This window comes from Flavobacterium rakeshii (genome assembly GCF_009741375.1).
Taxonomy (GTDB): domain Bacteria; phylum Bacteroidota; class Bacteroidia; order Flavobacteriales; family Flavobacteriaceae; genus Flavobacterium; species Flavobacterium rakeshii.
Genome location: NZ_WOWP01000054.1, coordinates 1 through 184,944 on the forward strand (window position 1 = coordinate 1; position 184,944 = coordinate 184,944).

Below are 184,944 nucleotides of genomic sequence, written 5' to 3' on the forward strand. Positions count from 1 at the left end.
CATGTTGTAATCCTTTTGACTACGCTTTATGCGTGTAATTGCTTTGTCTTTCATAATAAGTCGAATTTGTGTCAACTTATTTCAGGACGAGACACATTTATACAAAAAGCCCCTTCCAAAAAGAAGGGGCTTTTCCACATAATAGAATATACCTAAGCAGTTAATTTTTTAAAATTACTATCCAATCCCAGTCAGCCGGATCTCCTATACCTACGCTTGGCGTATATAAAAACAGGTTGACTTTTGCCTGCGGATTTATCATCCTGTATTGTTTTACAAGGCTAAGATTCTCTATAGCGTTCCAAATACCCTCATAATCTATTACTTCTGGATACATATGCTCTGGATAATCTCCATAAGGAACCAATGCAAACTCTGATGAAGCAGGCATTTCGACTGCATTTTGTGCTGAAGAAAATTCCTCCGGGGCATTCATCGATTCAGGATAGCTTATTATCCCTAACCCCATCCATATAATATCACCAGCAAAAATAGGCATGTTTACCTCATCATAATTTAGGGTAATATCGCCAAAATCTCCCGGTGGATGATAGACCGTTGAAATAGTAAAGTTTTCATTATCCGGAAAAACTAGTTCTTTCCCTCCTTCAAAGGTATTGGTAAGCAAGTCCACTTTTAAAAGTAATACTTTATTTTCCGCATCGACCATAGTGTTAGAATCACCTGAACAGGCAACTGTTAATATACCTGCAACTAATAGTAAAAATAATTTTTTCATAGCTTATAATTAATTGGTTTTTAATTAGATGCTACAAATAAATAATGGTTGCGTTAATTTTTTAGGAAATGCTCTAAAACCGATTGTGCAGCTATGTATCCTCCCGTCCAGGCATTCTGGAAGTTAAAACCTCCGGTAATGGCATCTATGTTAAGTATCTCCCCTGCAAAATAAAGATCCTTTTGCATTTTGCTCTCCATGGTTTTAAAGTTTACTTCCTTTAATTCAATACCGCCCGCAGTAACAAATTCCTCCTTAAACGTACTTTTGCCGTTTACTTTAAACTCACCGTTTACCAACTGAGCAACCAATGCCAGTAACTGTACCTTAGAAACATCTGCCCAGCGTGCTTCTGCAGAAATCCCTGCTGCATTGACAAGGCTATGCCATAAACGGTTAGGAAAATCAAACGGACAGTATTTTACAACGGTTTTTTTAGGCTGATTTTGTTTTAAGTCCCATAGGGTTTCTTCACATTCTTCAAAACCAGTTTCGTTAAGCCAGTTTACCTGTAGTGTAAACTGATAGTTTTTATCAAAAAGCTCACGGGCACCCCAGGCCGAAACCCTTAATATACCGGGACCACTCATACCCCAGTGGGTTATAAGCAACGGACCCGATGCATTTAGTTTAGTTCCCTTTACCTTAACGGAAGCCACCGCCGATATCCCCATCAAATCTTTAATTCGCGGATCTTTTATATTGAAAGTGAACAATGATGGTACAGGGGGTACTATAGTATGCCCCAGCTCGTGCATCATGTCCCACATTTTAGGATTGCTCCCTGTAGTCATTACCAGTTTTGCAGATAAATAAGTCTCTTTTTGGGTTTCAATTTTCCAGTAATCTTCTGCCTTGTATATGTTTTGAATGCTTTCTCCGGTTAGTACCTGTATTCCTAAATTTGCGGTTGCATTTAAAAAACAGTCTATAATGGTTTGTGAGCTGTCGGTTACAGGGAACATCCTTCCGTCTTCCTCAATTTTAAGTTCCACACCATGCCTTTCAAACCATTCAATGGTATCACCCGAACAAAAACGGTTAAAAGGTCCTTTTAGCTCCCTTTCCCCACGGGGATAGAACTTCGCTAAATCATTAGGAATAAAACAGGCATGGGTTACATTACACCTGCCCCCACCCGAAATACGGACTTTAGATAATACCTCCTTACCCCTTTCCAGTATGGCTATTTTAAGTTTAGGGTTACCTTCGGCTATATTAATTGCCGTAAAAAATCCGGCAGCACCCCCGCCGGCAATCACTACATCAAAACTTTTACTCATAAACGTTCGGGATAGTCAGACATAATTCCGTCAACCTCATATAATTTCATTCGTTCAATATCTTCAGGCTCATTTACAGTCCAGGTATAAACTTTATAACCTGCCTGCTGAGCTTTTTTCACATTGCTTTCGGTAAGCAGTGAAAAGTGCGGGTGTATGGCTTTTGCCGAAAACTCCTGCGCCCATCTCCACGCCTGGGTAACACTGGCCTGTGTTAGTATCCCTAAATGGATATTAGGGTTTATATCGTGCATTACCATTAGCTCTTCCCTCTGGAAGCTGGACACTATAAAGTCGTTATACGTAAAGCCCTTTTCGGCAATGTACTTTTCCATAAGCTCTGAAACCGGAACCGCCGTATGGCGTCCCTTTAGTTCAATATTCAGGAAGCATTTCTTACCTGCCAAATCAAGTACCTCTTCCAGTGTAGAGATTGTATGCTCTCCTTCTACTGCTAGTGCCTTTAGTTCGGCAAGTGTCATTTTATGCACTTCTCCCGAGCCGTTTGTTGTCCTGTCTACAGTAAAGTCGTGTATTACCACCAGTTCTCCGGTACTGCAAACATGAACATCAAGCTCCAATCCGTTTACCCCCATATCGAGCGCATACTGAAAAGAAGCCAGCGTATTTTCGGGCAAGTGAGCTTTTGCTCCCCTATGCCCTATTTTAAGGATTTGTGACATACCTGAATATTTTTGTAAAGATACTCCTAAATATACAAAAAAGCACAGGCAGAAAACTACCTGTGCTACTCTAACAACTATTTATGAGAAAAAATTACTTTGTGAGTATCCAATATTGCCAAGGGTCAAACTTTTGCTCCTGGCCGGGAGCAAGCTGTACCTTTTCGCCTGTAATGTAGTTGGTATAAGTACCTTCTACAGGTAGGGTAAAGGTTTGAGCATCCTTAGTAAGGTTAGCTACAAAAATTATTTTTTCACCATCTTTTTCTCTTGCAAAAGCAAGAATATTTTTATCTGCAGAAGTCGCTATCCTGTTATAATCAGCAGGGTGCTTTCCTCCGTTTAATGCTTCGTTAGTATTTTTAAGTACGCCCAGTTTTTCATAAATCCCGAACATCTTCCCTTTCTTGTGAGAAATCTCATCTTTCTCAAAGAACTTTAAACGGCGTTCAAAATCATATTCCTGACCCGTATAGATAAGTGGCATACCCGGCATTATATAGGTTAATGCTGCAAAAGCCTCGGCAGCATCGCCCATTCTTTCATACTCACTACCGTTCCATGCATTCTCATCATGGTTTGAAGTAAAGTTCATCCAGATATCCTCCGTCTTGTAATCCTTAGCCTGCTGTGCCATAAGGGCATCCCAGTCCGCTACTGTTTTTTCTCCTTTTGCAATATCATTCATTAGGTGGTGGGCATTCCAGCCATACCCCATGTCAAATATTCCGTTAAAAAGATAAGATTTATTAGACTCCATAAGCATAAACACAGGCTTTACTTCTTTAAGCTTAGGAACGGCAAATTGCCAAAAATCTGTAGGGACATTATCGGCGACATCACAACGGAAACCGTCAATATTATGTTCCTTAACCCAATACAGCATTTCGTTTTTCATAGGCTCATACAACACTTTGCTTGTATAATCCAAATGCGCCACATCGGTCCAGCCCCAGCTTTCACCTGTTTCAGGGTTAAGCGGATCGGTCACCTCTCCTTTGGCATTTTTATGATAATATTCAGGATGTTCGGTAATCCATTTATGATCCCAACCTGTATGGTTAGCCACCCAGTCCAGTATTACATACATACCGTTTTCGTGTGCTGTATTTACCAGATTCTGAAAATCTTCTATTGTACCCAAATCAGGATTTATAGCTGTATAATCAGAAATGGCATAATAACTCCCTAAGTATTTTTTACGCTCTTCCGGATCCTGTATGTCCTCTACCGAAAGGTCTCCGGTAGCTTTCCTGTTTTTCATGGAAATAGGGTAAACCGGCATAAGCCATACTATTTTAACTCCCAGTTTTTTAAGTTCAGGAATATCTTTGGCAAAAGCATTAAAAGTTCCTTCCGGCGAATAGTTACGGATGTTAGCCTCATAGATAACGCTGTTCTCCATCATGGCATCACTAACCGGAGCAAGGGTTGCAAATTCAGTTTTGGTCTTATCCTGATTTTTCAGAGTTTTACAACTTATAAAAGTCGCAAGAAAAATCCCTAAAAGAATTGTTTTCCTCATATCTCTTATTTTAGTTCCAGTACCATAACCGATTTTGGTTCCATGCTAATTTCGTTAGCAAGGTTTACTTTCTTTCCGGTAATCACATCGGTACCTGTTGTGTAGTTTTTAATGTTTTCGGCAAAACGTACAGTACTAAAAGTTCTTGTTTCACTACTGTTGTTCATCACTACCATTACACTCTCTTTTGTGTTATGCCTAAAGTACACATACACATTATTGTCCGGCAGGTAATGAGTGGTTTTACCGTTATGGATAACCTCCTTATTTTTTCTCCAGTTCAGCATTTTTGAAGTAAACTCAAAAAACTGCTGCTGTTGTGCAGTACGACCTGATTTGGTAAAGGCATTGTTACTATCACCGTTCCATCCGCCCGGAAAATCCCTGCGAATATCGGCATCCCCTTTACTTTTATCTCCCGCCATACCTATTTCACTACCATAATATATTTGCGGAATACCACGCACGGTAGCAATAAGGGTTAACGCCATTTTGTATTTGTTTAGGTCGCCTTTATATATCTCGTTAAAACGGCCTGTATCATGGTTTTCCATAAATACAAGAATGCTGTTTACATTTGGATATAAAAAGTCGTTAGTGAAGTTATCATACACCCTTTGCATACCGGCATCCCAGCCTGAATGGTCTTCGTTAAACACTCCGCCAATGGCATCGTGCAGGGTAAAGTCCATTACACTTGGCAGGTAAGAATTATAGCTTTGTATAGCCGCTACTTTACTGTCTTTTTGCCAGTAGGCCATTTGCGCCTGATCGTGCATCCAAACCTCACCTACAATATTGAAGTCAGGATATTCATCTGTTATAGCTTTTGTCCATTTGGCAATACCTTCTTTATCGTTGTACGAATAAGTATCTACACGGAAACCGTCAAGATCGGCATACTCAATCCACCAAATGGCATTTTGTGTAAGATAGTTTAACACCAATGGGTTAGACTGATCTAAATCGGGCATTGAAGGTACAAACCAACCGTCCATACACTGCCTGGCATCGGTTTTTGATGCATTTGGGTCGAACTGAGTTGTCATCCTGTAATTGGACTGCGAATACCCCGGAAACTGGTGAATCCAGTTGTATGAAGGCAAATCCTTATACATCCAGTGTTCTGCTCCCCAGTGATTGGTTACATAGTCCATTACCAGTTTCATATCGCGCTTTTTAAGCTCTGCCGAAAGGCGTACATAATCTTCATTAGTACCATACCTTGGATCTATCCTGTATACATCACTTTGTGCATAACCATGGTATGAATAACCTTTATCGTTATCCTCACAAAGTGGCGTACTCCATACGGCTGTTACCCCAAGTTCTTCCAGATAATCAAGGTTTTTGATAATCCCCTCGATATCTCCACCATGCCTTCCGTTTGGCTGACTCCTGTCGGCTTTCTCGTTTAGCTCTTTACTGGTGTCGTTACTAGGGTTACCGTTTGCAAAACGATCGGGCATTAAAAGGTAAATCACGTCCGATGCATCAAAACTATTTTTCTGCGAAGCCTCTTCCTTCCTTTCCTTAAGCATGTATTTCTCACTGAAAGCCGTTTTGTTTTTACTGTTCTTAAAGTCAAAAACAAGCTCTCCGGCAGGAAGTCCTTTAGTATCTATGGTCACAAAAACATAGTTTGGATTTTCGGTTTTGATTACGTTGTTAATAAGCACTCCGTCGCATACCGGCTGGTATTGTGCTATGTTTTTTCCGTAAAACATAATTTGCAGTTCGGGGTTATGCATGCCGCTCCACCAAAAAGGCGGTTCTACCCTGTTTGCCTGTGCAAAAGTGAAAGCACAGCTAAAAAGTAATAGATAAAATATTTTTTTCATTTGTTTGTTTTTATTCCCCTCTTTAGAGGGGTGGCTGAAAGCCGGGGTGGTTCTTACAGCTCCATTAATAAACAAAACCTACAAGGTCGAAGAGACCTTGCAGGTTAAATCATTATATTGTTACTGCCTTGTTTGGCTCTACTTTAACTTCTTTACCATGTACAAATACGGTAAGTTCCTTATCACCTTCAAGGTCAAAACGTGTTTCTCCCGAATGCACCGATATCTTCACGATTTGGTTCCTGAAATTGATTTTGAACGAATACCCTTCCCACTGTTCAGGGATTCTAGGCTCAAAATGAAGGTTTCCGTTTTTAACACGCATTCCTCCAAAACCTTCTACAATACTCATCCAGGTACCTGCCATACTGGTAATATGAAGCCCTTCCTTTACCTCTTTGTTATAATCGTCAAGATCAAGGCGTGATGTTCTAAGATAGAATGTATAGGCCTGCTCCATCCTGTCCAGTCCGGCTGCCTGTATAGAGTGTACACATGGCGAAAGCGATGACTCATGTACCGTGAACGGTTCATAGAATTCGAAGTGCTTCTCAAGATCTTCTCTTGTAAAATGGTCTTCAAAGAAATAAAAGCCCTGTAATACATCTGCCTGTTTGATGTATGGCGAACGAAGAATTCTGTCCCATGACCATTTTTGATTAATAGGCCTTTGTGAACGGTCAAGGTCGCTTACCCTTACCATTTCCTTATCAAGGAAACCGTCCTGCTGCAGGAATACACCATGCTCTTCCGAATACGGGAAGTACATATTATCGGCTACTTTCTGCCATTGCTGAATTTCTTCGGCAGTAAGATTGGTTAACCCCATTATACGGCTATGATCTACAGTAAACTCATCTTTCACCTTAGTGATATTCTCTATAGCATAGTTAATACACCATTGTGCGATATAGTTAGTATACCAGTTGTTGTTTACGTTGTTCTCATACTCGTTAGGCCCTGTTACACCAAGTATAACATACTTATTTTTAGCTATAGAGAACGTAGCCCTTTGATGCCAAAAACGTGCAATACCAATTAAAACCTCAAGTCCTTTTTCCGGAATGTAGCTGTAATCTCCGGTAAAGCGGTAGTAGTTGTATATGGCAAAAGCAATGGCTCCGTTACGGTGAATTTCCTCAAAGGTAATTTCCCACTCGTTGTGGCATTCCTCCCCATTCATGGTAACCATAGGGTATAGTGCAGCACCGTTAGTAAAACCAAGTTTTTGTGCATTCTCTATAGCTTTCCCTAACTGGTTGTGACGATAGGTTAACAGGTTACGTGCCACCTGCTGGTCTTTAGTTGCCATGTAGAACGGAATACAGTAAGCCTCGGTGTCCCAATAGGTACTACCTCCGTATTTCTCACCTGTAAATCCTTTAGGCCCTATATTAAGCCTTGGGTCTTTACCCAAATAGGTTTGGTTTAACTGGAAAATATTAAAGCGGATACCCTGTTGTGCTTTTACATCTCCATCAATAGTAATATCGGCCATTTCCCAAATACCTGCCCAAGCCTGTTTCTGTTCTTCAAGTAAGGCATCATATCCTTTGCTAACGGCATTAGCAATTACATTTTTGGCAGCATCAATTAATGCTCCTTCTTCATGGTTAAGGGATACGGTATAACCACCAAATTTCACAATGGCAGCCGTTTCACCCTGCTTGGCATCTACACTATAACTAAACTGAACCTTATCGTTAGTCGCTACAGTATCCTCTGCCACAGCAACTACTTCTGCACCGTTAAGCAGCAAACCGTTGTGCATATAGGTAGCAGCCGTAAAATGTGTTTTGAAAGTACGTGCCGTTACAAAGGCATCGTTACCGGAATGCTGTACATCCAGCGGTTCCCAAAACTTCTCTTCCCAGTTGGCATCTTCATTTTTCACCCCTGCATCCACATAAGGTTTGTATGTGATTTGTGTCGACTGGTTAAGCGGAGTTACCTCATATTTTATAACACCAAGCTCATCTGAAACCAGGGATAAAAACCTCCTAACGTTTACTGCTACTTCTGTACCGTTTTGCAGTACTGCTGTAAACGAACGGTTGTACCACCCTTCTTTCATGTTAAGCTCGCGCTTGTAATTTTTTATTTCTTTACAGGTATTAAGGTCTAATGCTTCACCGTTTACCTGTACCTCTATACCAATCCAGTTTGGTGCATTTAAAACTTTTGCAAAGTATTCCGGGTAGCCGTTTTTCCACCATCCCACTTTAGTCTTGTCGGGATAGTAAACACCTGCTATGTAGCTCCCCTGAAAGGTTGGGCCCGAATAGTGCTCCTCAAAATTGGCACGCTGACCCATAGCTCCGTTACCGATACTAAACAGACTCTCGGATGATTTTACCCTGTCTGCCTCAAACCCTTCTTCTATTATCGACCAATTATCCGGTACTATATAATCCTGATTCATTTTATTCGTTTACTAAGGTTTTTAAAAAGTTGTTGTCGATTTCAGTAAAATCGTTGAAGTTAAATCGGGCTTCGTTCAGGATGTCTTTATGTCCTATGCCCACACTTACCATATTTGCAATATTTGCAGCCTGTACACCCGCCACCGAATCTTCAAAAACGATGGAATCCTGTGCCGTTTTGCCCAGCAGTTGTGCTGCCCTTACAAAAACCTCTGGATCGGGCTTTGCATTGGTAACATCGTTACCGTCTACAATAGCGTCAAAATAATGCAGTATGTTTACCTTTTCCAGTATTGGCCTTGCATTTTTACTTGCAGAGCCCAATGCTATAAGCTGACCGTTTTCCTTTAAAAAATCAAGTACCGGCACTACCCCTTCCAAAATTTCATCTTCTTTCATATTGGTAATGTACCCCAGGTAGTCCTCGTTTTTTTCTACAAGCCACTTATCCTTATCTTCCTGTGAGGCCTCAATGTTCCCTAAACCTAAAATGATTTCAAGGGAGCGCACGCGGCTCACACCCTTTAATAATTCGTTATGTTCGTGCGTAAAGTCAATACCCAGCTGTGCAGCTATTTTTTGCCAGGCTAAATAGTGGTATTTTGCAGTATCTACAATAACCCCGTCAAGGTCGAATATAAATGCTTTCTGCTTCATTTAGTCTTTTCTGTTATAATATTTCTGAATTCGATTTTAGGTCGTCTACGTCTTTTACCCTAAACACAAGCATTGCCGCTATAATAAGACTCACACCGCTTGTTACAATGGCAAAAATGGCATCGTTGTTATAAAGGTATTTAACCATAGGGCCGCCTATAAGGGCATTTATGATTTGAGGAATTACGATAAAGAAGTTGAATATCCCCATATAAACTCCCATTTTTAAAGGAGGTATGGATCCTGCCAGTATTGCATAAGGCATAGCCAGTATACTGGCCCATGCAATACCTACACCTATCATTGGGAGTATGGCCCAATACTCATCTGAAACAAAGTAGATGGAGATAAGGGAAATCCCTCCAATAATTAGAGAAATGGTATGAGTTAGTTTTCTTCCTATATTTCTGGCTATTACAGGTAATGCAAAAGCAAAAATACCAGCCACCAGATTGTATACTCCAAAAAGCACCCCTACCCAGTCTCCGGCATCATTGTATGCCTGGCTTGAGGTATCATCAATTGCCAGTCCGTAAATATGATGGGCAATTGCAGGAGTGGTAAACACCCACATGCCAAAAAGCCCGAACCATGAGAAAAACTGTACCCAGCTTAACTGTCGCATGGTAACCGGCATATGCCTAAAGTCTGTAAAGATGTCTGTAAGCTTTGGTTTGTTAACCGGTGCAGGGATTTCATTTGCAGGGTCTTCAAAGGCTTTCAGTTCTTGGGGAGTATATTCTTTGGTTGTAGCAACAGTTATAATTATCGTTAATACAAGTATGGCTGCCCCTATAATAAAAGAAAGGGTTAGGTTTAAAGGCACCCCATTATTAACCGACTCATTTGAAACTCCAAACCAGTTTGTTAACGCATAAGGCAACCACGAACCTATAACAGCACCAAAACCTATAAGTACTGTTTGCATACTAAAACCTAATGTTCTTTGGTCTGTATGCAGGTTATCGGCAATAAGGGCCCTAAAAGGCTCCATAGCAATATTAAAGGAGGCATCCATAATCATGAGCATACCTGCCCCAACCCATAATGTGGGGAAAACTGCTGTAAAAATATCTGCCTGTGGCATTAATATTAAACCTACCGAAGCAAGTACTGCTCCTACAAGGAAGAATGGTCTTCTCCTGCCCAGCTTTGTCCATGTATTATCGCTGTAGTGACCTACTATAGGCTGTACGATTAACCCCATAAGCGGAGCTACAATCCAAAACCAGGAAAGCTCGTGCACCTCGGCACCAAATGTTTGGAGAATACGGCTGGCAAAGCCATTTTGCAGGGCAAAACCCATTTGTATTCCCAGGAAACCGAAACTCATGTTCCATATTTCCCAGAAACCTAATTTACGCTTTTCCATTATCGTAATTTAAAATTCATAATACGATAAGCGCGTAGCTTATCAAAACTTACTTTTTGTTGCGAAGTGAAGTATAAGCTTTGATAATCAGTGACAAATATATAGCATTTTTAATGTACAAATGCCGTTTTAAATATTAATTTTTTTATTGAATAGTGTAAAATTAAAAAAATAAATGATTGAAATACAACCAGATAAACAAAACTACAACGTTGGCGTAGATTCTCTTTCCACCAGGTGTGTTTCTATAACTTCGGTGCGGTAATGCTCGTCTTCTTCCTCCATTTCAAGTCGGTCAATAAGCATTTTTGCAGCGCTTCTGCCCATCTTTATACCGTTTTGGCTAACAGTTGTAATAGCCGGGCTGGAGAACTGCGAAATAATACCATCGGTAAACCCTATTACCGAAAGATCATCAGGTACATTAACCCCCATTTTAGCTGCCATTTTTATACAGGTTACGGCAAACAGCTCGTTAACCGCAAATATGGCATCGGGCTTTTGTTCTTCCAGAAGTCGTTCTATTTTAACCGAGCAGTTGTCTATATCTTCTATCTTAACAATCATGTCCTCTTCGGCCATCATATTATTATCCCTAAGGGCTTTAAGATAACCTTCGGTTCTTAGCTTGCCTACACTCACATAGTCTACCGTGGTAACAAGGGCTACTTTTTTAAATCCTTTATTAATAAGGTAGTCTACCGCTTCATAAGCCGCCATTTGGTCGTCTATAATTACCTTATCACAAAAAACATCGTTAGTAATTCTGTCAAACATTACTACAGGCATTCCCTGGTTAATAACCTCTACTATGTGGTGAAAATCCTTTTTAAGCTGGGTTTCCTTTGAGAGCGACATAATAAAACCGTCTATACTCCCCGTAGCAAGCATTTCCATGTTGATTACCTCCTTATCAAACGACTCATCCGAAAGACACACAATTACATTATATCCGTTTTCGTTTGCCACCTGCTCTATACCGCTAATAACAGTAGCAAAAAAGTGATGTACAATTTCCGGTATTATAATGCCAATGGTCTTCGTTTTCTTGTTTTTAAGACTTAGGGCAATATTATTAGGCTTGTAATTATATAGTTTCGCAAATGCCTGAACCTTTTGCTTTGTATCTTCACTAATTTCAGGACTGTTTCTCAGCGATTTAGACACTGTAGAGATAGATACATCCAGTTCCCTTGCAATTTGCTTTAGAGTGACTTTTCTTTTCATTTCGTCGATAAAAAATAACTTTTCGTAACTAAAGGTAGTTTTAATTTTTATTAGTCGCAATATTTCCACCTAAATATTGTAAATTAAAGAAAGTTTTCAACACGCAAACGTTTTCGGTAGGGTGTAATTACGAAAACGTTTTTTTATGAGGAGATTTTACATAATTTTAACATACGAAGTGAATTATAAGCAAAAACAAAACACAAAATTAACCCAAACAAATTGTATGAGAACAACGTATAAAAAGTTATTGCTTTTATTACTACTGTTACCATTTAGCGTGCTGGCTCAGAGCACCTTATCGGGAACTGTAAGTGATAGTGCAACCGGGGAACCTCTCCCTGGAGTTAATGTAATTGTTGAGGGTACAACTAACGGTGTCGCAACAAACATAGACGGTAAATATTCGCTGTCTGATGTTAAGAGCGGAGACATTATTGTATTCAGCTTTATCGGTTATGCCGATCAGGTTATACAATACAACGGAGAAGCGACCTTAAATGTTGTATTACAGGAAGATTCCACTCAACTTGAAGAGGTAGTAGTTATAGGTTATGGTACTACTACTAAAAAAGATGCTACAGGTGCTTTAACCACTGTAACTTCAAAAGACTTTACAAAAGGAGCCGTTATGAGTTCTGACCAGCTTATTGTTGGTAAAGCTCCGGGTGTAAGAATTACAAATGCAGGTGGTGCGCCGGATTCGGCACCAAACATCAGGATTAGGGGCGGAAGTTCGCTTTCGGCAAACAACAACCCTCTTATCATTATAGATGGTATACCTATTGATAACGTTAACCCTGCAGGTGTAAATAACCCTTTATCATTGGTTAACCCTAACGATGTAGAATCGTTTACCATACTTAAAGATGCTTCGGCAACTGCTATTTATGGTTCAAGGGCTTCTAACGGTGTAATTATCATTACTACTAAAAAAGGTACTTCGGGAGCACCTAAATTCAATTATTCATCGTATGTAGCTATAGGTAAAGCTAATGACCTTGTTAATATGATGGACAGTGCTTCTTTCGTTAGATTTATTCAGGAATACCATCCTGATTTCACTAACTACCTTGGTGTGGACGACCCTACTACCGATGCGGTAGATGATCCAAATACTGCTGCTATTGAAGGACGCAGAATATATGACACTAACTGGCAGAAAGAGATTTTAAGAACCTCTATCTCTACAGATCATAACTTTAGCGCAACCGCTAATCTTTTCGGGAAAGTACCTTTTAGAGGATCTGTAGGTTATACCAAAAATGAAGGGGTAGTTAAAACAAATGATTACGAGCGTTATACTACATCTTTAAAATTCAGTCCTACTTTTTTTGATGATCACTTAAAAGTAGATGTTAATGCTAAAGGTTTCTGGATTGACAAAAACACTGTAGATGAAGGTGGCGCTATAGGTGGTGCCCTTAACATGGATCCTACAAAACCAATTTATGCCGACAGTGACGTAAACAACTTTGGCGGATACTACCAAAACACTACTGATCGTGAAGATTCTAACCCTTATGATTTTGACGGACAATACAATCCCGTAAATCTTTTACAGGAAAGAAGAAGACCGGAGGTGGTTAACAAGTTTATTGGTAACGCACAGTTTGATTACAAAATGCACTTTTTACCTGAGTTAAGAGCAATTGTGAACTTAGGTGCAGAGGCATCGAGAGCAAAAATACTGGAACAGTACAGCGACTATGCATTTGCTACATATCAATATGACAACGATAACAGTGCTTTCATATTTAACCCTGGTGTTAACTACAGGGAGACACAACATATAACGAACAAAACTTTAGACTCTTATCTTGCCTATACTAAAAACTTCTCTGGTTTTTTAACCCGAGTTGATGCTCAGGCCGGATACTCTTACCAAAGTTTTGTGAACGATGGCTACAAAACACTTTACCAATACAATACCCAAACAGGTATTAGAGAGGTAAAAGAAAATGAGGCTAACCCTCAAAACAGGTATTACAACAAAATGGTTTTACAATCATTTTTTGGCCGTGCTAATGTTGACTTATTAGACAAATACCTTTTCACATTCACATTAAGAGCAGACGGATCATCTCTTTTCCGTGAAGACAAGCGTTGGGGCTACTTCCCTGCTGTAGGTGCAGCATGGAGAATTACCGATGAGTCTTTCCTTAAAAATAACAAAACCATTAAAAATCTTAAACTTCGTTTAGGTTATGGTATTACAGGTCAGCAGGATATTACAGGCATTGGAGGTTTTTACCCTAGTTCGGCTATTTTTAGTCCTGGTGATACAAACAGCCAGTACCTACCGGGCACAATAACTTACAGCGCAAACCCTTTTAATGATCAGTTAACATGGGAAAAAACTACTACTTATAATATTGGTTTAGATTTTGATCTGTTTAACAACAGCCTTATTTCGGGTAGTTTAGAATTATATCAAAGAAATACCGACGATCTTCTTGTACAATCTTCTGTACCTCCGGGACAGTATCTTACTAACGAGATTACACAAAACGTAGGCTCTATGGAGAACAAAGGTGCAGAATTTGCTTTAACAGTAAGACCAATTGTAACTCAGGACTTCACATGGGAAGTATCGGGTAACTTTGCCTACAATATTGGTAAGGTAACAGACCTTAAGGATTTAGAAAGGATAGATGCTACAGAATCTGGTTTACCGGTACAAACAGGTGCAAGAATGGCACGTCACGCAGTAGGTGAACAACCATACTCTGCATGGGTGTTTGAGCAGCTTTATGATGCATCAGGAAACCCTATTGTTGGTGCCTTTAAAGACCGTAACGGTGATGGTGTAATCACTAATGATGACAGATATTATAAAGCATTAAGACCTAACTGGACTTATGGTTTCAGCACTAACTTTACCTACAAAAACCTAGACTTTTCAGCTAGTTTCCACGGACAGGCAGACGGACAGGTTTACAACTCTGCTAAACTTGTAGGGGGATGGGTAGACAGAGCACTGCCTAACAACACTAATAGTCTTAACAATGTAATTAACTTTTATGAAGGTGCCGCAGATCCAAACTTCAGAACCATTAGAGGTAATATTCCGTTATCAGACTACTACCTTGAAAATGCAAGTTTCCTGAGATGTGATAACATCACAGTAGGTTACCGTATTAACAACTTAATAAAAGACGGACAGGGATCATTAAGACTTTATGCAGCTGTTAACAACGCATTCCTTATTACTAACTACTCAGGTCAGGATCCGGAGAACTTTAATGCAATTGATAACAATTTCTATCCGAGACCAAGAATTTACAGCGTAGGCTTAAATTTTGACTTCTAATCAAAAAAATTATTATGAACATGAGAAAACTAAATAAAAAGATAATTCTTGGAATGAGTGCCATGGTACTGCTATTCTCTTCATGTACAGATGATTTGAATACAGAGCCTAAGGTAGAATTATCTATAGAGAACCTGCTGGCAAAAGACCCTGACGCTATAGAAGGACTACTGTCTAAAATGTATGGTACCTTTGCCCTTTCGGGACCTAACGGACCGGGAAGTTCTGATATTTTAGGACCAGACCCTGGTGAGACAGCTTTCCTTAGAGGCATTATAAACCTTCAGGACTTTACTGCCGACGATATGAAAAACCGTTGGGGTGATGATGGTCTTGATCAGTTAACCACTACTTCTAATTGGGACCCTAACAACAAATTCTTTAAATACCTTTACGACAGGGTATATTACATAGTACCACAAACTACAAACATCATCAAAATACTTGATGGTGTGGATGTAGAAAACGAAACACAAATTGTAGGAGAGCTACGTTTTATACGATCGTTAGCTTATTACTACATGATAGACTGTTTTGGTAAAGGTGTTATTGTAAATGAAACCAACTATGGGGAAACTACTCCGCTAAACGAATCTACAAGAACTGAATTATTTGAATTTGTAGAACAGGAATTATTATCTATTGAGGATATAATCCCCGAAACTAACAGCTATGGCAGAGCAAATAAAGCTACTGTACAAATGCTTTTAGCTAAACTTTACCTTAATGCCGAAGTTTATACCGGCACACAACGTTATGACGATGCACTTACTTACACTGTAAAAGTTATTGATGCAGGTTACACTCTTGCTCCTAACTTTGTAAGCCTGTTCTCTGCTGATAACGACAATAATACAGAGATAATTTTCCCTTTAATTGCCGATGCTGTATCTAGCCAGAGTTATGGTAACACTACTTATATAGTAAACGGTTCTCTTAGTACAGAGACTATGAACATACTTGATTTTGGAGCTACCGATGCCTGGACAGGACACAGGGCTACAAAAGCATGGTATGGTCTTTACGAAGATCTTGAAACATCACCAGATGACAGAGCAAAACTGTTCTGGACAGAAGGTCATAACTATGAAATGGAAGATTATAAGGCTTGGGCAGACGGTTATCCGTCAATTAAGTTCAGGAATACAAACTTTAACGGTTCATCAACAGCCACAAGCTTTTCAAGTACTGATTTCCCGTTATTTAGACTTGCCGATGCTTACCTGATGTATGCCGAGTGTACATTAAGAGGTGCTGCAGGAGGTTCTGCCAGCCAGGCTTTAACTTACGTTAACCAAGTAAGAGAGCGTTCGCACGCTACTGCAATATCTGCAGGAGAACTAGACCTTGATTTCATTCTTGACGAAAGAGCAAGAGAGCTTAACCTTGAAGGACACAGAAGAACAGACCTTATCCGTTTTGGCAAATTCACAGGAGGTTCTTACCTGTGGCCTTGGAAGGGGAACACACTAAACGGTACATCTATACCGTCTACATATAAGCTGTTCCCTATTCCGCAAAGTGCCCTACAGGCAAACGTTAACCTAACACAAAACCCAGGCTACTAATTTAAAAATGACCACGATGAAAAAAATATTTAACTTTTCTGTCCTTGCTTTATTATTCATGTCGGTACTGTCATGTTCAAGCGATGATGATATTACGATTGTTGAATCAGACTCTGCTCCGGTACTTATCTCTCCAGAAGACGGCAGCAGTATAGTACTGTCTCCTGACTTAAGTGATAACCCTGCTCTTACCCTTGTATGGGATCACAGTGTTTACACTGTTGACACAGAAATAGATTATACTATCGAAATGGCTGTCGCAGAAACTGATTTTGCTAGTCCTACTATAGCAGGTACAACCACAACTCATGTTTACAGTTTAAATGTAGAAGAGCTAAACACTGTAGCCAGCAATTTAGAACTAACCCCTTTTGAATCATCTGCTGTAGAGGTTAGAATAGTATCTTCACTAGGAGACAACGGTGATTTGGCCATGATTTCAAATGTAATAACAATTAACATCACTCCTTATACTACAGAAAGCCCTAAACTATGGATTCCAGGCGGTTATCAACCTACAAGTGGTTATGGACCGGATGCTTTCACTCATTCTACGGCTCCAACATTGAGCGCTGTTGCATATGGTGATGTGGATTTTGAAGGATACATGTACATTGCAAATGATATTACCAACCCGGACAATGGATTTAAATTCAGTTCACAAGCTAACTGGGACGGAACAAACTACGGACAGGGTACTGCTGATGGTGAACTATCATCAGATGGTGGTGCAGCTAACCTTGTTGCAGACGCAGGATACTACCTTGTTAAAGTAAACACTGATGCTCTTACTTACAGTTTAACTCCTGCTGAGTGGGGTGTTGTAGGCTATGCAACAACAGGAAATGATGACGGATGGAACAACAGTACACCTATGACATACAATATAGATAATAAAGTATGGGAAACGACTATTACATTATCTGACGGTGAGTTTAAATTTAGAGCTAACAATGCCTGGGATATTAATCTAGGTGCAGGTGGAAGTGAAAATAATCTTTCTTATGGAGGGGATAACATTACTGCTACTGCCGGAACCTATAAGATAACTCTGGATTTAAGCAATCCAAGAAACTACACTTATACTATTGAACTTCAATAAAACATAAAAGGGCTGTTTTCACAGCCCTTTTTATCTTTTTATAATATGAAAAAATTTACTCAGCTACTATTTTTATTAACTGCTTCAATAGGCTTTGCACAACAGCAAAATGTTACCTATTCGGTTTCGCCTTCAGAATTCAATGAAGATGACTCTATAACCATCACCATTGAAGGCTCAAGTGTAAACGAGGCCACATGGAACATTACTGATAACGCATTGTACCTATGGGCATGGTCGTACGACCTGAACGACGAAAACTCTATGGACTGCCCTACAAATGGTTCATGGGATAACTCGAGTGAAGCAAACAAATTCACTTACAACTCGGGCGATGACACCTACACCCTAAGCTTTGTACCTACTACTTTTTATAACAGGACAGGTATAGGCTCCATCGGGTTTCTTATAAAAGCAAAAGACGGTAACGGAGATAAAAAGTCTCAGGATATTACTGTGCAGGTAGGTGCTTTTCAGGTAAACCTTACCTCTCCTGCTAATAACAGCAGTACCATATTAACATCGGGCAGTGATTTTGATATTGCTGCTACTAATACCGGTGGTGAAGCAGACTACGAACTGTTTGCTAACGGCGTTAGCATCAACTCGGCAACAGGAGTAAGCACTTATGCTTATACCGATGCTAATATTACCGAGATTAAAAACTACGAACTGGTAGTAACTCATAATGCTAATAGTATTAGCAAAACATTTACGGTTATTGTTAACCCGGGCACTGTTGAAGAGGCAATGCCTCAGGATTATGAAGACGGAATTACCTACAACACTGCCGATGCTACAAAAGCAGTACTTGTTTTAGACGCACCTCTTAAAGACTTTGTCTATGTAGCAGGTAGCTTTAACAACTGGCAGCCTACATCGGCTTATGCCATGAAAAAAGATACAGATTCGGGTAAATTCTGGTTAGAGCTTAACGGGCTTACCGAAGGCGAAGTATACACCTACCAGTACTGGGTAGTAGCCGAAGCTCCGGTTGCAGGTTCTCCTGAACTGGTTAAAACTGCCGACCCATATTCTACACTGGTGCTTTCACCATATGATGATCCTTACATTCCGGCTGCCTCTTACCCTAACCTTCCGGCTTACCCTGCAGGACAGGAAAGAGAAGTAACCGTACTTCAAACAGGTCAGGAAGAATACAACTGGCAGGTTACCGATTTTGTAAAACCTAAAAAAGAAGACCTTATTATATATGAGGTACTTGTTAGGGATTTTGATTCAGACAGAAACTATCAGGACCTGATAGACAAGATAGATTACTTTAAAAACCTGCATATTAATGCCATTGAGCTAATGCCGGTTATGGAGTTTGAAGGCAACGAAAGCTGGGGGTATAACACCTCTTTCCATATGGCTACCGATAAGTTTTACGGTCCATCCGATAAGCTTAAGGAGTTTATAGACCTTTGCCATCAAAACGGTATTGCCGTTATATTAGACGTTGCCCTAAACCATGCGTTTGGTCGTAACCCTATGGTTAGAATGTGGATGGATGACCCTGATGGTGATGGCTGGGGCGGACCAAGCACTGAAAACCCATACTTCAACGTTGAGGCTAAACACTCTTATAATGTAGGTAACGATTTTAACCACCAGCAATCAAGAACTCAAAACTATGTTAGAAGGGTTGTAAAACACTGGATAGAAGAATTCCATATTGATGGTTTCCGTTGGGATCTTACAAAAGGATTCACACAAAACTGTAGTGCTAACGATGAAGCCTGTACCAATGCTTACCAGCAGGACAGGGTGGATATCCTTAAAGAATATGCTGATTACTCGTGGAGTCTTGACCCTACACACTATACTATTTTTGAGCACTTAGGTACTGATGCCGAAGAGCAACAATGGGCTAACTACAAAGTTGACGAAGGCAAAGGTGTAATGATGTGGGGTATAATGAATTCTACATACAACCAGCTTACTATGGGGTATGCAGATAATTCTAACATCAACCGCGTAGGTAGTAACAGCCGTGGCTTTACAGGTAAAAGACTTGTAGGTTATGCCGAAAGCCATGACGAAGAAAGAATAATGTTTAAGAATCTGGAATACGGTAACAGCAACAACCCGGCTCATAATGTAAAAGACCTCAATATAGCGCTTAAACGTATGAGAACTATGGGTGCTGTACTTATTCCGGTACCGGGACCTAAAATGTTGTGGCATTTTGGAGACCTGGGTTGGGAGTACTCTATATATACGTGTAACAATGGTAGTGTAAACATGCCGGGCGGAGACGACGGTGACTGTAAACTTGATACCAAACCACAACCGCAATGGGATGAAGACTGGTTAAACGATGTAGAGCGCCAAAAGGTATACTACACCTGGGGCAAACTTAATTACCTAAAAATACAGGAAGACGTGTTTGAAGGCGATTACACCATTACTCCGTCATCAGGAACATCGCTTACTCCTAAAATACACATATGGAATGATGCGCTTGACGATACTGAGCTTAAAGATGTGGTTATCATATCTAACTTTAACGTAACCGATCAGGCAATAGACCCTGCATTCCCTTATACAGGTACATGGTACAACCTACTGGATAATTCTGAAATAGAAGTTACCAATGTAAATGCTACCATAAACATCCCTGCCGGTGATTTCAGGATATACGGTAATAAACAGGTAGAACTTGGTACAGAGGATTTCACTACTCAAAAAGTAGTACTATACCCTAACCCTGCTACTACACAATTTACTATTAATACAGATGTAAGCCGTGTAGAGATATACAGTATGACAGGGCAACTTGTAAAAACATTTGCCGCCACTCAGGCATTTAACCTATATGATATAAGTATGCTGTCTAAAGGACTGTATATTGTTAATGTAACAGATACAAACAACAATCATAAAACATTAAAATTGGTTAAAGATTAATTTGAGTGAGTTTTAGTTAAGTTTCTCAAAGCCTCCTGCTCTCACAGGAGGCTTTTTGTTATAGTAATCATAAAGAAATGTGAAAAACAAAATGTGTGCGGTAATTTTGCGTTCCTATTTGAAATGAAAATGACAATGAGAATTAACAAAATCGTTCTTTTACTGCTAACAGCAGTATTATTTATTCAGTGTGATACCGTAAACAGTGTATTTGGAGGCAGCTCTAAATCATCATCAAGATCAAAAACTTCCACATCAAGGACCAAAACAAGTACATCAGGCTCCCGCGCCCATTATAACATACAGCACAGGGACGACTTCCTTTCGGTGTCCGACAGGGAGAAGGAAAGCATCCTTAAGGAATCTAAAGCTACCGAAGACCAGTACTCACTGTTAGTATTCACCAAAAACTTTAAAGGTGAGAAAATTGTGGTTACCTCTCAGGAAAAAAAACTTTTTAGCGGTTATCTTATCTCAAACATAAAAACAGGCTATGCCGATAAACTAACGATAGATAATACTAAAGATGTATGGGTATATGACAACCTTACCAAAAAAGAGATTGTGATAGACAGCAAAGAAGCTAAAAAACACAAATTCATCTATCTTCAAAAGGACAACTCGAATAAGGAGAGTCCGTTTATTCTGATTTACAGTAATACCCTAAGGCCTCTGGATTAGTTATTTTTCTATTTTTACAGAAATTTAAAACCATGCCGCTTTCAGACTCTAACCTAAATGCATTAATGCTGCAAATACACGATAATATTGACAGCTACAGCAATACATTAAACGAAGAACTGTCTTACCCTCCCGGAAGTGAACTTACAGAGGAAGAAAAAGAAGAGCTAAAAAAACTAAACCAAAATGCGGTTTTAAAAAGTGCATTGCAAAAAATAACCGCTAACAATGCAGCAGAAGTCGTATTCAGTATATTTAGTCTTCTGGACGGTGTAACCGACCCCGAAGGAGAATGGACAGGGCTTAAACTGGAAGATATAAACGAAAACGAGGAAGAAGATGCTAGCAAGATGCTTCATGATACGTTTTATAATACATATTGGGACTGGAAAGAAAACAACAAATAAAACAGGGTGTAAAATGCATTTTGACTAAAAACATTGTATCCTGTTTTATTTGTTCATTATTTAAATAATTGATTTACTTTTACTCCTCTCATCTTCAAAAAATTATTCCAAAAAGAATAATTTTTACATCTATTTGAATTTCTCATAAATAGTTGTACTTTTGCATCCCCTTTATTGGGGATGGAATGTTTAATTAAAATAATTTATTGTGAACACATTAAGCTACAAAACAGTTTCAGCTAACAAGGCTACTGCTCAGAAAGAGTGGATCATAGTTGATGCTGAAGGTCATAATTTGGGCCGTTTTGCTTCAAAAGTTGCAATGCTTTTAAGAGGTAAATACAAAACAAATTATACACCGCACGTGGACTGTGGAGATAACGTAATTGTTATCAACGCAGAGAAAATCAATCTAACAGGTAACAAACTGGAGGACAAAACTTATATCCGCCACACTGGTTACCCTGGAGGTCAGAGAAGTTTGACTGCTAAAAATCTACAGGCTAAAAACCCTGCCATTTTAGTAGAAAAAGCTGTAAAAGGAATGCTACCTAAAAACAAATTAGGCGCTGAGCTATTCCGTAATTTAAATGTATATGTAGGTTCAGAGCACAAGCATGATGCTCAACAACCTAAAACCGTTAACTTAAACGATCTAAAGTAAATGGCTACTATTCACAAAATCGGTAGAAGAAAAACCGCTGTTGCGCGTGTATACGTTACCGAAGGTACAGGTAAAATTACCGTTAACAAAAAAGAATTCGAAACTTACTTCCCTACTGCAACTTTACAGTACAAAGTAATGCAACCTCTTGCAATGACAGAGAACGCTGCTAACTTTGACGTAAAAGTAAACGTATACGGAGGTGGTATAACAGGACAGGCAGAAGCTGTAAGAATGGCTATCGCAAGAGCAATGTGCGAAGTTGACGCTGAAAACAGAACAATCCTTAAACCGGAAGGTTTACTAACAAGGGATCCAAGAATGGTTGAGCGTAAGAAATTCGGTCAGAAGAAAGCACGTAAGAGATTCCAGTTCTCTAAACGTTAATCTGCTGTTATTACAACAATCAGTTTATTCTTTTTTAAAAAAATTAAAACAAGTTGCTGTTGTCTCTTCTAACAGAGAGTTAGTTTAGCATCTAAATGGATAAGGCCGGAAACGCCACTTAACCATTGCTACTCAACAGAACGTAAACTATTACAAAAATGGCAAATAAAGTAGAAGTTAAAGACTTACTAGAGGCAGGTGTTCACTTTGGACACATGACCAGAAAGTGGAATCCAAACATGGCTCCTTACATCTACATGGAGCGTAACGGTATCCACATTATAAACTTATATAAAACTGCTGCTAAGATTGAAGAAGCTAATGAGGCTCTTAAAAAAATCGCGGCATCAGGAAGAAAAGTATTATTTGTTGCTACTAAAAAGCAAGCAAAAGACATCGTTGCTGAAAAAGCAGCTGCAGCAAACATGCCTTACATCACAGAAAGATGGCCAGGTGGTATGCTAACTAACTTCGTTACTATCAGAAAAGCTGTTAAGAAAATGGCTTCTATTGATAAAATGAAGAAAGATGGTACATTTAATACGCTATCTAAAAAAGAGCGTTTACAGGTAGATCGTCTTCGTGCAAAACTTGAGAAAAACTTAGGTTCAATTGCCGACATGACCAGATTACCAGCTGCACTGTTTGTAGTTGATATTAAAGCTGAACACATCGCAGTAAAAGAAGCACACAAATTAAACATTCCGGTTTTTGCAATGGTAGATACTAACTCTGACCCAAGAGAGGTAGATTACGTAATACCAGCTAATGATGATGCTTCAAAATCAATTGACAAAATTTTATCTTTAGTTTCAGGCGCTATCGTTGAAGGACTTTCTGACAGAAAATCTGAAAAAGAAGAGCAGGATGCTACTGCTGCTAAAGCAGAAGCTCCACAAGCGGCTACTGAAGAATAAATAATAACATTACAATAAAGTCGTTGTGCTGGTAGATGTTTACTTTTGTAGTCATTATATCAACATAACGACTTTAATTTTAACCTATTAAAATAATTTCAAAATGGCAAATATTACTGCTGCTGACGTAAATAAATTAAGGCAAACTACAGGTGCCGGTATGATGGACTGTAAAAAAGCCCTTGTTGAGGCTGAAGGAGATTTTGACAAAGCGATCGAAATCCTTCGTAAAAAAGGCCAAAAAGTTGCTGCTAACAGAGCTGACAGAGAATCTACTGAAGGTGCTGTTATCGCAGTTGTTAATGCTGACAAAACTGCTGGTGTGGTTATCTCTCTTAACTGTGAGACTGACTTCGTTGCTAAAAACGAATCTTTCGTGAAATTAGCTACAGATCTTGCTGAGCTTGCATTAAACTTCAACACTAAAGAAGAATTCCTTGCTGCTGCTTTCGGAAACATCACTGTTGAAGAAAAACTTACTGAGCAAACAGGTGTTATCGGTGAGAAAATCGAGATCGGTTCTTTCGAAAGACTTGAAGGTGCATTTGTAGGTTCATACATCCACGCTGGTAACAGAATCGCTACTCTTGTAAGCCTTTCTGCTAACGTAGAAGGTGGTGAAGAAGCTGCAAGAAACGTTGCTATGCAGGCTGCTGCTATGGCTCCACTTGCTCTTAATGAGGAAGGTATTGATGCTGCAGTAGTTGAGAAAGAAATCGAGATCGCTAAAGATCAGTTACGTCAGGAAGGTAAGCCGGAAGCTATGTTAGACAACATCGCTAAAGGTAAACTTGGCCGTTTCTTTAAAGACAACACTCTTGTTAACCAGGATTACATTAAAGACAGCAAACTAAGCGTAAGCGGTTATGTTAAGTCTGTTGATGCTTCTCTAGTTGTTACAGGTTTCAAAAGAGTTGCTCTTGCTTAATTAAAAACAAGCAAACACATATAAAAAAATCCCGATGGCAACATCGGGATTTTTTTATTATAATATCTCTCTAACCTTTATCACTGTTTCGTAACAGGAAAAAAGTACGTTGCATATATGCTAATTCACCTAATTTATCTTTTTTATCCTCGTCAGTTTTCCACAAAATACTATTAATTGCTTTGCGGTTTCTGTCAAAAAAATCTAAGGCAAACGTCTCTACCTCATCATCAGTTAACGAACAGGCATCAAGCAATCTAAAAAATCGGTCATAATTAAGAAAGTTTTGCTTTAATCCCATTTGTTCATCAAGAAAATAAAGCTTCATTTCATCACTACCTTCATTAATTACCCTATCTCCTATTATACTAAACCAAAAATTTTTGAGGTTATCATGATAATCAGGTGCAGTAACTTCTACATCCTTTTTATAGCGATCCCACAATTCCTCAACTGTAAAACTATTTTGAGCATATGTTTTGTAAACTAGTTTATTCCTGGGTATGTCACCCTGCCCTGACGGCGGATCATCATCATGAATAACATGTACATTTTTAGGATTTACAGCCTGTACAGGCTCTTGCTCTTTATCTTCACTACAGGAAATAAAAACAAGACACACAACAGAGAACAGTAAGGATATTTTTTTCATAAGGCAGGTGGTTATTTAGTTAAATTAAAATATAAAACATTAAATATAAACAACTTACACCTTAAAACCAAATTACACCAAAGGCAAGCTAAACACCTCAAGTAGTTCCTTAGCCACAACCTCACCCTTCACAATACTTAATCCCGAACGCAAGTCGCCATTCTGTTCACAGGCCTTTTCCCAGCCCATATTAGCCAGTTTAAGCACATAAGGTAATGTTACATTAGTAAGTGCCAGCGTAGAAGTGTAAGGTACAGCACCAGGCATATTGGCCACACAATAATGCACAATATCATCAATTATAAAAGTAGGATCATCATGCGTGGTAGGCATAGTAGTCTCAAAACACCCGCCCTGATCTACAGCAACATCAACCAATACAGTACCCGGACGCATATCCTTGAGCATATCCCTTGTTATAAGGCTGGGCGCTTTAGCCCCCGGTATCAATACCGCCCCTATAATAAGGTCGTGATTTTTAATATGCTTCTTTATATTGTACACACTCGAAAATTCGGTCACAACATGGCTAGGCATTACATCGTTCACATAACGCAGGCGTTTCATGTTAATATCCAGTATGGTAACATGAGCCCCTAGTCCGGCCGCCATTTTAGCCGCCTGCACTCCCACTACACCGGCACCAAGCACAAGCACTTTCCCCGGAGGTACCCCCGGCACACCACCTAAAAGCACACCACGTCCTTTAATAGGTTTTTCAAGATACTTAGCTCCCTGTTGTATTGCCATACGCCCGGCCACTTCACTCATAGGCGTTAATAAAGGTAAAGTTCCTTCGGCGTCGGTTACAGTTTCATAAGCAATACACACCGCCTTACTGTTAATCATAGCCTCTGTAAGTTCCCTACTGGATGCAAAATGAAAATAGGTAAACACAATCTGGTTTTTCTTTACCAGGTTATATTCATACGCTATAGGCTCCTTTACTTTCACAATCATATCGGTCATAGCATATACCGCTTCGATGGTAGGCAACATATAAGCTCCTGTTTCTTTATAGTCGTCATCAGAGAAGCCACTACCCTCTCCTGCACCTTCCTGCACAAACACCTGATGTCCGCAGTTTACCAATTCAAAAACACCTGCCGGAGTAACAGCTACCCGACTCTCATAATTTTTAATTTCTTTAGGAACCCCTATTTTCATGTGGATAAAATTTAAATTTTATCAAATATAACAAATACACCCCCTAAATATTACAACAAAAAACACAAAATAACATAATTTTAAAACATACACCCCTAAAAAACAAAACCTCAACAATCAAAAAACACCAAAACTCCCAGATTAACCATAAAAGCAGTATTTTTGAAAATCCCCTTACAAACTAAACTATGTTACAAACCCGAAAAGACACTATTTTCATAATCCTTGCCGGAATTTTTATTACCAATGCCGTAGTCGCCGAACTTATTGGCGGAAAATTAATCAATGTAGGTCCGTATGTAATGAGTATCGGTATTTTGCCGTGGCCTGTAGTATTTTTAACCACCGACCTTATTAACGAATACTTCGGGCGACAGGGTGTTAGGCGATTATCTTTCATTACCGCCGGCCTGATAGCCTATTGTTTTATAGTACTATATCTGGCTTTGCAAATTCCTGCAGCAAAAGGTTTCAATACCGTAAACGATGAGCAGTTTACCGCCGTTTTTGGACAGAGTATGTGGATAATAGTGGGCAGTATTACCGCCTTTTTAGTATCTCAGCTTATTGATATTGCTATTTTCCATTTCTTTAAGCAGCGAACAGGCAACAAAATGATTTGGCTGCGAACTACGGGATCTACAGTAATATCACAACTTTTTGACAGCTTTATAGTATTAGGAATTGCCTTTTGGCTTACGGGAAAAATAGACACCGCCACTTACATTGCTTCGGCCTTTACAGGATATTTCGTAAAACTGATAATAGCAATAGTACTTACGCCGTTAATATATGTAGGCCACGCCTGGATTAGCAAATACATAGAGCCCGAAAAAGAGTAATTATCAGGCTCTAAGAAAACAGGTAGCTACGCATAGTATTTTAAAAACTATGCCCTATATTTGATATAACACTACTTATACCTTAATTCTTTACAGCCTTGAAAAAACTTGCTTTACTATTACTACTAGCCTTTTCCTGTAGCCTTTTTGCTCAGGAAAAAAAATACCAGAGCCTTTTATGGGAGGTATCGGGTAATGGTCTTACCAAAAAATCATACCTGTATGGCTCCATGCACGTAAGCGACAAGGTGTCCTATCACCTTTCAGACGCTTTTTTCAAACATCTGCTGGATGCCGATATGGTAGCAAACGAAAGTGAACCCTCTACATGGATAGACCTATATGGTGTTTTATCAAGAGACGGGTACGACTATTACGGACAAGGCAAGTTTTATTCTGAATTTTATCTTTCTCCCCTAGAGAAGGATAAAATGTATCCGTTATTCTACATGAATAATTTCACCATGAACAACCTTTTGTTCAGAACAAACGAACACCAAAAGGAATACCAGGAAGAAACCTACCTGGATATGTTTATATATCGTACAGGCAGGAAATACAATAAAAAAACTGTAGGACTGGAAGATACTAAAACTTCCATAATTAATGTTATGAACGCCGACATGACCAACACCAAGCCAAAGGAGGAAAACATAATAGCCCTGCAAAAAATACTGAAAAATAATGGCTATGATGAAGCCATGATTAATTTTTACAGAGACAAGGACCTGGACATGATTGACTCCTTAACTGTATTATCGGCTCCCGAAGGCTATCTAAAAGCCCTTCTGTACGACCGTAATGTGGTTATGGTAAAATCAATAGACAGTCTTGCTCAAAAAGGAAGTCTGTTTGCTGCTGTTGGTGCTGCCCACCTACCGGGTAAAAAAGGTATTATCGAAATGCTTCGTAAAAAAGGCTATACTGTTAACCCCGTTTTTGATACTTATACCGAAGAAGGTAAAGCAAAAAAACAGGAAATAGAGTCTTACTTCGTTCAGCCTACATACAAACAATATACATCGCCAGACGGCACCATTAGCCTACCGCTTTACAAAGCCGTTATAGAAAACGAAGACAATATAGAATCGCCCGATCTGGCCAACGGCGGATACATTAATGTAAAGAGACTCCCTTTACTTGATTTCCTTAAAAAAGACAACAAACCGTTTAACCACAAATCACTGGACAGCCTGTTCTATGAAAACATTCCGGGTAAAATTATAGATAAAAAATTCTATACTCAGGACGGTTATGATGTTTACGATATAAAGAATATTACTAAAACAGGAAACACGCAACGATACAGATACTACATAACACCACTTGAAATTATAGTGGTTAGCATGGCAGGTGAGGAAAATTACACACGTAAGTTTGAAAATGATGTGTTTAACAAAATAACGCTAAAACCTATCACCTCACAATGGAAAGACATTACCCCTAACCGTGGTAGTTTTAGCCTTAAAGCCCCGTCATACACCATTGTTTATGGCGACAGGATAAATTCCAAAACGGTTTCAAACATTGAGATGTACTCATACAACCCTCAGGATAAAGCACATTACTTCCTGTTGGAAAGAGCTCTTTCAGACAATAACAATCTGGAAAACTCAACTTTCGAACTGAAACGTATTCAATACGAGTTTTACAATCAGTTGGATATCGACTCCACACAAACAAAAATGACAGAAACCCCATTAAGCTTTACATCGGTTTCTGCCATAGGCGATAAAACCATAAGGTTAAAATCTTTCCTTAAAGGAAGTAAGTACTACCTAATGGGAGCTATAGGTGCCAATGATGCCGATAGTAATATGTTTTTTGACTCCTTTGAGTACAAACCGGAAGTATCAAACACTCAATACAGGGTATTTAAAGATACAACTGCCGGATTTGAGGTTGACGTCCCTAAACTACAAAACGAGTATTTAGACTTTGTTTCAAAACAGGACTACAGATATGGCAACGAAAAGAAAAATTACTTTATAGCAAAAGATGAACATTACAACTTTAAGCTACCGTCAGGACAATCAGTATACGTATGGTATCATCAGGACCATAAATACAAAAAAACACAAAGCATAGATTCCCTAACGGTTAAAATAAGGGAAATGATTACCGGAAGTGATGACGAAGAAGAGGAGTATGATCCTGAAATCTCACTACTCTCTGATTTTTATACGGGTGGCAGCCCTGTCTATTCAAGAAACAGAAATTTCAAAACTGCATGGGATGGTATTATAGCCAAAGACCCGATGGTAAAACATAAAACAGAGATAAAAAACGAAAAAACATCGCTTGACAAAAATACAGGCATATTTAAAATGCAGGCACTTGCTGTAGACAATAAATCAGAGCAGGCTGTAAAATACAATCTGATTTATCGAAACGGAAAAGGCTACCTGATCAGAACACTGGTAGACAAAGATTATAACAATAACGACCAGCAGGTAGAAAAAATATTTAATTCATTCCGATTATTACCGGATGACAACGAGAATATAAATAGTAAAAACAGACTTGCCCTATTTATAGAGGATGCCAAGAGCGAACACGACAGTATTCGTTATTCGGCATTACATTCGGTTTACAACCTTACAATCGAAAAAGAAGACCTGCCTACTCTGGAAAGCTTTATAGATACTTTTGAATTTAAAAAAGATGAAACAGAGGCATTAACCGGTCTATATGAAAAAATAGGTGAACTGAAAGACAAAAGAGCAATTGCATTTCTGGAAAAACAATACAAAAAAGAAAATGCCAACACCATAACCCAGTTTGCCGTTCTAAAAGCACTTAACCGTCAAAAATCAGAAGACGCTTATAGAAAAATACTGGAACTTATGGAGTACGACCTCCCTATTTCAGACAATAATTATGAGTTAAAAAGACTTTTCTCGGATTTTAGCAATAATACCGAAAAAAGCAAAGTACTCTTCCCTGATGTATTTCAGTTTTACAGTATAAACGAATATCATGAACCTATATTAAGCTTCACTTCAGAGCTTTTAAACAGCGGTGCCGTTAAGGCTAAAAAACTAAAAAGCTTTAAAAAAATGATACTTACCAATGCCAAGTTGGAACTAAAAAGGGTAAAAAGCAGAAAAGACAAACATGAGATAAAAGAATTATATCAGAGCGTACCTGAAACCAAAGAACTGATAGACTATATAACACTGCTATATCCGTTTAGAAACGATAATAATGTGAAAAACTTTTTTGACAATGTAAAGAAAACAGATGTTAAACAGGCTAATTTGGCTATCTCTAAGCTTAATATCGATAATGGTATTGTTGACAGGAACGAAATTACCCCTCTGCTAAAAGATCAGGAAACCCTGTTTATTACCTACAACAGGCTCCATAAAAAAGCCCCGGAACTAACCGAAGGCATATCGCATACTGATGTGGCAGCATCGGCTATATTTACCATTAAAGGACTGGACACAAAAGAAGACTCACTATCCTTTATTGAAAAGAGAATATTACCTATATATAGCCATAAGGCTGAGTTTTACTTTTTTAAACTTAAAAACATAAGCGAAGACAAGGACCCGTACGATTATGACCCTGATAAACTGATAGGAATTGCATTTTTACAGGACGAGAAAGGAATTAACCCTACCGCGTTTAAAATGATTGCTCCTAAAACAATTATTGACGAAGATGAAATGGAAAACTATTACAAAGAAATGATCGATTCCATACTCAACGGAGATAAAATAAGGGCTAGTTTCACCAAAGCATCAGATTACAATAGTATGTACGGAGAATACGGCTTCGGATACTAACATCAATCAATAATCAATCATAATAATGACAGAAAAGAACAGGTGCGCCTGGTGTAAGGGCGACGAACTTTACGAGAGATATCACGACGAAGAGTGGGGACAGCCCGTTTATGACGACCACAAACTATTTGAATTCCTACTACTGGAAACATTCCAGGCAGGACTTAGCTGGATTACCATTTTAAGGAAAAGAGAAAACTTCAGGAAAGCCTTTGACGATTTCGACTACAAAAAAATAGCTTCTTACAGCGATAAAAAAGTAGAAGAACTGCTACAGGATGCAGGAATTATAAGAAACAGACTTAAAGTGCTTGCTGCCGTTTCAAACGCGCAGGCATTTATGAAAATACAGGATGAGTTTGGCAGTTTTTCCAAATACTACTGGGACTTTACCGACGGAAAAATTATAGATAACAAATTCACAACGCTTTCACAGGTTCCTGCTACCAATCCGCTATCGGATAAGATTAGTAAGGACATGAAAAAACGCGGATTCAAGTTTGTGGGATCTACTGTTATTTATGCCAACATGCAGGCTACCGGTATGGTTAACGACCATATAGCCGAGTGCTGGACAAAAAAGAATTAAAACGACAAATATGAGAAGTTAGAAAAACCTCTCATATTAAAATAAAAAGACCCGCAATAGCGGGTCTTTTCTTTTATGTCATAAGTAAGCAACTTAATACTCACTTCTAATATCTCAATACTAAAATTAGTATCTGTAGTACTCCGGCTTAAACGGACCTTCAACCTCAACACCAATATAACCAGCCTGATCTTGTGAAAGTGTTTCAAGCTCAACACCAAGTTTAGCAAGGTGAAGCGATGCTACTTTCTCATCAAGGTGTTTAGGCAGCATGTATACTTTGTTTTCGTAGTTATCGCTGTTTTTCCAAAGCTCAATTTGAGCAAGCGTTTGGTTAGTGAATGAGTTACTCATTACAAAACTTGGGTGACCTGTAGCACAACCAAGGTTTACTAAACGACCTTCTGCAAGGATAATAATATCTTTACCGGCAATAGTATATTTATCTACCTGAGGTTTGATTTCAACTTTGCTTGCACCGTGGTTTTTGTTTAACCAAGCCATATCGATTTCATTATCAAAGTGACCGATATTACAAACAATAGCCTTGTCTTTTAATTGCTCAAAGTGACGGCCTACAACAATATCTTTATTACCTGTAGTAGTGATAACGATATCAGCATTACCAATAACAGTATCAAGTTTTTTCACTTCATAGCCGTCCATTGCAGCCTGTAGTGCACAAATTGGGTCGATTTCAGTAACCGTAACAATTGATCCGGCACCTCTAAACGAAGCAGCAGTACCTTTACCTACGTCACCATAACCACAAACAACTACTCTTTTACCAGCAAGCATAACATCTGTTGCACGGCGCACTGCATCTACAGCACTTTCCTTACAACCGTATTTGTTATCAAATTTAGATTTGGTAACAGAATCGTTCACGTTAATAGCCGGCATTACAAGCGTACCGTTTTTCATTCTTTCATATAAACGGTGTACACCTGTAGTAGTCTCTTCAGAAAGACCTTTGATATCTTTAGTAAGTTCAGGGTAACGGTCAAATACCATATTAGTAAGGTCACCACCATCATCAAGAATCATGTTAAGCGGTTTGCGGTCTTCACCAAAAAACAGCGTTTGCTCAATACACCAGTCAAACTCCTCTTCATTTAAACCTTTCCATGCATACACAGGGATACCGGCAGCAGCGATAGCAGCAGCAGCGTGATCCTGAGTAGAGAAAATGTTACATGAACTCCAGGTAACCTCTGCACCAAGAGCAACAAGAGTTTCAATTAAAACCGCTGTTTGGATTGTCATGTGAAGACACCCTGCAATACGAGCTCCTTTTAAAGGTTGTTCATTTTTATACTCCTCGCGTAACGCCATTAAACCCGGCATTTCAGCCTCTGCAAGTTCAATCTCTTTCCTACCCCATTCTGCAAGGGAAATATCTTTTACTTTGTAAGCCACATATGGCACAGTGTTCGTACTCATGAATATTGTATATTTGTATTTAGCTAAAATTTTTGCAAATTTAGTGAATTCCTTTGTAAACAAACAGTTTTAGGACTATTTTAAAATTTGTTAAACCTTTTTAATTGTTTGATTTGCAACAAAATGAAAGTATAATTTTTTAAAACCTTACATGCCTCTACACAAATCGTATACAATAGCACCAAACACTAAGCTGCTGGTATGGAAAATAACCGAAAGCCTGGAAGAACTCTCTAACGGCACCGAGCTTAAGGATGTTTGCCAAAGCAGGATTGACTCCATGAAGTCAGAACAGCACCGCAAAGGCTTTCTTAGTGTACGTAAGCTTTTAAATGAGGCTGGTTATACTGATTTTGACCTGTTTTATACCGAAGACGGAAAACCCCACCTTAAAGACGGCAAGAATATTTCCATTACCCATTCCTTTAGTTTTTCAGCGATTATAATAAGCGATAAAAGCATTGGTATCGATATGGAAATACGCAGGGAAAAAGCCATAAAAATTGCCGATAAATTTATTGACAAAGAATTTGACTTCCTGAATACTGAGAATGTGCCCGATTATGTAAGAAGACTTATTGTTATTTGGGGCGTTAAGGAAGCCCTTTATAAAATGTTTTCCCGCAAGGGACTTAGCTTTAAACAAAATATTGATGTAGCGCCTTTTGAGATGAACGATACTAAAGGCACAGCCACCGTTAGCTACATGGAAATAGAAGGAAGCTATCCTTTTTATTTTGAGGAAATAGAAGATTTCACCTTAGTTTACAGCATTGATAATAATTAACCATGAATGAGGTTTTCGATTTTTTATTTGCTTCCTATAAAGAGTACAGCACATTCCAGATAGGCCTTGAAGTAGTAGGATTAATCTTTGGGACTCTTAGCGTTATCTTTTCGGCAAGAAACAGTATTTGGGTTTACCCCACCGGTATTATAAGCACCATAGCCTATGTCTACCTTTTATATCAATGGGAACTTTTCGGAGATCTTATTATCAATGCCTACTACTTTATAATGAGTATTTATGGCTGGATATTATGGAGCAAAAAAGATAAAGAACATCATGACCTGCTTAAAATATCCTCAATGAATGCTAAAGATAACTTAACATGCGTAGGCATTTTCACAATTTCGGCTATATTTGTGGCGTCTGTGTACATTTATTTTGATAAATTTACAGCATGGTGGTCTTACATAGACAACCTCACTACCGCCCTTTGTTTTATCGGTATGTGGCTATTAGCCAAAAGAAAAATAGAGAACTGGATTTTCCTCATTATTGCTGATATTATTTCTATTCCGCTTTATTTCATAAAAGGATATACACTATCCAGTATCCTCTACCTAATTTTAACCATAATTGCTATTTTCGGTTATTTATCATGGAAGAAAACATTACAAAACAACATACAACCAGCATAACTATTGCCATATACAGTAATAGCACAGTAAAGCATGAATGGAAAAACAGGCTTACCGAAGTATTTGAAAACAGCACTACTGCTTTCACATTTCATATTTCCGACTTTTCAAACCCAACTGATGGAGATATTGCTGTAATTGTAAACAGCGAACCAAATAAAGAAACAAGCCGTTTTATAAACAATTTTGAAAAACAGAATAAAGCCCTTATAGTTGTTGATAGTTTTGAAGAAATTGAAAACCTGTTAACCGAACTGCAAAACACACTGAAGTTAGGCTTTACCTATAATGACTTTAGTCAGATATATAGCCTGGGGATTACTACAGCTAAAATAAAATCACAACTAAACACCTTTAAAAAAGGAATAAGCAAAGTTGTTTTAGACAGACCCGCTAGCGTTAAAGATGGTATAAAAGCTCTCTCTAAAAAAGAAACCGAAGACTATGCCGCCTTTTTTAATCAAAAGAAGAACAACCTAACCCTTAAAAAATTCGTTCCGGCATCGGGGGCAGCAACCAGGATGTTTAAATTCCTTAATGAATTCCTGCTTAATTTTGATCCTGTAAACGATACAGTTAACGCCTATATCAATAAAAGAAGGGATGAAGCTCTAAAAGTTTTCCTTATTGGTGCCGATAAGTTCCCTTTTTTTAAAGAGGTACTGGAAGAATCTAAAAAGCATCCTGAATATAGCGAATGGACTAAAGATGAGCGCTATTACAACTTTATAAAAATACTCCTTACCAACGAAAAATTTGATTTTGCCAATAAACCGAAAGGCATACTTCCTTTCCACCAGTATGACGGATTTACCGCTACACCAATATACGAACATTTAAAGGAAAGTGTTTCTTATGCACACTCAAACGGTAAAGCACATGTACACTTTACCATATCACAGGAACACCTTGACGGATTTATAGACTGCATTAAAGAGGTTAAGGATGATATTGAAAAAGAATCAGGTATTGATATCGATATAGATTTCTCCTATCAGCACAAACAAACCGACACTCTGGCGGTAGACATGAACAACAAACCGTTTAGAGATAGTGACGGCAAACTGTTTTTCAGGCCGGGCGGTCATGGTGCACTTATAGAAAACCTAAACCAGCTGCAAAGCGATGTGGTTTTCATTAAAAACATTGATAATGTAAGTCATAATAATATAAAAACTATTTCTCTGTATAAAAAGGCACTGGCTGGTATACTGCTAGAGCTACAGGAAAAAGTATTTGGTTACCTTAAAAAAATTGAAAAAGGAAATGTTCCCGCTAATGAAATTGACGAAATATTCGATTTTGCTAAAAACGGACTTTTCCTTAACATCCCACCCGATGTAAACAAGTACACCTGCGAGCATAAAATAGAGTTCCTAACCGAATTATTAAACAGACCGATAAGAATATGCGGTATGGTTAAAAACGAAGGCGAGCCGGGTGGTGGTCCGTTTTGGGTTAAATCTAAAGATGGAAAACTGTCATTACAAATTGTAGAGAGCTCACAAATAGACTTAGAAAACAAAAGCCAGAACGAGATTTTCTCTTACTCTACCCATTTTAACCCGGTAGATTTGGTTTGCGGGCTTAAAAACTACAAAGGTGAATATTTTGACCTGAGAGAATATACTGATCCCGACACCGGATTTATAGTAACTAAAAACAGAATGGGACACGATGTAAAATCATACGAACTACCGGGATTATGGAATGGTGCTATGGCAGGCTGGATAACTGTGTTTACCGAAGTACCTCTGGACACTTTTAATCCTGTAAAAAACGTAAACGATTTACTTAAGGCTTCCCATCAGCCTAATCATTAATAAGCTTATTCCGGATTTCCTCCGGAAACATAAATATGAATAAACAACAATTATTAAACGAACCAGAATATAAAGCTGTAAGAAGCAGCGGTGCCGGAGGGCAAAATGTAAACAAGGTATCCTCTAAGGTAATCCTTAGTTTTGACCTTAATAATTCGCAGGCTTTTACCGAAGAGGAAAAAGAACTGCTTAACGAAAAACTAAGCTCGAGGCTTAATACTAAAGGCACACTTATATTACAGTGCGACGAAGACCGTAGCCAGATACGCAACAAGCAACTGGTAACAAAACGTTTTATTGAACTTATTGAAACAGCACTACAACAGGACAAACCCCGTATTGCTACTAAAATACCTAAGGCAGTGATTAAAAAACGACTGGAAAACAAACGCCGACAGGCAGAAAAAAAGCAGTCGCGCAAAAAGTTTGATTATTAAACCGCAAACACTCTCTTTTTAAAAATCTAAATACCAAACCATTACACCTCATTTCAATATTTTAAGATTGTAATGAGGCTAACCGTATTTTTTTACTACTTTTGCGCCGTCTCAAAGGGGTGCTCTACAAGGGCTGAGATTATACCCAAAGAACCTGGGCAGGTAATGCTGCCAAGGGAAAGGCAAAAAGCACTATAACAGCAATTTGCCACCATAAAATCAATTTAACACTAACAGAATAATTACCCCTTTTATTCGTAAACCTTTTTTTACGAATGAAAACTTTATTCATTACAAATCAATTCAAATCGGTCAGGAAACCGTTGGTACTGGCATTGGGGCTTTTTGCCTTTACTGCAAATGCACAGGACAATAACTCTGTTCAGGACACTACCAAAACAGATGCCGACAAATACAAACTGGAAGAAGTACTGGTATCGGCCGTAAGGGTAGACAAAAAAGCTCCCGTTACCTTTACCAACATTAGCAAAGAGGAACTTGCTGCACGTAACCTGGGGCAGGATATCCCTGTACTTTTAAATTACCAGCCTTCGGTAGTTACCACTACCGATGCCGGAGCCGGTATAGGTTACACCTCTATGCGCGTAAGAGGATCTGATGCCAGCAGAATTAATGTAACTGTTAATGGTATACCTTATAATGATGCTGAATCTCATGGCACTTTTTGGGTAAACATGGGTGATTTTGCCTCTTCTACCGAGAACATTCAGCTACAGCGTGGTGTAGGAACTTCCACAAACGGTGCAGGTGCCTTTGGTGCCAGCCTTAACCTTTTAACCGATGCACATTCTAAAGAGTCAAGCGGTGAAATATCAAATTCATTTGGTAGCTTCAACTCAAGGAAACACACCGTTAAATTCAGCACCGGACTGATGAACGATCGTTTTGAAATTGCAGGACGGTTATCTAACATCAAATCTGACGGTTATATAGACCGCGCCTCTTCCGATTTAAAATCTTATTTCTTACAGGGTACTTATGTAGGCAAAACAACCCTAATTAAAGCCCTTGTTTTTGGAGGAAAAGAAAAAACATACCAGGCATGGAACGGCATAGACTCACAAACCCTGGCAGAGAACAGAAGATACAACACATCAGGCTACCATTTAGACGAAAATGGGAATGTCCGTTTTTACGATAACGAGACCGATAACTATCAACAGGATCATTATCAACTTCACTGGAATGAAAAGCTTTCTGACAACTGGAGCACAAATGCTGCATTACACTATACAAAAGGGAAAGGCTATTATGAAAATTTCCTTTTCCAGGCATCTCCCGACGGTTTTGGAGGAATATTACCTACCGATTTTACTGAAGATGAAAACGGAAACCTTACTATACCTGTTACCGACCTAGTAAAACAGGAGTGGCTTGATAACGATTTTTACGGAACTACTTTTTCTGCAAATTATAAAAGAGATCGATGGAATATAATTGCAGGAGGAGCATGGAACAAATATGAAGGAGACCATTACGGAAATGTAATTTGGGCAAGAAACATGGGACCTGTAGAGCCGGGAGACAAGTATTATGATTTATATGCTAAGAAGACCGACTTTAATTTATTTGCAAAAGCAAACTGGGATATTACACAAAAGGTAAGCCTTTTTGGCGATATACAATACAGGAGGGTAAATTATCAGGCAGACGGAATACAACCACAATTGGTAGACGATACCTTTAATTTCTTTAATCCAAAAGCCGGAATAACCTACACTTTAAACAATTCAAACAACATATACCTTTCGTACGCCAGAGCAAACAGGGAACCCCGAAGATCAGACTACGAAGCAAGTAGTGTTAATCCTGAAACACTAAATGATTTTGAATTAGGCTGGAGACATGCTTCTAATAAAGTAAAATTAAACTTTAATATCTATTACATGCGCTACAAAGACCAGTTAGTATTAACCGGTGCATTAAATGATGTAGGCTCACCTATTTATGCTAATAGCGGTGATAGCTATAGATTAGGACTTGAGGCAGATGCTACAGTTTTTATAACTAAAAATATAATTGTAAGACCTAATATTACATTAAGCGACAATAAAAATGTTGATTTTTATACTGAAACAGAGAGCGGATTTCAAAGTTTAGGTGACACCAAAATTGCTTACTCTCCGGATATTATTGCAGGAAATCAGTTAACAGTTATTCCTGTAAAAAATTTCCAGATCACTTTGCTTTCAAAATTTGTGGGAGAACAGTTTATGAATAACATTGAACAGCCTGAATCTAAGCTTGAAAGTTATTTTGTAAACGACCTTAACCTTAACTATAACTTTAAAACTGGTTCTTTTATAAAAGAAGTAGTTTTAAGCGGAGTAATAAATAACATTTTTGATGAAGAATATGTATCTAACGGATACATGTATGGCAGCACGCCATACTTTTACCCACAGGCAGGTATTAACTTCCTGCTTGGCGCAACACTGAAATTTTAATTTTTGAGTATAGTTAACCAATAAAAAATCCTGACGTTTATAGCGTCAGGATTTTTTTATGTTTTGCACTGTCTTCCGCAAACTCTTTTATTGTTTGATTTCGCTTTTCCAGTAACCGCTTCATGTATTGTTTTAAAAACAATCCGTCTGCCATTTTACCCAGCAAACCTAACGGACTTGTATAATCAAACACATCAATCATAAGGGTTACCCCGTTCTTCTCTTCAAAATAATGTTGATGTACAAAACCTTTAAAAGCTCCGTTTACCATTTCATCAGTAAACTTATTAGGGCTGTCAAAAAAAGTAATCTTAGAGGTAAGCACCTGGTAAAAACCAAAATGCCTTGCTCTCCATGTTACACTCTCCCCTTCTCCTATAAGCCCTGATGTTTTTCCGGCAATAGCTACTTCGTTTGTTTGTATGGTAGATAGTTTATGTAAATCTATACTACGCGATAAATCAAACACAACCTGTATTGGTGCAGCAATGGATGTCGCAATGGTTATAACAGGCATTAATTATACACCCTTATAACACTTGGACCTACAATTTCTACCCTGTAAGGCTTTAATGAATATTCCACCTCACTGGACGGAAGTCCTGTAAAAAGATTATACTCTACATCATCACAAGGACAAACAGCATTAATCCCGTTAACACTAAGTGTAGAACAAGAGCTCAACTCCTGGTTTGGGCAACTGGCATCAAAAGCCGTATACCCCCCTCCAGTATTCATTACTATAATTCCCCTAATACCTATTCCTGCCTGACCTATATAAACAGGATTAGCAGTAAATTGTAACTGCGAATATAACGGCAGGCTCATATCTATATTTATAGAAAAAGCGTAATTAGGCAGGTACCTGTTGTTATAGTTATAATCGTCATTACTGCAAGACGATAAAAAAGTAACTGCAAACAGCAGTAACAGATATTTTCTCATTTTGATAAATTTTTACTGTATAATTATGAAACAAATTTAATTTATTTAACTTTGACAAACGCATAAGCGCGAATTTAAAAATTGACGTAACAAAAAAAATAGTATCTTTGCGATATGAAAAATCCCGTCCTGATGGGATTTTTTCTATTTATATAAACGATGAAGTTATGAGTACAGTATCTTACTACACAGCAGAAGGATTAAAAAAATTAAGAGATGAGTTAGATCATCTTAAAGCTATAGAAAGACCAAAGGCTTCTCAGGCTATTGCCGAAGCACGTGATAAAGGAGACCTTTCGGAAAATGCAGAATATGATGCTGCGAAGGAAGCACAGGGACTTCTTGAAATGAAAATAGCTAAAATGGAAGACCTTCTTGCTAATGCACGCCTTATAGACGAGTCTCAACTTGACCTGTCTAAAGCACTGGTACTTTCTACAGTAAAAATTAAGAACCAAGCTAATGGCATGGAAATGAAATATACCCTGGTAGCAGAAAGTGAAGCCGACCTGAAAACAGGAAAAATATCGGTTACCTCACCTATTGGTAAGGGACTTTTAGGAAAATCAGTGGGAGAAGTTGCTGAGATTAAAGTTCCAAACGGGACACTTCAGTTTGAAGTACTTGAAATTACACGAGAATAACCACATAAACTTATCGCTATGAGTTCCATATTCACTAAAATCGTAAACGGAGAAATCCCGGCATATAAAGTAGCCGAAGACGACAAATTTCTTGCTTTTCTGGATGTAAATCCAAATGCTAAAGGACATACTCTTTGTATACCTAAGCAGGAAATAAACAAAATTTTTGATATGGAAGAAGATCACTACCTTGAACTAATGAAGTTTTCAAGAAAAGTGGCAAAAGCGCTAGAAAAAACAGTACCGTGTAAACGTGTAGGTGTTGCGGTTGTGGGGCTTGAAGTACCTCATGTACACGTTCACCTTATCCCGTTAAACGAAATGGACGAAATGCGTTTTATCAATAAGGTAAAACTTGAAAAAGAAGAATTTGAAGAACTGGCAAATGCTATAAATGCCAACCTTTAAAAAATAGAAAAGGCACTTTTAAAAGTGCCTTTTTTTATGCTTTGCGGTAACTGGCCTGCATGGTGGTACCCACCCCAATTTCCGACTCTTTTACCTTAATCTTTCCTTTATGATATTCTTCAACTATACGCTTGGTTAAGGACAGTCCTAGCCCCCAACCTCTTTTTTTAGTAGTAAAGCCAGGCTCAAAAACCTTTTTAAACCTATTCTTTGCTATTCCCTTCCCCGTATCAGTCACCTGAATTTTTATCAATTCTCCGGTATCTTCCAGCACCACCTTTAGCGAACCTTTACCTTTCATGGCATCTACTGCATTTTTAACCAAATTCTCTACAGTCCAGCTATGTAGTTCCCGGTTAAGCATAACATAAATAGGATAGGTAGGCGCCTTAAATAAAAACTCTACCTGACTTGAAGTACGCGACCTTAGGTATTCAAACGAATGTTCGGTCTCGGCTACAATATCCAGTTTTTCAAGCACAGGTTCAGATCCAATTTTGGAAAAACGGTCGGCAATGGTTTGCAATCTGCTTACATCCTTTTCCACTTCGGTCACAGTAGTTTCATCCACATTATCAATCTTCATAATCTCAATCCACCCTAACAGCGATGAAAGCGGCGTACCAATTTGGTGAGCAGTTTCTTTTGCCATACCTGCCCATAACTTATTTTGGGTTGCCATTTTTGATGCTCTGTAAAAATTAAACACAACAGCACCAAACAGCACTATAATAAGTATTAAGGCAATAGGAAAATATTTAAGCTGATTGAGCAGAAAGGAGTTACCATAGTAAACAAACTGATGTTCTGTAGACGAGAGATCCATCCTTATAAAGTTGTTCTCCTTTTTAATATCCTCAATATACTTTTGAAGCTTTACAGAATCCTTTACAATTTCCTCACTTACATTACTAACATCCTTCAGGTTGCCTTCAGAGTCTGTCCAAACTGTTGGAATAGTGGTATTTTTACTCATTATCCGCCTTAAAAGCTCAACATCAGTAGTACTTTCTGCCTTGTTTAGTTCCTCAAGAGAATCTGCCCAAATCTCCATTTTATTCCTTTCTTCATATTTAAAAACCTGAAAAAGGTAATACGTATTCCATAGTATTAATACAACTATGAGAAAAGATGCCAGAATAATAAATCCGCGGGTAAAATTCCTGTTATTAGAAAACTGCATACAATGGTATTTGTGGCCTAAAGATACTAAATATGGTAAAAGTGCGGGCATTTATAACGATACAAACCAGCGTTTATTATTTTGTTATTAACTCTGCTTTGGTAAAATGGTTTAAGTAGTCAGGAAAATTTATCTTTGCATAAAACACAATTTTTGCAATGCTTAGTATAGATCCAAAAGAAATACCTGCAGCAAAGCTACAGGGCTACCTTCAGGGAGCCGTAGGCCCAAGGCCAATAGCTTTTGCCAGCACGATTGATAAAGACGGAACCCCTAACCTTTCTCCGTTCAGTTTTTTTAATGTATTTAGCTCTAATCCTCCAATACTGGTATTTTCGCCGGCACGCAGAGTAAGGAACAATACGGTAAAACACACGCTTATTAATGCCGAACTTAACCGTGAGGTGGTCATCAACATAGTGAATTATGCTATTGTACAGCAGGCTTCGCTATCAAGCACCGAATATGGTGACGGAGTTAACGAGTTTATCAAATCGGGCCTTACCATGCAGCCGTCAGATATCGTTAAGCCATTCCGTGTAAAGGAATCGCCTGTACAGTTTGAATGTAAGGTAAACGACATTATAGCATTAGGTAACGATGGTGGTGCCGGTAACCTTATTATATGTGAAGTGGTAAAACTACACGTAGACGAAAGTGTACTGGATGAAAACGGAGCTATTGACCAAAACAAAATCGATTTGGTTTCCCGTATGGGCGGTAACTGGTACAGCCGTGCCAATGCAGGGCTTTTTGAGGTTGAAAAACCACTTACAACACTTGGAATTGGCGTAGATGCCATACCTGCTTTTGTAAAGGAAAGCACTGTTTTTAACGGAAATGACCTTGGTAAACTGGGGAATGTTGAAACTTTGCCTACAGAAGAAGAAATTGATACCTTTGTAGAAGAGTCTTTTGAAGCAAAAGCTGTTTTAAGCGCCGACGATGACACTAAAAAATTCCTAAAAGCTAAAGAGCACCTGGACAACAATGAGGTAGCTACAGCCTGGAAATTACTTTTAGCAACAAGAAAATAATACGATTGACTGCCTTGTAGCAGTAAAACAATAAAATAACAATTTGAACATGGAAGTTACAGGAAGAATTAAAATGATTGATGAAACTAAATCTTTTGGAAGCAACGGATTTAGAAAAAGAGAATTGGTAGTTACAACAGATGAGCAGTACCCACAGCACATCCTTGTTGAGTTCACTCAGGACAAGTGTGATTTACTTAACAGCTATACCGTAGGAGAACCTGTTAGAGTTTCCATTAACCTTAGAGGCAGGGAGTGGGTTAACCCACAGGGTGAAACCAAGTACTTTAACTCTATACAGGCATGGAGAATTGAAAAACTGCAACCTGCTGCACCAGCACAACAAATGCCTCCGCAACCGGGTCCAAACTCATATGACTCTTTTGAGCCTGCAACAAATTACAAAGAAGAAGACCACGACGATCTTCCGTTCTAATAAACTAAAAAGCCCTGTTTAAAACAGGGCTTTTTTAATAATCACTTGTAAGTGTTTTTACTTCTAACTGCAAGCCAATAGAAAAACCTTGCTTCTTTTTGTATATATTATTCTCTTCTGCTTTTAAGTAACGACAGTACCCGTCTTTAGCTATATAATTTACAGGTGCATAATAGTAGTAATCCCTACAGGAAGTATCTGTAAGCTTTTTTACAGATATAAAAAACTTATTAGTTTTATAATTGTATTTTGATAAATCTAACTCAACTTTTTTTAACCTATCATTCGTACACTCCTCAAGCGCTATTAACATAGGCTCACTATTCACCTTTTCACCAACACTATAATCATCATTAACCTCATACAGCGTAACTTCAAACTCTGTTTTATTAACTCTAAATGTACTGTAATCTCGTCCACCTAATTCCATAACATGGGCTATTGGTGTAAAAAAAAGTTTGACCCCTTGCAAAGTACCTTCCGGCAAACTATCTGTTAAATAAAAAACAGGATCTTCAGTGAAGTACAGATTACTATTTACATAAACCTGTTTAAAGTTACCGCATTTTACTTTTTTTACTTTAGGTTTTTTTACATCTTTTTCAACAACAACATCCTGTAAGTGGATAACATCTTTCTCAAGGTTTTGAGAAAACAAAATTGCAGGCATTAAAGCCACAAAGCAAATTAAAAAGCGACTAAACATGTAATAAAATTTGTACCTAACTAACGACATACTATAATTCGTATTGTAGTTTATTAAAAAAATAAAGCCCCGAATTACTTCGGGGCATTTTTTGTTGAAAAAGACAACTCTCTTTTTGCAACAACCCAATAATAGTCTTTTAAGCTCTCCTACCCTAAGAATTTCTTAAGCAGATATGGAAAAAGGTGTGAAGTAAGAACGCCTAATAATAATTACCGGATATAATTCTCATAGCAATTTTTTTTTAAACACTAAACAGCAGTCTGACCTAACTAAGTGTGTAATTTTAATTTGTTTCTAAGCCCCCGTCCCTAAGGATATTACAAGGTGTGGGGATAGGAGACCTAAAAACTTTAATTATTTATCAAGAACAAAGCGTATTTAATACTTAGCCCCGTTTTAATCCCCCGCCGCAAGGTGTATCGGTGTAGCGACGGAGGTTCTTAAAAACGTGGTGATTATTGTTCTACCTAAACTAATAAACTAAACTATAATGACATTATGGAAACTACAGCTGCATTAAACACTGCCTGAGCAGGGCTTTCAAAGCCACCTGTAAGACTTGATGCACAAATAGATCTTGTTTCATGCCATTCTTTGTCTTTATCATCTTTTACTAAGGACAGCTCTCTGTTTTTCACCATTAGAGAAACCGATTTCAGTACAAGTTCTTCTTCAGTAGAATTGGCTCCACAAATAGTTATCTCATTACCTAGAGAGGAAATAACATCATTTATCTGAGCTTCTTCATTAATCTCGTTATTAAAAAATGCTTTAATAACATTAGTTGCTGGAGAAGTAAATAAGTTTTGCTGCAAAAGCATTTCTGGTTGATTTAAAGCTTCCTCTATTAGTCCTTTATCTGCTACAGCATAATCACCACCCTGTAGATTAACAAATTCCGAATTAGATTTGGCTATAAATTGCATTCTATCAATAACGACGTCAAGCTCTTTGTCGTCATCATCATACTTACTTACATACTCATTTATGATTTCGCCAAGCACTTCTGCTTCTAAACTTTTAAATGCTACTGCTTTTAAATTAAAAGCACTTGTTTGTTTTTCACTAAATTTAAGATCGTTGTCAGTGCTACATCCTGTTATGACTAAGGATGCTACCACCATAAACAAAGAAAATCTTTTCATTTCACACGTTTTTAAGATTTGTTTCTTTGTTTACTCCCGGGCAGTAAACTTTTTACTTTATCGATACAGGGCAAAACTATAGCAGCCTAAAAAAGCTCACAAAAGGTTGTTGTGCAGATTTATAAATCTGCACTGTAAAACCACTTAAACAACTGAAATACAGAATGAAAAAAATAACAACTTTCATTTTCAAAAAGCTTATTTTTGCACAACAGACTTAGTTAACACAATCCCACCCACAATAAAAAAAGTCTTTTTAATGCAAAGAGGCGTATGAAAGAATGAAAGCACACTACCTGATACTCATTTTTATAGCTCAGTTTAACTGTATAGCCCAGAAAAAATTTATTATCCCAGACTCACTTAGCCATAAGAATTACAATGAGCTTTCTGACGATATAGATAAATATGAAGATGACAGTATTAAACTTTGGGTATACTATCACACCTATATAGAAAAGGCTAAAAAAGAAAACAACAAAGAGGAACTAATTAATGGTTATCGCAATATATTGTTTGATTTACCGCTAACGACAAGATTACAATACACCGATAGCATATTGAATATCGCTACCTCCCTTAAGGACAACAAACTTATTGGCAGAGCATACATACATAAAGCAGTAGCCTATTTTAGATACAAAAACTATATAAAATCACTTGACAACTATCTAATAGCAGATAAGTACATCAATTATAAAAATGATATTTATACCCAATACAAAATAAAATACGGCATTGCCAATATTAAATTCTATTTAGGTTATTATCAGGAAGCATTAGACCTTTTTACCGAATGCAAAGACTTCTATAAAAATCAAGAGGGATATAATTACAAACAGGGTTACTTACACTCCCTCTGTTCAACGGGACTTTGTAATTTCAGACTAGGTAATTTCGACAAGTGCTCACAGATAAACGAACTAGGAATAAAGGAAAGTAACAGTAGTGATTTCTCTTTAATTAACAGCTACTTCTTTCAATCAGAAGGAATTAATCAATTTGCCATAAAAAACTATAACAAATCCATTAATTACCTTAAAAAACCGCTATCTAATATAATTGACAACGAAGACTTTGTTAATATAGCTGTCACTTATATGTATTTAGGTAAAAATTACCTTAAATTAAATCACGACACACAAGGTATTATCTACCTACAAAAAGTTGATTCTATTTTACAAAAAAAAAACTATGCGAATTTAGACTTAAGGGAGACCTACGAATTGCTTATTAATTATTATAAAAAGAAAGGTGACCTTGAAAACCAATTATTATACACCAACCGATTACTGGATGCTGATAAAATACTTGAGAAAAACTATAAAGACCTTATATCTACTATACACAAGGAATATGACACAGCCGAATTAGTTGCTTCTAAAAACAATCTCGAAAAAACACTTAAAAGAAACACCATTGTTAGCTATATAATTTACTCTTTAGCAGGAATAATAATACTCGTAATAAGCTATCTTTTAATTGCTAACTATAAAAAACAAAAAAGATACAAACAAAAGTATGAGGAACTTATAGCTAAAGCCAAAGAGAGAGAAAAACAATCTGAACAAGCAATACAAGCCACCAAAGTAAACACTGATGAACTTGACATAAACAAGGACATTGTTTTAAAAATACTTAAAGGCCTGGAAACCTTCGAAAAGAAAGAAGAATATCTGGGTATAGGCTTAACACAATCATTACTGGCCGATGAGCTTGACACCAATACTACCTACCTATCTAAAGTAATAAACCATTATAAAGGTAAAAACTTTAACTCCTACCTAAATGAGTTAAGGGTAAATCATGCTGTTTCATTACTAAAAAACAGCTCTACCCATCGCAGGTATACCATAAAAGCACTTGCCGAAGAACTTGGTTTTAGTAATCCGCGAAGTTTTTCAGATGCTTTCTTTTCTCAAACAGGCATTAAACCTTCCTACTTTATTAAGCAGATTGAGAAAGAACCTGATTTATTAATGAGTGCTTAATTTTTTATCAAAATAGGGAAATGCTTACCTTTGAGCATTCAAACAAAGTGCATTAACACATGTATTATCTTTCCCGAGACCTTTACTTCCCACCTGCCCAGCAAGCCTCACCTGAAGGTATTGTAGCCATAGGTGGCGACCTATCTCCCGAAAGATTACTGCTTGCCTACCACAATGGTATATTCCCGTGGTTTGAAGATGATGAGCCCATACTATGGTGGTCCCCACCGGAAAGAATGGTGCTTTTCCCTAACGAACTCAAGGTATCTAAAAGCATGCGCAACATTATAAACAGGGGGATTTTTAAAGTTACCTTCAATACTGCTTTTAGAGATGTGATAACTAACTGCCGCAACATAAAACGTGATGGACAGCCCGGCACATGGATTACTCCCGAAATGGTAGAGGCTTACTGTGAACTCAACAGGCTGGGTAAAGCAAAATCGGTAGAGGTATGGCAGGATGATAAACTTGTTGGCGGGCTATATGGTATAGACCTCGGTCATATTTTTTGTGGAGAAAGTATGTTCTCTAAAGCATCTAATGCCAGCAAGATAGCTTTTATCGCTTTGGTCAAACAACTGGAAATGGCAGGGTATTTGCTTTTAGACTGCCAGGTATACAACGATCACCTTGCAAGTCTGGGTGCGCGCGAAATATACCGTGAAGATTTTTTAGACACCCTAAAACGTTAAAATAAAACCACTTATACTTAAATAGAGTATATTTGCGCCCGTGAAAGAAAATTTCAAAAAAATATCATTATCATTAATTGCTCTTATATATCTGTTAGCAACAGGTATATCGGGCAATCATACGCCCGACTTTAATACTAACATAGTAAAGTCGAAGGAGCAGGTATTTTTCACTAAAACCGACTTTAAGTCTTCTTTCCACGCATCTACAAACGAAACTAAGCTTTTAGAGACCGATGTAAAAAAGGCCGATATCCCTTTTTACAGCATAACAAACAGTCTAAAAGCCATAACGTGGTTTATTCAGGATAATTATTCTCAATATCTGTTCAATAACAGAGATTCATTACTCCGCTTTACCACAACAGATATTATTTACCCTTTCCATTTTTTCTGGTAAACACCTAAGTCATTTTACCGCAGCCATTTCATGGCTAAAAATTTCTTTGCCGGCAGCACAAACTGCATGGCTAACTCATTATAAACATATAACAATTAAAAAATGGACTTAGGTACAGCAATAATAGGCGGTGTATTACTTTTAGCATGTATTACACCTATAGTAATAGCACACAATAGCAGTAATAAAAAATATAAAAAAACACTGGCAGCATTAAGCGATTATGCAGCCGAGAAATCATGTAAAATAAACCAACAGGATATTTGGATACATGCCGCTATTGGTATTGATACCCAAAACCGTATGCTGTTCTTTTTAAAAGGCGACAGTAATGCACACACTATAGAACATGTTGATTTAAATAAAATAAAGGAAAGCAGGGTTATCACTCCTGATAGCAGAGAAAAGTCAGACCGTATTAACAGGCTGGTACTGGAACTCCAACCGGCAAACAACAGTGAACAACCGGCAGTACTGGAGTTTTATAATGCTAATGTTTCCATGCAGCTTGCAGATGAGCTGATACTGGCTAAAAAATGGAAACAGATAATTAATGATGTGGTAGGGGCCTAAAAACAAAAAGCCCACTCAATGAGTGGGCTTTTGTATTGTTGCAAATTCTTAAGCTTCAAATGGAACTATAGAAACAAAAGATTTGTTGTTAGCTTTTTTCTGGAACTTAACAACACCGTCAACTTTAGCATGTAAAGTATGATCTTTACCCATGTAAACGTTTTCACCCGGGTTGTGTTTAGAACCTCTTTGTCTAACGATAATGTTACCGGCAATAGCAGCCTGTCCACCATAAATCTTAACGCCTAGACGTTTCGACTCTGATTCCCTACCGTTCTTGGAACTACCGACACCTTTCTTGTGAGCCATGATGTTTTAGTTTTTAATTGTTAATTATTCTTCTGTAGCTTCCGCTTTTTTAGTCGCCTTTTTCTTAGTACCACCAGCTGTAATTCCTGAAATTACAATTTGTGTTAATGATTGACGGTGACCATTTTTAACTTTGTAACCTTTTCTTCTTTTCTTTTTGAAAACGATTACTTTGTCTCCTTTTAAGTGTTGTAACACTTTGGCTTCAACTGAAGCACCTTCTATAGCCGGGGCGCCAAGGGTAACTGTTCCGTTGTCATCAAGTAAAAGAACTTTTGCAAATGAAATTGCATCTCCTTCTTTACCTTCAAGACGGTGAACATAAACCTTTTGGTCTTTGCTAACTTTAAATTGCTGCCCTGCTATCTCTACGATTGCGTACATAACAATATGGTTTAATTAATTTTTTGAGTTTGCAAATATACAACTTAATATTTATCACACAACAGGTTAGCACAAAAAAACAAAGTTAAAAATCACATTTGTAACCCCCTAAGTATCAATATTAAAAAAAAATAAAAATTTATTGTAACAAATTGCCGAAATTGCGTACCAATTAGCAAAATCAAAAATATTATTAATTTTTATGAAAAAATCTTTAATGGCTTTGGGTTCACTTCTTATGCTTAGCGGAGTAGCTTCGGCCCAAAAAGTAGCATTTGAGGAATACGATCTGGATAACGGTCTTCACGTTATCCTACATCAGGACAAATCGGCTCCTGTTATCGTTACATCAGTTATGTATCACGTAGGTTCTAAGGATGAAAACCCTGAGAGAACAGGATTTGCTCACTTTTTCGAACACCTTTTATTTGAAGGTACAGAAAACATCGCCCGTGGCGAATGGTTTAAAATAGTTACTGCAAACGGTGGTAACAACAATGCCAATACTTCTGACGACAGAACGTACTACTACGAGGTTTTCCCTTCTAACAACCTTGAGCTTGCCATTTGGATGGAATCTGAAAGGTTAATGCACCCGGTAATCAACCAAATTGGTGTTGATACTCAAAACGAGGTAGTAAAAGAGGAAAAAAGACTACGTGTAGACAACCAACCTTACGGTAACCTTATTGCACAGGTTAAAAAGAACCTGTTTAAAGTTCACCCGTACCAGTGGGCTACCATTGGTTCTATGGACCACCTTGATGCCGCAACTCTTGAGGAGTTCCAGGCTTTCAACAAAAAATTCTATATTCCTAACAATGCCGTTTTAGTTGTGGCTGGTGATCTTGACATCAACCAAACTAAAAAATGGATAGACCAGTACTTTAGCGCTATACCTAAAGGAACACCTATTTCACGTAAGCATTTTGAAGAAGCTCCTATTAACGAAACTATTCACGCTACATACGAAGACCCTAACATTCAGCTTCCAATGGTTGTTGCTGCTTACAGAACTCCTTCTATGAAAACAAGAGATGCAAGAGTACTTGATATGATCTCTACGCTATTAAGTGGTGGTAAGAGTTCAAGAATGTACAAGAGAATTGTAGACGAAGAGAAAATGGCACTTCAAATGGGCGCTTTCAGTTACAATCAGGAAGACTACGGTTCTTATATCATTTACGGTATCCCAATGCAGGGGCACACTGCTGAAGAGCTTGTTGCCGAAGCAGACAAAGAAATCGTAAAGCTTCAAACTGAGCTTATCTCTGAGAACGAAATGCAAAAACTTAAAAACCAGTACGAAAGTCAGTATGTTAACAGCAACTCAAGTATAGAGGGTGTTGCAGAAAATCTTGCAACTTACTACCTTCTTTACGGTGATGTTAACCTTATCAATACTGAAAACAGTATTTACCAAGGCATTACAAGAGAAGAAATCAGAGAAGTGGCTAAGAAATATCTTAACCCTAACCAAAGATTAATTCTTGATTACGTTCCAGCTACAGATAAAGCACAAAACTAAGTATACAGAAATATCATGAAAAAAGTTATATATATATTAGCCGGCTTGTTTTTATCAGTGACTTCAATGCAGGCTCAAGACAGACCAATGCCACAACCAGGTCCTGCCCCAACAGTAAACGTGGGTAAACCTGAAACTTTTAAACTTAAAAACGGTTTAAAAGTACTAGTTGTGGAAAACCACAAACTACCTAGAGTATCTTACACCCTTACAATGGACAACGCTCCTTATGCGGAAGGAAGCAAAAAAGGTGTTTCAGATCTTTTAAGCGCTGTAATAGGTAGTGGTACTAAAAAAATATCTAAAGAGAAATTCAATGAAGAAATTGACTTTTTAGGTGCTAACATCAACTTCTGGGCAAGTGGTGCTTCAGGAGGCGGACTTTCAAAATATTCCAACAGAATACTTGAGTTAATGGCAGACGGTGCCCTTAACCCAATATTTACTCAGGAAGAGTTTGACAAGCAAAGAGACAAAATGATTGAAGGTCTTAAATCAGACGAGAAAAGCGTTCCTGCTGTATCGTCAAGAGTTACAGATCTTTTAATTTACGGTAAAAACCACCCTAACGGTGAGTATGTAACCGAAGAAACTCTTAACAACGTTACTCTTAACGACGTTGTTAACAACTACAACACTTACTTTGTACCTGGTAATGCTTACCTTGTAGTAGTAGGTGACGTTAAAGTAAAAGACGTTAAAAAACAGGTAGAGAAATTATTCGGCTCATGGAAACCGGCTGTTGCTCCAAATGTAAGCTACACGGATCCTAAAGATGTTCAGTACACTCAAATCGACTTTGTTGATATGCCAAACGCTGTACAGTCTGAAATCTCTGTAGTAAACGTCTCTACACTTAAAATGACTGACAAAGATTACTTTGCTGCAATCCTTGCTAACCAAATTCTTGGTGGTGGTGGTGAAGGCCGTTTATTCCTTAACCTTCGTGAGGCTCACGGATGGACTTACGGTTCTTACTCTTCTCTTGGTGCTAACAAACGTGTTACTTCTTTCCGTGCTACTGCATCTGTAAGAAACAACGTTACTGACAGTGCTGTTGTTGAGATACTAAACGAGCTTAAGAAAATAAGAACTGACCTTGTAAGCGAGGAAGATCTTAAAAATGCTAAAGCTAAATACATAGGCAACTTTGTAATGCAGATTGAAAAACCATCTACAGTTGCAGGTTACGCTCTAAGAACAGAAACTCAAAACCTTCCTGAGGATTTCTACGAGAACTACATTAAAAACATTAATGCAGTAACTCCGGAAGACATCAGAAATGCTGCTCAGAAATACTTTAAGGTAAACAACTCAAGAATCGTTATTGTTGGTAAAGCTGCCGATGTATTACCGGGACTTGAAAGCCGTAAAATTCCAATTAACTATTATGACAAGTTTGGTGCTACCGCATCAAAACCAGAACTTAACAAACCGGTTCCTGCAGGTGTAACTGCTAAAACTGTTTTAGAGAACTACATCAATGCTATTGGTGGTGAAAAAGCGGTTTCCGGTGTTAAATCTATCTCTGTAACCGCTTCTGGTTCTGTACAGGGAATGAATCTTGAGGTTTTCAAAAAAGTAACTTCAAGCAATAAAATGGCTCAAGGTCTTAGCGTAATGGGTCAAACTCAAAAAATGGTATTTGATGGAACTAAAGCTTTTGTTGTGGCTCAAGGCCAAACACAGGATTTACCGGAAGATCAGGTAGCTGAGTTCAAAAAAGAAGCTTATCCTTTCCCTGAATTAAAAATGAAAGACGATGCTTCTATAACTCTTAAAGGTATTGAAAGCTACAATGGTAGTGATGTATATGCTATTGTTAACGGAGATGCTACTATTTATTTTGACGTTAAAACCGGACTTAAAGTTGCTAAAATAGAAACAGCACAAGGACCGCAGGGAGAAGTAAGTGTTACAACTCCTTACAGCGATTACAAAGAAGTTAAAGGTGTTAAAATACCTTATAAAAGCTCAATAAACATTGGTATGGAAGTAGAACTTACTGTATCTGATGTAAAAATCAATGAAGGTGTTAGCGATGCTGATTTCCAATAATCATTAAAGATTTTTGATATACAAAAAAGGCTGCCTATTGGCAGCCTTTTTTATTATGTAATTACAAACTTTATTTCCTCGCTGAGAAATATACTCCTACTAAAATTATTAGCGCACCAAAGCCCTGCGCAAGGCTTAGCGACTCGTTATCCAGCAGCCCCCATATACATGCCACAACCGGAATTAAATAGGTTACCGATGATGCAAATACAGGCGATGACATTTGTATAAGCCTAAAGAAAACGATATTAGCAATACCTGTACCTACTACCCCAAGTATAGCAATATACATCATGGCTTTTTGCGCCTCGGGATTTACCACAACATCTGAAAAGCCCGAACAGAATAATATAATTATAGCCGGAATAAGCATTACCGAAAAGTTACCCACACTAATACTAAGCGGACTCAAATCTGAAAGGTATTTCTTAATCAGGTTTACGTTTAGAGCATAGCATATAGTAGCCACTACAACAAACAAAGCATAAAAGTAATTTTGATTTGGATTATCCATTGCGCCGTTATACACAAGCAGTATACTCCCTATCAACCCTATAACAACCCCAAAATACTGCCTTCTTTGAAACTGTAACCCAAACAGCAGCGCCCCCATAACAAGCGTATTAAGCGGCACTAAGGAGTTTAGTATAGCACTTACCGAACTGTTTATCTCGGTTTGCGCCACAGCAAACAGAAAAACAGGCATAAATGTACCTACAAGTGCCGTAAGAGCAATATACTTCCACTGACCCCGCGGAATTGTTTTAAGACTCTTAAAACCTATTATTAAAAGGAACAGTCCGCAAAAAATAATACGTAAAGCCCCCATTTGAGAAGCAGTTAACCCTTCAAGGCCACGCTTCATGAGTATAAACGAACTACCCCATACACATGCTAATATTATTAGCAAATACCATTTTAAATTTTTAGACTGCATATTTTTTAACTTATTTGAGTCCAAAAATCCGTTATTTAAAACTACCCGACAATAGTTTTTTCATATTTTTGTAAACTCTTTTACACGAGTTTATTAACTACAACAGTATATATTATGAACAGTATTAAAAAAATTGCATTTTTTGCTCTAACGGCCGCCCTTTTTGCAAGCTGTAAAGACAATGCTAAAAACAACATGGAAGCTCCGGAAGGAACTACTAATGATACTACGGCAACAGCTCATGAAACAGCTGCTAACCTTGAAACTACTACCTTTAAAATTGATGGTATGACTTGCCCACAGGGATGTGCTGCTACAATTGAAAGCAAACTTGCAGGTATGGAAGGTGTACAGGATGCTAAGGTTGATTTTGAAAGCAAAACAGCTACGGTATCGTTTGACGCTTCAAAACAAACTCCTGAAACATTAGTTACTAAAGTTGAAGGTATTGCTAATGGCGCTTACAAAGTGTCTGACGTAAAATCTTCGGGAGATAAAGCATACTACAGCTTAGATCAGGAAAAGGAAAAAGCAAAAACAACAACTAAGAAAGCAGACGGTAAATCATGCACTTCCGGAGAGAAAAAAGAAGGTAAAGGCTGTTGTGGCGGAGCTAAAAAATGCTCATCTGAAACTAAGAAAGAAAGCAAAATGTAATTTCTTGTAAACAATATAAAACAAAAGAGCGGCTTATATATAATAGCCGCTCTTTTTATTTCCATTGTATGCTCTCCATTAAGGTTCGCATATCGTTCTTTATATAGTTTGCCGCAGGCATTAACGAGTCGTAATTAGGCTTTACATAAAAGTATAGCGATCCGCTCACAAAATGGCTCACACTATCTGTTACATAAAACTGGGCATTTGTAGCTGCATCTCCCCCTACCTGATAAAACATTCCGTAAAGTTTTTTCTCCGGAATCATAAAAGGCTGTTCCTGTATACCGTCGGCCTTTATAACGTGCTCATAAGTATGTTTTTGAGCATCCTTTAAAAGTCTTTCTAAATCATTATTAACAGGCTTATAAGAAAGATAAACCGTTGCCTTCATATCCGGATAATTAATATCCAGATTACAGTTACCCTTATTCACTATGGTAGCTTTAGAGTTAGCTGCAAAACTAAAAGCACAGTCTTTATTATACATCATGTAATCGGCTTCCTGGTAGTCAAGCCTTAAATAAGCTTCGGGCTTAGGCACTACATCTCCTCCACATGATGTAAAAACCGCCATTGCCGGAAAAAGCACGCCTAAAGCAAAAAATCTTTTAATGGTATTCATTATATAAGTGTAACCTTAATTTGTTTAATCCTTCTCTTATCAACAGATTCGATGGTAAATATATTGCCATTAAAACTAATTTTTTGCCCTTTTTTAGGAAAATTTCCCGATATCTCTAAAATAAATCCGCCCAGGGTTTCGGCTTCACCTTTTGCATCGTCAAACTCCTCTTCATTGGCATCGGTAATCCTGTAAAAATCTTTCAGGCTTATCTTTCCGTCAAAAAGGTAGTTGTTATCGTCTATTTTAGAGTATATAATATCTTCATCGTCAAATTCATCACTAATATCCCCTACTATTTCCTCAAGAATATCTTCCAGACTAATAAGCCCCGATGTTCCTCCGTACTCATCTACCACAATAGCAAGGTGATTTTTCATTACCTGAAACTCCTTTAACAAATCGTCGAGCATTTTATTTTCGGGCACGAAAAATGCCGGCCTTATTATTTCCTGCCAATTGAACTCATCTTTATCAATATGCGGAATTAAATCCTTCACGAAAAGCACCCCTTCAATTTGGTCTATATTATCACTATATACCGGAATCCTGGAAAAACCCTTATCTATAATTTTAGGAAATATCTCCTGAAAGGTTTCTTCTATCTCCAGTGCAAATATGTCTATACGCGGACACATTACCTGTTTCACATCGGTATTACCAAAAGATACAATTCCCTGTAATATCTTTTGTTCCTCCTGTGTAGCATCGCCATAATCGGTAAGCTCTAATGCCTGCGAAAGCTGATCTACAGAGAAGTTGGTCTTTTTATTTCCAAACCTCTTGTTAAGTGCCAGTGTTACCTCACGCATAGGCACACTTATAGGAGACAATAGTATATTCAGTAAATATAAAGGATAGGCAATGCGCTGCGAGAAACGAATACTGTTTCTGGAAGCATACAGCTTAGGCATTACCTCACCAAACAACAGCATACAAAAAGTTACCAAAAGTATTTCCAGTCCAAACCTAAGAAAAGGCGAAATTACATTAGCAAACAAATTAGACGACAACCTGAAAAACAGGATAATTACCGCCAAATTAAAAATATTGTTTGTAATAACTATGGTAGCCAGTAGTTTTTTAGGCTTATCAAGCAAAGCAGAGAGAAGCTTCCCTTTTTTAGGATTCTCTTCATTGATCTTATCAAGATCGTTTGGCGTTAGCGAAAAAATGGCTACTTCTGTTCCCGACATGTAAGCGGAACATATTAGCAGGATAAGTATCCCTGCTGCACCTATTAAAAGGTTATAATCTTGAAAGTAACTCGAGGGGTCAGGATCCAAAATAATGCAAATTAGTTAAACAATCAGAACGGAAGGTCGTCATCAGGAGCCGGTACATTTTGCGGTGCTGCATTTGCGTTCCTTGCAGGTTCGCTACCCTGTGTGTTACCATAGTTAGGTTTAGCGGGAGCATTACCACCACCGTTGCCTTCAATATCCTTTTTAGTAGTTAAAAAGGTAAACTCGGTAACCTGAATTTCCGTTGTATACTTAGTACTACCGTCTTCTGCCTGCCATTGGCGTGACTTAATACGGCCTTCAATATAAATTTTATCTCCTTTGGTAAGGTATTTTTCGCAAATCTCCGCCGCTTTATTCCTCACCACAAGGTTATGCCATTCGGTAGAAGTGATTTTCTCGTTAGTCTGTTTATTTATATACACCTCGTTTGTAGCAAGAGGAAATCTGCCTATGCAGTTACCTCCCTCAAAATAATGCAGTTTTACATCATCTCCCAAGTGCCCTATAAGCATAACTTTATTTAACGTTCCGTTCATGGCTTTTACTGTGTTTACTCAAAAATACTAAAAATTAGTTACTATACCCAATGCTTATCTATAAAATTATGGATAACCACAGGGACAGGCAGCTCTCTCAGTTCATCATTAGAAAGTGCGTTTTTTACTACATTATTGGTTTTCACCTCCCAAAACCTGATATGCAGGTGCTGGTGTGAAAGTTTATGAATCACATTTACAGGCGTAAGTAATTTTATATCGGTTACCGGAAAATCAAATCCGGGAAAAGTATTTATTAATTGTACTGTTTGCTTTTCGGGCACTTCGGTTACCGTTTCCAGTAGCGGAAATTCATATAGGTTATGCCATATCCCTTTTGCGGTACGTTTTTGCATAAGCGAATTACTATTAGCATCTTTAACTATAAGATAATTAAAGTAACGATTGGTAACTTTTGTCTTTTTAAGCTTAACAGGTAACTCGCCTACCCTGCCCGTAGCATAAGCCACACAGTTCGCATTAAAAATACAGTTAGTACAATCAGGACTTTTAGGCACACATTGCAGGGCACCAAACTCCATAATTGCCTGATTGAAGTCGGCAGCACTATCCTTTGGCAACTGAGAACCGGCAAGCTCCCTGAACTCGGCTTTCGCCTGAGTGGAAGAAATATCGGTATCCACACCAAAATAACGCGACAACACCCTGTACACGTTACCATCTACCACTGGCACCGGCTCACCATAAGATATGGAAGCAATAGCTGCTGCGGTATAGTCACCCACACCCTTTAATTTTAAAAGCTCTTTATAAGTAGCAGGAAATTTTCCGTCAAGATTATAAGCTACGTGTTTTGCGGTAGCATGCAGGTTACGTGCACGGGAATAATAACCAAGCCCCTGCCATAGTTTAAGTACTTTTTCTTCGGGGGCATTTGCCAGGTCAAACACAGTTGGGAAAGCCTCGGTAAAGCTTAAAAAGTAGGGTAATCCCTGAGCCACCCGCGTTTGCTGAAGCATAATTTCTGACAGCCATATAAAATAAGGATTGTCAGTTTTTCGCCACGGCAAATCGCGCTTATTTTGTAAATACCACTGAATTAGAGATTTATAAAAAACCATTATTACTTATTAGCCAACAAAAGTAAAAGTTTATGTTATTAAATTTTAATACATTAACATTGAATAATTGTTTTTTTAATTCATATATTTGCAAACTCAAAAATTTGGACAAGTAAAATATCTAAATACTTATAAATAAGAATAAAAATGACGAAAGCAGACATCGTAGCGAAAATCTCGGAAAAACTGGGTCTTGAAAAAGGTGATGTACAAGCAACAGTTGAGTCTTTTATGGAAGAAGTAAAAAACTCCCTGGAAACCGGAGATAATGTTTATCTAAGAGGTTTCGGTAGCTTTATTATTAAAACCCGTGCCGAGAAAACTGGTAGAAACATTTCTAAAAATACTACCATCAAAATTCCTGCACATAACATTCCGGCATTTAAACCAGCAAAAATATTCATTGACGGAGTAAAAATGAATACTGAAGTCAAAGTAAACTAATTATTAATCACAAAACCTTAACACTATGCCAAGTGGTAAAAAAAGAAAAAGACATAAGGTAGCGACTCACAAACGTAAAAAGAGAGCGAGAGCTAACCGTCACAAAAAGAAAAAGTAGTTTAATACTACTTTTTCTTTTTTAAGAATTAAGTTCATTGATATTGGCTTTACATAAAACTTTAAGGCACAACACAATAGACTCTAAACCCTGTTTAAAATCTGTTTTTAGCCTAAATTTTTAAAAAGCCGCCGGGTAATTTATACCTGTAAAAAAATTATTGTTTAATCCATCTGTATAGAGTTGGTAGTTTCGGGTTCCGTGTTCGGCGTTTTATATTCCTAATACAAAACGACAACCAGTAACGGGAAACCTCTTAACCATGTGCGGATAAAAATGTACAGTGTGAACAAGGAATTAATTATCAGATCCAGTTCAGAAGCCGTAGATTTTGCCTTATTAAAAGATGGAAAACTAATTGAATTACACAAGGAACAGGAAGATAAAAACAAGTTTTCTGTTGGCGATATATTTATAGCCAAAATAAGAAAACCGGTTGCCGGCCTTAATGCCGCCTTTGTAAATGTAGGCTTTGAAAAAGATGCCTTTTTACATTATCATGACCTGGGGCCTAATTTGCCCTCCCTGTTAAAATTCATAAAACTTGTAAGCGCAGGTAAAATAAAAGATTTCACCCTTAAAAACTTCCCTTTTGAAAAAGAGATCGACAAAGACGGAGCCATTACAGATGTATTGAGCGCCAATCAGTCGGTTTTGGTTCAGGTAGTTAAAGAACCCATATCTACAAAAGGCCCAAGGATAAGCTCAGAGCTTTCACTGGCCGGAAGATATGTAGTACTGGTTCCTTTCTCAGACAGGGTTTCAATTTCACAGAAAATTGACTCCAAAGAAGAAAAAGACCGATTAAAAAGACTGGTTCTGTCTATCAAACCAAAAGGTTTTGGTGTTATTGTGAGAACAGTAGCCGAAGGCAAAAAAGTAGCCGAACTGGATAAAGATTTACAAAACTTGCATGACAAATGGATTGCAATGTGTAAACGTATCCCTACAGCCCACCACCCTTCTAAAGTTTTGGGCGAAGTAAACAAGGTTTCCTCTATGCTAAGGGACATATTCAACGATACCTTTACCGGTATCCATGTTGATGATGAGGACCTATTTTATCAAACAAAGGACTATCTGCAGGAGATAGCTCCTCAAAAAGCGAATATCGTTAAGCTATACCAAAACAGGGATTTGCCACTGTTTGAAAAATACAGTATTGAAAGGCAAATTAAAACTTCATTTGGAAAAACCGTTTCAATGAGCAAAGGTGCCTACCTGATTATTGAGCATACCGAAGCACTGCACGTTATAGACGTAAACAGTGGTAACCGCTCTAACAAGGCACAAAGCCAGGAAGACACAGCTCTTGAAGTAAACCTGATTGCTGCCGCAGAGATTGCAAGGCAGCTACGATTAAGGGATATGGGCGGGATTATAGTTGTCGATTTTATAGACATGTCTAATCCTGATAACCGAAAAACCCTTTACGATTTCCTTAAACAGGAAATGAGCGACGATAAAGCCAAACACAAGATCCTGCCTCCTAGTAAATTTGGGCTTATCCAAATTACAAGGCAACGTGTACGGCCTGAGGTTAATATTAAAACCAGAGAAGAAGACCCTAACAAGGTTGCCGGAGAAATTGAAGCTCCTATATTGGTTGTAGACCGTATCACGGCCGAATTAGAAAGAATTGTAAAAAGCCATAAAAAAATAGTGCTTAATGCACACCCTTTTGTGGCAGCATACCTTACCAAAGGTTTTCCATCTATACGTTCAAAATGGTTTTTTGAACATAAAAAATGGGTGAAAATCATACCACGTGACGCTTACACGTATTTAGAATACCACTTTTTTGATAGCAAAGGAAACGCTATCAGCGAATAAAGTTTTAAAAACCGTTTCAATTTTTTTTGGAACGGTTTTTTTGTTTTTATACAATCTACATTACCCCATTATAGTCTCAATACCCTCCCCCGTTTGTAATTAATTTTTATGAAGTTTGAATTATAAATCAATCATAAAAATTAACAAATGAAAACAGTAAAAATTCCTGTCAACTTTTTAGTAGCTTATTCGGCTATTGTAAGTGTAATACTTCTATTTCTTTTAGTTTCCTTTAAAACCCCTAACTCTTTTAATGAAGATGAAATATCTTTAAAACGTATTAACATAACTGATGAACAAGGTAACATCCGCCTTGTAATATCAAATGAAGAAAGAATACCGCCACCAATATTAAACGGTAAAGAATACAAAAGAGCTATTAGTCCTACCGGACTTATATTTTATGATAAAGAAGGTAACGAATGTGGAGGGCTTGCTTTATCCAGCAAGGATGAAACAGATATTAGTGCACTTGTATTTGATTACAGTAACATGGATGCCCTGGGAATGCGTGTTATAGACACAAAAGACGGGGACTACAATGCCGGATTTATAATAAACGACCCTTCTCCTAAAGGTACACTTGGCAGAGGAAACAGCCGTATATTATTAGAAAATTCAAATGGCGATGCTCAACTCTTACTTCATGATGCAGAAGGTAACCCCCGTTTAAAAATATCTGTAGATGAAGCCGGAAATGCTTCGTTTAATCTTTTGGATAAAAATGGTAATATCACTAAAGATATTTTAAAATAATAATGAAAAAGCGCTACAGGAAACTATAGCGCTTTTTTATATATCTTTAGCTTACAACAATTAAACCATGAAACCACAGTGAGCTTGACTCCTCAAAATATACTATAACAGAAGTTATTACAAACGATATTAAAGAGCAGGCTTACCTTATTGAAAACGAACAGGAGGAAGAAGAAACATTTTCCCGTGAGATGCTTTTCAAAAACCCAAAGGAGCTGTCAAACTCAGAATTAAAGTCCGGCATAGATTATTTAACAGAAAAGGAAGCTGTAATTAAATACAACAAGGCAAGAAGAAGTTACAAAGAAACAAGAATAGCATTTGAAGAGGTACTCACCGAAAGAATGAGGTAATAACCTCCGTCAAAATGTATCATACTCCCCCACTTTTGTATAAGCCTTAAGGTATACCCCCGGCATAACTTTGTATCATTAATTTTAAATGATGCAACCATGTCAAAAACAATTTTTATAACCGGCGCTTCAAGAGGATTTGGACGTCTGTGGGCCGAGGCCTTTTTAAACCGTGGCGATAAAGTAATAGCTACTGCCAGAAACACTCAATCCCTTAACGACCTTAAAGAGAAATATGGCGATGCTATACTAACCCTTCAGCTGGATGTAAACAGCCGCGAACAGAGTTTTGAAGCCGTTAATAAAGCTAAAGAACATTTCGGGCAAATTGATGTAGCAATAAACAATGCCGGCTACGGACTGTTTGGTACCATTGAGGAAACCAGCGAGGAAGACGCACGCCAGCAAATTGAAACTAATGTATTCGGGCTGCTTTGGGTTACCCAGGCGGTACTGCCTATTATGAGAGCTCAGGGTCACGGACATATCATACAGGTATCAAGTGTTTTGGGTATTACCACACTGCCTAATTTAGGTATATACAACGCTTCTAAATTTGCTGTAGAAGGCCTTAGCGAAACACTGGCTACCGAGGTAAAAAACTTTGGTATCAACATCACTCTTGTAGAACCAAACGGTTTTGCTACCGAATGGGCTGGAGCTTCGGCAAAACAATCTGAAAACATTCCGGCTTACGATAAGGTAAGAGCAGCCTTTAACGAAGGTATGAGCGACACTGATATTTTTGGTATACCGGAAGCCACTACCCCTGCAATACTTAAACTGGTAGACGCACAAACTCCGCCACTTCGTCTGTTTTTAGGTAAAGTTGCCCTGCCGTGGGCAAAACAAACCTATGAACAACGCATTAACGAATGGGAACAATGGAATGATGTGGCAACTGCTGCACACGGAAAATAATAACGCTATTTTTCACTAACTTTACATTAGCGCCCGCCAGGGTGCTAATGTTTATACTTTAAAGCTATGCAACATTTTAAAAGCTTAAGCGAATTTAACCGTTACAACGGTTTTCCGCCACCCGAAAACCCTTTACTGAGCATGTTTGAGTGTGGCAATATAGATCCATGCTCTATTATCCAGGAAGAGTTTAGCAGTGATTTCTATGCTATTATGTTCAAGAAAATGAAATCGGGGGTGGTGCTTTACGGTCGTACAAAATACGATCACGATAACGGTTCACTATCGTTTGTAAAGCCGAGACAAATTATTCAGCTTGATAATATTGAACTGGAGGAAAAAGGTTTTATTATATACATACACGAAGATTACCTTAACGGACACAGTCTGCATAACGAAATAAAAAAATACGGCTATTTTGACTATGAGGCCAATGAGGCGCTACATATTTCGGCAAGGGAAGAGGAGATCATCTGGGATTTATTTTACAGAATTAAGTCGGAGTACAACAACAACACCGATGAGTACAGCCGTGATATTATACTTACGCATATCGATTCCATACTTAAATACTCACAGCGTTTTTACAAAAGGCAGTTTATTAACCGTAAACAGCTTTCGGGTAAAACCATCTCTAAGTTCAATGAACTGTTGGGTTCCTATTTTGAAAATGGACAATTAAAAGAAAGCGGACTGCCAACAGTAAAAACAATGGCCGACTCCCTAAATCTTTCTCCGCGTTACCTCAGCGATATGCTAAGACAGGAAACAGGAAAAACAGCCATAGAGCTTATCCATATTTACCTTATTACCGAAGCCAAACATTTATTACAGGCATCGGAAAATACAGTTGCAGAGATTGCCTATCTGTTAGGTTTTGAAAATCCGCCTTACTTTACAAGGCTGTTTAAAAAAGAAGCCGGAATAACACCTAACGAGTACCGCAAGCAACTGTTAAACTAATCACCCCCTGTTTATGTCCTGTGTTCCTCCTTTGTTTTGGTCAGATTTTCAGAACTTTGATTATACCTAAAACCAAAACAGTATGAGAAAGTTAACCATGTACAACTTTATTACCCTTAACGGATTTTATAAAGGCATAAATGAGGACATCAGCTGGCACAGGCACGGCGGTGAGGAAGAAGGTTTTTCGCAAGACAGCCTGCAACATAACAACACCCTTGTTTTCGGTCGTGTTACCTACCAAATGATGGCTTCCTACTGGCCTACACCTATGGCTATGGAAAGTATGCCCGAAGTAGCAAAAGGAATGAATAGTGCCGAAAAGATAGTGTTTTCAAACACACTAACCCAAGCCGATTGGCATAACACAAAAATTCTTACCGGTGATATTACCGAAACTATGCGAAAGCTAAAACAACAGCCCGGTAATGACATGACCATACTCGGCAGTGGCAGTATAGTATCGCAAATGGCGAATGCCAATTTAATAGATAACTACGAAATTATGATTGACCCGGTAGCAATAGGCAATGGTACGCCATTGTTTAATGGCATACAAAATAACCTAAACCTTAAACTCATCAACTCAAGGGTATTTAAAAGCGGGGTAATATTGCTTAGCTATGAGCCGCAGTAATTATTCGACAGTCTCAACACCTATACCAAGAGCAATTATATTAGGCAAATAAGGCAGATTTGTTGTATTGGAAATAGTTATTGTATAATCCCCTTTAGCAAGGGTAAAGTTTTCTTTTACGGTTTGTTTCAAATCACAAACATCGCCAACACATTCTGTATAACTCTTACCGTCCTCATCTATTAACAATAAATCGGTCTTAATAGTCTCTTCACTACCGCCTTCTTTTTTAAAAGTAACCTCAACAGGAACGCTATCATATCCTGGCTCATATACATGGGAGAACAGGATTACAAGATTAGCCTTATCCACATCTTCATTAATATGGAAAGAAAAACTTTTAGCATCATTTTTTTCCCATCGGTTATTGTCAAAATCTTTTAAGGTTTCACTAAATATTCCAAATTGGGTACACGAAGTTAGGATAAGTAGCGGCAGTAGTAAAAACAGTTTTTTCATAGTAAGTTATGGTTTGTATAGTGTTCCAATATACATAATTTTCCATAAACCCAATCCTTATTCTATTACCGACTTAAGTTCTTTTCTGTACTGCGAAGCACTCTTTCCCGTAAACTCTTTAAACGCTTTATTAAAGTGACTAAAATTATTAAATCCGCTTTCATAGCATACCTCGGTTATCCCTATAGGTTTTTCTGCGAGTAATTTAGAAGCGTGTACAACACGGTATTCGTTCACAAAACGCGTAAATGTTTTATTAGTTATCTTTTTAAAGTATCGGCAAAAAGACGGTACGGTCATGCTCACCTTATCGGCAACTTCCTCCAGCGGAATCTGTTCTTTAAAATGATCTTTCACATAGTTGAAAACAGTATTTAAGCGATTATTGTCCTGTACCTGCATCTCCATAGTAAGCCCCTGGGCATTTAGCACCTTAAAATCAGAAGCCGCTTCCAGATCATTCAATATATCCAGCAGAGCAAGCAATCGTTTAAAATAGGGCATATCATTAAGCTCCTCTATTTTCTCCCCCAGTCTTGCTTTGGTTTCCTCACCAAAAGCCAGTCCGGTTTTAGCCCTTTCAAAAAGATGCTGAATGTTTTTCATTTCGGGTATGCCTAAAAAATCCTGTCCTAAAAAATCAGGCTTCATTTGTATTACCGTTTCATTTCTGTTTCCGGTAGTACTGTCGGTAAACCCACAGTGTGGCAGGTTACTGCCTATAAGTATTAGGTCGCCATCTGTATAATAGGATAAATGCGTACCTATTTGCCTTTTGCCCGAACCGCCGTTTACAAACACCAGTTCTATTTCAGGATGGTAATGCCAAACATGTGCTTTTACATTTGCACTCTGCACATACTGCGAATAGTAAAACGAACTGCCAAAAGCAGGTTCGATTACCTCAAAAGTAGCCTTTAGTGATTTCATGTTTTCGATTTTTTAGACTTCACAAAATTACCTAAAAATTGCACATATTTACCAAAATTAACACTAAAACGTTTTAGTAAAGTTAATATAGTATATAAATTAGAAAATTGTGTAGTAATTACCACTACTTAAACATAGTAATTTAGCAACATAGAAACAGGAGTTGAACCTTAAAACTTTTAATTATGAAAAATTTTGCGAAAATTGGTTTAGCCTTAGCGATGTTATTAACAACGTTTGGTGTTAGTGCGGGTGAATATGATTTTTCACTGAAAGTGACAAACGAAACAGGAAAAACAGTTAGTTTTTCTGTTGTGGATGCAGAAACAGTTACGTTCTCTATATATAACAGTAAAGAAGAATTAATCTTTAACGAAAAAGTATCAGGATCTAACGCGATTAACAGAACGTATGACCTTACTGCTTTCCCTGAAGGTATTTACTACCTTGAGGCAGAAACTGCAGCAAAAGTAGCACGTTATGAAATAAGCGTTGTAAAAGAAACTGCTTCTATCTCTGAAAAAGCTGTGGAAGAGACTTACAAACCTGTTATCTCTAAAAGCGGAGATACTTTTATTGTAACCGTTCCGGGTAAAGTAAACACCCCTGTAAACATCACTCTTTATGATGAGAACAGTGGCGAGCTTTACAACCAGAACCTTAAAGATGGTAAAGTGGCTAAAAAGTTCAATACTTCAAAAATCTTCTCTAAAGAGTTCACTTTTGTAGTAAGCTATAACAACAAAATGTTCACAGAGACCATTTCAAAATAAACCCATAATTAATTCTGAATATGCGGCAGCTTCCTTTTTGATAAGGGAGCTGTTTTGCTTTTATTTACTTATTACTTCTATTTTACGTTTCAGTTCATGTCCCTGTTCATCGGTAACGGTTAGGTAATAACTCCCTGTTTGGGTTATTACAGGCATTTCATGAAACGTTTGGGTTTCTCCCAGGTATTGGTCGTCAAGATACCAAAAAAGCCTTGCATTTGCCCTTGTATGGGCCGCCTTAAGCACAATAGGCTGTAATTCTCCGTTAAAATCTTTAGTTAGGTATACCTTGCTGTCATCTTTAGGATAAATAAAATCCATAACATTAGCTGTAGTACCGGTACAGTCGTCCCTAAACGGAGGCAGGGAAACATAATTAAGGTGGTTACTCCTGTAATACCATTCCATTACCGGAGGCAGCACAAACCATGATTTAGTTACTATATTATCTACACTTTCACAATTGCTGTTAACCTGATACTGCCCATCGGTATCCAAATGCACCAGCCTGTGATACGGACAGGTTTCGGTTTGCCTGTGGCTCACAGGAATCCATTGTTTCGAAACAGGGCAGTCCGGTCCTGCCAAATGCCCGCTCAACGCACAAATATCGGCTTCTTCCAAATCGTTATAAGGTGTTTCAAACCAGTTTTTAGGTCTTGGCATAAGGTTAAACACATCAAAAAGTACCGGGGCAGCACTTCCTACTCCGGTAAGGCTTGGTCTTCCCTCACCCGATGCATTACCTACCCATACACCAACCACATACCTTGAATTTGTACCAATAGCCCAGGCATCACGACCTCCAAAACTGGTTCCGGTTTTCCAGGCTATCTCAAGGGATGAATCATAAAACTTCCAGGCTTCATCACCTTCAGGGCGGTTTACTTCTTTCATAGCGTTATAGGTGAGCCATATTGAGCCGGCACCTAATAACGGCTTACTGAAGCCCTCATCACCAAAATCCCTTTTTACACTACTATCCCAGTTAAGATCTACAAACTCATTCTCCCTGTATTTGGCATCATGGGCTGTGTAGTAATTAAGTGTGGAGCTCAGCCCTGCGTAAGCTCGGCACAAATCCCACAAGTTAGATTCGGCACCTCCCAGTATAAGTGATAGTCCATAGTGATTAGGGTGCTGCTTTATATCCGATAATTTCAGTCGTTGCAACTGCTCGTAAAAACGGTAAATCCCGTAGTCCTTCAGCATGAGTACCGCAGGCACATTTAGTGACCTTGCTAATGCCTTTTGTGCGGGTACGGCTCCGTCATAGGTATTATTAAAGTTTTTAGGACTGTACCCCGATATGTATGTAGGCACATCGGCCACCAAAGTATTAGGCAATAGTTCGCCATCGTTTAACATGGAAGCAAACAGCAATGGTTTTAATACACTCCCCGTACTTCTTGGCGCAGGAATAATATCAACATCCTTTTGATGCGCCTTATTAGTGGGAGAGTTACCTACATAGGCTATAATATCCCTTGTTTTTACATCTACTACCAGTATGGCAAGATTATAAATCTCGGTTTGTTTGTATTCCCCATAATAACGGGCAGCGATTTGGTTTACCCTGTTTTGTATCCTGTTACTTACTGTGGTTTTTATACGTTGCCCTTCATGAGTTTTGGCTATATTCTGTAACAGGTGCTGTGCTGTCTGCGGAAGTTCATACGGTTTTTGCGGAAGTTCTTCCAGTATGGAAAGTTCGTAGGTATCCCTGTCAATTACTTCTTCTTCGTACAGTTTTTTTAATAGCCTGTTACGTTTGTTTAGTAACCTTTGCTGGTTTTTACCGGGATAGATAAGGCTTGGAGCATTAGGCAATACTGCAAGTGTAGCTGTTTCTGCCCATGATAACTGATGTGGCTGAACACCGAAATAACGCCATGATGCCATTTCCAGCCCTACCACGTTACCTCCATAAGGTGCGTGTGCCGCATACAGGTTTAGTATCTCATCCTTACTACACCTAAACTCAAGGCGGGTTGCCAGTATAAGCTCAATAAATTTTTCAAAATAACTGCGCTTTTTACCATCTCTTGAAAGGCGTACTACCTGCTGGGTAAGGGTACTACCGCCCCTAACCACTTTGCCTGCCCTGTAATTTTGCCCTATAGCCTTAACAATAGCTACAGGGTTAAAACCGGGATGGCTGTAAAAATACTGATCCTCAAAGTAAACAATACACTTTTTGAATTTATAAGGCACACTGTCCTGAGCAGGAAAGCGCCATTGCCCGTCGGCAGCGATACGTGCCGAAAGCAAATCGCCCTCTGCACTTTCAATCACTGTTGAATACGGCTCCTGAAAAAGTACTTTTGGTAAAGAAAAATAATAGATAAGCAGCAGGATAAAACCTATCCCCAGTTTTATCCTGCGCTTTTTAATCCAGTTTATTATTGTTGTTTTTCTACTTTCACCCATTGTCCCTTCGTTCTCGCTATATACGAGTCATCATACATTGCCTCACACTGTACACCCGGCAGGTAATAACTTCCCGGATAAGACGCATTAAGCAATATCCTGAATGTTTTGGTTTGATGTGGAGCTATTGTGAAATAGAAATTAGTTCTGTCGTCTCTTATATCGGTATAATCCACCTTATTTTCGGTAGCTTCTCCAAAGTCGGTAAACCTTGTGTTCACTATTTCCCACCCCGAAGGTACTATTTGGGTAAGTGCCACATTATCTACTCTGTCTCCTGTAGTATTGGTTACATATACCTCAGCAATAAACTCGGTTCCCTGTGCAAGAGAAACAGGATTTATACTATTGCCGGCCCTGTCCTTAAAGTTTATTCTTGTAGTAAATCCTTTTTGTTCGGTTTGTTCCTGCCCTACAGGTAATATACCACTGTAAACCACTTTTACATACAACGTTGCCGCTTTGTTATTTTTAACCGTTACCGAATTATTAGCCGATACCGTAAGCGTCCTGTCGGCAAACGTTTTACCTGTTGTAATGTTTTGCGTTTTCCCGGCACTGGTATAGGCTACATCAATACCCTTACCGCCATTCTCTTTAGCGAATTTAGACATCGCATACAAACAGTAAGCCGTAGTTTGCGTACTCATCCATTCTTTAGAAGACAAGGCTTCTGCAAGTTTGTTAGCCACATCAAATGCTTTTTGTTTCTGTCCTAAAACAACCAGTGTTTCCAGCGCCATAGCCCTGTTACGTTCTGCCGATCCATAGTAATAGTAATACCCTCTTCCGCTACTGTAATCACTGTCAATATTACTTTGGTTTAGTAACGACTGCCCTGTGTTTTTCTGTCCGGCAAGAGCATAAGCTGCTGCCAGCCTTAATTTCGCCTGATTGCTTATTCCTCTTGTTTCCCTTAATCTGTTCATAGACGACAGGTCTGCCGATCCCGCAAGCGCCAGTGTGTATAACCTGTAAGCCTGTGCAAAATCGTTATGGTAGCCTTCGCTATAACGCCACTGCCTTGCCATTTTCTTTTGGTACGACAACCATTGTTTTTTGGCATTTAACGGTAACGCATATCCTTTTTTCTCTGCTTCTATAAGGAAGTGCCCCACATAACTTGAGCCCCAGTCGTCCGGATTTTCATTACCCGGCCAGTACACAAAGCCTCCGCTTGCCACCTGGAACTGTGCCAGCCTTTCTATACCGGCAGCTACGTTACGTTGTATTTTCTGTTTTCTTGCCTCATCTATATCGGCAATATCATTTAGATATAATTGCGGGAACACGCTTGATGTAGTTTGCTCCAAACATCCGTGCGGATACTGTATCAGGTAATCCAGCCTTCTGTTAAAGTCGATTGACGGGAATGATGACACCTCCAGTTTGGCTTTGTTACTTCCCGGTATTCCGAAAGATTCCCAATCTATCGTTGCTGTGCTGTTAGGATCAAGCACTACTGTTTTAAAGTCGGTCGTTACCGGGTTAGGATTCATTATATCCAGTTCCACCTCATAACTTGCCTTTTCACTACCCGAGAAAGCCTGTATCTCAACCTTACCGATGCCCGTTAGATTAGCCACGTCAAGGTCGAAGTAAGCTACTTTCTCATCCGGACTATCGAACGATACGGTTTGTTTTGCCGAACCGTTAACTATAAACCCATTATTGGTTTTTATCTGTACGGTTACATTCTTAACGTGTTTTTCCATGGCAAATACCGTTACCGGAAGGGTTACCTTCTCGCCCGGTGTTACCTTTCTTGGTAATGATGCCAATAGCATTAACGGACTCCTTACCGGAGTTGCTTTCTCTGCACTTCCGTAAGCACTTTGATCTTTGTTTGAAGCCACTACCATGGTACGTACAGAACCCACATATTTAGGTAATGTGATTTCGTGTGATTTTGTTTCTCCCTTACCTATGGTAAACGGACCTAAATACACCACCACAGGTTTAAATCGGTTGGCTTTTTTAGCCTTACCGCCACCAAGGTCTTCATCACCACCTATACTGAATATCTGGTTTACCTTACCTCCATAAGCTCCAATAACATCATCATACACATCCCATGTTTTAACCCCAAGTGCCTCTTTAGCATAGAAACTGTTCCAGGCGTTTGGTGTTTTAAAACGGGTAAGATCTAAAAGTCCTTCATCAACAATAGCCAGTGTATAGGTCATTCCCTTACCTGTTTTCTCGTTTACCTTAACGGTAAATTTCTGTTCCGGTCTTAGTACGTCCGGCATGCTTATTTGCGGTTCCAGTATGGTATTTTTATCTACCACCTCAATAGGGATAATACCATACAGCCTTATTGGCGAATCGTTTTTACTTGTTGCATGTGGCTGAATCATGGTAACGTTCACATACACATTAGGTGCCATTTTTGCCGTTACCGGAATCTCCATTTGGGTTTCGCCTTTTTCGGTTTTCACCCAATAGGTTTCAAGTACTTTTGATCCGTTCTCTAACGAAACCAAAGCTCTTCCTCCTTCACTTGAAGGGAAGGAAACTTTTACTTTCTCACCTACGCTGTATTTTTCTTTATCGGTAGTGAATACCAGCATTTTTGCCTCATCACCGCCGTTGTTCTTAGTACGACCAGACCAGTATGGGTAATCTATAAGTATAGTTCCCCCTGCCGAGTGTCCGCCATCTTCATCAGTAACTCTTATCAGAAACCTGCCCCATTCGTTTTTATCGGTAGAAAAGTTAAAGCTTGCCTTACCGTTAGCATCGGTAGTGATTTCGGTCTCATAGTACGGAGTATTTGATATCGCCGAACTGTATGACGATACATTACCATGAGAGGCATCCCACCACCAGCTCCATTTCACTTTAAATACTTTAGCCGTAAGTTGTCGCTTAGCTTTAGGTTTACCGTTATCACTTACAGTTGCTACCTCAATTTTATTGCTCTTACCGTTTTCCAGTATACCGTATTTATTTCCTTCCGGAAGCCTAACCCCTACATAGGTATCATAAGGCGAATAAGTAGATGTTATAACATCGGTACTAAAGTCACCGCCTTTCTCATAGGCTTTGGTCATAATTACCGTTTTAAGCATACCCGGTGCACGCACCTGCAGTTTAGGCTGTAGTGTTACTGTTGCCGTACCGTAAGCATCGGTCTTACCTGCAAATATGTTCATCTCCTCGGTACTGAATCGTTGTGCCGGATCGTCAAACTGATAATTTACATAACCTTTAAATGTAGTTTTCTGGTTCAGGAACTTCGCCTGCATTTCCAGTTTCAGGTCTTTTGCCACAGCTCCGTGTAACCAGGCCACATCTACCTTAGCCACATTTTTTTGTGAGGCATAAATGGTTTTACCGTCAAAACCGTTTTTGATTTTAAGCCTGTTTGGCTTAATGGTTTCAATTTTTATGCTTTTATAGAATTTAGCTCCACCTACAGATACCACAGCCTGCCAGTTTCCTGTTGGCGCCGACTGCTGTGTAGGCACTATAAACTTATAATGATTTTTAGCACTATGTGACTGTACCGTTTCATAAACCATTTTACCGTTAGGATCACTCAGTCTAAGTTTTATAGGGTGTGACGGTGGCAGTTTAGCTGCCTTATCGTTTAATATAAACCCAATAAACAACGTATCTCCCGGACGCCATACACCACGCTCACCATATACATAGCCTTTAAGTCCTTTTTGCAGGCGGGTACCGTCTACATCAAAATTACTTACCGATTGTGAGTTACCCTCACCCATTTTCACATAGGTAGTATTATCCCCTTTTTTAACTATGGCAAAATAAGCATGCTTATCGCTGGTTAAGGTAATGGCACCGTCGCCGTTTGTTTCGCCCTCTGCCAGTTTTTGCTGCTGATAGTTATAAATGGCCACTTTTGCTCCGGCTACAGCCTCGGTAGTAATTATACTGCTTACAGCAAAATAGTAGCTGTTGTCTTCACCACGCTTAGCAATAACACCAAGGTCACTTGCCAGTACATTAGTAGCTATATCCCTGTTATAGAAATAAGAGTTGGTACATGGATTATCCCTGTCCCTCCAGTCGTAATCATAATCATAGTAGTCATAATAATCATAATCACCTCTCATACCCGGATAGTACTCCTCCAGTTCCTGCTCTTCTTCAGCTTCTGCATCATCACTTTCTTCAGTCGATTCACCCGAATCACATCTGTATAGCGAATAGGCTTTTTTAATACCCATTTCTACCCTGTATATTGCTCCCCTTTCTGGAGTTATAATGGTTGAAAGATCCAGCGCATAGGAATTCCATTTGCTGTAATCGGCCATCTTATCAGTATTCAGTGTAATTGTTTTTTTGGCAACCGGTAAAGCTACGTTTCTTATATAGCTTCCGTCAATTTCATTTTCCTGTAAAAACTGAAGTATATTGTTTTCATATATCCTGTATACCTTAACATCTACCGCACTAAGGTTTACTGCCTGGAAATTAAGTTTAAGGTTATTAGAACCCGGCAGTATAGTACCGCTCTTTAAAAATTTCACTTCGGGCTTTAACTGTTCAAACAGTACTTTAGTAGAATAGGTTTCTCTGGTTTTATAACCATCGGTACTTTCTATACCCTGAAAAACCTCTACCAATAAGCTACCTGTTAACGCATCTGAAAAGAATACTTTTAGCAGGTTACCGTATACTGAAAACTTAAGCTTACTTACTCCCTGTACTGATACCAGTCCGTCAAAATTCTGTTCTTTTTTAAGCGGATCTGAAAAGTTAATATACATCACCTGACTATCGGCAAGAGAAACATCAATACCGATAACCTTAAAGTTATTTTTTCCCGGAATGGTGAATTCTTCCGACCCTTCCCTGTCAATATCAAAGGGCTTACCGTTCCATATAATTTTTATGCTGGAGTCTTCCTCCTGTCGCTGTATACTGTCTATAATAAAAGGAAATTCTGTTTGTGAAGCCAGTTTCTCGTCAAAACGGATTGCCAGTTGCCTGCCATCCTGTTCGGCCCTTACCAGTTTTTTTGCCGTAGCGGCATCAATGTAATCACTGGTTCTAAGCTCGGCATTAAGAAACTGAACGTCCTTGCTGTACGACTGTAAATCTTTTGTGGTTACCATAAAGTCCTGCTCCAGCGTTTTCACGATGAAGTTAAAATCCTTTAGTTCTTTAGGCAGGTCTATAAATTCAGACAGATGCAGGGTAACCCTGTACTCTGTACCTGATTTAAGAGGCTGATCCGGCTTAAAAGCAATCATGTTACCCGGAAGGTAAATTACCTTACCTGCTACCGAAGGCGAAATACTGTAATAATCACTGTCCAGTTCCTGGTTTAACTGCCATTCCTTTTTATCAAATGCTAATCCCACGCCAATATCGGCATGTGTAGATATTACTCCCGAGGTGAAACTCGTGATGTATTCCCTGTATTGGGAGAAATCAGACTCAAAATCTTCAGAAGATTTTTTAGAACACGAATGCAAAATGGCGACAGCTGCAAAAAGCAGTATCAGCTTAAAGGTTTTCATAGGCCGGTATGATTTGTTTTACAGATAGTTACAACACAAAGTTATAACTAAAACAGGATTGGTTTTATTGTAGTAAATTTATGATTAATTCATTAAAAATCAGCTAACCTAAATCAGTGATTTTTCAATAAAAATGAAATTAACGCCTTTTTTTGAAAAACTCTTTCATCAAAACCGAACATTCTTCAGCCATAACTCCGGTTACCACTTGCGTTTTGGGATGTAGTTTTGCCCCCATTACCTTATACCCCCTGTGGGTATCATCGGCACCATACACCACTTTTGATATCTGGCTCCAGTACAACGCCCCAGCACACATCTGGCAGGGTTCGAGCGTTACATACAATGTACATCCTGTAAGATATTTACCGCCTAAAAAATTTGCCGCCGACGTTATGGCCTGCATTTCGGCATGTGCCGTTACATCTGTAAGCAACTCGGTTAGGTTGTGGGTTCTGGCAATAACCCTGTTGTCCACCACTATAACAGCACCTACCGGTATTTCGCCCTTATCAAAAGCTTCATGCGCCTCGTTAAGTGCTTTTTTCATAAAATACTCGTCGGTAAAAATATCTTCTGTCATCAGGGCTGCCTAATTGTTTTGTATTGCCATTCAAAAATAGGAAACTATATTGTAAATTTGTCCTTTCAAAACCTATAATGTCAGGCAATTTACTCTCACATATCCAAACCCCCTTAGATTTAAGAAAACTGACCCCCGAACAGCTCCCTGAGCTGGCACAGGAGTTACGCGATTTTATTATTGATGTGGTTTCGGTTAAGGAAGGTCACCTTGGCGCAAGCCTTGGCGTGGTAGAACTTACCATTGCACTGCATTATATTTTTAATACTCCCGAAGATTTACTGGTATGGGACGTGGGACATCAGGCATACGGACACAAAATACTTACCGGACGCAGGGATAATTTTGATACCAACAGGCAGTTTGGCGGTATTAGCGGATTCCCGAAAAGAAGCGAAAGCAAATATGATACCTTTGGAGTAGGTCACTCCTCCACCTCCATATCGGCGGCACTGGGTATGGCTATTGCTTCACAACTTAAAGGCGATACCGATAAAAATCATATTGCCGTGATTGGGGATGCCTCCATCGCATCGGGCATGGCATTTGAAGGGCTTAACCATGCCGGGGTAACCGATGCCAACCTACTGGTCATACTAAACGACAATGCCATAGGGATAGACCCTAGCGTAGGAGCATTAAAACACTATCTTACACAGGTTAAGGAAGGAAAGAACCCACGCCAGAACAATATGATAAAATCCCTGAATTTTGACTATTCAGGACCTATAGACGGGCACGACCTGCCAGCCCTTACTAAAGAGCTGCAACGCCTTAAAAACAAAAAAGGACCTCGTTTCCTTCACATTATAACCACAAAAGGTAAAGGCCTCAAAAAAGCCGAAGAGGACCAGGTGAAATACCATGCTCCCGGAAAATTTGATAAAGTTACCGGAGAGATCCTAAAAGTTACCGATGAAAACCTGCCGCCTAAATATCAGGATGTATTTGGGCTTACCCTTACCGAACTGGCAGAGAAAAACGAAAAGATAATAGGTATTACACCCGCTATGCCATCGGGTAGTTCCATGAAGTTTATGATGGAAGCCTTCCCAAACAGGGCTATTGATGTAGGTATTGCCGAACAACATGCCGTAACCCTTGCCGCCGGTATGGCTACACAGGGAATGACAGTGTACTGCAATATTTATTCTACCTTCCTGCAAAGGGCATACGATCAGGTAATACACGATGTGGCACTGCAAAACCTACCGGTAATTTTTTGTCTGGACAGGGCAGGATTAGTTGGGGAAGACGGGGCAACTCACCACGGGGTTTTCGACATTGCCTACCTTAACTGCATTCCCAACCTTGATATTTTTGCTCCGCTTAACGAAAAAGAATTACGCAACATACTTTACACAACACAACTGGGTATAGAACGACCTATAGCCATCCGTTACCCGCGTGGGCGTGGTGAAAGCACCAACTGGCAATTGCCTTTTGAAAGCATTCCTTTCGGCAAAGCGAGACTACTGCAACAGGGCAGTGAAGTAGCCATAGTATCTACAGGAGCTATAGGTAATAACATAACCAAAGCACTAAGCGAAGTAGACAATTCAAGGCTATTTTCCCATTATCACTTTGGTTATATTAAACCCATAGATGAGGAAACATTACACGCAATATTTTCTACACATAAAACGGTTATTACCATAGAAGACGGCACAATAATTGGAGGATTTGGAAGCATTGCGTCCGATTTTGCTGCAAAGCATAATTATTGTAATAAAATTATTACATTAGGCATTCCGGATGAATTTATTGAACATGGAAGCATAAACCGTTTACAACATTACTGCGGCATTGACGTTAAAAGCTTAATAGATATTTTTTCAGCTTATTAAAATTTTCGATTTTTGCACCGCACCTTTTAATACCCCAAATAGAAAAAATGAGGATTAAAACAGTTATTACAGTATTATTTATTTTAATTACAAGCTCAAAAATTTATTCGCAGGTTATAATAACCACTACACTGCCCGATTCCATAACTTATTGGGAAAAGAACAATAAGCTGGGACTGGACATTAATCAGGTAGCATTTATCAACTGGAGTGTAGGTGGTAACAATGCTATTTCGGGGGTAGTTAAAGGTGAATTTTCCCGAAATTACACTAAGAAGAACGTAAACTGGGCAAACGAGCTTATACTTCGCTATGGCCTGAACAGCCAGGAAGGACAGGAGGTTCGTAAAACTGACGATAAAATTCAGCTAAACTCTACTTTTGGCTACAGGAAAGACACCATTTCCAACTGGTATTATAGTGCCAAGTTTACTTTCACCACACAGTTTGCTAACGGTTATGCTTATCCTAACACTACTGATGAGATTTCGGGACCATTTTCTCCTGCATATATCTTTCTCGGGGTGGGTTCTGAATATAAAAGGAAAGACCTTGGTTTAACCGTTTATCTTTCTCCGCTTACTAACAAGACTACTTTAGTACTTAACCAAACCCTTGCCAACAAAGGAGCTTTTGGTGTGGACAAAGCTATATATGACGAGTTAGGAAACCTTATAAGATCTGGTAAAAACTCACGCACTGAGGTAGGTATATTATTAACCGGACAGTTTAAAAGACAGGTGTTTAAAAACATCATGATGGACCAGCGACTTACACTTTATACCGATTATATTAATAAGTTTGGTAATGTGGATGTGGACTGGCAGCTCCAACTGGATATGACCGTAAATGAGTATGTAAAGGCCAATATAGGCACACACCTTATTTATGACGATGATATTAAAGCCACCGAAGAGATTGATGGCGTTGTAGTGGCAAAAGGTCCGAAAATACAGCTAAAGCAACTACTGGGTGTAGGCCTTAGCTATACTTTCTAAATACCTTTAGGCTTTTGTATTTCCGGTAATGGTATTGTATAACAACAATGCCTTACCATCTGTTAGTGTAGATACAAAGTGGCATATATGCAACAGCCTGTCATACAGGTTCATTTTATCTGTAATAAACCTTTCAGGAAGCATTTTTAAAACCAACTTATCGTAGTTACTTTCCGTGCCGTCAAACTTATTGTTATAGGCTGTACAGAAGGTATCCAGCAGCGTATTGATAATACGATACCCTATTATTTCTTTTTCTACCACCTCACGGCTCTGGTAAATATTTTTAATACTAAGATCAATGATATCCTTCATTTGTGCTGTGTACTTACCCTGATCGGTTAAAGCATAAGGATATTCACCTTTCAGTATTTTCTCCTCGTTTTCTACAAACACATTAACAGCATCATTAATCAGGCTGCTAATCGCCAAGGCACGCAGGTAACTTATCCTGTCTTCTTTAGTCACGAGTGTATTGTATTTAGCCACATCAATACTACCTTTTACCAGTTTGATAAGATACTCCAGTGCAAACTCTTCAGGTATAAGCCCAAGGTTAATACCATCTTCAAAGTCGATAATGGTGTAACATATATCATCGGCAGCCTCTACAAGATAAGCCAGCGGATGGCGCTCAAAACCTATATCATTCCCTGTTTTATTCGGAATCAGTCCAAGCTCTTTTGCCACATCCTGAAAAAAGTCTTTATCGGTTTGAAAGAAACCGTATTTTTTATCAGCTATATTAGCTGTAGGTTTTTTAGGTAGTGACTCCTTAGGATACTTCATAAACGCACCCAGTGTCGCATAGGAAATACGCAGTCCGCCCTCAATACCCGGCCTTGAAGCCGAAAGCAGGTTAAAACCGTTTGCATTACCTTCAAAATCTATCAGGTCCTGCCATTCCTTATCGGTAAGATCACTTTTATACTGCTGCCCCTTACCGGTTTTAAAATACTCTCCTATTGCTTTTTCACCCGAGTGTCCAAACGGAGGGTTACCTATATCGTGAGCCAGTGCAGCAGCAGCCACAATTGCCCCAAAATCATTCATTTGGTAACCGTGTGTATCCTGGAGGTACGGATGCTTTTCGATAATTTTTTTACCTACAAGCCTTCCCAAAGAACGCCCTACAACCGAAACCTCAAGACTATGGGTAAGCCTGGTGTGCACAAAATCGGTTTTGGAAAGTGGTATAACCTGTGTTTTATCCTGTAGGCTTCTAAAAGTCGATGAGAATATTATACGGTCATAATCTACTTCAAAGCCCAAACGCGTATCATCCTGCTCCCTGCGGAGACGCTTACTGGTATCACCCTGCCTTTTAAGCGACAGTAACTGTTCCCACTGCATCATTGTAGCCATAACTAATGAGGGATTGCCCCTTATTTTTTATTATTAAACAAAAAGAAATCCTTCGACTTTTTAGGATACTTGTCGTAGCTCTTATCGCTTGGATTCTCAATAACCGACCTGATACTTACTTTATCGCCCAGTTTAAATTCGGCAGTTACACGCTTATAATCTAACAGGTACTCTCCACAAAAAAAGTTTCCTTCTTCGTCTTTCTCAATGATTCCGGTATAAATATCCTTTTTGTCTTTTGACATATCTTTTATTATTTATTTTAAAATGATTACTGATTAGAGCCTATCTCCTCAAAAGAGTTTCTAAGTTCCAATGCTGCTTTATAAACTTTAACATCAACAACATAAGTATTCACCAAACTATCATGCCAACCTCTTGGTTTGTCTGAAAGAAAAGAAAAAGGGTCAAAAGGTATCATCCTGCATAAAGACCTTAAAAGAATTACCTTAAATGAAGGCTTAGACCCATCTTCCATAACAACCATAGTTCCTGTAATATATTTACCTAATGTCCTTTGGAAAATACTCTCAAAAACTACATAATAAACAAAAAGAAACAGATAACCATACGCCAACTCTTCTAATTTACTCATTTCAATTACCCTTAAGTATAAAGAGTCGTACCCAAAATTATACAGTAGCCCAGCAAAGACCCCCAAACCTAAAAATACAACATACCGTAAGAGGATGTCTATTATATAATTCCCAAATCTCTTGCCTTTACCGGCAATCATTTCATGAGTAACATCAATAGTATCTATTTTATACATAATTGGTTGGTATTGGTTTTAAAAATCACATTTGTTGTTTAACCAAATAAGGAGCATTACTGCTCCTTACCTGATTTATTATTTATGTTTTGCAGTCAATTACGATCCGCACATTTCACAATCGTCCGGCTCAGCATTACGGGAACGCTCAATCATTGCCTGAAATTCTGTAACCGACATTGCTTCTGATTCTCCCGAAGCATTAGCTGTAGCCGCAACAGGTTCTGCTTTTTTCTCGTTATTAAGTGTAAACTTAATAGCATCAACAGCACTCTTAGTTCTTAAGTAGTACATACCTGTTTTAAGTCCGCTCTTCCATGCATAGAAGTGCATTGACGTTAGCTTTGAAAACGTTGCATTTTCCATAAACAGGTTAAGCGACTGCGATTGGTCAATAAAGTAACCTCTTTGGCGAGACATATCAATGATGTCTTTCATACTCATTTCCCAAACCGTTTTGTAAAGGTCTTTTATATCCTGAGGAATAATGTCAATATGCTGAATAGAACCGTTAGCTCTCATAAGCTCCTGCTTAAGTTCTTCGTTCCATATACCCAGTTTTACAAGGTCTTCAAGAAGGTGTTTGTTTACTACGATAAACTCACCCGAAAGTACCCTTCTGGTATAGATGTTAGAAGTATAAGGTTCAAACGCTTCGTTGTTTCCTAATATCTGAGAAGTTGAAGCTGTAGGCATTGGTGCCATTAACAGTGAGTTTCTCACACCGTGCTCCATAACTTCTTTTCTTAAAGAAGCCCAGTCCCAACGACCGCTTAGTTCTTCATCTTTTAAGCCCCAAAGGTTGTACTGGAACTCACCCTGAGAAATTGGAGAACCTTCAAAAGTTGAGTATGGTCCTTCTTCTTTTGCCATTTCCATAGAAGCAGTTACTGCCGCAAAGTAAATAGTTTCAAAAATCTCCTGGTTTGCTTTTTTAGCCTCATCACTTGTAAACGGCATACGCATCATGATGAAAGCATCTGCAAGACCCTGTACACCCAGCCCTACCGGACGGTGGCGCATATTAGAGTTTTCTGCCTCAGGTACCGGGTAGTAATTCCTGTCAATTACCTTGTTAAGGTTACGTGTTACACGTTTGGTTACGTCATACAGGTAATCGTGGTTAAACTTACCGTCTTCCACAAACATTGGTAATGAGATAGAAGCAAGGTTACAAACCGCAACCTCATCGGCAGCAGTATACTCCATAATCTCTGTACAAAGGTTTGAAGAACGGATAGTACCCAGGTTTTTCTGGTTTGACTTTCTGTTAGCCGCATCTTTGTAAAGCATGTATGGTGTACCTGTCTCAATTTGAGATTCAAGTATTTTTTCCCAAAGCTCACGTGCTTTGATTGTTTTTCTTCCTTTACCGGCAGCTTCGTATGATTCGTACATTTTCTCAAACTCTTCACCATACACATCATAAAGTCCCGGGCATTCGTTAGGACACATTAATGTCCATTTAGCATCTTCCTCAACACGTTTCATGAAAAGGTCAGATGTCCACATGGCATAGAATAAATCCCTAGCACGCATTTCTTCCTTACCGTGATTCTTTTTAAGATCAAGGAAGTCAAAAATATCAGCATGCCATGTTTCAATATATACAGCAAAGCTACCTTTACGCTTACCGCCACCCTGGTCTACATAACGGGCAGTGTCGTTAAACACACGAAGCATAGGCACAATACCGTTTGAAGTACCGTTTGTACCACGAATGTATGAACCTGTAGCTCTTACATTGTGAATAGAAAGACCAATACCTCCTGCAGACTGCGATATCTTAGCAGTTTGCTTTAATGTATCATAAATACCGTCAATACTATCATCACGCATGGTTAACAGGAAGCATGAAGACATTTGCGGTTTTGGTGTACCAGAGTTAAATAATGTAGGAGTTGCATGCGTAAAGAACTTTTTAGACATAAGTTCATACGTCTCAATAGCTGCCTCGATATCATCTATATGGATACCAATAGACACCCTCATAAGCATGTGTTGCGGTCTCTCTACAATCTTACCGTTTATTTTAAGCAGGTAAGAACGCTCTAGGGTTTTAAACCCGAAATAATCGTAGTTAAAATCCCTGTTGTAAATAATGGTTGAATCTAAAACCTCAGCATTTGCCATGATTACCTCATAAACCTCGTCTGACAGAAGTGGGGAAGCCTGACCGGTTCTTGGGTTAACATAGTTATACATATCGTGCATCGTTTCCGAGAACGATTTTTTGGTATTTTTATGCAGGTTAGACACCGCAATACGCGCTGCCAGCTGAGCATAATCAGGATGCGTGGTGGTCATCGAAGCAGCAGTTTCAGCCGCCAGGTTATCCAGTTCAGATGTGTTTACACCATCATATAAACCTTCGATAACACGCATAGCTACCTTTACCGGATCGACTAATTCATTAAGCTCGTAGCATAATATCCTTATTCTGTCCGTGATCTTGTCAAACATTACCGGCTCTCTGCGGCCATCTCTTTTTACTACATTCATAAGGCAACAATTTAGGGGTTAATACATTGGGCGTACACGACGCCCGTTTCAGTTAGTTGGGGTATATTTTTATTAAAAGTCAGCGTCAAAACTAATTTTCTGAGAATCGGTATCCTTATTAATTACACCGGCTTTCTGATATTCAGAAACCCTTTTCTCAAAGAAGTTTGTTTTACCCTGAAGTGAAATCATATCCATAAAATCAAACGGGTTACCAGAGTTGAATTGTTTTTCACAACCAAGCTCTACTAAAAGCCTGTCGGTAACAAACTCAAGGTACTGCGTCATTAAGGTAGCGTTCATACCGATAAGACTTACAGGAAGTGATTCGGTAATAAACTCTCTCTCTATGGTTAATGCATCCATAATGATTTCTTTAATTCTTTCTTTAGAAACCTTGTTTACAAGGTGGTTGTTGTGCAGGTGAACCGCAAAGTCACAGTGCACACCTTCGTCTCTCGAGATAAGCTCATTAGAGAAGGTTAGTCCCGGCATTAAACCGCGTTTTTTAAGCCAAAATATAGAACAGAATGCACCCGAGAAGAAAATACCCTCTACAGCTGCAAACGCGATAAGTCTTTCTGCAAACGAATCAGACTCTATCCATTTAAGTGCCCACTCTGCTTTTTTCTTAATCGCAGGGAATACTTCAATGGCATGGAAAAGCTGATTTTTCTCTGCATCATCCTTTACATAAGTATCAATAAGAAGAGAATAGGTTTCACTATGGATGTTTTCCATCATGATTTGGAAACCGTAAAAAAACTTCGCTTCAGCATACTGAACCTCGTTTACAAAGTTTTCAGCAAGATTTTCGTTAACAATACCATCAGAAGCCGCAAAGAATGCTAATATGTGCTTTATAAAGTATTTTTCATCATCATTAAGCTTAGTATTCCAATCGGTAAGATCCTGATGTAAATCGATCTCTTCTGCCGTCCAGAAACTAGCCTCCATTTTCTTGTACCAATCCCAAATATCGTGGTGTTTTATCGGGAAAATTACAAATCGATTCTTGTTTTCTTGTAAAATTGGTTCTACTGCAGACATATCTTTTTGACTTTTATGGTATTATAAAAATGATTTTTTTGGTAAAGCGGTAATACAAAGATTGGCATTTGTATCAATAAATGAAAGGCAAACTTATTCACAATCGGGCAGAGTTTTTAACAACCCCAATTTTAACAGGCAATAAAAATCACATTCGCAACGTATTGATTGCGAACATATTGCATAAAAATAAATTTACGAATTATTTTGCGGTTTTCCCGCAATTGACGCGGTTTTTAAAGCATTTTAACGCCTTCTTGGAGAAGGGTCGTCCTTTAAATCCTCTGCCACCTTTTCAAGTTCGGCATACCAATCGGCACCAAACCTTCTTACCAGTGCTTCCTTTACAAATTTGTAAACCGGAACTTCAAGTTCCTTACCTAAAGCACAGGCAGGGTTACATATATCCCAGCGGTCGTAGTTAACCGCCGCAAACTCTGTAAAATCTTTTACACGAACAGGGTATAAATGACATGAAACCGGTTTTTTCCAGCTTACAATCCCTTCGTTATATGCCTGCTCAATACCGCAAAGTGCAGTATCGCCGTCAAAAATAACGTAGGCACAATCTTTATTATCTATAAGTGGGGTTTCCAGGTCACCATCGGTACCGGTTACCCATACTCCCTTAGCCTCTATAGCTTCAATACCTTCTTTTCTTAAAAAAGGCTTAACCTTCGGATAAATTTCCTCCAGTATCTTTGTTTCCTCTTCACTTAATGGAGCACCTGCATCTCCGTCTACACAACAAGCTCCCTTGCATGCCGTTAAGTTGCACACAAATTCTTTCTCTAAAATGTCCTCAGACACTATTGTTTTACCCAGTTGAAACATGCCGCAAAGATAATCAAAGTTTAGCTGTGTTACTCACCCAAAACGGCACTTAGAAAATTTTAACTATATATCGGTTTATTATTAATACTTTTGTTAATTCTTAAAAACAAACGAAAATGGGATTTGACTGGAAAGAAATCTTCACCATAAGCATGGTGCTTTTTGCGGTTATAGACATTATAGGCAGTGTACCTATTATAGTAGACCTTCGTAATAAAGTAGGACACATACAGTCGGAAAAAGCAGCCCTGGTTGCTGCCATAATCATGATTGCCTTTCTATTTGTGGGAGAAGAAATACTTAAACTTATAGGTATAGATGCCAGCTCGTTTGCCGTAGCCGGTTCGTTTGTACTGTTTTTCCTGGCGCTGGAAATGATATTGGGCATACGCCTGTATAAGGAAGATAATCCCAACACAGCATCCATAGTACCCATTGCTTTCCCGCTTATTGCAGGAGCAGGTACCATGACCACCATATTATCCTTGCGTGCCGAATATGAAAAAATAAACATCATAATAGCCATAGTTATCAATATACTGGTAGTATATATAGTACTAAAAGCCTCTGCAAAAATAGAAAGGCTTTTGGGAGAAAACGGCCTTGGTGTTATCCGTAAGATTTTTGGAGTGATACTTTTAGCGATAGCTGTTAAATTATTTGCTGCTAATGTTAAAGGATTATTCGCTTAGTTATATATTTATTACATTCACAACCTAAGTTTTAATTAAATCAGGTTGTAACTATTTAAGATTTAATAGAATGAAAATTTTAATTTACACACTACTGGCAATTGCAGTTGCCATAATTATATTTAACATCACCTTACTTGATTTCAGTAATCTTTTAGAAGGCAACAGTCTTATAGCCCTTATAGGGATTGTAGCATCACTTTGTGCCGTTTGCATCCTTCTTATATTTAAGATGGCTAAAAGTATTGAAGAAAAAACAAGATAAGGGAAAAAGCATGTTTGACGTTTTAATTATTGGCGGAGGGGTATCCGGAGTATCCTGCGCACTTATATTGGGCTCTGCCCTAAACAAGCCTTATGCACAGGGCAAAAAAATAGGAATATTTACCCACCAGAAAGCATCGGCATTACAGGATGCATTATTCAACAATGCTTACGGAATACCACAGGGAAAACTGGGTAAGGAGATTATGGAAGAAAGCCTTGAGCACCTGCATAGCGCCTACCCTGATGTGGAGCAGATTGAAAAAGAAAAGGTTATTAAAGTAGAGGGTGAAGCCGGAAACTTTACAGTTACTACAAACAAAAATACCTACAACACAAAAATTATAGTGGTTGCCATAGGATCGGCTAATACTTTTGCCATCGAAGGTCTTACGGAATATGTTATACCACATAAAAAAGCGATGCCTGAGAAAAACAGGATACAGCTTAAAAATGATGACCACTTGGTAGCCGAAGGTATTTATGCAGCAGGAACACTTGCCGGATGGAGAAGTCAGCTTTCTATCGCTGCCGGAAGTGGCGCATCTGTAGGTACAGACATCCTTACATTATGGAATAACGGAATCCCGTCGCAACATCACGACAGCACACGGGTAAAATAATAACAGGTAATTTCAACAGATTAAAAGCCGTAGGGCCGGGAATTATTTTTTCTCATCAGCCAGTACGGCTTTTATCATATTATCTTCTCCCAGTACCATTTTATAATAAGCACTATCACCTATTAACTGCTTTACAAACTCGGCAGCGATATAAAACTTAACCCTTTGCTTGTGCTTAGCCAAATCAAATATAAGTCCGTTAGCAGAAATATATTTTGCAAAGTGAGCATAATACTTATCAGTATTCAAAACCTTATCGGCAACTTCTTTCTCATTAAGAAAGCTAAACTCTTTTCTTTGCTTGTCCAGCTCTTCAAAAACAAAATAGCTTACAAACCCCGACTGCATTATCATACTTACTCCTTCATCTCCGTGTTTACCTTCCATAGGCACAAACAAATCAGGAATTATACCTCCGCCACCATAAACAGTACGTCCTTTAAGAGTTTTATACTTTAGAGTATCGGCAATTTTAATACTGTCGGCAGCATAAAGCTCTCCGCTTTCATAGCGTTTAGAAAAATCATTAAAATATTCATCGCCACCATGCGCATAACTACGTTGTATAGATCTGCCCGATGGCGTATAGTAACGGGCAACTGTTAATCGCACTGCCGAACCGTCTCCTAAAGGCATTTCGCGCTGCACTAGCCCTTTACCAAACGAACGGCGACCTACAATAGTCCCCCTGTCATTATCCTGAATAGCTCCGGCTAATATTTCACTTGCCGATGCACTGTTTTCATTTATCAGTAAATACAGTTTACCATTTTCAAAGTCACCCTTATCGGTAGAATAGGTAATATCTTCCCTATCTTTTTTATTCTTTGTTTTTACTATTACCAAATCATCCTGTAAAAGATCATCGGCAATATCAACCGCCATTTCAAGATAGCCGCCACCATTATCTCTTAAGTCAATCATAAGCGATTCTGCTCCCTGACTTTTTAAATCAAGTAATGCCTTATGAAATTCCTGATAAGTAGTTTCGGCAAAACGGTTAATTTTTATGTAGCCTGTTTTATTATCTAGCAACACTGCAGCATCTACGCTTTTTATAGGTATTATATCCCTAACCACATTTACTTTAAACTGCTTACCTTCGGTTTTACGATAAACGGTAAGTTCTATAGATGATCCTTCCTCCCCTTTAAGCTTAGAGAAAAGGCTGTCGTTAGGTAATTTTCTGCCATAAAGCTGATCGTTACCTGCAAAAAGTATACGGTCTCCGGCTTTTATACCTGCCTTATCAGACGGTCCCTGAGGCACCGGCTTAATAATAGCAACAGAATCTTTATACATATAAAAGTTAACCCCTATACCCACAAAGTCACCCTTCATGCTTTGGGCTACCTGCTGCATATCTTCTTTAGCAATATACACCGAATGCGGATCCAGTTTTTCCAGTATGTTGTTTACGGTAAGATCTACAATAGAGTCGGTATTTACATTATCCACATAGTCGCTCTCAATAAAATCCATAAGCCTGTTAAGCTTGTTTTTATGGGAGCTTTTGGAAATAAATGTTCGGTTTCCGGAGAACACATTAAAAAAGTTACCCATAATCACTCCTGCCGCCAGGGCTATTGCGATTATGATAGGCAGGTAAATTTTATTTACCTGATTGTTTTTCGGCCTGATATCTCCGTTTTCCATATTATTCTGTATCTAAATCCTCTACATGTACCACTTCTACCCCTGCCCTCATTAAAAAGTCGATACCCGAATTATCTTTATAACTGCTTTGGTACACCACTCTTTTAATACCCGACTGATGTATTAGCTTACTACAGTCCTTACAGGGAGACATGGTTATGTAAAGTGTAGCCCCCTCACACGATTGTGTTGAACGTGCTACTTTTAATATTGCATTTGCTTCGGCATGCAGTACATACCATTTTGTTAGGCCTTCGTCATCTTCACAACAATTCTCAAAGCCCGATGGGGTACCGTTATATCCGTCAGATATTATCATTCTGTCTTTTACAATAATTGCACCAACTTTTTTCCTGACGCAATAAGACAGCTGTCCCCATTCTCTGGCTATTCTTAAATAAGCCTTATCGTATTTATTGAGTTTTTTATCCTTCATTATCCAAGCCTACATTCAAATTTAAGCTTTTTCACTTAATTTATTATGCTAATTATTTACCAGATACGGTTATGAATTATCATAGGTACCACTACCCCCGCCACAAACGAACAGGTAACCAGTATCCAGTCCCTAAGAGTAAAGCGTAAAAAGGTTTGTACCGCCCACGACAACACCAGTACAACAAGTACTATTATTACCTGAGCTACCTCTATACCCAGTGCAAATTCCATTAACGGAACCAGTTTGTCACCACTATTATTTGCTACAAGCATTTTAAAGTAACTTGAAAAACCAAGACCGTGTATTATACCGAAAAACAGGGTGGTAAAGACCAGGAAGTTCACACTGTCCTTTTTACCCGATTTATTGGCCCGGAAAATATTATACACTGCCGTTATAAAAATGGTGACCGGAATAAGAAATTCCACCAAACTTGATTTTACCGATATAATATCATAAACAGCAAGTATAAGCGACATACTGTGCCCTATGGTAAACAGCGTTACCAGCAACAATACGTTTTTCCAGTCCTTAAAAACATAAGGCACGGTTAGGGCCACAATAAAAAGTACGTGGTCATAAGCGTTGATATCCAGCACATGGTAAAGCCCCTGCTGAAAGTATAATTGAAATTCCGACATAATATAGATTCAGTATTTGCAAGCTGTAAACTTACATCAATTTTTACAAAATACCTTACTGGAAAAACGCGATTAAGACATAATATTGTCAAAAACTTTTAAAAAATCACTCCCGACATAAAATATAGAATTATATTTGCCGAAAATTTATAACATATAGAAATTATGTCTATTTCAGATTTATTTGATAGCGGCTTTAAGAACAGAAACAAAGGACACTTTTCGGCTATTGTAAGAGTAGCAATGGAAAACGGTCACGTGAGTTCTGAAGAAAAAGCGTTTCTTGACAAACTTGCCAAACAACTTGAAATTTCAGAAGAGGAATATCTTGAGATAATGGCAAACCCGTTAAAATATCCTATTAACCCTCCATACCTACACGTACACAGGCTGGAGCGTTTATACGACCTGTCAAGAATGGTATATGCTGATCACATACTGGGACCAAAACAAAAAGAAATACTTACCCGTTTTGCCCTTGCCCTAGGCTTTACACCAGGAAACGTAAAATACATTGTAGACAAAGCACTTTCGCTTTTAGTATTAAACGTAGACCTTGACACTTTCCTTTACGAAATGCAACACATGAATAAATAAAAAAAAGCCCCGATATCGGGGCTTTTTTTTATTACTGATATTTCTTCATAAACTCATTTGCCTTATCAACCATGTTCTCGCTTCCGCAGAAGAACGGAACACGTTGGTGCAGTTCGGTTGGCTGGATTTCCATAATCCTGTTAAAACCGTCTGAAGCTTTACCTCCCGCCTGCTCTGCAATAAACGCCATAGGGTTACACTCATAAAGTAACCTTAACTTACCTTTTGGCGACTTAGAGCTGGTAGGGTAAATATAAATACCACCCTTAATCATATTACGGTGAATGTCTGACACCAGGCTACCTATATACCTTGAAGTATAAGGCCTGTCACCTTCCTCAGTCTGGCAGTACTTAATATAATCCTTAACCCCCTGCGGGAAGTGTACATAGTTCCCTTCGTTAATAGAGTAGATATGTCCGTCTTTAGGGAACTGCATATTAGGGTGCGACAGGTAAAAAGTACCAATAGCAGGGTTAAGCGTAAAACCGTTTACTCCGTGACCGGTAGTATATACCAGCATGGTAGAAGTACCGTATATAACATACCCGGCAGCAACCTGGTTTACCCCCGGCTGAAGAAAATCTTCCTTGGTTACCGGTGTACCTACAGGTGTTACCCTCCTGAAAACAGAGAAGATTGTACCTACAGATACGTTCACATCAATGTTAGACGAACCGTCTAACGGATCCATAAGCACTACATATTTGTTATTATGCAGCCCATCTTTACCCTTAATTGTGATAAAGTCATCATTCTCTTCAGATGCGATACCACAAACAATTTCGCGGTTTATTAGTGTTTGCATAAACGTTTCGTTTGCATACACATCCAGTTTTTGCTGGTCTTCTCCCTGTACATTCTGTTCACCAAAAGCGCCTACTATATCTACAAGCCCAGCCTTATTTACCTTATAATTAACCACTTTAGCAGCTAATCGAATAGAGTTAATAAGCCTTGACAGCTCGCCCGAAGAGTACATAAACTCTTCCTGCTTTTCAATAATAAACTCTCCCAGTGTCTTGTTGCGTTCTTCCATTACTATAACGTTGTAGTTGTGTTGAGGGCACAAATATCGATATTTTTGTGAAATGATAATAATTTATTCTGAGATAGCTAAATAGAATGTATTTTTGCCCCAAATTTTGCTTATGGTTATTCGAAAAGGAAAGAAAGAAGACATGCCGGCCGCGCTGGAACTTATTAAAGAACTTGCTGTTTTTGAAAATGAACCCGATGCGGTTGTGGTAACTGTTGATGAACTGGAACAGGACGGATTTGGCCCTAATCCTTTATTTAAAACCTTTGTTGCCGAAAAAGACAACGAGATTATAGGGATGGCCCTGTTTTATTACCGCTATTCTACCTGGAAAGGAAAAACCATACACCTGGAAGATCTTATAGTTAAGGAAGCCTACAGAGGCACAGGCGCCGGAAGCGCTCTTTATAAAGAGGTTATAAAGTTTGGCAAACAGGAAGGCGTGCGCCGCATTGAATGGGCTGTACTAAACTGGAACCAGCATGCGATTGATTTCTACGAACGATCGGGGGCTACGGTTTTTCAGGACTGGTTAACAGTGCAAATGGACGAAGAAGGAATTACAAAGTTTACACTTAATTTATGAGAGTATTTAAATTTGGAGGAGCATCGGTAAAGGATGCCGACGGTATTAAAAACGTGTATGATGTTTTGCAGAAAGTAGGGCACGAGGATGTGCTTGTTGTTATTTCTGCTATGGGTAAAACAACTAATGCCATGGAGGTTGTTACCAAGAACTATTTTGATAAATCTCCTGAGCTTAAATCATCCATACAGGACGTTAAAAAATACCATAACCAGATACTACTTGACCTGTTTGACGAAGAAAACCATGCGGTTTTTGCTGCCATCAACAGCCTTTTTGGTGATCTTGAGTATTTCCTTGAGCATAACAAATCGCCTAACTATAACTTTGTTTACGATCAGATAGTGAGTATGGGAGAGCTTATCTCCACTACACTGGTAAGCCACTACTTTAACTACCGCGGACTTAAAAACCAGTGGGTAGACGTAAGGGAGTTTATCAAAACAGACAATACTTACCGTGATGCTGTTGTAGACTGGGAACAGACACAGCAAAACATTAAAAAAGGTATTAAAAAGAAAACCCTTAATATTACACAGGGTTTCTTGGGATCTGACGAGAACAGTTTTACTACTACCCTTGGAAGAGAAGGGTCTGACTATAGTGCTGCCATTTTTGCTTACTGCCTTAATGCCGAAAGCGTAACCATATGGAAAGATGTACCGGGTGTACTTAATGCCGACCCAAGGTATTTTGACAATACGGTGCTGCTTAACCAAATCTCTTACCGTGAAGCTATTGAGCTTGCGTTTTACGGAGCATCGGTTATTCACCCTAAAACATTACAGCCGCTTCAAAGAAAAGAAATCCCGTTATACGTAAAATCGTTTATTAACCCGTTATTACCGGGAACAAGCGTTAGTAAGGGATCTGATCTTGAGCCGCAAACTTCATGCTTTATCGTAAAAAAAGGACAGCTGCTTATATCACTTTCATCACTTGATTTCTCTTTCATTATGGAAGAAAACATCAGTGAGATATTCAGCCTGCTGCACAAATACAAAATGAAAGTACACCTTATCCAGAACTCTGCTATCAGCTTCTCGGTATGTGTAGATGATAAGTTCAACAACTTTAACGAACTTAAAACGATACTTTCCAAAAAATTCAAGGTGACTTATAATGAGGATGTTTCCCTTTATACCATCCGTCACTTTGACGACAAGTCGGCCGATGCCGTTACCGAAAACAAAGAAGTTTTGGTGCGCCAGTTAAGCCGTGAAACTTTACAATTAGTAACTGTAGATTTATAAAAACAAAAGCCCCTTTAAAGGGGCTTTTTTATTGTTCATTTATTCCTGTCGGTTCTGTTTCTTTATCCTTTATACCTTCTTTCAGTGTAACCCTTGTAAAAGGTAAACTGTCGGGATAATTCTTTTGGATAAACTCAATCAGTTTTTCCCTTACATACACTCTTAAATCCCATGATATGGAAGAATCACTGGAGCTCATAAGTGCGCGCAGTTCCATCACTTTTTCACGGGCATCGGTTACCTGCAATACATTTACCTGCCCGTCCCAAAGGTTAGATCCTTCCAGCAATCTTGTAAGCTCTTCCCTAACCTTATCCACTTCCACCTTAAAGTCGGTATAAATGAAAACTGTGCCCAGTATCTCTGCCGAATTGCGGGTCCAGTTTTGGAACGGTTTCTCAATAAAATAAGTGGTAGGAACTACCAGCCTGCGCTTATCCCAAATTTTCACCACCACATAAGTAAGCGTTATCTCTTCAATCTTACCCCATTCGCCTTCCACGATAACCACATCGTCCAGACGTATTGGTTGTGTAAGTGCTATTTGTATACCTGCCAGTAGTGTACCCAGTGCCTTTTGTGCCGAAAAACCTATAATAATCCCCGCTATACCAGCCGAGGTTAAAAAACTAACCCCAACCGAACGTATGCTTTCAAAACTCATAAGCGCCACCCCAATGGCACATACCACAATAAGAAACACAACTACTCTTTCCAGTATGGTAAACTGTGTATATACCCTACGGGCAGCAAGATTATCGGAAGCCGAAATATCATACCGGCGCACCAGTGCCGTTTTGAGCACCTTTATAAAAATGATAAGAAACCAGGTAATACTCAGTATAAAAAGCAACGTACCTATATGCCCTATTATTTTTGAAGCGTTTCCATTAAACACACTGCTTGCCACACCAATGCGTAGCGCCAGTGCCGAAATAAATATGATTAGCGGAATTTTAATTCGGTTAGCAAAATTCACAGGCAATATATTACGAGGATCCTTGCCCACTCTTTTAAGAATGTAAAAAATAATGCTGAAGGCAACTACCAGTCCGGCTATACTAATAACAATATACTTAAGGAGTGTTGTATCGATATTCATGGTCGGGTATTTTAAAAAGTGACCTATAAAGTTAAAAAAACACACAAACCCATAGTAGGCATTAAAGATTATATTAACATAATTACCTGAAAAGCAAAAGCCACCGCTAAAAAACGGTGGCTGCGCACAATCAAAAAAAATATAACCAATATTACGTTGCCGGATTCATTATACTTAGTGCTTCTGCCGGATTAGCAAGGCTCAGCCTATACAAATCTTCAGTTTGCCCTGTACGTATTTCAAACCTGTTGGTTGCCAGTGCATCCAGCACATCTTCTGCCACTATTGATGGCGCTATACCGTTCTCAGCTCCGCCAATATCTTTAGAAAGTTCGGTATTAACCAAAGGAGGCATAAGTTCAAACACCTTAATCGAAGTATCCTTCAATGCCAGTCTTAATGAAATAGTGTATGAGTGTAATGCTGCTTTTGAAGCTGCGTAAGTAGGCAGGTAACCCGAAGGCACATAAGCCACTACCGATGATACGTTAACAATAGCCGACTCCTTTTGCTCCTTAAGCAACGGAAGCAGTTTATCTGTAAGGCGAAGTATGGAGAAATAATTGGTTGTCATTTCATCTACCGCTATATCATAGGTCTTTCCTTCAGCCAAATGATTCACAAGTGCCCTCCCGGCATTATTGATAAGAATATTTAATTCGGGAAATTCTGACTGTATTCTTGCCGTTAACACCTCTACATCCTTAGCACTGGTAACATCTGCCTGAATAGCTGTTACATTACCCAGTTGCACTTTGGCACTCTCCAGCCGGGCAGCATCCCTACCGGTTATTATTACATTGTTGCCCTGCTGTACAAATACTTTTGCCATTTCAAGACCTATACCGGCACTCCCTCCGGTTATAAGGATTGTATTTCCTGTTATTTTCATATTTAAAGTTTTTTGAGGATTAATAAGGTTTTTTAAAAATGGTACTTGCCGTATGTCCGCCAAAGCCAAAAGTGTTGTTAAGCACATAATCTACTTTGGTGTTTACCGCTTTCCCGGTAATTATATTGAGCCCCTGTGGAATATCAGGATCTATGTTTTTGGTATTTATAGTAGGCGGAATAATATTGTTATGCACCGCCAGTACACTGATTATACTTTCTATAGCTCCGGCAGCACCAAGCAAATGCCCTGTCATGGACTTAGTAGCGCTAATGGCAGGTTTATGTTCACCAAAAAGGGTATTTACCGCGACAAGCTCACTTATATCCCCAAGTGGGGTTGACGTGGCGTGTGTATTTACATAATCAATAACATCAGGGGTAAGGCCTGCATCTTTTAGGGCTTTTTGCATCCCTAACAGCGCACCTATACCATCGGCAGGAGTAGCTGTTAAATGATAGGCATCGGCAGCCATGCCACCTCCTGCTAGTTCGGCATATATTTTCGCACCACGGTTAACCGCATGCTCCCACTCTTCCAGTATAATAGCTCCGGCACCTTCACCAGCCACAAAACCATCCCTATCTGCATCAAAAGGTCTTGAGGCTGCTTCAGGATCATCATTGCGTTTTGAAAGTGCCTGAGAAGCACTAAAACCTCCTATTGATGCCGGAGTAAGCGCTGCTTCGCTCCCTCCCGCTATCATAACACTCGCCCTGCCCAGCCTAATGGCATCATAGGCCGCAATAATAGCCGTGTTAGAAGAAGCACATGCCGATACCGTTGCATAATTGGGACCATGCAGTCCGTTTCTTATAGATATTACGCCCGCAGCAATATCCACGATCATTTTAGGAATGAAGTAAGGGTTAAAGCGAGGTGTACCGTCTCCCGAATGGAATTCGCTTAACTGTTCTTCAAAAGTGCTTATCCCTCCGTTTCCGGACGCCCATATTACCCCAATATCAAACTTCTGTTCACGGGACATATTTTCAAAATCCAAATTAGCATCCTTTATAGCCTCATCGGTAGCGGCTATGGCATATTGCGTAAAGAGATCGTACTTTCTTACTTCTTTCCTTTCAAAATACTCTAACGGATCAAAACCTTTAACCTCACAGGCAAACTGCGTTTTGAATTTTGAGGCATCAAACTTTGTGATTGAACCCGCACCGCTTTTTCCGGCAACGATATTATCCCAAAACTCCTTCACCGAATTCCCCAGTGGAGTTATAGCCCCTAGCCCTGTTATTGCTACTCTTCTCATGATTTTGGTATTTCTGTTTTTATCAGGTTAGTATACCCCTTAGCCAGTAGCCTGGATTTGTTTGCTGTCCAAACCTCACACTGTGCGTTTACAATCTGTTTTCCTTTTTTAATAATGTGGCTTATAGCTATAATCTCATCCCCTTCCTTTGCCGGAGCAAAATAATCTATCGCAAGGTTAACAGTTACATGGAAAAAAGGCTCCCCAAGACTTATAAGCGTAGCACCAATAGCATCGTCTATAATAGCGGCTGTAACCCCACCGTGCATAGTACCAAACGGATTAGTCATTTCCTTTCTTACCGTATACTGAAACGTAAGGCTACCCGGCTCTACCGAGACCATAACAGGATTAAGCCAGTTCATGAATGCCGATGGTGAATTCTCTATTTTCTTTCCTAAATACTGTTTTAAAAACTCTGCTGCTTTATCCATACTTACTGTAGATTTTCTATTACTAATGCCGAAGCGCCTCCGCCTCCGTTACAAATAGCTGCTACTCCATATTTACCGCCTTCCTGTTTTAAGACGGAAAGTAATGTAACCACTATTCTTGCTCCCGAAGCACCTATAGGGTGCCCCATAGCAACACCGCCCCCGTAAACATTTATTTTTTCCATATCCAAATCCAAAATTTTGGCATTGGCTAGTATAACAGCCGCATAAGCCTCATTGATTTCATAATAGTCAATATCGTCTTTAGTAAGCCCTGCCTGCTGTAATGCTTTTGGTATAGCTACAGAAGGTGAAGTGGTAAACCATTCGGGAGCCTGTGCAGCATCGGCATAGCCTTTAATCTTTGCAAGCGGTTTAAGATTGTATTCTTTCACCACCTCTTCAGTCACTAATAACAGTGCCGCAGCACCATCGTTAAGGTTGCTGGCATTGGCAGCCGTTATAGTACCTCCATCCTCAAAAACAGGTTTTAGCCTGGCTACCTTTTCCGGAATAAGCTTGAAAATATCCTCATCGCTGTTAATTACGTTACCATTAACCTCAATCGGAATTATCTCATCACTAAACTTACCCGCATTAAAGGCATCCGCTGCCCTTTTGTATGACTTTAAAGCATAATCATCCTGTTGCTCCCTGGTAAGCTTGTATTCCCTTGCACATATCTCGGCAGCATTACCCATGTGAAAGCCGTTATACACATCGGTAAGACCGTCTTTAAGCAAACCGTCGGTAACCTGAGTATGCCCAAGTTTCGTGCTTTTACGTACGTCTATATAATGCGGCACATTGCTCATGCTCTCCATACCCCCTGCTACAACCACTTCATTCACACCAAGCTGTACCTGCTGAGCTGCGGTAATCACAGCCTTTAATCCCGATGCGCACACTTTGTTTACGGTAGTAGCATCGGCCTCTGCGGGAATTCCTGCAAAAACAGCCGCCTGCCTTGCCGGAGACTGACCCAAATTTGCAGAAAGTACATTACCCATGTAAACAGCCTCTACCTTATCAGCAGGCAATTTAACTTCGTTCATTATAGCCTCTATGGCTGTTTTTCCTAATTGTGTTGCTGCCCAACCCGAAAGGCTTCCTAAAAAACCTCCTATAGGTGTTCTTTTTGCGGCAACTATAAATACATCTTTCATATTTTATGTTGATTTTATACCGATTGGTATATTTTATGGTAAAAAAATTTATATCGCTAATTCATCAATAATTTTTTCGGAATGGCGCATCGCTGCATTAAGGGTGTTTATTTTTCCGGTAACCTTTACCAGCATTACTCCGCCTTCAATAAGTGCCAGTAATGTCCATGCAAAAGAATCGGTATCCACATCAGGATTTATTTTCCCTTGTTCTTTACCGGTATTTATAATTCTTACAATACTGCTGTGCCATTTCCTTATGGCTTCAACAACATTTTCGCGCAGTTCCACATGGGTATCATCTACCTCAGTAGCCGAGTTAAGTACCGGGCATCCCCAGCGCAAAACAGGATTCTCGGTAAAGTTTGAAAAAATGGTAATGTATACTTTAAGTTTCTTAATAGGATCAGGCTCAATAGTAATACGTTCCTTAACCCAATCAGACATTAATCCGAAATTATAATTAAAAGCAGCCACAGCAACTTCATCTTTGTTTTTGAAGTTACCATATATACTACCTTTAGTAAGACCTGTAGCTTCGGTTAAATCGGCCAGCGACGTACCGGCATAACCCTTCCTGTTAAAAATAGGTGCCGTTTTTTCTATAATAAACTGTCGTGTTCTATCTGCCTTACTCATTTTAACCTCAAATTGAAAAAACAAAATTATACCAATCGGTATAATCTACCAAATTTTTAACGCTTTTTTTTAGAACACCCACTGCAAAAGCTATTCAATAATTTTGTAAATTGCAGAGACCGCAACACATTTGAAGCGGATAATTTTAATGAAATAACCTTAAATTTCAGAATTATGCAAATTAACATAAACACCAACAACCACGTTGAAGGAAGCCAAAGAATGAAAGACTACTTTAAAGGTGTAGTAGCCGATTCATTAAAACGTTTTGAAGATAAAGTAACCCGAGTAGAAGTTCACGTAGGTGACGAGAACAGCCATAAAGAAGGCGATACAGATAAAAAATGTACCATTGAGGCACGTATTGCAGGCATGCAGCCTGTTGCCGTTACAAATCACTCTAACACGGTTGAAAAAGCTGTAGACGGAGCCATTGACAAAATCAAGAAAGTACTGGATACTACTTTCGACAAAATGAGAGCGCACTAATAAACTAAATATTTTACCATGAAAAAAGCCGCCCGGGAAACCGGAGCGGCTTTTTAAGTTAAGTATGTAAAGTATAGTAGTTTTAAAATTAAAATGCTGTACTAAGCGATAGTGAAAAACCGGTACTTTCGGGCACAAAACGACACACACCACCTACACATACAAGTCCGCCACGTTGCCTACCATAGTTAACCGCAAGCCTTGAAGCACCTATACGATAAGCACCACCAAAGTTGTAGTAATGATTTCTTTTTGACTCATCATCATTACCATAGTTAATTATATCCCAAACGTAAAACGAATACTTATCGTTAAGGTTAAGCTCTACAGTACCACCTGCCCAGTTTTTAAAATCGGCATCGGCCCACATATGCTCACCCTCTACTCGAATAGATTTTGACGGCGAGAAGTTATAAGTCGCCTCAGCAGCAACTATATTGGTTTTAACCTTTTCACCTCCTTGTAACCATTGTTTATTATAAAACTGGTTTACATAGTAAAAACCGGTATGCCAATTTTCAGAAAGTTTTTTCTTTACTTCAAGATTATAGTCAGAATAGTATTTCTCACCTACGCCAAAAAATTTAGTATCATATTCTGAAGGTGCCAGTCTGTATGAACCCGGCAGATTATACCAGCTGGAAACATTAATACCTATATTAGTACCATATTTACCACCAAGAGCAGTTTCGGGTGCTATATCATAAAAAATATCTATTTGCCCTCCGGTTTCGCCAGCTTTCATAATATCAGCTCCCTGAAAATCAACTTTTGCCTGAGCCTGATATACATATATATTTGCCAAGTTAGAGTGGTGTTGCTTTGTAAGTGCAGGTACAAAGTTTAATACCTTATCATTAAAGTTTAAGCTTGTTGACTCAGCATTTACAATACTTGGTTCTCTTTCAGAAAGAAAACTCATATTCTCAATTCTTCTGAAAGTAGCATCAATACCTAAACCATTTGCAGAGTAACCTAAATTAAGTAGTACTGCACTACCCGGCTTAATAAAATCGTTGTTTATTTTATTCTGCAGGTCAACTACAGCGTCTTTTTGCTTGTAGTTATATTCTCCCGAAGCATAAAAAGAACCGTGAATAAAGTTTACCCTTCCTGCAAAAGCATTGGTGAGTTCATCAAAATTAGGATTGGTAATATAAGTTTTCTCATAACGACCAACATAAGTAAGCCCCACGGAAAGATCTGATTCTTCAAACGAAAGCAGCTTATCTAAATTGAAATCAGAGTCAAAACCATAAATTTTTCCTTTAGCTACATCAAAACCTGTTCTTTGCTGACCATAAAGAGCCGTTAACCTAACATTATCACTAGGTCTATAAACAACCCTACCCCCTCTAAGAGCAGTATTGATACCTAAAGAGCGGTCTTCCCAAGCTCTTAAAAGTAATCCACTACCAAACTGTTCGTAAAAATAACCGGCAGTAGCATCAAATTTCTCTGACTTATAGCTTAAATAGTAGATACCTACATTAGTACCTTTAAACCCCGGATTATAGTTTAACAGTGCATTAGGTTCGTATGCCTCTGCCTGTACACCTGCTGTCCAGTTTTTATACTGATAATTTAAATAAAGGTAGTTATTAGACCTAAATGGATCTTCAGGATGGTCAATGTTTCTTTCCTTATCATTAAGATACCATTGAGAATTAGATTCAAAACTACCGTAAACCTTACCATAATCTTTTTTCTCCTGTTCTGTATCTTCCTGTGCAAACACAGATGTTGTACATAACGATAATGGTAATAAAAGTAATAGTGCCTTTTTCATTAGCTTACAGCTCCTTCAGTTTATTATAAAGTTCTTCTTCTGCTCCTTGGCTGTAACCATTATGTACATATACCACTTTTTTGTTTTTCACAACTACAGTATATGGTACATTTGCTATACCTAAAGCCCTCTTTAAGTCCTGATTAGTATCAAGAAGTACCTGATAAGGCCACTTTTTACCATTAAGTAACGGTTTTACTCTTTTTTGAGTACGGCTATCATCTACAGATACTGCTATGACTTCCATATTAAGCTCTTTAGACCATGCAGAATATTTTTCATTTATAGCATCTAGTTCCTTAATACAAGGTGCACACCAGGTAGCCCAAAACGAAAAGACATAGATTTTATCTTTCTCCGCAAAATCACTCTTTACGTTATAACTTTTATTATCAGACGATTTAATTGTCACATTTGGCATTTCCTTTTGGGCATACATACAGGTACCCGCGAGAAACAAAAATAACATCAGAATCTTTTTCATTTGTGTTCAGTTTTATAATTACAGTTTTCCAGTTAGGTCGCAATATTAAAAATTTTTTAACAGTAATCATCACTTTTTTTCTTAAAATAATTTTCTAAAAACCTATCGAATTAGTAGAGAAATAGCTTGATCTCTAAACTTTTAGTATAAATTTTACTACTTTTTCATAAAAAACTCCTTCAAAAGCAATATTTCTTATGTTTTTTTTTTGACATAAGTTTTTTTTACATACTTTCGGAAAAATTTTTCTATTATTTTTTTGTTAAAACTTATTTATTTAAAGAAAACTCTAACTTAAAACTACCATTTTTCTATGAAAAAACTATTACTTCTAGGATTAATGCTAGTAGGGACTTACAATGTAAAAGCACAACAATTCCCTACTTTCTCGGCAGAGGACATTAATGGAAATCAACACTCTGTACAGGATTATCTTGCAGAAGGCAAAACTGTTCTGTTAGACATTTCAGCTACATGGTGTGCACCATGCTGGAACTTCCATAACGCTCATACATTAGAGAAGATATATGAAACCTACGGACCTGGAGGTTCTGATGAAGTTGTTGTAATATTCGTTGAAGGAGACCCTTGGACTCCTGAAAACAACATTTACGGAGAAGGAACTTCAATAAACTACAGCCCACCTCGCCCACCAATTGGAGACTGGACTATAGGTGTACCTTACCCTATTATCAACGATGATAACCTTATAAATGCAGTAGGACTAACAGGTTTCCCTTCTTTATACAGAATTTGCCCAGACGGTACTTATGCTCAAATACCAAACAGTCAAATGGGCGATATACAGAACATTATAAACAGCATGAATGTTTGTGGCACACTTGAAGGAGCTTCTAATCACGCTAAATTAGACAGCGAGGATATACGAGTTTGTGTTGCTAACGGTGATGCTGCAGCTAGTGCTTCTTTTACAAACTATGGTACAAATGCAATCACAACAGCTACATTTAACATTAAAAATAGTGCTAATGAAGTTGTAGCAACTAAAGAATATACCGGTAGTGTTGCAATGTATGGTTCTGCAACGGTAACATTTGATGATGCAGCATATGCTACAGGCGAATACACTGTAGAAATAGCAAGCATTAATGGTGAAGTTCCATTTGCTGAAGCCAGCAAAAACATTAACGTTATTGAAGCTGCTGAAACCTCAATCAATGCGGTAGTAAAAGTTTACACAGACTATTATCCAGGTGAAATTTCTTGGGCTATTAAAGATAGCAACGGTACCACTGTTGCAAATGGTGGCCCTTACCAACCAGGTAATGCTGAATTTGGTGGTGGTGGTGCAGATGCTAATACTACAAAAACCCATTATGTAGTATTGCCGGAAGCTATTGACTGCTACTCTGTAGTTATGTATGATGAATTTGGTGACGGATGGATATATGGTTCTACACCACACGGTATAGAAATTTTTAGTCATGACGGTACTGTTTCTATATTCCAAAAATTAGTTGGATCTCTTGATTTTGGAGATGAACTAACTACCAACTCTGCATTCAAAACAAATGGTATTTTAGGAAATGAAACTTTTGAAACAGCTAAGTTCTCAATATATCCTAATCCAACAAACGGTATCCTTAACTTTGCTACACAAGAAGAAGTTAATGTATCAATTGTTGATCTTACAGGTAAAGTAGTATTTACAGCATCAAAAATTAACGATGGTGACTCAATAAACCTAAGCTCTCTTCAGGCAGGTATGTATATTGCTAAAATAAAAGGCACAAGCACTGAAAGAATAGAGAAAATTGTTATAAAATAATTTCTTAACAGAAATACACCTTATAAAAGCTATCGGGAATTATTTGATTCCCGATAGCCTTTTTACTTAAAAAAATAGCTTAAATGTTAAAATTACACAGATGAAAAAATTATTACTATTAGCAGGATTACTTTGTTTAGGATCACTTAATGCACAAATAACTGTAACTCATGATGGTGTTCCTTTTGAAAATGAAGAAGTATTTACTTACAACACTCCCGGAAGCGAACTAAAGATTTTAGTAACTAATACTTCTCAAACTGAAACTACCTATGTAAAAATAAGAGTAGACGAAGTATTAAACACCACTTTAGGTAACAATACAGGAAATAATGTACAATTTTGTATTTTAGGAATATGTTATACAGGAGTAACAGCAGGTGTTTCATATCCTCCAAATGACATTGTAGTTTTAGCTCCGAATACCTCGACTGAAGAAGCAGATCACTTTTACAGCTCTGACCCGGGGAATGGTGAAGGCCCTACACAGTATTCATTTACTGTACTTGAAACAGACGCTAACGGAGATCCTCTAAATGAATTAGTATCTTTCACTTACATATATTCACCAACTGCTGGTGTTAATGATTTTGAAACTCTGAAAAACATGGGGATAACTGTAAACAATACAGTAACAAATAACTCCCTAAATATTGATGCAACAGTTAATGCCACATTACAAGTGTATGATATTAACGGAAAAGTTGTTAAAACAGCTTCTATTGAAAACGGATTCCAGACAATTGATCTTTCATCTCTAAATTCAGCTGTTTATATCGCTAAGTTTATGACTGAAGACAAAAAGTCTACTCAAATAAAAATTGTAAAAAATTAATTTAAACCGGTATTTCCAATAGGTAGGTTTTGTAATATTTAAACAGCAAATGAAACGCATACTATTTTCTTTTTTTTCAGTTCTTGCTTTAATATTAAGTTCATGTTCATCTGATTATTTAATATTAGATTCTGTTGAAGAACATATATTAACTGCCGATTTTTCGTCAAGAGAAATTGGATACCCAATTACTTTTACAGTTAGGAACAGTGATGGTGAGGACGTGACTTCTTTATCTACCATCTATATAGACGGAAATGCTATTGAGGGTAATACTTTCACCTCAGAAACTGTAGAAACTTTTGAGGTTACAGCTAAATATTCAGGTCTTTTATCAAAATCTATTTCGATATATTTTCATGACGGTACTGAAATTAACTTCAAAAAACGACTTCTTATTGAAGATTATACGGGAACATGGTGCGGTTACTGCCCTAGGGTTGCTCATGCTATTGAACTTGTAAAAGATCAAACAGAAAATGTTGTCGCTGTTGCTATTCACAGAGCAAGCCTTAGCCCTGCAAGTGCTAATTACGACCCATATACCTACGACAGTACTGAACTTGAAAATTTACTTGGTGCTGCCGGATATCCTAAAGGATATCTTAACAGGTTTACTAAATGGCAAGCACTGGAAAATAACAATATTGCCCAAGCTGTAAACCTTACTCAGGGAGAAAACCCTAAGCTTGGACTGGCATTAAGCTCTACTGTTGATAACGGAAATATAAATATTGATGTCAATGTTAAGTTTGGTAAGGACTTTAACGAACTTAAACTAGTAGTTTATGTTCTTGAAAACGGACTTATACACGAGCAACATAACTACACTACTTTTTATGGTGGCGATGATGTACTTGAGGACTTTGAGCACAACCATGTTTTAAGAGAGTGTATCACTCCTCTTTTAGGAGAAGCGATTACCGGAAACCTGACTATTGCAAACACTTTTACAAAGTCATTTAACGTACCAGTACCTGCAAATGTAGAAAATGCAGCAAACCTTGAGTTTGTGGCATTTGTAACAGATGCCGAAGGTAATGCTCTTAATGTTAGGAGTAATCACCCAGGTGAAGCTCAGGAATTTGAAGAATTATAAAAAATAATTTTATATTTTTAAGCCTCCCCTACGGGAGGCTTTTTTATTTCTGCCCATTATGAATAGACGTCATTTTATATCATCTACAGGTAAAGCTGCACTGGCTACAGGAGCACTATCGGGACTTTCTAACGCCATTTTAGAAAGCCTGTTGACAAATAACAGTAATAAACCTTTCTTTAAATTATCACTAGCACAATGGTCGCTACACAAAGCCATACTGGAAACCAAAACGCTTTCCAATCTCGACTTTGCAAAAAAAGCTAAACAACTGGGATTTGATGGTATTGAGTATGTATCCCAACTATATAAACTGGATGGATCTAACCAAAGTGCTTCCCTTAAAAAGCTGGTAAAGGAACTAAAATTGAGAAGCAGTGATGAGGGAATTAAAAACGTACTTATAATGGTAGATGATGAGGGCGAACTTGCCGCTGCCAATAAAAAAGATCGTGATGAAGCCATTGCTAAGCATTCCAAATGGGTGGATGCTGCCGCCGAACTGGAATGCCACTCGATAAGGGTTAATCTTTTTGGTACAGGCACAGAGCAGGATTTTAACCTATGGCTGGAAGCATCGGTAGACGGATTGAGTCGACTGTCTCAATATGCCGCAAAAAGCAACATTAACGTGATTGTAGAAAATCATGGAGGATTATCATCCAATAGTGAAAAACTAACACAGGTAATAACAGCCATAAACCATCGCAACTGCGGAATACTGCCTGATTTTGGTAACTTTTGCGTAAAAAGACAGGGAGGTGAACGCTGGGGTACACCGTGTATTGAAGAGTATGACCGATACAAGGGCATGCTGGAAATGATGCCTTTTGCACAGGGCGTTAGTGCAAAATCATACGACTTTGACAAAAATGGTAACGAAACCACTATTGATTACTATAAAATGCTTCAAATAGTAAAAGAAGCAAAATACAATGGTTTTATAGGCGTAGAATATGAAGGTAACCGATTGAGTGAAGAAGAAGGTATTCTTGCTACTAAAGCATTGCTTTTAAAAGCTGCAAATCAATTAAAATAAACTACATATTCCTGCGGTAATGCTTCAATATTTTTGATTTTAACATCTTTAAAATAAGCCTCGGCTGCTTCGCTTTGTAATTGTATTTTTCCTTTTGTAAGTGGGTAGTTTTTACCTTCTTCCACATAGCGGGAATTTTGAAGTACCATCACTACCTTCCCGTTTACAATGTGAAGGCTTTTATCGCCAAAGCATATTAGTTCGAGTTGGGTCCACTCCCCTTCTTCGCTTTCGTTATCTACACTCCTTAAGCAAAATCCGCCATACTTCGATCCGGTTCCTATAGGCAAAAAAGGTTGTTCATGTCCGGCAACGGCGTTCATCATCCCTTCAGATAAAAAAGCCCTAATATCAATAGCCGCATTAGCTATGTTCCAGTAATCGCCCATGTGTCCTTCCATAATCTGGAATTCCTGCGAAAGCATCCAGGCACGCCAGTAATCTTTACCGCTTTCTCCTGTAGAATGGTATAATATACCGGTATCTTTAAGTTTATCTTCACGGGGAATCCATTTTTTATCACCCCATTTTACTTTCACTTTTAAATGATAGTTTTCAAACTCCTCTTTAGTAAATACACAACCATAACGCTCGCCACTCACTTTTAAAACAGGCTCTCCGTTCTCCTCAATCATTGTAAACACCCCTTCAGGGTCATTATCATAACCCAGTGGTACAATAGCATTACCAAGACTATCTGTAGGTATACTTCCGTTATAATCTGTAGTGTGTTTATAGCTAAGGTATTTACCCCATTGGGACATATTGTTATCCAGCAGGTATTTCCAGCTATGTTCTTCTTCCTGTTTCTGTTTACATCCGGTAAGGGAAATGGCTGCTAATAAAAATAACGTGGCAATAGTTGATTTAAACATGTAAGATTGGTTTTACAAACCGTGTAATATACCCTTTATTTTTTTAACAAGCTATGCTAAAACCGTCATATACTAATACTTAATTTGCAAATCGTGTGCATAACGCTTACTTTTATGGCTTCATTACATTTGTTATGCGTTACGTAATAGCTTTTTTCTTCCCGTGGCTTTCCCTGTTCTTTCAGGGTAAAATCCTTTCAGGCATAATATGCCTTATCTTACAGCTTACTATAATTGGCTGGCTGCCTGCTTTTATATGGGCTTTTACCTCTTTAAACAGGATGTATGCCGACAGAAGGACACGCAAGATTATAGCGGCTATGCCAAAACGGTGAACCTTGATATTATCCCCTTACCTCAGGGATCAATATATATTCTTTAACTATCATCTATTAATAAAAAAATGAAAAAAGTAATTTTCGCTTTATGTTTCTGCCTAGCGGTATTCGCAAATGCCAATGCACAGGAACTTAAATCTCCGAACGGGAATTTTAACCTCAAATTTTTCCTTCAAAACGACGGAACCCCTGCCTACTCACTTACCTATAAAGGTAAAGAGGTAGTAAAACCAAGTAAACTGGGACTTGAGCTTAAAGACGATGAAAAATCCTTACTTAACAACTTTACTGTAACCGATACCAAAACCGCAACGTTTGACGAAAACTGGACTCCGGTTTGGGGAGAAGTTAAAACCATTAGAAACCATTATAACGAACTTGCCGTATCGCTTAACCAAAAGGGTACCGACAGGCAAATGGTTGTACGTTTCCGCCTGTTTGACGACGGACTTGGTTTCCGCTATGAGTTTCCTCAGCAAAAAAACCTTGTGTACTTTATTATTAAGGAAGAAAGAACACAGTTTGCCATGACGGGCGACCATACCGCTTACTGGATTCCGGGAGATTATGACACTCAGGAATACGATTATACCGTTTCAAAACTAAGTGAAATAAGAGGCCTGATGGAAAAATCGATAACTGCCAATGTATCGCAAAAATCGTTTTCTCCTACAGGGGTACAAACCTCACTTATGCTTAAAACTGCCGAGGGAGTTTACATTAACCTTCACGAAGCAGCACTTATAAACTATGCCTGTATGCACCTTAACCTTGACGATAAGAACATGGTGTTCGAATCGTGGTTAACTCCCGATGCTCAGGGTAACAAAGGTCATGTTCAGGCTCCGTTTAATACGCCTTGGCGTACTGTTATAGTAAGTGATGACGCCCGCGACATCCTTGCTTCAAAAATCACCCTTAACCTTAACGAACCTTGTAAACTGGACGATACATCATGGATCAAGCCTGTTAAATATATTGGTGTTTGGTGGGAAATGATTACAGGGAAAAGCACTTGGGCATATACTGACGATTTACCATCGGTACAACTGGGTGTAACTGACTTTAGTAAAGTAAAACCAAACGGAAAACACGCTGCAAACACAGCTCATGTTAAAGAATATATAGACTTTGCTGCTAAACACGGTTTTGATGCCGTACTTGTAGAAGGTTGGAACGTAGGTTGGGAAGACTGGTTTGGTCATTCTAAAGACTATGTTTTTGACTTTGTAACGCCTTATCCTGATTTTGATGTAACCGGAATTAGGGATTACGCAAAATCAAAAGGTGTAAAAATGATTATGCACCATGAAACCTCATCATCTGTTCGTAACTACGAGCGCCACATGGATGCAGCTTATAAATTTATGAAAGACAACGGTTATGATGCCGTAAAAAGCGGATATGTAGGTAATATACTTCCAAGAGGGGAAAACCACTACAGCCAGTGGATTGTAAACCACTACCAGTATGCTCTTGAAAAAGCTGCCGAATACAAAATAATGGTTAATGCTCACGAGGCTGTTCGCCCTACAGGTATTTGCCGTACTTACCCTAACCTTATAGGTAACGAGTCGGCAAGAGGTACAGAATACCAGGCTTTTGGCGGAAGCAAGCCTAACCACGTTGCCATGTTACCGTTTACCCGTTTAATTGGCGGACCTATGGATTATACTCCGGGGATATTTGAAATGGAAATCAGCAAATTTAGCCCTAACAACAACTCACACGTAAACAGCACACTGGCTAATCAGCTGGCGTTATATGTTACTATGTACAGTCCGTTACAAATGGCTGCCGATTTACCGGAACACTACAACCAGTTCCTTGATGCTTTTCAGTTTATTAAAGATGTTCCTGTTGAATGGGACGACAGTAAATATATTGAAGCAGAACCGGCAGAGTACATCACAGCTGCACGTAAGGAAAAAGGTACTAACAACTGGTTTGTAGGTAGCGTAGGCGGATATGATGCCCGTACCTCAACCATTAAGCTGGATTTCCTTGACAAAGGGAAAACATACATCGCTACTGTTTATGCCGATGCTAACAATGCGCACTACAAAACCAACCCACAGGCGTATACCATTACAAAAGGTATAGTGACCAGTAAAACAAAACTGTCTCAGTTTGTTGCTCCGGGTGGCGGATATGCCATTAGCATTATCGAAGTTACAAAAGCGGAAACAAAAGGTTTAAAAAAGCTATAATATAGCTCCGATTACTATACAAGAAGCCCTCCCTACACGGAGGGCTTTTTTAGTTTTATTCTTCTTTTAGTTCATCAATAACTTTTCTTATCTCTTTGGCATATTTCCCGTAAAAGTATCGCACCCATAATTCAACCGATAGTCCCATTATTAAAATGGTAACTACTATAGCTACAAACATCATTATTACAAACGAATCGCTTAAAGCATTTATATCTATACCCTTTTGCTTGTAAAACAGATAAGCTACTAAAAAAAGTACCAAAAACGGAGTTAAGGCAAAACCGAATGTTTTGTAGATTTCCATATTAAGGCGAATGTCAAAATAGGTTTCATACAAACTGTCTTTAGTTGTAAGGTTGGTTTTGTTTATCCGCTTGTAAAATAAATACAGCTTTACCAAATAATAAATACATATAGCTACAAATAAGCTGTAAATTAAATAAAACAGGAAAAAAGTTTCCTTTGGAAAATGATATATAAAAGGAGTAAAAGCTATTAAAACAATAGATATTACCTGATATATAAACTCCTTTTTTAAATTCTTCCTGATTTTGTCCAGTGGCGTATTTGCCGACTGTATTTTCTTTAAACTACTGGGCATTTCCACCTTATCGGTTTTTTCATTATCCCAAGCCGATTGTATATCGTTAAAATCCATACCCCTGATTTTTAATAATTTCTTTTAATTTTTCTTTTGCTCTGTTAAGCTTTACCCTGGCATTACCTTCGCTAATTCCCAGGTTCTCTCCTATTTCCTTATGCGAAAACCCTTCTAACTGATAAAAAATAATAGCCTTATCAATTTTATCCAGTTTTTGAACTGCCCGGTAAAAATGTTCCAACTGGCTTTCCTTAATATCGCTTTCACCCTCTTCCTCCTTTACATCATGTGACCCCATATCATGGGTATCAACCTTTCGTTTCTCCTTCCGGAGGAATACAATAGAGGTATTAATAGCTACACGATACATCCATGTGGAAAATCGGCTTTCTCCCCTAAAGGTGCCATAAGCCTTCCAGAGCTGGCAAATAATCTCCTGGAACAAATCCTGCTGATCGTCCGGATTATCCATGTACATTTTAGAGACTTTATATAAAATCCCTTTATGTTCACTGATTTTTGCCAAAAACTCCTTTTCGTTCCCCTTCAAAGCACTACTATTTCAACACAGGCTTTACGCTGTATCCGGCATTTCTTAATAAGTTAATAACTCCGTTCTCTCCTGGTAAATGGCCTGCCCCTACCGCAAAAAATACCGGTTGTACCCTCATAAGCTCAGGCATTACTGCAACCCAGTTTTTATTACGGTTATCCAGCATTATAGTTTTTGCATCAGCATCCATAAACTTTTCATCTATAATCATTTCATATAAACCGTTAAGGTTTTCTTCTTTGTATATAGAAACCATCTCATCAAAGTAAGAAGTATCATAATACTTTAACTGCTCTATAAATTCCTCATTGGTATACGATTCACTAAATCCTGCAACCTGAGCCTCTACTTTTTCAAGACCCAGTATTTCTTTTTTATTTGCCATTGCCTGCTGCATAAACTCTACCTCATACATTTTTGGCGGACAGTTTAAACTTTTAAACATTACCACACTCATAATACCTATTAGTGTATAATTCTCAAACTGACTTGCTTTTACACCAAGTTTGGTTTGTAAAAAATTGTTTAACGCTGCATAATCTTCTTTGTTTAACCTTTCACTAAGAGGTTTGGTTGAAGTCGTCATGCTTTGCATAGCCATAAGCTCTGTAGGATCATCAAAATCAAGCTCCAGTGCAAGTTTATCAGTATTCTCTATCGCATTTTTAACCTTTTCTTTAATCATGAAGTCGGCTTCACACATCATGTGCATAGTTCCGTAGAGATAGGAAGGTTCGGTTAATCCGTTACCCGATATTTCCCATAAAAGTGAATTCTCTAATTCTACTTTTTTCTCTTGAGCCTGTGTACTCCCCCACAATAGTAGTCCTGTAAAAGCTACTGCTAATTTGATCACTTTTTTCATAATTGATTGTTTTGACTGATGATTAAACTTCCTTTTTGTTTTTAAAATATTGCGTAACCGTAGGTGTAAGCCCCTTCATTAAAAATATTACTGAAAATAGGAATAACAGACTCTGAAAATATTCCTCAAATACAAAATGACTTACTAAAGTATAACTAAGCCCTGATGCTCCTAAAAAGACAAGCAAAAGGCTAACAATACTATTTTGCTGTGTTACTTGTGACTTATTTTTCATAATTGCTTTGATTGATGTTACATAGAGTAAGTAACAACAAACAGCAAACGTTACAGAAAAAGAAATTATTTTTTTCAGAAAAACAGTAAACCCCGGTATATACCGGGGTTTACTGTTTTTATTATCTTCTTTTTTTTGCCTGAGCCTTATATTTCATTACGTCTTTTACAATCGACTTATCCTGCTTATTATAATCTACCAGCTCTGAAGCTATGGAAGGATTGGTTTTCATTTCCTTCGAAATCACCTCATAGGCAATATCCCTAATATCCTCTTTAAAGTTCTCCCGTTTTTGGTATTCCAGCCTTATTGCATTTAAAAAAGATTGCCTTTGATTGGCTTCTAACTTGTCATAAATATTACTAATCGCCTTTACTGCATCTTTATCTTCTTCAATATTAAAGAGGTAATTATTAAGACAGTTAAAAGCATCTTTATTAGTGTTCCAGCCCTCAAGTAATATTTCCTGACCCAGTTGTGGCTGTTGCATTTTATCCCTATATATAAACGACGCTCTAACATACATACTCTTTTCCTTATAATCATTTGCTACTATAGTATAGTACCTATTAGCTTCTTCTTTTTTGTTAAGCAGTATATAAACATCTCCGGCCTCTTCATTCATATTTAAATCCTTGTATATAACGAGTGCTTCGGTGTACATTTTCCCCTTCACAAAACATTCGGCCGCTTTTGCTTTTTGCGGAGATCTATCCCTGTAAATCACTCCTGCTTCTGCATAATACCCTCCTTTTTCAAGCACTTCTGCTGCCTTAATATTATTTTTAAGCAACTTTAAATATACCTGAGCGGCTTTCTTATATTCCTTTTGATTAATATATTGATTAGCCAGTTCCTCATATTTTTGTTGTAGTGTTCTAAACCTGTCATTATCAATTTGTGCAGCGCCGCCGCCTAGCGAAGCAGACGAATCTGAATTAATAAGCCTTCTGAGAATACCAAAAATGATCATGAAAAGGATTATATATACTCCTCCAAAACCTTTTTCTCCTTTGCTTTCCAAAATAGAGCCTATAAAAACAATCAGTATTATACTTATAATAAAAGCAACAATATACTTCCCTATTCTTGACATCTCAGATAAACCGCTGCTAAAACCTCCTCCTGCTCCAAAAGTAAAAATCCCACCAGATTCTCCTCTGGCTGTTCCTGCCATGCTTAGTGGAACACCATATTTCAAAGCCATATCCGGGTTTTTTTCCAGAAACTTTAATAGCTTATCCATTTCCCTATGGTTCCCTTTCATTATTTTTTTGAGATTAAACGGAAGGTTGTCTATTCCGTCTTCCTCTACATCATCAAGCGATTTAAGTAAATCTTCGGCATTACCCTCAAGAGAAAGAGAGTTGATTAGTTTAGGAATCTCTACTCCCTTAAAGGGTTTAATTATGTTTATCTCTCTTTCGGGAGGCAATGTAAGCATAGCACCCCAGTTAACCTGTTCCTCCAGTTCTACCAGCCCGGTTTCCGGATGGAAAAAGTAGTAATTCTCACCAAACAGCTTTTGCCATTCCTCTTCGCTTAACCTAGGCTCAATAGCCGAATATTGAGGAATAAACAGTTTATTATTTATTAACTGGCAGTAAGAGGCACTACCTGTATCTTTTAACTCATGAGCATCATTTAACAAAACAATACAACCATACAGCACATTTGCCTGCCCCGAAGGAATAGGGTATACCTGTACCGTCTCAAGATTTAAATTGACAACCTTAAGTCCTTCTAACCAAACTAAGGGAGATTCACCTTTAACAAGTACTCCCCTTTTAGGATGCTTATTTCCCTGAGACGGTTTTAACTTAAGCTCCATACTCAACAATGGTTTTTATAAATGGCTTTATATATTTACGGTCAAACTCCTCAATATTAATCTCGGTATATAAACCTTCGTTTTCAGCACTCAAAAAATACCTATTCCCTGCATATTCATAATTAGAATATACTCCAAGATTAAACTGTACCGAAGAAGGTATGTATATTTTAGGGATTCTGGAATTACTGCTTATTAGTGTTAAAATCCCTTTACTGTCCTTTATGATTTTACTTCCGTCCGGAAATAAAAATTCGCCAATGCCTCCTCCCAGATTAGTATAAGCAGACTCTACCTTTTTCTCTCCATCACTCCTGTTTGTTTCAAGAATTATACGACTATAGGCAGATGCTTCATTTATGTATACCCGAAAGGCATGTTTTTTAGTTAACCGTAAATTACCCTGCCCGTCTATGCATACAAAATCAAGGTTTTTAATAATATTGCTACCATGTTTAAACCTCAACATATTCATTTTTTTCTGGAAATGTGTGTGAGTTTCTTTTACATTCCCAACATCGTCGTTATTTTCTATAACAAGACCACTATCTGTTTTTGTTATTATCGTATAATGTGGATCACTTAAACCGTCATTAAAAACAGCTACCCTATTTATATCAAATCCATTTTCACCTGTTACCATTTGAATTTTATAGTTCCCGTTTTGCACCATTACTAAATCGGTTTTATAAAACTCTGCTGTATTCAGGTTATGGTAGCTTACATAACATTCTTTATTATAAAAAGACACCATTATATAATTGTCATTTATTTTACCAAGGGTATGTATACCTCCGGCTTTAACCGAAAGATTTTCCAAAACAATATCACAGCCTTTTTCCTCTATATAAGTACCCTCGTGCCAATAACCACCTCGTCTTTCACTTTCAAAAGAATATGTTTTATATAAGCTTCGGTTAGGGGTTAGTATATAAATATAATCATCAAGAAAAAATCTCGCTATTTCCTGCTGTGGTAATGGGAACAGTAAAGGATAATCAACATTAACTTCTCTTTTTTTCTCCTTTCTTTTCTTATTGTATGAACTGAATTTTGGTTTGTTTTGCCATAACTCTTCCAAAGGAAGTTTTAAATGCTGAATTAATTTTCTGCCCTTATTAACAATTTTATAAAAATCTATACATCCGGAAAAATCAGGTTCAACTATAAAATGTAAATTAGAATAATACTCACTTAATACCTGCTGTAGTGCAGGTACCTTTTGCGCATCGGGAGTAGTGATAACAAAAACCTCTGGCGAAAAAGCCATAATATCTGATTCAAAAAAGGCTTTGAATCCGGTTGCTGCCGACATTTCTGGCGAAAGCACTTCTAAACCATCTATAACCTCATCAACCGTTGTATACAGCACCTCGTTAAAAGTATCGCTTATTACAAACAAACGACATTCAATATCTGTTTTAGGGTGTGTTGCAATAGCAAGCCCCATTGCAAAAGACAATACTTTTGGCGTACCCCAGTTCCTGATGGAAGCATCAATAAGTATAGCCCTGAAAAAAGTATCATTTTCGGGCGGTACTTCACGTTCAATGTACAGCGCCTCGTTATTTGCAAGCCTTGACATAAACACATCATCATCATTAGCAAACTCTGAAAGTAGTAACCTACTGAAATCTCCTTTATTGGTAAGATCAGACACACCTCCAAGCGGTTGCCTGCCACTGGCATAATGATGCATAGGTATTGTAAGCCCAGACCATAGTGTTTTAATAAGGCTCCCTACAGTAAATGTAGTTTCATTTTGTGTGAGTTGCGTTAAAAGGTCGGGCTGTTCTTTAACTATACCCTTTTCCTCAACATCATTAGCTATCTCATTAACTACAGGTAGGTCTTCTATAGCCTTAAGTATAGTTTGCGTATCCGGAAAGGTATCATTTAACAACGAAAGCGTCCTGAAGTCTTTTTGAAAGACGGCATAGCTTGGCGGTATTTTTTGTGCACACTTTACCAAATGATGCCTATGATTTTTATATTCGGTTATAATCGCCTGAGCTTTATCTTTAGAAATCCTATTGTGGCAACCAGAAAAAACAGTTTGCAGTAACTGTTTTCTCTTACTCCCTGTTTTGTATAATTGTGGTAAAGCAATGAATTTTTTTAAAAATGTAAAGGCTCCGTTGCTCCATTCTTCAGATGCTGCACCTTTAGTTATACTGAAGCTTTGTGTAACTATATCGGATATTTTTTTTAGCGAAACCACAGGATCATGGTTAGTAGCAATAATTACTAACAAAAGTGATCCAAATGGCGGTATACTCTCTTCGGCTAAATATTCTAAAACTTCTATTATGTAAGGTTCATAAGCTATGGTACTGCCGTCTACTATGGTAACCGATTCAAACACACTGCTCTCAGAATGGATTTCTTTGTCCCATTCCCAAAAGTAATAGTTAAATGACTGGAAATATTCCTGTAAATCCATTGTTAATAATCTGAATACGTTAAACGGAATGAACTTATACTAAGTGGCATAAATTTGGTTTTTGGCAACAAAGCATAGGTGTTTTCCTTATCCCATAAAATAATATAATCATCATTAGGGTCTATTGCCTTTTTAGTAAAGGCATATAGTTGCGGAAACTCAAAATCATACCCCGTAGGCAAAAGCATATCTGTAGCTAACCAGTAGGTTTGCCCCTCCAAAGGGAGTAACGGTGTACCCGCCAGTAAAACAGAATCGTTAATGCCTATCCACGACAAAACTCTTAAACGAATTGCCGGGGCAGTAGTGATATATGGTCCTGCTTTTTTAGCCTTTACCAGTAAAGCAACCGGTTCACGCTCTGTCTCTGTTGGAACTATCTTTACATCTGCTTTTTGGGAAACACCAAAATAATTATGGTTAAAAGACGGAAGCTCTACAGGTAAAACTCTTGAAAGTAAAGACCATAGCAGTGTACCGTCTATCTTTTTTTCAGGAAGATTATTACCTTTTAAAAATAAAAGATTATCTCTTTGATAATATAGTTTTTTATACGGAATACTTTGTATTTCAACACTATCTGCCTGCTGAGCAGTAATATCTTTAATCCATAAAACATTGTTACCTGGTGCAGCCTTCAGGTTTTCCCAATGACGGATATTGCTTAAAAAACCCTTATCCTTTAAGGCAATTTCCATCAGGTAGGTGTTTACACCGTTTGAAGTATTTTCTGCCATAACGTTTCTATTTCCTTATGGATATATTGCTTTTTCTCTCCGTTTTTAATCCAGTCACAACGTGACTGCAAATACCTTAGTTTATCTTTTATTATATTTCTTTCGTCGTAAGTAAGATTTTCATCTCCCCATTTTTTAGAGAGCTCATTAATATCTTTCAATACCTCTTCGGCATCGGGCACCTTATTGAACATAGCCTGCGGATGGGGCCTGTCATGGCCTTCATCTTTCTCAATAATTGCATTGATTATACCCTCCAGTACTTCAATCTGTTCTTCGGTGTCCCAAATGTATTTTAAAACCCACATGTCTGAAGTTACAGCTTTATCCCTGCCACAAACCAATGCACTTGCCGCAATAAGGTTTTGCAGTTTTACCGCACGCCTGTCTGACACCTTAATACCGGTATTACGCAGGTTATGCACTATATTTACATATTGTTCACGTATTCCCGAAAGGTCTACCTCTTTACATTCGGTTTGCAAAATTTTTACATCTTCAATAGAAACTAATGCTCCCTGTCCCTTTCCCCTTTTTTCCAGTTCCCTTCCTGCAAGAAGTACCTCATGCAGTAAATCAGGCTCTACATAATCACATTGAATACGTACTAAAAAACGATCCAGCAGAGCATTAAGCGCTTCGTCTTCGGGCAGTACATTACTGGCCCCCACAAACATTAAAGCAGGGAGTTTATAGGTTTCCTTACCTCTCCTGAAGATTTTTTCGTTAAGAGCCATTAAAAGGCTGTTAAGGATTGCCGAATTAGCATTGAATATCTCGTCCAGAAATACCATGCTGGCTTCGGGCATCATTCCCTGAATATTAGTTACAAGCTCACCTTCTTTTAATTTCCTGATATCAAACGGACCGAAAATCTCATTTGGTTCTGTAAAACGTGTTAGCAGGTATTCAAAATTATTACCTCCTTCTATCTTATCAGAAAGGGCTCTTACAATAGCACTTTTAGCAGTACCGGGAGGTCCCAGCAAAAAAGCATTTTCTTTTGCTACAAGGCTTATTCCTAAAAGATCTATAATTTCATCTTTGCCAACAAAAGCGCTTTTTAGCTCAGCTAAAACAGCAATAAGTTTTTGTATGCTTGTCATGGTATATAGGTGTGTTAATCGTAATGATAAATATAGTTATATGGTAAGCTGTTCCCAAAAGATTTTTTTATGATCTCCCAGGCATTCGTTAAGCCATTGCTTAACCTCTTCATTTTCGGCAAAAGCAATATCCTTTCTCTCTATAATCCTATCAAGATATAACTGCTTTAAACATTGATTGGTATTGAGTATCGAAAAATTAAAACTGTTAGGGTTTGCTTCAAATCCTATCACTGAATAATGAAATTTTTCCAGATGTTTGTTCAAAACAGGTATAAGCAAATCTTCAGTATCTGTAGCTTTTAACATTGCAACTACCTGGGGCAGGAATCGCAGGCACAAATCGGCCGAAAGTAAAGCCGGGGCATCGGGCTCTTTAGGGTAAGCTGGTAAAATTGTGGTAAGCTGTGAAGTATTGTCCTTTCTGTACAGGTATAACTGAGCCGCATAGTATAATGTTTTAGCTCCCCATAATGCGGCTTCATCATCAAAATCAGGTACTAAATACGGATAGTTAGTACTTTCTCTTTCATACTCTGATTTTAAAAAATCAAGTGCAGCAGCTTTTTCACCACGCGGAATATCCCTGCGCTCATTATAAAGCACAATTTGTCCTATTGTACGTGTTTTGTATAAGGTTTCTAAAAATGGTTGTTTTGGTTGCTGCATATCACTGCATAAAAAACAAAAGAAATGATTTATAAAGAAATATAAAAGTAAAATCTTTATAATTAAACGTATATCTGTAAAAAGCTAATCAGGACATCATTTTCACTGCCAGTATATGTTTACAAATACCCCTTTTACCCTTATACTGTGTAAACCAGTTGCAGGTACATTGAGGAATATTATTAATTATTGCAACTTTATGATTTACACTAGTTCCCTTAACGTAAGCCTCAATAATATTTGCCTCTTTTTTTATAAAAGTTACCTCATCGTTGTTAATTATTTTTTTTGCATTTTTAAGTCTGGGATTCATACTTAAAATACGATCTGTTTTAAAAGGCAACTGTCTGTAAAAATGATTCCCGGCTGTAAGATCATACCCTAACAACCCCATTGAGGACAACCCCGCCGTTAAATTTTCTATAGTATTAAAATCGATATCGTGTTCTATTGAAAGTAACGAAGGTGTAAATGTTTCGTTTGATTTTAAAAGGGCATTTAACCCATATATATACTCCAACGGAAGCTCTTCTGTAATAGCCTCCAGTACCTTTCCTTCACCGGAAAACCCTCTGTAAGCATCCGGAGAGAAAGCCAGCAACATCTGCTGTTTACCAAAATCGCATACAAAAGCACATGTTTCTTTATTTTCTGATTCATAAACATACACTTTTTTCACAACAGGTAATATACCATCAAGCAAACGGAGTCTATGTACCCCTCCTATTCTCAATCCATCTTTTGAAGCCAAAGCAGAGAACATAAACTTACCGGCTCTTTTTACAACGTAAAAATCTCCCTTTACATTTCCCTTTGGTAAACTTTGAAATAATTGTAAAGTTTCTATCTTATTCAGCTCAAACTTAAACTGCATTTCGGCCAGATACAACTGTACACTTGTTAGCCCTTTTATCCATCTGGTAGGCAGAGTTACTTTTTTTTCAACAGCTTTTGTTTTTGATGTAATAACCTGCACATCTTTTTGACCCACTGCTAAAGTTACTTTTTCGTTTTTTTGTATGGCATTGAGTGCATTGAGCATAGGCTCGTTAAAGTCTACATTAGTTGTGCCATTTGCTAAAAACTCACCGTCTATAGCTTCGGGCATCATATCGAGCCTTGCATAAACCCCGTTACACGATGAAAAGCCCTCAAACCTTATCCGTTCTGTACCTGCAGAAACAATAGGATCCTTTAAAGTAATTGGGATAGGTCCAAAACTTGAACGTACAACTTTTGCCAGGGTTGTCCAGCATTTTGCTGTTATGTATGAATCTGTCAGGTTACCCCAAAAAAAGCAGGGTATATTGTTCACTTCTTCTATTTCTGTCTGATGGGCTAATATCAAACTGTTAATACCGTTACCTTTTGTAAGGGTTGAGAGTGTATTATACTGATATTGAAAATCTGTCATAGCTGTTAAGGGATTGTTTGTATCTGGCTGATTAATGGTTTTAATGAAGCTGTATTTTTATAACTTTCAAAAAAGGTTATAATCTTTTCAGCAGGAGCCTTTTCTGTTTTATACAATAAGTCTACATAACATTCTACCAGCTTTTTAAAGTTTACAGGAAGTTTCTCTTTAATTACTAAATTTCCAAATATACCTTCAGTTATTAAAAGGAGGGCTGAGTTATGCATTGGTGAAACATCTTTTACCGAAATAAGGGCTTCTGCCATTCTTCCAAACGGACCATAATTGTTATTCACCAAAAAAGCTGTTTTATAAGAAAAGACCTTTATATCTATATGTCTTTTTTCAATTAAATTAATCAAAACTTCTGTTGCCAGAAGCCTTATTTTTTTATTCTCTAAAAACAAACTACAAGCAAGATTTAATAATGCAGACCCTGAAAGCTTAAAGCCTCCTTCATTAAGGATATGTAAATAAGCTTCTGCCACCTCTCCTCCTTCTGAACTTTGAGAGAAAGTTTCTAAAGTTAAATATAGTGAAAGCGGATTGATATTTTGAGGCATAAGGCTATGCCAAAACTTTACATTCCCCTTTGACCACAAAAAGGATTCCCATGTTTTTTTACCACTATTAATATCTAAACCATATAAAAAATGTTGTGGCGCAACAGAAAAGTTATCTACGCTATACTCCAGTTTATACCAAGATTTTGACCTTTCGGTAGTGCGTGTCCTGTAATTATAAATATCGTTATAACATTCTTTAAACCTTAGTTCTGGGTCAAAAGGTTTTTCTACAAAAGGCACATTTTTGAGATAACCTTTCTGAAACTCACTAAAACTCTCTTCAGGATAAAAAGTTCTGGCTGCTACTGCCCACAAAGCTTCGGTATTATAATTAGATGTGTTGTTAGTTATTAATAAAAGTTTATTTAAAAAAGATTTCTTTTGTGCTAATGGCATTTCCTTCGTAACCCCAAGGCAAAACTCCATAAGTTTTTTGAGTTCGCCGTCCAACTTTTCGAGTAAAGGTAATGCTTCATCAATATTTTCACGAGGCATCCTGCTTATGGCTATAGCCAAATCTGTATAATTAAGCTCTATTTTATTTTCTTTAAGCTCTATAAGCCTTTCCAAAAGTACTTTTGGGGCAACCCAATGGGGTTTATGAGTAGGAAAACAAAGCAAAGACTGCCTTACATTGGTATTAATTCTTTTTTGAGCAGCTTCAATAATGTTATCTATTATTTTGAGAGTTCTTACCTTATTTCGGGTATTGTCAACAATTTTTACAGGTCTTAAAATATTTTGAAACTTTAGCTGAAAAAATGATTTCAAGAAAAGTTTATCATGACTATTAAAAAAAGCTTCGTTTAACTGTTTTGAATACGCTTCAAGCTGATTAGTGTAATCAGGAGGAAAGAGGTCCTGCTGAATTATAAATGCATTTAAAAGTATCTCTCCATCCAAAACTTCTTCAGAATATATAAAACTGCCAAAAAGATACATTAGTTCATTCCAATTAGACGGTAAATTTACCTCATCAGTCAAAAGAACTTCTTTTTGCCCATTAAAAACATACTCTTTTTGTTCCGGTTCATATACCTCCTCAACATCTTTTAGATAATCAGAGAGTATTATTTTTATATTCCCCTGCATTAATGGTGAATAATCTGCCAGTTTCTCTAAAGGCAGTTGGATACCTTTTGACGCTAATTTAATTAACGCTTTAGCCGTACGTTCCTGTAGGGATAAATCAGGCACTACAAAGATATCGCACATAACAGATGCCACTCTGCTCCCATATTCCGGATGGAGCTTGTATATTTTTTCGAGTAATATTACTATACTTTTTATCGCCCCTTTTGCATCACTTCTCATCATTAATGGCTCTACCCATTCCAAAAACGAAGCAATATTAAATTCAGGCAAACTATAAATAGTTTTAATCAATGTTGTACCAAAACTTACAACAGGTACAAAAGAGTTATGAAAAGACGCAAATATGACCTCCTGAAAATCAATCAGTTCTTCGGGTTCTGGTTTTACTATTTCGGTTAATAGTTTTCGGTAAAAAGACTTGATGCTATTATTCCATTCTTTAGTTTGTACCAGCAGTATACTTTCTATCAGGAATATTCTGTCTATTTTTTCCTGTATTAAAAGCTTTTCAAACACTTCCATGAAAACCAGATGAGCATTATAATCCTCATTCTCGTTTTTTTTGAAAAATGCAGAATGAACCGGTACTTCATAGTTTAATAATTGGGGTACATCCCTTTTATAAGCCGTTTTTGTATTAACTATATAGTCAATATATTTTTTTGCACTATCTGTTTCTCCATAAAGACTATGCCGGGCTAAGCTGTTTGCAAATAATTCGGGACTGAATTTTATAAAGCTGTTTTCTTCAAGAGCAACTAATGAAAAATAGTTAAAAGTGCGCCACTCTTCCTTCTTAATCTTATCCAGTAAAAAAACCTCAATCCAGTTTGGCTTTGCCCATTCTAAAACTTCTTTTACATAAGGATCGTTAGGTTTATTTAAAATATTGAAAACCTCACTCCAAGACATTATTTCTTTTTCTCTAAATAAGGCTATAGCACTAAGCAGTATTATTCTTTCCTGAACATCATCACCCCTGTTTCCCCATTGAAAACTACCTTGCTTTTTATACTGAGGTTCTTTACTAAGGTCAACAAAAGTTAGCCAGAAAGTTCTATTTTTCCTGATATTCTTTTTTAAAACATCTAAATTACCTTTTGCATTTTTTTTCAGAAAAGGAAGCAGGTTATCTATTTGCCTGTTAATCACAATAGCATCATATTCTGCTATTAATGAACCTGAAAGTTCCTTACTGCTCTTTTTCTCAGGTATATTTGCCCGAATACCGTTTTCAGAATATCCTTTTTTAATTTTCTGCGCTAACTGTTTTTGCGCTTCTAAAAGACATTCTTCCTCTGATTCAAATATTTTTGTTTTTGAAGTTCCGCCTGTACCTGTTTTACCATAAGTTACGGTATACTTTAAACCGTTTGTTTCTATACTCCAAAACTTATTAGAATCCTGATCGTTATATTCAAGGTGCTTTTTCATTGCATTAAGGCGCTTTTAAGGTGTCGCTAAGTAAAAGTAATAAAACATGCCTTTTAACAACACCAAAATACTTTTTAATAAAATTTATACAAAATACAGACTTAGAATTAATAAACTACTCAAAAAAAACATTAATTAAAGTTGATTTTACACATGGTGAAGAGTTTGATAAATTCAATAAAATTTTAGAAGTTGATACGAATGTAGTTTCGGTACAATGCAAAAACAAATCCTAACAATATGACAGAATGCCTTTTTAGACAATAATTCTTCTTTTTATATTGTTATATATATGTTTACCAGTAAACTAGTTACCAAAAAACCGATACTATGAAAAGATTCGCTCTAATTTTCCTTTTTACATTTTTACTCTCTCCAAAAATTTATTCTCAGAGATGCGGTGGTGGCATTCTTACGTTCAACATTTATACTTTAAACGGAGAAGATATAAAAGAATTTGATTACGAAATATTCCCTGTTTCAAAAGAGCTTCTTCAAAAAAACTTATATGAGAAAGTCGTCAATGAACAAAATATGAATAATAGTGATTACCCACTTTTTAAATCTGTCGAAACAAGTGGACGTATAATTGGCAAAGTTTTCGTAGACCAAATTATTGACAATAATAACCCTAAACTCAATGCCAAGTTGCAAGAGTTATTAGATACATCTGCAATCACACAAAAAGGGACTATTACATCTACCTTGTTATTTAGCACAAGGGAAAACCAAAGCTTCCCTATTGTATTAAAAATATCAAATGGTGACAGGGAGGTTTATATACTCGGAAATTATTTTGGGAATTGCGATCGTGAGGCTTCATTAGTTTGGGGAGACAAGGTTTTAAAGCTAGAATAAAATGAAAACTATAACCCTTTTAATTTTTGTATGCTTTATTCTCGTAAGCTGTAATAATAAAACACCTAACAACACCCTAATGAATGAAATCACTACTGACCCTGTGACTAAACCACCAGTCCGAGAAGTCATACCTGATACATTGGTAAAAGTCAGCAAGCCTTTTACGTTAAATGGGATTGAATGTTATTGGGAACATAAACTCATAAATGATGAAGAAATCATTATAAAACTCTTCGATTATAAGACTCGCACATTACTTTTAAAGCACCACGATGTTTACCCTCCGCCAAACTACAACAAAAACAATTACTTTGACGAGATAAATAAGGAGAGCTTAGAAGATGTAAATTTTGACAGCTATACCGACATCCTATTAAAAAGTTATTCCGGGAACATGACTATGAATGACAGAGTGTATGTTTATCTATTTCATTATAAAGAAGGAATATACATTTCAGCAGATGACTTAGAAGCCAATCGCATAGAACTAATTGACAAGAAGAACAGAAAGCTTATTACCAGCAATGAATACCGCTATGGAACAGACAGTATTACTCATCACTTTGATAAAGCAGGAAAAATTAAATTCACAGATGAATTTTCACATTATCGAATTTTAGAAGACACTACCTGGATAGACTACAAAACTTACAGAAAAATTGTAAACGGCGAGACCGTTAATGAAAGAACTCAAAGCGATACTATAAGATGGGAATAAAACCCTAAGCTATTATGCGGTAGTCTTCTGTTATAACCATGAGTTGTGACCGCAATACCTTAGATGCCTTTTTTGACATTTCGCAGTGGAAAAGAATCAAAGTAATATCAGTGCCTGTGCAATACTTTTCTTTTAATGACATAAAATTTAAGCAGTATATAGTCGTAAAGCAAGGCTAATATAAGCGCTGAGCTCGCTATAAAAAGGACTTTCAGCTTTAAGTAGTAGTAAGCAAACCCAGCTGCTATACCCCCGGCAAAAAAACATACTATAATAGCCAATTTTAAATAGATACTTCTTTTAAGAGTAAAGTTCTCATTGGCAGTTTTGTAAAACAAAAGCTGAGACAGTTCAATACCAAGATCTGTAAATATACCTGTTAGGTGCGTTGTCCTTACAACCGACTGCGACACTCTGGTTACTAAAGCATTTTGCAGTCCCATTGCAAACAATAGAATACATGCCAAAACATTGGGTTGATTAAAGTGTAGAGTAGCCACTAACATCAAAAGGATAATTTCAAGCAGGATGGGAACAACATAGGAGAGATTTTCCCTTTTGCGGACAATAGTCTCACTTATAAAATTGGAAGAAAAGGCTCCTACAAGGAAACTCACCAGAAACCACAGATAAATAACCGCACTGGAGAACTCTTCGCTTACAAAAGTCCGTGAAAAGAAAGCAAAATGCCCCGTTACATTTGTTGTAAGTACATCTACTGATAATAACCCTACAATGTTTACAATCCCAGCTACAAAAGATAAAAGGGACGCCAACCTGAAGTTATGCCCATACGATCTTCTTTTGCCTTTATGACGAAACATTTATTGTAATTTTTGCAACATAAAGATACTCTTTTTCTGAGCAACATTTTAGTCAGTATATATAGGTTTTTCAAACTGAAAAACTTCAAAAAATCTACCGTACAATTTATAAAACAAAAAACCCCTATAAAACTGATAATCAGTTTTATAAGGATTTTACTGGCAGAGAGGAAGGGATTCGAACCCTCGATGCCCTTTTGGAGCATACACACTTTCCAGGCGTGCGCCTTCGACCACTCGGCCACCTCTCTAAATTATTGCGGCTGCAAAAATAGTATTAAATAGTTTATATCAAAAATTATTGTGATAATTCTCCGCAAACAGGAGCTTCGAAGAGCGTTTTAAAGTCGGCTACAGGCGTACCTTTACCTAACAGGTACATCAGTTTGGTTATGGCAGCTTCGGTGGTAATGTCAGCCCCCGATATAACCCCTATTTCCTTTAGCTTGGTACTGGTCTCATAATGCCCCATGTTAACACTACCCCCTGAGCATTGTGTTACATTTACAATGTACAGTCCGCGGTTAATAGCATCCTGCAATATGTTTATAAACCAGTCTTCAGTAGGTGCGTTACCCGAACCATAAGTTTCCAACACTACCCCTTTAAGTTCCGGAGTGTTTAGTATGGAAGTAAGCACCTTTTCATTAATACCCGGGAATATTTTTATGATAACCACATTATCATCCAGCTTATAATGCACATTAAGATCTTTATTCCCGTCGGCTTTAAGCAGTAATTCTTTATTGATTTTTAAATGCACACCCGATTCTGCCAGTGGCGGATAGTTAGGCGATGTAAAGGCGTTAAAATGCTCGGCACTAATTTTGGTGGTGCGGTTACCCCTGTACAGTTTGTATTCAAAATACAGTGATACTTCCCTAACCCCGGGGTGATTGTTATGCCTTAACGAAGCGATTTGTATCGCCGTAATAAGATTTTCTTTAGCATCGGTACGCAGGTCACCAATAGGAAGCTGAGAACCTGTAAACACCACAGGCTTGTTAAGTCCTTCCAACATAAAGCTTAATGCAGAAGCCGAATATGACATGGTATCTGACCCGTGCAGGATAACAAATCCGTCAAAGTCATCATAATGGTCTTCTATCATTTTGGCCATTTGAGCCCATTGGGCGGTGTCCATGTTAGAAGAATCTATAGGAGTTTCAAAAGATACCGTTTCTATGTTACAGTCCAGCTGTTTTAGTTCGGGTATCCTTTGTAATAGTTTTTTAAAGTTGAAAGCTTTTAGTACACCGGTTTCAAAATCTTTAACCATACCAATGGTACCTCCGGTATAAATAAGTAATATAGTAGGCTTAGATTGCATTTTGATATTTCATTTTATTAACCACCGGATTGGCATACATAGCCAAAAATCCTTCTCTTAAAACCTTATTGTCGTTATCAATACGCATTTCAAGGCGTCGTTCAAACAACTGTTTTTCCTTATCGGTATAATATTTTGAAAAACGGGTAGTATCGTTCAGTAAATCGTAAGCAATATAATTTGTAGGCCAAAGCTTGTATGTGGTAAGTATTGACTCGTCTATTACCTGAGCCAGTGCCTGTATTTGCTTGTTTTGGTTATCAAACTCATCAGCAATTTTGTCCAAATCATCCGTAAGCATATCGCCCACGTGAATATGGATTCTCTTCTTTTGCCCCATGATTCCGCTTAACAGCGTAATGAAATCCTCATTCTTTTCCTTAATGTAAATCTCATCTTTGGCTTTAGCCAAAAGCTGTGGCATTTTCAGCATATCGGTAGGATCATACTCATACGATATAGAAACCGGAACGATTTTAAGCTTTTTAAAATAATGCATCAGGTTCTTCTTGTCAGATCCCATTGCAAGCATTTTAAGTACTCCCTGCTGGGTAGCATCGTCACCGTCTTTGGTCCTACCCTCACGCTGTGCTATCCAAACCGAACGGTTTTCACGGTTAAGCAACTGGCAAATGTATTCAGACATCAGTTTAGAGCTTTGCAGTAATTCCCTTGGCGGAAGATTACGCTGCACCAAAAAGTTTCGGTTAAGTCGTGACAGCACATGTAAAAATGTTTTCTGCACCAGGTTATCACCAATGGCAGAAGCCGTCATTACAAGTCCGTGATCGTATAATGAAACATTAAGCAGTGAGGTATCCAGTATTATATCCCTGTGGTTTGAAATAAACAGGTACGGAGTATGCGGTTCCAGTTTTTCAAACCCCGAAGTGGTAAGGCCTTCTGAGCTTTTTTCCAACACCTTTTGTACGGCGTGGTAAATAAAATTAATCTGAAAATCCCTTTTAGAATGCGTCTTTCTCAGTTGCTGTGCCCACACTGCCTCATCGACATCGGGGAAAGCAAAACTCATAAGCGCTTTCATCATCGGGTGGTGTACAACGCTGCAAATAGCTTCATTCACCTCGGTATCATAAAAGGGCCTGATATGGTCAAATTTCGACATGTACTTCTTTAGGGTTAAAACAGTTTACAAAAAAACAAAAAAAATATCAATTTTACAGGAATTCTGCGTTAAATCCCGAAAATATCTAAAGCATTCTTCGTTGTTATTTCGGCTATTTCAGTCAGGTTTTTATTATAAATAAGCGCCAGTTTTTCGGCTACCAGTTTGGTATAACTGCTCTCGTTTCGCTTACCTCTGTGAGGCACAGGCGAAAGATAAGGCGAATCGGTCTCCAACACTATGTTACTGATTGGTATATCATTAAGAAACTGATCTATCTTACCGTTCTTAAAAGTTACCACTCCGCCAATACCTAATTTCATGTTATAGGATATAGCCTGCTGTGCCTGCTCAAAACTTCCGGTAAAACAGTGGAAGATTCCAAACAGGTCATCTCCTTTTTCCGACTCCAGTACTTCAAAAACCTCATCAAAGGCATCCCTGCAATGAATGTTTATTGGCAATTTGTATTTTTTAGCCAACTGTATTTGGTGCTTAAAAGCATATTGCTGCTGCTTTAATGTCGATTTATCCCAGTACAAATCAATACCTATTTCACCCACGGCGGCAAACTTACGGCTGGCAAGCTCGCGTTCCACATGAGCCAGTTCTTCCTCATAATTATCTTTTACATAGGTAGGATGTAATCCCATCATTAAAAACACATTATCAGGATATTTAGCCTCAAGCTCATACATAGACTGAGTATAAGACGAATCTATAGACGGAACAAACAAACGGGTAACTCCGGCATCAAAGGCACGTTGTATCATCTGTTCGCGGTCTTCGCTAAACTCTTCACTGTATAAATGGGTATGTGTATCTGTCAAAATCATTATAAAAGCTTTTGGGCTGCAAAATTACAAAGCCTTATGGTTTTTTGCCTTAATAATATCATATTTTAAAGTATTTTTGGAATGCAATAAAAAACTATGGAAAACTTACACCTCACACTTAAAGAAAAAGGCTACAAACGCATAAAATTTAAAATATCAAAAACACAACACCTTCTAATAAAAGGAAAAATTAACGGAATTGAAGGAACTTTTATCCTTGACACAGGAGCTTCAAACAGCTGTGTGGATTTTGAAGGTATTGAGCGTTTTGAACTTAGTGCAGACGATTCTGACACTAAAGCTGCCGGAGCCGGAGGTATAGGCATGACTACACAAACATCGGTAAAAAACACCCTGAGACTGGGACACTGGAAAGACAAAAACTTCGGACTGGTAATTTTTGACATGTCTCACGTTAATGAAGCCCTTAGGCAATACAAAGCCAAACCGGTACACGGTATTTTAGGCGCCGATATTTTAATGAAAGGCAAAGCAATTATAGACTACTACAATCACTGCGTTTATCTAAAATAAACGAAGACAATGCTTTACCATGTAGTTTTTTTCCTATATTAGCACCCTAACAAAAACCACGCTATATGAAAAAATTACTACTATTACTTTTAGGAGGTATTGCCTACGCCCAGCCTAATATGGGCAACCCAAATGATTTATCGGCCTGTGATACTAATTCAGACGGGTATACTGTATTTGACCTTACACTAAATGACGTTATAATCCTTAACGGATTAAACAGTAACGATTATACCGTTAGTTACCATCAAACCAGTGAGGATGCAGACATAGGAACAAACGCCATATCACAGCCTATGTATTATACTAATCTCGCAACTCCATTACAAAATATTTATGCAAGACTAACCGAAAACGGAGATTCTTCTAACTATGCCGTTGCCTATTTTACAATTAACGCAGTACCGGCTCCCCTTATTAACACCCCGGAAGACTTAATAGCTTACAGCAATACTGTAGACCTTACAGTAAACAATGCCCAAATTTTAGGCGACCTAAACAGCGAAGAGTACAACATCACTTTTTACACTACAGAAGCGAGCGCATCTGTTGGTGCGCCACAAATATCGACTCCCGAAACATATAATACCCTAAATGGAGAAACCGTATGGATAAGAGTTGAAAGCATCGAAACTGGATGTTTCTCTGTTGCTTCAATGGTTATCTACATAACTTCACCAGCTCCTACAGGTGTAAACGAGCAGTATTTTAATGAAGGGGAAACCCTTAGCGTTTTGGAAGCTGAAGGTGAAAACATACAATGGTATGAAAGTACCGAAAGTGATACACCACTACCTTTAACCACTCCGCTTGTTGACAATACAACTTATTATGCTACTCAAACGGTAGACGGAATGGAAAGCATGGAAAGGTTTGCTGTAACTGCACATATAACATTAGGACTGGAAGAACAATTATTCCAATCACTAACCTATTACCCTAACCCGGTAAGCAATATACTTACACTAAGCAATACTAATACTATTAGCAATGTAGAAGTATACAATTTACTTGGTCAAAAAGTATTTGCTAATAATTTTAGCAATACCGAAATACAGGTAGACCTGTCTAACCTTGAAACCGGAATATACATGGTTAAGATAAGCTCTCAGGAAACACAAAAAACAATAAGGATACAAAAACAGTAATTGTTATCTATACATTAAAAAAAGCCTCTGTTAGTGCAGAGGCTTTTATATTTAACAAAATTAACCTTATTTTGATTTAAAAAACAACCACACTTATGAAAAAAATATTACTATTAGCTTTATGGCCAATCTCTTTATTTTCACAGGCACAATATGACACCTGCGAAAATGCACTAACACTAAACATTAGCAATAATGTAAACTGTACTAATCCAAACAATTTAGTTTTTTTTGAGGGAAATACGCTTTCTGATGTTCCCGAAAATTGTTTAGAAGTAAACAGTAGTAGCGATATGTGGTTTGAGTTCACACCTGCAGCAAACCAAACCCAATTAGAACTAAGTATTCCCTGGGCACTAACCGCACCTTTTTCTCTTTACAGAGGAGACTGTAACTCATTAACTCAAATCTGTCTTGAACAACCACTGCAAGACACAACAATACTAACTAATCTTATTCCCGGAGAAACATACAAAATAAGAACTTATGCTCCGCCTGGCGCAAACTCAGGTTTTTCAAGTACTATATGTCTCAAACTAAACAGTGGACCTATCATAGTTTCTGACACACAATACACAACTGAAGAGTTAATTACTGATGTTTTTTTCAATTCAGAATGTGTAACAGTTTCTAATATCACTTCATATACAGGAACAGCAAATAATATAAACGGAATAGGCTATTTTAACAGAAATGCTACCACATTCCCACTTGACGAAGGCATTGTATTAGCCTCATCTGATTTACAAAATGTACCAGGCCCTAATATTAATTCAGGAGGAACAAGTGATCCTGAAGAATGGCTTGGTGATGAAGATCTTGAAAATATACTTTCAGAACAGGGAATAACCTTTGTCTCTAAAAACGCAAGCCTTTTAGAGTTTGATTTTGCAGCAATAGCAGACAGAATAGATTTCGACATAGTACTTGCTTCAGATGAATATGGCATATATCAATGTTTAAACAATGATGCAATAGCCATTTTACTCACAGATTTGGTGACCAATGAAACTGTAAATCTTGCCGTAGTACCGGGAACAGAATCAACCCCTATAAGTACATCAACAATAAGAGATAATCAATATGCAAGTAACTGCTCATCTGAAAATGCAGAATTCTTTGATCAACTAACTCCTCAAGGTTCACCACAATCATTCTTGACACCTACAAATTTTAACGGCTCAACAATACCATTACACATAACCGGCAACATTGTACCTGGCCACAACTATCATTTAAAACTTGTTATTTCAGACGGTCAAGATACACAAGTTCCTTCTGCTGTATTTTTAACCAAATCGCAGTTTAACTATTCGGCATTAGACGCAGAAAATATAATGATAAGCTCAACAACACAGGAGATTCTGTGTACTGAACAACCTACCATATTAAGTATTAACCTTGAAGGACCTTATGACTATCAATGGTATTTAGATGATATGCCAATAGAAAATGCAACCGAACCTACTTATACCGTTACAAGCCCAGGTCAATACTCTCTACTTGTTAACTATGAAGGAACTACATGCCACGAGCATATGTTTGAATATTACTATATAAATGAACTTGATTTAAACCCTATTGAAACAGATGACATTATCATATATGAAGACAATACTGATGGGTTTGCAAGCTTTGACCTAATAGCTAAAGCAGAACAAGTATTACAGGAGAATAATTATCCCGAATTTGAGTATACAATATATATAAGCACCACCACCGAGCTAACTGAAGGAGAAGTTATTTACCCAACTACATCATATACAAACTTAGAAAACCCACAAACCCTGTATGCTATTACTACATTTTCAACTACTAATTGCCACGCTGTGAGACCCTTCCAATTACGCGTTATAGATTCTTCGGAAATGGTACCGCAACCAGACGGAGACAGTTCTCAAACTTTTACTGAAGGTGCAACATTGGCCGATTTAGTAGTTGTGGGTGAAAATATTCAATGGTATGATAGTGATATTATAATACCAGACAATGTGTCAAACACAAACGACATTAATACTCCATTACCTATTACAACTCTACTTGTTGACGGGGCTACTTATTATGCATCACAAACAATAAATGGAATAGAAAGCGTTTACAGACTGGCTGTTACTGTACATTTTTCACTAGATATTGCCTCTCAAACCTTTATATCCTTAACTTATTACCCTAACCCGGTAAGCAACATACTCACACTAAGCAATGCTAATACTATTAGCAACGTGGAGGTATACAATTTACTTGGTCAAAAAGTATTTACTAATAATTTTAGCAATACCGAAATACAAATAGACCTGTCTAACCTTGAAACCGGAATATACATGGTTAAGGTAAGCTCCCTGGAAACACAAAAAACAATAAGGATACAAAAACAGTAATTGTTATCTATACATTAATAAAAAGGCCTTTGTAAACACAGAGGCTTTTTTATTTTATAATTCGTAGCTTTTTTCTGTATATTGCGCATCCAACCAAACAACTCAAATTATGAAAAAAGCGCTTTCGCTGATACTTTTCAGCTTTATGGCCGTTGCATTAACCTCATGCACCGGAGAAGACGATACCCCATCACAAGGAGGGTCGGTTAAGTTTAAACTAGACGGAACACAAAAAGAACATGTTATTTGTATTGTACTTGAAACAGAAGTACAGCCAGATGAATACGTCCTTACACTTACTTCATCTAACACCGAAGAGACAGGAGTATTTCGTTATGAAATAGCACCGGGTGTTACAGGAAATGTAACTCCTGACTTTATTGCCTACCAGCTTTCAAACAAAATGATGGTGGCTAATGAGGGAGAATATCAAACCAACGTATCTGTTAACAGTGAAGGTCATCTTAAAGGAACTTTCTCTGGCACCTTTAGAAGCAACCTTGCCAATGATGATGAGTTTATCACCATTACCGACGGTACTTTTGATGTGTACTATTAATATTTAATAAAACATAAAAAAAGCCCCTGCAATGCAGGGGCTTTTTTTATTGTATACTGACTTGTTATTATAGTTCTAACGCTTTTCTTGCATTACCATCCATAAGCAGCTCTACCGGATTCTCTAATCCTTCTTTAACTGCTACAAGGAAACCTACAGACTCACGTCCGTCAATAATTCTGTGGTCATAAGAAAGTGCTACGTACATCATTGGGTGAATCTCAACTTTACCGTCTACAGCAATAGGACGCTCAATAATGTTGTGCATACCAAGAATACCTGACTGTGGAGGGTTAATAATTGGAGTAGACAACATACTACCAAATACACCACCGTTAGTAATAGTGAATGTACCACCTGTCATATCGTCTACAGTGATTTGTCCGTCACGTGCACGAAGCGCAAGACGCTTAATCTCTGCCTCAATACCACGGAAAGTTAATGCCTCAGCATTTCTTACCACTGGTACCATAAGACCTTTAGGACCTGATACTGCAATAGAAACGTCTACAAAGTCATAAGACACTTTGTAATCACCATCCATCATAGAGTTTACATCAGGATATAACTGTAATGCTCTAACAACCGCTTTAGTAAAGAATGACATAAAACCAAGGCTTACACCAGCGTGTTTCGCTTTAAACTCATCTTTAAACTCAGCACGTACTTTGTTTATAGGCGTCATGTTCACCTCATTGAACGTAGTAAGCATAGCTGTTTCGTTTTTAGCCGAAACAAGACGCTCTGCCACTTTTCTTCTAAGCATAGAAAGCTTAGTACGCTCACTGGCACGGTTACCACCTGTAGGAGTACCCATAGAAGCTTTTGCATTTACAGCATCATCTTTAGTTACTCTACCGCCTTTACCTGTACCTGTTACAGTAGCAGGATCAATGTTTTTCTCGTCTAATATTTTTCTTGCCGCCGGAGAAGGTGTTCCTGTAGCATATGTTTTCTCTGCAGGAGCTTCTTTCTTAGGCTCTTCTTTTTTCTCTTCGGCCTTTGGAGCCTCTTCTTTTTTCTCCTCTTTAGCAGGAGCAGATCCTTCCGGTTTTGCCGCACCAGTATCTATAAGGCAAACAACCTGGCCTACAGCTACTGCATCTCCTTCTTCAGCTTTTAGGGTAATGATACCGCTAGCCTCAGCAGGAAGTTCTAGTGTTGCTTTATCTGAATCAACTTCGGCAATTGCCTGGTCTTTTTCTACATAATCCCCGTCACTTACCAGCCATGTTGCAATCTCAACTTCTGTTATTGATTCCCCCGGCGAAGGAACTTTCATTTCTAAAATCATGTCAGTATAATTTTATTTGCGTTGTTGTTAATCTATTGAAAATCAAAAATACGATATTAATTAAATAAATCTTTATCAAAAACCATTGCTATAGCAGCAGCATGACGTTTTTTAGCACGTGTATAACTACCTGCTGCAGGAGCACTGTAGGCTTTTAATGATGCCACCCTGAACTTAACCTCAGTAAAGTTCATTAACATGTAGCTGTAAGCACCCATGTTTCTTGGCTCTTCCTGCGCCCACACATAATCGTCGGCGTTAGAATATTTGGCAATCACCTCTTTTAACTGCTCTACCGGTAACGGGAACAGCTGCTCCAGCCTTACAAAAGCCACATCGTCACGACCCAGGTTTTCTCTTTCGGCTACAAGATCGTAGTAGAACTTACCGGTACAGAATACCAGTGTTTTTACTTTTTTAGCATCTGCTGCCGGATCGTCAAGCACCTCGTGGAATGTACCTTCTGCCAGTCCCTCTACTGTAGAAACCGCTGCTGGGTGACGTAGTAAGCTCTTAGGTGTAAACACAATAAGCGGCTTTCTGAACGTGGTTTTCATCTGCCTTCTTAATAAATGGAAGAAGTTAGCAGGTGTAGTACAGTCGGCTATATACATATTGTGGTTAGCACAAAGCTGCAGGTAACGTTCCATACGCGCAGAAGAGTGTTCTGCACCCTGACCTTCATAACCGTGTGGCAGTAGCATTACAAGACCGTTTTGGTTATTCCATTTATCTTCGGCAGCCGAGATGTACTGGTCAATCATAATTTGGGCACCGTTTGAGAAATCACCAAACTGTGCTTCCCAAATAGTAAGTGTTCTTGGACTTGCCAGTGCATAACCGTAATCAAAACCTACAACACCATACTCTGAAAGTAGTGAATTGTAAACCTGGAAATTACCGTTTTGCTCTTTAAGCCTGTTAAGTAGTACTACCTCTTCTTCAGAGTCTTCTACTTTAACAACAGCATGACGGTGAGAGAATGTACCCCTCTCCACATCCTGACCGGATAAACGAACATTGTACCCTTCTGTAAGAAGTGATCCGTAAGCTAAAAGCTCACCCATTGCCCAGTCCAGCTTATCGTTTTCGAAGTACATTGCCTTACGGTCGTTGATAAGCTTTTGTATCTTATTAATGAATTTTTTGTCTGTAGGAAGTTGCGTGATAACCTCAGCAATTTCGTCCAGCATCTCTTTAGAGAATGCCGTGTTTACTTTTTGAAGCATTTGCTCTTCTGTAGCCTGAGAGAACCCTTCCCACTCGTTTTGCATAAACGGAGTGATAATGGTAAGGTCTTTTTTCCTTGAAGCTTCAAGGTTTTCCTCAAGCACAGCTTTGTACTGCTGCTCCAGCTCTTTCACAAAACCTTCCTGAATTACACCACTACTTAAAAGCTCGGCAGCATAAATATCTCTTGGGTTTTTGTGCTTAGCGATTATTTTATAAAGTTTTGGCTGCGTGAAACGAGGCTCATCACCTTCGTTGTGTCCGTACTTTCTGTAACCTAAAAGGTCAATGAATACGTCACCGCCAAATTTCATTCTGTAGTCAAGCGCAAACAACATAGCGTGTACCACCGCCTCTACATCATCGGCATTTACGTGAAGTACCGGAGAAAGGGTAACCTTAGCGATATCTGTACAGTAAGTAGATGTACGTGCATCAAGGTAGTTAGTGGTAAAACCAACCTGGTTGTTTACAACAAGGTGAATAGTACCCCCGGTTTTGTAACCGTCAAGACCAGCCATTTGTACAATCTCATACACTATACCCTGACCTGCAACCGCAGCATCACCGTGTAATGCAATAGGAAGTACTTTAGAATTGTCTTCAGGGTAATACTTATCCTGTTTTGCTCTTGCAATACCTTCAATCACCGCACCTACAGTTTCAAGGTGGGACGGGTTTGGTGCAAGGTTAATGTTTATGTTTTTACCTGTTCTTGTTTTCTTGTCGGCAGTAAGACCAAGGTGGTATTTTACGTCACCGTCAAACAGGGCATCATCGTCATAATCCTTTCCGTCAAACTCACTAAAGATATCTGAAGTCGACTTACCAAAAATATTAGCAAGTACGTTTAGACGTCCCCTGTGTGCCATACCCATTACAAACTGCTCTACACCTTTTTCGGCAGCAGCCTCAACAAGAGCGTCAAGTGCCGGGATAAGAGCCTCTGCACCTTCAAGCGAGAAACGTTTTTGCCCCACATACTTAGTATGAAGGAAGTTCTCGAAAGCAACAGCTTCGTTAAGTTTTAAAAGGATGTGTTTTTTAGCCTCATCAGAGAAAGCCGGTAAATTTTCATTTACACCAAGCCTGTCCTGTATCCACTTTCTAACCTCAGGGTTACGAATGTACATGTACTCAACACCAATGTGCTGGCAATATACTTTTGTTAAGTGGTCGATGATTTGCCTAAGTGTAGATGGCTGTAAATTGATTTCTTTTGCTGCATCAAAAACAGTATCTAAATCGGCGTTGGAAAGTCCGAAGTTCTCAAGCTCTAAGGTTGGGGAGTACGTCCTTCTGTCCCTAACCGGATTGGTTTTGGTAAAAAGGTGTCCTCTTGTCCTGTAGCCTTCAATAAGGTTAAGCACCTTGAACTCTTTTTGTATCTTTTCAGGAACCCCCGAAAAGTCTGGCGCTGCTGCACCGTTTTGTTGTGGAGTGGCTTCAAATAAGCCTGACCCGTAATCCGAAGCTGCAAAGTCAAATCCCTGGAAAAAACTTCTCCAGCTAGGCTCTACACTGTCAGGATTTTCTATATATTGTTCATACAAATCTGCAAAAAAAGCAGTATGTGCTGCGTTTAAAAAGGAAAACCTGTCCATACTAATGTCTTTATGACCTTTGTTTTAAAAAATTTTATGCAAAAGTACAATATTTGTAATAATCTTTCAGCGTTTTTTATATATTTATATTCATAAACCTACAACCTTTACCAACATGAAATCAGGCTTTTTGAGTTTTTTAACAAAAACGGGCATCGCAATGGCTTTTTGCCTTACATGCATAAGCGCCAAAGCCCAAAATAATAGTGATTTTTGGAGCAGGGTACGTTTTGGCGGTGCTATTGGTGCTTCCTTCGGAAATAACTATACCGATGTTACTCTTGCACCGGGTGCATTATATGAAGTTAACGAGTATTATGGCGTTGGTTTATCCCTACAGGGAACCTATGTACAACAAAAGGATTTTTATGAATCGTGGATGTATGGAGGATCAATAATAAACGTTTTTAACCCTATCCCGCAAATACAAATTTCTGCCGAACTGGAACAACTAAGGGTAAACCTTGATTTTGACGAGAGATATACCGATTTTTACGGTAATCAGGACAGGGATTTTTGGAATACCGCACTGTTTTTAGGAGCAGGTTACCGTGCTCAAAATGTAACCTTTGGCATTCGCTACAATGTACTGTTTAACGACAACGACTATGTTTACAGTGAAGCATGGATGCCTTTTATAAGGGTTTATTTTTAATAACCCCTTATTATGCAGGCATGATTATGCAAATACAATTTAAATAGTTTTATTTGCAACCGAAAACCAACAAAACCACACCATGATAATATTCGGGTCTGTCCGCAAGGAAATCGGGCGGGGAAAAATAAGAACAACCTGCATTAACTGCCAGGAGCCAAATACAATTAATATGTTCATAGTACAACGCTATGCACATATATACTATATTCCGTTTTTCCCTACAGAGAAAAAAGCCTTTTCAGAATGCTCGGGTTGCAACCATTTTTTACATGAAATACAATTCTCCGAAAAATACAAAAACGGCCTTAAAGAGATAAAGTCTCAAATTAAAACTCCGCTATGGATGTATACAGGTCTTGGCATTATTGCTTTGATTATTATAGCCGTTTTCATTTCCGGTAAACAAAACGATTCAGAAAACGCCGAGCTTTTATTATCCCCACAAAAAGGAGATATTTATGAGATTAAACTTCCTGACAACCAGTACACCATTTACAAAGTAGACAAAGTAGAAGGCAACACTGTGTATTTTTTTGAAAATGAATACATGACCGACAGGTTAAACGGCGTTGAAGAACTTTCACAAAAACCATTTACCACAGAAAGTTATCCGGTTATGAAAACCGACCTTAAAGTGATGCTGGAGAATGGTGAAATTATAGATATAGAAAGACCGGAATAAAGCTCCCAAAAAACAGCGCAAAGGGCGAAGAAAATAATCTACAAAGACTTAATTTACGAAATGAAAAAAATAGACACTATCAGTTTTATACAGGAAACCAACGATTACCTTAAAACCTGTTTCTAAACCATACCTTTTGCCATTCCCTTTTAAGTATCAGGAATGCTACCTGTTCGGCCAGTTCGTTTAGATCGCCACCATTAAGGCTTTTTATTTCTTTTTCAGGAACATCTATTATATAAAGCAGGTTAAGGTATTCGCCAAATTTATACTGAATAAGCTTATACACCTTTTCATGTAACTCCATTTTAATGTTTATAGGAGTAATGGCTACATCAAAATCTACCGGTTCGTTTGCCAGTGCAAAGTCCTTATTAATCTGCTCAACCAGTTTAACATAAAGTGATTCTTTCTGTGCTTCAGAAAGTAGTAAATCAGTATTGACAGGGGCTATGTACATTATACCTTACGTTGCATTAAATTTTCACCAAAAGCCCTAAGCATGGCTTTTTTACTATCATCAATATCCAGTTTTTCCAGCATATCAAATGCTTTAAGCGTATACTCCTCTATAGCTTTTTTGGTTTGGGCATCAGCTCCGCTTGTGGTAAAAATATTCTTTACTATCTCTACCTTTTCATCACTGTTTTCCGGCTGCAGGCAAAACAACTCTTTAAGCTGCTCTTTACCAGCATCGTCACCGTGGTGCAACGCCATTAAATAAAGGTACGTTTTTTTGTTTTCAATAATATCTCCGCCTACCTGCTTACCAAAAGTTTCGGGGTCACCAAAAGCATCCAGATAATCGTCCTGTAACTGGAAGGCAATACCCAGATTTCGGCCAAAGTCATAAATCAAATCGGCATTTTCCTGAGAGGTGTTTGCCACTATAGCACCCATTTTCATGGCTGCACCTACTAACACAGCTGTTTTGTATTCAATCATTTTAAGATATTCGGGAACAGTTACATCATTCCTTTCCTCAAAATCAACATCCCACTGCTGCCCTTCACACACCTCAAGCGCTGTTTTACTAAATAGCTTTGCCAAATCACGGAAAGTTTCCGGCTCGTAAGCCTCAAAATAACGGTATGCCATTATAAGCATGGCATCGCCAGAAAGGATAGCGGTGTTGGTGTTCCATTTTTCATGCACGGTTTCCTTACCTCTTCTTAGTGGGGCATCGTCCATAATATCGTCATGTACCAGCGAGAAATTATGAAAAATCTCAACTGCTACTGCTGCTGGCAGGGCTTCTTTGCAGTCGGCATTAAAAATTTCGGCAGCCATTAAGGTAAGCACCGGGCGCATTCTTTTACCTCCTAATGATAAAATGTAAGCTGCGGGCTCATATAAATTAACCGGATCTTTAACTACTGAAAGTGCATTGAAATAATCTGAAATTACCTGCTGATAGTGCGATATAGCTTGCATGAAATATTTTTTTTGCTAAAGTAAACCCTTTCAGTTTTTTAACCAAGCATTATTTTTTTGAGAAAATTTTACAAAAAAAACTATGGAAACTTTTTTGGTTTTAAAAGTTTCCTTTATATATTTGCGCCATCTTAATGCATTGAATGAGAGACACTATATTAAAAAAAGCAAACGAAATGTTTCTTGCCTATGGTTTTAAAAGCGTTACCATGGACGACATTGCGACTGAGCTGGGTATATCTAAAAAAACAATATACCAGCACTTTGCAAACAAAAACGACCTGGTAGAAGCCTGCACGCTTGAGCTGTTTGAAAACATATCATGTGGCATAGATAACATTAGGGAGCAGGGAAAAAACTCTATTGAGGAAATTTTCATTATACGTGATTTTATGATGCAGCAGCTTAGAAACGAAGATGCCTCACCATTTTATCAGTTACAAAAATTTTTCCCTAAAATATTTTCCTGCCTGCATAAAAAGCAGTTTGATAAAATGAATGGATGTATGATGGATAACCTGAAAAAAGGCATTGAGCATGGGCTTTACAGAGATGAACTGGACATAGACTTTATATCCAGGTTATACTTTACCGGATTAACGGGTGTAAAAAACAGCGATGTTTTCCCTACAGACCAGTACAGCATACCCGATACCACAAAAAAATTCCTTGAATATCATTTAAGGGCTATAGTCACACCAAAAGGATTAAACATACTGGAAGGTTTGATAAAAACCGATTAAATAAAATTTAACATAAAAGTTTGTTACAAACAGCCTACTTTTGCGTTAACAAAAATGTCAAACATTAAAGTTAAACAAATATGTCAATACAAGAAATAGACATAGACACCGAAGAGTTGATTAAAGAAACCGCCAAAAAGATATTTTTTGGCGAAGGTCGTTTTAAGGCCACAACACAGGAGATTGCCGATGCAGCAGGTGTAAACAGGACGTTGATAAACTATTATTTCAGATCCAGAAATAATCTCTTTGAAATTGTTTTTGAAGATGCACAAACAAAAGAGATTTCTATTGCAGAACAGATTATTTTTTCTGACCTGCCTTTTCACCAAAAGATAGAAAAGTACCTGGACCTGTTTTTTGAACAGGCAAAAAAGTACCCTTATCTGGAAATATACATGGTTACACAAATGAACCAGGGAAGTTGCTTTAAAGACCCCGATACCATGAACAGGATGCTGGATAAATTTTATCTGGAAATAGCTTTAGAGATGGAAAAAGGTAACATAGCCAAAATGAGGCCTGAGCAGTTTATGCTAAATCTTATATCGCTTACCTCCTTCCCTGTTTCCATGCGACCACTGTTGCAGGAAAGCATGGGCATGAGCAATGAAGCTTACGACGTACTTGTAGACGAGCGTAAGAAAGTAGTAATGGATACCCTTTTTAAATAATAATCATCAAATCAATTAACACAGTTAGTATGGAGAAAATCATCAATTCTTTAAACGGTAAAGCCCTAAAGCGTTTTGCTGCTGCATTGATTCTCTTGTCTGTACTCCCTTCACAGGCACAGGAAGAACCCCAAAGCTATTCCTTTAGCCTTAACGAGGCAATACAGCATGCCATGGAATATAACTACAAGGTTATAAACTCGGGCAGGGATATAGAAGCTGCAAACAAGAAAAAATGGGAAACCATTGCAACGGGTTTACCACAAATTAGCGCAAGCGGTAATTACCAGTACAATTTCGAGCTGCAAAAGTCGGTTGTACCTGCCGAATTCTTCGGTGGTAACCCGGGCGAATTTGTAGAAGTAGCCTTTGGTACAAAGCATTCGGTAGATGCTAAGGCTACACTTAATCAGCTGATTTTTGACGGAACATACATAGTAGGCCTTAAAGCGGCAAGGGTATATCTGGACTACTATGAAAGCTCCAAGCAAAAAACAGACATCGATGTAAAAGAACAGGTTATTAACGCTTACGGTAATGTATTGCTGCTGGAAGAAAGTGTTCGCATTCTTGAAAAGAACAAGGAGACGCTGGAAAAAAACTACCATGAAACCAACGAGAGTTTTAAAAACGGACTATCGGAAGAGGAAGACGTAGAGCAAATTTCCATTACACTTGCTACCGTTAACAGTTCCCTTAAAAACACAATAAGGGTAAGGGAAATTTCCCTTAATATGCTTAAAATAATATTAGGCATAGAACTAAACGACCAGCTTGCTCTTACCGATAATCTGGAAGACCTGACCACAGAAAACCTTGATATTACCATAGCGGCAGAAGGTTTTAATGTAGAACAGAATATTGACTACAAACTGGGACAGATAAATACCATCCAGAAAGAGCTTTTAATGAAGCAGGAAATGAGCAAAGCACTGCCTACCCTTTCTACAAATCTTGCTTTTGGTTACAACGGCTTTAATGACAGCTTTGACTTCCTTCAGAGAAACCAGCAGTGGTTAAACTATTCGTACTTAGGGTTAAGCCTTAACGTACCTATTTTCAGCAGTCTTGGCCGTAGTGCAAGAACACAGCAGGCAAGAATCGCTTTAGAGCAGGCAAAAACACAACAGGAAGAGCTGGAGCAAAACCTTAAACTGGAATACCAGCGTGCTAAAAGTGAGTATGAGTACAGTATTGAAGAATACTTTACCTCAAAAAACAACCTGAGACTTGCAGAACGTATAGAGAACAAACAACAAATAAAATTTAAAGAAGGTTTATCCAGCAGTTTTGAGTTTACCGAAGCACAACGCCAGTTGTATTCGGCACAGCAAAGCTTTCTGGAGTCAATGACCGAAGTAATAAACAAAAGGGCTGCCCTTGAAAAACTAACCGCACAATAAAACACCTAAAATTTAAGAGATGAAAAAATTAGCATATATCACTACACTATCCCTTATGATGTTTTCATGCGGGGAAAAGAAGTTAAACGTAGACGAGGTCGTTGAGACCAATGATATAAAAAAAATAAGGGAAGCACGCGAACAGGTGCAAACCGAATATGATAAACTGGCTGCCGATCTTGCCAAAATAGATACAGCTATCGATTCGCTTGACCCTAACAGGAGCCGTGTACTGGTTAGAACCATAACCGTTAAAGACACATCGTTTGTACACTATATAGAAATACAGGGTAATGTAGATACTAAGCAAAACATACTTATCTACCCTGAAATATCAGGTATACTGCAACAGCTTAATGTAAAAGCAGGGCAAAAAGTATCTAAAGGACAGGTGCTGGCAAGAATAGACGATGGCGGTATTAGCGCACAACTGGCGCAGGCACAGGCGCAGTTAAGCCTGTCACAAACTACTTTTGACAGACAAAAAAGACTTTGGGATCAAAAAATAGGTAGTGAAATACAATACCTACAGGCTAAAACCTCACTGGAAAGTCAGCAAAAAGTGGTAGACCAGCTTCAGTCACAATTAAACAAATCGGTAGTAAGAGCTCCGTTCACAGGAACTATAGACGAGGTAATGACCGAAAGAGGTAAAGTTGTAGCTCCGGGTCAGGAACTGTTCAGAATAGTAAACCTTGGCGACATGTATGTTACGGCTACTGTGCCTGAAACCTATTTAAGTCAGCTAAAACTTGGCGCTCCTGTAGAAGTACACCTTAACGCTATTGGTAAAACCTATAAAGGTAAAGTACGTCAGGTAGGTAACTACATCAACCCTAATAACAGAACTTTTGGTATTGAGGTAGCACTTCCAAACCCTGATAATCTGTTACGTCCTAACCAGGTAGCCGTACTTAAAATTGAAGATTACAAAACCGATACTGCCCTATTGCTTCCTGAAACAATCATTCAGCAAAAAGCAGGCGGAAGACTTGTGGTATACAGCTTAGACAAATCGAACAAAGAAGAAATCAAGGCTGTTGAGAAAACCATTGAAACCGGTTATACTTCAAAAGGTTATGTTGAGATCAAATCGGGCATCAAAAAAGGCGACGAAATTGTTACCGATGGTGCTAAGAGTATTAAAGAAGGCTCAACTGTAGAAATCATTAAATAAAACCAACTCATAATACAACCAAGATGAGTAAAAAAATAGAGAAAAGTTTCGGTATTTCCACCTGGGCCATTAACAATAAAATGACCGTTTATGTTATCACGGCTATTTTATTTCTGGGCGGACTTATCTCCTACTATTCCATGCCAAGGGAAAGCTTCCCTGAAATTAAGGAGACCAAGATATATATAAGCTCCATAAATCCCGGCAACTCTGCTGAGGATGTGGAGAAACTGATAACCAAACCCCTTGAAGACGAGTTTAACAACATATCGGGGGTTACAAAAATCACCTCAAACACACTGGAAGACTATTCCATGGTACTGGTGGAGTTTGATGAGGATATTACTGTTGAAGATGCCAAGCAAAAAATAAAAGACAAGGTAGATAAGGTAAAAGCTGATACTGAGTGGCCAACCCTTGACGGTGGTGCTAAAGTAGAGCCAAACGTTTTTGACCTTAATATTGCCGAAGAGACTCCAATACTAAACGTTAACCTTACGGGTGACTTTACATCGGAGAAACTAAAGGAGTTTGCCGAATATCTTGAAGACCACATAGAAAGGCTTCCGCAAATTAAAGAAGCTGCTATTCGCGGTGCAGAAGACAAAGAGGTTGAGATTGCTGTAGACATTTACAAAATGGCATCGGCAAAAGTAAGCTTTGACGATATTATCAATGCCGTTAAATACGAAAACAAAACCATATCTGGCGGTAGTGTAACGCTAGACGGTATCAAGAAAAACATTAGGGTAATTGGTGAAATAAGTGATCCGGCACAGCTTAACAATATTATAGTTAAGCATCAGGATGGTAAGGTATACCTTAAAGATATAGCCGAAATTACCTTCAAAGAAAAAGAAAGAACCACTTATGCCAGGGAATATGGCAACCCTGTAGTTATGCTTGATATTAAAAAGCGTAGCGGTAAAAACATGGTTGAAGCTGTAGACGGTGTTAAAGAGATTATCAGTAAAGCTCAGGCAAACTATTTCCCTAAAGGACTTAACATTACCTATGCTAACGACCAGTCTACAAGAACTATTGCACAGGTAGACGACCTTGTAAACAACATCATTTTTGGTGTGGTACTGGTAGTTGTGGTACTTATGTTTTTTCTTGGGTTACGCAATGCTATCTTCGTAGGTATAGCTATCCCGTTATCCATGTTCATGTCATACATGATATTGGCAGCACTGGGTATTACCCTAAATACCATGGTACTTTTTGCCCTTGTAATGGGACTGGGTATGCTGGTAGATAACGGTATTGTGGTGGTAGAAAACGTATACTCGCTTATGAGCCAGGGTATGTCGCGCAAAAAAGCGGCTATTGAGGGTATTGGTGAGATTGCATGGCCTATTATTGCCTCTACCGCAACTACGCTTGCAGCCTTCTTCCCGCTTGGTTTATGGCCGGGTACTATGGGTAAATTCATGATCTATTTCCCTATGACGCTTTCTATCGTACTGGGTTCATCTCTGTTTGTGGCACTGGTTATCAACGCGATGTTCACTTCAGACTTTATGAGACTTGAAGAGAAAGAGATGCCTAAAAAGAAAATGATACTAATTAGTGCCATTATCGGGGGTATAGGCTTGCTAACCCTAATAGGAGGTTTCTCTACAGGATCAGGAGCATTAAAAGGTATGGGTAACCTTATGCTGTTCTTTGTAATCATGATGTGGGTATACAAGTACTTCCTGCTTAAGCGTATGGACAAGTTCCAGAGAAACAGTTTGGTTTGGCTTGAAAACAAATACCAAAACTTCCTTGACTTTGCACTTACAGGCTACAGGCCACGTTTGTTCTTTCTAGGTACCTTCGGTATACTTATCGCATCATTTATTGCTGTTGGTGTAAGTCAGCCTAACGTATTATTCTTCCCGGAAAACCAGCCTAACCAGATTATGGTTTATATAGAGTTCCCGGAAGGTACAGATATTAAAAAGACCGATGCCTTTACCAAAATAATTGAAGAAAAAGTATATAAAATTGCCAAACAATATGTGGAAGACGGCAGCAACTACATGGTAGAAAGTGCTATTGCACAGGTAGGACAGGGTGCCGGAAACCCACAAACCGACGGCGGAAGTGAAAATGATATGCCTCACAGAGGTAAGGTTACCCTTACCATGACCGAGTTTAAGTACCGTAAAGGTATAAACAGTCAGGATGTGATGGATAAAATCAGGGAGGCTGTAAAAGGTTATGCAGGAGTATCGGTAATTGTAGAAAAGGAACAAAACGGTCCGCCGGCAGGTTACCCGGTTAACATAGAGATTACCGGAGAGGATTATGACCAGATGCTTGCTGAGGCAGAGCAACTGAAAGCCTTTATTAATACCAAAAACATCGCTGGTATTGAAGAACTTAAAATAGATGTAAACAAACAAAAACCGGGAGTAGATATCACGGTAGATATTGATAAAGCGGGTCAGCTTGGTATTACATCAAGCCAGGTAGGACAAACCCTTAGACGATCTATTTATGGTGAAAAAATATCGACTTACAAGGAAGGGAAAGATGACTATGAAATTAATGTAAGGCTGGAGGAAGATCAGCGTAATGACAATGCTGTTCTTTACAATCAGCCGGTAACATTCAGAAATCAGGCAAACGGACAACTGGTACAGGTACCAATATCTGCCATAACCGATGCTAAGAATTCTGTTACCTTTAATACTATAAAAAGAAAAAACCTTAAAAGGGTAATCACTGTTTACTCTAACGTTACCACTGGCTATAACGGTAACGACATTGTAGCACGAATCAAAAAGGAACTGGCAACCTACAAAATGCCAAGCGATATAACTTATGCCTTTACAGGAGAGCAGGAAGAGCAGTCTAAAAACATGGGCTTCCTTGTTAAAGCACTTCTTATTGCACTGGGTGGTATTGTACTTATCCTTGTGGCACAGTTTAACTCGGTTTCCAAACCTATTATCATCATGACATCGGTATTACTGAGCTTTGGTGGTGTGTTCTTCGGTATGGTATTCCTTGGCGATGACTTCGTGATTATCATGACCATGATGGGTATTATATCCCTTGCGGGTATTGTGGTAAATAACGCCATTGTACTTATTGACTATACCCAGCTCCTTATTGACCGTAAACTGGCCGAAAAAGGAATGGATAAAGATGAGTTACTTACTAAAGAAGAGTATAAACAACTTATTGTAGAAGGTGGCCGAAGCCGTTTAAGACCAGTACTTTTAACGGCAATTACAACCGTACTGGGGCTTGTACCGCTGGCAATAGGACTTAACATTGACTTCTTTAACCTGTTTATTGAATACAATCCAAAAATATACCTGGGTGGTGATAACGTAATCTTTTGGGGACCACTGGCTAAAACCGTTATCTACGGTTTGATATTCGCCACGTTCCTTACCCTGGTTATTGTACCGGTTATGTTCTTTATGCTACAGAAAATCAAAATCTGGCTTAAGAAAAAACCTGCTGAACCTACCCTTCATTAATACTCAATTATATATTTTTTAAATAGCCTAACAGTCTTGTTAGGCTATTTTTTTGCTTTTACGCTTCAAAAAAGCTCTTATATCCCTGTTAATATTTAACCCATAGCTCGGTTTTTTTTCACTCCTTTCAAAAAAAGGACTAATTTTTTAATTATAATAAATCTAAATAAGTGATTTTTACATTTATTTAGAATAATTAAAAATAATTTGTTTGATAGTATATTGGCAAGTACTTTTGTGCCCATAACAAATACCCATTACAAACAATGAACAACTCAATATTAAAGCAATTACTGTTTTGCTTCGTTTTAATGTGTTCGGTAGCTGTATCGGCACAGGAAAGAGCCAAAATAAACGGTACAGTAACTTTAAGCGGAAACACCCCGGCCGAAAATATTTCGGTTGTGCTTAAAGGTTCTTCATTTTCTGCTGTAACCAATTCGGCAGGTAAATACGAAATCAAAAACATCAAACCGGGTACTTATGTACTTCGTGTTTCTGCCATCGGTATCACTCCTGTAGAGGAAAACATTACTCTTGAGGCAGGACAAACCATAACAAAAAGCTTTACCTTATCTGAAAGCCTTGAAGAGCTTAACGAAGTGGTAATTGATGGTAAAGGAAATAAGTTTACCAAAACACAAAGCAGGGTAGTTTCTAAAATGCCTTTAAAGGATATAGAAAACCCTCAGGTATACAACGTTATTACTAGCGAGCTTTTAAAAGAGCAGGTAGTTACAAATTTTGACGATGCTCTTAAAAACGCACCGGGTATAGATAAACTTTGGGAATCTACAGGCCGTGGTGGTGATGGTGCAGGTTATTTCTCTTTAAGAGGATTTGCTGTACAACCAACAATGGTTAACGGTTTACCAAGCATTACAAACGGTAGTCCTGATCCCGCTAATATGGAAAGTATTGAAGTTATAAAAGGCCCTTCGGGAACTTTATTTGGTAGCTCACTTATTTCTTATGGTGGTTTAATTAACGTAAATACTAAAAAGCCATATAATTACTTTGGCGGAAACATGTCGTACACTGCTGGTACTTACGGATTAAACCGTTTCACTGTAGATGTTAACACTCCGCTAAACGACAGTAAAAATGCGCTTTTCCGTTTAAACGCAGCTTATCATACAGAAAACAGTTTCCAGGATGCAGGATTCAAAAAATCACTTTTTGTAGCACCGTCTATCTCTTACAAAGTGAACGACAAACTGTCTTTCCTTGTTAATACTGAATTTTACAACGGTAAAAGCACTAATCAAACAATGCTTTTCCTTGACCGAGGAGCTGAACTTAGAGTTCATGACATGAACGAATTAAAATACGACAGTAATCGTTCGTACACCGGTAACGACTTATATATGGAGACACCTACTTTCAGTATACAGGGACAAATGTCTTACAAAATATCTAATGAGTGGACATCTCAAACCGTATTCTCAAGAACATCGGCTAAATCAGACGGATACTACTCATATTTATATGAAGGTACTCAATACACTCCGGTAACCGAAGGTATAGTACTTAACCGTTACATCAGCAAACAAAACTCTGAAACCTACGGTACAGATATTCAGCAAAACTTTATTGGTGACTTTACTATCGGAGGCCTTAGAAACAGAATGGTTGTAGGTTTTGACTACTTTAACAGAAATGTAGTAAATAATAGTAGTCCTTATGTAACTAATGGTATGATATACATTGGTAACAATCTGGCGCAATTTAATGAGCTTGTACTGGGTATAACAAATCCTCTTGATTATAAAGATGAAACCGGTGTACTTAATCAGGCAGGTACTGATGCTCTTTTAGGAAACAGTCAAATCAATCCTTTAAAAACCACTCAGGAAATATTTAGTGCATATGCTTCTGATGTAATTAACATTACTCCTTCCCTATCGGCTATGTTAAGTTTAAGGGTAGACCGTTTTGCAAACAAAGGTAACCTTAGCACTAAGGCAGACGATTATAACCAAACAGCACTTTCTCCAAAATTCGGGTTAGTATACCAGCCTATTCTTGACAAAGTATCTGTTTTCGCTAACTACATGAACGGATTTAGTAATGTTGCTCCTATAATAGGCGATCAAACATTTACTTTTGATCCAGAACAGGCTAACCAGTTTGAAATAGGTACTAAATTAAACCTAATAAACAATAAAGTAACAGCTACATTAAGTTACTACGATATAAAAGTAAGTAACACTGTTATACAGTTAGCCGCTAACGAATATACTCAGGGTGGAGAACGCTACAGCAAAGGTTTTGAAGCCAGTGTAGTAGCAAGCCCTGTAAACGGACTTAACATTATTGCAGGTTACAGCTATAACGACAGCTTACTTGAAACTGCCGGAGTAAGTGATGACTTTGCAGGAAGAAGACCGGAAAGTGCAGGTCCGCAAAACATGGCAAACCTTTGGGCAAGCTATAAGTTTACTACAGGTAAACTAAACGGTTTCGGTCTTGGATTTGGTGGTAACTACGGTAGTGAGAACAAAATATTTAACCGTAACGCTGCTGGTACATTCACACTTCCGGAATATACTGTGTTAAATGCATCTGTTTTCTATAATGCAGAAGCCTTTAGCATTACCCTTAAAATGGATAACATTACAAATAAGGAATACTTTAAAGGTTGGTCTACAATCAGCCCGCAAAAACCAAGAATTTTTGCTGCTAACCTAACGTATAACTTCTAAGAAATAATAACAAAACAATCCCCTTCCTGTAATAGAAGGGGATGTTTTAATTTACATAAACACCATGAAAAAATCAGTTTTATTATTGTTATTGCTTTTGGTTTCGGCAAACTCTTTCGCACATTTCATGTGGGTAGAAACCGCTATGAAAGGTAAAGTAAACCAAAAACAGGAAGTAAAGGTTTATTTTGGCGAATATACCTATGGTATGATTGAAGAAGTAAACGGCGAGGCGTTTAATAAAATGAAAAAGTTTACGGTATGGGTTGTGGCTCCAAACGGAGAAAAACAACAACTTGAAATGAAAGCCGGAGAAACTTTTTACAGCGGTTACTTTACGCCAAAGGCAAACGGTACGCATACTGTAGTGCTTAATAATAATGAAATTGATGTGGTAGATTATACTCAGTATGACTTCGGGATATTTAAAACCCATTACCACTCTGTAGCAAAAGTGGAAGTAGGCAATAAAACTGCCGAAACTGCCGCTATAAACCCTGAAGGACTTACAATTGTTGATCTTACTAAAAAAGTACATACTGAAAAAGGTGAAACTGTTTTAAAAGTACTATACAAAGGCCAGCCGGTAAAAGAACAGGAAGTAACTGTTTTTATTTCTGACCTATGGTCTAAAAAAGTATATACTGATGAAAAGGGTGAAATCCGTTTTACATTACCGTGGAACACAAAGTACATTCTTGAGGTAACCCGCAAAGAAGAAGTACCGGGAAGCTACAACGGACAGGATTATCAATTTATATGGCATTGTGCCACTTATGCAATCCCTCTTGGATAAAAATAAAGCCTGATGAGTAAGCAGAAAGGTAAAAAGAAAAAAGGTTTTAAACACTGGGTTGGTAAAGCCCATTCATGGCTCGGATTAGCATCCGGGCTCATTGTTTTATTGCTGTCGGTAACAGGATGCATTTATGTTTTTAGCCAGGAAATAAACGGAGCTATTAGAAAAAGTGAAATTTATGTGCCTGAAATAAAGCAAACACGCCTGCCTGTAAGCCAGCTTTGGAATGAAACCCAAAAAACACTGGGCGATTCCATAAAAATAAACAGGGTTGATGTATTTAACAATCCCGAAAAATCGGTACGTTTCTTTTGTTATAAAGGAGCTGCCGAAAAAAACTCCATATTCTATTTCAGGAATATAGACTATTACTATACAGTATATACCGACCCATATACGGGTAAAGTACTGGGCATTTACGATGAAAAGAAAGACTTTTTCAATATCATTAAAATGCTACACTGGAGCCTGTTACTTGAAACCGAAATAGGACAGCCCGTAGTAGGCTGGGCTACCTTTATTTTTGTGATAATGCTTATTACAGGTATTATACTATGGTGGCCTAAAAATAAGGCTGCCCGCAAACAGCGCTTTAAATTTCAGTGGAAAGACAGTACCCAATGGCGTCGCAAAAACTATGACACCCATAACATACTGGGCTTTTATATATCTACCATAGCGGTAATAATTGCCTTTACAGGTATGGTTTGGGCCTTTACTTGGTTTCAGGCTATAGTATATGTTGCCGGATCGCAAAGCCTTACTCCTCCCGAGGTTAAAAGGGAACAATCAGTATTCGTGGAAAAAAGCGATAAAGATGCTGCCCTTGATATTGCCAGCGAAATAACCCGCCAAAGGCACAATACTGCCGATGCTTTCGGGTTAAGTAAAGCTGCCGACTCTACAGGGGTTGTTAATGCTTATGTACAGCAGTATGAAGGCGTGTATTATGTAAACCATCAGTTGCAGTTTGACCAGTACACCGGGAAGCTGTTAAACGAAAGGCTGCATGATGAAAAAAACTTTGGTGAAAAACTTATAACAGCCAATTATGATATCCACGTAGGAGCGATTTTAGGCATCCCCGGTAAAATAATTGCCTTTATCGCCAGCTTTATAAGTGGCCTGTTACCTATTACCGGTTTCCTTATATGGTGGGGGCGTAAAAACAAAAAAGCAAAGTCTGCTAAGACTAAAAACTAAAGTTATATAAAAACCACCTTTCCACAATCTTAGTAGATTGGTAAGTGATTAGTGTATTCTATTTTTACAAAAAAGGCTGTAAGTAGTAAACTTACAGCCTTTTCTCAATAAATAAATCAACGACTTATTTATTTACAACTACAGCTTCTTTAGACCACTTTTTAATATCTGCGATCCTGCTGTCTGTATAATCTACCTCATTAAGGATAGATCCGGTCCAAAAGAACCATTTTCCTGTTTTCATTCCATTAGTGTACTCACCTATTGCCTGCTTTGTTCCGTCTTCATTATAAGCCACCCATGTTCCGTGAAGCTTACCGTCTTTATTATAAGAACCTTCTTTTTTTACTTGTCCGTTATCATAATAAAAAGTAGCTTTAACTGTTTGGCTTTCTAATTCATATTTTGGCTTTACGTTTTCCTGTGCTGAAATTAAACCTGCTGATAATAGCATCCCGGCAATAATAATCTTTCTCATATCAGTTTTGTGTTTATATTTACCATTTATATATACGAATATACAAAATAATTTTACATTAAATATACATTGAGTTAACAATTTGGTAACATTGGATTAAAATTTAACATACAGGCTATGTGTATTTTACACCAAAAGCTGCATAAATACTATATTTGCCGCACATTTTATTAACACCTACCAATAATGAAAAAATTTTACCTGTTTTTGCTTTTTATCAGCGTTTCTATGTTTGCATCAGACATTCATAAATTTAAACTAAATGATAACCAAAAACTGGAATCAACCTACTCGGGTACAATTAACCAGTCTACATTCCATTGTGCGATAATTAAGAATAAAGACAACGGTAATTATGAAATTATAACATATTACCTTAATGAATTACAGCAAACAGTAAAACTGGATAATACTTCTTTTAGTTTTGAGCCTTCAATAATTGCACATCACAAGTATGGAGATACCCTTACGGTTATAAGCCATAAAAAAGATAATTTATCAGTAATTCGATACAACTTAAAGAGTAAAACCGCAAACGTAGAAACCATTGAGTTTGACAATGTAAGAAACACTCTCTCTCTTGCTGACAAAACCATACTTATAAGTTATAAACATTTTCGTAAAGATTTTTCGATTACAGAAATAAGTAATGCAGGTATACACACAATCGATATATCTGTAAATGAAAATTTAGCCAATCGTTATGCTCCTAATTTCTTTTTAGAAGCCCCGGTAGCTATTACATCCCTTGAGTTTATTGAAAACGGGCCTGCTACAGTTAGCAAATGCTATTATACAGGTAACCACTATATAGTAACTAAAGACAATAAATATAGTGGTAAAATTACCGCTATGATAGTAGATATAAAATCAGGTAATGTAGATTTTGTAAACTACATGAATAAACCACACAAACAGAAAAATATTACATCATTCCTATCAAACGGAATACTCTTTACTCTTGCAGGTACAAAAGACAATTTGATTTTTAAAACCTTTGATTTATTTACAGGGGAAGAAGGTGTATTTATGGAACTAAGCAACGAGCTTTCTTCTTTCTTGCCGGAAGGCATCACCACCGAAGAGTATGCAAAAGAAGCTAAAAGAGGCTTGATGAAGCCTACACTTACTGTAAATAAAGCCGGTAGCAACTATGCAATAAGGATAGATATTGTAGATACCCAGTCTTATCAGTATGACAATTACTGGTTTCATAACTGGATGTGGAATCAAAATAATAATGAATTGATGTACAATACACAACAGAGTATGAGATCTTCAGTACCTAAATTTGGTCCTAACCCGGTTTACTATGACAGCTTTATTACAAACTATAAAGAAGATAGTAAATATGCGTTTACATTCTTTTTAGACAAAAATCTTACTATTTTAAAGGAAACCAACTTACAAACTGATTACATAAATCCTAATAAAGATAAATACCTAACACCTATCTTTAAAAACAAATCTTATAAGGATATTGCTCCGGCACTTACTAATACTGAACTAAGATATATTTGCTTTGACAAAAAAACCGGTGAAATAGTAATAGCCGGTGAAAAAATAGAAAACACCACTACAACAAACGAGGCGAAGTCAAAATAATTTATTTTGCTTCATAAGTATAAGCATTTTTGGTAATTGTTTCTAAATTTGCACTCTAAAATTAATTGAGATAATGTATAGAAGTCATAATTGTGGAGAGCTTAATGCTTCACATATCAACCAGGAAGTAACTCTAGCAGGATGGGTACAAAAAACGCGTAACAAAGGTTTCCTTATCTGGACCGACCTTAGGGACCGTTATGGCGTAACACAGTTAATATTTGACGAAGCCAGAACCCAGAAAGATGTTTTTGAACTTGCCGAAACCTTAGGACGTGAATTTGTAATTCAGGTAAAAGGTACCGTTATAGAGCGTGAGTCTAAAAACCCTAACATGGCTACAGGAGATATCGAGATCCTGGTTAAAGAACTTACTATACTTAACGCAGCACAGGTACCTCCTTTCACTATTGAGGATGAAACCGATGGTGGTGAAGATATCAGGATGAAATACCGTTACCTGGATATTCGTCGTAATCCGGTTAAAAACAGCCTTCTTTTCCGTCATAAAGTAGCAATGGAGGTAAGAAATTACCTTTCTGCACAGGGCTTTATAGAGGTAGAAACACCTGTACTTATAAAATCAACTCCCGAAGGAGCGCGTGACTTTATCGTACCATCAAGAATGAACGAGGGTCAGTTTTATGCACTTCCGCAATCGCCACAAACCTTTAAGCAGTTGCTTATGGTAGGTGGTATGGATAAATATTTCCAGATTGTTAAATGTTTCCGTGACGAAGATCTTCGTGCCGACAGACAGCCTGAGTTTACACAAATTGACTGTGAAATGGCATTTGTGGAGCAGGAAGACATTATGCAGGCTTTTGAAGGACTTGCAAGCCACCTTTTAAAAGAACTTAAAGGAGTGGAAACAGGCGCTTTCCCTAGAGTGACTTATGACGAAGCCATGAGAAAATACGGTAACGACAAACCGGACATCCGTTTCGGGATGGAGTTTGGCGAGCTTAACGAAGTAGCACAACACAAAGATTTCGGCGTGTTTAACAGCTCTGAACTTGTAGTGGGTATTGCCGTACCGGGCGGAGCAGCTTACACACGTAAAGAAATCGATGCACTTATTGACTGGGTAAAACGTCCACAGGTAGGCGCCAGCGGTATGGTATATGTAAAATGTGAAGAAGGTGGTACTTACAAATCATCTGTAGATAAGTTTTACGATCAGGAAGACCTTAAAAAATGGGCAGAAATTACCGGAGCCAATGCCGGAGACCTTATATTAGTACTTTCGGGCGATGCCTTTAAAACACGTACACGCTTAAGCGCCTTACGTATGGAACTGGCAACACGCCTTGACTTAAGAAAACCGGATGAGTTTGCTCCACTTTGGGTTGTAGACTTCCCGTTATTAGAGTGGGACGAGGATAGTGAAAGATTCCACGCTATGCACCACCCGTTCACATCGCCAAAACCGGAAGACATTCCGTTACTGGAAACCAATCCGGGTAAAGTAAGAGCAAACGCTTATGACCTTGTATTAAACGGTAACGAAATAGGCGGTGGTTCTATCAGGATACACGATAAAGATGTACAGGCACTTATGTTTAAACACCTTGGATTTACAGATGAAGAGGCGAAAGCACAGTTTGGATTCCTTATGGATGCATTCCAATATGGTGCACCACCACACGGCGGACTAGCATTTGGTTTTGACAGACTTGTAGCGATACTTGGCGGACAGGAAACAATCAGGGACTTTATTGCATTCCCTAAAAACAACTCGGGTCGTGATGTAATGATCGATGCTCCGTCTGTAATCAACAATGCACAACTGGAAGAACTTCACATTAAGCTGAAGTAATTTCAACACCTATAAACAGATACTTAAATCCGGGGTTATCATATAATAACCCCGGATTTTCTTTTTTTTAATACTTTTACATCGTAAAAACTTCCCTATCATTATCGCAAAAACAAAACCTTAATATTAAAATAAGGCACAATTATGGCCTTAAAAATATTAACAATTCTGCAAACAATACCTTAAAGACTAACGCAATTAACTTAATAGTTAACTGGTATTTTCAACTTTAATTTTAAAATTTCTTAACAAAGGAGGATAAATAAAAAAAACTTCAAATTTTTTTAACATTTTTCCTTTGCCATGTCATAATTAAGATTACCTTTGAGTTATTATTAATTTTTTTATATTACCCTTATGCGCACAGGCAAAGTAAAATTTTTCAATGAATCTAAAGGTTACGGTTTCATTGTAGACGACGAAACAGGCAATGAAATTTTTGTTCATGCTACCGGAATCAACGTAGAGAATCTTCGTGAAGGAGATAAAGTAAGCTACGAAGAAGAAGAAGGAAGAAAAGGTAAAGTAGCAGCTAAAGTTGCTATTATTTAATATACTTGAATTATTAAATTACCTCTTACAAAGGCTTAAAGCTGCTCTGGTGAGCAGCTTTTTTTATTGCATAATTCCCAGTAAAAACACAGTTTTTTAATCCTTTCTTTAAGATATAATTAACATAAAAACCCTGTTTTTAGTAATTCGACATACACAGCAAAAATAGTCTTTTCTTATTTTTATTCGTTCTAAATAAAAATTAGCCATATACAACTCCATCAATCGGCAAATCCTTTAAATAGTTCACACAGGACATGTATATTTGTGAATTGATTTAATAAAAAGACCCGATTATGCAATCTTCAACTCAGGTAGATTTCTATCCTATATTAATGCAAACCCTACTGGCGGTAGGCTTTGTGGCTACAACCATTGCTGTATCAAACTTTTTAGGACCTAAAAGGAGCTCCATAAACAAAGACAAAAACTTTGAGTGTGGTGTAGAGTCTGTAGGTAACGCACGTATTCCTTTCTCTGTAAAGTACTTCCTGGTAGCTATCCTGTTTGTATTGTTTGACGTAGAGGTAATATTTATGTACCCTTGGGCTGTTAACTTCCGTGAAATGGGATTTGAAGGCTTCTACAAAATGGGTATCTTTATGACCCTGCTTGTTGTTGGGTTCTTTTACGTTATCAAGAAAAAAGGATTGGAATGGGAATAGTATCAGGTATGCTTTTTGTGGCATAATAACCTGATAATCAAAATTAAATTACTATGAGCAATTCATCAGATATAAAATTAGTAGACGCTCCTGAAGGAGTTCAGGGCGAAGGATTTTTTGCAACCAAACTAGACTCTGTAGTAGGTTTGGCACGTGCTAACTCATTGTGGCCTTTACCATTTGCAACTTCTTGTTGTGGTATTGAGTTCATGGCAACAATGGCATCACATTATGATGTGGCACGTTTCGGGTCTGAGCGTATGAGTTTCTCTCCGCGCCAGGCAGACATGCTGCTGGTTATGGGTACCATTGCCAAAAAAATGGCACCTATATTACGTCAGGTTTACGAGCAAATGAGTGAGCCAAGATGGGTAATCGCAGTTGGTGCGTGCGCATCGTCAGGCGGAGTATTCGATACTTATTCAGTACTGCAGGGTATTGACAAAGTAATTCCGGTAGACGTATATGTACCGGGATGCCCTCCAAGACCGGAACAGATTCTTGAAGGTATAATGAGCCTGCAGGAGATTGTAAAATCAGAATCGGTTAGACGAAGAAACTCTCCTGAATATAAAGAATTATTAGCTTCTTATAATATTTCATAAAGTAATATGGCTTTAGAAACAACTGTTATACAGGACAAGCTTACAAATAAATTTGGTGACAAGGTAACCGAATTTGTTCAGCAACATGATATACTATCCTTTGAGGTTGACTCCAACTCAATGAACGATGTAATGCGTTTTCTTAAAGAAGACGATACTTTACGCTTTAACTTCCTAACCGATATTTGTGGTGTACACTATCCTGATTTTGAGAAGGACAGACAGTTTGCCGTGGTATACCACATGCACAACTGGATGGACAATGTGCGTATTAGGTTTAAATGTTTCCTTAACGGAGATAAACCTGAGGTAGACACTGCCACAAACCTGTTTTTAGGGGCTAACTGGCAGGAGCGCGAAACGTATGACTTTTATGGTATTATATTTAAAGGTCATCCGCAGCTTAAAAGGATACTGAATATGGACGAGATGGAATCGTTCCCTATGAGAAAAGAGTTCCCTATGGAAGATGGCGGCCGTACCGATAAGGATGACCGTTTCTTTGGTAGGACAACCGATAATGCTAATAATAACCTGAAATAATTTTTGATATAAAATGTCAGACCTGTTATTACCACCAGAACATCGCTATGCCAAACAGATTGAGGAAAGGCGTAATGAAGACGGCAGCGAACTATCTGTACTAAACCTTGGGCCTACACACCCTGCCACACACGGTATTTTCCAAAACATCCTTTTAATGGATGGTGAAAGAATTCTTGATGGCGAAGGTACAGTAGGATACATACACCGTGCTTTTGAAAAAATTGCCGAAAACAGGCCGTTCTATCAAATTACTCCGCTAACAGACAGGATGAACTACTGTTCTGCCCCAATTAACAATATGGGTTGGTGGATGACATTAGAAAAAGCATTAGGTATAGAAGTACCTAAAAGAGTACAGTACCTAAGGGTTATTATTATGGAACTTGCCCGTATTGCAGACCATATTATATGTAACTCAGTACTTGGTGTAGATACAGGAGCCCTTACAGGTTTCCTTTATGTATTTCAGTACAGGGAAAAAATATACGAGATATACGAAGAGATATGTGGTGCCCGACTTACTACAAACATGGGACGCATAGGTGGATTTGAAAGGGACTGGAGCCCTGCCGCTTTTAAAAAGATCAACGAATTTATGGACGAATTCCCAAAAATTTGGGAAGACTTTGAAAACCTGCTTACACGTAACAGGATTTTTATGGACCGTACCATTAACGTTGGCCCTATTTCTGCCGAAAAGGCAATGAGCTATGGCTTTACAGGTCCTAACCTTAGGGCAGCGGGCGTAGATTATGACGTTCGTGTAATGCAGCCATACAGCTCTTACGAAGACTTTGAATTTAATGTACCGGTTGGTAAATCAGGAGATACTTACGATAGGTTCTGTGTGCGTAATGCAGAGGTTTGGGAAAGCCTTAAAATTATACGCCAGGCACTTGATAAGCTTCCTGAAGGACCTTACCATGCCGATGTACCGGACTATTACCTTCCTCCAAAAGAAGACGTTTACACTAATATGGAAGCGCTTATTTACCACTTTAAAATCGTTATGGGTGAAGTACCTGTACCGGTTACAGAAGTGTACCACCCTGTGGAAGGCGGTAACGGAGAACTTGGTTTCTACCTTATTACCGATGGTAGCCGTACACCATACAGATTACATTTCAGAAGGCCGTGTTTTATATACTACCAGGCTTTTAACGATATGATTAAAGGACAAATGCTGTCTGACGCAATTGCAACACTATCAAGCCTCAATGTTATTGCAGGCGAACTAGACGCTTAAGGATTATGGAAATTTCAAACGCAAAACAGGTTATCAATATAGATGCGCAACTTATGGAGCGCATCAACGAACTATTAAGCCACTACCCTGCCGATAAGAAAAAATCGGCATTGCTACCGGTACTTCACGAAGTACAGGATGCTCACGATAACTGGCTTAGTATAGAGCTTCAGGACAAGGTGGCCGAAATACTGGAAATTAAACCTATTGAGGTTTATGAGGTGGTTTCTTTTTACACCATGTACAACCAAAAGCCTATAGGCAAATACATGTTTGAATTTTGCAGGACTTCATGCTGTGCCATTCGCGGTGCCGAAAACCTTATGGATTACACCTGCGAAAAACTGGGTATTAAAGAAGGTGAAACCACTCCCGACGGTATGTTTACCGTAGTAGGTGTTGAGTGCCTTGGAGCATGTGGTTATGCACCAATGATGCAGCTGGGTGACTACTACAAGGAAAACCTTACCAAAGAAAAGGTAGACCAGATTATTGAAGATTGCAGGAACGGCAAAGTTAATTTACACTAGGACCATTATACCAAAGTAACAATGGGAATGAAAATATTATTAGAACACGCAAACGTACCGGGTATTAAAACCTACGAAGTATACCGCCAAAACGGAGGGTATCGCTCTGTAGAGAAAGCCATAAAAAGCATGACCCCGGATGAAGTTGTGGAACAGGTTAAAGCCTCAGGATTAAGAGGACGTGGAGGAGCTGGTTTCCCTACCGGACTTAAATGGAGCTTTATTGATAAAAAATCAGGAAAACCAAGACACCTGGTATGTAATGCCGATGAGTCTGAGCCGGGAACCTTTAAGGACCGTTACCTGATGGAGTACATCCCTCACCTGCTTATTGAAGGTATGATTACCTCAAGTTATGCACTGGGTTGTAACCTTTCTTACATCTATATACGTGGCGAATATATGTGGGTATTCCGCATATTGGAAAAAGCAATTAAAGAAGCCTATGCTGCTGGTTGGCTGGGTAAAAACATATTAGGTTCAGGTTACGACCTTGACCTGCACGTACACTGTGGTGCCGGAGCTTACATTTGTGGTGAGGAAACTGCACTTATTGAATCGCTTGAAGGTAAAAGAGGTAATCCAAGAATCAAACCTCCGTTCCCTGCGGTAAGCGGTTTATGGTCTAACCCAACAGTGGTAAACAATGTAGAGTCTATCTCTGCCGTGCCATGGATTGTAAACAATACCGGTGAGGAATATGCCAAAATAGGTATTGGGCGATCTACAGGAACAAAACTTATATCTGCTTCAGGTCACATTAAAAACCCTGGGGTATACGAAATAGAACTTGGCTTAAGTGTAGATGAGTTTATGAACTCTGACCAGTACTTAGGCGGTATGATGGACGACAGGCCGTTAAAAGCCTTAGTTCCGGGAGGTTCGTCGGTGCCAATCTTACCGGCAAATCTTATTTTTAAAAATGCCGAAGGCGGTGACCGTTTAATGAGTTACGAGTCGTTAAGCGAAGGCGGATTCCAGTCGGGATCTATGCTTGGTTCAGGTGGTTTCATAGTGTATAACGATACTACCTGTATTGTTCGCAACACCTGGAACTTCTCCCGTTTTTACCACCACGAAAGCTGCGGACAGTGTTCGCCATGTCGTGAAGGTACAGGATGGATGGAAAAAGTACTTCACAGAATTGAAACCGGTCACGGTCGTGAAGAAGATATTGAGCTGCTATGGGATATCCAGAGAAAAATTGAGGGTAACACCATTTGTCCGTTAGGAGATGCGGCAGCATGGCCGGTAGCGGCAGCTATTCGCCACTTTAGGGAAGAATTTGAATACCACGTTCGTTTCCCTGAAAAAATTAAAAACAGAGATCACTTTGTTGCCGAACCTTTTGAAAAGGTAAGACATCTGGTAGCAAAGCAGGAAATATAACTGAGTTATTAAGTTAAAGTCGAAAGTACCAGTAAACTTTCAAACCAAGGATACAAAATGAAAGTAACAATAGACGGTCAGGAAATAAATGTAGAACCGGGGACCACCATCCTGCAGGCTGCAAGAATGATAGGCGGAGAATCTGTGCCGCCGGCAATGTGCTACTACTCTAAACTAAAAGGTAGCGGTGGTAAATGCCGTTGCTGTTTAGTAGAGGTTTCTAAAGGTAGCGAAGCCGACCCAAGACCTATGCCTAAATTAATGGCATCGTGTGTAACCGGTGTTATGGACGGTATGGAGGTAAAAAGCATCTCTTCTGAAAGGGTGCTTGATGCCAGAAAATCGGTAACCGAATTCTTATTGATAAACCACCCGCTGGATTGCCCTATTTGTGACCAGGCAGGTGAATGTGACCTACAGAACCTAAGCTTTAAGCACGGTTCGGCTAAAACACGTTACATAGAAGAAAGAAGACGATTTGAGCCGGAAAACATTGGTGACAAAATTCAGCTTCACATGAACCGCTGTATTCTTTGCTACCGTTGTGTTATGACTGCCGATCAGCTTACTGATAACAGGGTACACGGTGTTGTAAACCGTGGTGACCACGCTCAGATTTCTACCTGTATCTCTAAGGCAATTGACAACGAGTTCTCAGGAAACATGATTGATGTTTGCCCTGTAGGAGCACTTACCGATAAAACATTCCGCTTTAAGCAAAGGGTATGGTTTAACAAACCGTTCAACGCGCACAGAGACTGTGACAAATGCTGCGGTAAAACTACATTGTGGATGTTTGGTAACGAAATTCAAAGGGTAACTGCCCGTAAAGACCAATACCACGAGGTAGAGGAATTTATTTGTAATGAGTGCCGTTTTGACCACAAAGATGTTAATGACTGGGTAATTGAAGGTCCTAGAAAATTCGAGAAAGATTCTGTAATCAACCAGAACAACTATACCCGAGAAATTGAACCAGTTAAAATTGATACCGAAAAGAACATTTTATTAGGTAGGGACAAAGACAGGAAGAAAATCAGTATGCCTGCCGTTCCGCTTAAGGAAAAAGAAGAAAAGGTATATAAAGAAGGTAACGTATAGATATGGAACAGACAATAGTAATAGAAAAAGGTATTTTTATTGTTATAATATTTGCCATCACCATGTTAATGGCAATGTATGCTACACTAGCCGAAAGAAAAATTGCTGCCTGGCTTCAGGATCGTATAGGGCCTAACCGTGCCGGTAAAGGTGGTATACTACAACCCCTTGCCGATGGTTTAAAACTTTTTGCCAAAGAGGAGTTTTTCCCTAATACACCAAACAGATTCCTGTTTATAGCAGGACCTGCCATATCTATGAGTACAGCATTAATGACGAGTGCCGTTATTCCGTGGGGCGATAAGCTTCACCTTTTCGGTCGCGACATTATCCTTCAGGCAACCGATATTAACGTTGCCATGCTGTTTATTTTTGCAGTATTATCCATTGGTGTTTATGGCATTATGATAGGCGGATGGGCTTCTAATAACAAGTTCTCCCTTATGAGTGCCATGCGTGCTGCTTCACAAATGATTTCGTATGAGGTTGCTATGGGACTTGCAATCATTGCTCTTGTAATGATGACAGGTACACTAAGCCTTCGTGAAATGGCTGCACAACAAAGCGGTATGAACTGGAATGTATTTTACCAGCCGGTAGGATTCCTTATATTCCTTGTATGTTCATTTGCCGAAACAAACCGTACTCCGTTTGACCTTGCTGAGTGTGAGGCCGAGCTTATTGGTGGTTACCACACTGAGTACTCTTCCATGAAAATGGGATTCTATCTTTTTGCAGAATATGCGAGTATGTTTATCTCCTCTACTATTCTTGCCGTACTTTACTTTGGGGCTTACAACTACCCGGGTATGCAGTGGGCAGAAGAGAACTGGGGTGTTAACATCGCTAACATTATAGGTATAGTGGTATTATTTGCCAAACTGTGCTTCTTCATATTCTTCTATATGTGGGTACGTTGGACAATACCAAGATTCCGTTATGACCAGCTTATGCGTTTAGGATGGCAAATGCTAATCCCGCTTGCCATAGCAAACATTGTAGTAACGGGAATAGTTATTTTGCTTACTCAGTAAGCTATTGATCTAGAGAAATTAATTGAATACCTCCTGCACAAGGGCGGATTAATAAAAGATAAAAATGTCAATAGAAACCATATCATTATCGGGAAGAAAAAAAGAGGTTTCCAACAAAAAGATGAGTTTTTGGGAAAGCCTTTATCTTGTGGCGATAGTTAAAGGATTACTTATTACAATCCGACATTTATTTAAAAGAAAGGTAACCATTAAGTACCCTGATCAAACCAGGGAACTTAGCCCGGTGTACCGTGGTCAGCACATGCTTATGCGTGATGAGGAAGGAAGAGAGCGTTGTACTGCCTGTGGGCTTTGTGCGCTGTCATGCCCTGCCGAAGCTATTACCATGAAAGCGGAAGAAAGAAAACCGGAAGAGAAACACCTGTACAGGGAAGAGAAATATGCATCTATCTATGAGATTAACATGCTTAGATGTATTTTTTGCGGACTTTGTGAAGAGGCTTGCCCTAAGCAGGCTATTTACCTTACAAAATCAAGAGTAATGGTAAAACCTTCAAGCGACAGGGAAGATTTCATCTACGGAAAAGAAAAACTGGTTATGCCACTTGATATGGCTATTAAGAACACTCAAATGAAAACGGCTAATTAATATGCTTACAGTATTCTATATTTTATCGGCCATTACACTGGGAACTGCATTTTTGACTATTCTTAGCAAAAACCCTATCCACAGTGCTATCTATCTTGTACTTTGCTTTTTCTCTATAGCAGGACATTACTTACTGTTCAATGCTCAGTTCCTTGCAATTGTACACATTATTGTTTACTCAGGGGCCATCATGATCCTGATGCTCTTTACCATAATGCTCATGAACCTTAATAAGGAAGATGAACAAAACAAATCTGTACTCACCAGAGTTGCGGCAGCTATCGCCTTAGGACTTGTGGCTTTTATACTACTGGCAACGTTTATTAAAGCACAGCCGGTTATTGAGAGCTACCAGGTTTCAGGACAGGATTACCAGTCTATTAAAGTATTGGGTAAGGTACTGCTTAACGAGTATATGGTTCCGTTTGAGTTTGCTTCGGTACTGCTTCTTGTATCTATGATTGGAGCCGTATTATTGTCTAAAAAAGAACACATAAACAGCTAGTATGGAAAATATATTACAACAGATAGGTATTGAGAACTACATTTATCTTTCCACATTACTATTTTGTGTAGGTGTGTTTGGAGTTCTTTTCAGAAGAAACGCTATCGTGATGTTCATGTCTATAGAAATTATGCTAAACGCAGTTAACCTGCTTTTAGTAGCATTTTCCACATACCATCAGGATGCAGCAGGACAGGTATTCGTATTTTTCTCCATGGCTGTTGCAGCAGCAGAAGTTGCCGTGGGTCTTGCCATTCTTGTGGCCATTTACAGGAACCTGAACAACATTGATATTGACAGTTTAAAAAAATTAAAAGGATAACGCCTAATGGAAACTAAGTTGGCATTACTACTACTTCTAGCACCTTTCATAGGGTTTTTGATTAACGTATTTGCAGGAAAAAAATTAAGCGGTAACCTGCCGGGCATACTGGGTACAGTTGCCGTGGCTACATCATTTGCCGTAACGCTTTCGTTCTTTTTACAGGTAAGCAGCTCAAAAGAGCCGGTAATGATAGATCTGTTTGAATGGATGCAGCTTAAAAACTTTAAAGTAAACATTGCTTTTCAGCTTGATCAGCTTTCACTGTTATGGCTAATGTTCGTAACAGGGATAGGTACGCTAATCCACATGTACTCTATCAGCTACATGCATGATGACGAAAACGTACACAAATTTTTTGCATACCTAAACCTTTTCGTATTCTTTATGATTACCCTTGTAATGGGTAGCAACCTGCTTATTATGTTTATAGGCTGGGAAGGTGTAGGTCTATGTTCATACCTGCTTATCGGGTTTTGGTACAAAAACCATGATTATAACGATGCGGCTAAAAAAGCATTCATTATGAACCGTATAGGTGACCTTGGTTTCCTTATCGGTATTTTTATACTGGGTTACTTATTCCACTCGCTTGATTATACAGACATAAGAACTGCTATTGAAAGCGGTAAGCATATTGACCCAACATGGGCTTCTATCGCTGCACTATGTTTATTTATTGGTGCTTGTGGTAAAAGTGCTCAAATTCCGCTTTACACCTGGTTACCGGATGCGATGGCGGGTCCTACTCCGGTATCGGCACTTATCCACGCCGCTACCATGGTAACTGCCGGTATCTTTATGATTACAAGGCTAAACTACCTGTTTGACCTTGCTCCCGAAGTACAAAACATTATTGCCATAGTAGGTGCGGTAACATCACTTATTGCTGCCTCTATAGGTTTAGTTCAAAACGATATCAAAAAAGTACTGGCCTACTCTACTGTATCACAGTTAGGTTTAATGTTCCTTGCTTTAGGTTTAGGCGCTTATCAAATAGCAGTATTCCACGTTATAACACACGCTTTCTTTAAAGCTTGTTTATTCCTGGGTTCAGGTTCTGTTATCCACGCTATGCACGGCGAGCAGGACATGCGCTATATGGGCGGTCTTCGTAAGGTGATGAAAGTTACATTTATTACTTTCCTTATCTCTACCCTTGCCATTTCGGGCTTACCACCATTCTCAGGATTCTTTTCTAAAGACGAGATATTAATGACTGCTTTCCACCACAACAAACCACTTTGGGTTATTGGATCGGTAGCATCTATCATGACAGCATTCTATATGTTCCGTTTACTTTACCTTACTTTCTACAAAGATTTTAGAGGTACGGAAGAACAGAAAAAACACTTACACGAGTCTCCGGGACTTATTACATTCCCTCTAATTGTACTTGCTACATTAGCGCTTGTAGGAGGTGCCATAAGCTTACCTGGTAACAGCTGGTTAAATGAATATTTAGCTCCTGTTATCGCTAAGCAAAGTGAACACCACCACATGGGTACTACAGAGTACATGCTTATGGGTGTAGCCATTATAGGTGCATTTATAGGTATTGGATTAGCTTATGCTAAATATATCAAACAGTCTTCTGTACCGGGTCAGGACAGCGAGATTACAGGCTTTGCCAAAGTACTTTACAACAAATTTTATGTTGACGAAATATACACAGCCCTTATAGTAAAACCTATTTATGCACTGGGTAGCTTCTTTAAAAATGTTACTGAGGCTGCTATTTCTGGACTTATTTTCGGCTTAGGTAAACTTGCCAACGTATTAGGTACCGAAGGCAAAACACTCCAAAACGGAAGCATTGGTTTTTACCTGTTTGCTTTTGTACTGGGTATATGTTCAATAATCGTTTATATCTTTTTAGCAAAATAATTCATACCTGATGGACGTATCATTTATACTTATCACTTTACTGATTGGAGCTGCAGCTACTTATTTTGCAGGAAATAAATGGGCTTCAAAAGTCGCACTGTTATTTAGTGTCGTAGCTTTTGCTGTCACGCTTTATACAGTAAACCTACTAAACAACGGTGAAAACGTAAGCTTTTTAAAAAACTGGATTAGAAATCCAAGAATAACCTTTAACCTTATTGGTGACGGACTGTCGCTTATAATGGTATTGCTTACCACATCACTAACAGCAATTATAATACTTGCTACACTAAAAAATACGTTTAAAAACGCCAAATCCTTTTACGCACTTATACTATTTATGGCATTTGCCATGGTGGGTACATTTTTAAGTGCAGATGGATTTTTATACTACATATTCTGGGAACTTTCGCTAATTCCTATTTACTTTATAGCTCTTATTTGGGGTGGTGGTGAAGCTGAAGCCAGAAAAAAAGATGTTATCAAATTTTTCATCTACACATTTGCAGGTTCTCTGTTTATGCTTGTGGCATTTATTTACCTGTATCAAAAAACAGGATCTTTTGCAAACGGAGCATTTACAAGAATAAATCTTACAGACAAAGAGCAGTTTTGGATTTTTCTTGCTTTCTTCCTGGCTTATGCTATTAAAATTCCTATTATACCTTTCCATACATGGCAGGCAAACGTGTACCAAAAAGCACCGTCTGCAGGTACAATGTTGCTATCGGGTATTATGCTGAAAATGGCAATATACAGTATTATAAGATGGCAGCTTCCTATAGCTCCGGCTCCGGCAAAAGAGTATATGAATGTATTGATTATACTATGTGTGGCTGGTGTTATTTATGGTTCAATACTGGCATTAAAACAGCAGGATCTTAAAAAATTACTGGCATACTCATCTCTTGCCCACGTTGGTCTTATTGCAGCAGGTGCCTATACCCTTACTCTTGATGGTTTAAGAGGTGCAGTACTGCAAATGATTGCCCACGGTTTTGTTGTGGTAGGCCTTTTCTATGCTGCAGAAATTATCATCCGCAGATATAATACTACCGAGATAAGCGAAATGGGAGGTATACGTATACAAACCCCGCGTTTCACCTCTATGTTCATGATACTGGTACTGGCTTCTGTTGCGCTGCCTGCTACCTTTAACTTTATTGGAGAATTTGAATTACTTTACAGTTTAGCGCAAACCAATGTATGGATTGCCGTACTGGGAGGTACAACCATAATATTAGGTGCATTTTATATGCTTAGAATGTTCCAGCAGGTAATGCTTGGTGAGCAAAATGCTAAGCCGTTTGCCGATGTTACTTTTGGTGAAGGTTTTGCATTTGTGGCTATAATAGGTGTTTTATTGTTCTTTGGTTTATATCCTAAACCGATAATAGACTTTATCACGCCGGCACTAGAGAATACATTAAATTTAATAAACAGATAATTAAGCCCGATAAGAAATGACTACATTAATAGCTATTGCAGGATTAGGGATTATATGCCTTATAGCTGAAATTTTCAACCTGAGAAAAGCAATTGTACCGGTTACTATTATCGGTCTATTGGCTATACTGTGCCTAAACGTGGTAAGTATACCAGGTGTCCATGTGGCTAATTTAAATATGGAGGAACGTTCGTTTTACAACAACATGATTGTGCAAAACAATTATGCTATACTTTTCTCTTCGCTGTTTATACTGCTTACTATATTCTTAGTGGCATTAAGCCCTGACTTCCATAAAGAACACAAAGCCAAGTTATCTGATTTTATTTCTATAAAACTGTTCCTGCTTGCAGGTGCTGTAGCAATGGTTTCTTTTGGCAATATGGCGATGTTCTTCCTTGGTATAGAAATTTTATCCATATCGCTTTATATACTTGCTGCCAGCGAGCCTAAAAACGTTAGCAGTAATGAAGCAGGTATGAAATACTTCCTTATGGGATCGTTTGCCTCAGGTTTTATCCTGTTTGGTATCGCTTTAATATATGGTGCTACCGGAGCCTTTGACATTACTGCAATTTATGAAGCTGTAAGTACAGGTGCTGCAAAAGGATGGTTTTTCCCTGGTGTTGTACTATTAACCATAGGATTACTGTTTAAAATAGCAGCTGTACCATTCCACTTCTGGGCTCCCGATGTATATGAAGGATCTCCTGCCTTAACTACAGCTACCATGAGTACGCTGGCTAAAGTTGCGGCAATGGCTGCCTTTTATAAACTAATGAGAGGTATTAACCTGGAGGTACCGGGAACGTATGTAACCGTACTTATAATAGTTTCTGCATTATCTATGTTTGTAGGTAACCTTACAGCATTAAAACAAAATAATGTTAAGCGTATGCTTGCATTCTCGGGTATATCACATGCCGGTTTTATGCTAATGGTGTTCCTTAATCCACCGGTAACAGCAGGTACTTTATTTTACTATGCAGCAGCCTATACCCTTGCCGGTATTGCAGCCTTTGCTGTAGTGATAAGCGTTTGTGGTGATAAGAGAAATGAAGAAAGCTTTAAGTTTAACGGACTAGGTAAAACAAACCCGTTAATGGCAGCCGTACTTACATGCGCATTGCTATCTATGGCAGGTATACCTATTTTCTCTGGGTTCTTCGCTAAATTCTTCCTGTTTAACCAGGCATTAAAAGCCGGACAGGTTGCTATTGTTATCATAGCTGTGGTAAACTCTATAATAAGTGTGGGGTACTACTTTAAACTTATTCTTGCTATGTACACAAAAGAAAGTACCGAAGAAAAACAGGCAGTTCCGTTTGCTTATACAGCTGTGGCTGTAGTTGCAATACTACTTAACATCCTGTTAGGTATTTTCCCTGATATGGTTTTAGGTTACTTATAGTAAATAACAAAACGATATAAAAAATGCCCGTTTAAAAAACGGGCATTTTTATTTTATATACTTTCCCCTCTATTATATTGAAGTATATCCGCCATCGGCGATAACATAGCTTCCGGTAGTGAACGATGATTTTTCCGAACTTAAAAAGGTAACAAGCTCAGCTATCTCCTGCGGAGTACCCAGCCTGTTCATAGTACTTTTTGAAGCTACAGCTTCCATCATATCTTTATTCAAATGATCTGTTAATAATGGGGTTTCAATATAACCCGGTCCTACCGCATTACATCTAATGTTTTTTTGACCGTATTCGGCTGCAATATTTTTGGTAAGACCAACAACCCCATGTTTAGAGGCTGTATACGCCGGACTGTTTGGCGCAGCTACCGTACCGTGTATAGAAGCAATATTTACAATACTTCCCCCACCGTTTTTCATCATTTGCTCAATCTGGTAACGACAGGCATAAAACACTCCGCTAAGGTTAAGAGCAATCACTCTGTCCCAACCATCAATATCATACTCACCCGTTGGCGCGGCAGGTCCGCCCATACCCGCATTGTTACAGGCAACATCAAGCCTGCCATATTTGGCTACAACCGCCTCAACCAGTTTTTTGTTATCCTCAGCCTTAGAAGAATCTGCCTTAATAAAAAAAGCCTCTCCTCCGGCTTTCTTAATAGCGGCTACAGTTTCCTCGCCATGCGCTTCGTTAATATCGGTAATTACAACTTTTGCACCTTCGCGGGCATATGTTTCTGCAACGGCTCTTCCTATCCCCGATCCCGCACCGGAAACAACAGCCACTTTATCTTTTAATAATGACATATTTTATGTTTTAAATTGTCTTATAAATTTACGGATAAAAGTCCGTTATACCCCACCATACAAGGGTTTTAGACTTTTTTTAACTGAAAAAGAAAAATCGTATAATATTATTTTCTTATATAAGAGAAAATAATCTAAATTTGTACTATGTATGCACTAATTGACTGTAATAACTTTTACGTTTCCTGCGAAAGAGCTTTCCAGCCCCAATGGCAGGATAAACCAGTTGTAGTACTCTCTAACAATGACGGGTGTATCATATCAAGAAGTGAAGAAGCAAAAGCTCTTGGTGTACCAATGGCCTCGCCTGAATTCAAGATAAGGGAACTGTTACAACAAAATAGTGTAAAAGTATTTTCATCCAATTATCCTCTGTATGGTGACCTGAGCGAAAGAGTTATGAAAATTATGGAAGGATTTACCCCAAATGTAGAAGTATACAGTATAGACGAAGCATTTTTGGATTTTAACGGCATTGAGGTGACCGACTTCTATACCTATGGAGCTAAAATGAAAGAAAGGGTTTGGAAATGGGTTGGCCTGCCTATATGTGTTGGATTTGCTCCTACCAAGACATTATCAAAGGCAGCTAACAGGATTGCCAAAAAATATCAGGAAAAAACCGGAGGCGTATATGTAATAGATACCAATGAAAAACGCCTAAAAGCGATAAAGTGGCTTAAAATAGAAGATGTTTGGGGCATTGGTTACCGAACCGTAAAAAAACTAAAAGCGAGAAATGTAAATACGGCTTACGATTTCACCCTACCCCATGTAGAACCCTGGATAAGAAAAGAAATGGGCGTAGTAGGCATGCGTATTAAGTATGAACTGGAAGGAAATTCTGCTATTGGCGACGGACAGGTACCGGAAGTAAGAAGAAGCATTGCCACCACGCGTACTTTCCCGAAACAGATAACCGACTTTGATTTACTACGCGAACGTATTACCACATTTGCTATGGTCACTGCCGAAAAACTGAGAAAACAAAAAAGCTGCTGCCAAACCATTATTGTAACCCTTGTGGCCGATAAGCATAAAACCGACACCTCAAAGTATTATTACAGCAGGGCTTTGTTACTGCCGTTTGCCACACAGTCGGGCATTACAATTAGCAATACTGCCCTATCGTTAACAAAGAGCCTATTACCGGAAACGGGAGCTATAAAATTTAAAAAAGCAGGAGTTATCGTATCAGACCTTATCCCCGAAAATACCCGTCAGTTTAACTTATTTACAGACGAAAATCCAAAACACATGTCTCTCATGAAAACACTGGACAGGGTGAATGCAAAAATGGGCGAACGCATAATACGACTCGCCTCACAGGAAAAAAAGACATGGGACATGAAGCAAAACATGCTCTCACCCAGATATACCACTAATATTAACGAAATATTGCAGATAGATGTTGACAGTTAGTAATAAATACAGGGCGCTTAATGTATATGCTCCCGATATGGAAAGTAAAAACGGACTACCATTTGTTTCTCATGGGGTATCGGCAGGATTTCCGTCTCCTGCGCAGGATTTTATGGAAACAAGAATAGATCTCAATAAAGAGCTCTCTAAAAATCCGTTAAGCACTTTTTATATAAGGGTATCGGGCAATTCTATGATCGATGCCGGTATAAACAATGCCGACATACTGGTGGTAGACCGCAGCCTGGAACCCGGAAACGGAAAAATAGCCGTATGTCTTATAGATGGTGAGTTTACCGTTAAAAGACTATTAACCGAAACCGACAGCTTATACCTTATGCCCGAAAATAAAGCTTATAAACCTTTAAAGGTCACCGAAGAAAATCAGTTTATGGTTTGGGGAATAGTAACTTATGTGATAAAGAAAATACAATAAAAAAAACCCGAAAGCTATATGCTAACGGGTTTTTGTACCTGGAGTGGGAATCGAACCCACACACCGTAGTACACGAGTTTGAGTCGTGCGCGTCTACCAATTCCGCCATCCAGGCTATTAACGGTTATTGTGGCTGCAAATGTAAAAAATAATTCCAATTGAGCCGAAAAATAACCCAAAAAAACTTCCAGAGTTCAATTAAATTCCTAAATTTGCACCTCGTTTACGAAAACAACACACTAAATAACTACAAAACAAGTATTTAAGATGTCATACATGGAGCCGGAAGCAAAGATATTTTCATGTTCTAACAGTGTATATCTGGCAGAAAAAATCGCCAAAAGTTACGGTATAGAATTAGGTAAAGTTACCTTTTCAGAGTACAGTGACGGCGAGTTTCAACCATCATTTGAAGAGTCTATAAGGGGACTTCGTGTTTTCCTTGTTTGCTCTACTTTCCCAAGTTCAGACAATTTAATGGAATTATTACTGATGATAGATGCTGCTAAAAGAGCATCTGCAAGACACATCACTGCAGTAATACCTTACTTTGGATGGGCAAGACAGGACAGAAAAGACAAACCAAGGGTTCCGATAGGAGCTAAACTGGTTGCTAAGCTTCTTGAATCAGCAGGCGCTACAAGAATCATGACTATGGATCTTCACGCTGACCAAATTCAGGGCTTCTTCGAAAAACCGGTAGACCACCTGTTTGCATCTACAATATTCTTACCATACGTTAAGAGTCTTAACCTTGAAAACCTTACCATCGCCTCTCCGGATATGGGTGGTTCAAAAAGAGCTTATGCTTATTCTAAATTCTTAGGATCAGACGTAGTTATTTGCTACAAGCAAAGAAAAGAAGCTAACGTTATCGAAACTATGGAGGTTATTGGTGATGTTAAAGGTCGTAACATTATCCTTGTTGACGATATGGTTGACACAGGAGGCACACTTACAAAAGCTGCCGATATGATGATGGAAAGAGGTGCATTAAGCGTAAGAGCGATATGTACACACCCTATCCTATCTGGTAGTGCTTATGAGAAAATCGAAAACTCTCAGCTTCTTGAACTGATTGTTACCGACAGTATTCCGCTTAAAAAAGAGAGCAGCAAAATACGCGTAGTTACGTGTGCTGAACTGTTTGCTGATGTAATGCACAAAGTAAACAGCAACAACTCAATAAGCGGTAAATTTTTAATGTAATTTATTTTTATTAATTAATATATTTCACAAATGAAATCAATTACGATCAAAGGATCTGAAAGAGAAAGCGTGGGCAAAGCGGCAACGCGTGCGGCACGTAATGCTGGAATGGTACCTTGCGTGTTATACGGAGGAGATCAGCCAGTACACTTTACTGCAGAAGAAAAAGGATTTAAAAGCCTTGTTTACACTCCAAACGTACACACTGTGGTAATTGACCTTAACGGTAAAACTTACAACGCTATCCTACAGGATATCCAATTCCACCCTGTAAACGATAAAATTCTACACATCGATTTCTACCAATTAAGCGATGAGAAAGAAATCACTATGGAAGTACCGGTTAAAGTTATTGGTAACTCTAAAGGTGTTATGGCTGGTGGTGTTTTACGTCTTAACCAACGTAAACTTAAAGTTAGAGCTTTACCTGCTAACCTTCCTGACTTCGTTGAAGCAGATATCACTAACCTTGAAATGGGTAACAAACTTTATGTTACTGAAGTTCCTTCAGATAACTTCAAGTTACTTCACCCGGACAACACTGTTGTTGCACAGGTAAGAATATCACGTGCTGCAATGAAAGCTGCTCAGGAAGCTGCAAAAGCTGCAAAAGAAGCTACAAAGAAGAAAAAATAATCAATCTTCTATCATACAGAAAAGCGTCCTACACAGGACGCTTTTTTTTATTCTGGTTATTAGCTATTTTTGAACCATGAAATGGCTTACAAACCTTTTTAAACAAAACACGACAGTACACACTACCAATCCTATGAAAAAATATCTTATAGCAGGCCTGGGCAATATAGGTGCCGAATATGTAAACACACGCCATAATATTGGTTTTAAAGTGGTAGACAGGCTCGCACAACAGGAAGGAGAATCGTTTGAAACAGCTAAACTGGGCGCATTGGCACAGGTAAAAGTAAAAGGAAGAACTCTTTTCCTGCTAAAACCCAACACCTACATGAACCTTAGCGGCAAGGCTATAAAATACTGGATGGATAAAGAAAATATCCCTAAAGAAAACCTGCTTGTGGTTACTGATGATCTTAACCTTCCTTTCGGAACAATACGAATGAAAGCTAAAGGTAGTGACGGAGGTCATAACGGACTTAAAAACATACAGCAGATACTTAACTCGGCAGAATACCCTCGTTTTCGTTTCGGGATAAGCGATGAGTTTAAAAAAGGACAACAGGTAGATTATGTTTTAGGTGATTGGAGCGAAGAGGAAAAAGCAAAACTCTCTGAAAGACTGGATGTAGCCTGCGAAGCAATTAAATCGTTTGCCCTTGCCGGCCTTAACAATACCATGAATACTTTTAATGGTAAATAATTCCTAATTACAATAGTGATTTAACCATTAATATGTAATTTGGCGTAAAGTTTGTTTTTATAAACTAAAATAAAATTATGAAAAAACTTACTATAGCTCTAGCCTTTGCTGCTGTGCTTACTGCATGCGGAGGTCAAAAAACCCTTTTACAATCTGGTAAGTATAACCTGCAAAGTGAATGCCCTGCAAATGGCGACTGTACTTTTACAGTGGCAAAAGATACTAGCATGACCCTAACTGAAGACGGGGTAGGTAAAATACGTTACAATATGACCAGCCATGAAGGCAGAAGTATTTTGACTTACAAATACAATAAAAAGTCAGACCCCCGCGCTCAGGATGATTTCTATAGCGAAGAAGTAATTATAGAAACCAACAGTGATGTTGCTTCACTAAACAAAGACAGTGATATAAAAATGCTGTTTGGAGTATTTTGCTATTGTAAAGGTATAGCAGGATACTATGAAGTAAAAGACGGTTATGCCGAATACAGGGATGGCAAAGTAATTATAACCGTACCAAAGGTTATTGAAAATCAAAAAACCAATATCATTATAACTGATATAAAGTAAAAAAGGCGCTTAAATTAAATAAGCGCCTTTTTAATATCTGTTAAATAATGATTACTGAACCACTATTCTTTTAACTTCTTTTCTGCTACCATCCTGAACGTTTACCAAGTAAACTCCTGATTGTACACCTTGCAGGTTAAGTTCTTTAGAGAACAAACCTGTATTAGTATAAGCGTTACCAAATATTTGTCTGCCTCTCATATCGTAAACAGCAATATTGATATCATTTGTAGAGTCTGAATTAAACTCTACCGTAAAGTTACCGTTATTAGGGTTTGGATAAATCGTAAATCCATTAAGGCCAAAATCTTCAACACCCGCAGTACCGCTAACAGTAAATTCATTTAAATTTACAGCATAAAATATATTTCCTACAGCCTCAACCAATACCCTACAATTAGTAGAAACAGGAGTATCAAGAGGTACAGTAAATGATTCTGACCCATCATTTGGTGTGTTTTCAACAAGCATTTCAAATGTTTGACCTCCATCTGTAGACAACAAAATATTTACGTTAGATACATTTATAAGCGCATCGGCAGTAATACTTACATCCCAGGTAACAGTTTGCGTTGAACCTGTTCCCCATGTAGTACCAAATAAATTTTGAGACGTCACCTTAAAAGGATCACCAGTCAGAACAGAAACCTGAAGATCTCGTCTGTCAGTTTGACCTCCGTTTGGAACCGCATTATCTCTTACAGTAAGCGCAAAACTCAGTGATCTTGAAAACACAGGCGTAACTTCCCAAGTAGAATTAAAGTTATTTGCTAATACATCACTAAATTTAGGCATATATCTATCAGAAGATTCTGTAGGACTTAAAGATCTATATGATGGCCCTGTAGTCGAAATAGCAGTTGGCGGTCCGGTAGTGGCCGATCCATTATTATCAACCTGCTCCCAACAGTAAGTAAGAGCGTCGCCATCTGCATCTGTAGCACTACCTCTTAAAACATATGCTGTACTGGCCGGAATATAATATAACTCTGAATCAAAATCATCAATAACAGGAGGAGTATTATTATTTAGTGTTTCTACAGCACAAGTAGCAGAGTTATCTATAAAATTAAAAATCTGTGCCAAACTTGCTGCGTGGAAATAATCATCAGAGTGTTGTTGCACATCTGCATTTGCACATATACCGGCATAACCCATAATAGTGGTACCACTGCCTGGCTCAACAGCCGTAGACTGACTTCTGTTACCATTACAGCTTCCTGTACCATTACCACTGGCATTAAATGTATGTGTAGCGTTAAACTGATGTCCCATTTCGTGTGAAACATAATCAACATCATAAGAATCTCCTACCGGCGCAGGACTACCTGTTACACCACGTCCCTTACTTGAAGTACAAACACAACCCAGCTGGGCAATACCACCCCCACCGGTACTTACAACGTGACCTATATCGTAGTTTGAAAAACCAACTCCGTCATCAATCACATCCTGAACTTCACTTAAAAGAACTCCACCACTTTCGCTTGAAAACGGATCGCTTCCATTAGTAACAAAAATTATATCATCATTACCATCTATAATCTCCATAGTAACAGCTGCATCTCTTTCATATATACCATTTACTCTGGTCATTGTTACATTCATAGCAGCAAGAACAGCCTCTTTCTTTTGTAAAGTTGTGCCGTTTGTAACTCCTGCAGCCTGCATATGAAATAATGCGTAAGAGTAAGTACAGGTCATAGCCAGCCTGTAAGTTCTTAAAACACCATCATCTGCCAATACATTTTTTGGTGTAAACTTAGCACCAAACTCGGCAGGCACATCTGCTCCTGCAGTTTCACAGCTAAAAGCTCTGCTTCCAACAGGAAGACTGGTTTTATTATACACAATATAATTTTGAAGATCTTTTGTATAAGTATCTATATAATATGTACCGCTTGTAGTGAAAGCCATTGAGTGTAACCCGAAAAGTGTAGTACTAAAACGAATCATAGTAGACGGACTGTCTATCCCTTTACCAATATATGACTTTATACCCGGGTATTTTGCCGCAAGACCCGGTTGTAACACAGATGCTTCATAAATAACAAACTTTTCCATTTGCCCTTCTGGCGTAGGAAAATAAACAACAACATTTGATGCTGTTAAATCTTTTCTTGATGGGGCTGTTTCAAGAACATTTTTCATTGCTTCGAAGTTAAGACGATACAGTACGTACTCTGCAGGCATATTCGTACGATCTGATTTTTCTAAAGGAGCCACACGCTCTTCAGATACTTTACTCCAAAAATTTGATTGTGAATAGCCACAAAGCGATTGCAGTATGACTACCAGGGGAATTAATAGTTTTTTTGTCATTGTAGTAGTAGTATTTTTATAATAGCCGACAAATATAGCGATTAATACACCTAAAAATTAGCGTTTTAGCAGTGAAAAAATGTTAATTTTGAATTTTCACCTACAAAAACCACTTATTTTAAATAAATTCAAATCAATAATTCATAATTAAGTCATCTTAATTAAATTTGCTAATTATAACTATTAGCCATTGAAAATATTCAACTCAATACAGGAATTCACCACTAACGCACCAACTATTGTAACCCTTGGTACTTTTGACGGAGTGCATAAAGGACACAAGAGTATACTTGAAAAAATAACTTCAAGTAGTAAAAATACAGGTTGCGAAAGTGTACTGCTAACTTTTTTTCCGCATCCGCGGATGGTTTTGCAGCAAAATACAGATATAAAGCTACTCAATACTATTAAAGAAAAAGCCATGTTGCTAGAGGAGCATGGTATAAATAACCTTATTATACATCCTTTTGACCATGCCTTTTCCAGACTCACTGCCGAAGAGTTTGTAAAAAACATACTGGTAGATAAGTTTATGGTAAGGAAAATTATAATAGGATATGACCACCGCTTTGGAAGAAACAGAACAGCCGATATTAACGACCTTATACAATATGGTGAGGAGTATAATTTTGAGGTAGAACAAATTTCGGCACTAGAGATAAATGAAGTATCGGTCAGCTCTACAAAAATACGCAATGCCTTAAATGCCGGTTATCTTGAAACCGCAAACAGATACCTTGGCTACCCCTATTTCCTTACCGGAAATGTTGTTAAAGGAAAACAGCTAGGTCGAACCATAGGCTTCCCTACTGCTAACATCAATATTACCGAGAGCTACAAACTAATACCGGATAAGGGCGTATATGTAGTATCATCTGAAATTGCAGGGAAAACAATATACGGAATGATGAATATAGGCAACAACCCTACTGTAGGAGGAGTAGCCGAATCTATAGAAGTACATTTCTTTGACTTTAACAGCGATTTGTACAATAAGGAAATAAGGGTAAATATTCATTACAAAATACGCAATGAAATTAAGTTCCCTAGCGTTAACCACCTAAAAGAACAACTTAAGGAAGACCAAAAAACGTCTTTAGAATACATCGCCACAAAACTGTCATGAAACCACACCTTTTCCAGCAAATAGACAATAGCCCACTTATTATCTTCAGAATTTTTTTTGGCTTTCTGCTTGCCTGCGAAACTATTGGCGCCATCCTTACCGGATGGGTAAAAGAAAATTTCATCGACGTACAGTTTACTTTTAACCACATAGGCATGGACTGGCTCCAACCCCTACCCGGCTACGGCATGTACTTCTACTTCATCGCTATGGGAATACTGGGTCTGCTTGTAATGCTGGGCTATAAATATAGATGGACGCTTGGCGCATTTACCATAATGTGGGCAGGAGTTTACTTTATGCAAAAAACCTCATACAACAATCATTATTATCTATTAGTACTGGTTTGTATAATAATGTGGTTTTTACCTGCAAACACTTACGCCTCTCTAGATGCTAAACAAAACCCCAATATAAAAAGCCTAACTATGCCTGCATGGTGCTCATGGGTAATGATAGCACAGGTAGCCATAGTATATTTTTTTGCTACAATTGCTAAGTTTTATCCTGATTGGCTGGACGGCACCTTTACTAAAAACCTGTTGGACAGATCGGTCAAAAACGAAACTTTACACGACTTTTTTACTCAAAAATGGTTCTATCTGTTTATTGCCTACGCAGGTATAGCGTTCGATTTACTAATTGTCCCTTTACTGCTTTTCAAAAAAACCAGAACATGGGCTTTTATCGCTTCATTAATATTCCACATCTTTAATTCCATCACATTACAAATAGGCATATTCCCTTACTTTGCGTTGAGCTTTGCTGTTTTCTTTTATCCGCCCGAAAAAATGCGTTCAATCTTCTTTAAAAATAAACCGCAAGTCACTACTATCCGGGAAACAGGAAAGGACTACAAAAGCACACTGTATTACTTTTTTATACCTTATTTAATTGTACAGCTACTACTCCCTGTAAGACATCATTTTATTAAGGGAGATGTTTTTTGGACCGAAGAAGGCCATCGCCTAAGCTGGAGAATGATGCTACGTACCCGAAACGGATTTACACGCTATAAAGTAGTAGACAAAAAAACCAACGAAATTATTGTATACAACATAAACAAAAAACTCACCCATAAGCAGTTTAATAGCATGTGCACTAAGCCCGATATGATTTGGCAGTTTGCCCAGCGCATTAAAAAGGAGTTTAAAGAAGTAGGAAGAGATGTTGCTGTTTATGCCAATACTTCTGCCGGAGTAAATGGTGCTCCAATGAAAAAACTTATTGACCCCGATGTCGATTTAGGAGAAGCCAAATGGAATTATTTCTTCCATAACGACTGGATACTACTTCACGAAGATGAGCAATAAACTGTATTCTCACTGGTTTTAGCCAAATTTTAAAACAGTCATATTTATTGTATTAAAATTTTATTAATTCTTTTATTTTTTCATGTTTTAATTAGTAAATTCGATAAGAGATTGAGTTAATCCCTGTCTTACAAACTTTTGAAAGAAAATACACTTTAAAAAGTCACAAGACTGTAAAACAATTAATTAACGAATAAAACACAAGGCTATGAAAGTTTCAAGAATAATAATCAATGGTATCATTATTTTTATAGGTATTGGACTATTTTTCCTTTTAATGGAAAAACTGGGGCTGGGAGATAAAATTTACCTAAGGCTGGTAAACTTCATTTTTGTGATATATGGTGTAAACAGAACTATTAAACAGGATTATGAAGAACATATAGACGGTTACTTCACTAATCTGAGTTCGGCATTCTTTACAGCATTTACCAGTTTAATACTAACCATATTTGCATTTATTGCCTATGCCAATGCACGAGGAGGGGAAGAATACATCCATACATTTGTAAACCACTACATTTTTGGAGGCACTCCGTCACTGTACCAATTCTGTATCGGACTGTTTATTGAAGGGCTTGCAGCCAGTGCCATAGTATCGTTTACACTAATGCAGTTTTGGAAAGATAAAGTGGAAAAAATCAACAAGGTAGACGACCTGAATCATAACTAAGTAAAGTTTAAAGTGTTTTTTCGGTTGTTATAACGGAATTTGCTACTTTTGAACCAACTTTAAAATTCCGTTATGAATACAATTAGACACGACTGGACGAAGGAAGAAATCATTGCCCTATATAACAAACCATTAATGGATCTGCTGTATGAAGCAGCAACGGCTCACAGACAATTTCATGACCCTAATGTAGTACAGGTATCTACCCTGCTATCAATTAAAACAGGCGGATGCCCTGAAGATTGTGGCTACTGCCCGCAGGCTGCACGTTATCATACTGATATTGAAGGAAACGACCTTATGACCGTTTCTCAGGTAAAAGCTCAGGCATTACGTGCCAAATCGAGCGGATCATCAAGAGTATGTATGGGTGCTGCATGGCGTAATGTAAAGGACGGACCTGAATTTGACCAGGTACTTGAAATGGTTAGAACCATCAACAAACTGGACATGGAAGTTTGCTGTACACTGGGTATGATTACCGAAAATCAGGCACAGCGTCTTGCAGAAGCAGGTTTATATGCATACAATCACAACCTTGATACTTCTGAAGAATACTATAAAGAAGTAATCTCTACAAGAGGATATGAAGACAGACTAAAAACTATTGATAACGTAAGAAAAACAAACGTTACCGTATGTAGCGGTGGTATTATTGGTATGGGAGAAAGCGTTGAAGACAGAGCCGGAATGCTTGTTGCTCTTGCTTCATTAAGCCCACAACCGGAATCAGTACCTATTAATGCCCTTGTAGCGGTAGACGGTACTCCGCTTGAAGACGAAAAACCGGTTGAGATTTGGGATATGATTAGAATGGTAGCTACTACCCGTATCGTTATGCCTTTAACTCAGGTTAGACTTTCTGCCGGAAGAACTCAAATGTCAAGAGAAGGACAGGCAATGTGTTTCTTTGCAGGTGCTAACTCTATTTTTGCAGGAGACAAGCTACTTACTACCCCTAACCCGGATGTAAACGAAGACATGAAAATGTTTGAAATGCTTGGTCTTATCCCTCAAAAACCATTCGCTAAAAAATCTCAGCCAAAAACGGTTGAAGCAGAAGAGTCTGAATTTGAAGCAATGGGAGAAAAACCAAAATGGACACGCCCTGGTCATTCAATTGAGCGTAACCTGAAAGCATCAGGTAAAATCTAAACATTTATTTATCACGATATACGTTAAAGCTTCTCCTTTTAAGGAGGAGCTTTTTTATTTGCATTAATTATATATTTATATTTGAATAAATTACCCACATTACCATTGCTCGCTAATGCTTAAAAAGAAATTCCATATCAGCCTTTACCTGTTATTTATGCTACTGTTTGCTATAAACCTTTCGGCAAACACTATACAGCATTGTGACTCGCTTATCAAAAAAGGGGTTGATGCCATGTGGAAAAAGGAGCATGTAAAGTCGCTAGAACTGCTAACCGAAGCCCGTAATCTTGCCGAGAAAAACCACTGGTACGAACAGGTTTTTCTGGCCACAAATAACATAGGTGCTAATTATTTCACTATGCTTGATTATGGTGAAGCCCTTAACTACTACCTGGAGAGCTACACCATAGCAGTTAAGGAGCTGGATCCGCAACACGAAATGGTGGTACTTAACAACATTGCCATTATTTACACTAAAGAGAGGAATTTTGATAAAGCCGAAGAGTACTTTCAAAAAGCCTACAAGATAGCTAAAGAAAAAAACGACTCTCTAAAAATAGGGCTTTATGCCATGAACCTTGGCGGAGTAGCTAATGAAACTAACAGGCTGGAAGAAGCCAAAAAGTACATAATGGAATCAATTCCGTTATTAAAACAGGAACCACATTTATTGGTTTTAGCCGAAATATGCTTAGCCGAAAACGAACTGCTTAAAGGTAATACTACCCTGGCTCGCGAAAAAGCACAGGAATTATACACCTCTACTGATAATCTGGACTATAATGATACGGGAATCTCCCTTATGCTCATTATTATAAAAAGCTATTTAAAGGAAGAAAAATATACTCAGGCTATAACTGCCGCCAATAAAATACTTACCGGAAACCCTAATTTAGAGAACAAAAAAACAGTATATACATTACTGGCAGACATTTATTTTAAAGACAAAGTATACGATAAGGCACTACAATATAAAGACTCTGTTTTATGGGCCGAAGTACAGCTTAACGATATAAAAAACGGAAAACTACTTGAAACCAGCAAAGTGAAGTTTGAAATACAGGACTATAAAAACCAGATAGCCCTGAATGAGGAGAAACTAAACACCGAAAGAAAAACATTTTACAGTATTATCGCAGCTATTGTCGCTCTTGTAATAATACTTGTACTTATACTCCGTAACAGATCGGTTAAGTTAATGCAGAAGAAACTGGTAGCCGAAAGAAACGAAAAAGCAATAGCACTGGAACTGGCACAGGAAAAAAATGAGAACCTACTACTGGAGAAACAAATTCAGGATAAGGAAAACAAAGCCAAACTGGAACAGGAACGACTTAAAAACGAGATAGAATCACGTAACAGAGAACTATCGGCAAAGGCATTATACCTATCTCAACGCAACACTATACTTGAAGATATACTTACCTCATTAGGAAAAGTACCCGAGCTTTCTAAAAACGAATCACTGTCAGGACATATCAAAACCCTTAAAAGCCACCTTAAGAACGAAAACGAATGGGAAAACTTCCTTACCCATTTTGAAGAAGTTAACCAAGGGTATATAACAAGGCTAAAAACACTCCACCCTTCCCTAAACGCTAACGATGTAAGGTTTATATGCTATGTATACATGAACCTTAGTACTAAGGAAATAGCCTCAATGCTTAACATTACTGTAGAAGCATGCCGAAAACGTAAGGAACGTATCGCTGCAAAATTAGAACTACCCGATAGTTCTCACCTATACAGTTACCTCTATACTGTTTAGCTGCAACACTTTAGTAAATGCTAAATATTATATTACAAAAAATGATATTTTTAACTCAACTTATAAAAATATCACAAAAATTTTTATCTTTAACCAGCATGAACAAAGCGCTCGCTTAAAAAAGGCGTTTTGCTCACCCCAACATTAACTATACTGAATAACTATACAAACACTACTAAAAATTACTTTTTATGAAGAAATTATACCTGTCAGCGCTCCTGGCGCTGTGCGGTCTGGCAGACATGTCTGCCCAGCAGGATCCGCACTACACGCAGTACATGTATAACATGAACGTGATCAACCCTGCCTATGCAGGTTCAAAGGAGAACTTATCCTTTGGGCTATTATACCGCAAACAGTGGGTTGACATTGAGGATGCGCCAACCACGGCGACCTTTTCGGGCAGCAGCCCTGTGGGCAAGAACGTAGGATTGGGACTATCGGTAATCAATGATGAGATAGGTCCTGTAAAAGAAACTAACGTGTATGCCGACTTTTCCTATACACTTAATTTGGGCGGGGAGCACCGTTTAGCCTTAGGACTTAAGGCCGGTACAACCTTCCACGATGTAGGCCTTTTCAGTGAGATTGGTAACGGTAACGTACCTACACCCGGAGACCCTGCTTTCAGTGAAAACGTAAACAATACCTATTTCAATATAGGAGCAGGATTCTTCTACTACACCCAGAAGTACTACCTTGCTTTTTCGGTACCGAATATGCTGAACAGCAAACACCTTGATTATAATTCTACTAATCAACAGTTCGGGTCAGAGGTGCAACACTACTTCCTAACGGGGGGTTATGTATTCCAGTTATCAGAAAATGTAAAGCTAAAGCCATCGTTTATGCTTAAATCAGCCTTTGATGTATCCCCATCAATTGACGGATCGTTAAACGCCTTGTTCTTTGAGCGCTTTGAGATAGGAGCTACCTACAGGATAGATGACTCATTTGGCGGTATGGTAAACTACAG

167 protein-coding genes and 2 tRNA genes are annotated in these 184,944 nt (G+C 38.3%); 97 read left to right on the forward strand and 72 right to left on the reverse strand.

The features are described from left to right. Positions 1-160 precede the first annotated feature (160 nt). The 9 genes from GN157_RS13485 to GN157_RS13525 all read right to left on the reverse strand — a co-directional run bounded on the left by GN157_RS13485 (position 161) and on the right by GN157_RS13525 (position 11,750). On the reverse strand, positions 161-739 hold the full coding sequence (locus GN157_RS13485; protein ID WP_157484048.1) for a hypothetical protein: 579 nt from the start codon (positions 737-739) through the stop codon (positions 161-163). 53 nt (positions 740-792) lie between these two features. Beyond that, positions 793-2,022, reverse strand: a complete 1,230-nt coding sequence (locus tag GN157_RS13490; RefSeq protein ID WP_157484049.1) for a BaiN/RdsA family NAD(P)/FAD-dependent oxidoreductase — start codon at positions 2,020-2,022, stop codon at positions 793-795. Then, positions 2,019-2,705, reverse strand: coding sequence for a glycerophosphodiester phosphodiesterase (locus tag GN157_RS13495; protein ID WP_157484050.1), 687 nt, complete (start codon positions 2,703-2,705; stop codon positions 2,019-2,021). Before GN157_RS13495 ends, GN157_RS13490 begins: the two co-directional genes overlap by 4 nt. Before the next feature lie 94 nt (positions 2,706-2,799). Beyond that, on the reverse strand, positions 2,800-4,230 hold the full coding sequence (locus GN157_RS13500) for an alpha-amylase family glycosyl hydrolase (protein WP_157484051.1): 1,431 nt from the start codon (positions 4,228-4,230) through the stop codon (positions 2,800-2,802). Positions 4,231-4,235: 5 nt separating this feature from the next. Further along, positions 4,236-6,071, reverse strand: a complete 1,836-nt coding sequence (locus GN157_RS13505) for a glycoside hydrolase family 13 protein (protein WP_157484052.1) — start codon at positions 6,069-6,071, stop codon at positions 4,236-4,238. A gap of 112 nt (positions 6,072-6,183) precedes the next feature. After that, entirely contained in the window at positions 6,184-8,493 is a 2,310-nt protein-coding gene (locus GN157_RS13510) for a glycoside hydrolase family 65 protein (protein ID WP_157484053.1), read from the reverse strand. A 1-nt stretch (position 8,494) separates the two neighbouring features. Beyond that, positions 8,495-9,151 (reverse strand): beta-phosphoglucomutase, encoded by a 657-nt coding sequence (gene pgmB / locus GN157_RS13515; RefSeq protein ID WP_035135983.1) that lies wholly within the window; start codon positions 9,149-9,151, stop codon positions 8,495-8,497. A gap of 13 nt (positions 9,152-9,164) precedes the next feature. Beyond that, complete coding sequence (locus tag GN157_RS13520; protein WP_157484054.1) at positions 9,165-10,523, reverse strand: MFS transporter; 1,359 nt, start codon at positions 10,521-10,523, stop codon at positions 9,165-9,167. Positions 10,524-10,727: 204 nt separating this feature from the next. Beyond that, the gene (locus GN157_RS13525; RefSeq protein WP_157484055.1) at positions 10,728-11,750 is read right to left on the reverse strand and encodes a LacI family DNA-binding transcriptional regulator; all 1,023 of its coding nucleotides are present in this window, start codon (positions 11,748-11,750) and stop codon (positions 10,728-10,730) included. 226 nt (positions 11,751-11,976) lie between these two features. Here GN157_RS13525 and GN157_RS13530 point away from each other — a divergent pair, with 226 nt between their 5' ends. From GN157_RS13530 to tsf, 10 genes are all read left to right on the forward strand, one after another. Beyond that, positions 11,977-15,063 (forward strand): SusC/RagA family TonB-linked outer membrane protein, encoded by a 3,087-nt coding sequence (locus tag GN157_RS13530; protein ID WP_197429462.1) that lies wholly within the window; start codon positions 11,977-11,979, stop codon positions 15,061-15,063. Positions 15,064-15,083: 20 nt separating this feature from the next. Beyond that, positions 15,084-16,631: a RagB/SusD family nutrient uptake outer membrane protein gene (locus GN157_RS13535; RefSeq protein ID WP_157484056.1), complete on the forward strand. Its 1,548-nt coding sequence runs from the start codon at positions 15,084-15,086 to the stop codon at positions 16,629-16,631. A 16-nt stretch (positions 16,632-16,647) separates the two neighbouring features. After that, positions 16,648-17,733, forward strand: a complete 1,086-nt coding sequence (locus GN157_RS13540; protein ID WP_197429463.1) for a SusE domain-containing protein — start codon at positions 16,648-16,650, stop codon at positions 17,731-17,733. Positions 17,734-17,778: 45 nt separating this feature from the next. Then, positions 17,779-20,646, forward strand: coding sequence for an alpha-amylase family glycosyl hydrolase (locus GN157_RS13545; RefSeq protein ID WP_157484058.1), 2,868 nt, complete (start codon positions 17,779-17,781; stop codon positions 20,644-20,646). 135 nt (positions 20,647-20,781) lie between these two features. After that, positions 20,782-21,327 (forward strand): hypothetical protein, encoded by a 546-nt coding sequence (locus GN157_RS13550; protein ID WP_157484059.1) that lies wholly within the window; start codon positions 20,782-20,784, stop codon positions 21,325-21,327. A gap of 32 nt (positions 21,328-21,359) precedes the next feature. Further along, entirely contained in the window at positions 21,360-21,734 is a 375-nt protein-coding gene (locus tag GN157_RS13555) for a hypothetical protein (RefSeq protein ID WP_157484060.1), read from the forward strand. Between the two features lie 208 nt (positions 21,735-21,942). Next, on the forward strand, positions 21,943-22,398 hold the full coding sequence (gene rplM, locus GN157_RS13560; RefSeq protein ID WP_035135989.1) for a 50S ribosomal protein L13: 456 nt from the start codon (positions 21,943-21,945) through the stop codon (positions 22,396-22,398). After that, positions 22,399-22,785, forward strand: coding sequence for a 30S ribosomal protein S9 (gene rpsI / locus GN157_RS13565; RefSeq protein ID WP_035135990.1), 387 nt, complete (start codon positions 22,399-22,401; stop codon positions 22,783-22,785). A 158-nt stretch (positions 22,786-22,943) separates the two neighbouring features. After that, complete coding sequence (gene rpsB, locus GN157_RS13570; protein WP_035135991.1) at positions 22,944-23,702, forward strand: 30S ribosomal protein S2; 759 nt, start codon at positions 22,944-22,946, stop codon at positions 23,700-23,702. 103 nt (positions 23,703-23,805) lie between these two features. Beyond that, a complete protein-coding gene (gene tsf, locus GN157_RS13575) occupies positions 23,806-24,630 on the forward strand; it encodes a translation elongation factor Ts (RefSeq protein WP_035135992.1) in 825 nt (274 codons plus the stop codon). 70 nt (positions 24,631-24,700) lie between these two features. Here the strand turns inward: tsf and GN157_RS13580 are convergent, their stop codons facing one another. Together GN157_RS13580 and ald are read right to left on the reverse strand one after the other, a co-directional pair. Then, a complete protein-coding gene (locus tag GN157_RS13580; protein ID WP_157484061.1) occupies positions 24,701-25,282 on the reverse strand; it encodes a hypothetical protein in 582 nt (193 codons plus the stop codon). Between the two features lie 72 nt (positions 25,283-25,354). Then, a complete protein-coding gene (gene ald / locus GN157_RS13585) occupies positions 25,355-26,449 on the reverse strand; it encodes an alanine dehydrogenase (protein WP_157484062.1) in 1,095 nt (364 codons plus the stop codon). A 188-nt stretch (positions 26,450-26,637) separates the two neighbouring features. On the opposite strand from ald, the gene GN157_RS13590 reads away from it, so the two are divergent. From GN157_RS13590 to GN157_RS13600, 3 genes are all read left to right on the forward strand, one after another. Continuing rightward, positions 26,638-27,291, forward strand: a complete 654-nt coding sequence (locus GN157_RS13590) for a queuosine precursor transporter (RefSeq protein WP_157484063.1) — start codon at positions 26,638-26,640, stop codon at positions 27,289-27,291. A gap of 98 nt (positions 27,292-27,389) precedes the next feature. Next, complete coding sequence (locus tag GN157_RS13595; protein WP_157484064.1) at positions 27,390-31,085, forward strand: TraB/GumN family protein; 3,696 nt, start codon at positions 27,390-27,392, stop codon at positions 31,083-31,085. Positions 31,086-31,110: 25 nt separating this feature from the next. Next, a complete protein-coding gene (locus tag GN157_RS13600) occupies positions 31,111-31,674 on the forward strand; it encodes a DNA-3-methyladenine glycosylase I (protein WP_157484065.1) in 564 nt (187 codons plus the stop codon). A gap of 126 nt (positions 31,675-31,800) precedes the next feature. On the opposite strand, the gene ahcY is transcribed toward GN157_RS13600, so the two are convergent. Further along, positions 31,801-33,117 carry an adenosylhomocysteinase gene (gene ahcY / locus GN157_RS13605; RefSeq protein ID WP_157484066.1) on the reverse strand — a complete coding sequence of 439 codons (1,317 nt, stop codon included), beginning with the start codon at positions 33,115-33,117 and terminating at the stop codon, positions 31,801-31,803. Between the two features lie 151 nt (positions 33,118-33,268). On the opposite strand from ahcY, the gene GN157_RS13610 reads away from it, so the two are divergent. The 5 genes from GN157_RS13610 (at position 33,269) to GN157_RS13630 (ending at position 39,270) form a co-directional block, all read left to right on the forward strand. Then, positions 33,269-33,904 (forward strand): 4'-phosphopantetheinyl transferase family protein, encoded by a 636-nt coding sequence (locus tag GN157_RS13610; RefSeq protein WP_157484067.1) that lies wholly within the window; start codon positions 33,269-33,271, stop codon positions 33,902-33,904. Positions 33,905-33,906: 2 nt separating this feature from the next. Continuing rightward, on the forward strand, positions 33,907-34,542 hold the full coding sequence (pnuC, locus tag GN157_RS13615; protein ID WP_157484068.1) for a nicotinamide riboside transporter PnuC: 636 nt from the start codon (positions 33,907-33,909) through the stop codon (positions 34,540-34,542). Beyond that, entirely contained in the window at positions 34,503-36,365 is a 1,863-nt protein-coding gene (locus GN157_RS13620) for a DUF4301 family protein (RefSeq protein ID WP_157484069.1), read from the forward strand. The genes pnuC and GN157_RS13620 overlap by 40 nt, the downstream gene beginning before the upstream one ends. Before the next feature lie 35 nt (positions 36,366-36,400). Further along, a complete protein-coding gene (arfB, locus tag GN157_RS13625; RefSeq protein WP_157484070.1) occupies positions 36,401-36,802 on the forward strand; it encodes an alternative ribosome rescue aminoacyl-tRNA hydrolase ArfB in 402 nt (133 codons plus the stop codon). A 275-nt stretch (positions 36,803-37,077) separates the two neighbouring features. Continuing rightward, the gene (locus GN157_RS13630) at positions 37,078-39,270 is read left to right on the forward strand and encodes a TonB-dependent receptor (protein ID WP_157484071.1); all 2,193 of its coding nucleotides are present in this window, start codon (positions 37,078-37,080) and stop codon (positions 39,268-39,270) included. Positions 39,271-39,307: 37 nt separating this feature from the next. On the opposite strand, the gene GN157_RS13635 is transcribed toward GN157_RS13630, so the two are convergent. Next, a complete protein-coding gene (locus tag GN157_RS13635; RefSeq protein WP_157484072.1) occupies positions 39,308-39,787 on the reverse strand; it encodes an SRPBCC family protein in 480 nt (159 codons plus the stop codon). Further along, positions 39,787-40,215: a Rieske (2Fe-2S) protein gene (locus GN157_RS13640; protein WP_157484073.1), complete on the reverse strand. Its 429-nt coding sequence runs from the start codon at positions 40,213-40,215 to the stop codon at positions 39,787-39,789. Before GN157_RS13640 ends, GN157_RS13635 begins: the two co-directional genes overlap by 1 nt. Before the next feature lie 167 nt (positions 40,216-40,382). Here GN157_RS13640 and greA point away from each other — a divergent pair, with 167 nt between their 5' ends. Together greA and GN157_RS13650 are read left to right on the forward strand one after the other, a co-directional pair. Beyond that, positions 40,383-40,859, forward strand: a complete 477-nt coding sequence (gene greA, locus GN157_RS13645) for a transcription elongation factor GreA (protein WP_035136006.1) — start codon at positions 40,383-40,385, stop codon at positions 40,857-40,859. Positions 40,860-40,877: 18 nt separating this feature from the next. Further along, on the forward strand, positions 40,878-41,267 hold the full coding sequence (locus GN157_RS13650; protein ID WP_157484074.1) for an HIT family protein: 390 nt from the start codon (positions 40,878-40,880) through the stop codon (positions 41,265-41,267). Between the two features lie 34 nt (positions 41,268-41,301). Here GN157_RS13650 and GN157_RS13655 read toward each other — a convergent pair whose 3' ends face one another. Continuing rightward, positions 41,302-42,450 (reverse strand): sensor histidine kinase, encoded by a 1,149-nt coding sequence (locus GN157_RS13655; RefSeq protein ID WP_157484075.1) that lies wholly within the window; start codon positions 42,448-42,450, stop codon positions 41,302-41,304. Positions 42,451-42,608: 158 nt separating this feature from the next. Between GN157_RS13655 and GN157_RS13660 the strand changes: the two genes are divergently transcribed. Beyond that, entirely contained in the window at positions 42,609-43,487 is an 879-nt protein-coding gene (locus GN157_RS13660) for a flavin reductase family protein (RefSeq protein ID WP_157484076.1), read from the forward strand. Between the two features lie 49 nt (positions 43,488-43,536). Beyond that, entirely contained in the window at positions 43,537-43,923 is a 387-nt protein-coding gene (locus GN157_RS13665) for a DUF3127 domain-containing protein (RefSeq protein WP_035136010.1), read from the forward strand. 34 nt (positions 43,924-43,957) lie between these two features. Here the strand turns inward: GN157_RS13665 and GN157_RS13670 are convergent, their stop codons facing one another. Both GN157_RS13670 and GN157_RS13675 read right to left on the reverse strand, forming a co-directional pair. Continuing rightward, the gene (locus tag GN157_RS13670) at positions 43,958-44,593 is read right to left on the reverse strand and encodes a hypothetical protein (RefSeq protein WP_157484077.1); all 636 of its coding nucleotides are present in this window, start codon (positions 44,591-44,593) and stop codon (positions 43,958-43,960) included. 524 nt (positions 44,594-45,117) lie between these two features. After that, a complete protein-coding gene (locus tag GN157_RS13675) occupies positions 45,118-45,777 on the reverse strand; it encodes a hypothetical protein (RefSeq protein ID WP_157484078.1) in 660 nt (219 codons plus the stop codon). Positions 45,778-46,058: 281 nt separating this feature from the next. Between GN157_RS13675 and GN157_RS13680 the strand changes: the two genes are divergently transcribed. The 4 genes from GN157_RS13680 to GN157_RS13695 all read left to right on the forward strand — a co-directional run bounded on the left by GN157_RS13680 (position 46,059) and on the right by GN157_RS13695 (position 49,436). Beyond that, positions 46,059-47,768 (forward strand): helix-turn-helix domain-containing protein, encoded by a 1,710-nt coding sequence (locus GN157_RS13680; RefSeq protein ID WP_157484079.1) that lies wholly within the window; start codon positions 46,059-46,061, stop codon positions 47,766-47,768. 59 nt (positions 47,769-47,827) lie between these two features. Beyond that, positions 47,828-48,463 carry a leucyl/phenylalanyl-tRNA--protein transferase gene (gene aat, locus GN157_RS13685; protein WP_157484080.1) on the forward strand — a complete coding sequence of 212 codons (636 nt, stop codon included), beginning with the start codon at positions 47,828-47,830 and terminating at the stop codon, positions 48,461-48,463. Between the two features lie 40 nt (positions 48,464-48,503). Next, complete coding sequence (locus GN157_RS13690; protein WP_157484081.1) at positions 48,504-48,863, forward strand: hypothetical protein; 360 nt, start codon at positions 48,504-48,506, stop codon at positions 48,861-48,863. A 102-nt stretch (positions 48,864-48,965) separates the two neighbouring features. Next, positions 48,966-49,436, forward strand: coding sequence for a hypothetical protein (locus GN157_RS13695; protein ID WP_157484082.1), 471 nt, complete (start codon positions 48,966-48,968; stop codon positions 49,434-49,436). 48 nt (positions 49,437-49,484) lie between these two features. Here the strand turns inward: GN157_RS13695 and rpmA are convergent, their stop codons facing one another. After that, positions 49,485-49,745 (reverse strand): 50S ribosomal protein L27, encoded by a 261-nt coding sequence (gene rpmA / locus GN157_RS13700; protein ID WP_035135155.1) that lies wholly within the window; start codon positions 49,743-49,745, stop codon positions 49,485-49,487. A gap of 24 nt (positions 49,746-49,769) precedes the next feature. Then, positions 49,770-50,129: a 50S ribosomal protein L21 gene (gene rplU / locus GN157_RS13705; RefSeq protein WP_035135157.1), complete on the reverse strand. Its 360-nt coding sequence runs from the start codon at positions 50,127-50,129 to the stop codon at positions 49,770-49,772. Between the two features lie 202 nt (positions 50,130-50,331). Between rplU and GN157_RS13710 the strand changes: the two genes are divergently transcribed. Further along, the gene (locus tag GN157_RS13710) at positions 50,332-51,657 is read left to right on the forward strand and encodes a M16 family metallopeptidase (RefSeq protein ID WP_157484083.1); all 1,326 of its coding nucleotides are present in this window, start codon (positions 50,332-50,334) and stop codon (positions 51,655-51,657) included. Between the two features lie 15 nt (positions 51,658-51,672). Further along, positions 51,673-53,715, forward strand: a complete 2,043-nt coding sequence (locus GN157_RS13715) for a M16 family metallopeptidase (protein WP_157484084.1) — start codon at positions 51,673-51,675, stop codon at positions 53,713-53,715. Positions 53,716-53,785: 70 nt separating this feature from the next. Here GN157_RS13715 and GN157_RS13720 read toward each other — a convergent pair whose 3' ends face one another. Next, positions 53,786-54,652 carry a DMT family transporter gene (locus tag GN157_RS13720; RefSeq protein WP_157484085.1) on the reverse strand — a complete coding sequence of 289 codons (867 nt, stop codon included), beginning with the start codon at positions 54,650-54,652 and terminating at the stop codon, positions 53,786-53,788. Positions 54,653-54,766: 114 nt separating this feature from the next. Here GN157_RS13720 and GN157_RS13725 point away from each other — a divergent pair, with 114 nt between their 5' ends. Continuing rightward, positions 54,767-55,309, forward strand: coding sequence for a heavy-metal-associated domain-containing protein (locus tag GN157_RS13725; RefSeq protein WP_157484086.1), 543 nt, complete (start codon positions 54,767-54,769; stop codon positions 55,307-55,309). Between the two features lie 55 nt (positions 55,310-55,364). On the opposite strand, the gene gldD is transcribed toward GN157_RS13725, so the two are convergent. From gldD to mutY, 4 genes are read right to left on the reverse strand one after another with little or no spacing between them, the layout of a single operon-like run. Beyond that, positions 55,365-55,934 carry a gliding motility lipoprotein GldD gene (gene gldD / locus GN157_RS13730; protein ID WP_157484087.1) on the reverse strand — a complete coding sequence of 190 codons (570 nt, stop codon included), beginning with the start codon at positions 55,932-55,934 and terminating at the stop codon, positions 55,365-55,367. Beyond that, positions 55,934-57,220 carry a gliding motility-associated protein GldE gene (locus GN157_RS13735; protein WP_157484088.1) on the reverse strand — a complete coding sequence of 429 codons (1,287 nt, stop codon included), beginning with the start codon at positions 57,218-57,220 and terminating at the stop codon, positions 55,934-55,936. The genes gldD and GN157_RS13735 overlap by 1 nt, the downstream gene beginning before the upstream one ends. A gap of 23 nt (positions 57,221-57,243) precedes the next feature. Continuing rightward, positions 57,244-57,717: a single-stranded DNA-binding protein gene (locus tag GN157_RS13740; protein ID WP_157484089.1), complete on the reverse strand. Its 474-nt coding sequence runs from the start codon at positions 57,715-57,717 to the stop codon at positions 57,244-57,246. 41 nt (positions 57,718-57,758) lie between these two features. Next, positions 57,759-58,799: an A/G-specific adenine glycosylase gene (mutY, locus tag GN157_RS13745; protein WP_157484090.1), complete on the reverse strand. Its 1,041-nt coding sequence runs from the start codon at positions 58,797-58,799 to the stop codon at positions 57,759-57,761. 147 nt (positions 58,800-58,946) lie between these two features. Between mutY and GN157_RS13750 the strand changes: the two genes are divergently transcribed. From GN157_RS13750 to GN157_RS13780, 7 genes are all read left to right on the forward strand, one after another. Beyond that, entirely contained in the window at positions 58,947-59,243 is a 297-nt protein-coding gene (locus GN157_RS13750; protein ID WP_035135169.1) for an HU family DNA-binding protein, read from the forward strand. 394 nt (positions 59,244-59,637) lie between these two features. Further along, the gene (locus GN157_RS13755) at positions 59,638-61,194 is read left to right on the forward strand and encodes an Rne/Rng family ribonuclease (protein ID WP_157484091.1); all 1,557 of its coding nucleotides are present in this window, start codon (positions 59,638-59,640) and stop codon (positions 61,192-61,194) included. Positions 61,195-61,341: 147 nt separating this feature from the next. Continuing rightward, entirely contained in the window at positions 61,342-61,950 is a 609-nt protein-coding gene (locus GN157_RS13760) for a hypothetical protein (RefSeq protein ID WP_157484092.1), read from the forward strand. Positions 61,951-62,141: 191 nt separating this feature from the next. Next, positions 62,142-62,303: a hypothetical protein gene (locus GN157_RS13765; protein ID WP_157484093.1), complete on the forward strand. Its 162-nt coding sequence runs from the start codon at positions 62,142-62,144 to the stop codon at positions 62,301-62,303. Between the two features lie 99 nt (positions 62,304-62,402). Beyond that, the gene (locus tag GN157_RS13770) at positions 62,403-63,224 is read left to right on the forward strand and encodes an SDR family NAD(P)-dependent oxidoreductase (RefSeq protein WP_157484094.1); all 822 of its coding nucleotides are present in this window, start codon (positions 62,403-62,405) and stop codon (positions 63,222-63,224) included. A 66-nt stretch (positions 63,225-63,290) separates the two neighbouring features. Further along, positions 63,291-64,187 (forward strand): helix-turn-helix domain-containing protein, encoded by an 897-nt coding sequence (locus GN157_RS13775; protein WP_157484095.1) that lies wholly within the window; start codon positions 63,291-63,293, stop codon positions 64,185-64,187. A gap of 82 nt (positions 64,188-64,269) precedes the next feature. Beyond that, a complete protein-coding gene (locus GN157_RS13780; RefSeq protein WP_157484096.1) occupies positions 64,270-64,824 on the forward strand; it encodes a dihydrofolate reductase family protein in 555 nt (184 codons plus the stop codon). Here GN157_RS13780 and GN157_RS13785 read toward each other — a convergent pair whose 3' ends face one another. Both GN157_RS13785 and GN157_RS13790 read right to left on the reverse strand, forming a co-directional pair. Continuing rightward, the gene (locus GN157_RS13785) at positions 64,825-65,283 is read right to left on the reverse strand and encodes a gliding motility lipoprotein GldH family protein (RefSeq protein ID WP_157484097.1); all 459 of its coding nucleotides are present in this window, start codon (positions 65,281-65,283) and stop codon (positions 64,825-64,827) included. It lies immediately after the preceding gene. Between the two features lie 57 nt (positions 65,284-65,340). Continuing rightward, positions 65,341-66,213, reverse strand: coding sequence for an AraC family transcriptional regulator (locus GN157_RS13790; protein ID WP_157484098.1), 873 nt, complete (start codon positions 66,211-66,213; stop codon positions 65,341-65,343). A gap of 185 nt (positions 66,214-66,398) precedes the next feature. Here GN157_RS13790 and GN157_RS13795 point away from each other — a divergent pair, with 185 nt between their 5' ends. Beyond that, a complete protein-coding gene (locus GN157_RS13795; protein WP_157484099.1) occupies positions 66,399-66,986 on the forward strand; it encodes a hypothetical protein in 588 nt (195 codons plus the stop codon). Between the two features lie 60 nt (positions 66,987-67,046). Here the strand turns inward: GN157_RS13795 and pbpC are convergent, their stop codons facing one another. From pbpC to GN157_RS13810, 3 genes are all read right to left on the reverse strand, one after another. Next, positions 67,047-69,416, reverse strand: coding sequence for a penicillin-binding protein 1C (pbpC, locus tag GN157_RS13800; protein ID WP_157484100.1), 2,370 nt, complete (start codon positions 69,414-69,416; stop codon positions 67,047-67,049). Beyond that, positions 69,389-74,914 carry an alpha-2-macroglobulin family protein gene (locus GN157_RS13805; RefSeq protein ID WP_157484101.1) on the reverse strand — a complete coding sequence of 1,842 codons (5,526 nt, stop codon included), beginning with the start codon at positions 74,912-74,914 and terminating at the stop codon, positions 69,389-69,391. The genes pbpC and GN157_RS13805 overlap by 28 nt, the downstream gene beginning before the upstream one ends. Before the next feature lie 139 nt (positions 74,915-75,053). Next, positions 75,054-75,497 (reverse strand): nucleoside deaminase, encoded by a 444-nt coding sequence (locus GN157_RS13810; RefSeq protein WP_035135180.1) that lies wholly within the window; start codon positions 75,495-75,497, stop codon positions 75,054-75,056. 77 nt (positions 75,498-75,574) lie between these two features. Between GN157_RS13810 and GN157_RS13815 the strand changes: the two genes are divergently transcribed. Further along, a complete protein-coding gene (locus GN157_RS13815; protein WP_157484102.1) occupies positions 75,575-77,344 on the forward strand; it encodes a 1-deoxy-D-xylulose-5-phosphate synthase in 1,770 nt (589 codons plus the stop codon). A 47-nt stretch (positions 77,345-77,391) separates the two neighbouring features. Next, complete coding sequence (locus GN157_RS13820; RefSeq protein ID WP_157484103.1) at positions 77,392-78,342, forward strand: DUF3078 domain-containing protein; 951 nt, start codon at positions 77,392-77,394, stop codon at positions 78,340-78,342. A gap of 6 nt (positions 78,343-78,348) precedes the next feature. On the opposite strand, the gene GN157_RS13825 is transcribed toward GN157_RS13820, so the two are convergent. The 6 genes from GN157_RS13825 to GN157_RS13850 form a co-directional block, all read right to left on the reverse strand. Beyond that, the gene (locus GN157_RS13825; protein WP_157484195.1) at positions 78,349-79,695 is read right to left on the reverse strand and encodes a deoxyguanosinetriphosphate triphosphohydrolase; all 1,347 of its coding nucleotides are present in this window, start codon (positions 79,693-79,695) and stop codon (positions 78,349-78,351) included. 32 nt (positions 79,696-79,727) lie between these two features. Beyond that, positions 79,728-79,952, reverse strand: a complete 225-nt coding sequence (locus GN157_RS13830; RefSeq protein WP_157484104.1) for a hypothetical protein — start codon at positions 79,950-79,952, stop codon at positions 79,728-79,730. Between the two features lie 26 nt (positions 79,953-79,978). Continuing rightward, the gene (locus GN157_RS13835; RefSeq protein ID WP_157484105.1) at positions 79,979-80,479 is read right to left on the reverse strand and encodes an RDD family protein; all 501 of its coding nucleotides are present in this window, start codon (positions 80,477-80,479) and stop codon (positions 79,979-79,981) included. Between the two features lie 99 nt (positions 80,480-80,578). Beyond that, positions 80,579-82,981 (reverse strand): ribonucleoside-diphosphate reductase subunit alpha, encoded by a 2,403-nt coding sequence (locus GN157_RS13840; protein WP_157484106.1) that lies wholly within the window; start codon positions 82,979-82,981, stop codon positions 80,579-80,581. A gap of 72 nt (positions 82,982-83,053) precedes the next feature. Then, positions 83,054-84,031, reverse strand: a complete 978-nt coding sequence (locus GN157_RS13845; protein WP_157484107.1) for a ribonucleotide-diphosphate reductase subunit beta — start codon at positions 84,029-84,031, stop codon at positions 83,054-83,056. 246 nt (positions 84,032-84,277) lie between these two features. Further along, positions 84,278-84,865 carry a DUF3109 family protein gene (locus GN157_RS13850; protein ID WP_157484108.1) on the reverse strand — a complete coding sequence of 196 codons (588 nt, stop codon included), beginning with the start codon at positions 84,863-84,865 and terminating at the stop codon, positions 84,278-84,280. 116 nt (positions 84,866-84,981) lie between these two features. Between GN157_RS13850 and GN157_RS13855 the strand changes: the two genes are divergently transcribed. The 3 genes from GN157_RS13855 to GN157_RS13865 all read left to right on the forward strand — a co-directional run bounded on the left by GN157_RS13855 (position 84,982) and on the right by GN157_RS13865 (position 86,444). Then, positions 84,982-85,557, forward strand: a complete 576-nt coding sequence (locus tag GN157_RS13855; RefSeq protein ID WP_157484109.1) for a MarC family protein — start codon at positions 84,982-84,984, stop codon at positions 85,555-85,557. 70 nt (positions 85,558-85,627) lie between these two features. Further along, the gene (locus GN157_RS13860) at positions 85,628-85,822 is read left to right on the forward strand and encodes a hypothetical protein (RefSeq protein ID WP_157484110.1); all 195 of its coding nucleotides are present in this window, start codon (positions 85,628-85,630) and stop codon (positions 85,820-85,822) included. A 10-nt stretch (positions 85,823-85,832) separates the two neighbouring features. Beyond that, positions 85,833-86,444 (forward strand): FAD-dependent oxidoreductase, encoded by a 612-nt coding sequence (locus GN157_RS13865; RefSeq protein ID WP_157484111.1) that lies wholly within the window; start codon positions 85,833-85,835, stop codon positions 86,442-86,444. 42 nt (positions 86,445-86,486) lie between these two features. On the opposite strand, the gene GN157_RS13870 is transcribed toward GN157_RS13865, so the two are convergent. Genes GN157_RS13870 through GN157_RS13880 form a run of 3 tightly spaced genes read right to left on the reverse strand, consistent with a single transcriptional unit; the run spans position 86,487 to position 89,180 of the window. Beyond that, complete coding sequence (locus GN157_RS13870; protein ID WP_157484112.1) at positions 86,487-88,100, reverse strand: S41 family peptidase; 1,614 nt, start codon at positions 88,098-88,100, stop codon at positions 86,487-86,489. Between the two features lies 1 nt (position 88,101). After that, the gene (locus tag GN157_RS13875) at positions 88,102-88,536 is read right to left on the reverse strand and encodes a deoxycytidylate deaminase (RefSeq protein ID WP_157484113.1); all 435 of its coding nucleotides are present in this window, start codon (positions 88,534-88,536) and stop codon (positions 88,102-88,104) included. Between the two features lie 56 nt (positions 88,537-88,592). Beyond that, positions 88,593-89,180 (reverse strand): HupE/UreJ family protein, encoded by a 588-nt coding sequence (locus tag GN157_RS13880; protein ID WP_157484114.1) that lies wholly within the window; start codon positions 89,178-89,180, stop codon positions 88,593-88,595. 165 nt (positions 89,181-89,345) lie between these two features. On the opposite strand from GN157_RS13880, the gene GN157_RS13885 reads away from it, so the two are divergent. Beyond that, positions 89,346-89,777, forward strand: a complete 432-nt coding sequence (locus tag GN157_RS13885) for a tellurite resistance TerB family protein (RefSeq protein WP_035135207.1) — start codon at positions 89,346-89,348, stop codon at positions 89,775-89,777. A gap of 31 nt (positions 89,778-89,808) precedes the next feature. Here GN157_RS13885 and fbp read toward each other — a convergent pair whose 3' ends face one another. Beyond that, positions 89,809-90,816, reverse strand: a complete 1,008-nt coding sequence (gene fbp / locus GN157_RS13890; RefSeq protein WP_157484115.1) for a class 1 fructose-bisphosphatase — start codon at positions 90,814-90,816, stop codon at positions 89,809-89,811. Positions 90,817-90,928: 112 nt separating this feature from the next. Here fbp and GN157_RS13895 point away from each other — a divergent pair, with 112 nt between their 5' ends. Together GN157_RS13895 and GN157_RS13900 are read left to right on the forward strand one after the other, a co-directional pair. After that, complete coding sequence (locus GN157_RS13895; RefSeq protein WP_157484116.1) at positions 90,929-91,402, forward strand: GNAT family N-acetyltransferase; 474 nt, start codon at positions 90,929-90,931, stop codon at positions 91,400-91,402. Continuing rightward, entirely contained in the window at positions 91,399-92,655 is a 1,257-nt protein-coding gene (locus GN157_RS13900; protein WP_157484117.1) for an aspartate kinase, read from the forward strand. The genes GN157_RS13895 and GN157_RS13900 overlap by 4 nt, the downstream gene beginning before the upstream one ends. A gap of 28 nt (positions 92,656-92,683) precedes the next feature. Here the strand turns inward: GN157_RS13900 and GN157_RS13905 are convergent, their stop codons facing one another. The 6 genes from GN157_RS13905 to GN157_RS13930 form a co-directional block, all read right to left on the reverse strand. After that, entirely contained in the window at positions 92,684-93,757 is a 1,074-nt protein-coding gene (locus GN157_RS13905) for a mechanosensitive ion channel family protein (protein ID WP_157484118.1), read from the reverse strand. Positions 93,758-93,908: 151 nt separating this feature from the next. After that, positions 93,909-94,649, reverse strand: coding sequence for an SDR family oxidoreductase (locus GN157_RS13910; RefSeq protein ID WP_157484119.1), 741 nt, complete (start codon positions 94,647-94,649; stop codon positions 93,909-93,911). A 19-nt stretch (positions 94,650-94,668) separates the two neighbouring features. Further along, positions 94,669-95,916 (reverse strand): beta-ketoacyl-ACP synthase II, encoded by a 1,248-nt coding sequence (gene fabF, locus GN157_RS13915; protein WP_157484120.1) that lies wholly within the window; start codon positions 95,914-95,916, stop codon positions 94,669-94,671. Continuing rightward, positions 95,913-96,350, reverse strand: a complete 438-nt coding sequence (locus GN157_RS13920) for a PaaI family thioesterase (protein ID WP_157484121.1) — start codon at positions 96,348-96,350, stop codon at positions 95,913-95,915. Before GN157_RS13920 ends, fabF begins: the two co-directional genes overlap by 4 nt. Positions 96,351-96,352: 2 nt before the next feature. After that, positions 96,353-97,516 carry an acetyl-CoA C-acyltransferase gene (locus tag GN157_RS13925; protein ID WP_157484122.1) on the reverse strand — a complete coding sequence of 388 codons (1,164 nt, stop codon included), beginning with the start codon at positions 97,514-97,516 and terminating at the stop codon, positions 96,353-96,355. Between the two features lie 48 nt (positions 97,517-97,564). Next, on the reverse strand, positions 97,565-98,155 hold the full coding sequence (locus GN157_RS13930) for a TetR/AcrR family transcriptional regulator (protein WP_157484123.1): 591 nt from the start codon (positions 98,153-98,155) through the stop codon (positions 97,565-97,567). A gap of 174 nt (positions 98,156-98,329) precedes the next feature. Between GN157_RS13930 and GN157_RS13935 the strand changes: the two genes are divergently transcribed. Next, positions 98,330-98,644 carry an HPF/RaiA family ribosome-associated protein gene (locus GN157_RS13935; protein WP_157484124.1) on the forward strand — a complete coding sequence of 105 codons (315 nt, stop codon included), beginning with the start codon at positions 98,330-98,332 and terminating at the stop codon, positions 98,642-98,644. Between the two features lie 88 nt (positions 98,645-98,732). Here GN157_RS13935 and GN157_RS13940 read toward each other — a convergent pair whose 3' ends face one another. Next, the gene (locus tag GN157_RS13940; RefSeq protein ID WP_157484125.1) at positions 98,733-100,433 is read right to left on the reverse strand and encodes a DUF6029 family protein; all 1,701 of its coding nucleotides are present in this window, start codon (positions 100,431-100,433) and stop codon (positions 98,733-98,735) included. A 4-nt stretch (positions 100,434-100,437) separates the two neighbouring features. Continuing rightward, positions 100,438-100,917: a TlpA family protein disulfide reductase gene (locus GN157_RS13945; RefSeq protein ID WP_157484126.1), complete on the reverse strand. Its 480-nt coding sequence runs from the start codon at positions 100,915-100,917 to the stop codon at positions 100,438-100,440. Between the two features lie 313 nt (positions 100,918-101,230). On the opposite strand from GN157_RS13945, the gene GN157_RS13950 reads away from it, so the two are divergent. The 4 genes from GN157_RS13950 (at position 101,231) to GN157_RS13965 (ending at position 105,679) form a co-directional block, all read left to right on the forward strand. Further along, positions 101,231-102,706 carry a T9SS type A sorting domain-containing protein gene (locus tag GN157_RS13950; protein WP_157484127.1) on the forward strand — a complete coding sequence of 492 codons (1,476 nt, stop codon included), beginning with the start codon at positions 101,231-101,233 and terminating at the stop codon, positions 102,704-102,706. Positions 102,707-102,806: 100 nt separating this feature from the next. Continuing rightward, positions 102,807-103,541, forward strand: coding sequence for a T9SS type A sorting domain-containing protein (locus tag GN157_RS13955; protein ID WP_157484128.1), 735 nt, complete (start codon positions 102,807-102,809; stop codon positions 103,539-103,541). 49 nt (positions 103,542-103,590) lie between these two features. Continuing rightward, the gene (locus tag GN157_RS13960; protein WP_157484129.1) at positions 103,591-104,640 is read left to right on the forward strand and encodes an Omp28-related outer membrane protein; all 1,050 of its coding nucleotides are present in this window, start codon (positions 103,591-103,593) and stop codon (positions 104,638-104,640) included. A gap of 58 nt (positions 104,641-104,698) precedes the next feature. Then, a complete protein-coding gene (locus GN157_RS13965; RefSeq protein ID WP_157484130.1) occupies positions 104,699-105,679 on the forward strand; it encodes a sugar phosphate isomerase/epimerase family protein in 981 nt (326 codons plus the stop codon). Here the strand turns inward: GN157_RS13965 and GN157_RS13970 are convergent. Then, complete coding sequence (locus GN157_RS13970; RefSeq protein WP_157484131.1) at positions 105,667-106,554, reverse strand: 3-keto-disaccharide hydrolase; 888 nt, start codon at positions 106,552-106,554, stop codon at positions 105,667-105,669. The two genes, GN157_RS13965 and GN157_RS13970, sit on opposite strands and share 13 nt — an antisense overlap. Before the next feature lie 134 nt (positions 106,555-106,688). Between GN157_RS13970 and GN157_RS13975 the strand changes: the two genes are divergently transcribed. Both GN157_RS13975 and GN157_RS13980 read left to right on the forward strand, forming a co-directional pair. Then, a complete protein-coding gene (locus GN157_RS13975; RefSeq protein WP_035135249.1) occupies positions 106,689-106,889 on the forward strand; it encodes a YqaE/Pmp3 family membrane protein in 201 nt (66 codons plus the stop codon). A gap of 68 nt (positions 106,890-106,957) precedes the next feature. Further along, positions 106,958-109,102 carry a glycoside hydrolase family 97 protein gene (locus GN157_RS13980; protein ID WP_157484132.1) on the forward strand — a complete coding sequence of 715 codons (2,145 nt, stop codon included), beginning with the start codon at positions 106,958-106,960 and terminating at the stop codon, positions 109,100-109,102. A gap of 55 nt (positions 109,103-109,157) precedes the next feature. Here the strand turns inward: GN157_RS13980 and GN157_RS13985 are convergent, their stop codons facing one another. From GN157_RS13985 to GN157_RS14035, 11 genes are all read right to left on the reverse strand, one after another. Further along, on the reverse strand, positions 109,158-109,763 hold the full coding sequence (locus GN157_RS13985) for a hypothetical protein (protein WP_157484133.1): 606 nt from the start codon (positions 109,761-109,763) through the stop codon (positions 109,158-109,160). Beyond that, a complete protein-coding gene (locus GN157_RS13990; protein ID WP_157484134.1) occupies positions 109,753-110,256 on the reverse strand; it encodes an RNA polymerase sigma factor in 504 nt (167 codons plus the stop codon). Before GN157_RS13990 ends, GN157_RS13985 begins: the two co-directional genes overlap by 11 nt. Positions 110,257-110,263: 7 nt before the next feature. Further along, positions 110,264-111,124: a TraB/GumN family protein gene (locus GN157_RS13995; protein WP_157484135.1), complete on the reverse strand. Its 861-nt coding sequence runs from the start codon at positions 111,122-111,124 to the stop codon at positions 110,264-110,266. Positions 111,125-111,146: 22 nt separating this feature from the next. After that, complete coding sequence (locus GN157_RS14000) at positions 111,147-111,359, reverse strand: hypothetical protein (protein ID WP_157484136.1); 213 nt, start codon at positions 111,357-111,359, stop codon at positions 111,147-111,149. A gap of 121 nt (positions 111,360-111,480) precedes the next feature. Then, entirely contained in the window at positions 111,481-113,190 is a 1,710-nt protein-coding gene (locus GN157_RS14005; RefSeq protein ID WP_157484137.1) for a hypothetical protein, read from the reverse strand. Further along, positions 113,180-115,633, reverse strand: coding sequence for a hypothetical protein (locus GN157_RS14010; protein ID WP_157484138.1), 2,454 nt, complete (start codon positions 115,631-115,633; stop codon positions 113,180-113,182). Before GN157_RS14010 ends, GN157_RS14005 begins: the two co-directional genes overlap by 11 nt. A gap of 2 nt (positions 115,634-115,635) precedes the next feature. Continuing rightward, positions 115,636-116,370: a hypothetical protein gene (locus tag GN157_RS14015; protein ID WP_157484139.1), complete on the reverse strand. Its 735-nt coding sequence runs from the start codon at positions 116,368-116,370 to the stop codon at positions 115,636-115,638. Then, positions 116,343-117,476, reverse strand: coding sequence for an AAA family ATPase (locus tag GN157_RS14020; protein ID WP_157484140.1), 1,134 nt, complete (start codon positions 117,474-117,476; stop codon positions 116,343-116,345). The genes GN157_RS14015 and GN157_RS14020 overlap by 28 nt, the downstream gene beginning before the upstream one ends. A gap of 36 nt (positions 117,477-117,512) precedes the next feature. Then, positions 117,513-118,145, reverse strand: coding sequence for a hypothetical protein (locus GN157_RS14025; protein ID WP_157484141.1), 633 nt, complete (start codon positions 118,143-118,145; stop codon positions 117,513-117,515). 88 nt (positions 118,146-118,233) lie between these two features. Continuing rightward, the gene (locus tag GN157_RS14030; protein WP_157484142.1) at positions 118,234-119,559 is read right to left on the reverse strand and encodes an SWIM zinc finger family protein; all 1,326 of its coding nucleotides are present in this window, start codon (positions 119,557-119,559) and stop codon (positions 118,234-118,236) included. Positions 119,560-119,564: 5 nt separating this feature from the next. Next, a complete protein-coding gene (locus GN157_RS14035; RefSeq protein WP_157484143.1) occupies positions 119,565-122,654 on the reverse strand; it encodes a DUF6493 family protein in 3,090 nt (1,029 codons plus the stop codon). A gap of 330 nt (positions 122,655-122,984) precedes the next feature. Between GN157_RS14035 and GN157_RS14040 the strand changes: the two genes are divergently transcribed. Both GN157_RS14040 and GN157_RS14045 read left to right on the forward strand, forming a co-directional pair. Continuing rightward, positions 122,985-123,512, forward strand: a complete 528-nt coding sequence (locus GN157_RS14040) for a hypothetical protein (RefSeq protein ID WP_157484144.1) — start codon at positions 122,985-122,987, stop codon at positions 123,510-123,512. A 142-nt stretch (positions 123,513-123,654) separates the two neighbouring features. Beyond that, positions 123,655-124,233, forward strand: coding sequence for an XAC2610-related protein (locus tag GN157_RS14045; protein ID WP_157484145.1), 579 nt, complete (start codon positions 123,655-123,657; stop codon positions 124,231-124,233). 107 nt (positions 124,234-124,340) lie between these two features. Here GN157_RS14045 and GN157_RS14050 read toward each other — a convergent pair whose 3' ends face one another. From GN157_RS14050 to GN157_RS14070, 5 genes are all read right to left on the reverse strand, one after another. Then, entirely contained in the window at positions 124,341-125,057 is a 717-nt protein-coding gene (locus tag GN157_RS14050; protein WP_157484146.1) for a YoaK family protein, read from the reverse strand. Between the two features lie 160 nt (positions 125,058-125,217). After that, a tRNA-Ser gene (locus GN157_RS14055) sits at positions 125,218-125,308 on the reverse strand. Positions 125,309-125,355: 47 nt separating this feature from the next. Beyond that, complete coding sequence (locus GN157_RS14060; RefSeq protein WP_157484147.1) at positions 125,356-126,387, reverse strand: asparaginase; 1,032 nt, start codon at positions 126,385-126,387, stop codon at positions 125,356-125,358. Continuing rightward, on the reverse strand, positions 126,377-127,513 hold the full coding sequence (locus GN157_RS14065; protein ID WP_157484148.1) for a 1-acyl-sn-glycerol-3-phosphate acyltransferase: 1,137 nt from the start codon (positions 127,511-127,513) through the stop codon (positions 126,377-126,379). The genes GN157_RS14060 and GN157_RS14065 overlap by 11 nt, the downstream gene beginning before the upstream one ends. Positions 127,514-127,581: 68 nt before the next feature. Beyond that, the gene (locus GN157_RS14070; RefSeq protein WP_157484149.1) at positions 127,582-128,349 is read right to left on the reverse strand and encodes a TatD family hydrolase; all 768 of its coding nucleotides are present in this window, start codon (positions 128,347-128,349) and stop codon (positions 127,582-127,584) included. Positions 128,350-128,445: 96 nt separating this feature from the next. Here GN157_RS14070 and GN157_RS14075 point away from each other — a divergent pair, with 96 nt between their 5' ends. The 4 genes from GN157_RS14075 (at position 128,446) to GN157_RS14090 (ending at position 132,968) form a co-directional block, all read left to right on the forward strand. Further along, positions 128,446-128,883 (forward strand): retropepsin-like aspartic protease, encoded by a 438-nt coding sequence (locus tag GN157_RS14075; RefSeq protein ID WP_157484150.1) that lies wholly within the window; start codon positions 128,446-128,448, stop codon positions 128,881-128,883. A 65-nt stretch (positions 128,884-128,948) separates the two neighbouring features. Then, the gene (locus tag GN157_RS14080; protein ID WP_157484151.1) at positions 128,949-130,031 is read left to right on the forward strand and encodes a T9SS type A sorting domain-containing protein; all 1,083 of its coding nucleotides are present in this window, start codon (positions 128,949-128,951) and stop codon (positions 130,029-130,031) included. Between the two features lie 95 nt (positions 130,032-130,126). Further along, positions 130,127-132,409 carry a choice-of-anchor L domain-containing protein gene (locus GN157_RS14085; RefSeq protein WP_157484152.1) on the forward strand — a complete coding sequence of 761 codons (2,283 nt, stop codon included), beginning with the start codon at positions 130,127-130,129 and terminating at the stop codon, positions 132,407-132,409. Positions 132,410-132,518: 109 nt separating this feature from the next. Then, positions 132,519-132,968: a hypothetical protein gene (locus tag GN157_RS14090; RefSeq protein WP_157484153.1), complete on the forward strand. Its 450-nt coding sequence runs from the start codon at positions 132,519-132,521 to the stop codon at positions 132,966-132,968. Positions 132,969-133,035: 67 nt separating this feature from the next. On the opposite strand, the gene odhB is transcribed toward GN157_RS14090, so the two are convergent. Both odhB and GN157_RS14100 read right to left on the reverse strand, forming a co-directional pair. Continuing rightward, positions 133,036-134,262 (reverse strand): 2-oxoglutarate dehydrogenase complex dihydrolipoyllysine-residue succinyltransferase, encoded by a 1,227-nt coding sequence (gene odhB, locus GN157_RS14095; protein ID WP_157484154.1) that lies wholly within the window; start codon positions 134,260-134,262, stop codon positions 133,036-133,038. Between the two features lie 56 nt (positions 134,263-134,318). Beyond that, the gene (locus GN157_RS14100) at positions 134,319-137,096 is read right to left on the reverse strand and encodes a 2-oxoglutarate dehydrogenase E1 component (protein ID WP_157484155.1); all 2,778 of its coding nucleotides are present in this window, start codon (positions 137,094-137,096) and stop codon (positions 134,319-134,321) included. Between the two features lie 115 nt (positions 137,097-137,211). Here GN157_RS14100 and GN157_RS14105 point away from each other — a divergent pair, with 115 nt between their 5' ends. Further along, a complete protein-coding gene (locus tag GN157_RS14105; RefSeq protein WP_157484156.1) occupies positions 137,212-137,751 on the forward strand; it encodes a hypothetical protein in 540 nt (179 codons plus the stop codon). A gap of 172 nt (positions 137,752-137,923) precedes the next feature. Continuing rightward, the gene (locus GN157_RS14110) at positions 137,924-138,436 is read left to right on the forward strand and encodes a hypothetical protein (protein ID WP_157484157.1); all 513 of its coding nucleotides are present in this window, start codon (positions 137,924-137,926) and stop codon (positions 138,434-138,436) included. Between the two features lie 109 nt (positions 138,437-138,545). On the opposite strand, the gene GN157_RS14115 is transcribed toward GN157_RS14110, so the two are convergent. Then, the gene (locus GN157_RS14115) at positions 138,546-138,896 is read right to left on the reverse strand and encodes a hypothetical protein (protein WP_157484158.1); all 351 of its coding nucleotides are present in this window, start codon (positions 138,894-138,896) and stop codon (positions 138,546-138,548) included. Further along, the gene (locus GN157_RS14120; RefSeq protein WP_157484159.1) at positions 138,896-139,870 is read right to left on the reverse strand and encodes a polyprenyl synthetase family protein; all 975 of its coding nucleotides are present in this window, start codon (positions 139,868-139,870) and stop codon (positions 138,896-138,898) included. Before GN157_RS14120 ends, GN157_RS14115 begins: the two co-directional genes overlap by 1 nt. A gap of 143 nt (positions 139,871-140,013) precedes the next feature. On the opposite strand from GN157_RS14120, the gene GN157_RS14125 reads away from it, so the two are divergent. The 8 genes from GN157_RS14125 to GN157_RS14160 all read left to right on the forward strand — a co-directional run bounded on the left by GN157_RS14125 (position 140,014) and on the right by GN157_RS14160 (position 152,056). Then, positions 140,014-140,613, forward strand: coding sequence for a TetR/AcrR family transcriptional regulator (locus tag GN157_RS14125; protein WP_157484160.1), 600 nt, complete (start codon positions 140,014-140,016; stop codon positions 140,611-140,613). A gap of 80 nt (positions 140,614-140,693) precedes the next feature. Beyond that, positions 140,694-141,287: a TetR/AcrR family transcriptional regulator gene (locus tag GN157_RS14130; protein ID WP_157484161.1), complete on the forward strand. Its 594-nt coding sequence runs from the start codon at positions 140,694-140,696 to the stop codon at positions 141,285-141,287. A 29-nt stretch (positions 141,288-141,316) separates the two neighbouring features. Continuing rightward, the gene (locus GN157_RS14135) at positions 141,317-142,690 is read left to right on the forward strand and encodes a TolC family protein (protein ID WP_157484162.1); all 1,374 of its coding nucleotides are present in this window, start codon (positions 141,317-141,319) and stop codon (positions 142,688-142,690) included. A 19-nt stretch (positions 142,691-142,709) separates the two neighbouring features. Further along, a complete protein-coding gene (locus tag GN157_RS14140) occupies positions 142,710-143,867 on the forward strand; it encodes an efflux RND transporter periplasmic adaptor subunit (RefSeq protein ID WP_157484163.1) in 1,158 nt (385 codons plus the stop codon). Between the two features lie 23 nt (positions 143,868-143,890). Continuing rightward, positions 143,891-147,349, forward strand: coding sequence for an efflux RND transporter permease subunit (locus GN157_RS14145; protein WP_157484164.1), 3,459 nt, complete (start codon positions 143,891-143,893; stop codon positions 147,347-147,349). Between the two features lie 266 nt (positions 147,350-147,615). Further along, positions 147,616-150,054, forward strand: coding sequence for a TonB-dependent receptor (locus GN157_RS14150; RefSeq protein ID WP_157484165.1), 2,439 nt, complete (start codon positions 147,616-147,618; stop codon positions 150,052-150,054). 64 nt (positions 150,055-150,118) lie between these two features. Next, the gene (locus GN157_RS14155; protein WP_157484166.1) at positions 150,119-150,850 is read left to right on the forward strand and encodes a DUF4198 domain-containing protein; all 732 of its coding nucleotides are present in this window, start codon (positions 150,119-150,121) and stop codon (positions 150,848-150,850) included. Positions 150,851-150,862: 12 nt separating this feature from the next. Next, positions 150,863-152,056, forward strand: a complete 1,194-nt coding sequence (locus tag GN157_RS14160; protein ID WP_157484167.1) for a PepSY-associated TM helix domain-containing protein — start codon at positions 150,863-150,865, stop codon at positions 152,054-152,056. Positions 152,057-152,180: 124 nt separating this feature from the next. Here the strand turns inward: GN157_RS14160 and GN157_RS14165 are convergent, their stop codons facing one another. After that, positions 152,181-152,534: a toxin-antitoxin system YwqK family antitoxin gene (locus GN157_RS14165; protein ID WP_157484168.1), complete on the reverse strand. Its 354-nt coding sequence runs from the start codon at positions 152,532-152,534 to the stop codon at positions 152,181-152,183. 186 nt (positions 152,535-152,720) lie between these two features. Between GN157_RS14165 and GN157_RS14170 the strand changes: the two genes are divergently transcribed. From GN157_RS14170 to GN157_RS14250, 17 genes are all read left to right on the forward strand, one after another. Then, positions 152,721-154,139: a hypothetical protein gene (locus GN157_RS14170; RefSeq protein WP_157484169.1), complete on the forward strand. Its 1,419-nt coding sequence runs from the start codon at positions 152,721-152,723 to the stop codon at positions 154,137-154,139. A gap of 73 nt (positions 154,140-154,212) precedes the next feature. Further along, positions 154,213-155,958: an aspartate--tRNA ligase gene (gene aspS, locus GN157_RS14175; RefSeq protein WP_157484170.1), complete on the forward strand. Its 1,746-nt coding sequence runs from the start codon at positions 154,213-154,215 to the stop codon at positions 155,956-155,958. A 357-nt stretch (positions 155,959-156,315) separates the two neighbouring features. Further along, the gene (locus GN157_RS14180) at positions 156,316-156,510 is read left to right on the forward strand and encodes a cold-shock protein (protein ID WP_035135311.1); all 195 of its coding nucleotides are present in this window, start codon (positions 156,316-156,318) and stop codon (positions 156,508-156,510) included. A gap of 296 nt (positions 156,511-156,806) precedes the next feature. After that, positions 156,807-157,175, forward strand: coding sequence for an NADH-quinone oxidoreductase subunit A (locus GN157_RS14185; RefSeq protein WP_035135313.1), 369 nt, complete (start codon positions 156,807-156,809; stop codon positions 157,173-157,175). 53 nt (positions 157,176-157,228) lie between these two features. Continuing rightward, the gene (locus tag GN157_RS14190) at positions 157,229-157,780 is read left to right on the forward strand and encodes an NADH-quinone oxidoreductase subunit B (RefSeq protein ID WP_035135315.1); all 552 of its coding nucleotides are present in this window, start codon (positions 157,229-157,231) and stop codon (positions 157,778-157,780) included. Positions 157,781-157,786: 6 nt separating this feature from the next. Next, on the forward strand, positions 157,787-158,323 hold the full coding sequence (locus GN157_RS14195; RefSeq protein ID WP_157484171.1) for an NADH-quinone oxidoreductase subunit C: 537 nt from the start codon (positions 157,787-157,789) through the stop codon (positions 158,321-158,323). 13 nt (positions 158,324-158,336) lie between these two features. Continuing rightward, the gene (locus GN157_RS14200) at positions 158,337-159,572 is read left to right on the forward strand and encodes an NADH-quinone oxidoreductase subunit D (protein WP_157484172.1); all 1,236 of its coding nucleotides are present in this window, start codon (positions 158,337-158,339) and stop codon (positions 159,570-159,572) included. A gap of 5 nt (positions 159,573-159,577) precedes the next feature. Continuing rightward, positions 159,578-160,102 (forward strand): NADH-quinone oxidoreductase subunit NuoE family protein, encoded by a 525-nt coding sequence (locus GN157_RS14205; protein WP_035135321.1) that lies wholly within the window; start codon positions 159,578-159,580, stop codon positions 160,100-160,102. 21 nt (positions 160,103-160,123) lie between these two features. After that, a complete protein-coding gene (gene nuoF / locus GN157_RS14210; RefSeq protein ID WP_157484173.1) occupies positions 160,124-161,491 on the forward strand; it encodes an NADH-quinone oxidoreductase subunit NuoF in 1,368 nt (455 codons plus the stop codon). 57 nt (positions 161,492-161,548) lie between these two features. Further along, a complete protein-coding gene (locus GN157_RS14215; protein ID WP_157484174.1) occupies positions 161,549-162,592 on the forward strand; it encodes a 2Fe-2S iron-sulfur cluster-binding protein in 1,044 nt (347 codons plus the stop codon). Between the two features lie 2 nt (positions 162,593-162,594). Continuing rightward, positions 162,595-163,626: an NADH-quinone oxidoreductase subunit NuoH gene (gene nuoH, locus GN157_RS14220; RefSeq protein ID WP_157484175.1), complete on the forward strand. Its 1,032-nt coding sequence runs from the start codon at positions 162,595-162,597 to the stop codon at positions 163,624-163,626. Between the two features lie 64 nt (positions 163,627-163,690). Next, the gene (locus GN157_RS14225) at positions 163,691-164,236 is read left to right on the forward strand and encodes a NuoI/complex I 23 kDa subunit family protein (protein ID WP_035135333.1); all 546 of its coding nucleotides are present in this window, start codon (positions 163,691-163,693) and stop codon (positions 164,234-164,236) included. A gap of 1 nt (position 164,237) precedes the next feature. Next, positions 164,238-164,741 carry an NADH-quinone oxidoreductase subunit J family protein gene (locus GN157_RS14230; protein WP_157484176.1) on the forward strand — a complete coding sequence of 168 codons (504 nt, stop codon included), beginning with the start codon at positions 164,238-164,240 and terminating at the stop codon, positions 164,739-164,741. A 1-nt stretch (position 164,742) separates the two neighbouring features. Then, positions 164,743-165,063, forward strand: a complete 321-nt coding sequence (nuoK, locus tag GN157_RS14235; RefSeq protein WP_035135337.1) for an NADH-quinone oxidoreductase subunit NuoK — start codon at positions 164,743-164,745, stop codon at positions 165,061-165,063. A gap of 6 nt (positions 165,064-165,069) precedes the next feature. Beyond that, positions 165,070-166,950, forward strand: a complete 1,881-nt coding sequence (nuoL, locus tag GN157_RS14240; protein ID WP_157484177.1) for an NADH-quinone oxidoreductase subunit L — start codon at positions 165,070-165,072, stop codon at positions 166,948-166,950. A 10-nt stretch (positions 166,951-166,960) separates the two neighbouring features. Continuing rightward, on the forward strand, positions 166,961-168,397 hold the full coding sequence (locus GN157_RS14245) for a complex I subunit 4 family protein (protein WP_157484178.1): 1,437 nt from the start codon (positions 166,961-166,963) through the stop codon (positions 168,395-168,397). Between the two features lie 16 nt (positions 168,398-168,413). Then, positions 168,414-169,808, forward strand: a complete 1,395-nt coding sequence (locus GN157_RS14250; protein ID WP_157484179.1) for an NADH-quinone oxidoreductase subunit N — start codon at positions 168,414-168,416, stop codon at positions 169,806-169,808. A gap of 72 nt (positions 169,809-169,880) precedes the next feature. On the opposite strand, the gene GN157_RS14255 is transcribed toward GN157_RS14250, so the two are convergent. Next, positions 169,881-170,633 carry an SDR family NAD(P)-dependent oxidoreductase gene (locus GN157_RS14255; protein WP_157484180.1) on the reverse strand — a complete coding sequence of 251 codons (753 nt, stop codon included), beginning with the start codon at positions 170,631-170,633 and terminating at the stop codon, positions 169,881-169,883. 147 nt (positions 170,634-170,780) lie between these two features. On the opposite strand from GN157_RS14255, the gene GN157_RS14260 reads away from it, so the two are divergent. Beyond that, the gene (locus GN157_RS14260; protein WP_157484181.1) at positions 170,781-172,055 is read left to right on the forward strand and encodes a Y-family DNA polymerase; all 1,275 of its coding nucleotides are present in this window, start codon (positions 170,781-170,783) and stop codon (positions 172,053-172,055) included. Then, the gene (locus GN157_RS14265) at positions 172,042-172,491 is read left to right on the forward strand and encodes a LexA family protein (protein WP_157484182.1); all 450 of its coding nucleotides are present in this window, start codon (positions 172,042-172,044) and stop codon (positions 172,489-172,491) included. Before GN157_RS14260 ends, GN157_RS14265 begins: the two co-directional genes overlap by 14 nt. Positions 172,492-172,526: 35 nt before the next feature. On the opposite strand, the gene GN157_RS14270 is transcribed toward GN157_RS14265, so the two are convergent. After that, positions 172,527-172,606: transfer RNA gene (locus GN157_RS14270), tRNA-Leu, on the reverse strand. A 152-nt stretch (positions 172,607-172,758) separates the two neighbouring features. Between GN157_RS14270 and GN157_RS14275 the strand changes: the two genes are divergently transcribed. The 4 genes from GN157_RS14275 to GN157_RS14290 all read left to right on the forward strand — a co-directional run bounded on the left by GN157_RS14275 (position 172,759) and on the right by GN157_RS14290 (position 175,608). Beyond that, positions 172,759-173,700 carry a ribose-phosphate pyrophosphokinase gene (locus tag GN157_RS14275; protein ID WP_157484183.1) on the forward strand — a complete coding sequence of 314 codons (942 nt, stop codon included), beginning with the start codon at positions 172,759-172,761 and terminating at the stop codon, positions 173,698-173,700. Positions 173,701-173,730: 30 nt separating this feature from the next. Continuing rightward, positions 173,731-174,336, forward strand: a complete 606-nt coding sequence (locus GN157_RS14280) for a 50S ribosomal protein L25/general stress protein Ctc (RefSeq protein ID WP_157484184.1) — start codon at positions 173,731-173,733, stop codon at positions 174,334-174,336. Between the two features lie 133 nt (positions 174,337-174,469). Continuing rightward, positions 174,470-175,036, forward strand: coding sequence for an aminoacyl-tRNA hydrolase (gene pth / locus GN157_RS14285; RefSeq protein ID WP_157484185.1), 567 nt, complete (start codon positions 174,470-174,472; stop codon positions 175,034-175,036). 77 nt (positions 175,037-175,113) lie between these two features. Then, entirely contained in the window at positions 175,114-175,608 is a 495-nt protein-coding gene (locus tag GN157_RS14290) for a hypothetical protein (RefSeq protein ID WP_157484186.1), read from the forward strand. 51 nt (positions 175,609-175,659) lie between these two features. On the opposite strand, the gene GN157_RS14295 is transcribed toward GN157_RS14290, so the two are convergent. Then, complete coding sequence (locus GN157_RS14295) at positions 175,660-177,930, reverse strand: zinc-dependent metalloprotease (RefSeq protein ID WP_157484187.1); 2,271 nt, start codon at positions 177,928-177,930, stop codon at positions 175,660-175,662. Between the two features lie 190 nt (positions 177,931-178,120). On the opposite strand from GN157_RS14295, the gene GN157_RS14300 reads away from it, so the two are divergent. From GN157_RS14300 to GN157_RS14325, 6 genes are all read left to right on the forward strand, one after another. Next, positions 178,121-179,056 carry a bifunctional riboflavin kinase/FAD synthetase gene (locus GN157_RS14300; protein ID WP_157484188.1) on the forward strand — a complete coding sequence of 312 codons (936 nt, stop codon included), beginning with the start codon at positions 178,121-178,123 and terminating at the stop codon, positions 179,054-179,056. Continuing rightward, positions 179,053-180,369 carry an HTTM domain-containing protein gene (locus tag GN157_RS14305; protein ID WP_157484189.1) on the forward strand — a complete coding sequence of 439 codons (1,317 nt, stop codon included), beginning with the start codon at positions 179,053-179,055 and terminating at the stop codon, positions 180,367-180,369. The genes GN157_RS14300 and GN157_RS14305 overlap by 4 nt, the downstream gene beginning before the upstream one ends. A gap of 208 nt (positions 180,370-180,577) precedes the next feature. After that, entirely contained in the window at positions 180,578-181,042 is a 465-nt protein-coding gene (locus tag GN157_RS14310) for a hypothetical protein (protein ID WP_157484190.1), read from the forward strand. A 72-nt stretch (positions 181,043-181,114) separates the two neighbouring features. Beyond that, the gene (bioB, locus tag GN157_RS14315; RefSeq protein ID WP_157484191.1) at positions 181,115-182,197 is read left to right on the forward strand and encodes a biotin synthase BioB; all 1,083 of its coding nucleotides are present in this window, start codon (positions 181,115-181,117) and stop codon (positions 182,195-182,197) included. A gap of 115 nt (positions 182,198-182,312) precedes the next feature. Further along, a complete protein-coding gene (locus GN157_RS14320) occupies positions 182,313-183,968 on the forward strand; it encodes a tetratricopeptide repeat protein (RefSeq protein ID WP_157484192.1) in 1,656 nt (551 codons plus the stop codon). Between the two features lie 191 nt (positions 183,969-184,159). Continuing rightward, positions 184,160-184,944 (forward strand): PorP/SprF family type IX secretion system membrane protein (locus GN157_RS14325; RefSeq protein WP_157484193.1); only part of this gene is annotated, 785 nt, incomplete at its 3' end.

Bases quoted from the DNA above. Each gene is read 5' to 3' on its own strand.
- GN157_RS13905 (WP_157484118.1), bottom strand. From the start codon at position 93,757: ATGAATATCGATACAACACTCCTTAAGTATATTGTTATTAGTATAGCC.
- GN157_RS13710 (WP_157484083.1), top strand. From the start codon at position 50,332: ATGAAAAAATCTTTAATGGCTTTGGGTTCACTTCTTATGCTTAGCGGA.
- GN157_RS13930 (WP_157484123.1), bottom strand. From the start codon at position 98,155: ATGAGTAAGGCAGATAGAACACGACAGTTTATTATAGAAAAAACGGCA.
- nuoF (WP_157484173.1), top strand. From the start codon at position 160,124: ATGGGAATGAAAATATTATTAGAACACGCAAACGTACCGGGTATTAAA.
- GN157_RS13750 (WP_035135169.1), top strand. From the start codon at position 58,947: ATGACGAAAGCAGACATCGTAGCGAAAATCTCGGAAAAACTGGGTCTT.
- GN157_RS14105 (WP_157484156.1), top strand. From the start codon at position 137,212: ATGAAATCAGGCTTTTTGAGTTTTTTAACAAAAACGGGCATCGCAATG.
- GN157_RS13975 (WP_035135249.1), top strand. From the start codon at position 106,689: ATGCGTTACGTAATAGCTTTTTTCTTCCCGTGGCTTTCCCTGTTCTTT.
- GN157_RS13675 (WP_157484078.1), bottom strand. From the start codon at position 45,777: ATGAAAAGATTTTCTTTGTTTATGGTGGTAGCATCCTTAGTCATAACA.
- GN157_RS14050 (WP_157484146.1), bottom strand. From the start codon at position 125,057: ATGTTTCGTCATAAAGGCAAAAGAAGATCGTATGGGCATAACTTCAGG.
- GN157_RS13815 (WP_157484102.1), top strand. From the start codon at position 75,575: ATGTCAGGCAATTTACTCTCACATATCCAAACCCCCTTAGATTTAAGA.
- GN157_RS14280 (WP_157484184.1), top strand. From the start codon at position 173,731: ATGAAATCAATTACGATCAAAGGATCTGAAAGAGAAAGCGTGGGCAAA.
- GN157_RS13960 (WP_157484129.1), top strand. From the start codon at position 103,591: ATGAAACGCATACTATTTTCTTTTTTTTCAGTTCTTGCTTTAATATTA.
- GN157_RS14150 (WP_157484165.1), top strand. From the start codon at position 147,616: ATGAACAACTCAATATTAAAGCAATTACTGTTTTGCTTCGTTTTAATG.
- GN157_RS13850 (WP_157484108.1), bottom strand. From the start codon at position 84,865: ATGTTTCAACTGGGTAAAACAATAGTGTCTGAGGACATTTTAGAGAAA.
- GN157_RS13695 (WP_157484082.1), top strand. From the start codon at position 48,966: ATGGACTTAGGTACAGCAATAATAGGCGGTGTATTACTTTTAGCATGT.
- GN157_RS13885 (WP_035135207.1), top strand. From the start codon at position 89,346: ATGTCTATTTCAGATTTATTTGATAGCGGCTTTAAGAACAGAAACAAA.
- nuoK (WP_035135337.1), top strand. From the start codon at position 164,743: ATGGAAAATATATTACAACAGATAGGTATTGAGAACTACATTTATCTT.
- GN157_RS13790 (WP_157484098.1), bottom strand. From the start codon at position 66,213: ATGAAATCACTAAAGGCTACTTTTGAGGTAATCGAACCTGCTTTTGGC.
- GN157_RS13680 (WP_157484079.1), top strand. From the start codon at position 46,059: ATGAAAGCACACTACCTGATACTCATTTTTATAGCTCAGTTTAACTGT.
- GN157_RS13500 (WP_157484051.1), bottom strand. From the start codon at position 4,230: ATGAGGAAAACAATTCTTTTAGGGATTTTTCTTGCGACTTTTATAAGT.
- GN157_RS14155 (WP_157484166.1), top strand. From the start codon at position 150,119: ATGAAAAAATCAGTTTTATTATTGTTATTGCTTTTGGTTTCGGCAAAC.
- GN157_RS13610 (WP_157484067.1), top strand. From the start codon at position 33,269: ATGCCTCTACACAAATCGTATACAATAGCACCAAACACTAAGCTGCTG.
- GN157_RS14020 (WP_157484140.1), bottom strand. From the start codon at position 117,476: ATGACAAGCATACAAAAACTTATTGCTGTTTTAGCTGAGCTAAAAAGC.
- pth (WP_157484185.1), top strand. From the start codon at position 174,470: ATGAAAAAATATCTTATAGCAGGCCTGGGCAATATAGGTGCCGAATAT.
- greA (WP_035136006.1), top strand. From the start codon at position 40,383: ATGAGTACAGTATCTTACTACACAGCAGAAGGATTAAAAAAATTAAGA.
- GN157_RS13720 (WP_157484085.1), bottom strand. From the start codon at position 54,652: ATGCAGTCTAAAAATTTAAAATGGTATTTGCTAATAATATTAGCATGT.
- GN157_RS13820 (WP_157484103.1), top strand. From the start codon at position 77,392: ATGAGGATTAAAACAGTTATTACAGTATTATTTATTTTAATTACAAGC.
- GN157_RS14000 (WP_157484136.1), bottom strand. From the start codon at position 111,359: ATGAAAAATAAGTCACAAGTAACACAGCAAAATAGTATTGTTAGCCTT.
- GN157_RS14135 (WP_157484162.1), top strand. From the start codon at position 141,317: ATGGAGAAAATCATCAATTCTTTAAACGGTAAAGCCCTAAAGCGTTTT.
- GN157_RS14085 (WP_157484152.1), top strand. From the start codon at position 130,127: ATGAAAAAAATATTACTATTAGCTTTATGGCCAATCTCTTTATTTTCA.
- GN157_RS14180 (WP_035135311.1), top strand. From the start codon at position 156,316: ATGCGCACAGGCAAAGTAAAATTTTTCAATGAATCTAAAGGTTACGGT.
- GN157_RS13770 (WP_157484094.1), top strand. From the start codon at position 62,403: ATGTCAAAAACAATTTTTATAACCGGCGCTTCAAGAGGATTTGGACGT.
- GN157_RS13805 (WP_157484101.1), bottom strand. From the start codon at position 74,914: ATGAAAACCTTTAAGCTGATACTGCTTTTTGCAGCTGTCGCCATTTTG.
- GN157_RS14030 (WP_157484142.1), bottom strand. From the start codon at position 119,559: ATGACAGATTTTCAATATCAGTATAATACACTCTCAACCCTTACAAAA.
- GN157_RS13660 (WP_157484076.1), top strand. From the start codon at position 42,609: ATGCTTAGTATAGATCCAAAAGAAATACCTGCAGCAAAGCTACAGGGC.
- GN157_RS13715 (WP_157484084.1), top strand. From the start codon at position 51,673: ATGAAAAAAGTTATATATATATTAGCCGGCTTGTTTTTATCAGTGACT.
- GN157_RS14075 (WP_157484150.1), top strand. From the start codon at position 128,446: ATGGAAAACTTACACCTCACACTTAAAGAAAAAGGCTACAAACGCATA.
- GN157_RS13995 (WP_157484135.1), bottom strand. From the start codon at position 111,124: ATGAAAAAAGTGATCAAATTAGCAGTAGCTTTTACAGGACTACTATTG.
- GN157_RS13880 (WP_157484114.1), bottom strand. From the start codon at position 89,180: ATGTCGGAATTTCAATTATACTTTCAGCAGGGGCTTTACCATGTGCTG.
- GN157_RS13635 (WP_157484072.1), bottom strand. From the start codon at position 39,787: ATGCCTGTTATAACCATTGCGACATCCATTGCTGCACCAATACAGGTT.
- GN157_RS13875 (WP_157484113.1), bottom strand. From the start codon at position 88,536: ATGAAGGATAAAAAACTCAATAAATACGATAAGGCTTATTTAAGAATA.
- GN157_RS14320 (WP_157484192.1), top strand. From the start codon at position 182,313: ATGCTTAAAAAGAAATTCCATATCAGCCTTTACCTGTTATTTATGCTA.
- GN157_RS13490 (WP_157484049.1), bottom strand. From the start codon at position 2,022: ATGAGTAAAAGTTTTGATGTAGTGATTGCCGGCGGGGGTGCTGCCGGA.
- GN157_RS14165 (WP_157484168.1), bottom strand. From the start codon at position 152,534: ATGAGAAAGATTATTATTGCCGGGATGCTATTATCAGCAGGTTTAATT.
- GN157_RS14190 (WP_035135315.1), top strand. From the start codon at position 157,229: ATGAGCAATTCATCAGATATAAAATTAGTAGACGCTCCTGAAGGAGTT.
- GN157_RS13860 (WP_157484110.1), top strand. From the start codon at position 85,628: ATGAAAATTTTAATTTACACACTACTGGCAATTGCAGTTGCCATAATT.
- GN157_RS14160 (WP_157484167.1), top strand. From the start codon at position 150,863: ATGAGTAAGCAGAAAGGTAAAAAGAAAAAAGGTTTTAAACACTGGGTT.
- GN157_RS13775 (WP_157484095.1), top strand. From the start codon at position 63,291: ATGCAACATTTTAAAAGCTTAAGCGAATTTAACCGTTACAACGGTTTT.
- GN157_RS14145 (WP_157484164.1), top strand. From the start codon at position 143,891: ATGAGTAAAAAAATAGAGAAAAGTTTCGGTATTTCCACCTGGGCCATT.
- GN157_RS14040 (WP_157484144.1), top strand. From the start codon at position 122,985: ATGAAAAGATTCGCTCTAATTTTCCTTTTTACATTTTTACTCTCTCCA.
- GN157_RS13895 (WP_157484116.1), top strand. From the start codon at position 90,929: ATGGTTATTCGAAAAGGAAAGAAAGAAGACATGCCGGCCGCGCTGGAA.
- GN157_RS13620 (WP_157484069.1), top strand. From the start codon at position 34,503: ATGGAAGAAAACATTACAAAACAACATACAACCAGCATAACTATTGCC.
- GN157_RS13755 (WP_157484091.1), top strand. From the start codon at position 59,638: ATGTACAGTGTGAACAAGGAATTAATTATCAGATCCAGTTCAGAAGCC.
- rpsB (WP_035135991.1), top strand. From the start codon at position 22,944: ATGGCAAATAAAGTAGAAGTTAAAGACTTACTAGAGGCAGGTGTTCAC.
- GN157_RS13965 (WP_157484130.1), top strand. From the start codon at position 104,699: ATGAATAGACGTCATTTTATATCATCTACAGGTAAAGCTGCACTGGCT.
- GN157_RS13740 (WP_157484089.1), bottom strand. From the start codon at position 57,717: ATGAACGGAACGTTAAATAAAGTTATGCTTATAGGGCACTTGGGAGAT.
- gldD (WP_157484087.1), bottom strand. From the start codon at position 55,934: ATGAATACCATTAAAAGATTTTTTGCTTTAGGCGTGCTTTTTCCGGCA.
- GN157_RS14290 (WP_157484186.1), top strand. From the start codon at position 175,114: ATGAAAAAACTTACTATAGCTCTAGCCTTTGCTGCTGTGCTTACTGCA.
- aspS (WP_157484170.1), top strand. From the start codon at position 154,213: ATGTATAGAAGTCATAATTGTGGAGAGCTTAATGCTTCACATATCAAC.
- GN157_RS13835 (WP_157484105.1), bottom strand. From the start codon at position 80,479: ATGTATAAAATAGATACTATTGATGTTACTCATGAAATGATTGCCGGT.
- GN157_RS14025 (WP_157484141.1), bottom strand. From the start codon at position 118,145: ATGCAGCAACCAAAACAACCATTTTTAGAAACCTTATACAAAACACGT.
- odhB (WP_157484154.1), bottom strand. From the start codon at position 134,262: ATGATTTTAGAAATGAAAGTTCCTTCGCCGGGGGAATCAATAACAGAA.
- GN157_RS13840 (WP_157484106.1), bottom strand. From the start codon at position 82,981: ATGAATGTAGTAAAAAGAGATGGCCGCAGAGAGCCGGTAATGTTTGAC.
- GN157_RS13955 (WP_157484128.1), top strand. From the start codon at position 102,807: ATGAAAAAATTATTACTATTAGCAGGATTACTTTGTTTAGGATCACTT.
- ald (WP_157484062.1), bottom strand. From the start codon at position 26,449: ATGAAAATAGGGGTTCCTAAAGAAATTAAAAATTATGAGAGTCGGGTA.
- GN157_RS13670 (WP_157484077.1), bottom strand. From the start codon at position 44,593: ATGCCTGCAATTTTGTTTTCTCAAAACCTTGAGAAAGATGTTATCCAC.
- GN157_RS13845 (WP_157484107.1), bottom strand. From the start codon at position 84,031: ATGTCTGCAGTAGAACCAATTTTACAAGAAAACAAGAATCGATTTGTA.
- GN157_RS14275 (WP_157484183.1), top strand. From the start codon at position 172,759: ATGTCATACATGGAGCCGGAAGCAAAGATATTTTCATGTTCTAACAGT.
- pbpC (WP_157484100.1), bottom strand. From the start codon at position 69,416: ATGGGTGAAAGTAGAAAAACAACAATAATAAACTGGATTAAAAAGCGC.
- GN157_RS14250 (WP_157484179.1), top strand. From the start codon at position 168,414: ATGACTACATTAATAGCTATTGCAGGATTAGGGATTATATGCCTTATA.
- GN157_RS14230 (WP_157484176.1), top strand. From the start codon at position 164,238: ATGCTTACAGTATTCTATATTTTATCGGCCATTACACTGGGAACTGCA.
- nuoL (WP_157484177.1), top strand. From the start codon at position 165,070: ATGGAAACTAAGTTGGCATTACTACTACTTCTAGCACCTTTCATAGGG.
- mutY (WP_157484090.1), bottom strand. From the start codon at position 58,799: ATGGTTTTTTATAAATCTCTAATTCAGTGGTATTTACAAAATAAGCGC.
- GN157_RS14265 (WP_157484182.1), top strand. From the start codon at position 172,042: ATGTTGACAGTTAGTAATAAATACAGGGCGCTTAATGTATATGCTCCC.
- GN157_RS13600 (WP_157484065.1), top strand. From the start codon at position 31,111: ATGACAGAAAAGAACAGGTGCGCCTGGTGTAAGGGCGACGAACTTTAC.
- GN157_RS14245 (WP_157484178.1), top strand. From the start codon at position 166,961: ATGGACGTATCATTTATACTTATCACTTTACTGATTGGAGCTGCAGCT.
- GN157_RS13505 (WP_157484052.1), bottom strand. From the start codon at position 6,071: ATGAAAAAAATATTTTATCTATTACTTTTTAGCTGTGCTTTCACTTTT.
- GN157_RS14215 (WP_157484174.1), top strand. From the start codon at position 161,549: ATGAAAGTAACAATAGACGGTCAGGAAATAAATGTAGAACCGGGGACC.
- GN157_RS13935 (WP_157484124.1), top strand. From the start codon at position 98,330: ATGCAAATTAACATAAACACCAACAACCACGTTGAAGGAAGCCAAAGA.
- GN157_RS14115 (WP_157484158.1), bottom strand. From the start codon at position 138,896: ATGTACATAGCCCCTGTCAATACTGATTTACTACTTTCTGAAGCACAG.
- GN157_RS13590 (WP_157484063.1), top strand. From the start codon at position 26,638: ATGTTACAAACCCGAAAAGACACTATTTTCATAATCCTTGCCGGAATT.
- GN157_RS14200 (WP_157484172.1), top strand. From the start codon at position 158,337: ATGTCAGACCTGTTATTACCACCAGAACATCGCTATGCCAAACAGATT.
- tsf (WP_035135992.1), top strand. From the start codon at position 23,806: ATGGCAAATATTACTGCTGCTGACGTAAATAAATTAAGGCAAACTACA.
- GN157_RS14125 (WP_157484160.1), top strand. From the start codon at position 140,014: ATGAGAGACACTATATTAAAAAAAGCAAACGAAATGTTTCTTGCCTAT.
- pnuC (WP_157484068.1), top strand. From the start codon at position 33,907: ATGAATGAGGTTTTCGATTTTTTATTTGCTTCCTATAAAGAGTACAGC.
- GN157_RS13535 (WP_157484056.1), top strand. From the start codon at position 15,084: ATGAGAAAACTAAATAAAAAGATAATTCTTGGAATGAGTGCCATGGTA.
- GN157_RS13765 (WP_157484093.1), top strand. From the start codon at position 62,142: ATGCTTTTCAAAAACCCAAAGGAGCTGTCAAACTCAGAATTAAAGTCC.
- GN157_RS14080 (WP_157484151.1), top strand. From the start codon at position 128,949: ATGAAAAAATTACTACTATTACTTTTAGGAGGTATTGCCTACGCCCAG.
- GN157_RS13525 (WP_157484055.1), bottom strand. From the start codon at position 11,750: ATGAAAAGAAAAGTCACTCTAAAGCAAATTGCAAGGGAACTGGATGTA.
- GN157_RS13825 (WP_157484195.1), bottom strand. From the start codon at position 79,695: ATGCAGTGGGAACAGTTACTGTCGCTTAAAAGGCAGGGTGATACCAGT.
- GN157_RS13580 (WP_157484061.1), bottom strand. From the start codon at position 25,282: ATGAAAAAAATATCCTTACTGTTCTCTGTTGTGTGTCTTGTTTTTATT.
- GN157_RS13725 (WP_157484086.1), top strand. From the start codon at position 54,767: ATGAACAGTATTAAAAAAATTGCATTTTTTGCTCTAACGGCCGCCCTT.
- fabF (WP_157484120.1), bottom strand. From the start codon at position 95,916: ATGAGAAGAGTAGCAATAACAGGGCTAGGGGCTATAACTCCACTGGGG.
- GN157_RS14035 (WP_157484143.1), bottom strand. From the start codon at position 122,654: ATGAAAAAGCACCTTGAATATAACGATCAGGATTCTAATAAGTTTTGG.
- rpsI (WP_035135990.1), top strand. From the start codon at position 22,399: ATGGCTACTATTCACAAAATCGGTAGAAGAAAAACCGCTGTTGCGCGT.
- GN157_RS14170 (WP_157484169.1), top strand. From the start codon at position 152,721: ATGAAAAAATTTTACCTGTTTTTGCTTTTTATCAGCGTTTCTATGTTT.
- GN157_RS13855 (WP_157484109.1), top strand. From the start codon at position 84,982: ATGGGATTTGACTGGAAAGAAATCTTCACCATAAGCATGGTGCTTTTT.
- GN157_RS13630 (WP_157484071.1), top strand. From the start codon at position 37,078: ATGAAAACTTTATTCATTACAAATCAATTCAAATCGGTCAGGAAACCG.
- aat (WP_157484080.1), top strand. From the start codon at position 47,828: ATGTATTATCTTTCCCGAGACCTTTACTTCCCACCTGCCCAGCAAGCC.
- GN157_RS13795 (WP_157484099.1), top strand. From the start codon at position 66,399: ATGAAAAATTTTGCGAAAATTGGTTTAGCCTTAGCGATGTTATTAACA.
- arfB (WP_157484070.1), top strand. From the start codon at position 36,401: ATGAATAAACAACAATTATTAAACGAACCAGAATATAAAGCTGTAAGA.
- GN157_RS14130 (WP_157484161.1), top strand. From the start codon at position 140,694: ATGTCAATACAAGAAATAGACATAGACACCGAAGAGTTGATTAAAGAA.
- GN157_RS13540 (WP_197429463.1), top strand. From the start codon at position 16,648: ATGAAAAAAATATTTAACTTTTCTGTCCTTGCTTTATTATTCATGTCG.
- GN157_RS13865 (WP_157484111.1), top strand. From the start codon at position 85,833: ATGTTTGACGTTTTAATTATTGGCGGAGGGGTATCCGGAGTATCCTGC.
- GN157_RS13550 (WP_157484059.1), top strand. From the start codon at position 20,782: ATGAGAATTAACAAAATCGTTCTTTTACTGCTAACAGCAGTATTATTT.
- GN157_RS14310 (WP_157484190.1), top strand. From the start codon at position 180,578: ATGAAAGTTTCAAGAATAATAATCAATGGTATCATTATTTTTATAGGT.
- GN157_RS13980 (WP_157484132.1), top strand. From the start codon at position 106,958: ATGAAAAAAGTAATTTTCGCTTTATGTTTCTGCCTAGCGGTATTCGCA.
- pgmB (WP_035135983.1), bottom strand. From the start codon at position 9,151: ATGAAGCAGAAAGCATTTATATTCGACCTTGACGGGGTTATTGTAGAT.
- bioB (WP_157484191.1), top strand. From the start codon at position 181,115: ATGAATACAATTAGACACGACTGGACGAAGGAAGAAATCATTGCCCTA.
- GN157_RS13760 (WP_157484092.1), top strand. From the start codon at position 61,342: ATGAAAACAGTAAAAATTCCTGTCAACTTTTTAGTAGCTTATTCGGCT.
- GN157_RS13665 (WP_035136010.1), top strand. From the start codon at position 43,537: ATGGAAGTTACAGGAAGAATTAAAATGATTGATGAAACTAAATCTTTT.
- GN157_RS13530 (WP_197429462.1), top strand. From the start codon at position 11,977: ATGAGAACAACGTATAAAAAGTTATTGCTTTTATTACTACTGTTACCA.
- ahcY (WP_157484066.1), bottom strand. From the start codon at position 33,117: ATGAGTACGAACACTGTGCCATATGTGGCTTACAAAGTAAAAGATATT.
- GN157_RS14260 (WP_157484181.1), top strand. From the start codon at position 170,781: ATGTATGCACTAATTGACTGTAATAACTTTTACGTTTCCTGCGAAAGA.
- GN157_RS14015 (WP_157484139.1), bottom strand. From the start codon at position 116,370: ATGGCAGAAAATACTTCAAACGGTGTAAACACCTACCTGATGGAAATT.
- GN157_RS13830 (WP_157484104.1), bottom strand. From the start codon at position 79,952: ATGTCAAAAGACAAAAAGGATATTTATACCGGAATCATTGAGAAAGAC.
- GN157_RS13870 (WP_157484112.1), bottom strand. From the start codon at position 88,100: ATGGAAAACGGAGATATCAGGCCGAAAAACAATCAGGTAAATAAAATT.
- GN157_RS14195 (WP_157484171.1), top strand. From the start codon at position 157,787: ATGGCTTTAGAAACAACTGTTATACAGGACAAGCTTACAAATAAATTT.
- GN157_RS14010 (WP_157484138.1), bottom strand. From the start codon at position 115,633: ATGGATTTACAGGAATATTTCCAGTCATTTAACTATTACTTTTGGGAA.
- GN157_RS13940 (WP_157484125.1), bottom strand. From the start codon at position 100,433: ATGAAAAAGGCACTATTACTTTTATTACCATTATCGTTATGTACAACA.
- GN157_RS13495 (WP_157484050.1), bottom strand. From the start codon at position 2,705: ATGTCACAAATCCTTAAAATAGGGCATAGGGGAGCAAAAGCTCACTTG.
- GN157_RS13985 (WP_157484133.1), bottom strand. From the start codon at position 109,763: ATGGATTTTAACGATATACAATCGGCTTGGGATAATGAAAAAACCGAT.
- GN157_RS14225 (WP_035135333.1), top strand. From the start codon at position 163,691: ATGTCAATAGAAACCATATCATTATCGGGAAGAAAAAAAGAGGTTTCC.
- GN157_RS14305 (WP_157484189.1), top strand. From the start codon at position 179,053: ATGAAACCACACCTTTTCCAGCAAATAGACAATAGCCCACTTATTATC.
- GN157_RS14090 (WP_157484153.1), top strand. From the start codon at position 132,519: ATGAAAAAAGCGCTTTCGCTGATACTTTTCAGCTTTATGGCCGTTGCA.
- GN157_RS14140 (WP_157484163.1), top strand. From the start codon at position 142,710: ATGAAAAAATTAGCATATATCACTACACTATCCCTTATGATGTTTTCA.
- GN157_RS13650 (WP_157484074.1), top strand. From the start codon at position 40,878: ATGAGTTCCATATTCACTAAAATCGTAAACGGAGAAATCCCGGCATAT.
- GN157_RS14110 (WP_157484157.1), top strand. From the start codon at position 137,924: ATGTTCATAGTACAACGCTATGCACATATATACTATATTCCGTTTTTC.
- rplU (WP_035135157.1), bottom strand. From the start codon at position 50,129: ATGTACGCAATCGTAGAGATAGCAGGGCAGCAATTTAAAGTTAGCAAA.
- GN157_RS14005 (WP_157484137.1), bottom strand. From the start codon at position 113,190: ATGGAGCTTAAGTTAAAACCGTCTCAGGGAAATAAGCATCCTAAAAGG.
- GN157_RS13920 (WP_157484121.1), bottom strand. From the start codon at position 96,350: ATGGATAAAGCAGCAGAGTTTTTAAAACAGTATTTAGGAAAGAAAATA.
- GN157_RS13655 (WP_157484075.1), bottom strand. From the start codon at position 42,450: ATGCAGTTTTCTAATAACAGGAATTTTACCCGCGGATTTATTATTCTG.
- GN157_RS14065 (WP_157484148.1), bottom strand. From the start codon at position 127,513: ATGTCGAAATTTGACCATATCAGGCCCTTTTATGATACCGAGGTGAAT.
- rpmA (WP_035135155.1), bottom strand. From the start codon at position 49,745: ATGGCTCACAAGAAAGGTGTCGGTAGTTCCAAGAACGGTAGGGAATCA.
- GN157_RS14255 (WP_157484180.1), bottom strand. From the start codon at position 170,633: ATGTCATTATTAAAAGATAAAGTGGCTGTTGTTTCCGGTGCGGGATCG.
- GN157_RS13810 (WP_035135180.1), bottom strand. From the start codon at position 75,497: ATGACAGAAGATATTTTTACCGACGAGTATTTTATGAAAAAAGCACTT.
- GN157_RS14295 (WP_157484187.1), bottom strand. From the start codon at position 177,930: ATGACAAAAAAACTATTAATTCCCCTGGTAGTCATACTGCAATCGCTT.
- GN157_RS13510 (WP_157484053.1), bottom strand. From the start codon at position 8,493: ATGAATCAGGATTATATAGTACCGGATAATTGGTCGATAATAGAAGAA.
- GN157_RS13900 (WP_157484117.1), top strand. From the start codon at position 91,399: ATGAGAGTATTTAAATTTGGAGGAGCATCGGTAAAGGATGCCGACGGT.
- GN157_RS14205 (WP_035135321.1), top strand. From the start codon at position 159,578: ATGGAAATTTCAAACGCAAAACAGGTTATCAATATAGATGCGCAACTT.
- GN157_RS13945 (WP_157484126.1), bottom strand. From the start codon at position 100,917: ATGAAAAAGATTCTGATGTTATTTTTGTTTCTCGCGGGTACCTGTATG.
- GN157_RS14070 (WP_157484149.1), bottom strand. From the start codon at position 128,349: ATGATTTTGACAGATACACATACCCATTTATACAGTGAAGAGTTTAGC.
- GN157_RS13640 (WP_157484073.1), bottom strand. From the start codon at position 40,215: ATGAGAAAATATCTGTTACTGCTGTTTGCAGTTACTTTTTTATCGTCT.
- GN157_RS14100 (WP_157484155.1), bottom strand. From the start codon at position 137,096: ATGGACAGGTTTTCCTTTTTAAACGCAGCACATACTGCTTTTTTTGCA.
- GN157_RS13785 (WP_157484097.1), bottom strand. From the start codon at position 65,283: ATGAAAAAACTGTTTTTACTACTGCCGCTACTTATCCTAACTTCGTGT.
- GN157_RS14060 (WP_157484147.1), bottom strand. From the start codon at position 126,387: ATGCAATCTAAGCCTACTATATTACTTATTTATACCGGAGGTACCATT.
- nuoH (WP_157484175.1), top strand. From the start codon at position 162,595: ATGGAACAGACAATAGTAATAGAAAAAGGTATTTTTATTGTTATAATA.
- GN157_RS13780 (WP_157484096.1), top strand. From the start codon at position 64,270: ATGAGAAAGTTAACCATGTACAACTTTATTACCCTTAACGGATTTTAT.
- GN157_RS14120 (WP_157484159.1), bottom strand. From the start codon at position 139,870: ATGCAAGCTATATCGCACTATCAGCAGGTAATTTCAGATTATTTCAAT.
- GN157_RS13910 (WP_157484119.1), bottom strand. From the start codon at position 94,649: ATGAAAATAACAGGAAATACAATCCTTATAACCGGAGGGAGTGCCGGT.
- GN157_RS14185 (WP_035135313.1), top strand. From the start codon at position 156,807: ATGCAATCTTCAACTCAGGTAGATTTCTATCCTATATTAATGCAAACC.
- GN157_RS13555 (WP_157484060.1), top strand. From the start codon at position 21,360: ATGCCGCTTTCAGACTCTAACCTAAATGCATTAATGCTGCAAATACAC.
- GN157_RS13520 (WP_157484054.1), bottom strand. From the start codon at position 10,523: ATGGAAAAGCGTAAATTAGGTTTCTGGGAAATATGGAACATGAGTTTC.
- GN157_RS13545 (WP_157484058.1), top strand. From the start codon at position 17,779: ATGAAAAAATTTACTCAGCTACTATTTTTATTAACTGCTTCAATAGGC.
- GN157_RS13485 (WP_157484048.1), bottom strand. From the start codon at position 739: ATGAAAAAATTATTTTTACTATTAGTTGCAGGTATATTAACAGTTGCC.
- GN157_RS13925 (WP_157484122.1), bottom strand. From the start codon at position 97,516: ATGAAAGATGTATTTATAGTTGCCGCAAAAAGAACACCTATAGGAGGT.
- GN157_RS13950 (WP_157484127.1), top strand. From the start codon at position 101,231: ATGAAAAAACTATTACTTCTAGGATTAATGCTAGTAGGGACTTACAAT.
- fbp (WP_157484115.1), bottom strand. From the start codon at position 90,816: ATGGAAGAACGCAACAAGACACTGGGAGAGTTTATTATTGAAAAGCAG.
- GN157_RS13970 (WP_157484131.1), bottom strand. From the start codon at position 106,554: ATGTTTAAATCAACTATTGCCACGTTATTTTTATTAGCAGCCATTTCC.